The following is a 226,520-nucleotide window of genomic DNA, read 5'->3' as shown; positions in this document are numbered from 1 at the left end:
CGCTCAGGGTCATGTCGGTTGGTACCACCAGCGCCTCAGCGCCCAGCGCCCGGCATTCGTTGGCCACCTCGTGCAGCGCTTCTTCGTCCCGCGCTGCCAGGACCACGCGCGCCTGTTCCCGCGCGAACGCCTGCGCCGCAGCACGGCCAATGCCGCTGGACGCGCCGGTGATGACCACCACGGTGCCCTCGAGCCTGGTTTCGTTCATGTCTGTCTCTCCGGGTTTGCTGTCGTTCATAAGCTGACAGCCGTGGCGGGGCAAACATTCCCCGCCACGCCCAGGAAGTACCGATGCTCAACAAGCTCAGCCGAGCGCCGGCAGGCCCAGCCCAGCCAGCGCCCAGCGAAACCGTCAGGCGACCTTGAAACGACCCACCAATTGCTGCTGATGTTCGGCGAGGCGCGCAAGCTCCAGACTTGTGGCCGCAGTCTGCTCTGCACCCGCACTGACCTGAATGGCGACGTCGTTGATCTCGACCACATTGCGGTTGATGTCTTCGGCAACAGCGCTCTGCTCTTCTGCCGCAGTCGCGATCTGGATATTGCGGTCGCTGATGCCGGCAACCCCTTCGGCAATTTCCGCCAGCAGGTCCCCGGCTCGCCCAATATTGCTGGCACCGGCCTGAGCCTTGGCAAGCGTTTCCTGCATGGAGCGTGCAGCCCGATCAGCGCCGGCCTGCAGATTGCCGATCATGTCCTGGATATTGCCAGTGGACTCTTGGGTCTTCTGGGCAAGCATCCGTACCTCCGAAGCCACCACGGCAAAGCCACGACCATGCTCTCCGGCTCGCGCAGCCTCGATTGCAGCGTTCAAGGCCAGAAGGTTCGTCTGATCGGCGATGCCACGGATAACGTCGAGCACAGAGGAGATCGAATCACTCTCGTTCTTCAGTTTTCCGATGATCTGCGCGGTCTGGTCAGCCTGCTCGGAAAGCTGGCGGATGAGGTCGATGGTGTTCTGCACCTCGCTGCGACCTTGGGCGGTGTTCTGATTGAGCCGCTGTGACAGCTCGGCCGCATCGCTGGTGCTTTTCGCCACATCACGAACGGTTGCGCTCATCTCGTTGATGGCCGTGACCACCAGCTCCGTTCCCTGACGCTGCCGCTCTATGCTTTCACTCGTCTGGACGGTGACCGCTGACGACTCTTCGGCGGCGGTTGCCACCTGAACGGTTGCGTTGCCGATCTCCTGGACGACCTGCTGAAGCTCCGCTGCCATGTTGTTCAGGTTGCGCGAGATCTCGCCAAATTCATCCTTGCCCTCGTAAACGGCTTTCGCGGTGAGGTCACGCGCCGAAAGCGCCAGCAATGTGCGATTGACGTCCGATACGGCAACCTTGATGTTGCGGATAATGAGCCAGGACAAGCCCGCGACGGCGGCCAGCGCAACGATTACCGCAGCAAGCGTCGTCCACAGGGCGCCACGTGCCTCCTCTCGTGCCTGTATGGCCAGGTCGCGTACGTTTTCCGCCAGCATCTGCTCCAGTTCGCTCATCAGGTCGATTCGACTGGTCGAGGTTTCGAACCAGCTCTCGGCATTGACACCCAGGCTCTCTCCGAGCGGGATTTCAAAGGCGAGACGCTGCAACCTTGCCACTTCCTGCGCGCTGGGCTGCTGCAGCTTTTCATCCAGCAGGCGGGAAAACCGCTCCGAAGCCGCACGCCTGAATCCATCAGAGTAAGCAGAGAATTCGCCCAGGTTGCGACTGAAGGACGCCAGCAGGGCGGCATCGAAGCGGTCCTGACTGAACACCACGCCAAGCATGGCCCGCTCCCGCCCGGCACGCTCCTTCATTTCGATGAACTGATTCAACCCGCCCAGGGCTCGTGCAAGCTCAACCTCCGCTACGCTGGCCTCCTGCGCATGGGTAAAGTTGATCAGCGACTGGATAACCTTTGTGAAACGAGCGCCCGATTCCAGGTTGGTAATGGCAAAGGAATCGATCTGACCCCGGGTCGCCTTGAGTCCTTCCAGGGCACGCAGCGCTTCCGCGATTCTGCCGTCACTGCGACCGGCCAGCGCCTGCACAGCGCCCAGAGCCTCATCGGTTGCCTGGCGCAGGCCTGGCAACCGTCGACTCATCGTACGGCCCTGACTGCCAAGAAATACGCCACTGGCGCCACGCTCGCGCTGCAAGGCGGTAATCAGTTGACTGATCTTTTGCGCCGCCGTACTGGCCTCGACCGTCTCTTCCATCTGCCGGAGCGTCTGATAACTGTCCGTTACATAGAGGCTTGCGAGCCACAAAAAACCCAACAAAGGAGACAACAGGATTAGAAGCAGCTTGAAACTCAACGGAATGTTCTTAAACACGGGGACCTCAATGCTCCACGGCAAGGCAGGAGCGTTTTAGCAAGGGAAGTTTGCGCATGGCACTGGCAGGCTTTCGCTTGCGCCTGGCCGGTTGCAGACAACAACTCATTGTTTATCGGGAGATTTGCGGGCTCTTTAAGCGGCGCCCGACGAATGGCAGAACGTCACGTCGCCATCATCGGTGAGGCGAACTGTCACACTCTCGCCATTTTCAGGCCTTGATCCATGTCATCAAAATGACGTCAAAATATGGTCTAGGCCGTGTTATCCGACGAACTGCAGCGGAGCCTCAAGTGGGCATCGATGGGTTGTTGCTGAGCTGCCGATTGCCGAAGCCACCGGCTAAAGGGCGATCAGCTCAATGGCCCCGCTCTGCTTGGCGCGATACATGGCGCGATCGGCGGCGGACAGGAGCGAACCGGCATCGAACGGATCGTGCTGCTGAATCGCCAGGCCGATGCTAGGCCGGAGCATCAAGGCACGCTCACCAAGCGAAACCGGCTCTTCCATCGCCTGCAAGAGCTTTTCCGCCACGAGCCGAGGCTGGATACAGGGATCGGTAATATGGTCGAGCAAGACCACAAATTCATCGCCTGCCAAGCGGGCGATGAAATCGCTGTTGCGCAAGGTCGCCGTCAAACGCCGGGCAAACTCGCACAGCACTGCGTCACCTGCGTCATGCCCGTGGGTGTCATTCACAGCCTTGAAATCATTCAGATCCAGAAACATAACCGCAACGGCTGCTCCAGACTGGCGAGCGCGATGGAGGCCACGGGCGAACTCGATATTCCATGCCGCGCGATTCGGCAAGCCGGTCAGTGCATCCGTCATGGCCAGTTTCTCGAATCCGCGGGTGCGCTGGGTCTGCTCGGTTATGTCGTACATCGTCAGATAAAAGCCGCAACGCTCCTGCCCGTCGGAAACGCTGCGTGATGGACGATCAGGCACCAGCGTGACATGCATATGCAGCGAGCCACCCTCCTCCAACGGCAGCTCCATATCGAAACTCACCGTCTCACCGGTTCTGGCGCGTTCCGCATAGGACATCAGCCGTTCCGTGACAGCTGCCGGAAACACGGAACTGAACAGCGTGCCGCTTATCTCTTCGTTGCGGATATCCAGATGTCTTGCGTACGGCTCATTGATGAACTCGAAACACAGCGCTGGATCAACGTGACCCACCCAGGCCGGCACATTATTGGCAATGGCCCGGAGCTGCTGCTCGCTCTCACGCAGACGCTGCGCGGCGCGGTGCTGCTCCGTAAGATCCTGTAGCTGAACGACCATATGAGGCTGACGGCTGCCCGCTGCCGACACTGAGGATATCGACAGGTGCCCGAAAAGGATGGCGCCCGACCGATGCAGATAGCGCCCACTGAACTGCACCTGGCTTTTCAAGCCTTGAGCCAGCTGCCTTACGGCCTCCTGATGCACCTGCAGTTCATCCGGATGAACCAGATACTCAAACCGGGTCCTCATCAGCTCAGCCCGCGGATAGCCGAAGGTTTTGCACCACGCATCATTTACGTCTTGCCAGTGTCCGTCATAGGTGACCAGAGCCATGCCCTGTGCAGCAGCGGCAAACGCGTCATTGAATCGCTGCGCCTCGCTTGCAGCTGCCCGCTGTGCGGCATCCAGGCGGGTAATGTCATGCATCGTGCAGACTGCCCCGATCAGTTCACCGTCAGGACCGAACAACGGATCTGCGTTACAAGCCACCAGCCGTGCGGGCTGGTGCGCCGTGCGAATGATCATCTCCGTCTCGCGTACCCGCTCGCCACGCCAGGCGCGCAGCAAGGGGATCTGATCCGTTTGCAACAATGCCTCGCCGGACGGCTCGTACAGACCAAAGTGCTCCGCCCATTGGTCTTGCGGTATCGCTCTCGGGTCGATGCCATGCCATTCACGGGCAGTGCGATTGAATTCAACCAGCACACCGTCCGCGTTACAGGTCACTACCCCTCCGGGCATGGTTTCAAGGAGACGCTGCAAGGTGCGCTGTCGCGTCTCGGCAGTGAGCTTGAGCCGACGGATTTCCAGTGATTCCACAGCGCGGCGCGCCAGCCTCTGGAGGGCTTCAGACTGGAGCGCGTCCAGGTTTCTGGGGCGCGTATCGATGATGCACAGGGTTCCGTATCGGTATCCCTCCGGGCTGCTGAGCGGCGCGCCGGCATAAAACCGGATATAGGGTTCACCTGTGACGAGTGGGTTATCGCTGAACCTCGGATCGGCAGCTGCGTCGGGCACCACGAACACGCCTTCATGGTCGAGGGCATGAGCGCAGAACGAGACGCTGCGGGGTGTCTCTTGCGCTTCAAGGCCAAGGCTTGCCTTGAACCATTGCCGGTTGGCGTCGACAAGGCTGACCAGCGCTATCGGCGTATCGCACAGGCGCGACGCGAGCCAGACCAGGTCATCGAATTCCTTCTCCGGGGGCGTATCCATGACCTGCAGGGCATAGAGAGCTGCCAGGCGGCCGTCTTCCTTGTCGAGCGAGCAGTTGGCCTGGTTTCCAGCAACCTCAGTCATGTTCTGTTCCATTGCTTGTGACGGCCTGGTCGGCCCGAATCTGTCGGTGCCGAGAGCGCTCGCTTTGATGATCGAGGGGTTTGAACCAGCCTTACAGCTGAATAGCCAAACAGCGCGCTAAGGGGGCTGAGCGTCAATACCCGGCCCCGGCGCGATTATCACCGAAGCGGTGCACCTGTACGCACCCCAGTCGTCGATGGATGTGCAAAATGCATCATTCCTCCCGCTGCGGCAGGTTCCGAGCGGCTACCGGCTCGGCCCAGGGATCGTAGGTACCGAAGGTCCACAGGTGCCCTTCCAGGTCGCGGCAGCTGAAACTACGACCACCGTAATCCTCGTCCTTCAGCTCGATGACGATCTCCGCACCGGCGGCCTTGGCCTGGTTATAGAGACCATCGGCGCTGCTGACGACAACGTAAATGGCCTGGGTAGAGACTCCACCTACCTCGTCATGCTGTCTGAGCTCCTGACCATAGCCTGAATCGGTCACTGGCCCGAGCATCACCATGCCACTGCCGAAGCCGAGTTGCGCATGGATGACACCCACCAGCCTGTCTTCGATGACCCGTTGCGGCTCGAAATCGAACGCCCTGCAGAGCCATTCCAGCGCCGCGGGGACGTCACGGTAGCGCAGACAGGGGATCAGATTGGAGGTGGTGTGCTTGCTGTACAGGGACATGAGCTCTCCTTTGAGGATACGGCGACGTACATCCTGATAGAGACGCGCCGCCTAAAAGGTGAGACCGATCCAGACGCCGACGTTCACACCGCTAGGCCCGTTCGGCCAGCGCAAGACGAACGCCCAGACCGATCAGCACGGATCCCAGCACCCGATCCAGCCACCGACCGACCCGGCGGTTGGCCTGCAACATCGAACGCGCACGCGCCGCCATCAATACGAAACTGCACTCGACCACGACGGCCACGCATACGACCAGAACCCCGAGAACAATGGCTACACTGCAGCTCGTCGGGAAACTGGCAAAAGTCGACACTTGTGACTTTTTATTGTCACCCCTCTGAACTACTCTCCCGACATAGTGTCAAAGCGCCAGACCGCAGAAGGATCGCGGCGTGATGACACTGCCAACAACAGCAAAGGAAATGCATATGTTCGAAGAAGCCAGCCCGGCGCTCGTCGCCTCACCCTCTAGTGTCATTCTTTTGTCCAGCAACGAACTGTTCGAGACCACGCTCCGCCAGCACCTCAGTGGCTCTGGCCAGGTGCGCATGAGCCGCAGTGGCAGCCTGCGCGCCGGTCAGAACGACCTCGATCTGGTGCTTGTCGACCTTGGCAGTTTCACCTCTGACGATTGCCTGAGGTTGCTCAAGCAGCTGCGCGACATCCCGACCGCCCTGGTCAATGCACAAGCGGACCAGGCGCGTTTGCTTCTCGAACAGCACCCCTGGATCAAGGGTGTCTTTTATTCCGGCACCAGCCGTAGCAATTTCACCCAGGGCATCAGCGTCATGCTCGAAGGCGGTGACTGGCTGCCGAGGGCCTTGATGGAAAAGCTGCTCGGCCGCTATCGGCAACTTACCAACGCCTCACGCGCCATCGACGATCTGTCATTGCGCGAGAAACAGATACTGGCGCTCGCAGGCAAAGGGCTTTCCAACTCCGAGATTGCCGAACGCCTGCATCTGAGCAGCCATACCATCAAGAGCCACATCCACAATGCCCTGGGCAAGCTCGGCGCATCCAACCGGGCGCAGGGCGCTTCGCTGGTACTTGGGCATGTCAGCGAGATGTGCCTGTGAAACCCGCATGGCTGTGCCTGGCATTGCTGCTGGCGGGCCAGGCATATGCAGACGAAGCGGAGCTGCAGGGTTTCATCATCAACGGCACGGTGTCGCGCTCGGGACAGGAGTTCTATCGCAAGTTCTGTGAACGACTGAACAGCACCAGTGCGCTGGACTTCAACCTGGCGGTCAAGGAACGGCCGTCGGCGCGCTGGGGCGTCCTGGTATGGGTGGAGCAGAACGACCAGCCGCTCTATCGCCGCTTCCTGCAACCCAACGTCGCCGATATGGAGCAGACAGCCTATGACGCGGCGGATTTCGTGCTGCAAGAGATAAATCGTAGAAAAGTCGAAGCACTATTCGAAGACACCATTGACCTGGCGAAGGATGAGTTATGAAGCGGCCACAATACAAACCCTCCGGTCTACTGCTGGCCGGTTTGCTCCTCAGCACGGGCGTCACCGCAACCGAGCTGGTCTATACCCCGGTAAACCCGTCATTCGGCGGCAGTCCCCTGAACGGTGCCTGGCTGCTCGGCAGTGCCCAGGCGCAGAACGACACCAAGGATCCTGACGCGGTTGACCGATCCTCGCTGGCCGGCACCTCGGCACTGGACCGCTTCACCAGTCAGCTGGAGTCGCGCCTGCTTTCCGATCTGCTTGGAGATGTGCGTGATGGCAAGACCGGGTCGATCACCACGGACGATTTCATCGTAAACATCAACAACGACGACATCGGCAATCTGGTGGTAAGCATCACCGACAGGCTGACGGGCGAAGTGTCCGAAATCATCATCGGCCAGGATTAACCAAGGAGAGCAAAGGCCATGAGAAGCCTCTTTATCACCATCGGGATGATGGCTGTGCTACAGGGCTGCGCAGTGCGCGAACCAATGTCGGCAGACCAGGAAACCCCAACGCTTACCCCACGCACCTCGACCTATCAGGACCTGCTGCAGCTGCCACGTCCAAAGGGGCCACTGGTGGCCGCCGTCTATGGCTTTCGTGACCAGACCGGACAATACAAGCCAAGCCCGGCCAGCTCCTTCTCCACGGCGGTAACCCAGGGTGCCGCCAGCATGCTGGTCGATGCCATGCAGGCCAGCGGCTGGTTCATCGTGCTCGAGCGCGAGGGTCTGCAGAACGTACTCACCGAACGCAAGATCATCCGTGCCTCGCAGGCCAAGCCGGATGTAGCGCCGAACATCCAGTCCGAGCTGCCTTCACTGCTGGCTGCCAACATCATCATGGAGGGAGCCATCGTCGCCTACGAGACCAACGTGCGCAGCGGTGGCCAGGGCGCCCGCTACCTGGGCATCGGTGTGTCTCAGGAGTATCGGGTCGATCAGGTCACGGTCAACCTGCGCGCCATTGACGTGCGCAGCGGCCAGGTACTGTCCAACGTGATGACCACAAAGACGATCTACTCCATTGGCCGCAGTGCAAACGTCTACAAGTTTATCGAGTTCAAGGAACTGCTCGAGGCCGAAGCGGGCTACACGACCAACGAGCCGGCTCAGCTCTGCGTGCTGTCGGCCATCGAGGCAGCCGTGGCCCACCTGATCGCCCAGGGAGTCGACCGCCGGCTCTGGCAGACCGCCGATGCCACGCCTGCTGCCAAGGCTCAACTGGCGAAATATCTCGAAGCCCCGGAAAAAAAGATCTAGGTCAACGCAGGGTTTCGCCCAGCTGAAGAACCAGCCCCGATCAGCCGGGTCGGTTTCAGCGACATGGCAACCGCTACCCAACACTAATCCTCGCTACAAACGAAACTGCCGGCCGAGTGCCGGCAGTTTCGTTTCGGCATGCACCTCGAATAGGTTCGAGGCGCGATGGACTGCCCCTCGAGACCGGCCAGTCAGCCCGCCCCAATTTGATGCAACCTGACGACTCGATCAGCTTTTTGAAGCACTGTCGTGCGACGTTGCGCCCGCCTGCATCTCACAGCAGCAACCAGAACATTAATAAACTGATGAAAAACATCGGTTTATATGATATTTCCGCTGCGCTTGATCACCTGGCGCGGGCATTGCTTAGAGAGCAAAGCCTGACCGCTTGGACAACTAATACAAGCAGTCTCAACTGCACCCAAGGAGCACAAGATGAAACGCAGCCTCACCACCGCCGCGCTCGCGGCCGGGTTGATCCTCAGCGGACAAACCATGGCCGCGCCCATGCTGTGGCAGAACAACAGCCTGACCTATCTGTACGGCAACGATTTCAAGATCGATCCGGATACCCAGCACACCCTGACCTTCGAGCATGCCAGTGGCTGGACCTGGGGCGACGTGTTCATGTTCGTCGACTACAAATGGAACGAGAGCCAGGACGATCACGACGCGGGACGCACCTACTACGGTGAGTTCAGTCCACGGCTGTCGCTGGGCAAGGTCTCCGGTACCGACTTGTCGTTCGGACCGATCAAGGACGTGTTGGTTGCCTTCACCTACGAGCGCGGCGAGGACGAGGTGCAGAACTATCTGCTCGGCCCGGCTGTGGACCTGGCAGTACCCGGCTTCGACCGTTTCGCTATCAACACCTACTATCGCAAGCCCGACGGCATACGCAACAAGGCTTCAGGCCAGTGGCAGATCACCCCGACCTGGGCGATGACCATTCCGGTCGGCAACTCGGACATTCTCTTCGACGGCTATATCGACTGGGTGGTCAACGACGCTGGCAACGAAGGCTCGGCTGACTATCAATCGAAAAACCTGCATATCAATCCGCAGGTCAAATATGACCTCGGCAAGGCCGTATACCAAAAGGCCGGACAGCTCTATGTCGGTATCGAATATGACTACTGGTCCGACAAGTACGGCATAGATAACGACAGCGCACTGGCCGACATCCTTGGCGGTACCGACCAGAGCGCCTGGAACGCCATCGTCAAGGTTCACTTCTAATCATGCCCGCCGCCCGGCCCGTCCGGGCGGCCAGGCGCGCTCCTGGGCAGCCGTCGTTTGCAACGTCGGCTGCTCCGTTGTGCAACGATCCGACACCAGCCGATCCTTCGATACCGGACGGTTGCAGCACAGACGAGCGACACTGCAAAGCACATTGCAGGGCCCCGTTTCCTGTCTAGCCCTTGCGGGGCGTGAACAAACCACCCCGTACGAAAACAGGGCCGCAAAAGCATGTCCTGCGCTGCCGAAACTCGGGCGGCAACTGCGGGACGCGACAAAAGCGAGCAGCTGATCCTGCGCATGGCAGCCTTTTGGTGCACGACTACGTTCTCCAGCCAGCTCTACCCCTCATTAGCCAAGCACAGGTTGACGGCTGGTACGACAGACTCGAAGCGCTTCGCCCCAGTAGATCCGCTGTCTGAAAGTGTCGCCGGGGGCCCTTCGACGCGAAAAAACTAAGCAAGTGGTCAGCTTCTTGCACCAGGGCAAGCACCGAGACAGGCATTCGAACCTGTGCCAACCCTTCCCCTCTGAGGCCACTGCCATGAAAGAACATACCGAAGCCGACCTGATCCATGGCCTGGACGATCGCCCCACGCCGTTGCCGGCGATCTTCGCCGCCCTGCAGCACATCCTTGCCAGCTTCGTCGGCATCATCACTCCGCCGCTGGTCATCGGCGCCGTGCTGGGTCTCGGCGATCACCTGCCCTATCTGATCAGCATGGCGCTGATGGTTTCCGGTGTCGGCACCTTTCTTCAGGCCCGCAGCCCATGGGGGATCGGCGCCGGCATGATTTGCCTGCAGGGCACCAGCTTCGCCTTTCTCGGGGCGGTGCTGTCGGCTGGCCTGCTGGTCAAGGGCCGCGGCGGCAGCCCGGAAGACATCCTGGCGATGATATTCGGCGTGTGCTTTTTCGGCGCCTTCGTGCAGATCGTTCTCAGCCGCTTCATTGGCCAGCTGCGCAAAGTCATCACGCCGCTGGTGACCGGGATCGTCATTACCCTGATCGGCGTCAGCCTGATCAAGGTCGGCATCACCGACCTGGGCGGTGGGTTCAAGGCCGATGATTTCGGCGCGCCGCGCAACCTGGCACTGGGTGCGCTGGTGTTGCTGACCATCATTCTGCTCAACCGCTCGCAGCAGCCCTGGGTTCGCCTATCGGCCATTGTCATCGGCCTTGCCATTGGCAGCCTCGCCGCTCTGTTCAGCGGCAAGCTGGTCCCGCAACCGCTGCCCGAGCTGCCGCTGATGAGCGTGCCGATGCCCTTCCGCTACGGCTTCTCCTTCGACTGGACAGCCTTCGTACCGGTAGCACTCATCTACGTCATCAGCACCATCGAAACGGTCGGCGACCTGACCGCCAACTGCATGCTTTCGCGCCAGCCGATCGAAGGTCCTAGCTACCTGCGGCGCCTGCGCGGCGGGATTCTCGGCGATGGCGTCAGTTGCCTGATTGCTGCCACCTTCAGCGCCTTTCCCAACACGACATTTGCGCAGAATAACGGCGTGATCCAGATGACGGGCGTGGCCAGCCGCCACGTCGGGCTGTACATCGGTGCGATCCTGTTCGCCCTCGGCCTGTTCCCACTGCTCGGGGCGGTACTGCAGCAGATTCCCAAACCGGTACTCGGCGGCGCCACCCTGATCATGTTCGGCAGCGTTGCAGCTGCGGGCATTCGCATCCTCTCGCAGGTTAGGCTGGACAGGCGCAACATGCTGATCATCGCCGCCTCGCTGGGTATTGGCCTGGGCGTGGCAGCGCAACCGGAGCTGCTGCACCAGATGCCCAGACTCGTGCAGAATCTGTTCGACTCGGCCATCACCTGCGGCGGCCTGACGGCTATTCTGCTGGACCTGCTGTTGCCCCGTGAGCAGACCGAGTCCATTACGGTTGCCCGCGCGCAGCAGGCTTGATCCACACCTACGGTGGCGTCGGACGCCACCGTCTCACTGGCCAGGACCATGAACAACAACGAAGCCACGCTGCCGCTCTACTCCTCGACCGGCAAACCCGCCGGGCGCATCCGACAGAAGAATGAGGAAACCATCCTGACCGCTGCCGCCGAGGAATTTGCCCGTTACGGTTTCAAGGGCACAAGCATGAATGCCATTGCCCTGCGCGCGGGACTGCCCAAGGCCAACCTTCACTATTATTTCAACAGCAAGCTGGGGCTCTACGTCGAGGTGATGCGGCATATCCTCGAGCTGTGGGACACGGCGTTCGATGACCTGACGGTCGACGATGATCCTGCGGAGGCGCTGGCCCGTTACATTCGGATCAAGATGGAATTTTCCCGGCGCAGTCCCGAGGCGTCGAGGATCTTCGCCATGGAGGTCATCGGCGGCTGTGAATGCCTGTCGGAGCATTTCAATCAGGACTATCGCAACTGGTTTCGAGGGCGCGCAGCGGTCTTCGAAGCCTGGATCGCAGCCGGCAAGATGGACCCTGTCGACCCTACGCACCTCATTTTCCTGATCTGGAGCAGCACTCAGCATTACGCGGACTTTTCACACCAGATCCAGCGTGTCACCGGCCACAAGCGGATGACAAAGGCCGATTTCTCGTTGGCCACCGAGAACCTGATACACATCATCCTCAAGGGTTGCGGCCTGACGCCTCCGACGGCTTAGAGCAGACAGCACGGAAACAGGCTTGCCCCGCGATCACTGCTGTACGCGACGAAACACCAGCGCCTTGAGGCCGCTGTCCGGGCTGATATCGGGGAACTCCGGCGGGTTGTCCAGACGCTCCTGGAACACCAAATCCGGCGCTTCGGCCGCCATGCCCTGGATGAGGAAATCCGGGCCCGTATCCGGGTCGTTGATGCAGGCCAGCACGACACCTGTTTCGGTAAGCAGCTCGGGCAGGCGCCTGAGAATCTTCTGGTAATCACGACTCAAGGCAAAGCTGCCCTTCTGAAAAGACGGCGGATCGATGATCACCAGATCGTAGGGACCGGTCTTCTTAACCTTGCCCCACGACTTGAACAGCTCATGGCCAAGAAAGCTGACCCTGCTCAGGTCATGCTCGTTGAGCCGATGGTTGTCGCGCCCGCGGCTCAGCGCGGCGCGCGCCATGTCGAGATTGACCACATGCTCGGCGCCACCGGCGATAGCCGCCACGGAGAACCCGCAGGTATAGGCGAACAGGTTGAGTATCCGCTTGTCCTGGGCATGCTGTTGAACCCAGCGCCTGCCGTAGCGCATATCCAGAAACAGCCCATTGTTCTGCTTGATGCCCAGATCGAGTTTGTAGCGCAGGCCGTTCTCGCTGATCACCCACTCCTCGACCGGCTCGCCAAGCAGCTGCTGCATCCGACTATCGTGTAGGTAGCGGTGCTGCAGCAGCAGGGTATGCGCCCCGCTCGCCGCCCACGCCTGCTTCCCGGTCAGCACCGACAACATCTGTATCAGTCCGTCGAGCTCCGACTCGGCAGGCTCACGAAACAGCGAAACCAGCACCACGCCTTGTAACCAATCGACGGTGACGTGCTCGAGCCCGGCCCAGCAGCGCCCCCGGCCATGGAAGAGCCGGCGGGTTTCGTCCGGCACCTGGAGAAGGGCTTGGCTGAGGTGCTGCTGGAGAGTGGCGAGAACATCAGGCTGCATGAGGCAAATCGTCTCGATGAAAAGGCGCCCATTCTAAACAGGAAGAGCCGATCCGTTGGCTGGAGCAACAGCAGTTGTCACGCCGGGCTGGATGAACTGACCGTTCGCCGGGGCTTGGATGCCGCTTTGCGACCAGCACCCTTGCGCTTTTTCCAGGGTGCGCCGCGACCGGCTGGCGCAGCGGGCCCGCTGATGGTGAGGCGAACGCCCTTGCAACGCTCGACCTGCTTGCTCATCCACGCCGATTGCTTGCTGACGAATTCGTCCAGGCTCATCTCGCCGCTTTGCACCATGTCCAGCGCCTGCTCCCAGATCGCTGTAGTGCCCGGATCGGCGATGGCGCGCGGCACCGCATCGATCAGGCTGAAGGCCGCCGGCGTCGCGGCCAGCGCCTTGCCCTGCTTGGTCAGGTAACCGCGATCGAGCAACCCCTGGATGATGCCGGCGCGAGTCGCCTCGGTGCCGATGCCGGTGGTGTCCTTGAGCTTTTGTTTCAGCTTGGGATCGTCCACCAGCTTGGCGACATTCTTCATCGCCTTGATCAGGTCGCCTTCGGTGAAGGGCTTGGGCGGTTGCGTCCAGAGGTCCTTGAACATCAGGTCGTGAATCGGACACGTCTGCCCTTCTCGCAGCACAGGCAATGTTTGCGGCACGGCCGCTTCCCGGCCGCGGCTGGCCGCCAGCGCCTCGGGCAAGGCGCGCTTCCAGCCCGGTTCGACAATCTGCTTGCCCACCGCCCGCAGCGCCTGGCCCTCACAGTCGAAGTCCGCCTGGGTGCGATCGTATTCATGGTTGGGCAGGAACTGCGCCAGATAGCGCGCACGGATCAGCGTATAGACCGCCCGCGGCTTGCCGGTCAGCCGCTCGAATGCGCCCGTTGCAGTTGTGGGAATGATGCCGTGGTGCGCGCCGACCTTGGCGTCATTCCAGGCGCGCGACCTGCGTCGGGGATCAAGGTGAGGCTTGAGCTCGCCGAGGGCCGGGTCGGCCTGAGCCAGTGCGACAAGAATGCCCGCCGCTTCGCTGTGCTGACTCAGCGGCAGGTAACCGCAATCGCTGCGCGGATAAGTAATGAGCTTGTGGGTTTCGTACAGCGACTGAGCGATATCCAGCGTTTCCTGCGCACCAAGCCCGAGTTTCTTCGAGCAGACTTCCTGCAAGGTGCCGAGGTCGAACGGCAGCGGTGACGCTTCGCGCATTCGCTCGGTCTTGAGCCTTTCCAGCTGGGCGCTGCCGATCGCACGCATGGCATCGGCAGCCTGAAGGGCAAGGCGCTGATCGAGGCAACGGCCCTGTTCATCGCACTGCTCATCCGGAGCACGCCACTGCGCCGTGAACGGCACGGGATCATCGCCCAGCAGCTGCACCTCGATGGCCCAGAACGGCTGCGGGACAAAGCTGGCGATGCTGCGATCACGATCGACCACCAGCCGCAGCGTCGGTGTCTGCACGCGACCAACCGGGAGCACGCCCTGATAGCCGGACTGCCGTCCGAGCAGGGTGAACAGCCGGCTCATGTTCATGCCGATCAGCCAGTCCGCACGCGAGCGACCCAGCGCCGACTGATAGAGATTGAAGGTATCCACCCCGGCTCGCAGCGCGCCGAGGGCCTTGCGGATCGAGGCCTCGTCCAGCGCCGACAGCCACAAGCGCTGGACTGGTCCTCGGTACCGGCAATAGTCCACCAGCTCGCGGGCAATCATCTCGCCTTCGCGATCGGCATCGGTGGCGATCACCAGTTCGCTGGCCTCGCCCAGTAGGCGCTTGACCGCCTTGTACTGGCTCGCCGTCTTGGGTTTGACCTGCATCTTCCAACGCTCGGGCACGATTGGCAGGTCGGCCAGGACCCAGCGCTTGTAGCGGGTGTCATAGCTGTCGGGCGGTGCGGTTTCCAACAGATGGCCGATGCACCAGGTGACAGTCACGCCCGCGCCGAGCCAGCAGCCATCACCACGCCTCGTGGCGCCGAGCACCTGGGCGATATCCTTCGCTTGGGAGGGTTTTTCGCAGAGAAACAGCCGCATCATCTGGTCACTGGTCATTTGCCTGGCGCATAGCATGCGCAGCGGCAGGCGTGCAGGCAACAAATATCTGTATGGATGTACAGCTTCCGAGTCGCGACCTGCCACTGGACGCCGTCTCCGGATCGACTGAACCTGTGGCAGGTTGGTGATTATCAGATTCGTAGGATGGAATCGGCAGCGGCGCATCCGTCGTCTACCGCGAACGACGCCTGTACCGCCGCTACACCCCAAGCGCACCAGCCCACCGGTACGCCAATCACGCCTTCGGCTGATCCACAATGGCGAGCCATCCATGCGGCGAAGTGCTAGCCCTCACCGAAACTGCCGGTACAGGATCGGGATCATGCGCACCGCGTCGTTGGCGTAGCGCTTGGCCAGGCGCCGAGGTTCGGTGCACATACGGTGCAGCCATTCGAGCGACATCCGCTGCATCCATTTCGGCGCCCGCCTGACCTTGCCCGATAGGAAGTCGATGGATGCCCCTACGCAGAGCCCGACCCCTCGTGCTCGCCCATCGGCCTGGATCAACCGTCCAAGAATTTCCTGACGCGGGCAACCCACGGCAAGCACCACGAGTTCGGCGGGGTGACGGACGACGAAGTCCAGGCACGCCTGAACAGCCTGCGGTTGGTCAAAGAACCCCATGGGCGGGTTGTGGTGAAAGAAGGTCACGTTCGGGTATAGCTGACGCATGGTTCGTATCTGCGAAGCGTCGCTGCCAATCACGGTAACCCGCCACGCCTTCGCCTCGGCGATGCACATCAGTTCCCCGGTCAGGTTACTGCCGGGGATGACGTCAGGGACAGGGATGCGCAGCAGCTTCATCAAGCCTTTCAACACCTGGCTGTCGCAAATCCTGTGGCTGGCCTTGGCATAGGCGCTGCGAAGCTCAAGATCATCTTCGAGCCGGACCACGTGGTTGACGTTCGGGGTGACGATATAGCTGAACGCATCCTTGCTCGCCTCGATGACATGGTCGACGAGCTCAGCATTCGATCCGTCGTAGAAGTCGATATCGAACCCTCTTATTGTGCTTTGGCTATTGCAACAGGACGGTCGCTCGTCTGCATTCAGCTCCTTGCGTCCCGGGTGCTTTTGCAAAAGGCTGCCTCCTCGTTCGGCGCGTGGCACTGCACGCAGGGTGCGTTCAAGCTCAGCCCAGGGTTGTCACCGCTGTAGCTTTCATTACTTAAACTGAACCCAGTCGAACGCAGAGGTTCGGCCCAGCCGCCGAGGAACCGGATCACAATCAGCCGGGCATTGAAAAGTGGACGAACGTTCTGCTGCGGCGTGGTGTGCCAGCGGTTCATTGCCGTTGAAACAGGTCATGCACATCTGCTACTGGCCGGTTGCGGCATGGCAGAGACTGCTGGCGGCCAATAGTAGACAGTCGAAGCCGGTAGGCATCGACATAAAGATGACTCTCCCAACCTTGCGGGCAAGAGAGATCGCTGGCAACGATTCATTACTCTCGTATCAAGGTACTCTCGGTGCAATCGAGAGGGAAAACATGACACCTAGTGAACACTTCACCCTCATCGAATCTTATTCGGGCGCCTGTGGACGTCCGCCACCCAGCAGCGTAATCTGATGCTATAACGCCAGCTCCAGTTGTGAATTCTGCACACTGATGTGCTTTCAGAATCGGCTAGCAATTAATAAATTACCAATTTAAAGTTATTTGTTAGAAGGTGGATTTCATATTGAATTTTAAGGCCGCTCGATTAAATGCTTACCACCAATGGCCTCAACGCACAAAATTTAAAGCTGAAGAGAAATTTGATTCGTGCCTGGGACGAAATCATGACAAAATCCCGTTCGAAACAGCGAAGCTAGGCAAGCCTCTGGATAACAACCAAAGCGTCTATATTGGCCACTACCTAGATGGTCTAGAAGCACTCCCGCATCGCCCAGATTACATGTTTGATCATTGTTTTAGAGTGATTGATAGCTCATCCAAAATGCGGTATCCAAAAAAGGGTTTAAAAGGAGTGGCGCAAGGCCTCGGGAAAGAATTAGTCAAAGCGGCGCCGGCGGAGTGGAAGGTTATCACGGATAGTCTTTGCCGCAATCTCCCCGCCCCAACATTGATGTTCATTGTTAGACGCATGTGTGAGTCGTATGCACCGCAAAACGACGCAAGCAAGCAGTTTTCTGGAAGAGTTGTTGATTGCACCGGACAGCTATTTTACGACGAATTCATAAAAAAATTTAGTGTCGACCAGTCCAAATGTATTACACCAATTCCATCTGGCGAGCTTCTTCAATCGGCCTCTAGCTTCATGCGACTTTATCTATCGGGGACGGTGGGAACTCAGAAAAGGCGAAATATTTATCCATCTCTTGACCTCACGAACCCGAAAAACATTCTTACCGATGCTCGCAGGATAGAATTCTTGCTTTCCATATGGTTATTCACCATGCGAAATGAGCGAGCCCATGGATCAGCTTTGAGCCCATTTAAAACGAGCAAGTCTTCTTTGGAGCGATATGAGAGCTACTATTTCTCCATGCTCGCATGTTACATATTTTCTCTCGGTGCCTTGAGCATTTCGAATCCCCATATGATCAGGGCATCGGAAATTGAATCGTGCTGTTTGTCAAACACGGCTTTGCAGAATAATTTCTTTACGCGAAGCTAAACATATTGCAATAGGACGTAGAGTCCGGCGTGGGGGACTGACCGCAGAACAGAGCCCCCCAATCGATCCGGATTCCATAGACGTCACAACGCCGCTTGGGGCCGACAGCTACCGCTCTGGTAGGGCTGGGATGTCGTCTGAATAATTTAAACTCTTACAATCCCAGAGCCTGGTTTTTCTAACGCTTTTAGCCACTCTTTGAGACCTGCACCATCTACTTCATTTATAGAATAGCCGCGAGCAATAATTGTTTCCTTTGCTCCAGGACTTAACTCCGAAGTTGTAACAATTAAGCCGTACTCCGCGTTTAGGTGCTGCATGTCGGCGTGCAGACCCTTAACGATGACTTTTTCAATTTTAGCTTTTTGTCGCTTGCACTGAATTATCATGTGGGGTGGCTCTACTCCCTCGTCTTGGTTGATTTTCCATACTCGAACGTCAACTCCGTCATCGTTTGAGCCTGGACCAAGCTCCACAGAAAAGCCCTGTTGATAAAAATATTCAGCTGTCAGTTCCTCAAACTTTCTCCAGTGCATGTCAGAAAGTCTATCGTGATTTGCAATTAGATAATTCACAAATCTCTGATCTATAAATTCTCCAACTTCAACATCTCCCGATCCGCCCTTGAAAAGAGCCTCTAAGGCTTCAACGCTGCTCCATTCGTTATATCGAAGTCCTGAGTTAGGGCTCAAGCGCATCCCCTCGTCAATGACTTGCACTCTCTCAAGTGCTAACTCTGCGCCTTTAAAGCCATATTTTATATGGGCCGCGCGAATGAACGGGGTTGGATCTAAGGCTTTAGTGCCACTCTTAACAGCGGTCTCTATAAGCTTCGGCCAAATTTCGATGAAAAGTTCTTGTACACCTGCGTGGATTTGTTCAAGATCAGTTCCGCGGTACTTATGGAAAAGGCCAATACCTGTAATATCTCCATTATACTCTTCTTTCGTATATCCAATTCGATAGAGCAGCTTATAAAATAAATCATCATAATCTTCAGATCGAAGCCTTACAACTTGGGTCTCAGAGGCCCTTAGAAGATCTGAGTATCCTGTGCCGACCAAATGATCACACATTTCTTCAATAGACAAAGCTAGGCCAGATTTGTAGCCGGCGGTTTCGGACAAACTATCGCCTAATACTTCTGGGTCGAACCAAATTGATCCCATGCTGCTTTTTCGCTCCCGGATTACCTATGCGGCCGATTATAACTAATTGATATTATAGTGCTGATGTTTGTGCCAAGCCCGAACGAAATAAACCTTTTTTCTTCATGCCTTCCGATATGCGCACAAAGCTAAGTTAGGAAATGAAAAATCCGCTTTCTTTTCTGCACTCTGATCCCGTCTGTGTGCGGCTCGGAATGATTAAAAACTGCCTTCACGGCTGACCGCTTCTGGCCGAAAGCTCCCCATCCACCACCAACCCAAGCCGATACATGCCTACGCATCAGTGAAAAGCGGCGCGCAGACCCGTTTCTATCTCGCCTACCAGGGCAGCACCTGTCCGCTACACGAATAAAACCCACCACTGGCCTCCGGCCCTAAGCCGTCGATCACGCGCAACAGGTCCTGCGTCGCATCGCTCGGCGGGCGGCCTATTTCGGCGCCGCGGAAGGGTTGCGACAGACGCGAATTCACTGTGCCGGGGTGCAACGCCAGCAGCACGACGTTTGGCTGGCTGCGGCGCACTTCGATGGAGGCGGTCTTGATCAGCATGTTCAGCGCGGCCTTGGAGGCGCGGTAGCTGTACCAGCCGCCGAGGCGGTTGTCGCCGATGCTGCCGACCTTGGCTGAGAGCATCGCCAGCACGCCGCGCTGGCGGTCGAGCAGCGGGCAGAAGTGGCGCAGCAGCAGTGCGGGGCCGATCGTGTTGATCTGGAAGGTCTGCAGCAGCTGTTCTTGGTTGAGGTCGGCAAGGCGCTTCTCTGGCATGAAATCGCTGCCGTGGAGCACGCCGGTTGCGTTGATGATCAGGTGAAACGGCCCCTGCCCGGCTACCTCTGCTGCAGCCTGCTCGATGCTGGCCGCTTCAAGCAGATCGAGCGCCGGCACCGTGGAACGACCCAGCTCGACCACCCGGGCGCAGCGTCTGTCATCGCGTAAGGCCTCGACCAGCGCTGCGCCGATGCCGCCGGAGGCACCGATGACCAGCGCGCGATAACCCTCGGGGAACGAATTCATCTGCATGGTGCTTTGCCTCTTGTCGCGGTTGCCCGCGCTGAATGATCAGGGTCGGGTCTGCTGCGCATCGTCGAGCCAGCGCTCTATATGGGCAGCCAGCAGGTCGGCAATCGGCAGGCAGGCACCGAGCCGGTACAGGTTCCAGTAATGTCCCTCCAGGGTGCGATTGACCAGCAGCGTACCGGACGCCGGCTGCAGGCTGCCGAGCGCCGACATGACCAGAGGAAAGAGTTCGACCAGTTGCTGGTGCAGCGATGCGCCACGGAAGTCCCACTGCGCGCCTGGCTGCAACAGGGGATGCAGCAGCTTGGTGAATGCGACGGTACAGGCCATGCGGTGGCGCGCTGCCGGGCTGGCGTCCCCCCAGCGCCTGGAACGCAGGCTCCAGGGCCTCGCTGGAAGGTCCGCGCAGGGCCTCGAACATTTGCACGTAGGCACTCAGCAACCGGGGCGGCAGAGGCACGACGCTGCCGAAATCGTAGACCACCAGCTCGCCCGTCTCGGTCCAGGCGAGGTTGCCCGGATGCGGATCGGCATGCAGCAGCCCCATGCCGAACGCCTGCTCGGCCAGCCATGCACACAGGGTTTGCGCCAGGCGTTGGCGGACCTCCATGGGCGCCTGATCGACTTCGTTCATGGATCGGCCCTGTACTTCCTCCATCACCAGCACCCCCGGCCGGCACAGCTCCGGCATGGCGAAGGGGATGTGCACATCGGGCCAATTCTCGAAGTGCTGGGCGAAACGCTCGACATTCTGCCGCTCCGCCTCGTAATCAAGCTCCTGGTCGATGGCTCGTTGCAGCTCTCGATAGGCGGCTTCGAGCCGAGCGGACGGCGTGCCGAACAGCCGGCCCAGCGGCATCAGTCGCCGCAACTGCCGCATGTCCGCATCGCAGATGGCGTGGATGCCCGGATACTGCACCTTCATCATCAGCACCCTTCCCTGCCGGTCACGGGCGCGGTGCACCTGACCCAGCGAGGCCGCGGCGGCCGGAACCGGCTCGATGGTGTCGAACAGTTCATACAGCTGGCCGTCGTAGCGTCGTTGCAGGTGCGCTTCCAGCGAGCTAAACGGCAGCGACGGCACCTGGTTCTGCAGTCGCGCCAATGCCGCGCTGATCGGCGGGGGTAGGACGTCCTGCCACTGCGAAGCCTGCTGGCCGAGCTTGAGCACCGGGCCTTTCATCTGCCCCAGGGTGTCACCCAGCAACTCACCGACCGGTTCCCAGTCGACGCGTGCCTTGCCGGGCGTGATGCGTTGCACAAGCAGGTTGCCGGCGACGCGCGCGCCTGTGCCGCCCAGGCGCAGAAAGCGCCCAAGCGCTGAAGCCGATGGACCTGAAAATCGAGACATGCAGGGGACCCGGAGCAGCCAAAGGCCGATCATGGAGGAGCATGGCGGTCGATCCAAGAGCCAATGGTTGCAGCCTGTTGCGCCATCGCTTCGTTGTTCGGCATTGACGACAACAACAACGGACTCGAACTGGTGCGTGAGATCCGTTCGCGGCAATTCGACGTGCCGGTTCTGCTCACCAGCGGCTACGCCGAGGCCGTGAGGCAACCCGCCGAAGCCGAAGGGGTAGCGATACTGGCCAAGCCCTACCGGCTGGAAGAACTCGCCTCGGCACTGGTGACGGCGCTCGAGCGCGTCGACGCCTGAACGTCCATGGCTTGCCACCCGTTTCCCACCGCTCAGAACTAAGCGCAGCCAGGACCGTCGAAACGGCAGCCTGACCCGCGGCTTATAAGCTGCGGCGACCCATGCATCGCGCCCGTTGCGCCCAATCACAAGGAACCGATCGATGCCCGCCCGGAACAACCTGCCCAGCCGCCCTGCCCCATTCCGTCGAAACCAGTTGCCACATGCCGCCGCGCTTGCCGGCCTGCTGCTGGCCGGTACGTCTTCCCTTGCGTTGGCGGAGGAACAGGCCATCGCCGCACGGGACGCGGCAAACAAGCGCTGGAGCACCCAGCAGATCGAGCAACCCAAAGCGCACCCGCCAGAGCTCGATGCCAGGTACAACCACGTCATCACCTTTGGTCAATCACTGGCCTCAGCCGCCGAGGGCTGGCCTGCGCTGTCGAAACAGCCGGGCTACGACAACCTGATGCTCGGTGATGCAACACGCTCAGCCACCTTCAGCGGCGATCGCTTTGTCCCGGTCGGTGGCGTCGCGTTCAAGCCGCTGCGGGCGGTGGTGCAGCTCAAGCGCGACCCAAAGACGCTGCTCGACGCTGACGCCGTGGCGAAGCTGGAAAAACAGGCGCAGGAAGAAGGCGAATCTGTGGAAGTCGGCGCGCTGAACATGGCCCGACGGCTTTACCTGCAGAGCAAGGGGCTCGATGCCGACCCGGCGCATCTGCTCGTCGCCAGCAACGCCGCCACGTCCGGACGCTCCATAGCGCAACTGGCGAAGGTCGGCGGCACCAACGAGTATCGACGGGTGCTGCAGGCCGTGGACCAGGCACGCCAGGCCGCCCAGGCCGAAGGCGGAAGCTACAGCCTCAGCGCCTTTTTCTGGCTCCAGGGCGAATACGATTACGCCGAAGTGCAAGGCGGCATCAATGACAAGGCCAACTACAAGAAGATGCTGCGCCAGCTGCGCGAGGACCTGAACGCCGACACCGCAAAGGCCATCGGCCAGAAACGCATGCCGGCATTCATCAGCTACCAGACCGACGCCAAAACCTCGGTGGTCGACGGCAGCCTGGACATCGGCATGGCGCAATGGGAACTGGCGCAGGAACAGCCCGGCTGGTACCTGGCCGGGCCAGTCTATCCCTACGTCGACAAGGGCACGCATCTGTCGGCCAACGGCTATCGCTGGTTCGGCCAGATGCTTGGCAAAGTCTTTCATCAGGTCGTGGTGGAGCAGCGCGGCTGGCTGCCGCTTTCACCCCGGCGCGCCACGGTCGAAGGCCGCGAGATCTTGATTGATTTCCACGTGCCGCATCCGCCCCTGGCCTTCAGCGAACCCTATATCGGACATGACGCGCGGATGATCGAGAACTACGGCTTCGTCCTGACCGACCAGCAGGGCAAGGTGCCGGTGGAAAATATCGAAGCCGCCGCCGATACGGTGCTGCGCATCGTAGCGGGCCGCGACCTGGCTGGAATCCCCACGATCCGCTACGCCAGCCACGAAGTGGGCGGTGCCGGTGAGCTGCATGACAGCGACCCGACCGTGGCAGACGCCAACTACGAATACCTGCCTGATGAAGGCATGCCGGAAGAAGCGAACATCGAGGCACTGGTGGACAAGCCCTACCCGCTCTACAACTGGTCCATTGCCTTTGAACTCAAGCCCAGCAAAGGACACGACTCGGCGCGCTGATCCTCGATTGCGCACCCTCGGCGAATGCGACGACGAAGGGTGCGCCTGCATAGAGCGGTGCCTTGCCGGCGCCGCTCCGCAACGGTGCAAGCGCTCCCTCCCAACCCGGCATGGACAGGCGCTGCGCATCGCCAGATCACGGAGAAGATGACTCGCCGCTGCGGCCCAGGCCCCGTCATCAGTGGCTTGTGCCTAGCTTGAGAAATATTGTGTACCGCGCGTTTCCGATTCTGACGCGTTTATTGCATACGAGCCTGTATCAATAAACCTCAAGGAATCGCAGCATGCTTAAGCACACCCTGATCGCCAGCGCTCTCTGTGCGCTGTTCACTCAATCCGCCCTGGCCGCGGACAAGGTTCGCTGGCTCAATGACTGGCTGCCGGCTGGCGACAAGGCCGCGATCTACCTGGGCGTCGAGCAGGGACTGTTTGCCGCCGAAGGCATCGAAGTGGAAATCTCCAGCGCCCGTGGCGGCAGCGACGTAGTCACCAAACTGGCCACCGCCAGCGCCGACTTCGGCTCCGCTGGCCTGGCCTCAGTGCTGCAGGCCAAGGCGCAGGGTGACGTGCCTGTCGTGGCCATCGCACCGATCTACAACAAGCAGCCGGACGCCTTCTTCACCACCGAAGGCTCGGGCATCGAAAGCTTCAAGGACATCGTCGGCAAGACCGTCGCCACGCCGACCTTCTCCGCCTCCAACGTGGTTTGGCCGCTGCTGCTCGAGCGCAACGGCATCTCTGCCGACAGCGTCAAGCTGCTCAAGCTCGACCCGGGCGCCCTGGCCCCGATGCTGGCGACCGGCAAGGTGGACGCCACCATCAACTGGATTCCCGTTGCGCCGGGCTTCAGGCGTGCGCTGGGCGAAGCCGACAAGACGTTAGAGATCCTGCCCTGGTCCGAATACGGCTTCGAAGGGTACGGCCTCTCGCTGATTGCCTCGCAGCGCTTCGTGCAGAGCAACCCGGAACTGGCAAAGCGATTCGTCAGGGCGTACCTCCAGGCCAACGCCAATGCCATTGCCGATCCTGCTGCCGCAGCCGCTGCCCTGAAGAAGATGGTTCCGGAAGTGGACGAACAGCAGGCCGAAGAGCAGTTCGCCGCCTCGGTGCCACTGATGCAGAACGAGATCAGCCAGGCGGAAGGCAAGGGCTTCGATGCCAAGCGTCTGGCCGTGACCTGGGAGTGGGTGGCCAAGGCGCAAGGCCTGGATCTGGATAGCCTGGACCCGGCCACTGCCATCGACGCCAGCTTTGCCGAGTAACGCTGATGACCGCAGCCCTGAAACAACCCAGCCGGCCGAGCATCGTCTTCGACGGCGTCACCCAGGTGTTCACTTCCTCCGATGGCAGCGAGGTGACCGCACTCGACAGCGCCAGCTTCGATATCGCTCGGCATGAGTTCATCGCCGTGATAGGCCCCTCCGGCTGCGGCAAGTCCACGCTGATGCGGATCCTCGCCGGGTTGGTCCGGCCGACCCGCGGCGAAGTGAGCATCTATGGCAAGCCGGTGACCGGGCCGCGGGATGAAATCGGCATCGTGTTCCAGAAGCCGACCCTGCTGCCCTGGTTGAACATCCGCGACAACCTGACCTTTCCGATGCGGCATAAATATGGTCGCGTCACCGCGCAGGAAATCCTGCGCGGTGACGAGCTGCTGGAGATGGTCGGTCTCAAGGATTTCTGCGGCAAGCGTCCGGACGAGTTGTCCGGCGGTATGCAGCAGCGTGCCGCCATCGCCCGCGCGCTGTTGCATGACCCGGAAATCCTGCTGATGGATGAGCCATTCTCCGCGCTGGACGCCCTGACCCGCGACGAAATGAGCCTGGAGCTGCTGCGCATCTGGACGCAGCGGCCCAAGACCGTGCTGTTCATCACCCACTCGATTCCCGAGGCGCTGCTGCTGGCTGACCGCATCCTGGTGATGTCGGCGCGCCCCGGCCGCGTGCAGGAGATCATCGATGTCGACCTGCCGCGCCCGCGGTCCATGGAAACCCTCACGGAGCCCCGATTCAATGAGCTCGCCAACCACATCCGCCGCCAGGTCTTCTCCCGTCATGTCGGCCTTTAAGTTCAAACTCGGCGAGCGACTGGCGCCGTGGCTGGCACTGCTCGCCTTGCTGCTGGTGTGGGAAGCGGCCTGCCGATTGTTGAAGCTGCCGAGCTTCGTCCTGCCCTCGCCCAGCGCCATCCTGGCCGCAGCCGCCAAGGTCGGTTTTGCCGGCTGGAGCGACCACCTGCTCGCCACCTTGCGCGTGACCCTGATGGGCTACGGCCTGTCGATCCTGATCGGCATTCCGCTGGCCATCGCCCTGGCGTCCTCGAAGCTGCTGTCGCGCACGCTCTACCCGCTGCTGGTGATCGTTCAGTCGACGCCCATCGTGGCGGTGGCGCCGATCATCGTGGTGGTGATGGGTGCTGGCGACCTGCCGCGCGTGTTCATCACCTTTCTGATCGCCTTCTTTCCCATCGTGGTGTCCTGCGTCACCGGCTTGCTGGCGACGCCTGAAGAACTGGTGGAACTGTCACGCTCGCTGGGCGCGTCGCGCTCACGCGAGTACCGCAACATCCGCCTGCCCTATGCAGTCCCGCATCTGTTCGCGGCCTTGCGCATCTCCATCACCCTGGCGGTGATTGGCGCGGTGGTGGCCGAGTTCGTCGCGGCGGAAAAGGGCCTGGGCTACTTCATCAACTTCTCTACCTCGATGTTCCAGGTCCCGCAGGCCTTTGCCGCGCTGATGATGCTGGTGGTGATCAGCCTGGTGCTGTTCCACCTGATCGGCCTGGCGCAGAAGCTGCTGTTCCCCTGGAGCCTGCCCAAGGGGCAGCAGTGAGATGCGTGGGCGAATGCATTCGCCCCTCCGTAAAGCCCGGTCCGAGAAACTCCTGAAGGCCGAACCTGCTCGGCCGCTCCTTTGTGTATGACCCCAACACCGATGAGACCCGCATGAACGAACAAGACCTCACCCTGCTACGCAAGAGCTTCGATGTGGCCCGCCGCGCGCGCGAAAGCGGCACCCATCCATTCGGCGCGATTCTCGCCGGGCCCGATGGCGAGGTGCTGCTGGAACAGGGCAACGCCTACCTGCCCGATCACGACATGACCGGCCACGCCGAACGGGTGCTGATGACACGCGCCTCGACCACCTACACGCCCGAATTCCTCGCCGGGTGCACCATGTATACCTCGGCCGAACCCTGCGCGATGTGCGCCGGCGCCGCCTACTGGGTCGGCCTGGGCCGGGTGGTGTACGGCTTGTCCGAGCACAGCCTGAAGCAGCTGACCGGCAATCACCCGGAAAACCCGACGCTGGATCTGCCCTGCCGCGTGGTTTTCGGCAGCGGCCAACGTCAGGTCGAGGTAATCGGCCCGCTGCTGGAAGACGAAGCTGCGGCGCTGCACGAAGGCGTGTGGTAGTTCATCCGGCAGGTAGCGCCAGTATCAGGCAAGTGCCCGGCAGGATTTGCCTAACGCTCCGCCAGCCCGCCTCCCTAGCATTGGTTCCACAGCACATTGGTGCTGATCACTGCAACCGGAGGTCCGCACATGTCCCACATCAACGGAAAAGTCATCGTCATCACCGGCGCCAGCAGCGGCATCGGTGAAGCCACCGCGCGGCTGCTGGCCGGCCAGGGCGCGCGCGTGGTGCTCGGCGCGCGTCGTCTCGAACGGCTCGAGGCGCTGGCCGCGGACATCAACGCTGCTGGCGGCAGCGCCCTGGCGCGCGCGCTGGACGTCACCCGGCGCGACGACATGCAAGCATTCATCGATAGCGCCGAACAGCATTTCGGTCGCGTCGACGTGATCATCAACAACGCCGGGGTGATGCCGCTTTCCAGGCTCGACGCGCTGAAGGTGGATGAATGGGATCGCATGATCGACGTGAACGTTCGTGGCGTCCTGCACGGCATCGCCGCGGGCCTGCCCCTGATGCAACGCCAGCGCAGCGGGCAATTCATCAACATCGCCTCGATCGGTGCCTATGCGGTCAGCCCGACGGCAGCGGTGTACTGCGCCACCAAATATGCGGTGCGCGCCATCAGCGAAGGGCTGCGGCAGGAGGTCGGCGGCGATATCCGGGTGACACTGATCTCGCCCGGCGTGACCGAATCCGAGCTGGCCGAGAGCATCTCCGACGGGGATGCGCGCGCCGCCATGCGGGAATTTCGCAAAGGGGCCATCCCCGCTGAAGCCATCGCCCGGGCCATCGCCTACGCCGTGGACCAGACGGCGGATGTGGACGTCAGCGAGCTGATCGTTCGCCCAACCGCCAGTCCATACTGAGTGCCGCCGCTCAGGCGATGCTGCGCAGGCGGGCCATGTCCTTGACCGGGGACGCGCCGAACAGGCGGCTGTATTCGCGGCTGAACTGCGATGGGCTTTCGTAGCCGACCCGATAGGCCGCCGTCGAGACATCGAGGCCCTCGACCATCAGCAAGCGGCGGGCTTCCTGCAAACGCAGCTGTTTCTGGTATTGCAGGGGGCTCATGGCGGTCAGCGCCTTGAAGCGATGGTGCAGGCTGGAACTGCTGAGGTTGACCCGGCGGGCCAGGTCGTCGATGCGCAGCGGCTCGACGTAGTTGCGGTTGAGCCACTCGATGGCATCGTTGACCCGGTGCGACTGGCTGCCCTGCAACGCCACGGCCTGAAGATGCTGGCCCTGCGGGCCGCAGAGCAGGCGGTAGAAGATCTCCCGTACGGCCAGTGGCGCCAGCACGGGAATGTCCTTCGGATCCCCCAGCAGGCGGACCAGTCGCAGCGTTGCGTCCAGCAGCGGCGAATCGATCCGATCCAGATACAGGCCGCGTCCTGCGGCTTCGACAGGGGCCGGTGCGGGGTCGGTCTCGGTGACCAGCGCGGCGATCAGAGAGGGGTCGATATCCAGGCGAATGCAGAGATAGGGCTCTTCGCTGGACGCCCGGATAACGCAGCCGGCAACCGGCAAGGTCACCGACACCACCAGATAATGCAGCGGGTCGTAGCGGTAGAGCTCGTCGGCCAGGCGCACTTCCTTGCCGCCCTGCACGATGATGCACAGCGCCGGCTTGTGCAGCCCGTAGACCATCTCGCCGGGGCTTGCGCAGCGAATCAGGTGCAGCGGTTCAATGGCCGTCTGGTGCATGCCATCGCAACCGACAAAACCTTCAACCAGCCGCGCCAGCTCGGCACGCTGGGCGCTGGTGTCGTCCCTGGCGGGAGACATGAACGAGTTCACGAGGCGGGCCTCCTGCGATACGAGGGAGGTCAGCTTAGCAGCTCATCCAGACGTCGCAGCAGCGCTGGTCGCTCCGGTTCTGGCTCGCCTAGACAGAAACGCCGGCACGAGGCCGGCGCTATCCAATCGGGCTCGATCAGCTACGAGCGCGTTCAGCGTCGCGCAGTGCCTTAACCTGATCATGGTTGCGCTGCACGCCCTGCATCTGGCGTTCGACCACCGAGCGGACATCCATCGGCAGGTCTTTTTCAAGCGCCTTGCGGTAGCTCTTGAGGGCCACATCTTCACCGCGTTCGCACTCATTGAGGATCGCTTCGTCGTCCTTGCCGGTAATCATCGACTTCAGGTCGACCCAGCGACGATGCATGTCGGCGGCGGTGCTGGTGCTGGTTTCCGGATCGCCACCGAGGGTGCGTACCAGCTGCTGCAATTCGGCAGCCGCGGTCGCGCAATCCTGGGCACGCTGGGTCATGGTGGTCTTGAGCTGCGGGTTCTTCAGGTCATCGGCGCATTCGCGAAAGCCTTTCTCGCCGTCCTTGCTGGTTTCGATGAGATCGTTGAGTACGGAAATCGTGTCTTTGGTATCCATTGAGCAGTTCTCCTGCGGGGCTAGTGAACGGCCGGAATGAACACGGCCAACCTGTTAAGTCGACTGCGCCGTTTCGCCAAAGGTTCAGCCCGCCCCGCTCGCTGGTCACCATGAGTTGCGCACGCGAAGGGATAGGTTTGCCTGCAACCCGCCTGCACAGTCGTGATCCGGCCATGAGAGCCAACCGGACAAAGGGAGGCCTATGTGCCTGTTTAGGGTTTGACAGATCACTTCGCAAATTCCTAGTATCGATGCAGTTGCAAAATTCAGTACCGCACTGCAAAACAATAATAGGCTTTTAAAGCCCCAGGAGTGATCATGCGCCGCGTTGCCCGTCCCCTTCTTGTTGCAATTCTTCCGATTTGCTTGAGCACTTCCCTTGCCGCACAGGCCAAGGAAATCGAACTTCCCAAGACAATGGCCTGGACCGCCTACGGCACCAATTCCAGCGGCTATGCCCAGGCCGTCGCCATTGGCGGCATGCTGCAAAAGGAGTACGGGACGTCGGTGCGCATCCTTCCCGGCGATAATGATGTTTCCCGCATGACCCCGTTGAAGAACGGGCGCGTGCAGCTCTGTGCCTGCGGCATCGCCAGCTACTACGGCGCCGAAGGCGTGCTGATGTTCGCCAACCGCGATTGGGGCCCGCAGCCGCTGCGGGTGCTGACCACCTCCAGCGCCACCTTCGCCCTGTCGCTGGCGGTGGCTGGCGACCTCGGCGTGGAGACCCCGGCGGATCTCAAGGGCAAGCGCATCGCCTACATCCGCGGAGACGACGCGCTGAACAAGGGCACCGAGGCCTTTCTCGCCTTCGGCGGCCTGACCTGGGACGACGTGACCCGCGTGGATTACCCCGGCTACGCCCGCTCGTTCGACGGCATCATTGCCGGCGACGTGGATGCATCCTTCACCACCACCGTCACCCCGCCCGCCCAGCAGCTGGCCAGCAGCCCACGCGGCGTGACCTGGCCGGTGCTGGACCCGAACGATGAGGCCGGCTGGCAACGGATGAAAGCCGTGGCGCCTTATTTCCAGCCACTGAAAGCCACCTCCGGCGCCGGCGGCATCTCTCCGGACAACCCGGTCGATAGCGCGAGCTATCCCTACCCCATCGTGGTCGCCAACGCAGACCTCGACGACAACACCGCCTACGGCCTGGTCAAGGCCCTGCAGGACCACTACGACAGCTACAAGGACAGCGCCCCCGGCGCCGCGGGTTATGCCGCCGATAACCAGGACATGACCTGGGTGGTGCCCTTCCATGACGCCGTGGTCGATTACTACAAGGAAATCGGCATCTGGACCGATGAGATGCAGGCCCACCAGGACCAGCTGATCAAGCGCCAGAACCTGTTGCTCGACACCTGGAAGACCTTCATGGCCGGCGATACGCCAAAGGAAGAGGAAGCCTTTGCCGCGGCCTGGATGAAGATTCGCGCCAACGCTCTTACAAAGGCCGGCTTTACTCCCGTCTTCGAGTAACCCGCACTATCGGCGAACCTGACCCGGCGCTGATGCCGGGTCGTGTCGTCATCTACTGCCGCACACTGCACGGATCACTCCATGAATAGCGATACTCCGGAAGCCAAAGCGGTCGAAGCCAAGGAAATGATCAGCCGCGTGCGCACCCTGCCGCGCGTGCTGCGCTGGCTACCCGCCGCCGTGACGGTGGCGCTCGTCCTGATGACCCTCGATTACCTGTTCAACCTGGGCCTGCTGCGCGTCATCACCGGGCTTGAAACGCAGTTCTACTACGCCGTGGTGGCCCTGTTGCTGCCACTGGTGTATTTGCTCTGGCCGGCGTTTGCGTCCGGCCAGGACAAGCCGGTGCCCTGGTACGACTACATCCTATTCGCCGTGACAGCAGTGGTGAGTGGCTATTTCGTGGTCAACGCCGAGACCATCCTCGAGCGTGGCTGGGGCTTCGATGCGCCGCAGCAGGCGGTCTGGTTCAGCTACGCCTTGTGGATCCTGATCATCGAAGCGGCGCGGCGCGCCGGCGGCTGGCCGATTGCGCTGATCGTGGCGCTGTTTTCCTGCTATCCGATGGTGGCCGACATCATGCCCGGTCCGATCCAGGCCTTTCCCTCGACACTGGAACAGGCGGCGATCTACCACACCATGAGCACCGAGAGTGTCATGGGCGTGCCGCTGCAAGCCTTTGCCGGCCTGGTCATCGGCTTCCTGATCTTCGGTGTGGTGCTGCAGAAGTCCGGCGGCGGCGCCTTCTTCATCAACCTCGCCTTCGCCCTGCTGGGGCATGTTCGCGGCGGACCGGCCAAGGTGTCGATTTTCGCCAGTGGCCTGATGGGCTCGATGAGCGGCAGCGTCATCACCAACGTGTTGACCACCGGCGTGTTGTCGATTCCGGCCATGCGCCGCATCGGCATGAGCCGATCCTTCGCCGGCGGGGTCGAGGCCTGCGCCTCCACCGGCGGTGTGCTGATGCCTCCCGTGATGGGCGCCACGGCGTTCGTCATGGCGATGTTCCTCGACGTGCCCTACTCGGCGGTCGCGCTCGCCGCGGTGATCCCGTCGGTGCTGTATTTCCTCGGATTGTTCATTCAGATCGACGCCTACGCCGCGCGCAACAACATCGAAGGCCTGCCGAAAGCCGAGCTGCCGTCGATAAAGGAGACGCTCAAGGAAGGCTGGTACTTCATCTTCGTTTTCGCTCTGCTAGTGTGGATGCTGCTGGTAATGCAGCGCGAAGCGGTGGCGCCCTTCTATGCCACAGCGCTGCTGCTGGTGATGAATCAATTTTCTAAGAAGCACCGCTGGGGCTGGGGCGATGTGGGTGACACCCTGGGCTCGGCGGCCAAGCTATTTGCCGAGTTGATCGCCATCCTCGCCGGGGTCGGCATGCTGGTCGGAGCCCTGTCGATGACTGGCCTGTCCGGCACCATCGCCAACGACTTCATTCACCTGGCCGGCGGCAGCGTGCCGCTGCTGCTGATCATGGGCGCGCTGACCAGTTTCGTGCTGGGCATCGGCATGACCGTCACCGCCGCCTACATCTTCCTCGCCGTGGCGCTCGCCCCGGCGCTGATCCAGGGCGGCGGGCTCGATCCGATGGCGGTGCACATGTTCATCCTCTACTGGGGCATGCTCAGCTTCATTACCCCACCCGTGGCGCTGGGCGCCTTCGCCGCCGCCACGGTGGCCGGCGCGCGGCCGATGGAGACCGGGCTGCAGGCGATGCGGCTGGGCAGCGTGATCTACTTCATTCCGTTCATGTTCGTGCTCAACCCCGCGCTGATCATGCAGGGGCCACTGTGGGAGATCGCGCTGGTGTTCTGCCAGGCGGTGCTCGGCATCATCCTCTTCGCCTCGGCGATGCAGGGCTATCTGATCGGCGTCGGCCGGCTGGGCCACAGCATCGCGGTCGAGGCGGTGACCCGGACACTGATCCTCGTCGCCGGGCTGTGCGTGGCGATTCCCGGCGGCGGGCCGATTCCGTTCAGTCACCTGCAACTGCTGATCGTGGGCGTCGCCGCTGCTGTCCCGGCGATCCTGCTGGCCAAGTGGAGCCAGCGGCGGGGAGGGGTTCATCCGACGGTGGTTGTTTGAGTGGAGCTTTGGCACCCGACCCGCGCTGATCGGGGCTATTGGTCAGTGGCGGGTGATTGCTGTTGATTCAGTTCGTAATGCTGGTTTAGGCGAATGGTGGTGTTTGAGGGCATGGTTTCGCCCTGCTGATGCGAAGGTGCCTGATGGCAGAGTTTCGCCCTGCGGGGCGACTCACTTTTTTCAGTCGCACGGATGGCCGCCCCGCCAAAAGTAAGCAAAAACGCTTGCCCCGCCATCCGGCCCCGGCTTCGCCGGGGTTCGTTCACTCCCTCGCCGCTCCAAGGCATTAACCAGCCGAACTCAACGGCGCCAGAGGACTACCCATCCCCTGCGCCCGCTCCCGCAACTTCCCCTTGAGAATCTTGCCAGTCGCCGTCGCCGGCAACGCCTCTACCAGCACGATCTGGCAAGGCCGCTTGTAGGGCGCCAGCCGCTCGGCCGCGAAGCTGAGCAGTTCGGCTTCGGTGAGGTCTGCACCTGCAGCACACTGGACGAAGGCCACCACCTCCTCGTTGCCGGGGATCTGCCGTCCCACCACAGCCGAGAGCGTGACCTGCGGATGCGAATTGAGCACCGCCTCGACATCGGGCGGGTAGATGTTGAAGCCCGAACGGATGATCAACTCCTTGCTACGCCCAACGATGAACAACTCGCCATGGTCGTCGACCCGGGCGATATCGCCGGTGTTCAGCCAACCGTCTTCCGTCAGGCAGGCGCGGGTCGCTTCCGGCTGGCGAAAGTAGCCCCGCATGACGTTGGGACCGCGAACCCACAATTCGCCCGTCTCCGGTGCATCGGCATCGGCACTCTGCAGCGGCTCGAGGCGGTATTCGAGCATCGGCAGGACGCGGCCGACCGTGGTGCTGGTGTGGCGGTCTTCGATGCGCGTCTGGCTGATGGTCGGGCTGGCTTCGGTCAGTCCATAGCCGTTGTGCAGGGTCATGCCGAAACAGGCTTCGACCCGCCGCTTGGTCTCGCCATCGAGCGGCGAGCCACCTGCGGAGATATAGATCAGCTCAGGCGCATGCAGCGAGAGGCCCTGCTGTTTGAGATAGTCCAACAGCCGCGCGTACATGGCAGGCACGCCCTGCAACACGGTAATGCGCTCCTCGCCCAGCGCCTTCAGCAACGCCGCCGGTTCGAAACGCGGCGCGGGATACAGGCAGGCACCATTGTAGAGCGAGCCCATGCACACCGAAGCCAGCCCGAAGATGTGCGACATCGGCAGCACACCGTATACCCGCTGGCCTTCGCTGAGATGGCGCATGCCGCCTGAGATCGAGGCGATATAGAGGATGCCGCGGTGCGTCAGCATTACGCCCTTCGGCGTTCCGGTGGTGCCAGAGGTATAGATCATCGCCGCCACTTGCCTGGCGCCGCTGGCATGCACCGGCTCAGGGTCCGTCTCGGCCAGCGGGCTGATCATCATGCCACCCAATCGACGATGCTCGATACGCTCTGCCGCGTGACGCACGCCGTGCTCCTGCGCCTCGGCAGAAGCCGACGTGGTGTAGAAGACGCGCCGTGGCTCGCAGTTTTCCCGGATCGCATCCACCTCACTGGCGGACAGCCGGGCGTTGACGATGGCCAGCCAGGCATCCAGCTCGCTCGCCGCCAGCAGCAGCACCACCAGCGCCCTGCAGTTCTCTCCCACGCTCATCAGGCGGTCGCCGGGGCGCACACCCAGCTCGGTCAGCCAGGCCGCGGTCGCGCGAATCTCTTGCGCAAGTTCCGCATAGCTCCAACGTATATCGCCTTCGACCAGCGCAGCCAGATCAGGCGTTTGCAGGGCGCGCTGGAGCACCCGCGTGCTCAGGCGTTCCGGCAACTCGCCCAGCAGCTCGCTGGCCCAGCGCCCATTGATCAGCTCGTCCGGGGTCGTCCTGGGCTGTGACAGGAGCATCAGGACACCTCACTCTGGCGAAATGAATACCCATGACCTTGATTCGGCAGCGTTGCAGGGCCGGGCATGCTCGCCCGATGAAGAGTACGCATGGCAATTGTCCTGACCGTTTTGTCGTTGTAGTAGCGGTGACTAACGAATGAGTGAATACGACGCACTGTTTCGCAGTGCGAAATATCATTCCGTTAAGACAGATCCGACTTTTGCACAGCCGCCAGTGTCCGTCAATTCATGTGGGTCGTGTCTTCGTCGGTAAGCCTATGTCTACCAAGCTCGTCATGCTGCAGATCGAATCTGCCAGCAAATATGTCCAATCATTTCGCGCACACGATTGTCCCAAGAGAATCGCCGCCACCCGTCGCAGCACGCCGGCCAGTAGAAATCAGCCCCCGAGTCCTGCCAGATGCCGCAATACCTTGCCCCCGTTCCACGCTGGGAGCCTCATGAGCGCCCTTCGATGCCCGGATCGCCGGCGATCCTGGTGCATTCCATGCCGCTGCGTATCGCCTATGCCTGCGTGGCCGTACTGGTGGGCATCACCGGCGGCCTGGGCAATGCGCTGTTCATCGCCAACCTGCCAAGCATCCAGGGCGATCTGGGCCTGACACCGTCGCAGGCCGCCTGGCTGCCGGCGGCCTACTTCATGGTCAACGTCTCGGCCAACCTGTTGGTGATCAAGGTCCGCCAGCAGTACGGGCTGCGCCGCTTCGCCGAGATCGGTCTGACCGTCTACGCCCTGCTGAGCATCGCCCACGTGTTCGTCGAAGGCTGGGAGATGGCCGTGTTCGTGCGCGCCGCCAGCGGTCTGGCTGCGGCGACCACCACGTCACTCGGCCTGTTCTACATGCTGCAGGCGTTCGGCAAGGTCGGCCTGCCGAAAGGGGTGATCTTCGGCTTCGGTATCTCCCAGCTGGGTACGCCGCTGGCCTGGCTGATGTCTCCGGCGCTGCTGGACATGGGTGAATGGCACCGCCTCTATGTGTTCGAAAGCGGGCTGGCCCTCTGCTCGCTGGCGGCGGTAGTGGTGCTCAAGCTGCCGCTGGGCGAGCGCATCAAGGTGTTCGAACCGCTGGATTTCGTGACCTTTGCCCTGCTGGCACCGGCGCTGGCCTTGATCGCCGGGGTCCTGGCCCAGGGACGCATCCTCTGGTGGACCGAGCAACCCTGGCTGGGCTACGCCCTCATCGCTGCGCTGCTGCTGATATGCGCGGCCTTCATGATCGAGCATCATCGACGCAATCCGCTGCTGCACACCCGCTGGCTGGGTACCGCCGAGATGCTGCGCTTCGCCTTTGGCGCGCTGGCGCTACGCCTGCTCCTGTCCGAACAGACCTATGGCGCGGTAGGCCTGCTGCAGACCCTCGGCATGGGCACCGAACAACTGCGGCCGCTGTACGCCGTGATCCTGCTGGGCCTGGTCATGGGCATTGCCGGCAGCGCCATGACCTTCAGCCCGTCGATGGCGTTTCCGCAGATCCTGTTGTCCATCGTGCTGATCGCGATCGCCAGTTTTCTCGACATCGATGCCACCAACCTGACCCGTCCACATGACATGTTCCTCAGCCAGGGCCTGCTGGCCTTCGCCAGCGGCATGTTTCTCGGTCCGCTGCTGATCACCGGCATCGGCCGAGCCTTGCGCAACGGGCCGAACTATCTGGTGACCTTCATCGTCTTGTTCACCATGACCCAGAGCCTCGGCGGCCTGGCGGCCCCAGCGCTGTTCGGCACCTATCAGGTGATGCGTGAGAAGTACCACTCCAGCCATCTCACCGAACAGGTGGTGGCCGGCGACCCGCGGGTTGCCGGCCGCTTGCAGGCCCAGAGCCAGGCGCTGATACCGCGCCAGAACGACCCTCGGCTGCGCCAGGCACAGGGTGCGGCGCAGCTGAGCCAAGCGGCCACACGGGAAGCCAACGTGCTGGCCTTCAACGACGTATTCCGGCTGATCGGCATGCTTTCCATCGGCGTGTTCGGCTGGACGCTCTATCGCACCCTGCGCATTGCGCAGCAGAACAGGAATGCCGCCTCTCCATGAGCGAACGCACCCAAGCCGAGGAACAAGAAGACCTTCAGCCGGCCCAGCCCACTGCTGCTGCCACCGACGCCGGCCCGACCCCTGACGATCCGCCGAAAACCATCAAGCCGAGCCGCCGTTCGGTCTTGCTGATGCTGCTGGTGGCGATCGTTGGTGTCCTGGCGATCCTCTATGCCTGGCAGCTCTGGCCGTTCAGCGGCCGCGTGGCGGTCACCGAGAATGCCTATGTGCGCGGGCAGATCACCGTATTGGCACCCCAGGTCAACGGCTATGTGACCGAGGTACTGGTGCAGGACTTCGAGCAGGTCGCCAAGGGCGAACCGCTGGTGCGTATCGATGACCGGCAGTACCGCCAGCTGGTCGAACAGCGCCGCGCTGAACTCGCGGCGCGGCGCTTCGACCTGGAGAATCTCGAGCAGACCCTTGCCTCCAACCAGGCCACCTTGGCGTCGCGCCGCGCCGAGTTGTCCGCCGCCGAAGCAGAGCTGCAGCGAGCCCTGGCCGATGAAAAACGGGTCAATGAACTGGCCCAGCGCGGCTCGGTTTCCATCCGTGAGCGCGATCAGATCCGCGCCAGCGCGCGCGCCGCGGCTGCCAACGTCCAGCAGGCCAGGGCCGCGATCGCCATCGCCGAACAGACGCTCAAGGCCAGCGAAGTCTCACGCGGCGGCCTGCAGGCGCAGGTGGAGATCGCCGAGTCGGCGCTCAAGCGCGCACAGATAGACCTGGACAACACCGTGATAGAGGCGCCGCGTGACGGACAGGTCAGCGAAGTCACGGTGCGCCAGGGTCAGTACGTAACGGCTGGCTCGCAGCTGCTCTATCTGGTGCCGGAACAGCTCTGGGTGATCGCCAACTACAAGGAAACCCAGACCTACGCCATGCGCCCCGGTCAGCCGGTCGAGATTGAAGTCGATGCGCTGGACGGCGCGCGTCTGCGCGGTCATGTGCAGCGCCTGGCGCCAGCGACCGGCTCGGAATTCAGCGTGCTGCGTCCGGATAACGCAACGGGCAATTTCACCAAAGTGGTCCAGCGCGTGCCGGTGCGTATTTCCATCGACCCGGATCAGCCACTCGCCAAGCGGCTGCGCCCCGGCCTGTCGGTGGTCACCCATGTGGACACCGGTGCCTCAGCGGCAGCGGCAGCGGAGCGATCCACCGCGGATGGCGCACAATGACCGGCCTGCCCCGTCTGTTGTCAGGCCTGCTGCTGGTCACGCTGGCTGGCTGTATGCCGCCCCGCCAGCCGCTTCCGCCTGAAGCGGCGTTCACTGCGCCGGCAGACTGGCGGGAACCGGGATCGAACAGGGTCGAGCTATCCGCGACCTGGTGGCAGGCGTTCGGTGATCCTCAGTTGACGGCGCTGGTGGAGGCGGCACTGGCGCAAAACACCGACATACTGAGCGCGGCCTCGCGCGTCGAACAGGCACGCGAACAGATCCAGCTGTCCCGCGCCGCGCTCATGCCGTCGCTGGACGCTGCGCTGGGAGCGCAACGCACCCGCGAGCTCAGCGTACTGGGCATTACGCATACCACCGCCGTGCAGCCAGCCCTGCAGGTGTCCTACGAAGTAGACCTCTGGGGTCGGCTGCGGCGGCTGAGGGAAGCGGCGCAGTTGCAATACCGCGCGACCGAGGCCGAGCGAGACGCTGTCCGGCTGGCAGTGGCAAGCACTACTGCCCGTGCCTATGTGTCGTTGTTGTCACTGGACCGCCAGCTCTACGTCACGCGCGAAACCGTCGATTCAAGACAGGAGGCGCTGCGCGTCGCCGAGGATCGCGCCAGCCTCGGCTACACCTCGCAGCTGGAGCTGAGCCAGGCGCAATCGGAATACGAAGCCGCCGCCGAATTGCTGCCGCAACTGCAACAGGCGATCCGGGAGCAGGAAAATGCCCTGCGCCTGCTCGCCGGGCGATTCCCAGGGGACGTGGAGCGCGGCGCCGGGCTGCTGGCCATCGAGCCGCCTCCGGTGCCGGGCGTGCTGCCTTCGGAGCTGCTGCGGCGGCGCCCGGACATCCAGCAGGCCGAGCTGCTGCTCGCGGCCAGCAGCCTGAACCTGCAGGCCCAGCGTGACCGATTCCTGCCCCAGGTACAGCTGTCCGCCAGTCTCGGCCAGCTCTTCGTCAACTCGCTCGACTACGACCCGGTGCGCGTCTGGGATCTGGGCGCCAGTGTGCTCGCGCCTATCTTTGATGCCGGGCGGCTGGAGGCGGGCGTGAACATTGCCGTCGCCCAGCGTAACCAGGCGGCTTTCGCCTACCGCGCTGCGGCGCTGAACGCCTTCAGGGAAGTGGAAAACAGCCTCTCGGCGGTCAGTAACCTGCGCCAGCAATTCGCCCGCGTCGCCGCTCGCCGAGCCGTCCTCGAGCGTTCCCTGACCTACGCCGAGGACCGCTACCGCGCGGGCTACTCGTCGTATCTGGAGACCCTCGATGCCCAGCGCAACCTGTTCAACACCGAGCTGGCAGCCGTGCAGCTACGCGAAAGCCGGCTCAACGCGCTGATCACCCTGTATCAGGTGCTTGGGGGTGGCTGGCAAGCCGAGCCCTGACAGCAAATGCAGGCAACGCTCAGCCGGCAACGGCCGATCCGTCAAATGCCGCTGAGACCGGCGCGGTGATATGCGCCGGGCGCCCGAGCAGGTAGCCCTGCGCCTTGTTCACCTTGAGCACGCGAAGCACTGCCAGCTCCGCCTCGGTCTCGATGCATTCGGCCACCACCTTGCTGCCTGTTTCTTCGGCGAAGCGGACCAGGGCGGCAGCCAGCGCGCGGCAGTCGGTGTTGCTGTCGATGTTGCGGATGAGGCTTCCGTCCAGCTTGATCACGTCCGGTTTGAGCCGGAGGATGTGGCGAAAACTGGCGTAACCGGCGCCGGCGTCATCCACCGCAAGCCGCAAGCCCTGCTTGCGCAGGGGTTCGAGCGTGTCGGCGATCTGCGCGTAATCAGAAATCGAGGCATGTTCGGTAACTTCCAGCATCAGCCGATCGAGCGACTGGCTGGCAAGCGCCGCCGCCAGCGCACCGCTGAGCACCGTGGCGGGAGATACGTTGAGCGACAGGTAAGTATGCTCGGGAAGAAAGGCGAGCCCCTTGAGCGCTTCTTCTATCAGTGCAATTTCCAGGTCCTGCTGCAAGCCGACCGAACCGGCTTCGGCGAACCACTGGTCGGGGCTGCGCCTGGGGGAGGCGCTGAACCGGGCCAGCGCCTCGAACCCCACGATTCGGTTTTCAAGCAGATGGACGATCGGCTGGTAGACCGTCGAATAGGCCCGCTCACTCAGCACCGATCGGATTCGCGCGTGCGTCTCGCTGTAGACCATTTCGCTGCGCGCATGGCGTTCAAGCAAACGCCCTGCAAATTCGGCAAACAACCGCAAGGTGTTCAGATCGCGCTCGTTCAAGGTGCCGTCAGCTGTCGTGCTGAAGCAACAGAAAGTACCGTACAGGCGCCCATCGCTGAAACGCAGCGGCACGCTAAGGTGGGCACCCACGGGCAGCTCTCGCGTCACCGGCAGCGCAAGCGCCTCGGGCAGCAGAGCGGCATCCGGGATCAGTTCCGGCAACCGGCCGTCCACGACTCGCTGGCAATAGCTGTCTTCCAGCGGGCCGGCGCTTCCCACCGAGAGTTTCAGCGGCACGAAATTGCCATCGAGATAACGAAAAACGCGCATCCCGCCTCGAAACTCGCTGATGAACGCCACATCCATGCCCAGGTGGGTGCGCACTGAATGCAGCGCTTCGGTGAGCATCTCGCTCAGGGAAAGGTTGCTCCCTTCGAGCCGGAGCAGAATGGCTGCGGAATCGTCGGTCATCGCGGAATGATGGAAATGGTTTGGGATGAAATTCTCAGTCATGAAGCCTCTCCTCATCGACGCCCGCCAATGCCCAGCCGCGATGAATACAAATACAGCGACTGCAAACCGCGTCATCCAAAGCTAGCCTCACAGGCTTGCTCCAGATACTACTGGTACGGCCGCTGGCGCTGGCAAACCGGCGACGACTGGCCCTTGCCGTACGTGCGGTTCACACCGGCGATTCGCACAGCCGCCGCTCACTCTGCTGGCGGATCAGAGCAGCCGTCGACACGATTGCGCTCGGCAGAACATGCTAGCGACCCTCCGCCTTGCCCTTGCTGCGCTTGGCCGGCTCAGGCTTGTCCTTCGCCGCCTCACCGCGCAGGGTAATCCAGGTCGGCGCGTGGTCGCTGGCATGTTCCTGGTCACGTACCCAGCGATCAACGCCGGCATCGACCAGTCGCGGCGCCAGATCGGCGCTCAGTAGGAGATGGTCGATGCGCAGTCCGGAATTCTTCTGCCAGTGCTGGCGAAAATAATCCCAGAAGGTGTAGATGCGCTCGTCCGGGTACTTGGCGCGCAAGGCATCCGTCCAACCCTGAGCCAGCAGGCGCTCGAAGCACTCCCGGCTTTCGGGTTGGAGCAGCGCATCCTTTCGCCAGGACTTCGGGTTGTAGATGTCCTCGTCGGTTGGCACCACGTTGTAGTCACCGGCCAGGACCACCGGGTGGCCGTTGGTGAACAGGCCCGCTGCGTGCTCGATGAAACGTTCGAACCAACTCAGCTTGTAATCGAACTTCGGCCCCGGCTGCGGGTTGCCGTTGGGCAAATAGAGGCAGGCCACGATAACGCCATGCGCGGCGGCTTCGAGATAGCGGCTGTGGGTGTCGTCCGGGTCGCCCGGCAGGCCACGGCGGATCTCCAGCGGATCGTCGCCCTTGGCGAGGATCGCCACGCCGTTCCAGGACTTCTGCCCCTGCCAGATGGCGCCATAACCGGCGGCGCGGATGTCATCGATGGGAAAGTCGGCGTCCTGCGCCTTCAGTTCCTGCAGGCAGACCACGTCGGGCTGCTCGCGCTCCAGCCATTCGAGCAGGTTGGCCCGGCGCGCGCGGATGCCGTTGATATTGAAGGTGGCGATTTTCAAGGAGTCCACAGGTAGCCTCGCACCGGTCGATGACCCTTGTTGTGACTCGTCCCGGCGCGGCGAGGTTCGCCTCAGCGCACCTCCCAATACCCCGGTGCGTTGTAGACGCCCTTCAGGTAGTCAATGAAATAGCGCACCTTGGCCGGCAGGTAGCGTTGCTGCGGGTAGACGGCCTGGATGTCATAGGCCGGCAAGGCATACTCGTCGAGCACCGTCACCAACTCACCACGCTTGAGTTCTGCCTGGATCTCCCAGGTCGAACGCCAGCCGATACCCAGGCCCTGCTTGACCCAGTCGAACAACAGTTCACCGTCGTTGCAGTCCAGGTTACCGGCCACGCGGATCGCCACCTGTTTGCCGTCGCGCAGGAAGGTCCAACCGCGCTGCTGTCCGCCCTGCAGGTTGAACGCCAGGCAGTTGTGCCGCGCCAGGTCTTCCAACGTTCGCGGCACGCCCTGGCGCTCGAAATAATCCGGCGCACCGCAGACCACACGGCGATTGGGAAACAGCTTGATGGCCACGTAGTTGGGGTCGGTCACCTCACCGATGCGGATGCCCATGTCGTAGCCATGACGCACCAGGTCCACCACGCTGTCGGTGAAGTTGAATGACAGTTGCAAATCCGGATAGCGCGCCCGGAAGGCCGGTGCGTGCGGGCCGATGTGCCGGCGACCGAATGCCGCCGGGGCCGATACCACCAGATGGCCGCGAACCGAAGTTCCGTGGTGGCTGATGCTGGCATCGGCCTCCTCGAATTCCTTGAGCAACCCGCGGGCGCGCTCCAGGTACTGCTCGCCCAGATCGGTCAGTGCCAGCCCGCGCGTCGAGCGGTGCATCAGCTTGACGCCCAGGTGCCGTTCCAGCGTGTCCAACCGGCGGCCCATGACCACCGGCGTCACGCCCTCCTTCAGCGCAGCGGCGGCGAAGCTGCCGCTCTCGGCGACCAGTACGAAGCTGTGCAGGGTCGTGTAGCGATCCATTCGATACTCCTGATATCGACAGAACTGAAGTTTCGGCCAATTCCCTCACTCTGGCCAGCCCTTCATGCTTAGGCCACGTATAAAAACTATCGAGTTACCGAAGAGGAACGACCCATGGCCCGAATGAGAGCAATCGATGCCGCCGTCGCGGTGTTGCGCAAGGAAGGCATCGACACCGCCTTCGGCATCCCCGGTGCCGCGATCAACCCGCTGTATTCCGCCCTGCGGGCCGACGGCAGCATTCGTCACATCCTCGCTCGCCACGTCGAGGGCGCCTCGCACATGGCCGAGGGTTACACCCGCACCAAGGCGGGCAACATCGGCGTATGCATCGGCACCTCGGGTCCGGCCGGTACCGACATGATCACCGGTCTCTACTCCGCCTGGGCCGATTCGATACCTATCCTTTGCATCACCGGCCAGGCGCCGCGTGCGCGGTTGTACAAGGAAGACTTCCAGGCCGTGGACATCGAGTCCATCGCCAAGCCGGTCACCAAGTGGGCCGTGACCGTGCGTGAGCCGGCGCTGGTCCCGCGCGTGTTCCAGCAGGCCTTCCACGTGATGCGCTCCGGTCGCCCCGGCCCGGTGCTGATCGACCTGCCGTTCGACGTGCAGATGGCCGAGATCGAGTTCGACGTCGAAACCTACGAGCCGCTTTCTGTCTACAAGCCGGCCGCCACCCGCAAGCAGATCGAGAAAGCCATCGACATGCTCTGCGCCGCCGAACGTCCGCTGATCGTGGCCGGGGGCGGCATCTATAACGCCGGCGCCGAAGCCTTGCTGGTGGAATTCGCCGAGACCCTTGGCGTGCCGGTGATCCCAACGCTCATGGGCTGGGGCTCGATCCCCGACGATCATCCGCTGATGGCCGGCATGTGCGGGCTGCAGACCAGCCACCGCTACGGTAACGCCAACCTACTGGCCTCGGACTTCGTGCTTGGCATCGGCAACCGCTGGGCCAACCGCCACACCGGTTCGGTCGATGTCTACACCCAGGGCCGCACCTTTGTGCACGTAGATATCGAGCCGACCCAGATCGGCCGGGTGTTTTCCCCCGACTACGGCATCACCTCCGATGCCGGTGCCGCGCTCGCCCTGTTCGTCGAAGTCGCCAGGCAACGCAAGGCCGCCGGCCAGCTGCCGGATCGCAATGCCTGGGCCGCCGACTGCCAGGAACGCAAGCGGACGATGCTGCGCAAGACGCATTTCGAATCCGTGCCGATGAAGCCACAGCGCGTGTATCAGTGCATGAACAACGCCTTTGGCCGCGACGCCTGCTACGTCAGCACCATTGGCCTGTCGCAGATTGCCGCCGCGCAGTTCCTGCACGTCTACAAGCCGCGTCACTGGATCAACTGCGGCCAGGCCGGCCCGCTCGGCTGGACCATCCCCGCCGCACTGGGTGTGGTGGCCGCGGACCCGACGCGCAAGGTGGTGGCGCTCTCGGGCGACTACGACTTCCAGTTCATGATCGAGGAACTGGCCGTGGGCGCGCAGTTCAAGCTGCCCTACCTGCACATCCTGGTGAACAACGCCTACCTCGGCCTGATCCGCCAGGCGCAGCGCGGTTTCGAGATGGATTACTGCGTGCAGCTGGGCTTCGAGAACATCAATGCCGACCAGAGCGGCATGGAAGGCTACGGCGTCGATCACGTCGCGGTGGTCGAGGGCCTCGGCTGCAAGGCGATCCGCGTGTTCAAGCAGGAAGACCTGCGCCCGGCCATCGAACAGGCCCAGGCCTGGATGGCCGAGCACCAGGTGCCGGTGGTGATCGAGGTGATTCTCGAGCGGGTCACCAACATCGCCATGGGCACCGAGATCGATGCCATCAACGAGTTCGAGCCGCTGGCCGCAGGCCGGGCAGATGCGCCGACGGCGGTTGGGTTGCTGGACTGAACCACCCACGCGTGGAAGACGCTTCGCGGTCTTCCACCCTACGGGCAGGAGCACTTCGGACCCGTAGGGTGGATATCGCGAAGCATATCCACCAAATGCAACACCGCTGAAACCGTAGGGTGGATATCGCGCAGAACATCCACCGAACTGATCCGTACAGATCACAAGGAGTTACCCATGCCCCGCTTTGCCGCCAACCTGTCCATGCTGTTTACCGAAATGGACTTCATGGACCGCTTCGCCGCTGCCGCCGAGGCCGGCTTTTCCGGTGTCGAGTACCTGTTCCCCTATGACTTCCCTGCCGAGCAGATCAAGGCTCAGCTGGATGCCAACAAGCTGACCCAGGTGCTATTCAACCTGCCGGCCGGTGACTGGGCCGGCGGCGAGCGTGGCATCGCCATCCTGCCGGAGCGGGTCGAGGAGTTCCGCGCCGGCGTGGACAAGGCCATCGCCTACGCCAAGGTGCTGGGCAACACCCAGGTCAACTGCCTGGCCGGCATCGCCCCGCGTGCCGCCGATCTCGGCCAGCTGGAAATCACCTTTATCGAAAACCTGCGCTACGCCGCGCAGAAGCTCGAGGAGGCCGGCATCCGCCTGGTGATGGAGATGATCAACACCCGCGATATCCCGCGCTTCTTTCTCAACAACACCTCCCAGGCACAGGAGATTCGCGGCAAGGTCGGCAGCCCCAACCTGTTCCTGCAGTACGACATCTACCACATGCAGATCATGGAAGGAGACCTGGCGCGGACCATCGAAACCAACCTGGCGGCCATCAACCATGTGCAGCTGGCCGACAACCCGGGCCGTAACGAACCGGGCACCGGCGAGATCAACTTCCGCTTTCTGTTCGAGCACCTGGACCGCATCGGCTACGGGGGCTGGGTCGGCTGCGAATACAAGCCGGCGACCACCACCGAAGCAGGCCTCGGCTGGCTGAAGAGCCACAACGCCATCTGACCGCTACCTGCGGTCACGCCGCAACGCAGGCCGAGCAGCGGCCTGCCCCACAAAATCGAGGAGAACACACATGGCTAAGATCGGATTTATCGGCACCGGCATCATGGGCCTGCCCATGGCTCAAAACCTCCAAAAAGCCGGCCACAACCTTTTTGTTTCAACCCACCACGATGCCGCCCCGGCCGCGCTGATCGAGGCAGGCGCCGTCGCCCTGGCGAACCCGAAGGAAGTCGCTCAGGAAGCCGAATTCATCATCATCATGGTGCCGGACACCCCGCAGGTCGAAGACGTGCTGTTCCGCGAGAACGGCATCGCCGAGGGCGTCGGCCCGAACAAGCTGGTGATCGACATGAGTTCGATCTCGCCCAGCGCCACCAAGGGCTTCGCCGAGAAGATCGATGCCACGGGTGCCCGCTACCTCGACGCGCCGGTTTCCGGTGGCGAAGTCGGCGCCAAGGCTGCGACGCTGTCGATCATGGTCGGCGGTAGCGAAGAGAGCTTCGCCCGCGCCCTGCCGCTCTTCCAGGCCATGGGCAAGAACATCACCCTGGTCGGCGAGAACGGCGCCGGGCAGACGGCCAAGGTCGCCAACCAGATCATCGTGGCGCTGAACATCCAGGCGGTCGCTGAAGCATTGCTGTTCGCCGCGAAGAACGGCGCCGACCCGGCCCGTGTCCGCGAAGCGCTGATGGGCGGCTTCGCCGGCTCGAAGATCCTCGAGGTCCACGGCGAGCGCATGATCAAGGGCACCTTCGATCCGGGCTTCCGCATTGCCCTGCACCAGAAGGACCTCAACCTCGCCCTGGCCGGTGCCCGCGAGCTGGGCCTGAACCTGCCCAACACCGCCAACGCCCAGCAGGTGTTCAGCACCTGCGCGGCGATCGGCGGCAGCGGCTGGGATCACTCGGCACTGATCAAGGGGCTGGAGCACATGGCCAACTTCTCGATCCGCAAGGACTAACAGAAACCTCAGCCTTCGAGCGCGCTGTGCCGAGCCACGCGTCCCGCCTTCAGGGACAGACAGACCAGGTGGTGGGAACCGCAACGCTTGGCGCAGCGATGCTCAAAGGGTCGGATTGCAGTTGCAAGGGGTCGGAATCACAGCGTCCCCCACAACCTCAGCCCTGCGCATCTGCGATCCGATCGCTGCCCTCGGGCGGCACCCTTTCGACCTGCCCGGCACGAGGAGTCACGGCCCGACTGCCGGGTGGGTCGAACCCAAAATCTTATGCTCCAAAACCCGGATTACGCCTTCGGCTGATCCTGGCTACGTCCGAGAGCGGACGGCGCGATTGGTAAATGGGTAGGATGGAATCGCCGCAGGCGCTTCCGTCATCGGACTAACGCCAGGCGTGTGGTTCAACCGCTGCCCTCGGGGCGGCACCCTTTCGACAAGGAGCTTCAGATGATTTTCGACCCGCAAGCCTTGCTGCGCGACCTGTTCACCGCCGCCATCGACGCGGCCCACCCGCGCCAGGTACTGGCCGAGCATTTGCCAGCGGACCGCAGCGGCCGCGCCATCGTAATTGGTGCAGGCAAAGCCGCGGCGGCAATGGCCGAAGCCATCGAAGCGGTATGGGAAGGCGAACTCTCCGGTCTGGTGGTGACGCGTTATGGTCATGGTGCTGACTGCCGCAAGATCGAGGTGGTCGAGGCCGCGCATCCGGTGCCGGACGATGCCGGTGAGCGCGTCGCCCGCCGTGTGCTGGAAATGGTCAGCAACCTCGAGGAAAGCGACCGGGTGATCTTTCTGCTCTCTGGCGGCGGCTCGTCACTCCTGGCACTGCCAGCCGAAGGCATCAGCCTTGCCGACAAGCAGGCCATCAACAAGGCGCTGCTGCGCTCCGGCGCCCACATCGGCGAGATGAACTGCGTACGCAAGCACCTCTCGGCGATCAAGGGTGGCCGTCTGGCCAAGGCCTGCTGGCCGGCGAGCGTCTACACCTATGCGATTTCCGACGTTCCGGGTGATGAGGCGACAGTCATTGCCTCCGGCCCGACCGTGGCGGACCCGACCACCTCGGCCCAGGCATTGGCGATTCTGGCGCGCTACCACATCGAGATTCCCGCGAACGTGCGCGCCTGGCTGGAAGACCCGCGCTCGGAAACAGTCAAGGCAGATGACCCTTGCCTGTCTCGCAGCCATTTCCAGTTGATCGCCAAGCCCCAGCAGTCCCTTGATGCGGCAGCCGAAAAGGCCCGCGCCGCCGGTATCACGCCGCTGATCCTCGGCGACCTGGAAGGCGAAGCGCGGGAAGTCGCCAAGGTCCACGGCGGCATCGCCCGACAGGTGGTGCTGCACGGCCAACCGATCGCCCCGCCCTGTGTGATCCTCTCCGGCGGTGAAACCACCGTAACGGTGCGCGGCAACGGCCGCGGCGGTCGCAATGCCGAATTTCTTCTGGGCCTGACAGAAAACCTCCAGGGGCTACCAGACGTCTACGCGCTGGCAGGCGACACCGACGGCATCGACGGCTCGGAAGACAACGCCGGCGCCCTGATGACCCCGGACAGCTATGCCCGCGCCGAAGCCCTTGGCCTGAAAGCCGCCGACGAGCTGGCGGACAACAACGGCTATGGTTTCTTCCAGGCGCTCGATGCGCTGCTGATGACCGGGCCGACACGGACCAATGTCAACGATTTCCGCGCCATCCTGATCCTGCCGTCGTCCCGCTAGCGGGTCGGCACATAACGACTCCAGCCCAAAGAGCCTGCCATGACGCCCGACAAGAAGGTCAAGATTCTCGCCACACTGGGACCTGCCACCCGCAGCATCGATGATGTGCGCGATCTGGTCGATGCCGGTGTGAACCTGTTCCGCCTGAATTTCAGCAATGGCGAGCACGCCGACCATGCCGAACGCTTCGGCTGGATTCGCGAAGTGGAACGTCGGATCAATCAGCCGATCGGCATCCTCATGGACCTCCAGGGTCCGAAGCTGCGGGTCGGTCGTTTCGCCGAAGGCAAGGTAACCCTCACCCGTGGCCAGGCCCTGCGCCTGGATCTTGACCCGACACCGGGCGACAGTAGCCGGGTCAACCTGCCTCATCCGGAAATCATCGATGCGCTCCAGCCCGGAATGAGCCTGCTGGTGGACGACGGCCGTCTGCGCCTGACGGTGATTGCCAAGCACGCCGATGCCATCGATACGCGGGTGGTGGCCGGTGGGGAGCTGTCCGACCGCAAGGGTGTGAACGTACCCGAGGCCGTGCTAGAGCTGAGTTCCCTGACCGAGAAGGATCGTCGCGACCTGGCGTTTGGCCTGGAGCTGGGCGTCGACTGGGTGGCGCTGTCCTTCGTCCAGCGTCCGCAGGATATTCACGAAGCCCGCGGGCTGATAGGCGACCGTGCCTTCCTTATGGCGAAGATCGAAAAGCCTTCGGCCGTGCAGCACCTGCGGGAAATTGCGCGGCTCAGCGACGCGATCATGGTGGCTCGCGGTGATCTGGGCGTCGAAGTGCCGGCCGAGAATGTCCCACGTATCCAGCGCAACATCGTCCGCACCTGCCGCCACCTGGGCAGGCCGGTGGTGGTCGCCACCCAGATGCTGGAGTCGATGCGCTTCTCCCCTGCTCCGACCCGTGCCGAAGTCACCGACGTGGCCAACGCTGTAGCCGAGGGTGCCGATGCGGTGATGCTTTCGGCCGAAACCGCATCCGGCGAGTACCCACTGGAAGCCGTGGGCATGATGAGCAAGATAATTCGTCAGGTGGAAAGCGGTCCGGACTTCCAGGCCCAGCTCGACGTCAATCGACCCAATGCCGAAGCGACCTTACCGGATGCCATCAGCTGCGCGATCCGCCGTATCAGCGGCATTCTGCCCATCGCCGTGCTGGTGAATTACACCGAATCAGGCCGTTCAAGCCTGCGCGCCTCACGCGAGCGACCGGGCGCCCCGATACTCAGCTTGACGCCAAATCTGGCGACCGCACGCAAGCTGACCGTGGCCTGGGGCGTCTACTCGGCGATCGACGCACGCATGTATGACATGGAACAGGTGTGCCTCAACGCCCTTGATCAGGCCCGTGCGCAAGGCATGGCCGGCACGGGCGACACCGTTTTGATCACAGCGGGTGTGCCGCTGGGGCAGTCTGGCACGACCAACTCGCTGCGCATCGAAACGCTCGGCTAGCTCGTCCAGCACTGCCTGCGCCGATGGAGGGGAATGTGCGAAGCTCAGGCGCTGGCCGGGGTGGCGGGCTAAAACCCCTCCCTCGAGGCACTTGCATTGAGCCAGGTGCACCGCTCAGCAGTGGCGCCAGCGCCGGGTATTGCGCTGGCGATCGTCGGCAGGCAGGCCTTCGAGCTGATCGGCATCCCAGCTCTTACCATGCGATTCATCCTCGCTCGCTGGGCAAGCTGGGACGCCGACGCCTGCTGGAATAGCAGCCGATCTGTCCCTCAGCCCTTGGTCGCGCGTGGATCCTGATCCCGCGGATAGGTCCGCTCCTCTTCGATCTTGCCGTCGAGGGTATGGATCTTTACCGAGGCGGTGCGCAACTTCATGTAGTCGCGTGTCTCGTTGATGATGTCTTCCTTGGTCGCCGCTTCGAGCAGTGCGCGCTTGTCACCTTCCTCACGCAGTACCCAGCGATCGTCATCGTGCGTGATGTGGTAGTTCTCCATGTTGCCTCCGTCATTCAGCGATAGATGAAGCTATAGAACGCTGGCATACATGACGGTTCGATCACATTTTTCAGGGTTATAAATACCCTGACTGGGTTCCTAAGACCCTCACCAACAGGGTCTTAACTACCAACCCCACCACGCAAGCCTTGATTTCAGTCAATTCGAGACTGGAACGCTTCTTGTAACGACCACTGCAACCTGTCCCAGCTGCCTGAAATCAGCGCAGCGCCATGAGAGACGGTGTCATCAACAACCGGAGTCCTTATGCTTTGCGCTGAACAACGTGCCCTTATCACAGCTACCGTCCCGCTACTGGAAAGCGGCGGCGAAGCCCTGACCGACCATTTCTACAAAATGATGCTGGCCGAGCATCCCGAGGTTCGGCCCCTGTTCAACCAGGCGCACCAGGCCAGCGGCGATCAACCGCGCGCCCTGGCCCAGGGTGTGCTGATGTACGCCAAGCACATCGACCGCCTCGATCAGCTTGGCGGGCTGGTTTCGCAGGTGGTCAACAAGCATGTGGCCCTGCAGGTCCTGCCGGAACATTACCCTGTCGTCGGCAACTGCCTGCTGCGGGCGATCCGCGAGGTACTGGGTGCCGAGATCGCCACCGACGAGGTCATCGAGGCCTGGCGCGCAGCCTATGCGCAGCTCGCCGACATCCTCATCGGCACCGAGGAACAGCTCTATCGCCAGACAGCCGAAGCTCCCGGCGGCTGGCGGGGTGCCCGACGTTTCCGTATCGCCCGCAAGGTTGCCGAAAGCAACGAGATCTCCTCGTTCTACCTGGAACCGGAGGACGGCGGGCCGGTGGTCGCGCATGCGCCCGGTCAGTACATCGGCCTGCGGCTGCTGGTCGACGGCCACGAAGTGCGTCGCAACTACTCGCTGTCCGCGGCCAGCAACGGTCGAAATTACCGGATCAGCGTCAAGCGGGAACCTGGTGGCGTCGCATCCAGCGCACTGCATCGGATGGTGCCCGGCGACCGCCTTGACCTGTTCGCACCAGCCGGCGACTTCACCCTGCAACCCGGCAACAAGCCGCTGGTACTGATCAGCGGTGGTGTGGGCATCACGCCTACGCTGGCGATGCTGGAAGCCGCGATCGACACGAAGCGGCCCATCTATTTCATCCATTGCGCGCGCAATGTTGGCGCCCACGCGTTCCGCGAGACGATTGACAACCTCGCCAACCAACATAGCCAGCTTAAGCGGTTTTACTGCTATGACGAACATGATGATGAAGCAGCGCAACCCGACGCTATCGGCTTCATGACCGAAGAACGCCTCGCCCGCTGGTTACCGGCCGATCGCGATCTCGACGCCTATTTCCTGGGACCCAAGCCCTTCATGGCGGCGATCCGCCGGCAGTTGCGTGCATTGGGCGTTCCTGACCATCAGGCCCGGTACGAGTTCTTCGGCCCGGCGGCCGAGCTGGAGTAAGCGTAATCCATGGGCCTGCCCAGACAGGCCCGCACACAACGAGGTACGCCAATGATGACCCTGCATCCGATTGAACCTCACCGCCTGCTGATACTGGCCAACCTGGGCATGGTGACAGGACTCGCCCTGCTCATCCTCGGCGTCACCGGCGCCTATGTTTTCGACCACTACCTTGCCCTGGGCGCGGTGGTTGCCAGCCACGCCCTGGTCATTCTCGGGCCGACCGCGCTCAAGGTCGGCTACGTCATGCGCCTGGCCGCACAGCGTCACCTTGATCTCGTAGCCTGACCCGCTAAAAAATATATTTGGACAGGAAGTTATACAAAAGCCAACTTCGGTAAAAGGCTGCCGTTTCGCTGAAGTTTCACGAACGCACATATCCGATTACCCGGTTAGTTACCATTCGTCTGCCGCTTGTTCTTTGCTGGAAACTCCTGAGAGGGAAGCTCGCTCTGAAACCTTGAAGGCTGATGAAGTTGTTCAGCCCCCGCAAAAGTCTGTATCCATTGAGGAGAGTTAGACATGGCGAACAAAAATCCTGGCAACTTTGCTAACGACCGAGAAAAAGCATCGGAAGCCGGCAAGAAAGGCGGTCACAACAGTGGTGGTAACTTTGCCAACGACCGGGAAAAAGCGTCGGAAGCGGGCCGCAAAGGGGGCCAGAACAGCCACGGTGGCGGTCGCAACAGCAATAGCTAAGTATATTCAGCTGAAAAAAGGCAAAGGTTTTTAATCTTTGCCTTTTTTTTATTTTTGCCGTTTGAAACATGAAAACTTAATACAACGCGACAATAGATCGTCACCCGACCAGACAACTTCTGCATATAACTATCGCATAGGCGCAGAAGCAGGCCCGACCCGGTCGTCCCAGCCTTCTACAAGGCGCAGAAATCGAGGAGTCACGACGGCATGAATATCAAAACCGACGCAACCACGACCACCAATCCAGGCGATCAGGCACCGCCCGACACCCCTGGGACAGGCGAGAACATCTGCCCGGCCTGCCAGGGCAGCGGCCGTATCGACTCCCAGGAATGCCAAAACTGTGGCGGTAGCGGTAAGGTGGTCGAAGGCATCGGCGGGGCCTGAAATCTGCCACGGACTTCAGGAGCACCCTATGAGCGTCAGCGCGTTTTCCGACCGGATCATCCAGAGCCTGATGGATACCGACTACTACAAGCTGACCATGATGCAGGCCGTGCTGCATCACTACCCGAACGCCGAAGTGGAGTGGGCCTTTCGCAGCCGCTCCGAAGAAGACCTGAGCCTCTATATAGACGCTATCCGCGAGCAGATGGAAGCCCTGGCGGAGCTTCGTTTCGAACCGGCCGAGCTGGCGTTTCTCGAACGCATTCCCTATATGCAGCCGGACTTCATCCGCTTTCTCGGCCTGTTTCGCTTCGATCCCCGTTACGTACGGGTCGAACTCGAAGGCGGCGAGCTGGTGGTCTACCTGCGCGGCCCCTGGCTGCATGTGATCCTGTTCGAGGTGCCGTTGCTGGCGATCATCAGCGAGGTACGCAACCGTGTGCGCTATCCACAGGTAACGCTGGACCAGGCATGCGACCGGCTGGAGGAGAAACTGGAGTGGCTGCGCAACGAAGCCACGCCCGAGGAACTGTCGGGGTTCAGGCTTGCCGATTTCGGCACCCGCCGACGTTTTTCCTTCAGTGTCCAGGCCGCTGTGGTCAGGCGACTCAAGGAGGCGTTTCCCGGCAACTTCGTCGGTACCAGCAACGTTCATCTGGCCCGTACCCTGGACTTGAAGCCCATGGGCACGATGGCTCATGAATGGATCATGGCGCACCAGCAACTCGGCCCAAGGCTGATCGACAGCCAGAGCGCGGCGCTGGACTGCTGGGCCCGTGAGTACCGTGGCGCGCTGGGCATCGCCATCACCGACTGCATCACCATGGATGCCTTTACCGCCGACTTCGATTTGTACCTGGCCAAGCTGTTCGACGGTCTGCGCCATGATTCCGGTGATCCGGTGGAGTGGGCAGAAAAGGCCATCGCTCATTACCGGCGGCTGGGCATCGACCCGATGACGCGGCAACTGGTGTTTTCCGATGGGCTGGACTTCCCCAAGGCACTGGGCATCTACCGGGCTCTCGCAGGGCGCAGCAATACCAGCTACGGCATCGGCACTCAGCTGACCTGCGACATACCGGGTGTCGAGCCAACCAACATGGTGATCAAGATGACCAGCTGCAACGGCCAGCCGGTGGCGAAGATATCCGACTCACCGGGCAAGACCATGTGCCGGGACGAAGCCTTCGTCACCTACCTCAAGCATGTCTTTTCGGTGGGTCGCTGAGAGCAGCGCATAGCGCCACTCATCCGTTAGTGCGACACGCAGCCGACCGCCAAATGACGCTTTGGAGCGATTATGCCAACCGGCAGCGGCGGTTAGCTTGGATTGGCCAAGGCAGCTTCGGCTGCCGGATAACTACAACAAGAAGGAGTCTACCAGTGCGAATCCTTATCAAACCCCTAGCACTTGCCGTGGTCATGGCGAGCCTGTCAGTTGCTGCGAATGCTCAAACCAGTCCATACAGCCAGTTCGTCAATTTCGGCGACTCGCTCAGCGATGCCGGCAATTTTCCCGACGTCGGAAGTCCGTTGCGAAGTGGAAACCCGACAGGCGGGCTGCGCTTCACCAACCGTACCGGCCCGACCTACGAAGCTGACAACACCGAATATTTCGGTCTGGTCGCTACTCAGCGACTTGCCAATCGCCTGGGCCTGCAGTCGCTGCCGTCGACACCTCTGCTGCCGCGCATCCTGACCGGCAACCCGGACGGGACCAACTACGCAGTAGGGGGATACCGTTCGGACCAGATTCTCGATTCGCTCGTTGGTACCTCGACCGTCGCGGCAGGTGGTCTGTCCCGCAGCCGCCCCGGGTATCTGGTGGAAAACCCGCAGGTCGATCCAGACGGGTTGTACTACCTCAATGGCGGCGCCAACGACATCTTCCAGCTCGCGACCAACCCCGTAACCATGGCGCAGGCCGCCGGCAACATGGTCGAGGCAGTTGGCGCGCTGCAGGCTGCCGGCGCCCGTTACATCGTCATTTCGGACCTGCCGGATGTCGGCGACACGCCTTTGGGCAACAGCCTGCCTGGCTTCGGTACCGTCCTGAACGGTCTCAGCGATGCCTTCAATGCCGAGCTGGCTGCCGGCCTTCAGGCCCAGGGTGGCAATTATGTGCTGCTGAACAATCGGCTTCTGCTCTCGGAGGTACGCGCCGACCTGGCACGTTACGGCTTCGATCCGACTGTCGACCAGGACAGTGTGTGCTTCAGCGGGGACGACTGCCCGAGCGATCCCACCTATGGCCTGACCAGTCTCGTCAACAACACCAACGCCAACGCCGATCCAAGCCGCCTGCTATTCAACGACGCCGTACACCCGACCACTGCGGTGCACCAGATCAGCGCCGATTACATCTATTCCATCCTGGCGGCTCCAGCCGAGATATCGCTTCTGCCGGAAATGGGCCGTTCCGCCCTGCGTAATCATCTGCAGATGCTGGACGCTGAACTGACTGCCCAGCGCGGCAACTGGCAATCGGTCGGCGCCTGGCGGACCTTCGTCCAGGGCGGCTATAACCGTCCCGAATACGATGGCTTCGGAGGAGGCGACGGCAGCAGTCCGGCCCTGGCAATCGGTGCCAGCAACCGGCTCAGCGATGCCTGGCTGGCAGGGCTGAGCCTGGGCCTGGCGCAGAATTCCCTGAGCCTTGGTGAAGCGGATTCTGACTACGACATGCGCAGCTACCTGGCCAGCGCGTTCGCCAGCTACCAGCAGGACCGATTCTTTGCCGACTTCAGCATCAGCGCCGGCTATCTGGACTACGACTCGCTGGATCGCCGCTTCGCACTGGGCATCAGCGAGCGAACCGAAAAAGGCAGCACCGAAGGGATGCTCTGGGGAGCGTCGGCCAAGACCGGTTTCAACCTGATGCAGATGGGCGATCCCCTGCAGTTCGGCCCGTTCATCGGCGCCAGCTACCAGAAAGTGGATGTGGATGGTTACAGCGAGAAAGGCGTTAGTTCCACGGCATTGACTTACGAAGACCAGGAGCTGGAATCGCTGCGCCTGTCGGCCGGCCTGTTTGGCAACTATGCGCTGACCGAACGCACTCGTCTGTTTGCCGAAGTGGCCCGGGAGGTCGAGCGAGAGGACGAGCAGCGCGAGGACCTGCGCATGTCGCTGAACAGCGTGGCGAACAATAGCTTCGAGCTGCCTGGTGCTATCCCGACAGGTGACCAGACCCGCTTCAGCCTGGGTGTCGCCCACCAGCTGACCCAGGGCCTCAGCGTTCGCGCGAACTACAACTACCAGGGAAACGACAACCGCAACCAGGGCGTCAACCTGTCGCTGGCACTGGATCTCTAAGCGGCTGACCCTCGTTTGGCTTCAGTGCCTGGCCGCTGCGCCCGATACGCAGCGGCTTTTACTGTTTGCTGACCTGCTCAGCGCTGGTCGATCTGCTGCTGAAGATTGGCGATCTGCCCCTGCAGCGTATTGATGGTGCGGGTCATCTGCGCACGGAAGGAATCGAACTCACCGGTGTTCACGCCCGGCGTGGGGGTTGGCCGGTTGTCCAGCTCGCTGCGCAAGATAAGCAGATCCTGCTCGAGACGGTTGATGGCCTGGCTGGAATCGCCTTTCTGCTTCAACGCGGCGATGTCCCTGCTCATCCCGTCCAGTCGCGAGGACAGCTTTTCGATTCCATCGACGGAGCCTTTGAGGCTGTCTACCGCGGAGCCGAGCGCGGCCTGCTCGCTGCTCAGGGATTTCACGCTTTCAGCCAGCGCTGCGGTCGCGCCCTGCTGGGCCCGCACATCGTTGCCCACCGCCTCGACGCGCTTGGCCTGCTCGTCCAGACGCTGGTCCTGGTTGCCCTGCTTGCCCGTCAGACTCTGCTGTTGCGTGGTGATGGCGCGCTGCTGTTCGGCCAGGTCGAGCGCCTGTTTCTCCAGCTGCTTGAGGCGCAGCTTCAACGCCTCGCCTTCGGTGGTGATGCTGGATTCAGTCGCAACGAATTTGCCGGAGATATCCTGCAATCGGCCCGCTGCATCCTCGCTGATACGCGCGAAGCTCTCCTGAGTCGCCACCAGTTGCGCCTCCAGACGCGACATCTGTTGCATGCTCCACCAGCCCAGGGCGCCCAGCGCACAGAACAGCGCGACGATCATTATCCATAGCGGCGCGGTGCTGACATTGCGGCGCTTCGATCGGGATCGCTTGTCCTCGGGGTAGCCACCTGCCGACCTGCGAACCGGCTCCAGTTCCGGCGGTGGATAAGGACCGTCGCGGTCACGACCGGCGGTCAGGCTGGGGACATGGTCCAGTTCATCGTGAGCGTCGTTGCGCATGGGATACCTTCAAGGGCGCGAAGCGAGAGACAGCGCGCAGTATAACGATTCGACAGGGCGACTTCAGCGGCGCCAGTTGGCAACAGCGACGCACCACGAGCAGGCGTTCACAGGGCGCCGTGATCCAGGCGCGTGCGCAGCGGTACGGCGAGGCCTGAGGGCATGACCGACCACAGCAGGCGCCGGCAGAGCCCAGCGGTGCGCGGGGCGGCCTTCAGCCAGCTTTCGCGAGTCCGCAGCTGGCCGTCAGCTGAACTGGTATGCCTGTTGCTTATGACACTCATGCCAGTGGATAGCACGTTCCGACAGGGAAGTCGGCCATCTGGCCAGCTTAGCCGTGACTAAGAGGAATGAATGATCATGGAGTTCAACAAGGCAATGCTCGATTGCATGCAGTCCCTGCGGCGCCGCTTGCGGGACGAGCAGCAGCTCGATATTCGTCTGAGTCAGCCCGACGCAATCACCGCAATGCTTACCGCCTGCCTTTGCTCGAATGATGAGCGGACACGCGAACTGGGCAGGCAACTGGCGACCTACAGCGACACGCCGACACCTGTCCTGAACAGACCTTCTACATCCGAGCCCCTGGTCATCCCTGCTGCGTCGGTACGCATCTACCGTGGCCAGAGAGTCATGGCCTGACGGCTCAATTGACCAACCACTGCCCTGCGCAACGGGCGAGTTGTCCGGTAAGTTCGGCCAGCAGCTCGCCGCCATTGCGCCAGTGATGCCAATAGAGCGGAACGTCGATGGGCTCTGCCGGGAACACATCCACAAGGGCGCCTCTGGCGAGTTCATCTCGAACCTGCAGCTCGGGCACCATTCCCCATCCAAGACCGCTCACCAGCAGGCGCACAAAACCCTCCGATGAGGGGCACAGGTGATGGCTGAACGCTCCCTTCAGGCCAAGCGATGCCAGATAGCGATGCTGGAGCTGATCATCCGGACCAAAGACAATCCCTGGCGCGGTCAACAGAGCTGTGGCTGATGCCCCGGGCCGCAAGTGCCGCTCGATAAAGTCTGGGCTGGCGAGCGCGCGATAGCGCATCCCTCCAAGAAATTCGCTGCGTGCGCCAGCCAGGGGCCGTTCCACCGCGCACACGCATGCTGCCACCTCCCCCGCCCGCATCCGCCTGAGTCCCACATCCTGGTCTTCCAGTACGTGATCGAGGACTACGCCATGCCGGGTACAGAAGGGAGCCACGACGTCGGCCCACCAGGTGGCGAGGCTGTCCGAGTTGAGCGCGATGCGCAGTCGCTCCGGTAGCCGATTCTCATCCAGCTCCGGCACCTGCCCTTGCAGGTCCCGCTCCAGCAGACGCACTTGCTGGACATGATTGAGCAGGCGGCGGCCGACTTCGGTTGGCTGCGGTGGCGCAGCACGCAACAGCACCGGCTGGCCCAGTCGCGCTTCGAGCAACTTGATGCGCTGGGATACAGCCGACTGCGACAGCCCCAGCGACTGGGCCGCACGATCGAAGCCAGCCTGTTCAACCACCGCCGCCAAAGCGGCCAGCAGCTTGTAGTCAAACATCAGTTTTCCTTATAAGGCATTACCATATTTCGTTTTTCTTATAGCGAGCGAGCGCCGAGACTGCGAGCAATTTCGCAGCAACAGGCAGAGCGCCATGTGGCAGAGCTATTTCAACGGCTTGCTGGTGACAGCGGGACTGATCATCGCAATCGGAGCACAAAACGCATTCGTGCTGGCGCAGAGCCTGCGTCGCGAGCACCACATTCCGGTCGCTGCGCTGTGCATCCTCTGTGACATCCTGCTGGTCAGCATGGGCGTCTTCGGCCTGGCTGCGGTCTTGGCAGAGAATCCTGTCCTGTTGCAGATCACTCGCTGGGGAGGCGTTGGCTTCCTGCTGTTCTACGGCGCCATCGCGCTGCGTCGCGCAGCCCGACCGCAGGCGCTGCGCGAACAAGCGAACGGCGGCGCACGCTCCCTGCGCAGCGTGTTGCTTGCTGCGCTGGCGGTGACCTTGCTCAATCCGCATGTCTATCTCGATACGGTTCTCCTGATCGGCTCGCTTGGGGCGCAACAGCCCGAGCCAGGCGCATACACGCTGGGGGCGGCAAGCGCATCGACGATCTGGTTTCTGATTCTCGCCCTGGGCGGCGCCTGGCTCGCCCCGTGGCTGGCGCGCCCTCTGACATGGCGGCTCATCGACCTGGGCGTGGCCGGCATGATGTTCGCGGTCGCCGTGCAGCTCATCGTCACCGCCTGAGGAACGCGACGCTCGGCACGAGGTCCACGCAAAGGGTTCAAACACCCGCCGGCATCTGATCGTCCCCGATAAGGACGCTCTGGCACCGGCTTTCCCACACAGTTGCCGCGTGGTTTTGCCACAGGGTGGGTGCTATGATCCTTGATCTGCAGGCATGGAGCGGAACGCTTCAGCCTGCACCCTGGCCGCCCGTGAACGGCCAACAGATTGCGCAAGCATGCAGCGAGCGACCGGAAAGACAGGCGTATACGGACGACATAAGCAGTTCCCCGTTACGCGAAGCGCTGATCATCAGCGCAACTGCTACCAAGCTGGCCGCATCAATCCTCGACACCTGAGCAGGAGATACACCATGGCTTTCGAATTGCCCCCGCTTCCGTTTGAAAAGAATGCCCTCGAGCCGCACATTTCCGCCGAGACCTTCGAGTATCACCATGGCAAGCATCACCAGGCCTACGTGACCAACCTGAACAACCTGATCCCGGGCACCGAGTTCGAAGGCAAGGATCTGGAAACCATCATCAAGACCTCGTCCGGTGGCATTTTCAACAACGCCGCGCAGGTCTGGAACCACACCTTTTTCTGGAACTGCATGGCTCCGAATGCCGGTGGCGAGCCGACTGGCGCCCTGGCTGACGCAATCAACGCAGCGTTCGGCTCCTTCGACAAGTTCAAGGAAGAATTCACCAAGACCGCAATCGGCACCTTCGGCTCCGGCTGGGCCTGGCTGGTGAAGAAGTCCGACGGCAGCGTCGGCCTGGCCAGCACTATTGGTGCCGGCAACCCGATGACCGCTGGCGACAAGCCGCTGCTGACTTGCGACGTCTGGGAACACGCCTACTACATCGACTACCGCAATGCGCGTCCGAAGTTTGTCGAAGCATTCTGGAACGTCGTGAACTGGGACTTCGTTGCGAAGAACTTCGCCTAAGTCATCAGGCGAGCCCATGGCAGCCGGCTAGCCCGGCCCCATGAAGCAGCACCCAAATGCCCGCATCCTGGTGATGCGGGCATTTTTCGTTCTGGTGCCGGATGCCTCAAACAAGTGCAGCGGGTGGCAACCACAGCCAGGCGAGCACCAAAGCGAAGCAGCGACTAATATGCCGCCCTGCCCAGCCGGCCGTCTGCGCTATCCTGAAACAGCGTGGCCCGGTAATTCCTGACTGCTTGGCCAGCTTTTTGCTTCTGCATCGCCACGAACTTCAGCGGAAACCCGTCATGTCCGACTCGCCCACAGCCCGCCTGCATTTGCGCGGCATAACCAAGCGCTATCCTGGCTGCCTGGCCAACAACCGCGTTGATCTTTCCATAAAGCCCGGTGAGATCCATGCACTGCTCGGCGAAAACGGCGCAGGCAAGAGCACGCTGATGAAGATCATCTACGGCGTGACCCAACCGGACGCCGGAGACATCATCTGGCAGGGCGAGCCGGTCGTCATGCGTGACCCCGCCCAGGCCCGCGAGCGTGGCATCGGTATGGTCTTTCAACACTTCTCGCTGTTCGAAACCCTCAGCGTGGCGGAAAACATTGCCCTGGCGCTCGGCGCAGCAGCCGGGACGCCCAAACAGCTCGAACCCCGGATCCGTGAAGTGTCCAAGCGCTACGGCATGCCGCTGGAACCGCATCGACTGGTACATAGCCTGTCGATCGGCGAGCGCCAGCGCGTCGAGATCATTCGCTGCCTGATGCAGGACATCAAACTGCTGATCCTCGACGAACCCACATCCGTCCTGACACCGCAGGAAGCCGAGGACCTGTTCGTCACGCTGCGCCGACTTGCCAGCGAGGGTTGCAGCATCCTGTTCATCAGCCACAAGCTCAACGAGGTGCGTGCGCTCTGTGAAAGCGCCACCGTGCTGCGCGGCGGCAAGGTTTCCGGTAGCTGCGTTCCAGCCGAATGCTCGGATCTGGAACTGGCGCGCCTGATGGTCGGCGATGCCGAAGGGCTGGAGGCCGAGTATCCCAAGGTCGAAGGGCGAACCCCCTTTCTTCGAGTCGAGCGCCTGTCATGGCATAACAGCGACCCCTTCGGGGTCTCGCTCAAGGAGGTCGACCTCGAAGTCCGCGCAGGCGAAATCGTTGGCATCGCTGGCGTTGCGGGCAACGGGCAGGACGAGTTGCTTGCGTTGCTCAGCGGTGAACAGGCCCTGCCCAACAAGCGCGGTGACACCATCCGCTTTCTTGGCGACGCTGTTGGCCAGTTGCGCCCGGACGCCAGGCGTCGGCATGGCATGGCGTTCGTACCGGCCGAACGACTGGGGCATGGCGCCGTGCCGAGCATGAGCCTTGCGGACAACGCCCTGCTTACCGGATTTCAACAGACCGGCATGCTCGGTAGCGGCATGATCCGGCGCAGCAGGGTCAACGCGTTTGCCGAACGCATCATCCAGCGCTTCGCAGTCAAGACACCAAGCGCCGAGACAGCCGCCGCTAGCCTGTCGGGTGGCAATCTGCAGAAGTTCATCCTTGGCCGCGAAATCCTGCAGCAACCCAAGCTGCTGATTGCCGCGCATCCAACCTGGGGAGTCGACGTCGGCGCTGCCGCGGCCATTCACCGGGCGCTGATCGAACTGCGCGACGCCGGTGCCGCAATACTGGTGATATCCGAAGATCTCGAAGAACTGTTCCAGATCAGCGATCGCATCGCCGCGCTGAGTGACGGCAAGCTGTCTCCGCAGTACACCACCGCGAGCAGCACGCCTGCGGAAGTCGGCCGCTGGATGGCCGGCCAGTTCGACACCCGCAACCGCACCGCTTCGACCTCTGCCGCCTGACGAGAAACCCATTCATGCTGTTATCACTCGAACCGCGCGGTCAGCAATCGCGCGCGATGCTCTGGTTCTCCCCGTTGCTGGCCGCCCTGCTGACACTTCTGAGCGGCGCGCTGCTGTTTGCCCTGCTCGGCCATCCTCCGCTGGAAACCCTGCGGATCCTGCTGATCGACCCCCTCAGCGACCTCTATGGGATTTCCGAACTGCTGGTCAAGGCGCTGCCGATCATGTTGTGTGCCCTCGGCCTTGCCGTCGTCTACAACGCGCGCATCTGGAACATCGGCGCCGAAGGCCAGCTGCTTATCGGTGCCCTGGCAGGCAGCGCGGTGGCGGTGAACATCATCGAGTGGGAGAGCCAGTGGGCGCTGGTCATCACCCTGATCGCCGGCACGCTTGGCGGCGCGGCCTGGGCCGGGCTCTGCGCCTGGTTGAAGACCGCCTTCAATGCCAACGAAATCCTTACCAGCATCATGCTCAACTACATCGCACTCAACCTGCTGCTGTTCTCCGTGCATGGGCCGCTCAAGGACCCAGAGGGCTTCAACTTCCCCGAGTCAGCCATGTTTGGCGATGCCACGCGTCTGCCTCAGATCGTCGAAGACCTGCGCGTCCACGGCGGCCTGTACTTTGCGCTGCTGGCCCTGGTCGTCGTCTGGGTGCTGCTGCAAAAGAGCTTTCTGGGCTTCCAGATCAAGGTGCTGGGGCTGGATAAGCGCGCGGCAGGGTTCGTCGGCTTTCGCGACAAGTGGCTGACCTGGATCGCGCTGTTGATCAGTGGCGCACTGGCCGGCCTGGCAGGGGTTGCCGAAGTCACCGGGCCGATTGGCCAACTGGTGCCGCAGGTATCGCCGGGCTACGGCTATGCCGCCATCACCGTGGCGTTTCTCGGTCGGCTGCACCCGCTGGGCATCGTCTCTGCCAGCCTCTTGATGGCATTGCTCTACCTGGGCGGCGAAAACGCGCAGATGGCTGCGAACCTGCCGCAATCCATCACCCAACTGTTCCAGGGCATGGTGCTGTTCTTTCTACTGGCTTGCGATGTGCTGATCCTTTATCGGCCGCGACTGGCGCTACGCCTGAAGAATAAAGCCGGGAGCCTGAAGCAAGCGGTGCAGCCATGAAAGCTGCCGCGATTACCAAACGCCTGAACCATCAGCCTCGTCCAAAGGGCTGCAAACCTGCGGTTCTCGGCTTTTCTTCCAGCTTCCAGCTTCTGGCTTTCAGCTAAGGATCCCCATGGACATCGACCTGCTGACAAACATCTTCTACGCCATGATCCGCACCGGCACGCCCCTGTTGCTGGTCGCGCTGGGCGAGTTGGTATGCGAGAAGAGCGGCGTACTCAACCTTGGCCAGGAGGGCATGATGCTGTTCGGCGCGGTGATCGGTTTCATGGTCGCCTTCTCCACTGGCAATCTGTGGCTCGGCGTATTGCTCGCCTGTCTCGCGGGCGTGCTGCTGTCACTGCTGTTCGCCCTGGTGGCGCTTGGCTTCAGTGCCAATCAGGTCGCTACCGGGCTGGCTCTGACGATCTTTGGCGTCGGCCTTTCCTCGTTTGTAGGCGCCTCCTGGGTCGGCAAGCCCCTGGCAGGCTTCGAGCCTGTCGCCATTCCGCTTTTGAGCGATATTCCGCTGATCGGTCGCATGCTGTTTGCCCAGGATCTGCTGGTGTACCTGTCGTTCGGCCTGTTCTTTCTGGTCGCCTGGGTGCTGCTCAAAAGCCGGATCGGCCTGATCATCCAGGCGGTAGGCGAGAACCCCAACGCGGCGAGCGCCATGGGCCTGCCGGTGCTACGGGTCCGCACGCTCGCAGTCATGTTCGGTGGCGCCATGGCTGGACTGGCCGGCGGTTACATGTCGTTGGCCTATACCCCCATGTGGGCTGAAAACATGACCGCCGGGCGCGGCTGGATTGCGCTGGCCCTGGTGGTGTTTGCCAGTTGGAGGGTCAGTCGAGTGCTGCTCGGCGCGTACCTGTTCGGCCTCGCCAGCATTCTGCATCTGGTTGCGCAGGGCATAGGCCTGGCGATCCCCGGCAATCTGCTGGCGATGCTGCCTTATGTCGCGACCATCCTGGTGCTGGTACTGCTGTCACGCGATGCGATCCGCACCCGGCTTTACGCTCCGGTTTCCCTGGGCCAGCCCTGGCAGCCGGGGCATTGAGCGGCTTGAACCGAGTTCCAGCACGATCATGACCCGAGCAGCCGCAGGCTCACCCCGGCGTGAACACGCAGGACGGTTTGAGCCAAGCGATATCTACCGGGCCCGTTGTGGCAGCGTCCACCAACACGTCGCGCCTGCGCGATAGTAGGCGCAGGTTCAGCTATCCTCCCAGTCCGACTTCCATGGGAGAACGATCCACATGCCCAAAACAGTATTGATCATCGGTGCGTCCCGCGGACTGGGATTAGGCCTGGCCAGACAGTTCAGTTCCGAAGGCTGGCAGGTCATCGCCACCGTTCGTGATCCGAGCCGGGCAAGCGAGCTCAAAGCCGCCGGAGCAAGAGTCGAGGCGCTGGATATCACCGATAGCAAAAGCGTCGAGGCGCTTGCTGCACAGCTGTCCGATACCGTGCTGGACGTCCTGTACATCAACGCAGGCATTTCCGGGTCCCGTCAGCTATCGCCGGACAATGCCAGCGATGATGAGATAGCGCAGCTGTTTGTCACCAATGCCGTCGCCCCCGTCCGTCTCGCCAAGCGGATGCTATCGCTGGTAAATCCCGATTCGGGCGTGATCACTTTCATGAGCTCGGTCATGGGCAGTGTCGAGACCGGCGCGGGAATGGGTATGCCGCTGTATGGAGCAAGCAAAGCCGCGCTGAATCACCTGACCCGCGGCTTCGTGGCCGAGCTGGGGGATGGGACAGGCGTGGGTGTGATTTCCATGCACCCTGGTTGGGTCAGGACGGACATGGGTGGCGACGAAGCGCCTCTTGATGTCGAAACCAGCTGCCGCGGCATGGTCGCACAGGTCACGAATGCGCTGGGTCAGGGAGGACATCGCTACATCGACTACCAGGGCCATCCCCTGCCCTGGTAGGCCCTGAAAACAACGATGCGGGTGGCAACCTCAGTTACCCCCGCATCGGGATCCTGCTTCGCTGCGCTGATCTCAACTCCGTCAGGCCTTCGGCAGTGTCACACCGCGCTGCCCCTGATACTTGCCGCCACGATCGCGATAGGAGGTTTCGCACTCCTCGTCCGATTCCAAGAACAGCATCTGCGCCACGCCTTCGTTGGCATAGATCTTTGCCGGCAACGTCGTGGTGTTGGAAAACTCCAGGGTCACGTGCCCTTCCCACTCGGGCTCCAGCGGCGTGACGTTAACGATGATGCCGCAGCGGGCATAGGTGCTCTTGCCCAGGCAGATGGTCAGCACGTTGCGCGGGATGCGGAAATATTCGACGGTACGCGCCAGAGCGAACGAGTTCGGCGGGATGATGCAGACATCGCTCTTGATGTCTACGAAGCTCTTCTCGTCAAAGTTTTTCGGGTCGACGATCGCCGAATTGATGTTGGTGAAGATCTTGAATTCATCGGCACAGCGCACATCATAGCCATAGCTGGAGACGCCATAGGAGATCAGGCGCTCGCTGCCCTCGCCGCGCATCTGGCGCTCGACATAGGGCTCGATCATGCCGTGCTCCTGGGCCATCCGGCGTATCCACTTGTCCGATTTGATGCTCATGGCGGGCGTCCTGATTTGGCTGGTGGGCGGGTAGATAAAGGTGTGCATCTTACCGAGCCCATGGGGCTGGTTCAAAGGTTGAGCACCGAGACCACGCGCCGCATCTCTGGCACTTCGAACGGAAACTGAAAATAATCCTCGCAATGTGTCAGAAATGGAGTATCTTTCATTGGCTGCTGCTGCATGTGTCACCGTGAATCGCTACATGTTTAGATTTCGATCCGATCATTGCTACGACTCCTTTAACTCCTTGCACACAGTCACCGTTCGGGGTATTTGCCCGTTCAAATCACATCTACATTGTTCAAGGAGACATTCAAATGTCCAATCGCCAAACCGGTACCGTTAAGTGGTTCAACGATGAAAAAGGCTTCGGCTTCATCACTCCGCAATCCGGTGACGACCTCTTCGTACACTTCCGCGCCATCCAGGGCGACGGTTTCAAGAGCCTGAAAGAAGGCCAGCAAGTTTCCTTCGTCGCTACCCGCGGCCAGAAGGGCATGCAAGCTGAGGAAGTTCAGGTTATCTAACCTGAAGCTTCACTGCTGAAAAAGCCCCGCCTCGGCGGGGCTTTTTTGTGCCTGCGATTCGTCCAACAGCCAGGCAGCAGGCGGCGCCAGGGCGCCGCCTGCTACCGCATCAGTCGTCAGATACGGAAATGTTAGGCATCGACTGAGCGATGATCTGTCCGCTCTGGGATATCCGTGCCCCCACGCTGCGCGCCATCTGTTGGTAGATCATGGCGATCTGGCTTTCCGGGTCGGCGATGGCAGTCGGCTTGCCTGCGTCGGCCTGGCTGCGGATTGCCATCGACAGCGGCAACGACGCCAGCAGCTCGACGTTGTATTGCGACGCCAGCTTCTCGCCGCCGCCTTCGCCAAACAGATGCTCGGCATGTCCGCAGTTCGAGCAGATGTGGATGGCCATGTTTTCCACGACGCCCAGCACCGGAATGTTGACCTTGCGGAACATCTCGACGCCTTTCTTTGCATCCAGCAGCGCCAGATCCTGCGGAGTGGTGACGATGACAGCTCCGACCACAGGCACCTTCTGCGCCAGGGTCAGCTGGATATCACCTGTGCCCGGCGGCATGTCTACGACGAGATAGTCCAGATCATTCCACGCAGTCTGCGTGATCAGCTGCAGCAGTGCGCCGGAAACCATCGGCCCGCGCCAGACCATCGGCGTCTTGTCGTCGGCCAGAAACGCCATCGACATGACCTGCACGCCGTGGGCTTCCAGCGGAATGAACGCCTTGTTGTCGCGGATTTCCGGGCGGGTGCCTTCGGGAATCCCGAACATGATGCCCTGGCTCGGCCCGTAGATATCCGCGTCAAGCACACCCACGCGAGCGCCTTCGCGCGCCAGCGCCAGCGCCAGGTTGGCCGCGGTAGTGGATTTGCCAACGCCACCCTTGCCGGAAGCGACGGCGATGACATTCTTGACGTTGCTCAGCGCCTCGACCTGATCCTGCGCCTTGTGCGAGCGGATCACGCAATCGACCTGCACGTCGGCCCGGCTTACACCTTCGAGCCCTTCGATGGCCATCGCCAACATCTGCGCCCAGCCACTGCGAAACAGCCCGGCGGCGTAGCCCAGCTCGATCTGCACGCTGACGCGATCGCCCTGGACATCGATGGAACGCACGCAACCGGCAGTGACCGGATCCTGGTTCAGGTTAGGGTCGGTGTACTGACGGAGTACGGCTTCCACAGCTTCGCGTGTGACGGTCATGATTTCTCCTAAAAACCGAGTGGAACATGGGGGGATGGTAACAGCAGAGTTGGGTTTCAAGATTCAGACAGTACAAAACGAGTGGAGTCCGACAGCGATTCGCTGCAACCACGTCCAGCCAGCGCACAGGGCAACGGCGTGTGGACAAGACCAGGCCGTTTCCCGCTTACGGCTTCAAGCTTGAGGCTGCTTCCCTTATAGTGACCAGCTCACTTCGCAACCCCGACTGCAGATTCCCCCATGTCCGAAGCTCGTCAGATCCTCGTTACCAGTGCCCTGCCCTACGCCAACGGTTCGATCCACCTTGGCCATATGCTCGAGTACATCCAGACGGACATGTGGGTGCGGTTCCAGAAGCTGCGCGGCAACCAGTGCATCTATGTCTGCGCCGACGACGCCCATGGCTCTGCCATCATGCTGCGCGCCGAAAAGCAAGGCATCACGCCCGAGCAGCTGATCGCCAACGTGCAGGCCGAACACAGCGCCGACTTCGCTGACTTCCTGGTGGACTTCGACAATTTCCACTCGACCCACTCGGAAGAAAACCGCGAGCTATCGAGCCTGATCTACACCAAGCTGCGCGACGCCGGCCACATTGCCACGCGCTCGGTCACGCAATATTTCGATCCCGACAAAGGCATGTTCCTCGCCGACCGCTTCATCAAGGGCACTTGCCCGAAGTGCGCAGCCGAAGACCAGTACGGCGACAACTGCGAAAAGTGCGGCGCTACCTACGAGCCCACCGAGCTGAAGAACCCGCGCTCGGCCATTTCCGGCGCCACGCCGGTGCTGCGTGACTCCAAGCACTTCTTCTTCAAGCTGCCCGACTTCGAGGCAATGCTCAAGGAATGGACCCGCAGCGGCAGCCTGCAGGACTCGGTCGCCAACAAGATTGCCGAATGGCTCGACGGCGGCCTGCACGAGTGGGACATCTCCCGCGATGCGCCCTACTTTGGCTTCGAGATCCCGGGCGAGCCCGGCAAGTATTTCTACGTCTGGCTGGATGCGCCCATCGGCTACATGGCCAGCTTCAAGAACCTCTGCGCCCGCCGCCCGGAGCTGGATTTCGATACCTTCTGGAAGAAAGACTCCAGTGCCGAGCTGTATCACTTCATCGGCAAGGACATCATCAACTTCCACACCCTGTTCTGGCCCGCCATGCTCGAAGGCGCCGGCTACCGCAAGCCCACCGCCGTCGCGGTGCACGGCTACCTGACGGTCAACGGGCAGAAGATGTCCAAGTCGCGCGGCACCTTTATCAAGGCGCGCACCTACCTCGAACACCTGAATCCCGAGTACCTGCGCTACTACTACGCGGCCAAGCTCGGGCGTGGCGTGGACGACCTGGACCTGAACCTCGAAGACTTCGTGCAGAAGGTCAACTCCGACCTCGTCGGCAAGGTCGTCAACATCGCCAGCCGTTGCGCCGGGTTCATCCACAAGGGCAACGGCGGCCTGATGGTCGACCGTAACGCCGCGCCGGCACTGACCGATGCCTTCCAGGCCGCCGCACCGTCCATCGCCGAGGCCTATGAGACCCGCGACTTCGCCCGTGCGATGCGCGAAATCATGGCCCTGGCCGACCGCGCCAATGCCTGGATCGCCGACAAGGCCCCCTGGGCACTGAACAAACAGGATGGCATGCAGGATGAAGTGCAGGCGATCTGCGCCACCGGCATCAACCTGTTCCGCCAGCTGGTGATCTTCCTCAAGCCGGTACTGCCAAACCTGGCCGCCGACGCCGAGCGCTTCCTGAACGTCGAGCCGCTAGGCTGGACCGACCTGCAAACGCTGCTCACCAACCATCAGCTGAACGCTTTCACTCCGCTATTGACCCGTATCGAGCCTGCCAAAATCGAAGCCATGATCGAATCATCCAAGGAAGACCTCGCCTCCACCGAAACCGCCGCCCAGCCGAGCGGCAATGGAGAGCTGACCAAAGAGCCCATCGCTGCCGAAATCGCCTTCGACGCCTTTGCCGCCGTGGACCTGCGTATCGCCCTGATTGAGAAGTGCGAGTTCGTGGAAGGCGCCGACAAGCTGCTGCGCCTGACCCTCGACATCGGCGACGCCAAGCGCAACGTGTTCTCCGGCATCAAGAGCGCCTACCCGGACCCAAGCAAACTGGAAGGCCGTCTTACCCTGTACGTCGCTAACCTGGCCGCGCGCAAGATGAAGTTCGGCGTCTCCGAAGGCATGGTGCTGGCCGCCGGCCCTGGCGGCGAAGAGATCTACCTGCTGAGCCCAGATAGCGGCGCCAAGCCCGGTCAACGCGTGAAGTAACAATGTGATCCGAGAAGCCCGGCGCAATGCCGGGCTTTTCTTTTCAAGGCCCCAACGCTCCACCGCATTGAGCGCTGCCGCTGCCGGGAGGCGGTTATGACTGATTCGCCTGATACCAATAAATGTCCGATCTGCGGCGAGCCCAACCAGTGCGGCTTGGCCAACCCAGCCACTGCCACACGGCCCTGCTGGTGCTTCAGCGTTGAGATAGCGCCCGAAGCCCGCGAACAGGTTCCTGACGACGCGCTAAACAAGGCCTGCATCTGCCCCCGCTGCGCCCGCGGCGAGCCTCCCGCCAAACCCTGATGCGCCTCGACCGTTTCCTCGCCAATCTGCCCCACTGCAGCCACAGACAAGCGCGTCTGCTGCTGGCGTCAGGTCGTGCTGCGGTGAATGGAAAGACGGTTTGCGACGGCACCCACGACGTTCGCATCTTCGATCGTGTCGAGCTGGACGGCGAGGTACTGCAAGCCGGCAAGCCCGCGCGCTTCTTTATGCTCAACAAACCCGCCGGCTGCGTCAGCGCCACCGCCGACCCGCAACACCCCACGGTGCTGGATCTGCTGAACGAACCAGACAGGGACGAACTGCACATCGCCGGCCGGCTGGACTTCAATACCACCGGGCTGATAATCATCACCAACGACGGCCTCTGGTCCCGCCGCCTGACCCAACCGGAAAGCCTGTTGGGTAAAACCTATCTTGTAGAGACCGAAGACCCGATCGACCCAATCTGCGTCAACCGCTTCGCCAGAGGCCTCTACTTTCGCTTCGAGAACCTCACCACCCTGCCTGCAGAACTCGAACTGCTCGGTTCGCACCAGGCCCGGCTGACCCTGCATGAAGGCCGCTATCATCAGGTCAAACGCATGTTTGGCCACTTCAATAACAAGGTCACTGGGCTTCACCGCGAACGCATGGGTCCGCTGCTGCTCGACCCCACCCTCGCCCCCGGCCAGTACCGCAGCCTGACGCCCACAGAGATTGACCAGGTCTGAAACACATTCTTCAACCTAAACGCCGCACCCGCTTCTCCTCCCCCCGCCCTTCTGGTAAAAAGGCTGCCTACGCGGGCGTCGTATAATGGCATTACCTGAGCTTCCCAAGCTCATGACGAGGGTTCGATTCCCTTCGCCCGCTCCAGATTAGAAAAGCCCTGCAATTGCGGGGCTTTTTTGGTTTAGGGTTTGGATTGTTTCGGATGGGGTTGCTGGCGGAATTGTGAAAATAAATTACCATCTCTTCGAAGAATAATGGAGCCAGGCCTGCTGCCCAAGCGCGTCGAGGATTTGGTGAGGCATCACGAAATATTGTGGATTTTGAGTGGTGTCCGTTAGTAGGTAGATCGGTGGCAACGTGAAGAACCATAGCCCTTGGTTTATTAAAACAATGAACAATCCAACCTTCTGCAATACCGCGCCACCTGTACTAGCAGAACAGCCACCACACCTTATCGTAATAGTCAGCTAATAATTGAGAAGAGCATGAATATATCAGAGATTTCCTGGGGTGACGATAGCGCCGAGCTGGATCCAAATTTATCTCAATACTTTGTATCTAGCGCAGCCTATACTCGTCTTTTGACAGCCACAAAGAGCTTGGTTATTGGACGGAAAGGTGCTGGCAAAAGCGCACTGCGCACCAGCTTAGAAGATCACTTCAAGAAGCAGCCAAACAGCCACATCATCAATATCTCCCCATCATATGGCGCGGTTAACGCGATCATGAAGAATACTGAAATACAATCTCAGTTTGGGACCGAAATATTCTTTGAACATACATGGTTGCGCCAAATATTATTAGATGCCCTTTGCACAATAGGAAATAGTACCAAGGGGCGCTACGCCAAGAACAGCGAGCAATTCGCGCGTGACATTAGCATTCAGATGAACCGGACCACTTTGGATTTCCTCGAAAACATCACTGAAGTGCTGGGAAAGCTCAAATTTCATGTAGGCGAGCTGGGTGAATACGGAGCAATAATCGAGAAAAACTTAAGAGACATTGCGGACGCCGACTCGCTAGAGCATCACGTTGTAGAACTAGCAAAATCAGGCGCAAAAATGTACGTGTTCATAGACGATGTTGCTTTAGGATGGGACAACAGCACAACATCTAATAACTTTCTGCTGGGACTTCTCAAAGCCTCCCTTTATTTGAAGGGCCTATCGAAAAACATACATTGCTTTATTTTCTTACGGGCTGACGTCTACTCAATCCTGATGAGCGGAACCCAGCACTCTGACAAATACCGAAACGTTGAACGTATTCGCTGGAGTAAAGAGACACTGAAGGAAATGCTTGAAAAGCGCATTAACCACAACAGACAGGAACAAGGTTTTCCCCCGTTGGAAAAAGCTTTTGACTCAGTATTCCCGTCGACCGTCGGGACGACATACACCGACAATTGGCTGGTGGAAAGAACTCTTTCTAGGCCGCGCGAACTTCTGCAGCTGGCAAGATTTTACACAGAGGCTCTGACTACTACAGCTCCAAACTCTGAGACGCTTAAAGAAGTGGAAGAAGAGTACTCTGAATGGAAACTCCAAGACCTATGTACTGAATATTCAAATCAGTACCCTGGACTTGGCACATTATTTCAGATCTGGGTTGAAAATTACACTCGAACAAAATACACGTTAACTCGTGAAGAGCTAGATGAACGAGCACAAAAAATATTTAGCGAAGCCAGAAGTAATCACAAATGGTTCCAGAACCTTGTGAAAAAAAAGGACGCAACCGCTTTCATAGAAATCCTTTATCAGATTGGCTTTATTGGCGCTTACATACAAGGAGGGGATGGCGGAACCTCGGTTCAGTACTCGACAGAATCCCCCAATATTCCGAGTTTTTCTAAAGTCCAGGTTCACCCTTGCTTTAGGAAAGCAGTGAGAACAGTCGAGCGCATCCGGGAGAGGTAGAACATGTAAACAAAAGGACACAGTTTCATTTAATAACCCTGATTCGAACGCAAGGAGGCGACATGAGATCAGACTGGGACGATGCACCCGAATATCTACGCAACAGAAAGAAACCAGGCCCTTGGAGAGTCCTGGCGATAGTTGGAGTCGGGTCGACGATCATGGCGGCGCTGGTAATGGCTTTCGGCAAGCCCATCGTGTTGGACGTAGACCAGATCAAGCAGGGCATTCATGTCGGGGGCATGCCTTGGTTTAACCAAGCGCCAGCACAACCCATTCAGCCTGTTACCCCGCCTCCGGTTGCAAGCTACGAAGCGCCGACAACAGAACCGGCGCCCCAACAGCGGCAACTAAGCCAGGAAGAGATCGAGTGGTTCGAGCAAGCCACCGCTCGGGCTGTGCAATCTCGCCAAACTTCATTCAACGACAACAACTACAACCCGAAGCAGCCAACCAGCACCTATACCCCGCCGGCTATTCATCAAAGTGTCGCCTCTCCAGCCGCAAACGAGCGTCGACCACGCACGGTGCACAGAGAGCACACTGCGAAGTGGATAAAGAGCTGGAACGGTGGCACCGACTATCTGGCGGAATGGATGGCAGTTAACAACTACATCGACGGCACGAGCGTATGCGCCAACCACCGTCGTGGATCGATCAATTATCGTGAATGCCGCAAGGCGGCCAAGCAGCATTTCCATGAGGAGTGTCGGACATGGCGTGCGCGCTTTGATGGTGATCGCAAAGATCATAGTCATCAGATGAGGACACGTTATTGCGGGGCGGCAAGTAGCTTCAACCCGATGGGCTGAGCTTCTTGGTAGCACCAGCACTTCAGCCTGATCGCAAATCGACGCGAAGTAGCACTGATCAGCGGGCCTCGTCGCTTCTGGAGGAAAAAGGGGACAGAATTATTTTCTAAAGCTGTAGACGCCTGTGAAACTGCCCTGATTCTTAGCTAATTTGCAGCCCAACGCTACTGAATGCCTTCTACCGCATGCACACCGACCAAGGCAGCTGCTGCAGCGGCAGCTGTCCGTCCCAACCTCCTTCAATAAGCCGCTGCAGCCTCGTCGAGCTGTAGGCTGAGGCTCAGCAGGCCGCCGCCGGAGAGATACCACAGCGCCGGGTCGAGGTAGACAATTTGGCCATTGCGCCCGGCGCTGGTGGCGCTCAATGGCGAGGCACGCAAGGCTTCGGTGGTCAGGGGCTCTGCACCGATTGCCGCGCTGCGGTCGATGATGAAGATCACCTCTGGGTCAGACGCGAGCACCGCATTGACGTTCATGGGCTGCGGGCGTTGGCGCGGTGAGCCGGGCTCGGCAGGCACTGGCGCGGCGAGTGTGCGTGGATAAAAGTGACAGATGTATTTAACAGCCCTAATCATTGAGCAAGGAGGCGACATGCGATCAGATTGGGACGATGCGCCCAAGTACCTACGCAGCAGGAAGGAGCAAGGGCCATGGCGATTTTTTTGAAACGGGACAGATTTATCTAGCGCCCCTGCCAGGGGAGCACTCCACATCAGCCTGCAGCCAAGACGGAATATCGCTCATCCCGTGCAGTACGCGCCAAAACCTCAATGTGGCTAGTACGCTCCATGTAGAACACCACATAGGGATACCGCTTGAGCGGCAAGGATCGCAACCCTGGAAGATCCAGCTCATGTGCGTAGCGGTTGGAGCCTGACTGAGGGTGGCGGCTGAGCTGTTTATAGGCATGCTCCAGCGCATCAATCAGCCCTAGCACCGCCTTATCGGCCTCTTGCTCCAGGTAGTACGCAATCGCTCGATCAACGTCCTCGCGCTAGCGCTAGCGCTCTTGGAATGACTGGCTTTTGCTTCATTCGCGAGCATTCCGAACCCGATCACGCAGAGATTCGAAGTAATCGGCATCAACGGGAGCAGTCGGCGCCGAGGCAGCACCCGCCGGTAGCAGACCCCGAAGATGCTGGCGGTCCTGGTCCTTGCGGATCAATTCGCGGACATATTCACTACTGGTGCCGTAGCCACGCTGATTGACCTGCTCGTCCACGAAGCTCTTTAGAGTGTCGGGAAGGGAGATGTTCATGGTGCTCATGCTGGCGGCCCGCTTGGCAAAAATTGGCAAGCCAACTTTACCGCCCTGCTAAATAAAGTGTCGATATTGCAGTGCCGACTGCGACGAAACGACCGCCGCCCATGTAGACAGCCGCCGCAGCGGCAGCTGCCCGTCCCACGTTCCTTTAATAAGCCGCGGCAGCCTCGTCGAGCTGCAGGCTGAGGCTCAGCAGGCCGCCGCCGGAGAGATACCACAGCGCCGGGTCGAGGTAGACAATCTGGCCATTGCGCCCTGCGCTGGTGGCGCTCAATGGCGAGGCACGTAGGGCTTCGGTGGTCAGGGGCTCTGCACCGATTGCCGCGCTGCGGTCGATGATAAAGATCACCTCTGGGTCAGCTGCAAGCACCTGATTGACGTCCATTGGCTGCGGGCGCTGGCGTGGTGCGCCAGGCTGGGCTGGCGGCGGCGCAGCCAGCGCGCGTGGCGCCTGCAACACCGAGTAGATCACCGGCTGTTCGGTGGGTGAGAAATTGCCGTCGTTGTGCGTAAGCACCAGCGTGCGCTTGCCTGAGTTGGCGACGCGCATGTGCGCCTGGCCGATCTTGGCAGCCGTAACCTGCAATTGCTGCCGGGCCTCGGGCAGTCTGCCGAACAGCGTTCCGAGCGCCAGCACGTTGCGCTCGAGCCCTTGCAGGTAACCCTGGCCTTCGAGGCTCATGTCCAGTGTTGGGGCAATCTTGCTCAGGGCCTGTCCTTGCTCGCCCTGGCGCCCGGTGACCATGATCACGTCTGGGTCGAGCTTGCGTATGGCGCGCTCGTCAGGCTCCTTCATGCTCCCGGTGTCGACTCGGGCGGGCAAGCTGTTCTTCAGGTAGGTCGGCACGCCGGAGGCCGTGCCCTTCACGCGATCGCCCAAGCCCAGGGCCACCAGCGTATCGACCGTGCCGAAGTCGAAACTCACGACGCTGCGTGGGTTGCGAGGGACGACGACCTGCGTGCCGTCTGGCTGGTCGATGGTCATGCCGACAACGTTAGCGGGCGGCGTAGGCGCATCGGGCGAACTGCTGCAGGCCGTCAGGGCGAGTAGCATCGAGGCGGTTAGGGCGAGCTTTTTCACGTGCGGGCGTCCTCTGTCTATATGCAAGTGAGAAACCATATCATTAGAACGAAGAGAAGCGGGACGCGCAGGTGCAACGAATGCACACGCGGTGGCGGGCGGACCTCGCGGTTGGCGGGCGCTACGCTTTGCGCGCCCCCTTCTGCATCCCCTGCGCTCGTGTTCCCGGCTGCTGGTAGCGAGCAGATGCGCCTGGTCGCAACCGTCCTAGCCCCTACCTACACCCCACCTCCCACAACTGATCCATCCTCGTCGTAAAACTCTGGCTCATCATCTCTCGCCGCATGCCCCAATCCGGAGCGGTGGGAATGCGGCCCGGCCTCAGGGTGTTGCGCCCCCACTTGGCGTTGACGGCATCGAGCACGCCCATGACTCGCTCGGCGGCGGCGGCGGGTTGGGTTTCGGTGAAGAGATCGTCGGTGTATTCGCCGCGTTGGCAGAGGTCCATCAGCAGCACTTCGGCTTTGCTGAAGGCAAAGCCCTCTCGATAGACAAGCTCCAGCCCGGCGATGGCGGCGCGGGTGATGTAGCGGGTGTCGTCGGTGGGGTATGGCAGTTCGCAGACGATGCCTTTGGCGAACCTGGGTTCGTCGGGGTTGAACATGCCGGTGCGGATGCTGACGCGCACACGCTTGCACAGCGACTGCTGTGCCCGGAGTTTTTCACTGGCGCGGGCGGCGTAGGTGGCGACGGCTTCGCGGATTGGGGCAAGTTCGCGCAGACGATCGCCGAACATGCGTGAGCAGCAGATCTCCTGCTTGAGCGGGGTCACGTCTTCCAGTTCCAGGCAGGGCGTGCCGCGCAGCTCGCGGGCGGTTTTCTCGACCACGACGCTGAATTGTTTGCGCAGGGTCCAGGCGTCGGCGTTGGCCAGATCCCAGGCGCTGCGAATGCCCATGCTGTTGAGGTGTTCGGTCATGCGCCGGCCGATGCCCCATACATCGCTCACGCTTGTGACGCGCAACACCTTGTCCCGCCGCTCGGGGTCGCGCAGGTCGACCACGCCGCCGGTTTGCTTCTGCCAGCGCTTGGCCGAGTGGTTGGCGAGCTTGGCGAGGGTCTTGGTGTTGGCTATGCCGACGCCGACGGGTATGCCGGTGAGGCGGAACACGTCGGCACGAATGCGGCGCCCGATGGATTCCGCGTCGGGCATGCCAGAAAGATCGGCGAACGCTTCGTCGATGGAATACACCTCCACGGCCGGCACGCGCTGTTCGATCACCGTCATCACGCGCTCGCTCATATCGCCGTACAGTGCGTAGTTGCTGGAAAACACCACGACGCCCCAGCGCTCCAGATCACGGCGGACCTTGAAATATGGCGCGCCCATCTTGATACCCAGGGCCTTGGCTTCTGCAGAGCGGGCGATCACGCAGCCGTCGTTGTTGGAAAGCACGACGATGGGCGTGGTGCGCAGGTCCGGCCGGAAGACGCGCTCGCAGGCGGCGTAGAACGAGTTGCAGTCGATCAGCGCCAGCGTGCGCTCAGTATTTGCCATGGGTGCGCACACTGAAGGGGACGACGCCCCAGACGTACAACTCTTCGCTTTCGAGCAGGTAACGCGGCGGAAACTTCGGGTTGGCCGAGCGCAGGATGATCTGGTCGCCCTGCCGGTCGAAGATCTTCACCAGCGGCTCGTTATTCAGCGCAGCGATGACGATCTCGCCTTTCTCGGCTTCGCGGCCGCGATCGATGATGAGGATATCCCGGTCGAAGATGCCCACCTGAATCATGCTGTCGCCATCCGCGCGTGCCAGGTAGGTGTGCGGTGCGCGGATGTTCATCAGCTCATCGAGCGAGAGCGTGCCTTCCATGTGATCCTGCGCGGGGCTCGGGAAGCCGGCGGGTATGCAGAAGCTGAAAAGTGGCAAGGCAATAGTGGACGGGGCAGCAGGCCCCAGGAAATGGATGGGCATGGTACAGACCTCATAACTGTATATGCGTACAGTATTGCGAGCCCCCCTTCCGGTCAATGGAGCCAGACGCACGGGCAGCCATGATTGGTGATTCGCCGCAGCCTACTCCCTTCGCCGGCTCCGGGCCTTTTTCAGCCCGTAACGCCGCGCTGTGATTTACTCCATCAACACCAGCCCACGTGATGAGAGCGCATGATGAGAACAGTAGACCCGACCGTCTTCATGCAGATAAACGACCTGCTCTGCCGGTTCTTTCTTTCCTTCGATAACCGGGACTGGCCAGCGATGGTCGAGTGCCTTGCGCATGAGATCGCGGTGGACTATTCATCCTCGGGCCGGGAGCAGCCCACCACCCTGAGCGGCCAGGCGTTCGTCGACCGCAGGCAGAACGCGGTTGACCGGCTTGCCAAGCACCACAGTTTTACCAATTTGCTTATCACCGGCGGCGTGGATGAACGCGGTGTGGATGCGCAGTGCAATTATCTGATTCTTCGCTTTGACCCTGCCGGCTCAGACGAGGACTTCTTCCATTCGTGCGGAAGCTATGAGTTCGGCTTCGCGAATATGGAGGAAGGCTGGAAGATAGCGAGCATCAAGCAGAACATGCTCCGCACCTGGGGCAAGCGGAGCCTGCATGGAGGTTCCTCGCAGGGGAAAGCCTGACTAGGCCATTCAGAAAGAAAAAGCCCTGCATGAGCAGGGCTTAACTGTCACCGGTGCGTCAGTTGGATGGGCAAGGCGGCAGCGACGTCCGATTCTGAGTGCCATCGTTACGGGTGAACTGGCAGCCATAGGCGGGATCAGCTACGACTCGAGGGTTAAGAACTTCGTCACCGGCCGGCTTGATGCCCTGTTGTTCCCATTGCAGCATCGCCGCCATGGCTTCGACCTGCTCCTGATAGGTGAAATCACAGTGGCTCGGTGCCCGAATGGCCCGTTGCACCAGCAGTTCCCCGTTGCCATTGGCTTCGGCGTTGCGGCGATAGATCTGCTGATGCTTGAACGGCACGTAAAGGTCGCCCAGGGTGTGGATGCTGACCACCGGGACGTTGAACTGGCCGTTCACCACCGGAATCCAGCGCAAACCATCCGGACGGATGCTGTTGGCTGGCGGATGGCCGACCACGCGGATGATCGAGTCGTTGAACTCGCGTTCCTCGCGAGACATCGCCTTGTTCGTATCGAACTGGTAGCGCGTGGCGAGGTTGCCAGAGAGCGAATCGGCGAGGATGCCGTCGACGGTGCCGTCCCGCCCGCCGGTGCCGAGCACGACGCTCTGCAGGCTGGTGCGGAAGCCTTCGGCGAAGATCGGCCGCTCGCCCCCGCTGAGTTCACGGACGATGCCTTCGAGCTTCTCGCCTTGCGGCGATGGATCGGTTGGATAGCTGTCCCACAGCGCGCCGATGATCTGCGGCAGCTTGGCCTGGAAATCGGTCGCCGGGAAGCTGGTCGGCCCCTGCCCCGCCAGGTGTTGCGCGGCCAGGGTGAAATTCATCAGGTATTCGAACTCGTAGACGTCGCCGGTCACGCCGCACATGGGCACCGAGCCGTCGTACACGACGCGGTTGTTGGCCGTCGCGTAGGTCTCAGCTTCCACTGCTGCAGCCGCGACATGCCCACCCATCGAATGCCCGGTGATATAGGTCTTGCTCGGCGCAGCCTTGCCGGTCAGCTCCCTGAAGGCCAGCGCCAGCGCGTTGGTGTCCTCGATGCCGGCGCGCACATCGTAGTAGTTCTTGCTGTAGCTCGAGGCGGCCCAGGCGTAGCCCTGCTGCAGCAGCCAGGGGCGAATGGCCGGGGGGCTGACGGTCAGTTCCGGGCCCTGGCCGCGAAAGCCGTGTGCATACATCACCAGCATGCCGTTCCAGTTCGGCGGTACCTCGATTTGGTAGGACGAGCCCTCGTAGATACCTGTCCAGCGCTCGCTGGGCAGGCCGGGAAATGCAGCCAGGGGTGAAACGATCGGCACGAAGACACGTGAATCCTGCGCGCGGGATCCGCTGCCGGAGATCGGCGGCTTGACCGGCTTGGACCGCGCCTGGACATCTGCCGCTATTCCAATCGTGCCGACCAGCATGACGCCGGCGATGGCACGCCCACAGGCTGAAGCCAACTTGCTCTGAAGCATGGGAGGTTCCTCGGTGTTTATTGTTTTTGTTCTTGCGATGCGAGCTTTGCCTGGCGCCGAGCAGCAAGCACTGCCGAGCTTCGACTAACCGTGGCAGAAAGCTTGGACCTGTCAAACCGATCAGCTGCTTGCCGGATAGTTGGCGATGTCGTCACGGGAATATGTCAACTGGCGTCGCGCTTATGGCAGCCGGTCAGGCTGAGCAACAAGGCCGGGCCAAGCCGCACGACTTAGGCGAATGGAGCGGGAGATTGCGGGCGCAGACCCAAGCGGCAGGGCGCCACCCAGGCCCGGAGAAGGAAGCGAGGCTCAGCAGTTACCCTTCTTGGCCTGGCCAGGTGGGCAATGGTGGCCGCCATGGCCGCCGCCGTCGCCCACATCGATGCCGATGCCCGGCAAGCGCAGGCTGCAGCCTGTCATCAACAGAGCCGCCAGCACGAGGGCTACGGCACGAATCGTCACGGATTGCGCTTTCATTGGAATACTCCTGAATTTCCTGGCCAGGCGCTAACGGTAGGCGCCCCGCCAGGCAGTATCCGCCGCCAGGGACAGGAACGACAGATATTCGTGGATGAAGCGAAGCGCGGGATCATCGCCAGGGCGGCGATGATCCCGACGCCAGGTGGTCAGCCGGCGCGGTACTCCGCATCGGCCGCTTCGAAGCGGCGCTGGATGGTAGCTGCCGGCGCTTTGCCCATCAGGCTCACGACATAGATGGCGAGGCTGGCGAGGATAAAGCCCGGAATGATCTCGTACAGCCCAAGGCCGATGAACTCCTTCCAGACCACCACGGTGACGGCGCCAACCAGCATGCCCACAAGCGCGCCGTTACGCGTCATGCGCTTCCACACCAGCGAGATCAGCACCACCGGGCCGAAGGCCGCACCAAAGCCGGCCCAGGCGTAGGACACCAAGCCCAGCACCTTGCTCTCCGGATTCGAGGCGATACCGATGGCGATCAGGGCGATCAACAGCACCATGGCGCGGCCGACCCAAACCAGTTCGGTCTGCGAGGCACCCTTGCGCAGGAAGGCCTTGTAGAAGTCCTGGGTCAGGGCGCTGGAACTGACCAGCAGCTGGGCGCTGAGCGTACTCATGACGGCCGCGAGCACGCCGGAGAGAATGATGCCGGCCACCCAGGGGTTGAACATCAGCTTGACCAGCTCCATGAACACGCGCTCGCCGTTCTCGGTGACCGCGCCGGCCAGTGCAGGGTTGTCGGCGAAGTAGGCGATACCAAGGAAGCCCACGGTCACGGCGCCGGCGAGGGTCAGGATCATCCAGGCCATGCCGATGCGGCGAGCGTTGGGGATGGTCTTGACCGAATCGGCGGCCATGAAGCGCACCAGGATGTGCGGCTGGCCGAAGTAGCCGAGGCCCCAGCCGAGCAGCGAGATGATGGCGATAAAGGACAGGCCCTTGAACATGTCGAAGTTCGACGGATCCTGCGCCGCGATAGTGTCCATCGCGGTGCCCAGGTCGCCCAGTGAGAGGATGACGAACACCGGCGTGATCAGGAGCGCAAAGATCATCAGCGTTGCCTGCACAGTGTCCGTCCAGCTCACCGCAAGGAAGCCGCCGATGAACACGTAGAGGATGGTTGCCGCGGCGCCAACCCAAAGGGCCGTGCCGTATTCCATGCCGAAGGTGGACTCGAACAGGCGCGCACCGGCCACCACGCCCGAGGCGCAGTAGATGGTGAAGAACACCAGGATCACCAAGGCGGAGAAGATACGCAGCAGGCGGCTCTCGTCTTCGAAGCGATGGGAGAAGTAATCTGGCAGCGTCAGCGCGTTGTGGTTGTACTCGGTGTGCACGCGAAGGCGGCCGGCGACGAACAGCCAGTTGAGCCAGGCGCCGGCGATGAGGCCGATGGCGATCCAGCTTTCTGAAAGACCGGCAACGAATATCGCGCCGGGCAAGCCCATCAGCAGCCAGCCGCTCATGTCCGAGGCGCCCGCTGATAGCGCGGTGACAAAGCTGCCGAGGCTGCGGCCGCCGAGAATGTAGTCGTCGAAGTTCTTGGTAGCGCGGTAGGCGGTGAAACCGATCAGAATCATCGCCACGATATAGATCACGAAGGTGATCAGGGTCGGGGTGCTCACATTCATTGGTGTTGTTTTCCTTGTGCTGCGGGGACCAGGCCCCCGCCTCCACTGACTAGACGCGAACGCTTGTGGCGCAGCGCTGGCAACGGACGGTCGGGTTAGGCGCGAAAGGATAGCGTCTCGCTGCGCTCAATGCTCGTGACCGGACAGTTTTACCCGGTAGAAGTGCAGACGATCCAGGAAAAACGGACGGCGGCGAACCGGCAAGCTGCCGGTTGCAGAGGTGCGCGAACCTATCGATCGATAACCTGGCCGCGCATGGGAGCCAGGCGCGCCAGCAAACGGTTCTGTGCCGGAATCGATACGCCCTCGGCTGTCATTGCTGCCTGCAGGTTTTCCACCAGCGCATTGAAGTCGCTCGGGGTGAGCGCCTGCCCCTTGTGGCTCTCCTCCATGCTGTCGCCGGTGTAGACGCAAGGGCCACCGGCTTCCGCGCAGAACTGTTCGATCAGTTTGTCGCGCAGGCGCTGAATGTCGATGTCCTGGAAGTGCTCGACAATACGGCGATCATCGGCGATGCGCAGCAGCATGCCCTCGACGATACGGGTGACGCCAGGCTCACCGCCCAGCTGCTGGTACAGGCTGTCATCCCTTGGGGGTTGCCCAGCGCAGGCACCGAGCAGCAGACAGACGAGCAGAACCAGGCCGCGCATCAGAAACTCCCCTGAATGGATAAGTAGGCGCCGTCCTGATTGTCCAGCGTGGCGATCTCGCCAAGGCGTGCATAGGCCAGCACCAGGGCAAGCTGCTTGTGCGGGAAATAGCCGAGGAACAGGTCTGCCCAGTCGCTTTCGCCCGCGAAGGACAGGTTGTCCGGCTTCTCCCGATACTCAACGCCTAGCGCCCAGCTGGGGTTGAACAGCACTGCAACGGAGCCTTCCTTGAGCAGACTGCGGCGGTCACGCCGATCTCCACCGAAGCCGAGCAGGCCGAGCTCATTGGCGCGACTGTAGCGCACGCCACCGTTGACCAGCAGGTTGTAGCCGAAGGCGCCGCCGAGTATCAGCCGGCTGCCGGTGAGGTAGGCCTCGGTGTCCTCGTCGCGCTGTGCGCCGACCAGGGACGGAATCAGGAAATCCTTCTGACGTTTATGCTGCAGGCCTAGCGACACCTGCGGCAGGCGATCATAGATCAGGTCGCCGAACAGCCGCAGTTTGGCGCCGAAAATGTCCTGGCTGAGGCTGTTCTCGGGAAGCGACAGCTCACGGGCAAGCGAACCGAGATCGAAACGCTGCCGGGCAAAAGACAACTCCAGGCGGTTGTCGAAGGCAAACGCCACCCCACCGACATCCAGTCGGTAGTCCCCGGTTTCCACACGAGTAGCGAAAACGTCACCGCCCCACTCGCCCCGCTCACCGTAGCCAGCCAGCACGGCCCAGGGCGTTATGCCGCCGCCCGCCGTGCCTTCGATGCTGGTTGCGCCTCCGCTAGCCAGCAGGCGCCCCGCCTGGGCATTGGCCAGCAGCGGCGTGCAGCATGCGGCCAGCAGAAAGGCTCGTGCGAGTCTCATGAGTGCTCCTTGAGCGGTCGGGCAGCCAGGTGAGGTTGTTGTATCAGCCATGCCTCGAAGGCATCGGCCGGCAGCGGGCGGCTGAAGAAGTAGCCTTGCAGGGTGTCGCAACCCCAGGCCCGCAGCAGGTCACGCGTCTCGCCATGTTCGACGCCCTCGGCCACGACCTTCAGGCCCAGCGCGTGGCTCATGTCGATGGTCGAACGGACGATCACCGCGTCGCCGCAGGTCTCGTCCAGCTCACGGATGAAGGATTGATCGATCTTCAGTTCCTGCACTGGCATGCGACGCAGTTGTGCGAGCGAGGAATAGCCGGTGCCAAAGTCATCGACCGACAAGCGAATGCCCAGCGAGCGCAATCGATGCAGCATCGCCAGGGCGCGTTCCGGATCGCGCATCACCGCACTTTCGGTAATCTCGAAAACCAGCTGGTGACCCGGGATCACGTAGCGCTGCAGCAACTCGGCGACCCGGTGCTCGAGGGTGAGGCTGACGAGGTCGTCGGCGGAAATGTTCAGCGACACCTCCAGATACAGACCGCGCCCGTTCCAGACGTGAAGCTGACGCAGCGCAGCCTCGATCACCCAGGCCGTCAGCAACTGGATGCTGCCGGTGCGCTCGGCCAACGGGATGAATTCGCCGGGCGACACTGCGCCGTACTCTGGATGATTCCAGCGCAGCAGGGCTTCGGCCTGATAGACCCGCCCCTGCTCAAGGTCGACCTTTGGCTGGAAATGCAGCTGCAAACCGCCACCCTGCGCGGCGCGGCGCAGATCGCGAATCAGGGTGATCTGCCGCTGATGCGCATCGTCACGGCCGTGTTGGTAGAGTTGCAAGCCGTCCGGCATCTGCGCCGCGTCCTGCATGGCGATCCGCGCACGACGCAGCAGATCATCGACGCTGCCGGCATCGTCCGGGTAACCGGCCACGCCGATGTGCGCTTCGAGGCGCATTTCAAGCTCGGCAACGCGAACGGGCAAGGCCAGCGCCTGCTGCACCGCGACCGCGGCACTGAAGGCATCGTCGGCCGAGGTATCGCTGACAATCAGTAGGAACTCGTCCGACAGCATTCGCGCCAGGTGATCGCCCGGCTGCACCCCAGCCTGCAGGCGCTGAGTCAGCTCACGCAGCGCCTGGTCGACGCCTTCGGAGCCGCCGCTGTCCCGAACGCTATCGAGATTGCCGATACCGATGTGCAACACCGCCGTGGTTCGTCCTGCATCCAGGGCGTTGGACAGTAGTTCGGCAGCGAGCGTGCGATTGGGCAGCCCCGTTACGTCATCGTGCAGCATGTTGTGGGCAATAAGCTGCTCGCGTTCGGCAATGCCACGCTGCATCTGATTCAGAGCCGTGGCCAAGCTGCCCAGCTCGTCGCCGCGATCCAGCTCGATCGGCGTCTGGTAATCTCCACGCCCGACCCGCTCTGCCGCATGGGCAAGGGCATTGACCGGCTCCGACAGGCTACGCGCCAGCAGCAGCGCGCCGAACAGCGAGGCGATCAGGCCAACACAGGCAATCAGCAGAATCCGCGAGTCCAGTTGGTGGAAACCGGCCAAGGCGTCGTCCAGCGAGCTGTGCACCAGCGCGACGACTCGGTAGTCCTCGCCCTGCGACAGCACCAGGTCCTCGTTGAGATAGCGCTCGCCTCCCAGCATCAGCTCCTCGACGCCGTTGGCGTGGTCATGCCGGCTCCAGCCCCTGAGCAGCTCGTCATGGATATCCGGCTTGAGCGTGCTCGCCATCTGGCCCGGACCGCCGCCCTCCTTGGCCAGGAAGGACACGTCCAGGCCCGTCAATTGCTTGAGTTCACTGGCCAGCGCCTGGTCCATGGCGAAACCCATCACCACCCGCGCGATTGGCAGAGGCGCACGGACTTCCGCCTCGACCATCAGGTGCGCCTGCTGGTCCAGCGACACCACCAGCATGGTCTGGCCCCGCTGACGGGCCTCACGCAGCTCGGCGGCGTAGCGGAACATATCGCCCGCGATCGCATTGGACAGGCTCGATGCCAGGATCCTGCCGTCAAGGCCGAGCAACATGGCTTCGCTGGCATTTATTCGCGCAGCCTGGTTGGCCATCGCCGACTGCAGAGTCAGGGTGTCACCGCTGGCCACTGCATCCTTGAAGCCGAAATCGGCGGCCAGTACCTGGACGCCATCACGCAACTGGCGACCACGCATATCGATCAGCCGCTCGAAAACCCGTAGTCCGGATTCCAGTCGCTCGGTTGCTTGTCTGTTCACCGCCGACTCGGTTACCAGCCGCACGGAAAAATACAGTGCGCCGATCACCACCAGAAGAAAGGCGGCGAGTATCCAGGACAGGCGGGCATGGAAACTAAGGCTGCGCGTCACGGGTGGCTTTCCTGAAGGCATCGGCAAACGGCGTTGGCGCAGGGGGCGAGGGTTGCAGCGCAGCGGTAACCGCCACCGGCAGCCTCAACTCGACCGTTTCTTTACCCGGCCGCAGGGTGCCCGCGTCCACTGGCTGCCCATCAATCAGGGCCGGATGCCAGGCCGTTGCCGGGTACTGGCCGGCTGGCGCATCCAGCTGAACGAGACCTTGGGCGTCGCTAACGGCAAACCAGGGATCGTCGGTGATATAGACGTAGCCGAGCATCCAGTCGTGGATATTGCAGCCCAGCACCACCAGGCCCGGCTGATCGAAGGTTACCGGCACGCTCGGTGTTCCCTCGTAAAGGCGCAGTTCGAAGCGCTTCGCCGGCGAGAAGGAATAGACCTGATGGCGGATATCGTCGCGATTGGGAAAGCTCACTGCGGTGCCGGTGGCCACGGCAAGCACCGCCGGCACGAACTGCTTGTCGACCTGGTCCATCACCGCCAGGCCAGCGGGCCTGGCCTGCGTCTCGCCCGCCAGGCTGAGCACCGCGCCCGCGACCGGCTGCCCCTGCGCATCGAGGACACGTACGCTGAGTGGCTGGGCCTGAGCTGTTGCGTACACGCAAGACAGCAGAAAACAACTGGACCACAAAACACGCTTGAACATCTGGCTGACTCCGCCACCTTGACGATTACCCTTGGACTACCGCCTTCCTTGGCAACCTGCTGGCCTGGTCAGGCTAGCCTATTGCCATCACTTCATCAGCATAATTTTCAATTTCCGCCTCGGCAGCCCGTTGGATTCGATTGCCGCCGCGCAAACGGATCGTCCTGGCCACGGTCTCATTCAAAGTCGCTACACGTTCCAGTGTGGCTTCATCGCAACCCAAGGAGCCCGCCATGACAGTCACTATCGATACCGCTAACGGCACTTGTTCAACCACACTCGAAAACGCCACCCATACCTGCGCCATCAAGGACGCACGAGTCTCGACAGATTCAGTTGCCCGCATGTCCATAGCGCATATAAGCGGCCACAGCGTTCATGTGACCGAAGACATGGCTGAGCACCTGATCGCAGCAGGCGCGAAAGACGATCGCAGGAACCTTGTTGTCGACGACTGACCGCTTCACATGAGCCATCGCCGACCAGCGGTTGATGGTTTGTAGCGAAAAATAAGAAAACCCCGCTGCCGGAACGCCGGCAGCGGGGTTTTTGTTTGGTCGGTCGGTAGATCAGCGGCCTTGGTATTCGCTTTCGGCGTCCTCGAAGCGCTTGACCATGCTCGGTGAGGCACCGGCTCCGACCTTGCTGAAGATCACGATGGCGATGCTGGCAAGAATGAAGCCCGGGATGATCTCGTACAGACCCATACCGATGAATTCCTTCCAGACCACCACGGTGACCGCACCGACGATCATGCCGGCCAGCGCGCCGTTGCGAGTCATGTGCTTCCACAGCAGGGAGATCAACACCACCGGACCAAAGGCGGCACCAAAGCCGGCCCAGGCGTAGGACACCAGGCCCAGCACCTTGCTGTCCGGGTTCGAAGCGATTCCCAGTGCGATAAAGGCGATCAGCAACACCATGGCACGACCGACCCAGACCAGCTCGGTCTGCGAGGCATTCTTGCGCAGCATGGCTTTGTAGAAGTCCTGGGTCAGGGCGCTGGAGCTGACCAGCAGCTGGGCGCTGAGAGTACTCATCACGGCAGCCAGCACACCGGAAAGGATGATGCCGGCAACCCAGGGGTTGAACAGGATCTTCACCAGCTCCATGAATACGCGTTCGCCGTTTTCGGTGACCGGGCCAGCCAATTCCGGATGACCGGCAAAGTAGGCGATGCCGAAGAAGCCCACCGCAACGGCACCGGCCAGGGTCAGGATCATCCATGCCATGCCGATGCGGCGGGCGTTGGGGATGGTCTTCACCGAGTCGGCGGCCATGAAGCGCACCAGGATGTGCGGCTGGCCGAAGTAGCCCAGGCCCCAGGCCAGCAGCGAGATGATCGCGACGAAGGACAGCCCGTTGAACATGTCGAAGGCTGCCGGATTCTGCGTGGCAATGGTGTCCATCGCAGCGCCCATGTCGCCCAGCGCCAGGATCACGAACACCGGTGTGATCAGCAGGGCGAAGATCATCAGCGTGGCCTGTACGGTGTCAGTCCAGCTCACCGCCAGGAAGCCGCCAATGAACACGTAGAGGATGGTTGCTGCAGCACCGATCCACAGCGCCAGGTCGTACGGCACGCCGAAGCTGCTCTCGAACAGACGCGCGCCGGCGACCACGCCGGAGGCACAGTAGATGGTGAAGAACACCAGTACGACCAGCGCCGAGAAGATGCGCAACGTGCGGCTTTCATCTTCGAAACGGTGTGAGAAGTAGTCCGGCAGGGTCAGGGCGTTCTTGTTGCGCTCGGTATGCACCCGCAGGCGGCCGGCGACCAGCAGCCAGTTCAGCCAGGCACCAGCGATGAGGCCGATGGCGATCCAGCTTTCCGAGAGGCCTGCAACGAAGATTGCCCCTGGCAGGCCCATCAATAGCCAGCCGCTCATGTCCGAAGCGCCCGCAGAAAGCGCGGTGACGAAACTGCCGAGACTGCGTCCCCCAAGGATGTAGTCGTCGAAGTTCTTGGTTGCACGGTAGGCGATGAAGCCGATCAACAGCATGGCACCGATGTAGACCACGAAGGTGATCAAGGTGGGAGTACTGATGCTCATTTTGTTCCCTCGTTAGTTGTTGTTGATGGGCGCGAGGACATTCCCGATCCCACCTGGCAGAGGGCGACGGCGGTTCGCGCCATCACCGGGACGGGCTCACCTGAGCCCATCAGAGGCGGAAGAGCGATCCGCCAACTGTTCTGGTTGTTCTGCAGCCCAGCGACCCTTGAACCCGGGCCGCTGGTGGTTTCAGTCGCAGGTCAATCGTCGACCAGTGACAGCAGCGAGGCGTTACCGCCCACCGCCGTGGTGTTGGTGGAGGTGGTGCGCTCATTGGCGAAACGCAGCAGATAGCTCGGGCCGCCCGCTTTCGGGCCAGTACCGGACAGGCCGCAACCACCGAACGGCTGCACGCCCACCACGGCGCCAACCTGGTTGCGGTTGACGTAGAGGTTGCCGACCCGGGCCAGCGCCTCGATGCGCTCGGCGGTTTCCTCGTTGCGGCTGTGCACGCCGAGGGTCAGGCCGTAGCCGGTAGCGTTGATGTCGGCGACGACCTTTTCCAGATCAGCCGCGTCGAAACGCACCACATGCAGCACGGGACCAAACTGCTCCTTCTTCAACTCATGGATCCTGCCAATCTCGAACGCCACCGGGGCGACGAAATGGCCGTTGAGACTGCCCGGCAGCCTTGCTTCGGCGATCAGCTTGCCCTCGGCCTTCAGCTGCTGGATGTGGGCCAGCAGACCGTCACGGGCTTCGGCATCGATCACTGGCCCAAGGTCGTTCTCACGCAGATGGGTCGGGCCGACCTTCAGCTGATCCATCGCACCCTTGATCAGCTCGATGACGCGATCGGCGATGTCGCGCTGAACGTAGAGCACACGCAGGGCCGAGCAACGCTGGCCGGCGCTGGTGAAGGCGGAACCGATGGCGTCCTTGACGACCTGCTCAGGCAGCGCAGTGGAGTCGACGATCATCGCGTTCTGGCCACCGGTTTCGGCGATCAGGGTGGCGATGGCGCCCTCCTTCTCGGCCAGCTGACGGTTGATGATGCGCGCCGTGTCGGTGGAACCGGTAAAGCACACGCCCACCACACGCGGATCGCGGCAGAACACGCCACCCAGGGTGGCGCCGTCACCCGGCAGGAAGGCGATCGCGTCCTTCGGCAGGCCGGCTTCGAACATCAGCTCCAGCGCACGGGCGGCGATCAGGCTGGTCTGCTCGGCCGGCTTGGCCAGGACAGTGTTGCCGGCGACCAGGGCCGCGGTGATCTGACCGAGGTAGATCGCCAGCGGGAAGTTCCAGGGGCTGATGCAGACGAATACGCCGCGGCCTTCGTGGAACAGCTCGTTGCGCTCGCCGGTCGGGCCCTTGAGCTCCTCACGGCCGAGTTTCAGGCGTGCCTGCAGCGCGTAGTAACGGCAGAAGTCGACCGCTTCGCGGACCTCGTCGATGCCGTCCTGCAGGGTTTTGCCGGCTTCCAGCGTGCACATGGCCATCAGCTCGGCGCGGTTGGCCTCCAGCAGATCGCCGAGGCGCTCGAGGATTTGCGCACGCTGCTCGACCGGGGTGGCGTTCCAGCGTGGCCAGAAGGCGGCCAGACCGTCGATGGCCTGCCTGGCCTGCTCGGCAGTGGCGAACTGGGCGGTGCCCACTTCCCTGCTGAGCTGATACGGGCAATGCACCTTGTGTGCGGTGCCGGTGAGCTTTTGGCCGGCGATCACCGGAGCGGCTTGCCACTGGCGGTCGAGGAAGGTCTGGTAGGCGCTGGACAGGTCGTTCCACTGAGTCTGGATGTTCATGTTGATGCCTTGCGAGTTGGTCCGGTTGCCGTACAGCGCCGGCGGAAGCGGGATGCGATGGTTGCCGAGGGTCTTGAACTGACGCAGCTGGGTCACCGGGTGGTCGATCAGCGTCTCGACCGGCACGCGCGGGTCGACCAGCTGATGCACGAAGGATGAGTTGGCGCCATTTTCCAGCAGACGACGCACCAGATACGGCAGCAGGTCCTTGTGGGCGCCCACCGGCGCGTAGATGCGCACGTTCTTGCGGTACTTCTCGATCACCGTGTCGTACAGCGCGTCGCCCATGCCGTGCAGCCGCTGGAATTCGAATTCGCGCGGCGTCTTCAGCTCACCGACCATCGACAGGATGCAACTGACGGTATGCGCGTTGTGGCTGGCAAACTGCGGGTAGATCACCCCACGGGTGTGCTCGGACAGCAGGTAGCGGGCGCAGGCCAGGTAAGACGTGTCTGTACCTTCCTTGCGGGTGAACACGGGATAGCCGTCGAGGCCCTGAACCTGACACTGCTTGATTTCGCTGTCCCAGTAGGCGCCCTTGACCAGACGCAGCGGAATGCGCGCGTTCAGCTCCTTGCCCAGCAGGGTCAGCCAGACCAGCACCGGCAGGCAGCGCTTGGAATACGCCTGGATCACCAGACCAAACTCGCCCCAGCCGGCGATGGCCGGGTCGCGCATGAGTTTTTCGTAGAGTTCCAGCGACAGCTCGAGGCGATCGGCCTCCTCCGCGTCGATGGTGATGCCGACATCCAGGCGGCGCGCCAGAATCGCCAGCTCGCGAACGCTTTCGAACAGCTCGGTCAGTACGCGCTCGCGCTGGGCCACTTCATATCGCGGGTGCAGCGCGGACAGCTTGATCGACACTGATGGACGTGGTCCCGGACCGACCTGCGGCTCGGCACCCACCGTTTCGACAGCCTGACGGTAGTCCGCCATGTACTTGCGCGCATCTTCGGTCGTCAGCGCCGCTTCTCCGAGCATGTCGAAGGAATAGGTGTAGCCCTTCTCGCGCTCGGGACGACCGTTCTTCAAGGCTTCGGAGATGGTCCGGCCAAGCACGAACTGCTTGCCCATCAGCTTCATCGCCTGGTTCATCGCCGCACGGATCACCGGCTCGCCGGAACGCTTGACCAGCCGGCCAATGACATTCTTCGGACGACCATCGGAGTTGTCCGGGTCGACCACCTTGCCGGTCATCACCAGACCCCAGGCGGCGAAATTGACCAGGACGTTGTCACTCTGGCCAAGGTGGCGTTCCCACTCGGCGGCGTTGAGCTTGTCGCGAATCAGCGCGTCGGCGGTGGCCGAATCAGGCACGCGCAACAGCGCTTCGGCCAGGCACATCAGCATCAGCCCTTCATGGGTATCCAGGCTGTACTGACGCAGCAATGCATCAAGCGTATCGACGGCATTGTCACGACCACGCACCGCTTCGATCAGCGTGCGGGCTTCACGGCGAATGGCCTGGATGCCCGCTTCGCCAGGATCGGCCAGCTGCAACAGCTCATTGAGATAGGCCGCCTCGTCAACGCTGTAGTTGGCGCTAACGGTGGGAAAGAATTCGGCGGCTTTCAGATTGGCGAAATCGCCCTGCAAGACTTGACCGGCTTTGAACATCGCGCCGCTCCTCTCGTGGAGTGTTGTTGTGGTTGGATCTGGTCTGGCGGGCGGCGCACAGCAATGGTCGCGACGGTTCGCCAAGCGGGTAGGCGAATCTAAGGCGGGGACGCCTCGGGTTGTTGCGCAAAACTACGGAACTTTTACAAAAACCTACGGCTTTTGGCGACCGTCAAATGGCTGTCATGAAAACTCACTAAAGCGGTGCGAAACCGCGGCATCCAAACGAGAAACGCACCGAATCGGTGCGTTTCTGGATCATCAGGATTCGGTGCGCCTGAGCCGTTTCGGCGTCAGTCCAAGATAACGCCGGGTCGCGGTAGTCAAGGCACTCTGGCTGGAGAATCCACATTCTTCCGCAATGCGGACCAGGGGCAGCGGACTTTCACGCAGCAGCCGGGCAGCACGGTCCAGGCGACTTTTCAACAAATATTGATGGGGTGTAAGCCCGACACTGTCCTTGAACTGTGCATGAAAGTGACTGGGGCTCAGACAAACCACCTGTGCCAGTTCGGCCACGGTGATCCGGCGCGCCAGGTTGCTCTGGATATGCGCGTCCAGGCGCGCGATGTCCAGCGGGCCTTTTGGCAGGTATGTCGCCTCGCCAAACACCCGCAGGTGCAACGCGCGCAGCAGCACCCCGCCCAGCGCACGCGCCAGCAACGGGTCGCTGCCATAGCGCGCCAGCTCGGCACCCGCGTAATTGAGCAGGTTGTGAAAGTCGGCATCCAGCGCGGGGTAGCGCGGCGTCTCGAACAGCTGAGCCAGCAGACGTGGATCGTCAGCACTCAGGTCCTGCTCGTCGAGATCGATGATGAGCATGCGGTTGTCGCCCTTGCCGGCGAATTCATGCTCGGCATAACCCGGCACCAGACAGGCACGCATGCGGGAGACCTCGCCACCCGATCCGTCCACCTCGAACTCGGCACTGCCCGACAACGACAGTACCAGCTGGTGGTAGTCGTGGGCGTGTTCGTGGGCCTGATCATCGAGGCGAAGCAGACGTGCGTTGAGCATGGCGGGGTACCTGGCGTATTGCCGCACTTTACCGGAGGCAGGCCGTTTTTTATAGCGGCGGGCAAACCCCGGAGGCTGCGATCGGATTGAAATCATTTGCCGGATACCCATCTAAAGAGCACGTACTCGAAACAGGTGCCGCATGAACGACGACAACAATCAGGACTTCGAGCAGAACCACCCATCCACGGGTTTGGTGCTGCCGGACCAGAACCTGCCCGACAAGCTGTATATCGTCCCGGTGCACAACCGGCCTTTCTTTCCGGCCCAGGTACTGCCGATCATCGTCAACGAAGATCCCTGGGCGGAAACCCTGGAACTGGTGGCCAAGACACCGCACCAGCGCCTCGCTCTTTTCTATATGGACACGCCGGCACCGGACGCCGCCAGCTTCGACCCGGACAGCCTGCCCGCGCACGGCACTATGGTTCGCGTGCACCATGCGTCAAAGGAAGGCGGCAAGCTGCAGTTCGTTGCACAGGGTATGTCGCGTGTTCGTATCAAAGGCTGGCTGCGCCGCAAACCACCCTACCTCGTCGAAGTGGAATACCCCCAGAGCGACGAGGACCCGCGTGATGAGGTGAAGGCCTACGGCATGGCGTTGATCAACGCGATCAAGGAGCTGTTGCCGCTCAATCCGCTGTACAGCGAAGAGTTGAAGAATTACCTCAACCGTTTCAGCCCGAACGCGCCCTCCCCGCTGACCGACTTCGCCGCAGCCCTGACCACAGCGCCGGGCCCGGAACTGCAGGAAGTCCTGGATACCGTGCCGGTGCTCAAGCGCATGGAAAAGGTCCTGCCGCTGCTGCGCAAGGAAGTGGAGGTCGCCAAGCTGCAGAAGGAACTGACCGGCGAGGTGAATCGCAAGATCGGTGAACGCCAGCGTGAGTTCTTCCTCAAGGAACAGTTGAAGATCATCCAGCAGGAGCTCGGCATCACCAAGGATGACCGTAGCGCCGATGCCGACGAATTCCGTTCCCGTCTGGAAGGCAAGGTGGTGCCGCCGGTTGCGCAGAAACGGATAGATGACGAGCTGCAGAAGCTCTCGGTGCTGGAAACCGGATCGCCGGAATACGCCGTCACCCGCAATTATCTGGACTGGGCGACCTCCATGCCCTGGGGCCTGTACAGCGAGGACAAGCTCGACCTCGAGCATGCGCGCAAGGTCCTCAATGCTCACCACGCTGGGCTCGACGACATCAAGAGCCGGATCATCGAGTTTCTCGCCGTGGGTGCCTTTCGCGGCGAGATTGCCGGCTCCATCGTGCTGCTGGTGGGCCCGCCAGGCGTCGGCAAGACGAGCATCGGCAAGTCCATCGCCGAGTCGCTGGGCCGACCGTTCTATCGGTTCAGCGTAGGTGGCATGCGTGACGAGGCCGAGATCAAGGGCCATCGCCGTACCTATATCGGCGCCCTGCCCGGCAAGCTCGTGCAGGCGCTGAAGGAGGTCGAGGTGATGAACCCGGTGATCATGCTCGACGAGGTCGACAAGCTGGGCAGCAGCCATCAGGGTGATCCCGCGTCGGCCCTGCTGGAAACCCTCGACCCTGAACAGAACGTCGGCTTCCTCGATCACTATCTGGATATGCGCCTGGACCTGTCCAAGGTGCTGTTCGTCTGCACCGCCAACAGCCTCTATTCGATTCCTGGCCCCCTGCTGGACCGCATGGAAATCATCCGGCTGTCCGGCTACATCACCGAGGAAAAGCTGGCGATCGCCAAACGCCACCTCTGGCCGCGGCAGCTGGAGCGCGCCGGGGTGCCGAAGAATCGTCTGTCCATCAGCGATAGCGCGTTGCGTAACCTGATCGAGGGCTACGCGCGTGAGGCCGGGGTTCGGCAGCTCGACAAGCAGCTCGGCAAGCTGGTGCGCAAGGCAGTGGTCAAGCTGCTGGACGAGCCCGAAAGCAAGATCAAGATCGGCCCGAAGGACATCGAAAGCTACCTGGGCATCCCCTTCTGGCATCCGGAACAGCTATTGACGGGCGTCGGTGTGGTTACGGGCCTGGCGTGGAACAGCATGGGTGGCGCCACCTTGCCCATCGAGGCGACCCGGATACACACCCTCAACCGTGGCTTCAAGCTCACCGGCAAGCTTGGCGACGTGATGAAGGAATCAGCCGAAATCGCCTTCAGCTACGTGAATTCGCACCTGAAGGAATTCAAGGGCGACCCGAAATTCTTCGATCAGGCCTTCGTGCATATGCACGTTCCCGAAGGCGCCACGCCGAAGGACGGCCCCAGCGCCGGTATCAGCATGGCCAGCGCGCTGCTGTCACTGGCGCGCAACCAGGCGCCGAAGAAAGGCGTGGCCATGACGGGCGAGCTGACCCTGACCGGGCTGGTTCTGCCCATCGGTGGGCTGCGCGAAAAGGTCATCGCCGCGCGGCGACTGAAGCTCTACGAACTGATCATTCCGGAACTGAACCGGGGCGATTTCGAAGAGTTACCGGATTATCTAAAGGAAGGTCTGACCATGCATTTCGCCAAGCGCTTCAGCGATGTGGTCAAGGTGCTGTTCTGATGACAGGGTAACCGCAGGCCGTGCGTCGGCACGGCCCGCTCGCTCCGCCGCCAACCCAGCCGGACGCATCGCATGGCGAACGCCTTTACCTGAGGGCGTTCGCGCCTTATGGTTTCAACCGACGCCCGAGCGTTTTTCTTTTCTTTCCTGAGTCGGTCGCCCAATGCCTCTATCCCGCTTGCTGTCGTTCGCCCCCGCTCTCCTGCTTGCTGGCTGCGCCAGTGCCCCGCCAAGCAGTGTCGCGCTAAACGACGACGCGGACTGCCCGGTGACATTGCAGCGCGGCCAGACGCTGATCGTCACCCTGCCAAGCAACCCCACCACAGGCTATCGCTGGGACATACGCGATCTTTCGACAGAACAACTGAAGAGCCTCGGCCCGGAAGTGTTCAGCTCGCCAAAGACCGACCTCATCGGCGGAGATGGGCTGTCTACCTGGCGCTTCGAGGCAGCCGACACGGGCACCGGGCGTCTCTTGCTCACCTACCAGCGTCCCTGGGAAGCCGACGCCGAGCCGGCCGGGCTGTTCGACTGTCGAGTCGAAGTCCGATAGCCCGCGAAGGCAGGAGTGCCGCGCCGGCTGTCTACTTGAGGACGGCCACCGACACGGCTTTCGGCTACAATGCCGGCCCTGTTTTTCAGCCTGCCCAGACGCCGCCGTGAGCCACGAACCCGACCGCCTGTTCGCCCAGCCCCTCGCCCAGCCCCAGGATTTCGTCTTCAACGAAGACGTGGTGCGGGTTTTCCCCGACATGATCAAGCGCTCGGTGCCGGGCTATCCCACCATCGTAGAAAACATCGGCGTGCTGGCCGCGCAGTTCGCCCAGCCAGACACCGCACTCTATGACCTGGGCTGTTCCCTGGGTGCGGTCACCCAGGCGTTGCGCCGGCACGTCAGGACCGACAATTGCCATGTCATAGCCGTCGACAATTCGGCGGCCATGGTCGAGCGCTGCCGGGAATACCTGCACGGGCAAAACTCGATGTTTCAGGAGCTGCTGCCAGTGCAGGTGATCGAGGCCGATGTACTCGCTCTCGACTTTCAACCCGCCTCGCTGGTTGCCCTGAACTTCACCCTGCAGTTCATTCCGTCTGAACAGCGGCCTGCGCTGCTCGGCGCCATCCGCCAGGCCCTCGTGCCCGGCGGGGCGCTGATCCTTTCCGAGAAGTTGCGCTTCGAGGACGAGCAGGAGCACGAGCTGCTGACCGACCTGCACATCGCCTTCAAGCGCGCCAATGGCTACAGCGAACTGGAGATTGCACAGAAGCGCAGCGCCATCGAAAACGTGATGAAACCCGACAGCCTGGAAACCCACCGCCAGCGATTGCTGGACGCCGGTTTTTCCAAGGTGGTGCCCTGGTTCCAATGCCTGAATTTCGCCTCCTTGATCGCCCTGCCATGAACCTCGACCTGACACCCCTTGCCTGGCGCCTGGCCGGAACTCCACTGGCTGCCTGGGCCAATGGCCTGCAAGCGCAACTCGATGCCAAACTCGCCATCGGTCACGGCGACCTGCCACGCTGGCGTCGCGCCGTCGATGCATTACCGGACATCCAGCCCAGCGCCGTAGAACTACGCGAGGCCTTCCGCCTGGTTGCCGATTGCGACGAAGCCACACGCGCCATCACTCATGACGCCCTGTTCGGTCTGTCGCCGTGGCGCAAGGGACCCTTCGATGTCTTTGGCGTGCAAGTCGACACCGAATGGCGCTCGGACTGGAAGTGGGACCGCGTCTGCCCGCACCTCGACCTGATCGGCAAGCGCATCCTCGACGTCGGCTGCGGCAATGGCTACTACATGTGGCGCATGCTCGGCGCGGGCGCAGACTCGGTCGTCGGCATCGACCCGAACTGGCTGTTCTTCTGCCAGTTCCACGCCATGAAGCGCTATCTCGGCGAACTGCCGGTCTGGCACCTACCCATGGCCCTGGAAGAACTCCCGACAAAGCTCGAGGGCTTCGACACCGTATTTTCCATGGGTGTGCTCTATCACCGCCGCTCGCCAGTCGACCACCTGCTGGACCTGAAAGACTGCCTACTCAAGGGCGGCGAGCTGGTACTGGAAACCCTTGTGGTGGAAGGAGACGAGCACACCGCACTGGTTCCTGAAGACCGCTACGCGCAAATGCGCAACGTCTGGTTCCTGCCCTCGGTGGCGGCGCTGGAGTGCTGGCTGCGACGCGCCGGCTTCGCTGATGTGCGCTGTGTGGATGTCAGCGTCACTAGCATCGAGGAGCAACGCAGCACCGACTGGATGCGCTATCAGTCGCTGCCTGATTTCCTCGATCCGCAGGACCACAGCAAGACCATCGAAGGGCTGCCCGCGCCCATGCGCGCCGTGCTGATCGCGCGCAAACCGTAAACGGAGACCCCGGTCAGCCGGAGACCAGTGCTCTCGGGTATCGGTGCAGCGCCTCGCAGGCCGTTGGTTATCACCCGGGTTTGCGGCCCGGGGACACCCCGGGGGCAGTCGTAGTCGAAATAGCGTGCGACCTGACGCAGCGTCCCGATCCTTGAGGACTCGATGCCGGAAGGGTCTGAACCCAGCCCTGGACGAGGGAGCCGATATGTCGAAATGGTTGATAGGGGCAGGCGTCGCGCTGATCGTGCTGGGTGTTGCCTTGCACTACGCGCCGGGACTGCTGAGCTGGTTCGGCAAGCTGCCCGGCGATATCCGAGTCGAATCGGAGCGCAGCAGAACCTTTATTCCCATCACCTCGATGATCATCATCAGCGTGGTGCTGACCGTCCTGCTGAATCTGTTCAAGCGATAGGCGACCTGCCAGGCCCTAACGCCGCGCTAGTCAGCCGCGTGCGGCGGCGGTCAAGATGAGGTGCTTCATTTCCTTGACCGCCTGCTTGAAACCTACGAACAGCGCATGGGCAACGATGGCGTGGCCGATGTTCAGTTCGTTGACCCCCCGTATCGCAGCAATGGGCTCGGCGTTGTGATAATGCAGCCCATGACCCGCATTGACGATCAATCCGTGGCTCAGCCCCGATTCGACGCCGTCGCGGATTCGCGCCAGCTCACAGGCCCGCTCGGCCACGCCGTGCGCATCGGCATAGCGTCCCGTATGCAATTCGATGGCAGGCGCGCCGATTCGCGCCGCCGCTTCGATCTGCCGCGGATCGGCATCGATGAAGAGCGACACTTCCGCACCACAGGCGGTCAGGCGATCAACCGCCTCTCGTATGCGGGATTCCTGACCCGTTACATCCAGCCCGCCTTCAGTGGTGAGCTCCTGGCGGGTCTCGGGAACCAGGCAGACATGTTCCGGGCGCAACCGCTCGGCAAATGCCAGCATCGCTTCGGTCACGCCCATCTCGAAATTCATCCGAGTCTGCAGCGCGTCCTTCATCATTAGCACATCGCGCTCCTGGATGTGCCGGCGGTCCTCGCGCAGGTGGACCGTGATGCCATCCGCTCCCGCCTCTTCAGCGTCCAGTGCGGCCTTGACCGGATCCGGGTAGCGCGTACCACGAGCCTGGCGCAGGGTGGCGACATGATCGACATTCACGCCGAGCAGGATTCGATTGGCTTCAGTCACGCGGAGGCTCCTTCATGTTCATGAACAGTTCACGGCTGACCAAAGGCCTGCCACCCAGATGGGGCGCCAGGGCCTGGCGCATCAGTCTCTTCGCCGCGGCCAAAGCCCCCGGCACAGTCCAATCGGCCTCGGCCATCGCCAGGAGTTCCGCACCGTTGAACAGGCCTGGCTGAAAGTGGCCGACCGGTTCCAGTCCGGTATCAGGCAGCAGGCGATAGAGCCCGTCACTGACAACCGGCCGATCAGAGATGTCCCGGTCCAGAGCGAAACCATAGCCCAGTTCGGTCAACAGGCGCCATTCGAACGAACGCAGCAGCGGCTCCAGAGGACGCTTGGCCGCCAGGGCCGGCAAGGTCGCCGCGTAATGGTCGAACATGGCGGGATGGGCGTCTTCGGCAGGCAGCAGGCGAATCAGCAGTTCGTTGAGGTACATGCCGCTGAACAGCGCGTTGCCGTCGAGCCAGTAGGCCAGGCCGGCGCTTTCCAACCGCCCGACGCTCTTGAGTTCGCCGCGCCCGCGAAATTCAACCTCGAGCGGTACGAAAGGCCGAGCCAGGCTGCCCGCTTTGCCACGCGCACCGCGTAGCACCGCCCGGAGACGGCCCTGGGGCGTCAGGAAATCCACCAGCGCGCTGCTCTCACGGTAAGGTCGACTATGCAAAACAAACGCGGGTTGGCCGGTCATAAATGGGCATCAGGCCGAGGGCTGGAAGCTGGAAGCTGGAAGCTGGAAGCTGGAAGCTGGAAGCATGTGCCATTCCAGCCCCGTCAAGCATGTTTCTGCATGGCTACCAGGGCTTTTCGCTCTGCTTTTCAGCTATAGCCCAGCGAGTGCAGGGCGCGCTCGTCGTCTGACCAGCCGCTCTTCACCTTGACCCAGAGGTTGAGCATGACCTTGCTGTCGAACAGCACTTCCATGTCCTTGCGCGCTTCCTGACCGATGCGCTTGATGCGCTCGCCCTTGTCGCCAATGATGATTTTCTTCTGTCCGTCGCGCTCGACGAGGATCAGTGCGTGGATATGCAGGATATGCCCCTGCTGCTTGAAGTCTTCGATCTCGACCGTGATCTGGTAGGGCACTTCAGCGCCCAGCTGACGCATGATCTTCTCGCGCACCAGCTCTGCAGCAAGGAAGCGGCTGCTGCGATCGGTGATCTGATCTTCGGGGAAAAAATGCTCGCCTTCGGGAAGATGCGAAGCGACTAGCCTTTCGAAGACATCCAGATTCTGCCCATGCTGGGCAGAGATGGGCACGATTTCCGCTTTCGGCAACTGCTGGGCCAGCCACTCGAAATGCGGCAACAGCTCGCCCTTGTCCTCGACGCGGTCGGTCTTGTTCACCGCAATTATCACCGGGCCTTCGACATACTGAACGCGCTCGAGCACCAGCTGATCCTCATCGGTCCAGCGGGTACGGTCGACGACAAAGACCACCACGTCCACATCCTTCAGTGCAGAGGATGCCGTGCGGTTCATATAGCGATTCAGCGCCGTCTCGCCATTCTTGTGCAGGCCGGGCGTATCGACGTAGACCGCCTGGACAGCACCCTCCGTCTTGATCCCAAGCATGTTGTGCCGGGTGGTCTGAGGCTTGCGCGAGGTGATCGCAAGCTTTTGCCCAAGAACATGGTTGAGCAGTGTCGACTTGCCCACGTTGGGTCGCCCGACGATGGCTACGTAGCCGCAGCGGGTGACGTCTTCGCCTTGCAGGTGTTCGTCAGTCATGACCATTCTCCACGCCCAGCGCGATCAATGCCGAGGCAGCGGCAACCTGTTCGGCAATACGCCGGCTTGCACCCTGCCCCTGGGTTTTCTCTTGGAGCAGCGATATCTGGCATTCGACAAAAAAGGTCCGGCAATGCGGTTCTCCCTGGATCGCCACCACTTCATACTTTGGCAATTCGCACGCCCGCGACTGTAGAAATTCCTGCAGGCGAGTCTTGGGATCCTTGTTCGTATCGACCAGAGTCAGCCCTTCAAGCTCGTTGGCAAGCCAGGCCAGCACGCGGTCACGCGCAGTCTCCATCCCGGCATCGAGATAGATGGCGCCAATCAATGCCTCGAGCGTATCGGCAAGGATCGATTCACGTCGGAAGCCACCGCTTTTAAGCTCCCCGGAACCAAGCCGGAGGTATTCACCCAGTTCGAACCCACGCGCCAGTATCGCGAGCGTTTCACCCTTGACCAGGCGTGCACGGAGCCGGGAGAGCTGCCCTTCCTTGGCCTGCGGAAAGTGGTTGAACAACGCCTCGCCAGCAATGAAGTTGAGGATGGCATCGCCGAGAAACTCCAGTCGCTCATTATTGCGGCCAGCGTAGCTGCGATGCGTCAGAGCCAGGAGCATCAGCTCCTGATCCTTGAATTGATATCCGAGCCTGCGCTCGAGACGGGCTAACGAAGTGCTCACGGCATCCTTAGGCGATATTCTTTATCGAAGTTCGCCACCAGATCGAGATTACGGATCAGCGGCTCGCGTTTTTCATAGTCCAGATGAACCCTGAACTCATTATTTTCAATCACGACCTTCATCGCCTCTTCGAGGTTCAGGTCGCGAATACCATTGACGTCCATGCCCTTGCGCACGTGGCTGTAGAAATCCCTTACGGTGCGGATGTCCGAGGTCTGGTCACTTTCAACCCCGGAGATGATCTTGTCCATGGACATATAGTCGAAGTAATGGGGCAGCATCTTGAACGCGGTGCTGGCAACAAATGCAACCAGCGCCAGCACCATGATCCAGCTCAGCATGGACAGCCCTTTTTGCGAACGAGCAAAACTCATGTCGACCTCTATGTCGTACGTTACCCACGAATCGGGGCTGCTCAAATATAACGGGCCGGCTCATATGAACCAGGCCCTGATTCACAGACTCAGTGAATCAGCCCCACGCGGGAAAAATGCGGCAGGTTGCTGAACTTCGGATCAGGCCAGCTCATCCACACGGCGAAGGCCTTGCCGACGATATTACGATCCGGGACCATGCCGGCAAGCTCGGCGGGAATGGCGGCATCGTTCCAGTAGCGGCTGTCGTTGGAGTTGTCGCGGTTGTCACCCATCATGAAGTAATGCCCTTCCGGCACTCGCCATTCACGGTTGGGTTCGACCCGGTAGCGTGTCATTTCCTTGCGAATCAGGTGTTCCACTTCGCCCAGCTTCTCCTGGTATAGCTTCGCGCTGCCCAGGCTACCGGGCTCGTCCCCGATGAGCATTTCGGGTACCAGCTCCCCGTTGATGCTCAGGCGTTTGTCGCTGCTGTAGCGAATCACATCGCCTGGCAGCCCGATGACCCGCTTGATGTAGTTGATGTTGGGATCGCTGGGGTAACGAAACACCATGACATCCCCACGCTTGGGATCGCTGACCTCGATGATCTTCGTATCGACTACAGGTAGACGGATGCCATAGGCGAACTTGTTGACCAGGATGAAATCACCCACCTCGAGTGTCGGGATCATCGAACCGGACGGAATCTGAAAGGGCTCGATCAGAAACGAGCGCAGCACCAGCACGATAGCCAGAACCGGAAAGAAGGACTTTCCATACTCGATCAGCACCGGCTCCTTGTTCAGCGCATCCAAGGTCGACTGGTCGGGTTCCCCGGCCTGGCCTTCGTAATTCGCTATCGCCGCTCGACGACGCGGCGCGAAGAAAACCAGGTCAAGCAGCGCCAGAAAGCCGCACACCGCAACGGCAATAACCAGCAACAGCGGGAAATTGATCGACATATCAGCTATCTACCTTCAATACCGCGAGGAATGCTTCCTGCGGAATTTCAACGTTGCCAACCTGCTTCATTCGCTTCTTGCCGGCCTTCTGCTTTTCCAGCAATTTGCGCTTACGGCTGACGTCACCACCGTAGCACTTGGCCAGGACGTTCTTGCGCAATGCCTTGACAGTGCTTCGAGCGACAATCTGCCCACCAAGAGCAGCCTGGATGACCACATCAAACATCTGTCGAGGGATGAGCTCCTTCATCTTTTCGACCAGAATGCGTCCTTTGTAATGCGCATTGTCGCGATGCACGATCAGCGCCAGGGCGTCGACCTTCTCCCCGTTGATCAGGATATCCAGGCGGGTCAGATTGGCGGACTGGAAGCACTCGAAGCTGTAGTCCAGCGAGGCATAGCCACGGCTGACAGACTTGAGACGATCAAAGAAATCCAGCACCACTTCACTCATGGGCAAGTCGTAGCGCACCTGAACCTGCGAACCGAGGAACTGCAGGTCGCGTTGCACGCCGCGCTTCTCGATGCAGAGCGTGATCACGCTGCCCAGGTGCTCCTGTGGCACGAGGATATTGGCGCGCACGATGGGTTCGCGCATGTCTTCGATGAAGGACATGTCCGGCAGCTTCGATGGACTGTCAACGTAGATGGTCTCGCCATTCTTGAGCGCCAGCTCATAAACCACGGTTGGCGCCGTGGTGATCAGATCCAGGTCGTACTCACGCTCGAGACGTTCCTGGATGATCTCCATATGCAGCATGCCGAGGAAACCAATGCGGAAACCGAAGCCCAGCGCATCCGAACTCTCAGGTTCGTATTGCAGTGCCGCATCATTGAGCGTCAGCTTTTGCAGCGCTTCACGGAAGTCCTCGAAGTCATCGGAACTGACCGGAAACAGACCCGCATAGACTTGCGGCTTGACCCGTTTGAATCCGGGAAGCATCTCGACATCAGGCGTATTCGACAGCGTCAGGGTATCGCCAACCGGAGCACCATGAATGTCCTTGATACCGGCGATGATAAAGCCCACTTCGCCGGCCTTGAGGTCAACCGTACTCGTGTGCTTTGGATTGAAAACCCCCACGCTGTCGACCTGGTGCACCTTGCCGGTGGACTTCACCAGAACCTTGTCGCCTTTCTTTATCCGGCCGTGGCGAACCCGCACCAACGAGACAACGCCCAGGTAGTTATCGAACCAGGAGTCGATGATCAGCGCCTGCAACGGTGCTTCTATTTCACCGGTTGGAGGCGGAATGACGGCCACCAGGCGCTCCAGTACATCTTCTACACCCATGCCGCTTTTGGCGCTGCACGCAACGGCATCAGTGGCGTCGATGCCAATGATGTGCTCGATTTCGCCCTTGACCTTGTCAGGGTCGGCCTGGGGCAGGTCCATCTTGTTCAGCACGGGCATCACTTCCAGCCCCTGCTCGATGGCGGTGTAGCAGTTGGCGACCGATTGCGCCTCGACGCCCTGCCCCGCATCGACCACCAGCAAGGCACCTTCGCAGGCAGCCAGCGAACGGCTCACCTCGTAGGTGAAGTCCACATGCCCTGGGGTATCGATGAAGTTCAGCTGATAGGTTTTGCCGTCCTGCGCCTTGTAGTAGAGCGTGACGCTATGGGCCTTGATGGTGATACCACGCTCGCGCTCGAGGTCCATGGAATCGAGAACCTGGGCGTTCATCTCACGCTCGGTCAAGCCGCCGCATATCTGGATGAAACGGTCAGCCAGGGTCGACTTGCCATGATCGATGTGCGCGATGATGGAGAAATTACGGATATGACTCAGGTCGCTCACAGCTCAACACTCTAATACGTCGCGAGCTGATTGCCCGCCGAAAATAGCCGCGAATTGTACCTGATAGGTCTTTTCGACGCCACGCTAGAGCCAACAGCTTCACTTGCAGGCCTCGTACAAGCGACAGACTCGCCATCGCGCCGCAAAGAGCAACGGGCAGCGAACCGACGAGCCGATGGCGCCTGCCGCTGACTGGCGGTAGCCATGACATATCGGTTCGCCAGGTTTATTTTCGCTGCAAAAGCAAACGCCCCGAACCAGTCGGGGCGTTTGCCGTGTTGCCCATCAGGATGCTTTCGCACCCTGACGTGGCGGATTCCAACCGGACCGGCTGGTTTACATCATGCCGCCCATACCACCCATGCCGCCCATGCCGCCCATGTCCGGCATGCCGCCAGCAGGCTTGTCTTCAGCCACTTCGGCGATCATCGCTTCGGTGGTGATCATCAGGCTGGCAATGGAAGCCGCGGCCTGCAGAGCAGAACGGGTAACCTTGGCCGGATCGAGAATACCCATCTCGATCATGTCGCCGTACTCGTCAGTTGCAGCGTTGAAGCCGTAGTTGCCCGAACCCTGCTTGACCTTGTCGACCACAACGCTCGGCTCGCCACCGGCGTTGGAGACGATCTGGCGCAGCGGAGCTTCGACCGCACGACGCAGCAAGGTGATGCCGACGTTCTGGTCTTCGTTGTCGCCCTTGAGCTCGGAGATGGCCTGCAGAGCGCGCACCAGGGCAACACCACCGCCAGGCACCACGCCTTCTTCGACGGCTGCACGAGTGGCGTGCAGGGCGTCTTCAACGCGGGCTTTCTTCTCTTTCATCTCGACTTCGGTACCAGCGCCGACCTTGATCACGGCAACACCGCCAGCCAGTTTGGCCAGACGTTCTTGCAGCTTCTCTTTGTCGTAGTCGGAAGAAGTGTCTTCGACCTGCTTGCGGATCTGCGCCACACGAGCTTCGATGTCGACCTGCTGACCGGCACCGTCGATGATGGTGGTGTTTTCCTTGTTCAGCACGACGCGCTTGGCGTTACCCAGGTGCTCCAGGGTAGCGGTTTCCAGGCTCAGGCCGACTTCTTCGGAAATCACGGTACCGCCAGTCAGGATGGCGATGTCTTGCAGCATGGCCTTGCGACGATCGCCGAAGCCAGGCGCCTTGACGGCAGCAACTTTGACGATGCCGCGCATGTTGTTGACGACCAGAGTCGCCAGGGCTTCGCCCTCGACGTCTTCAGCAACGATCAGCAGCGGACGACCGGCCTTGGCAACACCTTCCAGCACCGGCAACAGTTCGCGGATGTTGGAGATCTTCTTGTCGACCAGCAGCAGCATCGGGCTGTCCAGCTCGGCCACCATGGTGTCCGGCTTGTTGATGAAGTACGGGGACAGGTAGCCACGGTCGAACTGCATACCTTCTACCACGGACAGTTCGTTTTCCAGGCCCGAGCCTTCTTCAACGGTGATGACGCCTTCTTTACCGACCTTTTCCATGGCTTCGGCGATGATCGCGCCGATGGAGCTGTCGGAGTTGGCGGAGATGGTGCCAACCTGAGCGATGGCCTTGAAGTCAGCGCATGGCTTGGACTGGTTCTTCAGCTCAGCAACGATGGCGATGGTCGCCTTGTCGATGCCGCGCTTCAGATCCATCGGGTTCATGCCGGCAGCTACGGCCTTCAGGCCTTCGTTGACGATCGACTGCGCCAGAACGGTAGCAGTGGTGGTGCCGTCGCCCGCATCATCGTTGGCACGGGAGGCAACGTCCTTGACCAGCTGCGCGCCCATGTTTTCGAAACGGTCCTTCAGCTCGATTTCCTTGGCAACGGAAACGCCATCCTTGGTGATGGTCGGAGCGCCGAAGCTTTTCTCGATGACGACGTTACGGCCTTTCGGGCCGAGGGTCGCTTTTACCGCGTCAGCCAGGACGTTGACGCCTACGAGCATCTTCTTGCGAGCGGAGTCGCCGAACTTAACTTCTTTAGCAGCCATGTTGATTCTTCCTCAAATTCTGTTGATGGAACGCAGTTCGCTATAAGCGAGCGCTGATCAGGCTTCGACGACGGCGAGAATCTCGTTCTCGCTCATCACCAGCAGGTCTTCACCGTCGACCTTGACGGTGTTGCTGCCGGAGTAAGGGCCGAACACGACCTTGTCGCCAACCTTGACGGCCAGCGGACGGACTTCGCCGTTATCCAGAACGCGGCCAGTGCCTACAGCGACGACTTCGCCACGGTTGGGCTTCTCGGCAGCGGAGCCCGGCAGCACGATGCCGCCTGCGGTCTTGGTTTCTTCTTCGCTGCGACGAATCACGACGCGGTCATGCAGAGGACGAAGCTTCATTGTCGATCTCTCCTAGTACAGTGGTTTCCATGCCGATGCATTCTCATCGGCGGGTTGGCAAATCCGGCGGTGCCGGTTGCGGCCCGCAATGCGAGCCGCAGAAGACGGACTGTCAAATCGCGACAGCGACCTTGCGGTGACCGCTACATGCGGGCGGCAAAAACGATTTCAAGGGTGGAACGCGAATTTTTTGCGTCGGCGAAGATAAAAAAGGCATGCCGTGGCATGCCTTTGCTTGGGGGGGAAACGGGCTATTTGTCGCGGCGTTCCCACTCGCCCTCGATGATATTCGGCCGCTGCGGGCCCTCACGATGTTCATGTTGCTGACGCAGGTCGTCGGTAAAGGCCCTGCGCCGCTGCGCCTGCGCTTCGACACGACGCCCGACAAAGCCTAGAAAGAGGTTGCGCGACGGCGGAAACAACACCAGCAGCGCAACGATGTCGCTGAGAAAACCAGGCAGGAACAGCAGCCCGCCTGCCAGGGCCATCATCAAGCCCTGAAGCATCTCCCGTTCCGGCAATTCACCACGCGCCAGCCGCTCGCGTGCACGCCAGGCAGTGGCAAAACCGGCCAGGCGCATCAACAGGATCCCGGCCATACCACTGATGACCAGCAGGAGGATGGTGGGCAACACCCCGATCGAGCCGCCAACCTTGATCAGCAGTGCCAGCTCGGCCAGCGGAAACAGGAGAAACAACAACAGGAAAATACGCATCAAGAAGTCCTTTGCGGAAGTACGGCTTCCGGAATTGTGTAGATGACGGCGGTGCGCAGCGAATTCAACCCAGCTGACGAACAGGCCTGTAACCGAATTATTCGCCCCGCTCCAGCAGCCGGAATCAGCTTCGGGCCATTGCGACCAAGGCATGCCGCACCTCATCTGGCGTGGCGCATCTGGAGGGGAAGGCGAGCCAGTAGATGGACTGCCCGATCCGCAGATGGAAGCCTTCGCTGTCGATGCCGGCCATGGAAGCCTCCTGCGTGGCCAGGAGCCCGGCCCGCTCTACGTAATGGGCAATGGCGGATGCGTGATCGCTGTTCATGTGATCGATCATGCCGCCCTCGGCGCCGCCCCGCGAGGCGAAGGGGTTGGCCAGCGCGACCTGATCCAGCCAGTGAATCGCCCCGAAGCCACCGATATACCGCCACCGCACCGGCTGCAGCACCCAGAAGTCGAAATCATGGACGCGGTGATAATCCCTGGACTCCGGAAAGTAGCGGTAATAACGCGCCGCTGCCATCTCGATGGCTTCCTGCTCGACGAGTTTCCGCGCCTCGGCCAGCATGGTCAGGCGGCCGGTCGCCTGAACGTCCTCGACGCCGCGTTCGCCCACCAGCATCGAGCAGCGCGGGTCGGCCGTGAGGTTTTTGGTGTGCTGGGCAATCCGGCTGATCAGGATCAGAGGCCAACCCTGCTCATCCAGGCAATAGGGTACTGCCGAACCGAAGGGGAAGCCGGGCATGCTCTGGGAATGGGTGGAAAGCACGCCTCGGTATTCCTTGAGCAGTAGGAGTCGGGCATGCTTGGCGGCTTCTGCGCTCACCTGGGCACCTCATGGCTGGTCACTGTCGATTGCCGCCAGCATACCGGTTCATGCCTGGGACGTCGCGATACGCACTGACATACAGGCACGGAGATCAGCATGCAGCTCAACGACAAGATCATCATCATCACCGGAGGCGGCCAGGGTCTGGGCCGCGCCATGGGCGAATATCTGGCAGCCAGAGGCGCGCGGCTGGCCTTGGTCGACCTCAACCAGGAGCGCCTGGACGAGGCGGTAGCGGCATGCAAGAACGCCGGCGGCGAGGCGCGCGCCTATCTGTGCAACGTGGCAAACGAAGAACAGGTAAGCCAGATGGTTTCCCAGGTCAGTGAGGATTTCGGTGGCCTCGACGGCCTGGTGAACAATGCGGGGATCCTTCGTGACGGCCTGACCATCAAGGTGAAGGACGGCGAGCTGTCAAAGATGAGTCTCGCCCAATGGCAGGCGGTGATCGATGTCAACCTCACCGGCGTGTTTCTCTGCACACGCGAAGTAGCAGCCAGGATGATCGAGCTGAAACGTCAGGGTGCGATCGTCAATATCTCCTCGATTTCACGGGCCGGCAATATGGGCCAGGCGAACTACTCAGCGGCAAAAGCCGGCGTTGCAGCCGACACGGTGGTCTGGGCGAAGGAACTGGCGCGCTACGGCATCCGTGTAGCCGGCGTTGCTCCCGGCTTCATCGAGACGGAGATGGTGGCCAGCATGAAACCGGAGGCACTGGAAAAGATGACCACCGGGATTCCATTGAAACGCCTCGGCAAGCCGATGGAAATCGCCCACTCGGTCGCCTATATCCTGGAGAACGACTACTTCACCGGGCGCATTCTGGAGCTCGATGGCGGGCTGCGGCTCTAAGCGCTAAAGCTGGAGGCTGGAGGCTGGAACGTATGGGCGCCGGTTCCAAATAGTCTTCCTGCCTCCAGCGGTTTTATCCTCTCTACCGCTTACCAGCCTACACCGAAGCCAATGCTGTACTGGGTTTCGTCCAGATCGCTTTCAGCGCCGCTGACGATATCCTTCTCGGCTTTCATGTTCAGCGACGCCCAGTCGGTCACCTTGTAACGCAGCCCGACTTCTGCGTCGAGCTCGTAGTCAGCGACATTTTCCAGTGGCTTGCCGATCTCGCCGTTGCTGAACAGCTCGAACGTCTTGCCCACCAGATAGCGGTTGTAGTTCCACTTCAGGGCGAGGGAGTAAAAGTCTTCGGTGTTGCCGTTGGCGAACTGGTAGTCGCTGCGGTTGGCCAGGGATGCCAGCGAGAAGGCACCGAGCTCGTTATCCCAGAATTGATAACCCGGACCGGTACCGATGGTGCGCTGGCGACGGACGTCCTCGATCTTGTCGCGCTTGTATTCCAGACGTCCCTGCCAGAACCAGTGCTCATCGAGGAAGCGGTCGAGGGCGTATTCGGCATCCCAGTTATCCGTTGCCGTCACGTCGTTGCGGTATTCGCGGTTGTAGCTACCGGAGCCGTTATGGCGCCACAAACCATGACGCGCCGACGTTTTGAACGATACGTCATAGTCATCCGTGTCGGTTTCGGCGCGCTTGTAGTCCAGCGCCACATCGACATTCCCCTTCCAGGTCAGGTCCTGAATCAGCGGCTTCGGATGGATGATTTGCGTGATGCTGGTCAGCGGGACCGTGCGTGGCGTACCGCCATTGCTCAAGGTGACCTTGCCATCTCCAGCGGCCTGCAGCGACTTGGCCACTTCGCCGGAAACGTCGTTTTCCTTGACCAGCAACTGCTGGTTGCTTTCCAGGGTCGCAACCTGACTCCACTTTACCGGTATCGACCCGCCGTACTCGGTTTCGATCAGCAGCTTGCCGCCGTCCAGCACGCTGATCTTGCCGGTGAGCCGGTCACCGTTTTTTAGCCATACGGTATCGGCGACCGATGACAGAGAGAACGCCGACAGGGTTACGCAAAGCAGGGTTCGGGGAAGCAATGGGGAGAACATAGGCAGGGGATATCTGGGTAAATGAGAAAGGCAGGCATTATCCTTATGCACCGATAGTCGACAAGCACTGGCCGCCAAACGGAACCGTAGTTCTTATCGCGCCCCCTGCGAACGGAGCCAAACGATGCCAAACACCAGGGCCGACGCCCAGCTGGACGTACTGCGAACAAGCGATTCGGAAACTCGCCGGGCAGCACTCTATCTGGCGCTGGCGCAGATTCCGCAAGGCAAGGTCATCAGCTATGGCGAACTTGCCGCCGTTGCTGGACTGGGTCGGGCGGCACGCTGGGTCGGACGGGTTCTCTCGCAGTTGCCGGACGATACCCGCCTGCCTTGGCACCGGGTGCTGGCCGCTGGTGGAAGACTGAGCCTGGCCGCCGGGACCGTATCGGGCGAGGAGCAACGTGCTCGACTTCGCGCCGAGGGCGTGCAGCTAGTCAACGACCGTGTCGACATACGTCGGCACGGCTGGCATTCGGCGGAGCACAGCGGGTAGAGTGCGCCCTTCATGTTCTTCCGCTATTTGCCCTTATGTCTCGTGAAACCTGGCGCGCCGCGCTAGCCGCCTATGCCAGCCCAGCCTCACTGACACTGCTGATCCTTGGCTTCGCTGCCGGGCTTCCGGCGATCCTGGTTTTTTCCACGCTCTCGGTGTGGCTACGCGAGGCTGGGGTGTCTCGCGAAACCATTGGTTTTGCCAGCTGGATAAGCCTGGCCTATGCATTCAAATGGGTATGGTCGCCAATGCTCGATCAGTGGCGCCTGCCCTGGATTGGCGGCCTGGGCCGGCGACGTTCCTGGTTGGTGCTTTCGCAGGCGGTGATTGCGGTCGGCCTGATCGGCATGGCCATGTGCAACCCGCAACAGAATCTGACCATGCTGATTGCACTGGCGGTGGCGGTGGCTTTCGCCTCGGCCACCCAGGACATTGCAATCGACGCCTATCGCCTGGAGATCGCCGAGGACAAGTTGCAAGCCACGCTGGCGGCGAGCTACATGACTGGCTACCGAATCGCGATGCTGCTGGCCAGCGCCGGCGCCCTGTTTCTTGCCGAGTGGCTGGGCTCAAGCAATGTGGAGTACGACCAGGCTGCCTGGGCCACGACCTACATCGCCTTCGCCCTGCTCATCCTGCCGGGCCTGGTCACCAGTCTGCTGATCCCGGAACCCGAAGGCGCAGCCCCCCTGCCCAACGAACCTTCCCTATTCACCTTCAACCATCAGTTGGCCGCGGTCGGGCTGCTGCTGGTGCTGCTCATCTCCGTACCGGCGATGATCAATGCACTGATTGCCCAGGCCTGGCCACGGGCAACGCTCTACTTTCTTTTCATCATCGGCTCGCTCTCCCCTTGGGGGCGCTCGCTGATGATTCCGGTGCGGCAGATGCTTCACCAGGCCGGCCAGCGCCAGCGTCCGGCGCGATTCGATTTCGTACACCAGGCGGTATCGGTCATCGTCCTGATCATCCTGATGGTGTCCGCTACAGGCATGTTTCAGTCGTACTGGGGCGGTTACTGGCCGCGGGGAACCATGTACCTGTTGATTTGCTGGGGCTGTCTCTCCGGCCCGGGCCGGATCCTGATGGGGCCAGTGCTGACACCCATCACCGATTTCATCTTCCGTTACCGCTGGCAGGCGCTGCTGTTGCTTGGGCTGATCGCCACCTACCGGATGTCCGATACAGTAATGGGAGTCATGGCGAACGTCTTCTACATCGACCAGGGGTTCAGCAAGGACCAGATCGCCAGCGTCAGCAAGCTCTTCGGCCTGATCATGACCCTGCTCGGCGCCGCCTTCGGCGGGCTGCTGATCGTGCGCTTCAGCATTCTGCCGATCCTGTTCATCGGCGGTGCTGCCTCGGCCGCCACCAACCTGATGTTCATGTTGCTCGTGGATATGGGCGCCAACCTGAACATGTTGATCGTCACGATTTCCTGCGACAACTTCAGCGGCGGGTTGGCCTCGACAGCTTTTGTTGCCTATCTTTCGAGCCTCACCAACCTGAAGTTTTCCGCCACTCAATACGCGCTGCTCAGCTCCCTGATGCTGTTACTGCCAAGACTACTGGGTGGTTACTCAGGCGTAATGGTCGAGCGGCTTGGCTACAGTGACTTCTTCCTGGTCACTGCTCTCCTTGGCGTTCCGACCCTCGTGTTGATCCTTTGGCAATGGACCCGCAGCCGCCGCCAGCCAGATCCAGCCGACCCGCTGGCAGCTACGGAACAGACCTGAGAGAGGCCGGCAATGCCGGCTTCCCTTAAACGGGCTGAACGAGGTTCAACTCTGAACCAGGTGTACCACGCGCTGCGGAAACGGGATGCCGATACCGGCTGCGTCGAATCGCTCCTTGACCAATTCGGTAAAGCCGAAGGTCACCGGCCAGAAATCGCCCGTGGCGACCCATACCCGCAGCGACAGATTCACCGAACTGTCGGCCAGCGCGACGACATGGACCACCGGCTCCGGGTCGCGCAGTACGCGTTCGTCTTCGGCGATCTGCAGCAGGATCTTGCGCGCCAGCTTGATATCGGCGCCATAGTCGATACCGATATTGATATCGGCGCGCCGGCGCGGCTCGCGGGAATAATTGGTGATATGCCCATTCGAGAGGCTGCCGTTGGGCACCACGATGGTCTTGTTGTCGGCAGACTTGAGGACGGTGTGAAAGATCTGGATCGAATGGACCGTTCCAGCCACCCCCTGGGCTTCGATCCATTCACCGACGCGGATCGGGCGAAAGATCAGGATCAGCACGCCCCCGGCAAAATTGCCCAGACTGCCCTGCAGGGCAAGACCGATCGCAAGGCCCGCCGCGCCGATCACGGCAATGAAAGACGTCGTCTCGATACCGACCATCGACGCCACGCTGATCAGCAACATGGCCTTGAGGACAACGCCTGACAGGCTTTCGATGAAGCCATGCAGAGACGGATCGATCTGACGGCGCTGCAATATCCCGCCAACCTTGCCGACAAGCTTGTTGATCAGCAGCCAGCCGACCAGGAAAGTGACCAGCGCCAGCGTGACCTGCGCTCCATATTGAATGACGACCGGCAACCAGGCCTCGGACAGTTCGATCAGGTAATCAACACTGAAATCCATTGGAAAGGGAGTCTCCTTAGAGCACCGAGCGCCCCGGCTGGGCGGTTCGCTCGGCTAATGCGGAAAGGCACGCGAGAGCGCGCGGGGAGGTGAATCAGTCGCGGAAATTGTTGAACTGCAGCGGCATGCCGAAATCCTTGGCACGCAGCAGCGCGATGGCCTCCTGCAGATCGTCCCGCTTCTTGCCGGTTACCCGAACCTGCTCGCCCTGGATGGCGGCTTGCACCTTGAGCTTGGCATCCTTGATGTGGGCGACGATCTTCTTCGCCAACTCCTTGTCGATGCCTTCACGCAGAATGACGTCCTGCTTGACCGTCTTGCCAGATGGGTAGGGATCCTTGAGCTCAAGGCATTGGATGTCGATCTTTCTCTTGGCCAGGCTCAGCTTGAGAATTTCCAGCATCTGCTCTAGTTGGAAATCAGCGTCGGCGGTCAGGTGGACCGTCAACTCCTTGGACTCGAAACTGCCTTTACCGCGTAGATCGTAACGCCGGTCCAACTCCTTTACGGCGTTGTCGACGGCGTTGGTCACTTCGTGCTTGTCCAGCTCGGACACCACGTCGAACGAGGGCATGGGATTCCTCCATTGATAAAACGGCGCAGCGGTGTGATCCAGCGCGCTCTGCTTGACGGTTCAAATGCGCCATCATTATAACTGGTCGGGCCGACGACGCCTGGCTGCCAAGGTAATACGGAAATTTTCCTCCTCTATTGAGCCGTTGAATGCCCAACCCCCAACTCAGCATCCTGGTGGTCGACGACGCCAAGTTCTCCAGCGTCATGATTGGTCGAGCCCTGGCGAAAGCCGGTTATGAAGATGTGCGCTTTGCCAATAGCGCAAGCGCTGCGCTGGAGCTGATCCAACAGCGCCCGACCAATGTTCTGCTGGCCGACTGGCTGATGCCGGAAATGGATGGCCTGGAGCTGACTGCCCAGGTGCGTCAGCAGGACGAGATGTCCGATCACTACACCTATATCATTCTGCTGACCGGACGAGACGGTCAGGACGTGCTCAGCCAGGCCTTCGACCGAGGCGTGGATGACTTCATCGGCAAGTCAGCCATGAATGAACAGCTGGTGCCGCGTGTGTACGCAGCCGACCGGATATGCGGCTCGCTGCAACGCCTGATGCACGAAAACCGCCTGCTGACCGAAAACATCGCCAGCCTGGAGAAGCGCAACCTCATCGATCCCACCACTGGTCTCGGCAATGTCCGCTATCTGCGCCAACGGCTCGCAGACAGCCTGCGCCAGGTCGAGAGCCGCGGCGGTGCGCTTTGTTACCTGATCATCGGGCTGCCGGAAATCAGCAGCCAGAGACATCGTTACGGTGAGCTCTTTCATCAGGAGTTGTTACGTGGAGTCGCACGGCGGCTGCAGCAGCTTGTGCGACCGCTGGATATCCTGACCCGCCTCGACGACAGCCACTTCGCCCTGCTCGCACTGGTCCAGGACCTGCAAGGCTGCTCGCCGAGCAGCTTCAAACGCCTCCATGAGGGGCTTAATCTCAAGGCCTTCAAGACCAGCGAAGGCTTCATCTCGCTCAAGGCCGGCATCGGCCTGGTCAGCCTCGATGCAAGGGCGCTGCCCCTGACAGCAGACGTCATCATGGCACGTGCCGAATCGCTGCTGGCGGATGCGTATGCCACCGGCCGTATCGTGCCGTTCAAGTTCAAGCAACCGGCGTTATGACAACCTGGCATGTATTGGGCGCAGGCAGCCTTGGCTGCCTCTGGGCTACGCGCCTGGCTAGGGCCGGGCTGCCTGTGCGGCTTATCCTGCGGAACACGCAGCGCCTGAGGGCCTACCAGGCTGCAGCGGGCGTCAGCCTGGTCGAGGCAGGACAAACCTCGCTCTTTCCCATGCTCCCCGAAGAGCCCGCCGGCTGCGCCCCGATCCAGCGGCTATTGGTCGCCAGCAAGGCCTATGATGCAGAAGCCGCCGTTGCCAGCGTGTCAGCGCGTCTGGCGCCGGGGGCAGACATCCTGCTTTTGCAGAACGGCCTGGGGAGCCAGGAGGCGGTTGCGGCACGCTGGCCGGACAGCCGTTGCATCTTCGTTTCAAGCACCGAAGGCGCCTATCGCGACGCGGACTTTCGCGTGGTCCATGCCGGCCATGGGCAAAACTGGTTGGGCGACCCGGCCAACATCGACCCTCCCGTGTGGCTGGCCGAGTTGGAAGCAGCCGGGATTCCCCAGCAGTGGACGCCGCAGATCATGTCCCGCCTGTGGCGCAAACTTGCACTCAATTGCGCCATCAATCCACTGACTGTCCTGGATGACTGCCGTAACGGCGAGTTGCTGAAGCAACGCGAAGCACTTCACAGCTTGTGCGACGAACTGGTGGCGGTGCTTGGCGCCTGCGATCAGCACGACGCGGCGCAAGGGCTGGAAGCTGAAGTGTTCAGGGTTATCGAGGCGACCGCCAGCAACTTTTCTTCGATGCATCAGGATGTGCGCAACGGACGACGCACCGAGATCAGCTTCCTGCTCGGCAAGGCCTGTCAGGCTGCATGCCTGCATGGCATCCAGGCGCCGGCCCTTAGCGACTTGCTACGGCGGCTGCAGACGCACCTTAAGCATCTTGGATTGCCGGTGGACTGAGGCACCGCTACCCTGCTGGGAAACCCGTCGCCTGTAATTGCCATGACCCTGCGCCAGCGCCTCGAAAACCTGCCGGTCGGCCGCAAGCTGCTGATCGCCCTCCTTGTCCTGCTGGCGGCTGTGCTGCTGGTCTCGAATCTTGCTTTCATCAGCGCGGCGTATTGGATTTCCAGGCAAAGCGTTGCACCCCAGGCAATGCATACGCTCGGCGCACTGTTTGCCACGCCCGAACTGAGCAATCGCGCGCTGGAGTCCGAGGCGGCGGCCGATGAGCTGTTGCAGAAGCTAGGCGACTACGCACCTCTGCGAGCCGCGATGATCTATGACAGCGCCGGGTTGCGCCTCGCGCAGCTGTATCGCGGCGACCCGCTGGACATGCCTCAGCGCATCGGCGAGCTGTCGGCCTGGCAAAAGACCGAGATGCGCGCCAACCTGCTGGTCGAACTGCCCCAGGCAGGAGGACCGCCCGGGCACCTGCTGATCGTCGCCAGCAGCGAGCTGCCAGGGGCCTTTTACACAGGGACCCTGACGGCGAGCCTGGCGATCCTGCTGGCAAGCCTGCTGCTCTGGTTGCTGGTGGCACGACAGATCCGCAGATTGATCACCCAACCGATCCGCGACCTCGAGGCCCTTTCTCGCCAGGTCACTCGCGAGGAGAACTATTCGCTGCGCGCCACGCCACGCAATCAGGACGAGATCGGCCGTCTTGCCGACGCCTTCAATACGATGCTGTCGCGCATGGAGGCGCGCGAGCAACAGCTCAAGCGTGCCCGTGACGATGCCCAGGATGCCTTCGACCACGCCCAGGGACTGGCTGAAGAAACCCGACACTCCAACCGCAAGCTGGAATTGGAAGTGCAGGTTCGCAGCAAGATCGAGAAGAAGCTCACCGGGTTCCAGAACTACCTGAACAGCATCATCGACTCGATGCCATCGGTGCTTATCGCCCTAGACGAACAGCTATACGTGACCCAGTGGAACCAGCAGGCCAGCGCACTTTCCGGCACGTCCATCGATGACGCCCTGAACCAGCCGGTATTCATTGCCTTTGAGCCATTGAAGCCGTTTCTGGCGCAGATACGTCGGACATCCGAACGGCACCAGGTAGAAAAGATCGAGCGGCTCACCTGGACCGTCAACGAAGAGCCCCGGCATTACGCCATGACACTCTACCCGCTGATGGGCGGTGGTGGGCGCGGCGTGGTGATCCGCATCGACGACATTACCGAGCGCATCAACATGGAAGAAATCATGGTGCAGTCGGAAAAGATGCTTTCCGTCGGCAGCCTGGCGGCGGGTATGGCACATGAGATCAACAATCCCCTCGGGGCGATTCTGCACAACGCACAGAACATTCGCCGACGCCTGTCTCCCGACCTGGAGCGCAACCGTGAGGCGGCGGATGACACAGGCGTGTTGCTGGAAGCCGTGAACCAATATCTGCAGCGGCGAGAAATACCGCAGCTGCTCGACGGCATCCAGCAGGCAGGTTCACGCGCCGCCAAGATCGTCAGTCATATGCTGAGCTTCAGCCGACTTAGCAATCGGCAGCTTGCCGATTGCCAGCTAAGCGTGCTGATCGACCAGGCACTGGAGATTGCCGGCAACGACTTCGCGCTGATAGAAGGATTCGATTTCCGTGCCATCGAGATCGTCCGCGATTTCGACCCGCAGCTCGATCGAGTGCCCTGCATTGGCAACGAATTGGAACAGGTGCTGCTTAACCTGCTGAAGAACGCCGCGCAGGCGATTCATCAGAAACCGGTTCCGGTTCGCTCGCGCGGGCTGATCCTCCTGCGTACACGCCTGAACCCGCCCTGGGCGGAAATACAGGTGGAAGACAATGGCGGAGGCATTCCCGAGCATATCCGCAAGCGGATCTTCGAGCCTTTTTTCACCACCAAGGAGGTGGGCCAGGGAACCGGGCTGGGCCTTTCCGTTTCGTATTTCATCATCACCAACAATCACAAGGGCCAGATGGAAGTTCAGTGCAAGCCGGATCATGGCACCTGTTTTACCCTGCGCTTGCCGCTGAACTCACCCACCGAAGCCAACGACGGCTAGCAAGGAATACTGATGGGCAACCGACTTTCGAAGATCTACACCCGTACCGGTGACGCCGGCGAAACCGGCCTGGCCGATGGGCGCCGGGTGCCCAAGGACCACCCACGGATCGAGGCCATGGGTGAGATCGATACTCTCAACAGTCAGCTGGGCCTGCTGCTGGCCGAACTGGCCGAAGCCCAGGCCCGCTGGCCGGAGCTGGCCGAATTGATCGAGGTCCTGAGCCCCTGTCAGCACCGCTTGTTCGATCTGGGCGGCGAACTGGCGATGCCGGAATATCAGGCTCTGACGGACACGGAAGTGGCACGCCTGGAAGCGGCGATCGACCATTGGAATCTTGAACTCGGACCGCTCGAAGACTTCATCATGCCCGGCGGGTCGCGCCTGATTGCCCTTGCACATCTGTGCCGAAGCATGGCCAGGACCAGCGAGCGCCGCTGCCAGCAGCTCAACGCCATCGAGCCACTGCGCGCGGTGGGATTGTCCTATCTCAATCGCCTTTCAGACCTTTTCTTTGTCGTGGCCCGCCTGATCGCGCGTCGCCAGGGTTGCGCGGAAATCCTCTGGCACGCCGCCAACGCACCCGCCAACGCCGATGGCTGAGCCAAACCCTCGGCGCGAGCGCTACCTGGACGGTCTGCACGCAGCATGGGAAGTGCTGATCGTGCTACTGGTCTGCGTCAATCTCGGGTTGATCCTGTTCGACAGCCTGTTCATCTTGCAGCCGATCAACCAGGCGCTGGCCGACTGGGCGCCCGGGCTGTATCGGCGCTACGAAACGACCGTCCACGAGAATTTTCAGCACATCGATCTCGCCTTCGTCGCGATTTTCATCTTCGATGTATTGCTGGGCTGGGCCGTCGCACTGTTCGAGCGGCGCTATGTCCGCTGGTATTACTACCCGTTCGCCCATTGGTACGACGTGCTCGGGTGCATTCCGCTGAGCGGTTTTCGCTGGCTTCGGGTATTGCGGGTCGGCAGCCTGCTGTTCCGGCTACAGCGACTTGGGTTGATCGATGTGCGGAACTGGGCCGTGTTCGGCCTGATCAACCGCTACTACCTGCTGCTGCTGGAAGAGCTGTCCGATCGTGTCATGGTTCGCCTGTTCAGCCGCATGCAACAGGAGATCGGCGCCAGCGACGACCTATCCCGCCGCTTGCTGCAAGAGGTGGTCAGACCGCGTAAAGAGCGACTGCTCAACGACCTTTCGCGCCGCATGCACAGCATGTTGGAGAGCGGTTATCGCGATAATCGCGGCGCCATCGAAGGCTATGTGGGTGGACTGATTCACCAGGCATTGCTGAACAACCCCGAGGTGACCCGCCTGCGCCGCCTGCCCATGGGCGGACGCGTCGCCGATACCCTGGATGAAGCGCTCGCCGACATCGCTGCACAGTTGCTTCAGGGCGCAGCCGAAGGCCTTCAGAGCCCGCAATTCCAGCGACTGGCTCGAAGCCTGGCCGACGAGTTTTTCGAGGCATGGGTTTATCAGGACGAGCACACCGACCTGGCGCTCGAAGAGTTGCTGGTCGATGTCATCGAAGTGCTCAAGCAACAGGTACTGGATCGGCGCTGGAGCCGATTCGTCGGGCCTACCGAGCCACCCTCACCGCCAGGCTAGGGACTATTCCTTACTGCGGCAAAGCCTTCCTGCTGGTCCAGACGCGCGCCGACCACCATTTCCGTCGCCCAGTTCACCAGAATGTCGGTGTAGGCCTTCTGGCAGCAATCACTGGTCAAGGCGTGGTCGGCACCGAGGATGATCCGATGCGTCAGCGAGTGCGTCTGATGGAAGGCAGCGCGATAACTCATGATAGTGCTGTGCGGAACCAGATGATCGTGCTCGGACTCGACGATCAGCACGTCACCTCGGAAATCGGCACAGGCAGCCAGCGCCCTGTTTTCTTCGGGCAAGACACGCCGCCCACGCAGCTGATTGAGCAGATCCCGATTCAGCTGTCGCTTGGGCACCATCCAGTCGTCATCGCCATACAAAGCCGGGACACGCATCGCCAGCCATTTCACCGGCCTCAGCGCTGTAAGCAAGGCCGCGAGGTAGCCTCCGTAGCTGGTACCGACCACGGCGATGGCGGACGGATCGATATGCGGATGCTGCGCCAGCAGATCGTAAGCAGCCAACAGATCGTTCAGGTTCTGCTCACGCGTGACGGTTTGCTGTTGCGCCAGCGTCAAGGCGTGCCCGCGCAGATCGAATGACAAGCAGATGCAGCCCAGGCCCGCTATACCACGGGCGCGGGTCAGGTCACGCTCCTGGCTACCACCCCAGCCGTGCACGAACAGAACGCCGGGCAGCTTGGTAGGCGGGGACAGAAATGTACCAGCGATATGTTCATCATCGACCAGGATGTCTACGCATTCACTGTTGGTTGCCATAATCCTCTACCGTTACGTACTTGGTAATAAAGCCGACGTCCGCATCTTCGTCGCGAAAAAGTACGGTTGCACCAGGAGGGACCCTTTGCTCCTCTCCATAAAGCTCCACGGCGGAAGCCCTGACCGCACCATTTGCCCCCTGGCTGAATGCTTCAAGCGCAGCGATTTCCGCACCACTGGCCCCACCGATTCGCCAAGATTGCTCCAGAACGCCTGAACAGGCGCGCCCCCGCCCATCGACCCCCTGGGCAATGTCGTAGTTGCGGCGGGACGCGAAGAAGCCTCGAAAGCATGCCGATGCTGCATCGTCGTAAACCTGAGCCTGCATCACCGCCAGACGGGCCTTTTCAGGGAGGTCGAGGCCTAGCAAAGCCTCGAAATCACCTGCAGAGACCACCAGGTCAGATCCGCCGTATACGGTTTCCCCCGCGTTATCCGAAGTCAGCCGCTGTGTGCCGTAATAGCTGATCGTGTGACCAGCGACGCGGATCTGTCCGACACTGAAGGTCGTGACGTGCTCAAGGTTGGCCTCGAGTACCAGCCCATACTGCGCGAGCTCTTTCTCGTCCAGAGGCTCCAGCGCGTGGTCCAGTGCCTGCTCGGTGCCGATTTTTTCCTGCCCCCTTCCGCCGGTGGCGCGCACCGGCTTGAGTCTCAGAGAACCTTCATTCAGCAGTCGACGCCCGGCCTCACGAGCGTCTTCCAGCGAAAAGACGCTGTACCCGGGGAGCACACTGCCAACGACCCGAGCGGCGAAGTCTCGCGACCAGCCAATCGGCGCATCTGCGTCTGGCCGGACAAGCGGGTGGGTGATGGCCTTGGTCTCGATGAAGGCTTGAGGCACCACGCCGCCGAACAGGTCCTCCTCGCTCTCCAGACCCAACGCTCGGGCTGCATCGGTGCCTATGATGGTGCCCGACGGTACGAAGTACAGCGGGTGGAGATATTCCACGGTGCGGTCGTACTCACCAACGAAACTCATACCCTGCAGCTTCGCCAGGCGCCTGGCCAGATGCTCGTGTACGGCCTTTTCATGTTGAGGGTCCCTGGATCGATTGGCCAGGGTTACTACTGCCCCGCGGGGCGTTTGCGGCGCGTCCGCTTCTATCATCTCTGGGCTCGCTCCATGGACTGCTGGTACATGCACGGCGAGCGGTGGATTACCGCCCGTATCGCTCGTTATCACCCGAGCCAAAGCGGATCCGGTGTAAGTGAGTAGACCCTCCGTGTCGACTATCTATCCTTCGATCGGCATCAGCAGCGCTGGATTGCAGCAGCCATAAACGACAAAGGGGAGCAGACCTGATCTGCTCCCCTTCTTTTTTGCATACCCGCTTTAGCTTTCGACGGAGCTGCGGATCAGGTGGTCGAAGGCGCTCAGCGAGGCCTTGGCGCCTTCCCCGATGGCAATGACGATCTGCTTGTACGGCACCGTGGTGACGTCACCGGCAGCGAAGATGCCTGGCAGGGAGGTCTCGCCGCGTGCGTCGACGATGATCTCGCCGCGTGAGGTCAGCTCCACCGTGCCCTTCAGCCAATCCGAGTTCGGCAGTAGGCCGATCTGCACGAAGATGCCTTCCAGCTCCAGCTCGTGGAACTCGCTGGAGTTGCGGTCCTTGTAGGTCAGGCCGGTGACTTTCTGGCCATCACCCAGGACTTCACTGGTCAGGGCACTGGTGATCACGGTGACGTTCGGCAGGCTGTGGAGCTTCTTCTGCAGTACGGCATCGGCACGCAGCTGGCTGTCGAATTCAAGCAGCGTGACCTGGGCGACGATACCGGCCAGGTCGATGGCCGCTTCGACACCCGAGTTGCCGCCACCGATAACCGCCACGCGCTTGCCCTTGAACAGCGGACCGTCGCAGTGCGGGCAGTAGGCAACGCCACGGCCGCGGTATTCCTGCTCGCCGGGTACGTTCATTTCCCTCCAGCGCGCGCCGGTCGCGAGAATCAGCGTCTTGGCCTTCAGCGAGCCGCCATTCTCCAGCTTGATCTCATGCAGGCCGCCTGCGCTCGTCGCTGGGATCAACTGAGCCGCGCGCTGCAGGTTCATGATGTCGACTTCGTACTCGCGCACGTGATTTTCCAGCGCACGGGCCAGTTTCGGGCCTTCGGTCTCGTTGACCGAGATGAAGTTCTCGATGGCCATGGTGTCCAGCACCTGACCCCCGAAGCGCTCTGCCGCGACGCCGGTACGGATGCCCTTGCGCGCCGCATAGATCGCCGCAGCCGCGCCGGCCGGGCCGCCGCCGACCACGAGCACGTCGAAGGCATCCTTGGCGCTGAGCTTCTCGGCATCACGCGCCGAGGCGCCGGTATCAAGCTTGGCGAGGATCTCCTCTTCGCCCATGCGGCCCTGGCCGAACAGCTCGCCATTGAGGTAGATGCTCGGCACGGACATGACCTGCCGTACCGTGACCTCTTCCTGGAACAGCGCACCGTCGATGGCGACGTGGCGGATGTTCGGGTTGAGCACCGCCATCAGGTTCAGCGCCTGGACCACGTCCGGGCAGTTCTGACAGGACAGCGAGAAATAGGTCTCGAAGTTGTATTCGCCATCAAGGTTCTTGATCTGTTCAATGACCTCCGGTGCGGTCTTCGATGGATGGCCGCCAACCTGCAGCAGGGCCAGGACCAGCGAGGTGAATTCGTGGCCCATCGGGATACCGGCGAAACGCAGGCTGATGTCACCGCCGATGCGGTTGAGTGCGAACGATGGCTTGCGAACGTCGTTGCCATCGGTGCGCAGGGTGATTTTGTCGCTCAGACTGGTGATCTCTTCCAGCAAGGCGAGCATTTCCTGGGACTTGGCGCCGTCACCGAGGGACGCCACGATCTCGAACGGCTGGGTGACCTTTTCCAGGTAGGTTTTCAGTTGCGCTTTGAGATTGGAGTCCAACATGAGCAGCGATCCCCTTCTTGCAAAATTCAGGTAATAAAACGCCCGGACGGTTCACGCCCAGGCGTTTGGTAACGCAGACCGGAAAACCGATCAATGAAGCGGGATGGAAGGCCTGCGCAGTGGCGCAGCGCTTCCAGACCGTTCTTAGATCTTGCCGACCAGATCCAGCGAAGGAGCCAGAGTAGCTTCGCCTTCCTTCCACTTGGCTGGGCAGACTTCGCCCGGGTGAGCGGCGGTGTACTGAGCCGCTTTCAGCTTGCGCAGGGTTTCGCTGACGTCACGCGCGATTTCGTTGGAGTGGATTTCCACGGTCTTGATGACGCCTTCCGGGTTGATCAGGAAGGTGCCACGCAGGGCCAGGCCTTCTTCTTCGATGTGTACACCGAAAGCACGGGTCAGCTGATGAGTCGGGTCACCGATCAGCGGGAACTGGGCCTTGCCTACCGCCGGGGACGTTTCGTGCCAGACCTTGTGGGAGAAGTGGGTGTCGGTAGTGACGATATACACTTCAGTACCGGCCTTCTGGAACTCGGCGTAGCTGTTGGCAGCGTCTTCAATCTCGGTCGGGCAGTTGAAGGTGAAGGCAGCCGGCATGAAGATCAGCACGGACCACTTGCCCTTGAGGGACTCTTCGGTGACTTCGATGAACTTGCCGTTATGGAAAGCGTTGACCTTGAACGGCTGAACTTGAGTGTTGATCAGAGACATCTACTAACTCCTTTTGGGGTTGAGAACTTAACGGGGCCTACGATACCGCAAGTACCCGCATACGGTTAATTGATTGAGGGAATAATAGCGATAGTTTTCGCCTATCTATCATCAGCCTGGAATCACAGCTCAGTACGACACCAATTTCGGGCGGCAATTCGCGCCGAAGCGAGGTTCGACTCAAGATCCAGCACAACCTGGTGAAGCCGATGAGCGAGGCCAGAATGCTCTGATACCCGCCACGCCCTGTGCCCCAGCCCTAAAAGCATGATTGATATCGTTCGGACCAAGGCCACCCAGCAGATAAGCGGGCCGGACAAAGCCCGACAACAATTCAGCGGCGTATCGCCAGCCCAACGGCTGCGCATCGGGATGGGTCGCGGTATGCAGTATCGGCGAGAGCGTGATGAAATCAACCCCCATTGCCATGGCCAGGTCCATCTCGACCGAATCATGACATGACGCGGCAAGCCAACGCCCCGATTCGAGCGGCCTCCCTCCGCCCGCATGCTGTCTCAACTGCTCGGCAGTCACATGCCAGCCAGCGTCTGGAAACTCGCCCGCCCACTCCAGAGGGCCTTTGAGCATCACAGTCGCGCGCCCGCGACATATCTGCATGAACTGCCGTGCAAGCGCCCGGTAGCCCTCTGCTGGAAGGGAGGGCGAACGCAACTGGATCAGCCGAGCACCACGATCCAGGGCCAGGGCCAGCCCACTCAGCAGCTGTTCAGGGTCCAGGTTGTCCGGTGTGATGAGATAACGATCCGGCAAGCGCGCTGCAGTTACGATCGGCTGGTTTGCGGCAGGAAACACATAACCGGGCAACTCATCAGGAGTTACCCAGGCCAGCGGCTGCCCTTCGGCACCATGGGGTTCACCGGAGAAGGCGAGCACTTCCCAGACATCAAGCAAAACCTGTTTGTCCGGATAGTCGTGGCGCACCTGAATCAGCGGACGCGCCGCCGTCACTACGATGCCCAGTTCCTCTTCCAATTCACGGGCGAGCGCGTCTTCTGCTGTCTCGTCCTCCTCGACCTTGCCGCCGGGAAATTCCCACAAGCCACCCTGGTGCTTGTGCGGGGCGCGCCTTGCGATAAGAACGCACCCATTCGCTCCACGAACCACGCCGGCCGCCACATGAAGACGTTTCATGCGGCGCGGCCAGGCAGAAAACTGCAAGCCTCGAGCAGAAGCCGGTGCGTTTTCCTCAGCCTCATGTGCGTCGCGGCAGGGTCAGGTGCGGTATTCAGCATTGATCCGAACATACTCATGGGACAGGTCCGTGGTCCAGATCGTCTCGCTGCAACTGCCGCGACCAAGCTCGATGCGGATCTCGATTTCCTCCTTCGCCATGACCGCCGCCCCCTGTTCTTCCGTGTAGCCTGAAAAGCGGCCGCCCTGGCTCGCAATACAGACATCTCCGAGATAGACGTCGATCTTGCTGACATCCAGCTCGGGAACGCCTGCACGCCCTGCGGCCGCAAGGATGCGCCCCCAGTTCGGGTCGGAAGCGAAGAGTGCGGTCTTGATCAGCGGCGAATGCGCCACGGCATAACCGACATCAAGGCACTCCTGATGGTTTTTTCCGCCATTGACCTGAACGGTTACGAACTTGGTCGCGCCCTCGCCGTCCCGGACGATGGATTGCGCCACCTCCATGCTCACCTCGAACACCGCCTGCTTGAGCTTGGCGAACAATTCGCCGCTGGCCTCGGTGATTTCCGGCAAACCGGACCTGCCGGTTGCAACCAGCATGCAGCAGTCGTTGGTAGAGGTATCGCCATCAATGGTGATCCGATTGAACGATTTGTTTGCCGCATCACGTAGCAAGTCCTGAAGCACGTGCTGTGCCACCTTGGCATCGGTAGCAATGTAGCCAAGCATGGTTGCCATGTTGGGACGGATCATCCCGGCGCCCTTGGAAATGCCTGTCACTGTAACCATGACACCGTCGTGTTCGAACTGACGGCTTGCCCCCTTGGGCAGGGTATCGGTCGTCATGATGCCGGTTGCTGCTTCGGCCCAATGGTCTTCGCTCAGATCAGAGAGCGCGGCGGGAAGCGCGGTCTCGATCTTCTCCACGGGCAACGGCTCGCCGATGACGCCCGTCGAGAACGGCAGGATGGAATCCTGGTCGACGCCCGCCAGCCGGGCCAGGCTCGCACAGCTTCGGATCGCCGCCTGCATTCCCGGCTCACCGGTACCGGCATTGGCGTTTCCGGTGTTGGTCAGCAGATAGCGCACAGTACCCTGTACCCGCTGCTTGGCCAGGATGACCGGTGCAGCGCAGAACGCATTGAGCGTGAACACGCCTGCCACGGTTGAGCCTTCCGCGCAACGCATGACCACCACGTCCTTGCGCCCCGGCCGCTTGATGCCAGCCGAAGCGATACCAAGCTCGAAACCGGGGACCGGATGCAATGTAGGTAGGGGACCGAGACCAACAGCCATTGATGCGCTCCTTAATAGGATGGGTGGCCTCTGGCCACCGGAAAGTCAGGGAGAAAAACGCCGCGAGCGGCTAGAGCCGGTCGCGGCGTGGGCAAATAAGGGCGGCTTCGGTTATTGAACCTGCCCATGGCAATGTTTGTACTTCTTTCCAGATCCACAGGGGCAAGGTTCGTTGCGCCCGATCTTCTGCTCTGTACGTGCAGGCGCAGCCGTTGCCGCCACATCGCCCTCCTGCGGGTTCTCCTCGTCGTCCGCCAGCGCCGACACCTCTGCATGCTGGAATTGCATGCGCTGCGCCAGCTCCTCGGCCTCGCGACGCAAGCGCTGCTCTTCCTCGGCCGGGTCCTCGCGACGGACCTGCACATGGGAAAGAACTCGGATGCTGTCGCGCTTGATCGACTCGAGCAGTTCCTGGAACAGGGTGAACGACTCACGCTTGTATTCCTGCTTCGGGTTCTTCTGTGCGTAACCGCGAAGATGGATACCATGGCGCAAATGGTCCATGGTGGACAGGTGATCCTTCCAGAGATCATCGAGCACGCGCAATACGATCTGCTTCTCGAAGGTGCGCAGCGCCTCAGCCCCGGCCAGCTCTTCTTTTTCCTGGTAGGCCTCGACCAGTGCCTGAAGGATCCGCTCGCGCAGGGTTTCCTCATACAACTTTTCGTCTTCGTCTAGCCACTGCTGCACGGGCAGACGCACGCCGAAATCGCTGTAGAGTACCGCCTCCAGACCGCTGACATCCCACTGTTCGGGCAGCGACTGCGGCGGAATATGCTGGCTGATCGCGTGGTCGAGCGCTTCGCGACGGAACTCGCCAATGGTCTCGCCGATTTCTTCGGCCGCCAGCAGGCTGTTACGCATGTGGTAAATGACCTTGCGCTGCTCGTTGGCAACGTCGTCGTATTCGAGCAGCTGCTTGCGCATGTCGAAGTTGCGGCCTTCGACCTTACGCTGGGCCTTTTCGATGGCGTTGGTCACCATGCGATGCTCGATGGCCTCGCCGGACTCCATACCAAGTGCCTTCATGAAGTTCTTCACCCGGTCCGAGGCGAAGATACGCATCAGGCTGTCTTCCAGCGACAGGTAGAAGCGGCTCGAGCCAGCATCACCCTGGCGGCCGGCCCGACCACGCAGCTGGTTGTCGATACGGCGAGACTCGTGGCGCTCGGAGGCGATCACATGCAATCCGCCGGCTTCGAGCACGGCCTGGTGGCGCTTCTGCCAGTCGGATTTGATCTGGGCAACCTGCTCGTCAGTCGGGTTCTCCAGCGCTGCGACTTCCACTTCCCAGTTACCGCCGAGCAGGATGTCGGTACCGCGGCCTGCCATGTTGGTAGCGATGGTCACAGCCCCCGGGCGCCCAGCCTGCGCAATGATCTCGGCTTCCTTGTCGTGGTGCTTGGCGTTTAGCACCTTGTGCTCGATGCCCTCGCTGAGCAGCAGACGCGAAACGTATTCGGAAGTCTCGATGGTGGCGGTACCGACCAGCACAGGGCGTCCATTGTTCTGGCAGTCCTTGATGTCGGCGATGATCGCCGCGAACTTCTCTTCCTGGGTCAGGTAGACCAGGTCGTTGTAGTCCTTGCGTGCCAGCGGCTTGTTGGTCGGGATGACCATCACCGGCAGGTTGTAGATCTGCATGAACTCGAAGGCTTCGGTATCGGCGGTACCGGTCATCCCCGACAGCTTCTTGTACAGACGGAAATAATTCTGGAAGGTAGTGGATGCGAGCGTCTGGCTTTCCGGCTGGATCGGCAGGCCCTCCTTCGCTTCAATGGCCTGATGCAAGCCCTCCGAGAGACGACGGCCCGGCATGGTCCGCCCTGTGTGCTCATCAATAAGCAACACCTGATTGTTCTGCACGATGTATTCGACGTTGCGATGGAACAGCTTGTGAGCACGAAGGCTTGAATAGACGTGAGTCAGCAAGCCCAGGTTGTGGGCGGAATAGAGACTTTCGCCCTCGGCCAGCAGCCCGGCCTTGGTCAGCATCTCCTCGACAAACTGATGGCCTGCTTCGTTGAGCTCGACCTGACGAGTTTTCTCGTCGATGGAGAAGTGCCCTTCCTGGGTAACGACCCCTTCCTCTTCCTCGATGTGCTGCTTGAGGAGTGGGATCAGCTGGTTGATCTGCTGGTACAGCTTGGAGCTGTCTTCGGCCTGGCCAGAGATAATTAGCGGCGTGCGCGCCTCGTCGATGAGGATCGAGTCGACTTCGTCGATCACGGCGAAATTGAGCTCCCGCTGGTTTTTCTCCTCGAGGCTGAACGCCATGTTGTCGCGCAGATAGTCGAAGCCAAACTCGTTGTTGGTGCCGTAGGTGATGTCTGCCGCGTAGGCGGCGCGCTTCTCCTGCGGCGGCTGGAACGGCGTGACGATTCCGACCGTCAGGCCCAGAAACTCATAGAGCGGACGCATCCAGTTGGCGTCGCGGCGCGCCAGGTAGTCGTTGACCGTTACGACATGGACACCTTTGCCCGCCAGAGCGTTAAGGTAGACCGCCAGGGTTGCAACGAGGGTCTTGCCTTCACCGGTGCGCATCTCGGCGATCTTGCCTTCGTGCAGGGTCATGCCGCCGATAAGCTGTACGTCGAAGTGACGCATACCCATGACACGCTTGCCCGCCTCGCGGCACACGGCAAAGGCTTCTGGGAGTATCTGGTCGAGGGTCTCGCCTTGGCCGAGGCGGGCCTTGAACTCTTCAGTCTTGCTCCGCAGTTGCTCGTCGGAGAGAGACAGCATCTGCTCTTCGAGCGCATTGACGGCCTGAACCGCCTTGAGCATGCGCTTGACCTCACGGTCATTCTTGCTACCAAAGAGCTTCTTCATTAAAGGCGCAAACATATCGACAAAGACTTCCATGCTGGGGATGGAGGCACGACCGCGGGCCACCACGGCTGCGTGCAAAGGGGGCATTCTACTCGGAAACGATCGAGAGGAAAGGTGCCTGCCTCGCAGCTGCGGCACCACGCGGCAAGCGAACGGGTACAGCCCGCCGCTTGTGAATCTGCTTGAAGCAGGCCCTCTGCCATCACTCTCTTACGGCGTAACCAGCCAGGCCTGAATATCCCCGCAGGCCCGTACGGCCATGCAGGCGCCTCTGCTAACATTGCATGCCATACTACCCGCACAGGTTTTCCTTATGTCGCTGCGTCCACCGCCGGCTAGAGCACCCGCTGCGCTGCTACGCGAAGCGAAGCCGCTCAAGGCCCTGTTCGGCGAAGCCAGGCGGCTGGACCGGTTGCAGCAGCTGGTCAACAGCCAGCTGCAGCCCGCCGCACGCGAACATTGTCATGTCGCTTCTTGGCGCGAAGGGTGCCTGCTACTCATCGTGACCGATGGGCATTGGGCGACGAGACTGCGCTATCAGCAGCGCCGGCTACAGCGACAGCTTCAGGCCATGCAGGACTTCGCCGGCCTTACCCGTATCATCTTCAAGGTGCAGCCACCCGACGCACCCCGGCACAAGCCAGGCCCGTCGCCCGAAATGTCTGCGCTTGCCGCAGAGAGCCTTCAGCAGACGGCCCGCGGCATTAGCGACCCGAGGCTCAAAGCAGCTCTTGAGCGCCTCGCCGGCCATGCCAAGGTGCGCGACAGCCATTGAATCGACAACGGGTACTGCTACGGTTGCCGGATACTCGAGAGACAAATCGAAGCAGGAAACAGCGATGCTCAAATATCCAACTGGCGGTTACCCATGCTGATCGGGGCCTTGCTTTTGATCACCTGGGCGATCCTCCTGATCCGCTATCCGTTGCGCGCCATTCCTGTTTCGCTCGGCGCGCTGCTCGGGCTCGGCCTGGTGGCGGGCTGGGTGATCTGGCAGGAACAGCGCGAAGCGCATCTTCTGGCCCAGCTTGAGCTGCAAATGGCTTATACGACCGATGCGTGCCCGGTCGCTCGCCCCTTGCACATCGTCTTGCACAACCGCAGCAACCAGCCATTGCGAAGCCTTCAGTGGCAGGTCGCTGCGTACTCGCCTGGGTCAAGCCTTAACCTGGCGAGTCCCAGCTACGACGAACTTCAATACCGGGGAGCGGCCGACCTGCAACCCGGTGCAAGCTGGGAATTATGCGCGCCTCTCCCATCGGTGCGCAGCGGCTACCGCGGCAGCGACCTTCTGTTCCAGGCCGAGCGTCTGCGGGGCAGCTTCGCCGATTGATAACAATTGCAGCTGCCCCTGTTCATCCAGCTGTCAATTATCCATACTGTACAAACAAACAGTATCTGAAGAGCCGAGGTGGTAAATGGCCGTCGAAGTGGTATATCGCAGCAGCCGGGACCTGGAGCGCCTGTTCATGGATAAAGCCGAAGCAGACCGTCACGACAAGATGCTGGAGCTCGCCGAAGCACTAGCTGCCGCGTTACAGAAAGCATCACCTTCGCTTAGCGAGCAGCAGGCAGATGACCTGGGGATATTCATGGCCAGACACCGCGAACTGTTTGCCAAGGCATTCAAAAACAATCCTGAAGCCTTGGCCGAACTGCCCAGCGCTAATGAGGCCGTTTAGCAACATCAGATCGGCGCTGCTTCCTTTTGCCGCAGGTACGCCCTGCGGGCGAAACTAGTCGTCAGCGGCCCGGTCCATTGGATGCAGTCATCCAACAGGTATATCGGCATGGATAGTCCATTCAAAAAGATCAGCGATGTCTTCCAACCAGACTACTGCGTAAATTTCAGCATTCAGAAGCCGGACGGCAGCATCCTGCTGACCCTGACGGATAGTGCAGGCGTTGCGGTAAAGCGGTTCATAAGCTCCAATCAATGGCGCGATCAGCAACAGCTGGAACGGTTGATCACCAGTTTGCAATTCAGCCTGGCAATCGAACGCGGCGAGCAAGCGGCGTCATATCGACTGACCAAGCATTCCCATGCTGCTGTTCAATAAACGCAGCCTGACTGCCCCCCTTCGCTGCACCGCCCTATAACTACAAGACACATCACATCGCCCGCCCTTCTGCTGACCGGCCGCCCAGGCACGGCTGAAGCAGCTCCTCAGAGCCAGGCGAGCGCCTTCGCCCTCGCGACTGCCTGGGTCCGTCTGGCTACGCCAAGCTTTGTATTGATACGCCGCGCATGCGTTTTGACGGTGTGCAGCGAAATGAAGAGCTGCTCGGCAATTTCCTGATTCGAACAACCTTGAGCGATAAGACGCAACACGGTGAGCTCTCGGTTGCTCAGCACGACCTCGGCCGCCGGCTCGATCAGATCCTCCGCTTCTCGCTCGAACTGCAGCAGGCGATCCCGCAGGCTTTCCCCTTTCCCTGCCGGCAATACTTTCGCCAGCCACTGAGACTGGCGATGTTGAAGCTCATACAAGGGTTTGACCAGACGTTGCCGCGCCGCTTCGCCCAAAGCCTTGCGCAATTCGCTCTCGGCTTCTTCGTATTGGCCGTCGAACAGCAGCGCCTCGGCCAGGGTAAAACGACACTCACAAGCCAGCCCCAGTCTCTGGCAACGAAGGTTGTGCTCGATCAGCTCACGCAGAGAGGCTACAGCCAGGGCGCTACGCCCTGACAGCAGATCGATGACCGCAAGGTAACGCTGAACACGAGGCAACAGCTCATAAAAGCCTGAAGGGGGTAGATATGAGTGACCTTCATGCTGCTCCAGGACCTGTACAAAGACAGCCCGAGCCTTTTGCAATTGGCCCTGGTGGAGCCAGGTCACCCCTGTGATCAAAGGTAGAATGCCGCGGAATCGAGCTTCCGGAACATGACGCCACTGTGTCAGGCGCTCTGCCTCACGCAACCAGTGATACGCAGCTGGGAATTCATGATTGCGTGCAGCCAGCTCGGCCAGCCCCACATAGCCAAAGAAAACATAGGAGTCGCCACAGGTTTCAGTCTCGACTCGCCCCTGCTGATAAGCTTCCCGCGCCAGGTCATCAAGCCCCTGATAGGCCAGCAGATGGCCCTGCAGCAGTTTCAACCTGCCGATGATCGGGCTGTGCCGGACACTGTCGCGCAGTTCTTGCAATGACTCGTCCAGCACCCCGACCGCCCGCTCGAACTCGCCGGTGACCTCCAGCAGCTGTATGCGATCGACGTTCAACATGGCTTCGTAAAGCACGCTACCCTTGAGCCGTGCCAGCTTCATACCTTCGCTGTTGTACTGCAGCGCGCAGTCGAGCCGGCCTTGGGCCATCTCATGCTGGGACAACGCCTGGTAACACAGCACCCGCTGCGCCCACGCATGGTCCGACAGAACCTCCAGAGCCTGCAGGCAGTAGCTTCGCGCCTCTGGCTCGCCCCGCAGTCGCGCCAGAAAGCCGCGCAACGCTTGCCACTGAGCCAGTAGCTGTGCCTGCCGGCGCGCGTCGGGCTGAGGGAAAAATTTCGCCAAACCGGCAAGACATTCTTCTACTTCATCCAGCCGGGCGGAAATGATCAAGGCCCAGCCGTGCAGCACGATCAACCGTGTCGTGCTGTTGAAGAGATCCTGGGGAAGTTCGGCGCGCCATTTGAGAAAGTGCGAAACGTTATCGCCAATGAGCAGCTGCTCTTGCCCATAACGCTGCAGAAAGTTCGCAGCCACTTCGGGCTGCCCGGCCCACAATGCGTGTTCGACTGCTTCCCTCATCTCATCCCGACTGGCGAACCATTGACAAGCACGCAAATGGACCTGGCTCGGCAGCGTCGGTACAGGCATACGCTGCAGAATCAGAGCGAACGGTCGCCACAGGCGGAACCATTCCCCGCAATTGTCGATTTGCCGGATGAACAACTGAAAGGTTTGCAGAACCCCAAGGATTTCGTTGCCTGTCCCTTCAAGAACATGCTCACAGAGCTCTGCCGAAAACCGCGGCATGCGAGCCAGACCGAACAGTGCGCGACGTATGTCCTCGCTCTGACCTGCCAGCACTTCACGTTGTATGTAGTCGCGCAACAGCGGCGTGCCCGCCACCAGCCTCTCACGTATCGCCTGTTCGTCTGCATTCAGAAGCAGGAGGCTGACACCCGCCAGCCAGCCCTCGGTACCTGCAAGCAATTGCTTGAAGGTATCGTCAGCCACCTCCAGGCGCTGAAGCTTCAATGTCTGCCGGAGCTCCTGTTCGGTCAGGGCAAGCGCTTCGGCATCCAGCTCGAACAGGTCGCCCTGCAGCAATAGCCGAGGCAGTTTCCAGACGGGCTGCCGACGACTGCTGACCCACCAGCTCAAGGATTCAGGCCCCTGTTCGAAGAGCATATCGAGACAGGAGTCCAGTTCCGGTGCCGGCTCGCGCGGATAGTCGTCCAGCATGATCCAGAGCGGCTGGCGGAATTGGGCGAGTAGCTCAACCAGATCGCGCTGAACGTCTCCGGTAGGAATGACTGGATCACCCAGACATTGACGCAACCGTGAATACAGCCCCTCCACGGACAATACCCGCCCGCCAAGATCCAGCCAGACGAGATGCGTATCGGTCGGTATCTGCCGAGCACATTCGTTCATCAAAACACTTTTGCCAAATCCGGCGGGGGCACAGATCAGACGAAGCCGGCAGCGCGCCTCAAGCAGCGCGTCGGCCAATCGGGGCCGGGCGATATGCAGTTTCGGTAGACGCGGAATAGTCGCAACCTGAACCAGCGCGGCGGCTTCCGTACTGATCGCACCCGGGTTAAAGCGTACCGACATATGAGGTTTCTCTTGTTCTGGTCAGCGCACCAACTGGCGCACTGAGCTTGTTCATCAGTTCAGCCCTGATCTGATGCGGTCTTCAAGCGGAGGGCCTCTGCACCAAACGCTGCATGATTCGAACCCAATTGTCGACCTGTATGAGTTCGTTGGTTTGTCGACCGTTATAACCATAAGCCGCCACTCTACGCTTCAGAGTAAAAAAAAAGGCGGCCTACTGGCCGCCCATTCATCCGGTGGATACAGCGCGATCAGCGCACCCCAGCGTTACGCAACGCAGCCGGCGTGAAATCACGGGCAGAAGCCTCGTAGCCGAACTCGTGCGCCTTCTCTTCGTTGCTCATGCCGATCGCGATGTAACGGCCGGAAATCACGTCATACAAGGCTTCGAAGGCAAAAGCCGGAACCTGATGCTGGTAATACTGCACCAGATGTCCCTCGCCAACCCGCCACAGCTGGCCACGTCCGTCGTAAAGTTCGGACTGGACGATCGTCCAGGTATCTTCGTCAACGAAGAAGCGGCGCTTGGCATAGATGTTCCGCTCTCCTTCTTTCAAGTTGGCTTCGATTTCCCATACGCGATGCAGCTCGTAACGCGCCAGGTCCTGATTGACATGGCCTGCCTTCAGGATGTCGCTGTACTTGACGTCGCTGGAGTTGATCTCGTAGCTGTTGTATGGGATGTAGAGCTCTCTTTTGCCGATCAGCTTCCAGTCATAGCGATCGGGTGCACCGCTGAACATATCGAAGTTATCGGTTGTACGCATACCGTCGGAAGCGGTACCCGGCCCATCATATGCAACCTGGGGAGCGCGACGAACCCGGCGCTGACCGGCATTATAGATCCACGCCTGACGCGGCTCTTTCACTTGGTCCAGCGAGTCGTGTACGAGCAGGACGTTACCTGCAAGCCGCGAAGGCGCTGTCACGCGCTGCTTGAAGAACAAAAGCGCGTTCTTGGCACGTTCAGCGTCCAGGTCCGTCATGTCGCTGGGGAATGCCACTTCATCCTCGAAATGCACCAAGGTGTAGCTGCCATTGGTTTGAGGTGTGGCCTGAACGATGTTTCGGCGGACGTTACCGCCCCTGTATCGGGTGATATGGTTCCATATCACTTCAAGACCGTTCTTCGGAATGGGAAACGCGTAGTAGCGACTGTCAGCAAAATTGGCGACCCCATTGCCACCGTCGACAAGCTCGGCATTGAGCGCGCTCTGCTTGGCCGCTTCATAGATGCGATCTGGCAGCGCGGCGCTACGATGCGTCGGAAACACTCGGATCTTGTAGGTTTCAGGGTAGCGTTTGAACATCGCCTGCTGTCCCGCCGTGAGCTTGTCCTTGTACTGATCGACATTCTGCGCGGTGATCACAAACTTGGGTTGTTCGCTCTTGAACGGATTGGTCAGATGGCCGTCTTTAAGCGGCGCAGCATCAGTCGAGAGCCCGCCGGTCCACTCCGGAATAGTGCCCTCAGCGTTGCCCGCCTTTTCCGCCCCAAGAGGCGTGAGGGAATTGCCAAGCTTGGCGGCTTCCTCAGGTGATACGGCGGCCATGACGCTGCTGGCAAGCAGGGATAGGGCCAAGACACTGAATAGCTTTCTTGTTGTTTTCATACGTTCCAGTTCCTCTTGATCTCTTATTTGGGCCGAAGCCCTCGCAATAGCGTTCCGCACGACGAAGGCCATCTTCAGCCTCCGTGCGATCTATGAAGCGGTCTCCTTTAGAAATTGACTCCCACGCTAAGCGCGAGGAAGTCTCGGTCGACCAGGGTGTTGTAGTCACCCCCGAAAAAATCAGTGTAGGACAGGCTGGCGGTGTAGCTGTTCTGATAGACCGCATCGACACCTACGCTTACAGCCTTGGAGCCTTCGTTGAACAGGCCGTTCGGTCCATAGCCTTGCACATCATGAGAGAAGGAGACGTTCGGCGTCAGATTCACGCCGGCGAACACGTTACTGTAGTCAGCCAGCGCGCGGACACGATAACCCCAGGAGTTGGCTGTCACGAATCCGTCATTACCATACTCGGCAGTATCGAGGCCGTATATCGAGTCGCGTCCGTAACGTAGTTCGCTTTTGCTTTCCAGACCGCCAACGTGCGCGTAGCCAATCTCGCCGACAACAGTTACACGGCCAGCGCCGAGCACCTGATCGAAGAAATGCGTGAAGGTAGTTTGGATCTGAGTGACTTCTTTACGGTTGTAACCGCTATGCTCGATGCCCGCTTGGCCTATTGCCCCTGCGACATTGCCTGTAAGGATTGCGCCTCCAATACCAGCAGCAAGTAAGCCGGTGGTATAGGTGGAATTTAGGGCGACTGGAAGATTGGGACGATAGCTGATCTCACCCGACCAAGCTGTGCCGGTTGGTAGCGTAGAAGCGAAACTTGCCCCGTACAGCCTTATATCTTCTGGATACTCAAGAAAATACTCACCATTGCTTAACAGAGCAGGAGAAGCCAAAGCGCTGAACGCAGCGCCTGCAGGCAATCCAGGGGCCGGTGACTGAGTTCCAAGTAACCCGAGGAGCGCGCCAATCTCACCAGCAGACGCGTTTTTATATCCTACTGTCGGGGTACGGCTGTGGTAGTTCATAAAATACAAGCCATATTCGGCGGCATCGGCCAACCACCGAAATGCCAAACCATACTGGCCTGAATCGCGGGCATCCCTATCGGCGCCTCGTGGAACAGTAACGCCTTCGGGGCCTACCGTGATGCCCAAGTCATCTAGTCCAGCATAGTTAGTGCCATATATTGCGTTCAATTGCTCAATTGTTAATCCGGCGCCGATTATCGCATCACGCTGGGCCGCCGAAAGAACCGTGTAGTTGTTATCGCAACCATCTGCCGCCACATCGTTGCTTGCGAAGAACGTCCCGCAATTGTCAACGATGGTCTGGTCCCATTCCAGCTGGTAGAAAGCTTCCATACTGAGCTGATCTGTCAGGCTTTGAGACAGGTAAATCATATTGACCGGGATCAGACCCTCCTTGATTTCCGCACCCGGACGTCGGAACGCGGCAGCATCCAGCGGGTTGATTGAGTTGATGGAGTTACCGATGAAGGTACTTTCGCCCCAACTAACGACTTGCTTGCCCACACGAATGGTGCCAGGCAGGCCACTTATGTCGTAATTGTGATACAGAAAGGCATCGAGGATTTGCGCTCCCGAGGATTGCGCCGCTTCCTTACGGTTGCTGTCGCTAATGTCCTTAAAGAGACGGTCTTCATCCTTCAGTTCGAAGTCGTACCAGTACTTGCCACGAATAAAAGCACCGCTATCACCGTAGCGGAGCTCAAGGTCATGGATACCTTTGAATATCTTTGAAAATGTTTCGCCTTTCTTGAAGTTCAAACGCCCGTCGTCACCGGTCTGGGTGTAACCGGTACCACCATTTGCAAGCCCCACGAGATCCATATCCCGGTCGGTCGTCGACCAACTCGCCCCGATGGACATGGAGGAGTCCAGCTGACCTTCGATTTCCCCGATATTGAAGTTGACTGCGTAAGCCGGCGCGACGGTCCCCAGCGCAACGGCGAGGGCCAGAGTCTTGGGCTGGAAAATTCCTTGCCTTGTTGTTTTTGTCATGAGGCGCTCCTGGTTGGTTCGAAGTACGTTCACCCTAACCACACGGCAGCAGAGGGATAAGCGCACTAAGGTTTGATTTGTTTTGTAATCCCAAAGTATGAACGGCCTTCCCGTCCTTAGGCTTCAGCGACGCTCGCCCGCGTCTCAACGCGCAAGGCAAGCGAAGCTATCGGAGAGAGCTTAGCCGTCTGCATACTCAGCGCAAGCCCTGACCTAGAGCACTTGAGAGCCTGTAATCGGAGACGCATCACAATTTCGCATGCACAGTGCGCGGGGCTGCCCGATGGGGCGACCTAAGGTCGCAAAAGCAGAGGTGCCAACAGACTGCAATGAGCCCCGACAGCGTTACCGCAAGCGCAGCGTCTGAGGCGAAACGAAACACGGCAGCACACCTGGCCGGAGCGACCTGGCGTAGACAAGGGCAAAGCGGGCTGCCCAGCTTGCGAGAGCAAAGCGTTGCGCCGTCTCCGGCAGACCTTCACCGTTTGGAATGAAGGTTAAGCATGGACAGCAGGGGGCTGGGCCATGTCGGTAATCAGCCTGTGAAAACGGGGCTGCCTACATGCCTTTTACGGCATAGATACCCGGCGCATTGCGCCAGTATCCCTTGTAGTCCATGCCGCAGCCGAACACGTAACGATCGACGCAGGTCATTCCAACATAATCAGCTTTTAGATCGGGCCGAGCTTTACGCTGATGATCCTTGTCGACCAGAACGGCCGTATAGACGGCCGACGCCCCCGCATGACGACAGAAATCGATGATTGCACCAAGCGTATGGCCCTCGTCGAGAATGTCATCGACGATCAGTACGTCGCGGTCAATGAAGGAGATTTCCGGCTTCGCCTTCCAGAACAGTTCCCCGCCGCTGGTTTCATTGCGATACCGAGTTGCATGCAGGTAGGACAGCTCCAGCGGAAAACTCAGTTTCGGAACCAGCTTGCCGGAAAAAACCAGCCCACCATTCATCACACAGAAAACAACCGGGTTTCGGTCGGCCAGCTCACTGTTGATTTTCGCTGCGACCGCGTCGATTGCGGCGTCAACCTCGGCCTCGGCATAAAGACAGTCGGCTTCAGCCATGATTTGGCGAACGTGTGCGAGATCGACGGACATTGGCGATGCTCCAAGGTAGTTAAAGGGCAAGCAGCGGGTCGGCTGCACGCAAAAACAAGGGGCGCGACGATACCGACGGGGTCATGGCCAGGGCAAGTGCTGTTTGACTCATCAATAGCCGCTAGCACCCCGATGCATTAATCTACGCCGGTTTATCTGACCGCCGCCGGAGCCGCCATGAGCATTAGAGAGATCCGCCACCCGCTTATTCGTCACAAACTTGGGCTGATGCGCCGTGCGGATATCAGCACCAAGAACTTTCGCGAACTGGCGCAAGAGGTCGGCTCGATCCTGACATACGAAGCGACCCGCGACCTGCCGCTGGAGAGCTATAGCATCGATGGATGGTGCGGGCCGGTCCAGGTCGAGAAGATTTCCGGCAAGAAGATCACCGTCGTCCCTATTCTTCGCGCCGGCATCGGCATGCTCGACGGGGTCCTGAGTTTGATTCCAGGCGCCAAGGTCAGTGCCGTTGGCATAGCGCGCAACGAGGAAACCCTACAGGCGCACACCTACCTCGAGCGACTGGTCGACGACCTCGACCAGCGTCTGGCGATGATCATCGACCCCATGCTGGCCACGGGCGGCTCCATGGTTGCAGCGATCGACATGCTGAAAAAGGCTGGCTGCAAGGAGATCCGCGCCCTCGTGTTGGTTGCTGCGCCGGAAGGCATCGAAGCGGTAGAAAAAGCACACCCGGACGTTACCATCTACACCGCCTCGATTGACCAGAATCTGGACGAGAACGGGTATATCGTTCCCGGTCTTGGCGATGCTGGTGACAAGATTTTCGGCACCAAGCAGAAGGACATCTGAGAATGTCGCAACCCATGGAAGAGCCGCTCGGTCGCCAGGTATTGGCCGGCGCGCAAATGTTGTTCGTGGCCTTTGGCGCACTCGTACTGATGCCACTGATCACCGGAATGGACCCCAACGTTGCCTTGTTCACCGCCGGCATTGGCACATTGCTGTTTCAGCTCGTCACCAGACGCCAGGTACCGGTGTTCCTGGCGTCGAGCTTCGCTTTCATTGCGCCGATCATTGCTGCCAAAGGCGAGTTCGGCCTGCCAGCCGTGCTCGGTGGAGTGGTCGCTGCTGGTGTCGTCTACATCTTTCTTGGTTTTGCAGTTCGACTCAAAGGTCCAGGGTTCATCGACCGGCTATTGCCACCGGTGGTCATTGCCCCGGTGATCATTTCCATCGGTCTCGCCCTGTCCCCGGTCGCGGTCAATATGGCCATGGGCAAGGCGGGTGACGGCAGTGCTCAGCTGGTGCCCTACGGGACAGCCATGTTGATATCGATGTCTGCATTGCTAACGACGCTACTGGTTGCCGTTCTGGGTAAGGGGCTGTTTCGCCTGGTTCCGATTCTTGCTGGCGTTGCAGTGGGTTACGGCTTGTCGCTTGCGTTCGGTGTGGTGGATACCGCTGGCATCTCGGCTGCGCCCTGGCTGGCCTTGCCGAACTTCGTCGCGCCTGAATTCCATCTCGGTGCAATCCTGTTCATGGTTCCGGTCGCACTGGCGCCAGCGATCGAGCACATCGGCGGCGTTGTCGCGATTGGCGGCGTCACCGGTAACAACTTCATCAAGAAACCGGGCCTGCACCGCACGCTTCTTGGAGATGGACTGGCGACCTCGGCAGCAGGCTTGTTTGGGGGCCCACCCAACACCACCTACGCGGAGGTCACCGGCGCGGTGATGCTGACGAAGAACTACAACCCGAAGATCATGACCTGGGCAGCCATCTTTGCCATCGTCCTTGCCTTTATCGGCAAGTTCGGCGCCGGGCTGCTGAGCATTCCGGTACCGGTCATGGGCGGCATCCTCTGCTTGCTGTTCGGCTCGATTGCCGTTGTCGGCCTGAGCACCCTGATACGCCACCAGGTGGATCTGTCCGAAGCTCGCAACCTGATCATAGTGTCCGTCACGCTGGTGTTCGGCATCGGCGGGATGGCGTTCGGCTACGGAGAGTTCAGCCTTTCCGGCATTTCGCTGTGCGCCATCATCGCGCTGATCCTGAACCTGCTGTTACCCGGTGGTGAGGGCTGGAAGGCCAAGCAACTCGAAGACGAACAGGTCTGAAGCCCGACGGCTCACTGCAGCACTCGCCTTTGCAGCTATCGAAGTGCAAGGCGAGTAGACTGCCGCGATGACCCAATCCGCTATTCCCCACCGCCAACTACCGGACGAGGCAATCAGGTGCAGCACCTGTGCCGCGTGCTGCTGCCGCCTCGAAGTGATTCTGCTGACTGAAACGGGCGTCCCGGATCGCTTCATCGAGGAAGATGACTGGGGCGGCCAGGTGATGCGCCGCCTCGACGACGGCTGGTGCGCCGCGCTAGACCGGGACAGCATGCGCTGCACGATCTATGCGCAGCGTCCTCTTATCTGCCGAGAGTTCGAGCTGGGCTCGGAGGATTGTCTGGATGAGCGCAGGGACTCGGCACGAGCCTACCTGGACTGAGAAGGCTGGCGCCTGGTGCCGTCAGCCATCTCAAGCGGTTCAGAACGAGGCGCGATAATGTACCGCGTAGCTCTCTATGCCGTCGTTGGGGTTCTTGATTCCGGCATTGGAATAGTGAATGGCGCGCACGCCGATCTCATGTCCACCGGCAAAACGCAGGCCTGCGCCAAACCGATCCTCGAACTGGAAAGAAGAGCCCAGGTCGTTGTTTTCGACTTCCGTATTCTCGAATGCCGCGATACCTATACCGGCTTCCAGATAGGGTTTGACCGAACCGCCGCCGAATTCGTAAACGAATACCGGCGCGAGCGAAATGCTGTGGTTGCTGGAGGTCTCGTCGCCTTTCCAATAGGTATAACCCGCGTCCCAATACCCTGTCAGACGGCCTATGCGGGTCTGGAACCAGCTACGGTTGAAATCCATCTGTGCACCGAGTCGATAGGTCATGGTTGACTCGCCAGTTCGGCCAACCGCTGCCGTCAGGTCAATCGCATGAGCGGCAGAAGCCTGGGCAAGCGAAACGGCTGCAATCGCAGCAAGGGAGATCAGCTTTTTCATAAGAATTTCCTTATCAGAACTTTGGCATCGCTGTTTTTCTTATCACTCAGATACAGAGGCCTGGCTTGATTTGGAGTTCCTAAACAGAACAGTAGGCAACTGTACTGTTTTCACCCCAAAGTACCGGCAGTACGCTGGCCAATCGCAGCGGATCGCCGCTACTCCAGAACTGCACCCTCGCCTCGCCAAACCCGAGCTGCGCATGTGCCGTCAACAGCGTTTCGAGATGCCTGGCGACGGCGGTACCGGTATCCACCAGCACGACGTCAGCTGGCAATATTTCACGCAACAGCGGTTTTACGAACGGGTAATGAGTACAGCCAAGGATCAGTGTGTCGCAGCCCTGGGCGACCAAAGGCAGGACCAGTCCTTCCAGCAGCCTGCGCGTGCCCGGCGTCTGCAACTGGCCTGCCTCAATGCACTCCACCAACCCCGGACAGGGCTGAGTGATGACCCGCACATCACTGGCGAAACGGTCCAGCAGAGCCGCAAACTTTGCGCTTTTCAATGTGCCGGTCGTTGCCAATACGCCAACCACCCCGCTGCGAGTCGCCAGCGCAGCCGGTTTGACGGCAGGCTCCATCCCAACCAGGGGAAGCTGTGGATAGCATTCACGCAGGTCGGCAACGCCTGCAGCCGTCGCGGTATTGCATGCAACCACCAATGCCTTGGCACCTCGCTCAAGCAGAAACGCTGCGATGGTCCGGCAACGCTCACGAATGAATTCCGGGCTCTTTTCGCCATAGGGAACATGACCGCTGTCAGCGAAGTACAACAGGGACTCGCAAGGCAGGCGCGCTCGGATCTCCCTGAGCACCGACAAGCCCCCCACCCCCGAATCGAAAACGCCGATCGGCGCGTTGTCAGCCACGGCCGCTACCACAGACCGTGCACGCCGGATCACGCTTGACCTTCAATTCGCGAAAGCGACTCCCCAGTGCGTCCAGCAACAGCAGCCTTCCCACCAGCGGCTCACCGAAACCCGCCAGCAGCTTGATCGCCTCCAGGGCCTGCAGGCTTCCGACCATGCCCACCACAGGCCCCAGCACGCCAGCCTCGCTGCAGGTCAGCTCAGCCTCGCTGCCGTGGCCGTAGAGGCAGTGATAGCAGGGACTGCTCTCGATGCGCGGATCGAATACCGATAGCTGCCCCTCAAACCGGATGGCCGCACCGCTGACCAGCGGCTTGGTTGCCGCCACACAGGCAGCATTCACGGCTTCGCGCACGGCAAAGTTGTCCGTGCAGTCGAGCACCAGATCCACCGCGGCTACCGCCGCAACCAGCGTATCGACATCCATTGCCGTCCGATGCGGAACCAGCCGGATCAACGGGTTGATCGCAGACAACCGAGCCATCGCCGAATCAACCTTATGCATGCCGATCGACGAGGTGTCGTGGGCGATCTGCCGTTGCAGATTGGTCAGGTCAAGCCGATCGAAATCCGCAAGATGCAATTCCCCGACCCCGGCCGCGGCGAGATACAGGGCGACAGGAGACCCCAGCCCGCCCAGCCCAACAATCAGTACACGGCTCGACCTGAGCTTGAGCTGCCCCTCGATGTCTACCTGTTTCAGCAAGATCTGCCGGCTGTATCGCAGCAGCTCGTCATCGCTCAGCATGCGGGCGTTCTCCTAGGGTCATGGCAGGCGACCAAGACTGACACGCTCGTGGCCACCAAGGTCGTTGCGGCTGGCGATCTCGCTGAACCCCGCTTCCAGTAACAACCCTCGCACCGCCGCAGCCTGGTCATAGCCGTGTTCCAGCAGCAACCAGCCGGCCGGAGACAGGTGGTGCGGCGCTTGTGAAATGATCAGCCGGATATCGTCCAGGCCATCGGCACCCGCCACCAGCGCGCTGCTCGGCTCGAAGCGCAGATCGCCCTGCAATAGATGGGGGTCGCTGGCCTGAATATAAGGCGGATTCGAGACGATCAGGTCATAACGGCGGCCTGCAAGCGCAGAAAACCAATGACTTTCCAGAAAGCTCGCATTGCCAAGGCGGAGCCGCCGGGCGTTGCGAATAGCCAGGGCAACGGCTTCGCTGACGCGGTCCACCCCCGTCAGCTGCCAGGCCGGACGCTCACTGGCGATGGCCAGGGCAATCGCACCGGAACCGGAACCCAGGTCGAGCACGGTCGCAGGGTCGGGCGGGAGCAGCTGCAGTGCGGTCTCGACCAGGAGTTCGGTGTCCGGCCTCGGAATCAAGGTATGCGGCGCCACTTCAAGATCGAGGCTCCAGAACCCTTGCCGACCAAGGATATAGGCCACTGGTTCGCCCAAGCGACGACGCTCGAGATCAGCGCTGAAACGGGCCTCTGCCTCAGCAGGTACCTCCCGCTCAGGCCAGGTACGCAGATAGCTAGTCGGCTTGCCCAGCGCCTCAGCGAGGAGCCACTCGGCATCGAGCCGGGCACTGGGCGATTCGGGCAACCGTGAAGCACGCAGCAAAAAGTCGATCGTCGCCATGTTCGGGTGTTCCGGTTTCAGTGCAGAGTCGCGCAACAGGGGTGGTGCAGGTGAAGGCGATCAGTCACCCAGAGCGGCAAGCTGATCGGCCTGGTATTCCTGCAGCAATGGCTCGATTACCTGCTCCACGGCGCCGCCTATGACCTCATTCAGCGAGTAGAGCGTCAGATTGATGCGATGGTCCGTAACGCGTCCCTGGGGAAAGTTATAGGTGCGAATGCGCTCGGAGCGATCACCGGACCCGACCAACAGTTTTCGCGTATCGGAGATTTCCTTGTGCGCAGCGCTGTCCTGCACATCCTGCAACTTGGCCGCGAGCCAGGCCATGGCCCGGGCGCGGTTCTTGTGCTGCGAGCGCTCCTCCTGACATTCCACGACGATGCCGCTGGGAATATGCGTGATACGCACGGCCGAATCGGTCTTGTTGATGTGCTGACCACCGGCGCCGGACGCCCGGTAGGTGTCGACGCGCAGATCCGCCGGATTGATCTCGATGGCGATCTGCTCGTCCGGCTCGGGCAGTACGGCAACCGTGCAAGCGGACGTATGAATGCGCCCTTGTGATTCGGTTTCGGGAACACGCTGCACTCGGTGCGCGCCAGACTCGAACTTGAGTTTGGCAAAGACGTTTTCGCCCTCAACACGGGAGATGACTTCCTTGTAGCCCCCATGCTCGCCAGGGCTCTCGGACAGGATTTCGACGCGCCAGCCCTGGCGTTCCGCATAGCGGGAATACATGCGGAACAGATCCCCGGAAAAAATTGCCGCCTCGTCGCCACCGGTACCCGCCCGAATCTCGAGGAAGACGTTACGTCCGTCCTTTGGATCCTTGGGCAGCAGCATGCGCTGGAGACGGGCTTCGATTTCTTCCAGCTGGCCCCGCGCCTCGATAACCTCTTCTTCGGCCATCTCCCGTACATCCGGGTCGCTGTCCTTGAGCAGCGCCTGAGCCCCGTCAAGGTCAGACTGCGTCTTGAGAAACTGGCGGTATGTGGCGATGACCGGCTCGACCTCGGCATACTCGCGCGAATAGGCGCGAAAACGGGTCTGGTCGCTGATCACTTCGGCGTCGCCGAGCAACGCAGTGAGTTCCTCGAAGCGGTCCTGCAGAATGTCGAGTTTGTTGAGCAGCGACGCTTTCATGGCTTGTCCGGATTGTCCTGCAAAGCAAAGAGCTCCTGAACGATGGTCAGGGCCTCTACTCGCCCTTCGGCGGAGAGTTTTTTCAGCTGCACACTGGGCGCGTGCAGCAATTTGTTTGTCAAGCCGCGCGCCAGTTGCGCCAACGCTTCTTCTGGCGTGCCGCCATTGGCGAGCATCCGCTGAGCCCTGACCAGCTCCTCGTCGCGGATCCGCTCGGCATGCTGCCGGTAGGCCTTGAGCACATCGACAGCGGCCAGTTCCCGCAAACGCACCATGAAGTCATCGGTACCCACCGCGACCAGCTCTTCGGCAGCCTGGGCAGCGCCCTGGCGGCTCTTGAGGTTTTCCGCAACGACTTCGTGCAGATCATCGACGGTGTACAGGTAGACATCGTCCAGTTCGCCGACCTGCGCTTCGATATCGCGTGGCACGGCAATGTCGACCATGAACATGGGCTTGTGCTTGCGCTTTTTCAGCGCCTGCTCAACGGCGCCCTTGCCCAGGATCGGCAGCTGGCTGGCAGTGGAGCTGATGACGATATCGCTGTTGTAGAGTTCCTGCGGGATATCGGCAAGCAGGATGGCATGTGCCCCGAATTGCTCGGCCAGGGCGCTGGCCCGCTCCAGGGTGCGGTTTGCAACGACGATGCGCTTGACCCCCTGCTCATGCAGATGCCGGGCAACCAGCGTGATGGTTTCGCCAGCGCCTATCAGCAAGGCCTGACTGCGATCCAGGTTGGCAAAGATCTGCTTTGCCAGGCTGACAGCGGCGAATGCCACCGAGACCGGGTTTTCGCCGATGGCCGTGTCGGTGCGGACGGTTTTTGCCGTGCTGAACGTAGCCTGGAACAGCCGTCCCAGTAACGGCCCGACACTGCCCGCTTCACGCGCCACGGCGTAGGCGGACTTCATCTGGCCGAGAATCTGCGGTTCGCCAAGCACCATCGAGTCCAGGCCCGCCGCGACACGCATCATGTGTCGCACCGCCTGCTCATCCGTATGAACGTAAGCGCAGGCCTTGAGATCGTCCAGGCTGAGCTGATGATAGTTGGCTAGCCAGGCGAGCACCGCCTCAGCTTCTATCTGATCCTGCTGCAGGTACAACTCGCTGCGGTTGCAGGTCGACAGGATCGCCGCTTCGCGTGTCGGGGTAACACGGCAAAGTTGCTGGAGCGCCTCGACCATCTGTTCAGGCGTGAACGCCACACGCTCGCGCACGTCCACCGATGCGGTCTTGTGATTAATGCCAAGCGCGATGAAAGCCATGCAGGATCGCTGATTCGAAAAGGAGCGCGCGATTCTCCTACTTCGCCTGCCTCAGAACAACCGTTGCCAGTCATTGTCTGTTGCAGACCCAACCCACCGAATTGACTGTACAGGCTGGGTCATGTGCTTGCCTGACCGCTTGTGTCATCATGCCGCGACCGCAGACCATCCCTATATTTCCTATGAAAAAGCTTCTCGCCCTCAGCGCCGTCCTGTTTCTCGGTGGCTGCCAAAGCTTCATGCAGAGCGCTCCCGACAGCACCCCGCCGGTCGAGGAGGCCACGCCGGAGCCTGCGACAACCAGTCCCAGGGAATATGGCTCGTTCAGCCGGGACTCGCTCTATGCCTTGCTGGTGGCCGAGCTGGCCGGCCAGCGCAACCGTTTCGATATCGCCTTGGGTAATTACGTCCAGCAAGCCAACGCGACCGGGGATCCAGGGGTTGCAGAGCGCGGGTTCCGCATTGCCGAGTATCTTGGCGCCGACCAGGCGGCGCTCGATACGGCGCTGATCTGGGCGAACAACGCGCCGGGCAACCTCGATGCCCAGCGCGCAGCGGCTGTGCAACTGGCGCGCGCCGGTCGCTACGAGGAATCGCTGGAGTTCATGGAAAAGGCTCTCAAGGGCCAGGGTGCCACTCACTTCGATTTCCTCGCCCTGTCAGCAGCCGAGACCGACCCGGACACCCGAGCCGGCCTGCTCCAGAGCTTCGACCAGTTGCTGGCCAAGCATCCCGACAACCCCCAACTCAAGTTTGGTAAGGCCGTCCTGCTGCAGCAGGACGGGCGCGCCGAAGAGGCACTGGCCTTGCTCGAGGAACAGCCAGCGAAGCAACAGGAGATCCCGTCGATCCTCCTACAGGCTCGCCTGCTTCAGCTGCTCGACCGCAGCCAGCAGGCGTTGCCTCTGCTGGAAAAAAGCCTGCGCCAGCACCCCGATGACAAGCGCCTGCGCCTGACCTATGCCCGCCTGCTGGTCGAACAGGAGCGCCTGGAAGAGGCCATGAGCGAGTTCGCCACCCTTGTCCAGCAGTACCCGGACGACGACGACCTGAGATTCTCGATGGCTCTGGTCTGCCTGGAAGCGCAGGCCTGGCGCGAGGCTGTGGTATACCTCGAAGACGTCATCGAGCGCGGCAGTCATCTTGACGCTGCTCATTTCAACCTCGGGCGCGCCTACCGTGAACTGAACGAGCCTGAGCAAGCCCTGCAAGCGTTCGCCAAGGTTGGGCCTGGCAACGAATACTTGCCGGCCAAGCTCATGCAGGCCGAACTGCTGTTTTCTCTTGGCCGCAACCAGCAGGCCTCGCAGCTGCTCGCCCGGGCACGTGACGAGCAACCGGACTATGCGATTCAGCTCTATCTGATCGAGATCGAAGCGCTCTCCGGTCAGCAACAGACCGACAAGGCCTGGCAGATTGCGACTGAGGCTCTGGAGCAGTTTCCTGAAGACCTCAATCTCCTCTATACGCGTGCAATGATCGCCGAGAAGCGTGGCGACCTGGCACAGCTGGAACAGGACCTGCGCTTCATCATCGAACGCGAACCCGACAACGCCATGGCGATCAATGCACTGGGTTATACCCTGGCGGATCGTACCGACCGCCATCAGGAAGCGCTGGCCCTGATTGAACAGGCCTACCGGCTTAACCCCGACGACGCGGCAATTCTCGACTCCCTTGGCTGGGTCAACTATCGACTGGGCAATCTGCAGGAAGCCGAGACCCAGCTGCGCAGGGCGCTGGAGCGCCTCCCTGATGACGAGGTAGCGGCTCACCTCGGCGAAGTGCTCTGGGCAGCTGGCAAGCAGTCCGAAGCGCGCACTGTCTGGGCAGCTGCGCTAAAGGAAAAACCGGACAGCCTGGTGCTTCGCGAGACCATCAAACGCCTGACCGGCTCGGAGAAACCCTGACCCATGAATCTGATGCGTAACCTGCTGCCCCCCGCACTCGCCTTGTTGTTGGCTGGCTGTGCCGGCCTTGCCCCTCAGGAAACGGTCGAAGGACCTGGCAACCCCCAGCAATGGAAGATACACAAGGCGCAGGTCAGCGAAATTGACGGCTGGCAGATCAGCGGCAAGATCGGCATCCAGGCGCCACAGGACTCGGGCAGTGGCACCCTGTTCTGGCTGCAACGCCAGGACTACTTCGATATTCGTCTGTCCGGCCCGCTGGGTCGTGGCGCCACGCGCCTGACCGGGCGCCCCGATGCGGTGGCACTGGAGGTCGCCGGGCAGGGACGCTTCGAGGCCGACTCCCCTGAAGCATTGGTTGAGAGCCAGCTGGGCTGGCAACTGCCCGTTTCGAACCTGCTCTGGTGGGTGCGCGGCCTTCCGGCACCAGACAGCCGTAGCCGAATAGCGATCGACGCCAACGGGCAGCTTGCCAGCCTGCAACAGGATGGGTGGGACGTTCAGTATCTGGGCTATGCCGAAGAGGACGGCTACAGCCTGCCAAACCGCATCAAACTGGCGGGCCGAGACCTGAAAATCACGCTGGTAGTCAAGGACTGGCAGCCCCGCCAGCTCGGCCGCTGATGCACACGCTGACCCTTCCGGCACCGGCCAAGCTCAACCTCATGCTGCATATCCTCGGCCGTCGCGCCGATGGCTACCATGAGCTACAGACGCTGTTCCAGTTTCTCGACCACGGCGACGAGCTGAGCTTCACGCTACGCGCCGATGGGCAGATCCTGCTGCACACCGAGCTGCCTGGTGTCGACCACGACAGCAACCTGATCGTGCGCGCTGCGCGCCTGCTGCAGACCCACAGCGGCTGTACGCTCGGTGCCGACATCGAATTGAACAAGCGCCTGCCCATGGGCGGCGGCATTGGCGGTGGAAGCTCCGATGCGGCCACTACCCTGCTCGGCCTCGATCACCTCTGGCAGACCCGGCTGGGCGAAGAGCGGCTAGCCGAGATCGGCCTGTCGCTGGGGGCTGACGTACCTGTATTCGTCAGAGGCCGCGCGGCCTTCGCCGAAGGCGTCGGTGAGCGGTTGCAGCCTGTCGAGTTGAGCGAACCATGGTTCCTCGTCATCGCCCCGCAAGTCTCTGTTAGTACAGCGGAAATATTTTCCGACCCAGAGTTGACACGTAATACCCCGGCTATTACAGTTCGCAGCCTTCTTGCAGGGGGCGGTCATAATGACTGTCAGCCGGTAGTCGAGAAGCGTTATCCAGATGTTCGTAACGCTTTGAGCTTGTTGAACAAATTTGTTCCGGCAAGAATGACCGGCACTGGAGCTTGTGTGTTTGGGAGCTTCCCAAACAAAGGCGAGGCTGATAGAGTTTGCCGCCAACTTCCAGCCGATTTACCAGCTTTCGTAGCTCAAGGCCGCAACATTTCGATGCTGCACCGACGGCTCGCGCAGCTGGCACAGGAAGCAAGTGGTTAGAGGTTGTACGTTACAGGGGCGTCGCCAAGCGGTAAGGCACCAGGTTTTGATCCTGGCATGCGTTGGTTCGAATCCAGCCGCCCCTGCCATAACCTTTCGGGGTTGGTACAGCCACATAAGCACTTTACAGGGTTACATCTACAGGGGCGTCGCCAAGCGGTAAGGCACCAGGTTTTGATCCTGGCATGCGTTGGTTCGAATCCAGCCGCCCCTGCCAATTATTACGAGAGCTGTTCAGAACGCCTGGCCTTTTGAACAGCTTTTTGTTTCATCGGATCCACCCTCAGGCAGGTACTGCGCGTGTCCAAGATGATGGTCTTCACGGGGAACGCCAACCCCGACCTGGCCCGGCGTGTTGTACGTCAGCTGCATATCCCCCTCGGTGATGCCTACGTCGGAAAATTTTCCGACGGCGAAATCAGTGTCGAGATCAACGAGAACGTTCGCGGCAAGGACGTCTTTCTGATTCAACCGACCTGTGCGCCCACCAATGACAATCTGATGGAACTGGTTGTGATGGCAGACGCCTTCCGCCGGTCCTCCGCCACCCGAATCACCGCCGTCATCCCCTACTTTGGTTACGCCCGTCAGGATCGCCGTCCGCGCTCCGCACGTGTGCCAATCAGCGCCAAGGTCGTGGCTGACATGCTTGATGTGGTAGGCGTCAACCGTGTCCTCACGGTCGACCTGCACGCTGATCAGATCCAGGGCTTCTTCGACATGCCCGTAGACAACATCTACGGCTCGCCGGTCCTGGTCGACGACATTCAGGCTCAGCGCTTCGAGAACCTGATGATCGTTTCCCCCGATATTGGTGGCGTGGTGCGTGCCCGTGCCGTAGCCAAGTCGCTGGGTGTGGATCTGGCGATCATCGACAAGCGTCGCCCGAAGGCCAACCAGTCCGAAGTGATGCACATCATTGGTGATATCGAAGGCCGCACCTGCATCCTCGTCGATGACATGGTCGATACCGCCGGCACTCTGTGCCACGCCGCAACTGCTCTGAAAGATCATGGCGCCGCCAAGGTCTTTGCGTATTGCACTCACCCGATTCTGTCCGGTCGCGCCATCGAGAACATTGAAGGCTCGGTCCTCGACGAACTGGTCGTGACCAATACCATTCCGCTGTCCGCAGCGGCACAAGCCTGTACTCGAATTCGCCAACTGGACATCGCGCCAATGGTGGCTGAAGCGGTTCGCCGTATCAGCAATGCTGAATCGATCAGCGCGATGTTCCGCTAAGCCAAAACTTAGCCCATCGCGCAGAACGAAAATGTGCCCCGCCTCGTGCGGGGCTTTTTGCCCAACCGCCCGGTAGCGCTGGTCGCGAGCGTTTCGGGTGCGTTGTTATCCTGGAGAAACACAATGACTGATTTCACTCTGAATGCCCAAGTGCGTTCCGACCTGGGGAAAGGTGCGAGCCGCCGCCTGCGTCGGAATGCCAGCCTCGTCCCGGCCGTAATCTACGGTGGTGACAAGGCCCCGCAATCCATCAGCCTGCTGGCCAAAGACCTGGCCAAGATGCTTGAAAACGAAGCCTCCTTCAGCCACGTGCTGACCCTGAACGTCGATGGCCAGAACGAATCCGTTCTGATCAAGGCGCTGCAGCGTCATCCGGCCAAGAGCTTCGTCCTGCACGCCGACTTCGTCCGCGTCGTCGAAGGTCACAAGCTGACCGCTACCGTTCCGCTGCACTTCATCAACCAGGAAACCTCGGTTGGCGTGAAGCAGCAGGGTGGCGAAATCCTGCACAACATCAACGAAGTCGAAGTGTCCTGCCTGCCGCAGGATCTGCCGGAGTTCATCGAGGTCGACATGGCCAAGGTTGAAGTCGGCCAGGTTCTGCACATGACCGACCTGACCCTGCCGAAGGGCGTTCAGCTGGTCGCGCTGGCACACGGCAGTGACCTGCCGGTTGCCAACGTTCACGCGCCTCGCGTGAACAAGGAAGACACTCCGAAAGAAGAAGGCGCTGCCGAGTAATCTACTCGCCACCACCTGAGGAAGGGCCTCTGTCGTGACTGCCGTAAAACTGATCGTCGGCCTGGGTAATCCAGGCCCTGAATACGACCAGACCCGGCATAACGCAGGGGCCCTTTTCGTTGAGCGCCTGGCTGCCCACAAAGGCGTCAACCTCAGCGTAGATCGCAAGTATTTTGGCCTGGTCGGCAAGTTTCGCCATCAGGACGAAGACGTCCGCCTGTTGATTCCCACCACCTTTATGAACCGCAGCGGTCAGGCGGTGGCGGCACTGGCCGGATTTTTCCGAATTCCCCCCGAGTCCATCCTGGTCGCCCACGATGAACTCGACATGCCCCCCGGCGTCGCCAAGCTCAAGCAGGGCGGTGGCCATGGCGGACACAACGGGCTTCGCGACATCATCGCCAGGCTCGGCAATCAGAACAATTTCTACCGCCTGCGTCTGGGTATAGGCCACCCGGGTCATAGCAGCCTGGTGACCGGTTATGTACTGGGCCGAGCGCCCCAGGCCGAGCGTGAAAAACTGGACGCCAGCATCGATTTCGTCTTCGACGTGCTCCCCGAAATCCTCGCCGGTGACTGGACGCGTGCTATGCAGCGTCTGCACAGCCAGAAGGCCTGATCGAGCTCTACGCAGGAACGCAAGACAAGGCAACGGCTAGCGGGAAAGCTTGCACTGCAGCGCATCACGAAGCCGTTTAAAAGCAGTTAGGCAAACGCCGGTAGCGCATACGCTGCCAGCCAGTACCGAGGCAAGACACCATGGGATTCAACTGCGGCATCGTCGGTCTGCCCAACGTCGGCAAGTCCACCCTGTTCAACGCCCTGACCAAGTCCGGCATCGCGGCGGAGAACTTCCCCTTCTGCACCATCGAGCCGAACAGCGGTATCGTCCCGATGCCTGATCCGCGCCTGCAGGCCCTGGCCGACATCGTCAAGCCTGAGCGAATCCTGCCGACCACCATGGAGTTCGTCGACATCGCCGGCCTGGTTGAAGGCGCATCCAAGGGCGAAGGCCTGGGCAACAAGTTCCTCGCCAATATCCGAGAAACCGACGCCATCGCCCATGTGGTGCGATGCTTTGAAGACGAGAACGTAATTCACGTCTCCAACTCGGTCGACCCCAAGCGCGACATCGAGATCATCGAGCTGGAACTGATCTTTGCCGACCTCGACAGCTGCGAAAAACAGCTGCAGCGCGTCACGCGCAACGCCAAGGGCGGCGACAAGGAAGCTGTCGCGCAGAAAGCGCTGCTGGAGAAACTGATCCCTCACTTCACCGAAGGCAAGCCGGCACGCACCCTGCTGAAAAAGTTGGGCGACGAAGAGGTACAACTGGCCAAGGGCTTTCACCTGCTGACCAGCAAGCCGGTGATGTACATAGCCAACGTTGCCGAAGACGGTTTCGAGAACAACCCGCACCTGGACGTCGTCAACGCCATCGCAGCCGAAGAAGGCGCAGTCGTGGTACCGGTGTGCAACAAGATCGAAGCAGAGATCGCCGAACTGGACGATGGCGAGGAAAAGGACATGTTCCTCGAGTCCCTCGGCCTCGAAGAGCCTGGCTTGAACCGCGTCATCCGTGCCGGTTATGAGCTGCTCAACCTGCAAACCTACTTCACCGCTGGCGTGAAGGAAGTCCGCGCCTGGACCGTAAAGGTCGGCGCTACTGCCCCGCAAGGTGCAGGCGTAATCCACACCGATTTCGAGAAGGGCTTCATCCGCGCCGAAGTGGTCGCCTATAACGACTTCATTCAGTACAAGGGCGAAGCCGGTGCCAAGGAAGCAGGCAAGTGGCGCCTGGAAGGCAAGGAATACGTCATCAAGGATGGCGACGTGATGCATTTCCGGTTCAACGTCTGATCCACATTCGGTTCATGTCTGACCCCGAACCCCTTGTAGCCTGACGCTTCAAGGGGTTTTTATCTTTCCAGGACCGGGACACGGCCTTTAACTGACCTAAAGCCGGATAGCGTCGCGGCTTCACCAGACTAAGCGGCGCAGTTCCAGAAAGCCCTGCGAGGCCTTGATTGAATCGCCCCGAGGCGGGACAGGCCTCTGTTGCCTGAAACTGCCGGCGCACCGAGCACCTGAGCGCCAGCACGCTATCCGGCTTGGCTCACCGGTTGAAGCGCTCTACCAAAGCGCGCAAGCCGCGCGCCGCCCCCTCAAGCTCGCGCCCACGCTGCATGGCCAGGTCCGCTTTGCCTACATTGCTGTCGGTGGTGACCGCGATACTGGTTACCTGCCGTGCGATGTCTTCAGCCACATGGGCCTGTTCTTCGGCTGCGGCGGCCATCTGCTGGCTCATGCCGGTAATGCGGTTGACCGCCTCGCGAATGCCTTGCAACGCAACCTGCGCCTCGATCACCTGGGCAAGCCCCTGCGCAGCTTCCTTGTCGCCCACCTTGGCAATGGCCACGGCCTCGTCGGCCTTGCTGGTCAGGGATTGAATGATGGCCTGGATCTGCTGGGTCGAGTCGCGGGTCTTGCTTGCCAGCGCCCGTACTTCGTCGGCGACCACTGCAAACCCCCTGCCCTGCTCCCCTGCTCGTGCGGCCTCGATGGCTGCGTTGAGGGCCAGCAGGTTGGTCTGCTCGGCAATGCTTTGAATGATGCCGGCAGCTGACATGATCTGCTGGGTTTCACCAGCCAGCTCGTTGACCGCATTGCCTATGTTGGTCACGGTGTTCGCCAGCATTTCCATCGCCTTGCGCGAATGCTCGGCCACCCGATCGCCATCATTTGCCAGTGAATTCGCCGTGGTTGCTTCCTCTGCAGTCAGTTGAACATGGCTGGCGACTTCGCTGATGGACGCCGTCATCTCTGTAACGGCGGTAGCGGTCATGTCGGTTTCACCGCGCTGCTGACGGAGTTCGTGCTCGGTCTGGCTGGCCAGCAGCGAGGTTTCGGCCGAGGCGCTTTCAACCTGCCCTGCCAGGTCCGACAGGCGAGTCAGCGCGGTGCGCAAGCGTGCATCTTCGCTGATCAGGGCCATTGCAAGCCGGGCGGCATTGCCGTGTTGCTGTGTATAGGTAAGAGCCACGACCGGATCGGTAAACGCCTGGGGGACATGTCGCAGTATCCGCTCCAGCTGCCGCTCTGCAGCGGCATGGCAGCTGATACCCAGCGCGAAGAACAAGCAGAGCAGTACGACCACCTCCACCGGAGCCGGCAGCCAAAGCATTCCTGCCGCAGCCAGACCCGCGGCAACCAGGGGCATTACGAGCATACGCATCCAGCCCTTGGCTCGATGACTGAAAGCAACGGCTGGCCGTCCCGCACGCAGACGTTCGTACAGCGCAGCGGCTTGCGCTACCTGTTCGGTGGTCGGCTTGACTCGAACCGATTCAAAACCGGTGAGCTTGCCTTCTTCCAGAATCGGCGTGACGTACGCACTGACCCAATAGAAGTCGCCGTTCTTGCAGCGATTCTTGACCACACCCATCCAGCTCTTTCCAGCTTTCAGGTACCCCCACATGGCCTCGAATACCGCCGGCGGCATATCCGGATGGCGAACCAGGTTGTGATCGCTACCAAGCAGCTCAGCTCGGGAATAGCCGCTGATAGCGACAAATTCATCGTTGCAGTAGAGGATCTTGCCCTGGGTATCGGTTGCGGAGATCAGCCGCTGATGTGCCGGAAAGCTACGCTCGGTGTTGCTGACAGAGCCATTATTTCTCATTGCCTAATTCCATGACCGGTAGTGGCGATCCGATGCAACTCCAGACTGGTCAGTCACATCGAATCGGCTCGTAAAAGAGAATCGGTCATAAAAAGGCAAACTTGAGCGGAGGCGTGAAATAGGATTGGCCGAGACGACCAACGGAACCCCAGTGAGACGGGAAAGGCTTGCCGTTACTCAACTACCAGCGGGATCGGAGCGATGCACCTGCGAAAACAGTGCTTCGACTTTTGCGCGGGCCCAGGGCGTCTTGCGCAGAAAGGTCAGACTCGACTTGATACTGGGATCGCTCTTGAAACAGCGGATATCGATACGCTCTGCCAGGCCGCTCCAGCCGAAACGGCCCTGCAGGTCAATCAGGATGGCCTCCAGAGTCATGCCGTGAAGAGGGTTTTTTGCCTGGTTCATGGTGTGCTCATGCAATTGGGACAGGACGGCATCGTTTGCAGGAAAAGGGCCATCGAAAACAGCCGGGACGACAGCCCTGATCCTGCGGCGCATCTTACAGGGTGATGCGCGTGCCGAGCAGCTCAAGAAATGCGGCCAGCCAAGCCGGATGCGCTGGCCAGGCCGGCGCGGTCACCAGGTTGCCCTCGGTATGCGCCTGGTCGACGCCTATATCGACGAACTCGCCGCCCGCCAGCTTCACTTCAGGCGCACACGCCGGGTAGGCACTGCACGCACGCCCCTGAAGCACATCGGCCGCAGCCAGCAGCTGGGCACCATGACAGACCGCTGCGATCGGCTTTTTGGCCTCGCCGAATGCCTTGACCAGGCCAATCACGTTTGCATTCAGACGCAGATATTCCGGCGAACGGCCACCGGGCACTACCAGGGCATCGTAGTCTTCAGCTTTTACCGCATCGAAATCGAAATTCAGCGCAAAGTTGTGCCCCGGTTTTTCGCTGTAGGTCTGGTCGCCTTCGAAGTCATGGACCGCGGTTCGCACCGTGTCGCCGGCTTTCTTGTCCGGGCAAACCGCATGCACAACATGCCCAACCATCTGCAGCGCCTGGAAGGGCACCATGGTTTCGTAGTCTTCGACATAGTCGCCAACCAGCATGAGAATCTTCTTCGCAGCCATCGGAACGCTCCTATTTGAGATGGATATTCAAGGCCAGCCAGCCCGGCTAGCCGCTTCGGTTGAAGATGTTGATCACGAGCCTGTCGAGCAGCCCCCACAGGCGCTGATACAGCCGCAGATAGAGAGGACGCGCGTGCCACTGCCTCAGGTCGATCTCTAGGCTCTGATTGAAGTCATGTTCGAAACTTTCCGCTACGCTGGCGCTCAGGTGCGAATCGACCGCCTCGAGATTCGCCTCCAGATTCCAGCGCAGATTCCAGTGGTCGAAGTTGCACGACCCTACGCTGACCCAGTCATCGACCAGCACCAGCTTCAGGTGCAGAAAGTGTGGCTGATATTCATGAATCCGCACGCCTGCGCGCAACAGCCGTGGATAGAAACGCTGCCCGGCATATCGCACCGAAGGATGATCGGTGTTGCGGCTGGTCAGTAGCAAGCGGACCTCTACGCCACGTCGCGCCGCACGCATGAGCTCTCTACGAACCCGGCCAGTGGGCAGGAAGTAAGGCGTCGCCAGCCAGATTCGCCGTTCAGCACGTCGCAGACTGCGTAACAGGCTGTGGAGAATGTCGCGATGCTGGCGCGCTGCGGAATAGGCGACCCGCCCCAGTCCATCAACCATATCCGGCGCTGCCGGTATCCTCGGCGATTGCTGTGGCAGCGGCAATTGCCAGATGCGGCGCTTCAGACACAGCGTCCATTGGGCCTCGAACAAGCTGCGCCAGTCCGCGACCAACGGCCCGGATATCTCAACCATCGCCTCGTGCCAATGCTCATCCGGCTTGTCCGGGTTCCAGAACTCGTCAGTCGCACCGGCTCCGCCCACAAAGCAGCACCGATCATCGATCAGGATCAGCTTTCGGTGGTCGCGGTGGAGGTTGCGGAACTTCAGCCGAAGCTTCAGCGGATTGTACTGGCGCAGCTCGACGCCCCCATCGAGCATGCGCTGGCGCGCTTTCTGGCCGAGCTTGAGGCAACCGAAGCCATCGAACAGGCAGCGTACGCGCACGCCACGCTGAGCTGCATCGACAAGCGACTGGACAAGCCGATCCGAACAGAGCCCGTCTTCAACCAGATAGAGCTCAACGTCAACACGCTGCTCGGCAGCATCGATACGCTGCAGGATCTGTGGAAAGAACCGAGGGCCGTCGAGCAGCAACCGGAAACGGTTGCCCTCACGCCATGAAAACACCTCGCCCGCGAGCATCATGCGCGCGCGCCTCGGGCCAGCCATGCGGGAAAACAAGAAGAGATACAGCTGAGAGACATTGAAATCCTTGTCCAGGTAAGCATCGGCCTGTCGCCGCATATGCTGCCGATATCGGCAGTCTGTGCCGCAAGCAATGATGGCACGCCTGTTATAGGTCCGCGCCGTCGCGCAGAGTTCCCGGATCGCTGGTTTCAGACGGTATGGACACAAGGTCAAGCCTGTTCCAGCGACATCGAGACGACTCCGACCCGGTTGCCGGCGCCTTGGTCCCGCGTTCAACCAATGGCATTGCAGCTTCGACCCAGCCCTTATTGCGGCTCTCGGCCAGAGCCGTCAAGGCGCAATGCAAACCGAGCGCTGTCAGGCGGGCCCAGTCGTTACAGCGAAAACGGCCGTCATCCAAGCATCATCCAGTCGTAACAACCGTGACACTGCCGCCGCCTAGCCTCTGACATCGGAAACTGACGGAACGCCAACGACAATAACCATGCGCTCCGAATGCATTGCCACTGCCAGGGCTTACCAGGAGACAAAGCATGACCACCCTTGCCTTTCCCCGCATGACGCGGCAACTGCAGGCCGTGCGCCTGTGTGGAGACGATGCGCTGCGTGAAGCTCAGGCGCTGCGTTATCAGGTTTTCAGCGGTGAGTTTGGCGCACGAATGCACGGAGCCGAAGCGGGACTGGATAGCGACGATTTCGATGCGCATTGCAGCCACATCGGCGTGCGGGACCTTGGCACCGGCGAGCTGGTCGCGACAACCCGCTTGCTCGATAACCTGACCGCGCTCCGGCTGGGACAGTTCTACAGCGAAGGCGAATTCAATCTGCAGGGCCTGACCGAGCTGCAAGGGCCGATCCTGGAAATCGGTAGAACCTGCGTGCACCCCGCCTACCGCAACGGGGCCACCATCGCCGTGCTCTGGGCCGAACTGGCCGATGTGCTGAACCAGGGCGGCTACCGGTATCTTATGGGTTGCGCCAGTATTCCCATGCGCGACGGTGGCATCCAGGCCCAAGCCATCATGCAGCGATTACGCGAGCGGCATCTGTCCACCGAATTGCTGCACGCCCGACCAAAGAACCCGCTGCCAGAACTGGCGCTACCGGACAATGTCACCGCCGAGACGCCTGCGCTGCTCAAGGCATATATGCGCTTGGGTGCCAAGATCTGTGGTGAGCCGTGCTGGGACCCGGAGTTCCAGGTCGCCGACCTGTTCATTCTGCTCAAGCGCGACGAGCTGTGCCCACGCTACGCCCGGCATTTCAAGGCAGCGGTCTGATATGCAGCGATTCAGGCTCTACCTGCGGCTGGCCAGAATAATAGCGGTTGTGGCGTTCGGCCTGGTGCTGGCAAGTGGACTCCGGCTGCGTACCCTGTTGGGTCCCAGGCCGTCGCAAGCCTCGCGCCAGCGGCTGTGCCGCTGGTTCCTGGCGCGACTGGCGATGGCATTGCCATTTGAAGTCCGCATGACTGGGGAGCTTCCGGATCGTCCGATGCTGTGGGTCGCCAACCACCTATCCTGGAGCGATATCCCTTTTCTGGGAATGTTACGGCCCATGACCTTCCTGGCCAAAGCTGACATTCTCAAATGGCCGCTTGTCGGCTGGTTGACAGAGGAAGCCGGGACGCAGTTCATTCAACGGGGGAGCGGTGACAGCTCGACACTGACTCAACTACTGGCTGACGAACTCAAACAGGGCCGCAATCTGCTGATCTTTCCGGAAGGCACCACCACAGACGGCACATCCGTACGCACCTTCCATTCACGGCTGCTGGGCTGCGCTATCGACGCCGGCGTACCGGTCCAGCCAGTGGCCATCCGCTACCTACGCGAAGACGCTGTCGACCCGATAGCGCCCTTCATCGGCGACGACGATCTGCTATCCCATCTGTTCAGGATGCTGCGCGAAGACACCGCCGTGGTCGAAATCAAGCTACTTTCGCCTATTTTGACTGTAGGAACGCAACGCAACCCGCTCGCCAGACGCTGCCATGAAGTTATAACCGGAGCGCTGCAAAGCTCGCCGCAGCCATTAGCATCCGCAGCCTGATGCAAGCCTGGTGCAAGCGAGCACTGCTAGACTGGCATCATGAATTATCTAGCACACCTTCACCTCGGCGGCTCACGCCCCGGTGAGCTGCTTGGCAGTCTCTACGGAGACTTCGTCAAGGGCCGCCTGGAAAACCGCTGGCCCGCCGACATCGAAGCCGGTATCCGCCTTCATCGGCAGATCGATGCGTACACCGACAGCCATCCGCTTGTGCTACAGGCCAAGCTGCGCTTTCCCAGCGAGCGGCGTCGCTACGCCGGTATTCTGGTCGACCTGTTCTTCGATCACTGTCTGGCCGCCGGATGGCGTGATTATTCAAGCATGCCCCTGGGGCAATTCACCGCCCATGTCTACCAGGTGCTGAACGATGAAGCCGAGCTGCCGGGAAAGCTGGCGCTGATCGCCCCGCGTATGGTCGCCCAGGACTGGCTTGGCAGTTATCGGGATTTCGCCGTCATGGAGCAGGTGGTCGCTGGCATGAGCCGCCGCCTATCGCGCCCGGAAGGGCTGCTCGGCGGCGTGGCGGAGCTGGAAAAGCTGTATGAACCGCTGCGCGGGGACTTCCTTGAGTTTTACCCGCAACTGCAAGCTTTCGCCCAACGCAGCAACCGGCCTTAACTGTCGTAACCCGGACTTTGCTGGTCGAGTTTGCGCAGCAGCGCAGGCCAGGCCAGGGCACCGCCCATCCCGCCCTTGCTCCGGGTTACGCCTGCAGCCATTGCCTTGGCCCCGGCAAGTATCTGCGGTGGGATTGGAATCAGCTCGGCGCCGCCGGTCTGGGCCATGACCTGCACTTCACAGGCACGCTGGAAGATGAACATCATCAGAAAGGTATCGGCGACGCTCGCCCCGCAGGTCATCAGCCCATGGTTGTGCAGAAGCATGAACCCGGTCTCGCCGAGATCCGCCTGCAAACGCGTCTTCTCGTCATGATTCAGCGCAACGCCCTCATAGCCATGGGTTGACAGGCTGGCCAGCACAAACAGCGACTGCTGACTGATCGGCAGCAACCCTTGTTTCTGTGCCGACACCGCGACCCCAGCAGCGGTATGGGTGTGCATGACGCAGGCCACGTCATGGCGCACTTCATGCACGGCGCTGTGAATGGTATAGCCGGCCGGATTGATATCGTACGGCGAATCCATGAGCTTGTTGCCCGCCAGATCGATCTTGACCAGGCTGGACGCGGTGATCTCATGAAACATCAGGCCGTATGGGTTGATCAGGAACTCGTCGGTATCAGGAATCTTCGCCGAAATATGGGTGAAGATCAGGTCGTCCCAGCCATACAAAGCGACTAGCCTGTAGCAGGCAGCAAGATCGACGCGAGTCTGCCACTCAGCAGTACTGACCTGATGTTTCAGCGATTGGATGGCATGTAGAGCATTCACGAAGCACCTCTTGTTTTTGTTTTCCGTGCCTGAAGTCTAGCGTTGCCGAGGCCACCCTAGAGTTTCCCTTGAAGCCAGCCTGATGGCCGACGAGACAGACGCTCAGCCACGCAGCGCGACGGCGAAGCGCTCCAGCCAGGGCTCGGCGTCACTCTCGGGCGTGACCGTTTCACTGGCATCCAGGCGAAGCATATCTACCACCTCGCGCACACCCAGCTCGGCGTACAGCTCGCGAATCAGTTCACCGCCGCCGCAGAAGGTATCGCCGTAGCTCGCATCACCCAGAGCGATCACGCCGCCAGGCAGGCCCTGCCAGGCAGGAAACTGCTCGCGAATCGTCGAATACAGGGGAACCAGGCTGTCCGGCAACTCCCCCATACCGGTAGTGGCAGTGACAAACAACAGAGCATCCGGGGCAAAAGCCTGAATCTGCGAAAGTTGAGCACGAGGATCATGCCAGGTCTCGAAACCCGTTTCCTTCAAGATACCGGCCGCATGACGGGCGACGTCTTCGGCAGTGCCATAAACAGTGCCGGAGAGGATGGCGACTTTCATGGTGGGCTCCATTGCGAATAGAAGTTGGACATTATGCCGCATTCGACACATCCGGCATGCCACTGCATATCTACACTTGGCTCCGGATCGGGTCATGCACGTTGCCCCGGTGTGGAACCGGACGACCCAAGCGCTGTCGCAATCGGTCCAGGCCCCAACTCTCGCAGCGGCTGGGCACCGTCACTGACACCGGAGCGACAGAAGGCGCGGGTAGGCCTACCCTGCTGCCCTTGAGAAGGAAATCGATCATGGCGGAAAAGACCGTCCTCACCAGTGCCGAACTGGCTTATATCAACAAGCTCGTCGGCAGCAGCTCAGCCGAACCCGGAGAAAGCCACTCAGGCTTTCGGGTCGACGGGGGCGAGCGCGCCAATGGTTTGCTGCTGCAGCTTGCGGCTAAAGCCAATCTGACGCTTGAGGCGGAGCTGGAAAACTACTGCATGTCCTTCCCGCTGCAACTTCGTGAAGACGAGTTTCACAGCCTCCAGTTGCAGCTGGCGCCGCCAACCATTTACGAGCGCGGCCCGGTGTTGCGCGCTTGGCGGCTACACCTCGATGAGCCCCTGCCACTGCTCTCGGATGAGGGTCACGAAACCACCCTGAGTGTGCACGAACTCTCACCCAACGGCCTGCTGGTCGATACCGGCCCCAAGCACAAGGCGCCCAAGTTCCTGCATTTGCGCCTCGCTTTGCCGGGCGAGGCTTCATTCAAGATCGACGCGCGGCGGATCCGTGATGCCGAAGGCGGCATGACAGCCTACGAGGTGGAATACCCGCTGGACAAGGATGCTGAACGCATCCGCTCCTATCTTTACCAGGAGCATCAGCGCCTGCACCCCGAGCTGCAGCCTGAGCTTCCAGCCGAAATGCGCGCAGAGGACCCCTAGGCCCGCTGAAGCCAAGGCTTTGCCGGGCCGGCATAGAGCGGCTCGCATCATGCTGGTAAGCTGCGCAGCGATGCGGCCACTGAGCAATGACACCATGACCCAGCCTGCAGCTCCGATTCTTATCACAGGCGCCAGCCAGCGTATCGGCCTGCACTGTGCCGAGCGAATGCTCGATGAAGGCCAACCGGTGATCATCAGCTACCGGACTCCAAGAGCCTCTCTTGAACGATTGCGGGAACGCGGCGCCCTTACCCTTCCTGCCGACTTCAGCAGTACCGCCGGTATTGACGCATTCATCGAAACCTTGAAGGCGCATACGCAGACACTGCGAGCGATCGTGCACAACGCATCCGACTGGAAGATCGAAAGGCCCGGGAAAGAGGCCGAGGTTTTTCAGAGCATGTTCAGCATCCATATGCTTGCGCCTTACCTGATCAACCTCAACTGCGCCGACCTGCTTCGGCATGGTGGCCCAGCGGACATCATTCATATCAGCGATGATGTCACCCGCGTCGGAAGCAGGAAACACATCGCCTATGCCGCCAGCAAAGCCGGCCTGGACAACCTGACGCTGTCTTTCGCCGCAAGCCTGGCGCCAGCGATCAAGGTCAACGGGATCGCACCGGCCCTTATTCAATTCAACGAAGGCGACGACGAGGCCTATCGGCGCAAGGCACTGGCGAAATCCGCACTGGGTATCGAGCCGGGTGCCGAAGTCATCTACCAAAGCCTTCGCTACCTGCTCGACAACCCGTACCTCACAGGCACCACGCTTACCGTAAACGGTGGCCGTCACCTGCTCTAATCAAAAGGACACCCATGCCCCGATTGGAACCCGCCATGGCGCGTATCTGCGTCAAAGACCTTCGACTGCGCACCTTCATCGGCATCAAGGAAGAGGAAGTCCTCAACAAGCAGGATGTACTGATCAATCTGACGATGCTTTATCCCGCTACCGATGCGGTACGGGACAACGATATCGAGCACGCCTTGAACTACCGCACCATTACCAAGGCGATCATCAAGCACGTCGAGGACAACCGCTTCGCCCTGCTTGAACGCCTGACCCAGGAGGTTCTGGACCTCGTGATGCAACACTCGCAGGTGCGCTACGCCGAGGTCGAGATCGACAAGCCGCACGCCCTGCGCTTTGCCGAATCCGTATCGATCACCCTCGCCGCCCACCGCGACTGAACCTGCTTCAATCTCTGCCAGATGGCCATCATGGCGCGAGCGCCACTGCTGGCAGCCATACGCCTGTGCCGGATGCTCCCAGCGGCCAGGCGCGTTAAGAATGCAGGCGGTTTCGTGGCTGCGCAGTGCAGGCTCGTCAGGTTTTAGGCAGGTGCCGACAGGTAGCCTTCGCGATGATCCAACGGCGCTTTCCGATCACTTGTCCTCCTCTGTTACTGAGCAGCTATCACGACGGCACGCCAAGAGAAGAGGAATGGTGGCCTAAAGCTCCTCGCTCATGTCTGGCAGGCAGCGAGGAGCCAAGGGTATGATCCGCCCACGTCTGCAATACAGAGACCTACGCCATGAATGATCAAGAACGTACAGAACTCGAAGCTGCCGCCTTCCGCCGCCTCGTACAGCATCTGCGCAGTCGCCCGGACGCGCAGAATATTGACCTGATGAACCTCGCTGGCTTTTGCCGCAACTGCCTGTCGAAGTGGTACAAGGCCGCTGCCGATGACCTGGAAATCGACGTCACCATCGACCAGGCCCGAGAAGAGGTATATGGGATGCCTTACGCCGACTGGAAGAAGCGTTACCAGAAGGAAGCTACACCCGAGCAGCAGGCTGCCTTCGACAAGAGCCAGAAGCCATGACCAGCGTTTCCGACTTTCGCGCCAGGCTGCGCAACCGCAACCATCCGTTCAGCGATACGCTAGCCTTCATTTCCAGTCATTACGACTATCAACCCAGCCAGTTTCACAACGGTAGCGTTGAAAATGCGGCCGGTGAAAATGAGGGTTCCTGCAAGACACTGGGCCTTGCCGTACTCGAAGGGTTTACCACCGAAGAAGCCCTGTTGTCATTTGGTGAGCATTATCAGTCGGTGCTGGCCACGCCCGGCGGGACCGATCACCGCAACATCCGCGCCCTGATGGAAACGGGGTTGCCTGGGGTGCGCTTCGATCAGCAGCCGCTGACTCGAAAGCAACAGGCTGATTGACCTGAAAGAAGGATAGCGCCAGGTTTGCGCAGCAAAAAAAAGCAGCCATCAGGCTGCTTTCTTTGGTGAGGAACGCTTTGCTTAGGAAAGCTTTTCCTTGATACGCGCGGCCTTGCCGGACAGTGCACGGAGGTAGTACAGCTTGGCCTTGCGAACATCACCACGGCGCTTGACGCTGAGGCTGTCGACCATCGGGCTGTAGTACTGGAAGGTACGCTCTACGCCCACGCCATTGGAGATTTTGCGCACGGTAAAAGCGCTGTTCAGGCCGCGGTTACGCTTGCCGATCACGACGCCTTCAAAGGCCTGCAGACGCTCACGCTCACCTTCCTTCACCTTGACCTGGACAACCACGGTGTCACCAGGGGCGAACGGGGGGAGTTCTTTGGTCATCTGCTCGGCTTCGAGCGCCTGAATAATCTTGTTGGTCATGCTATTGCTCCTAAGACACGCCTTTCTGGCCTGCCATCGATACGTTAACTATCGTCCCGCTGATGGAGATATTCCTTCAGCAGCTTCTGTTCTTCTCCAGAAAGCGAGCGGCTATCCAGAAGATCAGCGCGACGTTCCCAGGTCCTTCCGAGGGACTGCTGTAAACGCCAGCGCCGGATGTGTTCATGGTTACCGCTGAGCAGCACCTCAGGAACACGTTTATCCGCATACACTTCCGGTCGCGTGTAGTGCGGGCAGTCGAGCAGGCCGTCAGTAAACGAATCCTCCTCGGCAGAATCAGCATGCCCCAGCGCCCCTGGAAGCAAGCGGGTCACCGCATCAATCAGCACCATGGCCGGCAGTTCACCGCCTGACAGCACATAATCCCCAATCGACCACTCCTCATCGACATGCGTCTCGATGAAACGCTCGTCGATACCTTCATACCGACCTGCAATGAGGATAAGCCCTTGCCCTTTCGCCAGCTCCCGCACATCAGCCTGTTTAAGCTGACGTCCCTGGGGCGAAAGGTAGATCACCTTGGCCTTGTCACCTGCCGCTTGCCGAGCATCCGCGAGCGCCAATTCCAGCGGCTTGATCTTCATCACCATGCCGGGACCGCCGCCAAAGGGGCGGTCATCAACTGTCTGATGACGATCCTCGGTATAAGCTCGGGGGTTCCAGCAATGCAACTGGAGCAACCCATGCTTTACCGCACGACTGGTGATGCCATAGTCACGGATGGCAGCGAACATGTCCGGGAACAAGCTGATCACATCGACACGCAAACTGGACATGTCGGTCAGAAGTCCGCATCCCACTCGACGCGCATCTCACCTGCGTCCAGGTCTACTGCCATGACGCACTGATCGGTATAGGGCAGCAGACGTTCACGATCATCGAGGCTGCCGTCGAACGGCTTGACCACCAGTACGTCGTTGGCTCCGGTTTCGAGCAGATGATCGACCCGACCGAGCAGTTGCCCAAGCTGGTTGATGACCGTCAGGCCCTGAAGCTGGTACCAATAGTATTCGTCGCCGGTCAGCGCAGGCAATTCGCTACGCGGGATGCAGATCTCGAAGTCAGCGTAGGTACGCGCTTCCTCCCGATCCGACAGCCCGGTCAGCGTAGCCACCAGGATCTTGCCTTGCAGGCGCCCCTTGACCAGCTCAACCTGTTTGACTTCCGCGCCTCGCCTCAGCGTCCAGCGTCGATAATTCAACAGGTTGTCGATAGGGTCGGTAAAGGAATAAACCTTTACGTCACCTCGCACGCCATGCACCGAAACGATCTTGCCGATAACGATCAGATCCTCGGCCGGAGCAGACGTGGTGTTCATGTAATTAGGCAGCAGCCTTGGCAGCTTCCTTCAGCAGCTGAGCAACACGCTCAGACGGCTGTGCGCCCTGGCTCAGCCAATAGTTGGCGCGCTCCTGGTTGACGGAGAGCTTAACTTCCGCACCTGCAGCGATCGGGTTGAAGAAGCCGATACGCTCGACAAAGCGACCATCGCGCGGATTGCGACTGTTGGTCACGGTCAGGTGATAGAAAGGGCGCTTCTTGGAGCCGCCACGGGCGAGACGAATAGTTACCATGTGAACATCGTTCCTGTAGTCGGTACAGCAAAACTGAGTGCAGGGCCCAAGGCCCGAAAGGCCGCATATTCTAAGGAATATCCGGATTTTTGCAAATGGCTTTTTCAAAAAGAGATACAGGCCGGTGCGACCGGGCGAAAGGCGCGCCCGGCGCTTAGAACTTGGGCATTCCTCCCCCGCCAGGGAGCATACCGCCCATCCCGCGCATCATCTTGGCCATGCCGCCTTTGCCTGTAACTTTTTTCATCATCTTCTGCATCTGCTTGTGTTGCTTGATCAAGCGACCAATATCCTGCACTTGCGTACCGGAGCCCATGGCAATACGACGCTTGCGCGAACCGCTGATTATGTCGGGATTGCGCCGCTCGGCCGGCGTCATCGAGTTGATGATCGCTTCCATCTGCTTGAACTGCTTTTCAGCCGCCCCCTGAGCGTTGCCCATCTGGGACAGATTCATGCCGCCAATCGCCGGCAGTTTGTCCATCAGGCCACCGAGGCCACCCATGTTTTTCATCTGCTGCAGCTGATCACGGAAGTCTTCGAGATCGAAGCCCTTCCCTTTCTTGAGTTTCTTGGTGAGCTTGTCGGCTTTCTCGCGATCCAGCGTCTGCTCGGCCTGCTCGATCAGGCTGAGCACATCCCCCATGCCCAGAATGCGCGACGCGATACGATCGGGATGGAACGGCTCCAGCGCATCGCTTCTTTCACCCATGCCGAGGAACTTGATCGGCTTGCCGGTAATATGGCGAACCGACAACGCGGCGCCGCCCCGGGCATCACCATCCACTTTGGTGAGCACAACGCCAGTCAACGGCAACGCATCACCGAACGCCTTGGCGGTATTGGCGGCATCCTGTCCGGTCATGGCATCGACGACAAACAATGTCTCGGCCGGCTTGATTGCCGCATGCACGGCCTGGATCTCGGCCATCATCTCGGCATCGATTGCCAGACGACCGGCGGTATCCACCAGCACCACATCAATGAACTTGAGCTTGGCTTCACGGATCGCGGCTTGGGCGATTTCAACCGGCTTCTGGCTGGTATCGGAAGGAAAGAACGTCACGCCAACTTCGGCTGCCAGGGTTTCAAGCTGCTTGATTGCGGCGGGACGGTAGACGTCAGCGGAAACCACCAGCACTGTCTTTTTCTTGCGCTCCTTGAGGAACCGGGCGAGTTTTCCCACCGTCGTGGTCTTGCCCGCGCCTTGCAGACCGGCCATCAGAACCACCGCCGGCGGCGCCACGCTAAGCGACAGATCCTCGTTGGCTGCGCCCATCAGCTCTTCGAGCTCAGCGCGGACAATTTTCACGAACGCCTGCCCAGGGGTCAGACTCTTGGAAACCTCAGTGCCAACGGCGCGATCCTTGACCTTGGCTACGAACTCCTTGACCACAGGCAGGGCAACGTCAGCCTCGAGCAGCGCCATCCGCACTTCACGCAACGTGTCTTTGATGTTGTCCTCGGTCAGCTTGGCCTTGCCGGTCACGTGGCGAAGCGTTTGCGAGAGGCGATCGGTTAGGTTCTCAAACATGTGTCGGTTCCACGCTGACTGTGGTTAAGGCGCGAATTATAGAAGCTGCACCCCCCGCGCCGGTACCCCGGTGTCGATGCTTTTCATCTGAGCATGCACACAGGCGCATCGTGCATCCGTCCATTCTTGCAGGGAGGCCTGCGCATACGCGCAAAGGCCAGGCGCCGCAGCGCTCTTCCCGCCCTCGCGTCGCCCGCTTTTGCATGCCGGGTGTTTGTGCCACACTCAGCGCCTTTCGAGCCCATTGAAAGACCTATGCATCCTCTGCTACCAAGCTTAGCTGCCGCCTGCCTCTATGCTGGCGTCACCGGATATCAAGGCCTGCGCCTGGCACAACGCACCGTGCCGGACAGGCGCCTGCTACTCGCGCTGGGTGCCCTGGCGCTTGTAGCACATAGCATCAGCCTGTTTATCCAACTGCTCTCCCCAAGCGGCCTGCATCTCGACTTCTTCAACGCATCGAGTCTGATCGCTGCGGCTGTCATCCTGCTGATTCTTCTGGCTCTGTACCGGATGCCAGTTGAGAATCTTCTGCTGCTGCTCTTCCCACTAGGTTGTCTGACGGTTCTTTTTGCACAGTTCGCACCATCTGGTACCGCCCCGGCGATAACCGAAGAGCCTGGGATCCTGGCGCATATCCTGTTCTCGATACTTGCCTACGGGATGCTGACCATTGCAGTGTTCCAATCACTGCTGCTCCTATTGCAGGACCATCATCTGAAGCATAAGCACCCGTCCGGGCTGATCAAGAACTTCCCCCCGCTGCAGACAATGGAAAGCTTGCTGTTCGCCTTCCTGCTTGCCGGCTGGCTGCTGCTTTCGGCATCACTCATTACCGGCTGGCTGTTTCTAGAAAGCCTCTTTGCGCAGCATCTGGTTCACAAAACCCTGCTGTCGGTTGTCGCCTGGGTGGTGTTCGGCCTGTTGTTGTGGGGGCGTCATCAGCTGGGCTGGCGCGGCTATAAGGCTATCCGTTGGACGCTGGCCGGTTTCTGCCTGCTGATGCTGGCCTATTTCGGCAGCAAGCTGGTCCGCGAATTCATCCTGCACATCTAGGGCAGCCTACGTGGAAGATCTACACCCAGGCTTTCTGGTCGGCTTGCTGGTATTCCTGCTCCTTTGCTCGGCGTTCTTCTCCAGCTCCGAGACCGGAATGCTCAGCCTCAACCGTTATCGCCTCCGCCATCAGGCCAAGGAAGGACATCGCGGCGCAAAACGCGCCAGCGAACTGCTGGCCCGACCTGACCGGCTGCTCGGCACCATTCTGGTCGGCAACAATTTCGTCAACATTCTTGCTTCATCGATTGCCACAGTTCTGGCAATCAAACTGTGGGGAGAAGCCGGAATCGCCATCGCGACCATCGGACTGACCATCGCCCTGCTTATCTTTGGCGAGATCACACCCAAGACGCTGGCAGCATTACGCCCCGAGGTGATTGCCTACCCGGTTAGCCTGCCTCTGCTCATGCTGCAAAAAGTCCTCTACCCGCTGGTCGCCTTGCTCAGCTGGATCAGCAATGGCCTGCTCAAGCTGCTGGGAGTCGACCTGTCCAGCAAGGGCAACGACAGCCTTTCTACCGAGGAGCTGCGCAGCGTCGTCCGTGAATCCGGAAGCGACATGTCGAAGAACCGGCAAAGCATGCTGCTCGGCATTCTCGACCTGGAGCGGGTCACCGTTGACGACATCATGATTCCTCGCAACGAGGTCGCCGGTATCGACCTCGACGACGACCTGGAAACCATCGTCAGCCAATTGCGCACCACGCCCCATACGCGCCTGCCGGTTTTCCGCAAGGACATCAACCAGATCGAGGGAATCGTGCACATGCGACAGATCGCGCGCCTGCTCAGCCATGATCAGCTCACGCGCGAGAACCTTCTGAACGCCTGCAACGAGCCCTACTTCGTACCCGAGAGCACACCGCTGTCCACCCAGCTGCTCAATTTCCAGAAACAGAAGCGCCGTATCGGCATCGTTGTGGATGAATACGGTGACGTGCTGGGCATCGTTACGCTGGAAGACATTCTCGAAGAAATCGTTGGTGAATTCAGCAATCAGGACGCACTGCGCAGCCCGGACATCCATCCACAGGAAGACGGCACGCTGGTCATTGATGGCGCGGCATACCTGCGCGAGGTAAACCGCGCCCTCGGCTGGGAACTCCCCTGTGGCGGCCCAAAGACCCTAAACGGACTCATTACCGAAGCGCTTGAGCACATCCCCGACAGTGGCATCTGCCTGCAGATCGGCCAGTACCGCCTGGAAATCCTGCAAGCGGCAGACAATCGGGTTAGAAGTGTTCGTGCCTGGGTAGTCGATAGCCCCGCCGAGGAGCCGCGCGAGACCCCATGAAGCCCGGCGTTCCGCTGCGCCGGGACTAGAGTTCGACTGTGATCGCCGACGCCGCGCGCAGCGCCTTGCCTCGTGCGGCATCGATCGAATGATCCCGAGCCAGCGCCACACCCATCCGCCGCTGACCAGTTACCCCTGGCTTTCCGAACAGACGCAAGGCGGTATCCGGCTCAGCCAGGGCAGCGGCGAGGTTGCCAAAACGCACGCAGGTCGACTCCCCCTCCACCAGCACGACCGCCGATGCGGCTGGCCCCAACTGGCGGATCGCAGGGATCGGCAGACCCAGGATAGCCCGAGCGTGCAAGGCGAATTCGGAGAGATCCTGGGAAATCAAGGTCACCAGCCCAGTGTCATGCGGTCGCGGGGAGACTTCGCAGAACCACACCGTGTCACCCTTGACGAACAGCTCGACACCAAAGATGCCTCGTCCACCCAGGGCGTCGGTAACCGCCAAGGCGATCCGCTCGGCCTCCGCCATGGCTCCTGGCGACATTGGTTGCGGTTGCCAGGACTCCTGGTAATCGCCTTTCTCCTGGCGATGACCAATTGGTTGGCAGAAGGCGGATCCCCCAGCGTGACGAACCGTCAACAGGGTTATCTCGTAATCGAAATCGATGAAGCCTTCTACGATGACCCTACCCTTGCCGGCACGGCCACCGGCCTGCGCATATTCCCATGCCCCGATGACATCGGCCTCGCTGCGCAATACCGACTGCCCTTTGCCGGAGGAACTCATGACCGGCTTGATCAGGCAGGGGAAACCCAGCGTCGATACCGCCTCGCGGCATTCGTCCAGCGAGTCCGCAAACCGATAAGGTGACGTCGGCAGCCCAAGCTCCTCTGCAGCCAGGCGGCGGATCCCCTCGCGATTCATGGTCAGCTGCGCTGCCTTGGCCGTCGGGATCACCGTATAGCCTTCGGATTCCAGCTCGACCAGAGTCGCCGTCGCGATCGCTTCGATCTCGGGAACGATAAAATGAGGTCGTTCCCGCTCAATGACCGCACGCAGCCCGGCGCCGTCAAGCATATCGATGACATGGTGCCGATGAGCCACCTGCATTGCAGGTGCATGGGCGTAGCGGTCTACTGCGATGACTTCGACGCCCAGGCGCTGAAGCTCTATGACCAACTCTTTGCCAAGCTCGCCCGAACCGCAGAGCAGGACACGGGTAGCACTGGTGGACAACGGGGTGCCGATTGTAGGCATGGTATTCCTCGCTTCTCAGACAAATCTCAGCGGACGCCTATCACGTAGCCCCACGGGCTCAAAGAAGAAGCCCAGCCGCCTTGGCGCGCTCATGGGTACGCATCAGCACTTCGCGCCGCTCGGCATTGTCCATGCGGCCCCAACGGCGAATCTCGTCGATGTTGCGCTGGCAGCCAGTGCAGAGGTCATTCTCGTCCAGTGCACAGATGCTGACGCAAGGAGAGGCAACCGGCTTGTCCTGAACGCTCAATCGTCCTGCTCCGCCAGATCGCGGGCGTAGCGCTGTGCGTTATGAACGTAATGTGCGGCGCTGGCCTCAAGCATTTTCTTCTGCTGTTCGGTCAACTCACGCACCACTTTCCCAGGGGAGCCGACAACCAGAGAGCCGTCAGGGATTTCCTTCCCCTCGGCAATCAGTGTGTTGGCGCCGATGATGCAGTACTTGCCGATGCGGGCACCATTCAAAACCACCGCATTGATACCGATCAGACTGAAGTCACCGACGTTACAGCCATGCAGCATCGCGTTGTGCCCCACCGTCACTCCCTTTCCGAGGCTCAACGGAAAGCCCATATCGGTGTGCATGACGCTGCCATCCTGAACATTGCTGTTCTCACCGATGTGGATCAGCTCGTTATCTCCCCGGAGCACGGCGCCGAACCATACATTGGCGCCTGCATCCAGGCGGATCTTGCCGACCAGGGTAGCGTTTGGGGCGACCCAGCTCTCTGGATGGGTTTCGACACGGGAATCACCCAGGCGATATTTCACAGTCATGACCTCTTCTGGCTCAGATCGATATAGGTGGCGGGCGCGCGGCGCATCTCGATGCGGGCGTCATAGACCAGGTTTACCAACTCGACGATCATGATGGCCGTCAGGCCCCAGATCTTGTACTCCCCGTAGCGATAGGACGGGATGTACCAGGCGCCCCCCTGATAATCGATTCGGTGCGTAACTTCCCGAGGATCATGACAGAAGAAATCAAGCGGCACGGAAAACACCGATGCGATCTCGGCGTCATTAGCTCGGTACTCGACGTAATCCGGGACGATGCCAACGAAGGGCGTGACATGTATGCCATGAATCGACACGAGGCTGCTCAGCGGCCCCACGACCTCGACGATGCCCGGCGCCAGACCTACCTCTTCCTCGGCTTCACGTAACGCGGTATGGACCAGATCCCGATCTTCCGGATCACGGCGACCTCCGGGGAAGGCAACCTCCCCGCCGTGCGTAGACAGGCCGCTGGCCCTGAGGGTCAGTACCAGCTCCGGCGAATCCCCGCGAGTGATCGGCATCAATACCGCCGCCTCGGGCATCCAGCCCTCCGGCTCCAGAAGATGCGGAGAGTAGTCACGCACCCGTTGGAGAATCTTGTCCAGCATGGATCTTCTCGTTCTGTCTTTGCCTGGCATCATGGCATGAATCAGCAACCTGCCCAAGACAGAAAAAAGTCCAAACCTGGCAGAGCCAGCGCAGGCGAAGCGATGGAGCTGCCGCCCCGAACGCCGAAACCTTTCGGGACCTGCCCGCTCTCAGCAATGACCAGCCTGCGGAGCGCTCTGGTTCAGTTCAATCGGTCGAAACGAAGGAATCGCAATGAAATTCTGTAGCCAGTGCGGCGGCACCATAACCGAGATGATCCCCGAGGGTGATAACCGCCTCCGCTTCGTCTGTGGCGCCTGTGAAACCATCCATTACCAGAATCCGCGCATAGTCGCAGGCTGCTTGCCTGTTCTTGATGGTCAGGTCCTGCTCTGCAAGAGAGCGATCGAGCCGAGACGTGGGTACTGGACCCTGCCAGCCGGATTCATGGAAAACGGCGAGACCGTTCAACAGGCTGCAGAGCGGGAGACACGAGAAGAAGCCTGCGCAAAAGTGACGGCTCTGCAGCTCTATACGCTGTTCGACCTTCCACATATCAATCAGGTGTACATGTTCTTCCGAGCCGAACTGGTCGACAACGGCTTTCGCGCCGGGGACGAAACACTCGAAGTCAGGCTGTTCAAGCAAGCCGACATCCCTTGGTCAGAGCTGGCTTTTCCGACTGTCGGCCGTACCCTAGAATACTTCTTCGCCGACCGGGTGCAGCAGACCTTCCCGGTGCGCAACGAGGCCATCGAACCAATGCGGGTGGCCCGCAAACAGGTCTGATGCAGTCTGGATTCAGGAATAGCCCAATGCGCTGGCTGTTAGCGATTGTCTGCTTCACGTTTGCCACCCTTTCACACGCAACCGCAGCTCCAACACTGGACGGCGCGTTCATCGACAAGGTGCTGGTGGTCAAGTCCGAACGAAAGCTTCACTTGATCAGCCGCGGCGTCAGCATGAAAAGCTATCGTGTCTCCCTGGGCAAGCAGGCGGGCCCCAAGCTGCGCGAAGGCGACCAGCGCACCCCCGAGGGTTTCTACTGGATCGATTGGCGCAAGCAGTCCGACAAGTACAACCTGGCGATGCACATCTCCTACCCGAACGCCAAAGACCTGGCCCGAGCCAGAGGCGAAGGCGCACGGCCTGGCAACATGATCATGCTGCACGGGACGCCCATCGATGAAGAGTACCCGGAATGGTATTTCCACACGCTCGACTGGACTGAAGGCTGCATTGCCCTGAAAAACGACGACATGCGCGAAATCTGGAACCTGGTCAAGGACGGCACCTTGATCGAGATCCGTCCTTGAAGGATCTCTGGCCTGGCAGGCCCCAGCAGGTCGTTGTCACCAGCTGCCAGGCTGCGGCAACCAGTCGAAGCGCCTACAGCTGACCAGCGTGGGGAGCGGCACTCCCAAGATAGATAAATTTGCCCTGAGCTGCCAATCAGTACCCAGCCAACGACACGTCGTCAAAACTGCATGTCCGACAGGCGCCACACCTCGAATGCTGGAGTCTCGTAAGGGTGGGTTCGTTTGAGCGCCTTGACACTGTCATGGATCAGCTCGTCCGCAACGACCAGTTCCACTTTCCATTCCGATACGGACTGGACCTGCCCAAGCTGGCCGAGAAAGGGCTGACTCCCTTCAAGGGGGCGATACTGCCCCTGCCCGAGAACCTGCCAACAGCAGCTGTCATAGGCGCCGATACGGCCGGCCCCCGCTGCGAAAACCGCTTTCTTGACTGCGTCCAGATGGCTCTCCGGAACATAGAAACACAGTTTGTACATCGACTTCTCCGCACAGAATCCACAGTCAGCGGCAGCCATTGCCCCACTGAAACCAGATAACCCAAACCCGGAATATCGCTGCTTTCCAGTTGAACTCAGACGCGGGTACCAGCGCTTGGTTCATCGCCTGGCAGGCTCTCGGTCACAGAAACGAAAAAAGCCCGAATCGCCTGCGCGCTTCGAGCTTCTTCCTACCCTGGATCGGTCAATCCACCCAGACCCGCGCATTGCGGAACATACGCATCCAGCCACCGTCTTCCTGCCACTCATCGGGGCGCCAGGAGTTGGTAACGGCCCGAAATACGCGCTCTGGATGAGGCATCATGATGGTCACCCGGCCATCACGAGTGGTGAGACCGGTAATCCCGCGCGGTGAGCCGCCCGGGTTGGCCGGATAGCGCTCCGTCACCTTGCCGTGATTGTCGACATAACGCAGCGCCACGGTACCGGAGAGGTCGGCCTCGAGTAACGCTTCTTCGCTTTCGAACTCCGCGTGGCCTTCGCCATGGGCAATGGCGATTGGCAGACGGGATCCGGCCATGCCCTGGAGAAAGATCGAGGGCGACTCCTGAACCTGGACCATGGCCACACGCGCCTCGAACTGTTCGGAGCGATTGCGCACGAAGTGCGGCCATGACTCGCTGCCTGGCACCAGTTCGTGCAGGTTGGAGAGCATCTGGCAACCGTTGCACACACCCAATGCGAAGCTGTCCTTGCGATCGAAGAAGGCACTGAAGTCTTCGCGGGCACGACCGTTGAACAGAATCGACTTGGCCCAGCCTTCGCCGGCGCCCAGCACGTCGCCATAGGAGAAACCGCCACAGGCGATCAGCCCCTTGAAACGCTCCAGGCTGATGCGCCCCGAAAGGATGTCGCTCATGTGCACGTCTACCGCGGCGAAGCCGGCCCGGTCGAAGGCTGCAGCCATTTCGGTCTGCCCGTTGACGCCCTGCTCACGGAGGATTGCCACCTCAGGCCGCACGCCGCGCTTGATGTAAGGCGCGGCCACATCCTCGTTGACGTCAAAGTCGAGATGCACGCTCAGGCCGGGGTTGTCCTCCTCCAGCAGGGCATCGAATTCCTGGTCCGCGCAGTCGGCGTTGTCCCGCAAACGCTGGATCTGGTAGCTGGTTTCCGACCATTGGCGCTGCAGCAAACGACGATCGCCGCTGAATACATCGGCGCCGCCAAAGGTGATCGCGACATGGTTGTTGTTGATCGGCTGACCGATGACCGAGACGCAGTCGGCCAGGCCGGCTGCGCTGAACTGTGCCAGTACCACCGCCGAGTCGCCCTGACGCACCTGAATCAGTGCGCCCAACTCTTCATTGAACAGCACGCCAGGAAGCTCCTCGGCTCCCTCGGCAAGGCCGTCCAGCCGGATGTTCAAGCCGCAGTGGCCTGCGAACGCCATTTCCAACGCGGTTGTCAGCAGGCCGCCGTCGGAACGGTCATGGTAGGCCAGCAACAGGCCATCTGCGTTGAGCCCCTGAACGACCGCGAAGAATGCCTGCAGGTCCTCAGCGTCATCCACATCAGGTGCCTGCCGCCCCATCCGGCCATATACCTGCGCCAGGATCGAACCACCCATGCGGTTTTGGCCGCGGCCAAGATCGATGAGGATCAGGTCGGTTTCGCCCTTGTCCAGGCGCAGCTGCGGGGTCAACGTCTGGCGGATGTCGACCACAGGGGCAAAACCGGACACCACCAGCGACAGCGGTGAGGTCACGCTCTTTTCGGTGCCCTCCTCACTCCAGCGGGTCTTCATCGACATGGAGTCCTTGCCGACCGGAATGGTGAGGCCCAGCGCCGGGCACAGCTCCATGCCGACAGCCCTGACGGTGTCGTACAAGCGTGCGTCTTCGCCGGGATGTCCCGCTGCCGCCATCCAGTTGGCGGACAACTTGATGTCGGACAGCTTCTCGATACGCGCGGCCGCCAGATTGGTCAGGGTTTCGCCAATGGCCATACGTCCCGATGCAGGCGCATCGAGTAGCGCCAGCGGCGTGCGCTCGCCCATCGCCATGGCTTCGCCTGTATAGACGTCATAACTTGTGGCCGTCACGGCGCAGTCCGCCACCGGGACCTGCCACGGGCCAACCATCTGGTCACGGGCCACCATGCCAGTGATGCTGCGGTCTCCGATAGTGATGAGGAAGCTCTTGCTGGCCACCGCCGGGTGACGCAGCACGCGCGCGGCTGCCTCGCAGATGTCAACCTGACCTGCGGCAAAATCATCACCCAGTTCCGCTTCTCGAGCGGCACTGCGGTGCATGCGCGGCGTTTTGCCAAGCAGAACGTTGAGCGGCATATCGACCGGATTGTTGGCGAAATGACTGTCAGACACTCTCAGGTGTGGCTCGGCGGTGGCTTCGCCAACAACGGCGAACGGGCAGCGCTCACGCTTGCAGATCGCTTCGAAACGCTCGAGGTCGGCCGCGTCGACCGAAAGCACGTAGCGCTCCTGGGATTCGTTGCACCAGATCTCGTGCGGGGCCATGCCGGGCTCATCGTTGGGTACCTGGCGCAGCTCGAAACGGCCACCTCGACCACCGTCGTTGACGAGTTCGGGGAAGGCGTTGGAAAGGCCACCCGCCCCCACATCGTGAATGAATTTGATGGGGTTGTTCTCGCCCAGCTGCCAGCAACGGTCGATGACCTCCTGACAACGGCGCTCCATTTCCGGGTTGTCGCGCTGTACCGAAGCGAAATCCAGATCTGCCGAACTGCTGCCGGTGGCCATGGACGAGGCAGCACCACCGCCGAGACCGATCAGCATGGCGGGGCCGCCGAGTACGATCAGCTTGCCACCAACCGAAATCTCGGCCTTCTGCACGTGATCTTCCCGAATATTGCCCATCCCACCGGCCAGCATGATCGGCTTGTGGTAGCCGCGCACTTCCTCGCCTCGTGGCGTACTGATCGCCTGCTCGAAGGTGCGGAAGTAGCCATTGAGTGCGGGCCGGCCAAATTCGTTATTGAACGCTGCACCGCCCAGCGGGCCTTCGATCATGATGTCGAGCGGCGTAACGATGCGTTCGGGTTTGCCGTACGGCATTTCCCACGGCTGCTCGAAGCCCGGGATATTGAGGTTGGAAACGGTAAAGCCGGTAAGCCCGGCCTTTGGTTTGGCGCCGCGACCTGTAGCCCCCTCGTCACGAATCTCGCCACCGGAACCGGTGGCCGCGCCAGGGAACGGCGCAATGGCAGTCGGGTGGTTATGGGTTTCCACCTTCATCAGGATATGCACGGGCTCTTGGCTGGCCGCGTACTCGCCTGTGTCCGGGTTCGGATAGAAACGACCCGCCACGTTGCCGACGATTACGGCAGCGTTGTCCTTGTAGGCTGACAACACACCTTCGCCGTGCAGCTGGAAGGTGTTCTTGATCATGCCGAACAGGGACTTTTCCTGGCTTTCGCCGTCGATGTCCCAACTGGCATTGAAGATCTTGTGGCGGCAATGCTCCGAATTCGCCTGGGCAAACATCATGAGTTCGATGTCGTGCGGGTTGCGCCCAAGGCCAGTGAAACTGGTCACCAGATAATCAATCTCGTCTTCGGCCAGCGCCAGCCCCAGCTCTACGTTGGCCCGCTCCAGCGCCGCCCGACCACCACCCAGGACATCAACGGCGGTCAATGGCTTGGGCTGCGCATGACTGAAGAGCCCTTGCGCTTCCTCGAAGCGCTGAAGCACCAGTTGGGTCATGCGGTCATGCAGTGCTGTGGAAATCTGCTCGGCCTCGGCCGCGGAGAACTCGCCGCCCACGTAGTAGGCGATGCCGCGCTCGAGGCGCTGGACCTTGTCGAGACCGCAATTGCGAGCGATGTCACTGGCCTTGCTCGACCAGGGCGAGATGGTGCCGAATCGCGGGATGACAAGAAACAGTCGACCGGAAGGCTCCTGAACCGGAACGCTGGGGCCATATTTCAACAGCCGGGCCAGCACTTGCTGCTCGTCCGCGCCAAGTGTGCCGGATACCTCGGCGAAATGAGCAAACTCGGCATACAGCCCGCTGACAGCGGGGACCTTGTCGGTCAGTTGCGCCAGGAGCTTGCCGTGACGGAAGGCGGAAAGAGCGGGAGCGCCGCGCAGGATCAACATCGTCGGAACAGCCTCGGAAGGGGGAGCAGTCGGGCCGCGTATTCTAGCCCATGACGGCGTCCGAGGCTAAGCCTGCTGGAAGCTGGAAGCTGGAAGCTGGAAGCTGGATCAGTGGGAGGGCAAACGCTGCATTACCGTCAAGCGCTTGCCGCTTTCACTTCGAGCTTCCAGCTTCAGACTTCAAGCTTCTAGTTCCCTTCAATGCAATATCTGGCTCAGGAACAGCTTGGTCCTATCGTTGACGGGGTTGGTGAAGAAGGTATCGGGATCGGCCTCCTCCACGATCTCGCCCTTGTCCATGAAGATCACCCGGTCGGCGACGGTGCGCGCGAACCCCATCTCGTGGGTGACACAGAGCATGGTCATACCGCTTTCCGCGAGCCCGACCATGGTGTCGAGCACCTCCTTCACCATCTCTGGGTCCAGCGCCGAGGTTGGTTCGTCGAACAGCATGATCTTCGGCTTCATGCACAGCGCACGGGCGATCGCGACCCGCTGCTGCTGGCCACCCGAGAGTTGCCCTGGAAACTTGTCGGCCTGCTCTGGAATACGCACCCGTTCCAGGTAATGCATCGCGATCTCCTCTGCCTGGCGCCGGGGCATCTTGCGTACCCACATGGGCGCCAGCGTGCAGTTCTGCAGCACGGTCAGATGAGGAAAAAGATTGAAATGCTGGAATACCATGCCGACTTCGCTGCGGATCGCCTCGATTTGCTTGAGGTCGTTGGTCAGCTCCACGCCATTGACGACGATGCGACCCTGCTGATGTTCTTCCAGCCGATTAAGACAACGGATGGTGGTGGATTTGCCCGACCCGGACGGCCCGCAGAGAACGATGCGCTCGCCCTGTGTGACGTTCAGGTTGATGTCCTTGAGCACATGGAACTGCCCGTACCATTTATGCACGCCCTGCATCTGGATGACGGATTCACCGGTTTGCCCGGCCTGCTGAGAACTCAAGACTGTTTCATTCATAGGTGTCGCTCCTAATTCCGGTGACCAGTGTCGAGCTTGCGTTCCAGATGCATGGAATAGCGCGACATGCCAAAACAGAAAATCCAGTAAACCAGCGCCGCGAAGACATAACCCTCGGTCGACATGCCCAGCCAGGCAGGATCCGAAGTGGCGCGTTTGATGCTATTGAGGAAGTCGAACAGGCCGATGATGATCACCAGACTGGTGTCCTTGAACAGCGCAATAAAGGTATTGACGATGCCGGGGATGACCATCTTCAGCGCCTGCGGCAGGATGACCAGGATCATGCTGCGCCAGTAGCCCAACCCCATTGCGGCAGCCGCCTCGTATTGGCCTTTCGGGATCGCCTGCAGTCCGCCACGCACCACTTCGGCGATATAGGCCGCTTCAAAGAAGACCACCATGACCATGGCCCGCATCAGCTTGTCGAGGTTCATGCCCTCTGGCAGGAACAACGGCAGCATCACCGAGGACATGAACAACACAGTGATCAGCGGTACGCCGCGCCAGAACTCAATGAAGGTGATGCAGAGCACGCGGATTGCCGGCATGTCGGAGCGTCGCCCCAATGCCAGCAGAATCCCCAGCGGCAACGCCCCTGCAATACCTACGGCAGCGATGACGATGGTCAGCATCAACCCGCCCCAACGGCTCGTCGGTACCGTTTCCAAACCGAGGAAACCACCATGCAACAGCCAATAGGCAAGCAGCGGATAGAGCACCAGGAACGCAATACCGTAGCGCGCCTTGTGCCGCATCTGCCGCAGGAACAGCGGCGCAGCACCTATGATGGCCAGCCAGGCAGTGGCATCAACGCGCCAGCGCAGCTCTGGCGGGTAGAAACCGTACATGAACTGACTGAAACGCGTCTGCACGAATACCCAGCAGGCCCCCTCGCGGGTGCAGTCAGCACGGGTTTCGCCGGTCCAATCGGCCTTGATGATCGCCCAGTCGATGATCGGCGGGACGATCACCCAGATCAGATAGAGCCCGACCAGTGTCAGCAGGGCGTTTATCCAGCTGGAAAACAGGTTAGCCCGCATCCACCCCAGCACACCGATATTGGCCGAGGGCGCAGGCAGGTCCGGCTTGAAAGTATGGCTCGTCATGCGCTCGTCCTCACCGCTCGATCAGCGCAATGCGCTTGTTGTATGCATTCATCAGCAGCGAGATGCTGATGCTGATCGCCAGGTAGACACTCATAGTGATCGCCATGGTCTCGATGGCTTGTCCGGTCTGGTTGAGTACCGTGCCGGCAAACAGCGACACCATGTCCGGATAACCGATGGCCGCTGCCAACGAGGAATTCTTGGCCAGGTTCAGGTATTGGCTTGTCAGCGGGGGGATAATGACCCGCATCGCCTGGGGGATGATGACCAGGCGCAGTACCCGGCCTGGACGAAGACCTAACGACGCTGCTGCCTCCGTCTGCCCATGACTGACCGACTGGATACCTGCACGAACGGTTTCACCAATGAAGGCCGCTGTGTAGATGGACAAGGCCAGGACAATCGACACCAGTTCCGGTATCACTACCCAACCGCCGCGGATGTTGAAGCGTTGCAGCTCAGGGATTTCCCAGAGAAACGGCGCTCCCATCAACATAACGCTGAAGCCCGGAATGGCTAGGGACAGCGTCAGGCTGGCCCAGAACACGGGGAACGCCTCGCCTGTCGCGTCACGTCGGGCACGTGCCCAGCGGTTGAGCATGACGATCGCAACCAATGCCAGGAACAGCGCAAGCCAGAACGGCCAAAAGCCTTCCCCTGCGCTGGGCGACGGCATCTGTACGCCTCGATTGTTGACAAACACCATATCCCAGAGGCTCAGGCTATCCCTCGGCCCAGGCAGTGGACTGAGCACGGCGAAGTAGACGAAGAAAATCTGCAGCAGTGGCGGAATGTTTCGAAACGTCTCGATATAGACAGTGGCGATCTTGCGAATCAGCCAGTTAGGCGACAGCCGCGCTACGCCGAGGATGAATCCGATGATGGTCGCCAGGATGATCCCGATGACGCTGACAAGAAGGGTGTTCAGCAGGCCGACCCAGAAGACTCGGCCGTAGGAGTCGCTCTCGCTGTAGTCGATCAAATGCTGGGAGATGCCGAAACCGGCAGCGTTATCAAGAAAACCGAAGCCTGACGTGATGCCTCGATGGGCGAGATTGGTCTGGGTGTTGTGAAACAGAAACCAGCCGATTCCAACCACAGTTATGACAGCGATGACCTGGAACACCCAGGCACGCGCCTGCGGGTCCGTGAGCAGCGAGCCGCGTGCGGCCCCCGCTTTGGCAATGGTACGCATCAAGAAACCTCATACGGCGCTGCCGGTGCATAGACACCGGCAGCGCTCATCCTTGAAACAAGACCGGCAGGACGCCGGTCCGGCTTGGTCAACGCACCGGGGGTGCGTACTGCAGACCTCCATTGGTCCAAAGCGCGTTCAGGCCGCGCTCGATCTTCAGCTCGCTACCGGAACCGATGTTTCGTTCGAACACTTCGCCGTAGTTTCCTACCTGCTTGACGATCTGCACTGCCCAGTCCTTCGGCAGTTTCAGATCCTTGCCGTATTCCCCTTCGGCACCCAACAGCCGAGCAACGTCGGGATTCTTGGTGGACTTGGCCATCTCTTCAACATTCGCAGAGGTAATGCCCAGTTCTTCGGCGTTGATCATGCCGAACAGTGCCCAGCGAACAATATCGAACCATTCTTCATCGCCCTGACGCACGGCTGGGCCGAGCGGCTCCTTGGAGATGACTTCCGGCAATACGACGTAATCGTCCGGCTTCGCCAACTTGATCCGCTGGGCATAGAGCTGGGACTGGTCCGAGGTGAGCACGTCGCAACGTCCTGACTCGAGCGACTTGGCGCTTTCGTCGGAGGTGTCGTAGGTGATCGGGGTGTATTTGAGGTTGTTAGCGCGGAAGTAATCGGACAGGTTCAGTTCGGTGGTAGTGCCTGCCTGGATGCAGACAGTAGCGCCGTCGAGCTCCTTGGCGCTGGATACCCCGACTGATTTGTTGACCAGGAATCCCTGGCCGTCGTAGTAGGTCACGCCGGTGAAATTCAGACCCATCGCCGCATCGCGGGAACTGGTCCAGGTGGTGTTGCGCGAAAGCACGTCGACCTCGCCGGATTGCAGCGCAGTGAAACGCTCCTTGGCTGTCAGCGGGCTGAACTTGACCTTGCCTGCATCACCAAATACCGCAGCCGCTACCGCGCGGCAGACATCCACATCGATTCCCTTGTACTCGCCCTTGGCGTCGGTGTAGGAGAAGCCAGGCAACCCGTCGCTGACGCCGCACTGCACAAACCCCTTGCTCTTGACTGCGTCAAGCGTCGCCCCCGCTTGTGCCAAGCCGCTCGTGCCCAACAATGTTGCAGCACCAAGCATGGCCAGTGTGGATTTAACCCTTATCATCGAAACCTCCAGTTTGCTTTTATTCTTGTGGTTAGCGTCCTCTGCCTGGATCACAGGCTGCCACTCGATGCCTTTCGAGGGGGCGAAGAAGAAACTGACCTCAGTCTAGCCGCCGTTTGGTTATCAGCAACCTTCCTGACCCGCTTTGTCTGCAGGCGTACCGAAGACGTGCGGCGCGTCAGGTATCTGAACTAAAGCAAGTGGCGTACCAGAATCAAAATGCCTTTAGGCGCACGCCCGAACGCTTCATCGCAGCGTCTGGTACAGGTAACCTCGCTGCAGATTGCTGAATATCTCATCTGCGACCGCACCAACTTAGCGCGCGCCGCCCCGACTGGAGCCCACCATGAGTGACCCAATGATCATCGAGCCCGCCCATGATGCCGACGCCTGCGTGATCTGGCTGCATGGCCTTGGCGCTGACCGCTACGACTTCCTGCCGGTTGCCGAAGCCCTGCAACAGCGGTTGCTAACGACTCGTTTCGTATTGCCGCAGGCGCCAACTCGTGCTGTCACCATCAACGGTGGCTGGGCCATGCCGAGCTGGTACGACATCCTGGCGATGAGCCCGGCCCGGGCCATAAACCAGGAACAGCTTGAGCTATCGGCGCAAAGCGTAATCGACCTGATCGAAGCACAGCGCGACAGCGGCATCGATCCTGCCCGCATCTTTCTGGCCGGATTTTCCCAGGGTGGTGCGGTGGTCTACCACACCGCTTTCCTGCGCTGGCCAGGCCCACTGGGTGGAGTCATCGCCTTGTCCACCTACGCGCCGACATTCAATGCCGACCTGAAACTTTCAGCCCTCCAGGCCGGGCTGCCGGTACTGGTGCTGCATGGTTCCAATGACAACGTCGTGCTGCCATCAATGGGCCGGGCAGCCTTTGAGCGCTTGCTCGCTAACAAGGTAGATGCGCAATGGAAGGACTATCCGATGGCTCACGAAGTAGTACCGGAGGAGATTCGTGAGATCGGTGAATGGCTGGCGGCCCGGCTGGGTTGAGCTCGTTGACAGCAAAATGTGACTTTGTGCACCTGCCGCATTCGCCAAATGAGGCTACGCTAGGCGTGGATAGTTGCAATTTCGATAGGCCTCCCGCTGTAGCGCCCTATCGCGGCCAGTAGAAGCCGACCTAGCCGGCAGCGATGGAATGCGTGCAATAGCCATGACAAGGGTGTCATCCAACGGGAACGGGCAGCCATGAAGCTCGCCAGCTGGCGAGTGCAGCGGCAGCATTTGGAGCAGGCATGGCTGCTGAATCATGTGGATGCGTTTTGCCTGCGGCTGCTACAGGAGGTCTTTGAACCTTGCGAACTCGAGCTTGGCGAGCTTCTCCTGACCCCGCTGGAACACAATCACTACCTTTACCTGGTGCTTGAAGGCGAGCTGGCTGTCCACCTGGACTCACTCGACGGCAGCCCGGTTCGCTCGATCGGACCGGGTGATTGTGCAGGCGAGATCAGCTTCATGGACAATCTTCCGCCCTCTGCCTACGTTCTCGCGATCGAACCTTCAGTGCTGCTGCGTGTGCACCGCCGCTCTATGCAGCTGTTGACCCGCTCGCCACAGCTGATGCAAAACTTGGCAGAACTGCTTTGTCAACGTGTCCGCTTGAGCGATCGGCTGATCATCAACAGCGAACAGAACGCCAATATCGACAAGCTGACCGGTTCGTTCAATCGTCGCTGGCTGGAATATGTCTACGGACGCGAACGGGCGCGCTGCACCCTCGCCGGCCAGCCACTCTCGCTACTGATGATCGATGTCGATCAGTTCAAGCGATATAACGACAGCCATGGCCACCTGGCCGGTGACCATGCGCTATGCCTGGTGGTGAACACACTCCGCAAGCTGCTCCGCCCCGCCGACAGCCTTGTCCGTTATGGCGGCGAGGAGTTCGTGGTGCTGTTGCCCGAGATGGCACTCAACGACGCAAGGAATGTCGGCGAGCGCTTGCGCCAGAGCCTTGAGAGCGTTTCCTCCTTTCACTCGCCGATCGGCCTGCTGCCTGGGGTGACCATTTCCGTCGGTGTGGCGAGCATGCAACCCGACGCCGACCTGGACAGCCTTATCCATCTGGCGGACCAGGCGCTTTATCAAGCAAAGGAAAGGGGCCGCAATCAGGTCTGCGGCTAGACAACACACCGGCCCCCGCTGGAGCAAGTCTTCGCCGTATCTGCGTATTGCATTACACTGGCGAGCGAACCCTTACAAGACATAGATGAGAAGACCGTGCTAGAAGCACTCAAAAAGATGTTCAGCAAAGGTGCAAGCAAGCCCTCTGTTACCCAGCCTCACAGCAGTACCGTTACAGACACCGGCGCCAGCACCCCGACGCCCTCCGAGGGGGTCAAGGCGCAGCATGACAATGCTGTTGAGCCAGGTGCCAAGGTACGCCGCGAGCGGCCGCGAAAGCCTACCGCGCCAGTGGCGCCAGCCTGGAAACTTAAAGATTTCACTGTCGAGCCCGTCGAGGGCAAGACGCGGTTTCACGACTTCAAACTTGCGCCAGAGCTGATGCACGCTATTCACGACCTCGGGTTCCCTTACTGCACGCCCATTCAGGCCCAGGTCCTCGGCTTCACCCTCAAAGGACGTGACGCCATTGGCCGCGCCCAGACAGGGACTGGTAAAACCGCCGCATTCCTTGTCTCGACCATCACACAGTTATTGCAGACGCCGCCACCGAGCGACCGCTATATGGGTGAGCCTCGCGCACTGATCATCGCACCGACTCGCGAGCTGGTCGTGCAGATTGCCAACGATGCGCTGAACCTGACCAAATACACCGGCCTGAACGTCATGAGCTTTGTCGGCGGCATGGATTTCGACAAACAGCTCAAGGCGCTCGAATCCCGCTACTGCGACATTCTGGTGGCCACGCCCGGTCGCCTTCTGGACTTTAACCAGCGCGGCGAAGTGCATCTGGACATGGTCGAAGTGCTGGTTCTCGACGAAGCCGATCGCATGCTGGACATGGGGTTCATTCCCCAGGTCCGCCAGATCATCCGCCAGACTCCGCCAAAGAGTGAGCGGCAGACGCTGCTGTTTTCCGCCACCTTCACCGATGACGTGATGAACCTGGCCAAACAGTGGACTACCGATCCGGCGATTGTCGAGATCGAAGCAGTCAACGTGGCCAGCGATACGGTCGAACAGCATGTCTATGCCGTCGCGGGCAGCGACAAGTACAAATTGCTCTACAACCTCATTACCCAGAACGACTGGACGCGCGTGATGGTATTTGCCAACCGCAAGGACGAGGTGCGGCGCATCGAAGAACGCCTGACCCGCGACGGTATCAGCGCCGTGCAGATGTCAGGCGACGTTCCGCAACACAAGCGTATCCGGGCCCTGGAAGGTTTCCGTGAAGGCAAGATCCGCGTCATGGTGGCCACTGATGTCGCCGGCCGCGGCATCCATGTCGACGGCATCAGCCACGTCATCAACTTCACCCTGCCGGAAGTGCCCGATGACTATGTACACCGTATCGGTCGTACCGGTCGGGCGGGCGCCAGCGGTACCTCGATCAGCTTTGCCGGCGAGGATGACGCCTTTGCCCTACCTGCAATAGAGGCATTGCTCGGTCGAAAGATCAGTTGCGAGATGCCACCTGCCGAGCTGCTGGCGCCTGTGCCACCCAAGCACTAAAGACCAAACGAGACAGGCAAGGCCTACCTCTGCTCTGCCTGAGGTACATCGGGCGAACCCAGGCCAGCCATTCCCTCAATACTCAACAACCTGCCGCGCAGGAAGAAAGCGAACGGAACCCTGGGTCAGGATAGCAACGCCAGGGCTGGGGTCGTCTCGATGTCAGCTGCTAGGCAAAGGTGTTGCGGATGACAAATTCGCTAGCTGCTCGCGCTGTCCCGCCATCGATCGGCTGCGGCCTGGTCGCTGCAGCGTCCTTCGACCCAACGCGGCCCGTCGGGCGTTTTTTCCTTCTTCCAGAACGGCGCCCGCGTTTTCAGGTAGTCCATGACGAATCGACAGCTATCGAATGCCGCCTCGCGATGGGCACTGGCGGCGCCAACAAAGACGATCGGTTCGCCCGCATCAAGCGGACCTATTCGATGCACGATCTCGAGCTTTAGCAAGGGCCAGCGTTCCCCCGCTTCGTCGATGATCTTTTGCAGCGCTTTCTCCGTCATTCCCGGCGCATGCTCGAGGAACATGCCGGCCACGTCGTGGCCATCATTGAAATCCCGGACGTAACCAACGAAGCAGGCAACCGCTCCGATTCCAAGGTTGGCTGCATGCAGTGCGTTAAGTTCGTCACCTGGATCGAACGTCGCCTGCTGGATGCGCACGGACATGTTCAACCTCCGGTCACGGTGGGAAAGAATGCAACGTCATCGCCGTCGGCCAGCGGCTCATCCAGACTGCAAAGTTCCTGGTTGCGGGCACACATCAGGTTTCGCTCATTCAATACAGCCCACTCGGGTCCGCGCGCCGAGAGCCGCACGCGCAGGTCATCGAGATGGCGCATCGATGCATCCCACTCCACCTCTTCCGAATCGAGGCCAAGTGCCTCGCGATAACGCGCAAAATACTGGACCTGGATCATGTCGGTACCTGCCAGTGGCCGCTTTTGCCGCCGAGTTTCTCCAGCAATCGAACCCCCTCGATCACCATGCCTTTGTCGACCGCCTTGCACATGTCGTAAATGGTCAGCGCGGCGATACTGGCGGCCGTCAGTGCTTCCATTTCAACTCCCGTCTGGCCAGCCAGCCTGCAGCGCGCCTCGATCCGTACGCAGTCGTCACCCTCCGGTTGCAGGTCGAGCTTGATGCTGGTCAGCAGCAGCGGATGACACAGAGGAATCAGCTCATGGGTCTTCTTTGCCGCCTGTATGCCGGCAATGCGGGCGACGGCGAAGACATCACCCTTGGGATGGCCACCTTGCTGGATCATCTGCAAGGTTTCGGGGAGCATGCGGACCTTGGCTTCCGCCACCGCTTCTCGGGCCGTAACGGCCTTGGCAGTAACGTCGACCATGTTGGCCCGCCCCTGGGAATCAAGATGGGTGAGCATTGTTAATCCTGGTAAGACTGTGGGTTCCGCAGTTTAGCTCAGCTGGAAGCTGGAAGCTGGAAGCTGGAAGCGAGCCCGAACCTGGCCCGCTTCCAGGCCGTGCTCGTAGACGCTCCCAGCGCGCACCAGCCGATCGATTACAGGTGGGCCTCTGCGTATTCGGCCAGTACCGAACGAGGAACGCCTTGCAAGGTGATGTGCATGCCGTGGGGAAAGTCCTTGAATCGTTCTGTGAGGTAGGTGAGCCCGGAACTGGTTGCAGACAGATAAGGCGTATCGATCTGTGCCAGGTTGCCGAGGCATACCACCTTCGACCCGCTACCGGCCCGGGTGATGATGGTCTTCATCTGATGCGGTGTAAGGTTCTGGCATTCGTCGATCAGGATCAGGCTCTGCTGAAAGCTACGCCCACGGATGTAGTTGAGGGATTTGAACTGCAGCGGCACCTTCTGAAGGATGTAGTCAACGCTGCCATGGGTACTCTCGTCATCCATATGCAAGGCTTCGAGATTGTCGGTGATAGCGCCGAGCCATGGCTCCATCTTCTCCGCCTCGGTGCCAGGAAGAAAACCGATGTCCTCATCCAGCCCCTGCACGCTACGCGTAGCGATGATGCGACGGTAACGCTTGCTAACCACTGTCTGCTCGATGGCGGCGGCTAGCGCCAGGATCGTCTTGCCTGACCCGGCAGCTCCCGAGAGGTTGACCAGATGGATATCCGGGTCCAGTAACGCAAACAGGGCGAGTGCCTGGTGAATGTCTCGCGGCCGCAGCCCCCATGCTTCCTGATGCAGCAGCGGCTCCTGATGCATATCCAGCAATAGCAGCTCGTCGGCCTTTATGCCCTTGATCCAGCCGACGAATCCCTGCTCATCAAGAATGAATTCATTGATATGTACCGCTGGCAGGTTGTCGATCAGCTGTACGCGATGCCAGGTCCGCCCATGTCCCTGATGAGTGTCGACCTTGCTGACCCGGTCCCAGAACGACCCAGTCAGGCTGTGATAGCCGCGTGACAGCTGGCCCACATCATCTACCAGCTTGTCGGTGTGATAATCCTCGGAAGCCACACCGCAGGCGCGGGCCTTGAGCCGCATATTGATGTCGTTGGTGACGAGCACAACGGGCACGCCAGCCGTACGCCGCTGCAACTCGACAACCTGATTGATGATCTTGTTGTCGTTTAGGTCTTCTGGAAGGGCGCTCGAGTCGGCACCCTTGCTCATCAGGATCGAGAGACTGCCGCAAGGCCCGCTCTTCTCGCGCTGGATGGGGACACCAAGTTCGACCTCTTCCGGCGTGGCATCACCCAGCACCTTGTCGATCAGACGGATTGCCTGCCGGCACTCAGCCGCAACGCTATGTTTACCGGCCTTGAGCTGATCCAGCTCTTCGAGCACAGTCATCGGAATGGCAACCTGATGCTCCTGGAAATTCAGCAAGGCGTTTGGGTCGTGAATCAGAACGTTGGTATCAAGAACGTAGAGGGTGGGCTGAGTTGCGCGGGGTCTGCCGTAGTCATCCATACGCGATCACCTTTTCGGAGCCGGAACGACGGAGAGCCGAATGCTCTCCGCCGTAGAGAAACCGCCGTGCGCCAGGGTGAGCGGACTTGAGTGGCAGGGGCTTGGGGCCACCCAGAGGCCGCCACCTGTGAGTGCAGGTTTCGGCGGTCTTGCATCAGGTAATACCGCAAAACAGATGACAGGAAAAAGTCTTTTTCAAGCAGATGACGTTTTTTTATCGGAACGACGAACAGCGCTTGGCGGCCAACCAGTGGACGACTAGGCTCATTGGTCAACCTGCGTAGTTTTGCCGCACCTGTTAACCCCTCCGGCACATGCTCCGCTGCAAGGATTGAATATCTGCGCTTATTAGGATCAGCCGAACACGGTTGATGGGCGACGGCGCCGGTCAATGCACCCGTTTTCCCTCCGCCGCCTCGTCACGATGCAGGTCGGCCAGCCCGGAGTCTGACATCCGCTCAGGTCGCTTCCGCACCCGCCTCACCAATTGATCATATGGTTACGGTCCAGCAGCGTCCCGAGACATCGCAGCAACGCTGCAGCAGATCAGATTGCTATGTCCACGATACCCATCAAAGCGACAGCGAAGGCCAACGGCTAATCGGGCCTATAGCTGGAGCGGCGTGGGCCATACAGCCTAGAATCGGTCCACTTCAAAGGAGACCGTTGCATGCTGATGGTGATTTCCCCAGCCAAGACCCTGGATTACGACACCCCACCGACGACCCAGCGTTTCACCCAACCCGAACACCTGGAGCATGCAAAGACGCTGATAGAAGAGCTGCGCGCCCTGTCACCGCAACAGATTGGCGAACTGATGCATGTCTCCGACAAGCTCGCGGCGCTCAATGCCGCTCGATACGGCAGTTGGCAGGATGATTTCAGCCCGCACAATGCCAAACAGGCCCTGCTGGCATTCAAGGGAGATGTCTATACAGGGCTGAACGCCTGCGATTTCAGCGAAGAGGATTTTGACTTCGCTCAGCGGCACCTTCGCATGCTGTCCGGGCTCTATGGTGTGCTACGCCCGTTGGATCTCATGCAGCCTTATCGCCTCGAAATGGGCACCAGGCTGGCCAACCCTCGTGGCAAGGACCTCTATGCCTTCTGGGACGAGCGCATCAGCCACTGGCTCAACGACGCACTGGCTGCGCAAGGTGACGACATACTGCTCAATTTGGCTTCGAATGAATATTTTGGTGCCGTGAAACGCAAGGTGCTGAATGCCAGGGTGATCGACATCGACTTCAAGGACCTCAAGAACGGTCAGTACAAGATCATCAGCTTCTACGCCAAAAAAGCGCGGGGCCTCATGAGTCGTTACGTGATCAAGGAGCGTATCGAGTACCCCGAGCAGTTGAAGGATTTTGCTTACGACGGCTATCGCTTCAGCCCCGAGCATTCACTGCCGGATCGGCTCGTATTCCTGCGCGATACGCCGGCCCGCTAGCAAAGCCAGGCACCGCCGCTCTCGCACAGGCGCGAGCGACGCCTGACCCTCCAGTCGATCGCCGCATTCAGCCCAGCTGGCGCCGCGGCAACCCTTCATAACGGTATCGCTGTGCGTGCTCACAGATACCGAGAAAGTCTCCGATCAGCGGCGCCCATCCCGGGAACTATCCGAAGGCACCTGCAATCATAAGCGCGTACCGGCAATTCCAGATGGAAAGGGACGTCGCACATGAACGTGCCGTGGAACTCAGCGCAACGAAATCCAGATCCCTCGCAGGTCACTTCTTCGAGAAGGACCCGCCCGGGCACCAGAGGCCGGAGAGCCCTTGGCCAGGCAGCGCTTCGAGCCTGCCTCGATGAAGCGAACGCCCGGCAGCCCAACGCAGCGCCCGCCCGGCCGAATCCATACAGCCGCAGGCTCGAAACGCTGGCAATTCATCCGACATCGGATGCTCATGCAACACCCCCTTATTCAGGCTCGGAGCACGCTGTTCGCCCCGAAAAGACGCTTTCCATTGGAAAACGCAGCTTGACGGCGCGTGGCACCTGAAGGCCCGACCAAGAAGCATACGGCGAGCTGATACCTGGCCGCTCAAATGGACAAGAAGAACTTCCCCTTCTCAACGATTCAGGAGAAACAACATGATTCCGGTCATTCTTTCAGGCGGCAGCGGTTCCCGACTCTGGCCTCTTTCGCGTAAAGCGTTTCCCAAGCAGTTTCTCGCCCTCACTGCCGAGCAGACGCTGTTCCAACAGACCATCGAACGACTGGCTTTCGACGGCATGCAGCCCCCTCTCCTGGTCTGCAACAAGGAGCACCGCTTCATCGTCAAAGAGCAGTTGGCCGCGCGTAAGCTTGAAACCCAAGGCCTCATGCTCGAACCATTTGGACGCAACACTGCCCCGGCAATTGCCATTGCGGCAATGAAACTGATTGCAGACGGCCGGGATGAGCTACTGCTGGTGTTGCCAGCCGATCATGTCATCGAAGACCACAAGGCTTTCCAGCGCTCTCTCGCCTTGGCCACAAACGCCGCTGAAAACGGCGAGATGGTGCTGTTCGGTATTCCGGCCACCAGCCCCGAAACAGGTTACGGCTACATCAAAGGCGACCATAACGAGCGTAACGGACTGCCTGACGGCGTCAGTCGCGTCACTCAGTTTGTGGAGAAGCCTGATGAAGCACGTGCGCAGGAATATGTCGATTCCGGTGATTACTACTGGAACAGCGGCATGTTTCTGTTCCGCGCCAGTGTATTCCTCGATGAATTGAAGAAACACGATCCTGATATCTACGACACCTGCTGGGTTGCGCTGGAACGCAGCGCCAAGAACGGAAGTGAAGTACTCATCGACCCGGCAACTTTCGCCTGTTGCCCAGACAACTCGATCGACTACGCCGTGATGGAAAAAACAGAACTGGCGTGCGTCGTTCCAATGTCAGCAGGTTGGAGCGATGTCGGCTCATGGTCTTCGCTGTGGGACGTGCTGGAAAAAGACGAGGACGGTAACGTCACCCGGGGTGATGTCATCATCGAAGACAGTCGTAATTGCCTGGTACATGGCAATGGCAAGCTGGTAACAGTGGTCGGACTGGACAATATCGTTGTTGTCGAGACCAAGGACGCGACGATGATTGCCCACAAGGACAAGGTTCAGGACGTCAAGAAGCTGGTCAACAAGCTCGACGCCATGAAGCGCTCCGAAACGCAGAACCATTGCGCAGTGTATCGCCCTTGGGGCTGGTACGACTCGGTCGACATGGGCGGACGTTTCCAGGTCAAGCGGATCTGCGTCAACCCGGGCGCGCAGCTTTCATTGCAGATGCATCATCATCGTGCCGAGCATTGGATCGTTGTATCTGGCACAGCTCAGGTTACCTGCAATGACAAGACATTCCTGCTGACTGAAAACCAGTCTACCTACATACCCGTGACGTCTATCCACCGCCTGGCCAACCCGGGCAAGATCCCGCTTGAAATCATCGAAGTCCAGTCTGGAAGCTACCTGGGTGAAGACGACATTGAGCGCCTGGACGATGTTTACGGTCGTGCACCGAATGATGCGGCCAGCCAGCCAGCTCGTTAAGTCGTAACGCACTGAATAAACCGCGCCTGCAACGGGCGCGGTATTTAACGGAATAACCGGACAGACAAGACCCCGCAGACGTAGACTGCTCCTTGAAAGGCGAAGAAGGCGCGGCAGCTGAATGTACTAACTTCTCGCAAACTTTTAATCAGCGTTCCGGATCGGCAGTAACTGTCACATTCAGCACCCAACTACACGAACGCTTGTGATATTCGGGCCGCTTGCAGTAATGTCTGTCAACGACGCTGCCCAGCCCAACCGAACCATGACCCGAGTAGTCGAGCCATAAAGTTCGCAATTCCCAGCCCAGCCCAGCGCTGCAGATCGATATGTGAAGAGGCAAAACCAGACGTGACAAAAGAAGAACTACGCGCCGAACTTGAAAAACAGGCTAACCGCTTTCAAGCCGTTTACGGCGGGGAAATAACGACCTACGCAGCGCAGCCCAACCCCGAACGAAAGCCGTGGCGCAAGAAACCAACCGTGCACGATCAGGTCTTCAAGGCTGAGCTGCAGAAGATTGAAAAAGAACTGTCTGAACAGGCTTCCCAGTCCAAGTGACCGCCCGCCTTCCACGAGCCGTGAACTCAGCACGTCTAGTGCCGCTGATGGCAGAACTTGCCCCACACCACTTCCGCTGAGCTATATCAAAGCGCGGGTATGTTCAGCCGGCGTGGAACCGCGGCGGGTACTTGCTGGCGCCGTAAACCGAAAGTGCATTGCAGCTCCTCCTTTCGTCTCTGACGCGACCCGCCGAGTCAGGGGTGGCTAGCTTGTCAGTTGTCGTCCGAGCCACCATCGAAGCTGCCAGCGGCGCTTTCATCGAAACTATCGTTGCCCCCTCGTTCGCGCTGGGAAAGATAACGTCTCCACAGCTCTTCAGCTCCTGGAAAGCCAGTGCCAAGCTCCGGCCCCATGTGCTCCGGATCGTAACGACGACTGCAGCCGCTACCAATGATCGGTGGGGCCTTGGCGCCAGCCTTGTCCAGCGGATCGGTCATGCTTCGTCCAGAGCCAGGAGCATCGGGTCAGTTAAACACCAAGGTCTTGTTGCTGTGTACCAGCACCCGCTCTTCTAGGTGGTAGCGTAAACCGCGCGAAAGCACCATCTTTTCAACATCCTTGCCCAGTCGAACCATATCTTCGATGCTGTCGCGGTGGCTGACGCGAACAACGTCCTGCTCGATGATGGGGCCGGCGTCCAGCTCTTCTGTCACGTAGTGGCAAGTCGCACCAATCAACTTGACGCCCCGCAGTGACGCCTGGTGGTAAGGCTTGGCGCCGACGAACGAGGGCAGGAAGCTATGGTGAATATTGATGACTCGCTGCGCGTATTCCGCGCAGAGCTCTGGCGGCAAAATCTGCATGTAGCGCGCCAGTACGATGACGTCGGCATGCTGCTCGCGAACCAGACGCGACACCTCGGCAAAGGCCTCATCCTTGCGCCCCGGTTCGATTGGCACATGGAAATAGGGAATGCCATGCCATTCGACCATGCTGCGCAAATCATCATGATTGGATATGACACAGGGAATGTCGCAATCGAGCTCACCACTGTGCCAACGATGCAACAGGTCGGCCAGGCAATGCGACTCCCGGCTGGCCATCAACACGACGCGCTTGCGCTGGTCCGAATCGGTAATACGCCATTCCATTGAAAATTCACGCGCTATCGGGCTGAAGGCTTGACGGAATCCTTCGAGATCAAACGGCAGCGAGTCGGCACGAATTTCATGTCGCATGAAGAACCAGCCACTCTGATGATCGGAATGATGGTTTGCTTCGGTGATCCAGCCATTGTAGGTCGCCAGAAAATTACCGACCTTGGCTACAATGCCGACGCCGTCGGGACAGGCGATAACCAGCCTGAATGTGCGCATGTTTAGTTGACTCCGGCTTCCAATATGACGCGCTATTCTAACGCAGCGAAGCAAACTAACCACAGTATCGAGCCGTGCCGTCGTCAGTCTGCACGCAGACTCCAAGCCGACAGCTATGGGGCCCACTAGCGCCAGGCAACCGCATCGAGCGGGAGCCTCCAGAGGCGGGCCAGGTATTTCTCGTATTTATCGAGACGGAACAACAAGGGAGACGTCGTCAATCCACGCGGGAGTTATGCCAATTATTCAAACGCCAGCAGTTAACTAAGCATCGTTTGCGGCACCGGCAAACAGAAACATTGTTCAAACTTTGTTCAGAACAATATTTACTTGTCCACAGCAGCTGTCTATGATTGCTATCACTTGCGTTCAAACCCTATACCAAGGAAGTGACATGTCGCTGATCAATGAGTACCGCGCTACGGAAGAAGCTATCAAGGAACTTCAGGAGCGCCTGAAGTCGCTCTCGGAAGACGACAAGCTGCAAAAGGAACTTGAATTCGAAGGCAAACTGCGCGAGCTGATGGGTGAATATCAAAAGTCGCTTCGCGACATTATCGCCCTGCTCGACCCTGATGCTCGCGGCAACAAGCCACAACGCGCATCCAAGGCGCCTGCAGCAACCAAGCGTGCCCGTCGCGTCAAGCAGTACAAGAACCCGCACAATGGCGAGGTGATTGAAACGAAAGGCGGCAACCACAAGACTCTGAAAGAGTGGAAAGCCCAATGGGGTTCTGAAGAAGTTGAAAGCTGGGCCACTCTGCTAGGCTGAGTTTAGGCGATACCTGAAGCCATCTGATGCATCACGGAGCATCAGATGGCTTTTTTGTTACTGGCAAAGCAGGGTCATAACCCGTATCGATTCCGCAAAGCACGCGCATGCGACGACCATAGCTGAAGCAGACCCACCTGCTCCGGCGTCGCAGTCAACAACACGGCTTCAAGAGCGGCGTTAAATTGCTCGAGGGTATTAGGTGCACCCGACTCGGGCGCCATCAATCTCTGTTTGCAGAACATATGCCATTGCCGAGTTTCGTCTGGTGAAAGCGACTCGGGAAAATTACGCGCGCGATAACGAAAATGCAGTTCCGGCAAGCGCGGATCATCAAAAGGCAGCGCAGAATCGTTTGGCTGCGGCGAAAGAGTTCGCACCTGTTCGCATAGTCGGCGGTCACGCTCATTGAAAAAGCCGTCGTATAGCTGTTGCTCGGGATCGGATGAGCCAGTAAAGACATCTCCCTGATAAATGTCCGCCAGTTTCCATCGCCACTCCGGCTCGCGTCCACGTAACTCGGCGGCCTTGATTTCATAACTCGACAGATCAAGGCCCAGCCGTTCGATATCCGACTCACGCAACACTTTCATCGGCGCCAGCACTGGGCAGCGATTCACATGTATCAGTTTTAAGGGGACCGCCAGTTTTTCGCCCAGATCCTCCCGGCGGGTATAGAGCCGTTCACGGAGTTCTTCTGCATTTTCTTCCCAGAGCGGCGAGCACTGCGCGTTGAGGTCGCAGACAATCAGCGCATTGCGGTTGTACGGGTGCCAGCCAAGCGGCAGGACAACGGACATGAAATGGCGCGCAGCAGGGAACCGACCGGATACATGCACCATTGGTTTGAGCAGCTCGACCTGTTCCAACACTGCGTGCTTACGCCGCAGCCTATAAAGATAATCGTAGAGACGGGGCTGACGGTCCCTGATCAGCCGAGCCAGGGAAATGGTGGCACGTACATCAGACAGCGCATCGTGCGCCTGGGAATGCTCGAGCCCATTCGCTGCGCTCAGGCGTTCAAGCTTGAGCGTTACCCGGCCCTCCTCCTCTGGCCATACAAATCCTTCTGGCCGCAGCGCATAGGCCGTGCGAACCAGATCGATCAGGTCCCAGCGACTGTTGCCGCCCTGCCATTCGCGTGCGTAGGGATCATGAAAGTTGCGGTACAGGCTATAACGCAGCACTTCGTCATCGAAACGCAGGCTGTTGTATCCAGCCCCGCACGTGCCTGGCGTCGCCAACTGTTGGTGCAGGCGGCTGATGAACTCAGCCTCGCAGAGGCCCTTGGAGGCAAGCGTCCCAGGCGTGATACCTGTGACCAGACAGGCCGCCGGGTGAGGCAGGACGTCATCACTTAGGCGGCAGTAGAGGTTCAGCGGTTCGCCGATCTCCTCCAGAGCCTCGTTCGTGCGGATACCGGCCACTTGCAGCGGCCGGTCGCAACGAGGCGAGATGCCCGTCGTTTCGAAGTCGTACCAGTAGATGCTGGGTATCACGGGAGATTCCTTCTCGGTCTTCGGCGCCAGTCTAGCGCGCAGGCTCTGTGCAAACTAATCCCGGCAGCAGTCTGCGAGTCCAGATCAGAGGGAAGAGCAACCAGAACGTTGAAAAAAGGTTCTCTCGAACGAGTCGTTCGGTGGTGCTAGAGGCCTGACGGAAAAGCCGCGGGCTGTAACCGCAACGTTTGCGCAATGGGAGCCCCTGCGTATAGAAGGCACAGCGCCCTCTGCCGGTCATCAACTGCCTTGACAGCAGTCCTGGTCGGCAGCCTTGTTCGCCGATGCAATCCGAGGCAGTCGCGCCGGCGGGACGTGCTGCATGGGCCGGAAGCTGAAGTAATGATGCAGCGCGTCGATCATTTCGCGAATGTCAGCGGGCGGTGAGACGAACACGAAACCCGAATCGAAGCTGCCAGGCGTGACGTCTTCCCGGGACCATCGGCAGGTGGCACTGAAATCGATGTGGCGCAGCTGCCCATGCTGGCCGGGGATCTTCAGGCGCATATCGAAACAGGCATCGGTCATCATTGGGTAGCGACTGATGAGCATCAGTCCTGTCTCGGACAGATTGCCGATGAAACCCAGCGGTTTGTCCGTGAACCGATTGAATACGTTGAGGTAGTACGGCAACTGGTGCCGCTGAATGCTGCGTTGATTATGCATGTCCATCAATTGCGGGCCTGCCGCCAAGTTTATCGCTGCCGCCGTCACCGGCCTCTCAGCTGCAGTTCTGACTGATACGACCGGCCAACTGCCGCCGCGCCGCCCCTATCTCCTCATCACTGTAGTAGACGCGACCACCCTCTGCATCGGCACTGAAATAACGTCCGCCGTGTGACAACCGCGACAAACGGCTGCGCAACTGCTGACATTCCTGTTCTCTCTGCGCATGTCTGGCGCTCGCCGCCGCTTTCGACGCTTGCTGCTCCTGCCGTCGCGCATCGAAAAACCGATCCGACCGCGCTTCCCGTTCCCGCGTAGCCTGATCACGCTCGACTATCTGTGGTCGAACCTCGACACGTTCGGCGCCCGGCTCCGGCTTCTGGCTGTAATGGACGTTACCGCCCGGATCGACCCAACGGTAAATCTCGGCACTCGCCAGCGGTGACAACAAAACGCAGATCAACATCAATGCAGCACGCATGGGGTCCGTCCCTGCCGGCGCCTAGGCCAGTCTCACTTCAGCTGTTTGACCGGATGGGTGACCACCGGCTCCTCCGGCTGATAGTGCCCCAACTGACGCAACGTCTCCAGCCTGGCGCGGCTGCGAAAGGCATATTCACTGGCTGGATAACGAGCCTGTATGAAGAGGTAAGTTTGTGCCGCATCGACAAACAGGCCCTGGCGCTCGAGACACTGTCCGCGCAGCGACGATATTTCTGGCTGAAGATTATCGCGTGGTCGGCTGCGACGCTCGGCCTGGGAAAGCTCGAGCATGACCTGGTCGCAATCGTCCAGCTGGTAGTGCTGATAGGCTTTGTCGAGATGGCGGTCCAGTGCGTTTCTGCTGCTGCAGCCTACGCTGAGGGTAGCAAGAAGAACTATGAACAGGGTGCGCATGGGTGATTCCTCCGATGCCGGATTATCGACTGCGGTAGAGAAAACTGCAGTCCGTTCGGCTACCAAGGACAATTACGCACCTGCCCGCCAACTCCGAAAGAGTAGTGCCGCTCAACGATGACTACAGCCGCCCGGCATAGTAGCCTCGCCGGCATTCTCGAAAAGGAGCATTGAATGATCTCGCGCCGTACCAAAATCGTCGCCACGCTCGGCCCGGCCAGCAGCTCGCCGGACGTACTGGAAAAAATGATCGTCGCCGGCCTCGATGTTGCCCGCCTGAACTTTTCTCATGGTGCGCCTGACGAGCACCGTGCCCGGGCGCAACTGGTACGGGACATAGCCGCCAAGCATGGTCGTTTCGTCGCTCTGCTGGGCGATCTGCAGGGCCCGAAAATCCGCATCGCCAAGTTCAGCAACAAGCGCATCGAACTGGCCGAAGGGGACAGTTTCCGTTTCTCCGTCACTCATCCGCGCGATGCCGGTACTCAGGAGGTGGTTGGCATCGACTACCCGGATCTGGTCAAGGACTGCAGCATTGGCGACGAACTGCTCCTCGATGACGGCCGTGTGGTCATGCGTGTCGACAGCGCGACCGCCGATGAGCTGCATTGTACTGTTCTGATCGGTGGCCCCCTGTCCGACAACAAGGGCATCAACCGTCGTGGGGGCGGCCTGACCGCACCAGCGTTGACCGCCAAGGACAAGGCCGACATCAAGCTGGCCGCCGAGATGAACCTGGATTACCTCGCGGTCTCCTTTCCGCGTGACGCCGCCGACATGGAACTGGCTCGCCGCCTGCGCGATGAGGCAGGCTCCAGTGCCTGGCTGATCGCCAAGATCGAGCGTGCCGAGGCTGTAGCCGATGACGAATCGCTCGACGGTCTGATTCGGGCCAGTGACGGCGTGATGGTCGCGCGGGGTGATCTTGGGGTGGAAATCGGCGATGCCGAGCTGGTGGGCATCCAGAAGAAAATCATTTTGCATGCACGCCGGAACAACAAGATCGTGATCACCGCGACCCAGATGATGGAGTCGATGATCCAGAACCCGATGCCGACCCGCGCCGAAGTGTCCGATGTAGCCAACGCCGTACTCGACTACAGCGATGCGGTGATGCTCTCGGCAGAAAGCGCCGCCGGTGAATACCCGGTCGAAGCGATCAAGGCCATGGCACGGGTCTGTGTCGGTGCCGAAAAGCATCCGACAAGCATCAAGTCCGGTCACCGCCTCGGTCAACGCTTCGAGCGCAGCGACGAGAGCACTGCCCTGGCGGCAATGTACACCGCCAACCATTTCCCAGGCGTCAAGGCGATCATCAGCCTGACGGAAAGTGGCTATACCCCACTGATCATGTCCCGTATCCGTTCATCGGTGCCGATCTTTGCCTTCTCCCCGCACCGTGAAACCCAGGCGCGGGTCGCCATGTTCCGAGGCGTGCAGACCATTCCCTTCGACCCGGCCGCACTGCCAGCGGATAAGGTCAGCCAGGCCGCGGTAGACGAATTGCTGCAACGCAACATCGTCAACGTAGGGGATTGGGTGATTCTGACCAAGGGCGATACCTATCACGGCACGGGCGGAACGAACACCATGAAGATCTTGCGTGTGGGTGATTCCCTGGCCTGACCGGCTCGAATACGAAGGCCTCGACCGTTACGGTGGAGGCCTTCTGCTGGCCGCTTTGCCCCCCCCCAGCCCGCCATGATCAGCCAACCACCTTCGACTCCCCGGTGACGAAGGTATCGCTCAGTATCTGCCCGCGCGGCAGACCTGCCATGTACATCCGCCTGGTGCACGCCTCGACAAAACTGCGACCGCCGCAGATCAGCGCCACCTCCTGCCGCGAGCTGATACGCAACGAGCGCAGGCGGTCACGCATTCGGGACCGATGTACCGCTTCTATGTACAACTCATCGTGCCTGCCGGCGAGCGATTCAAGTGCTTCGCTGGCATAGGAGTGCTCGCCATCCAGATGCAATAGCCGAATCGGACCGCTGTGCGCCTGCCGCAAGGCTTCCCGCAGCACGCTCAAGAGCGGCGCGAGCCCGGTGCCAGCTGCGAGAAGCAGCAGCGGCCGAGCCTGCCAGGTGCCGTCGTAGTGCAACGGTCCTTCATGCAGCTGCCCTAATTGCAAATGATCACCAGGGGACAGGAGACGAGCGTTGCTGCGGAAAGCGCCAGGCAGGCGGCAATCGAGATGAAACTCGAGCCACGGATCCTCGCCTGGCAGACTCGCGAAGGAATAAGGTCGTGCAATGCCGCCGGCGCTCCAGAGTAATACATGCTGGCCGGCGCGATAGCGAAACGGCTGCTCGGGTTGCAGGCGCAGTCGCAACACCTCTTTGCCGAGCCAGTCGGCCGAGAGCACCCGTGCCGCCTGACCTTCACGCGCCGGGTCAAAGACTGCCACCTCCAGGTCTTCGATCACGGAGCACTGACAGGCCAGACGCCAGCCCTCGTCACGACGCCCCGGATCGAGCGCACCAGGCCGCGCGTCCTCCGGCTCGCCTCGCAGACAGCGCACCAGGCAGGCATGGCAGCTGCCGGCACGGCAGCTATAGGGTACGTTCAAACCAGCCGAGTTGAGCTCGTCCAGCAGGTTGCTACCTGCCGCGACGGTCCAGCTCCGCCTCCCGCAGCGAAGTTCAGGCATTGACGGCTGTCCAACTGGCCTCGCATCGGTTGCGGCCGTTGCCCTTGGCGCGGTAGAGCGCGTCATCGGCCCGCTGCAGGGACTTGTCCAATTCATCGCCTTCTCTGAGCAAGGTCAGACCTATCGACAGGCTGAGATGGCCAGGCTGCATTTTCACATCCAATGGCTGGGCGTTTGCAAAGGCCTCTCGCAATCGCTCGCAGCAGGCACTGAACTGTTCGGCGTCCGTGTGTGGCAGCAATAGAACGAATTCTTCACCGCCGTAGCGGGCCAGGATATCGCCATCGCGTAGGCAGGATCGTGCAACTGAAGCAAAGGTCTGCAGCACCCGGTCTCCCGTAGCGTGCCCGTGCAAATCATTGATCCGCTTGAAGTGGTCAAGGTCGATGAGCGCCAGGCCAGACTGGTGCCCGGGCCGCAGTCGGTTCAGCTCCGCCTCTGCCTTGGTGATGAAGTAGCGCCGGTTGTACAGGCCAGTCAACTCGTCCGTAGAGGCCAGGTCCTCCAGCTGGCGCATCATGCCGCGCAGCGTCTGCTGATGCGCCTGCAAGGCGAAGCGCCGTTGACGCATGCGTTGACGCAGCTTGTATACGTAGCTGACAAACAGGCACATCCAGACAAGAGTCACCAACAACACGCAAGCCTGCAACAGGGCAACCTCTGGCTGCTCCATGCCGTGAAGTTGAAACTGTCCCAGGGAAATGCCAACGAAACTGAGGAAAGCCAGCGCCGCGTAACGAATGAAGACCTTTGGTGGCAGGAAAACCGCAAACATCAACACCAGCACGTAGAGCACCATCAGCGAGCCACGGTGGCTGCCGAGGTTGTACAGAAAAAAGGTCAGCCAGGACAACCCGATCAGGACCTGCGGCTCGGTCAGGCTGGGGTCGCGGAACCTCAGATTGTGGCCGCGGTAGAAAATCCAGAACAGAGCCAGCTGACTCACGACGATCATCAGCGAGCCAATGACGGCGGTGTCGACAGGCGCTTGATAAAAGCCACCGACCACAGAAATCCAGGTCAGCAGCAAGGCAAGACCATAGGTCCCCGCAGCCATACCGAAGCGCTTGATGACCAGTTGCTGGAGCGCCTGCGGTTCGGAACCTTCAGGAATCGCGCGCATGGAATCCTTCCCATAGTGGCAATTTGACACAATGTACGCCAGGGCTCGACAAATGCCTATCGAGCCTGCCAAGCGGAAGGGCTCGGGCGACCAACGGTATCTGCCGAGTCCCACCCTGTTCCAGCGTCCTGCTGTGTTTCATGCGCATCCCTTCACCTTTGGTCCGTCTGTGTTCCCTGCGACACGGCAGGGTATACTGCCGCGCATTTTTTACCTGAGCGTGTCGGCGATTTTCTCGACACGCCTTGTCTCCGCCCCGCCAAGAGGACGCGCTGCATGACCGTGATAAAGCAAGACGACCTGATACAAAGCGTTGCCGACGCCTTGCAGTTCATCTCCTATTACCACCCCGTCGACTTCATCCAGGCGATGCACGAAGCCTACCTGCGCGAGGAATCGCCTGCGGCTCGCGACTCCATGGCACAAATCCTGATCAATTCGCGGATGTGTGCGACCGGTCATCGACCGATCTGCCAGGATACGGGCATCGTCACCGTATTCGTGCGCGTCGGCATGGACGTGCGCTGGGACGGCTCCACCATGAGCCTGGATGACATGATCAACGAAGGCGTTCGCCGCGCCTACAACCTGCCGGAGAACGTCCTGCGGGCTTCGATCCTCGCAGACCCGGCTGGTTCCCGTAAGAACACCAAAGACAACACGCCAGCTGTCATCCACTACTCCATCGTCCCAGGCGACAAGGTGGAAGTAGACGTGGCAGCCAAAGGCGGCGGCTCGGAAAACAAGTCGAAAATGGCCATGCTCAACCCGTCCGACTCCATCGTCGACTGGGTCCTGAAAACCGTTCCGACCATGGGCGCCGGCTGGTGTCCGCCGGGCATGCTCGGCATCGGCATCGGCGGAACCGCCGAGAAAGCCGCGGTGATGGCCAAGGAAGTCCTGATGGAATCCATCGACATCCATGAGCTGAAGGCCCGCGGCCCGCAGAACCGCATCGAAGAGCTGCGCCTGGAACTGTTCGAGAAGGTCAACCAGCTGGGTATCGGCGCCCAGGGCCTGGGTGGCCTGACGACAGTGCTCGACGTGAAGATCATGGATTACCCGACCCACGCCGCCTCGCTGCCGGTGTGCATGATCCCCAACTGCGCCGCCACACGCCATGCGCATTTCGTACTGGACGGGTCCGGCCCGGCCGAACTGACCCCGCCGCCGCTGGATGCCTATCCGGAGATCGTCTGGGAAGCCGGCCCGAGCGCGCGCCGCGTCAACCTCGACACCATCACCCCGGAAGAAGTGCAGAGCTGGAAGCCGGGCGAAACCGTTCTGCTTAACGGCAAGATGCTCACCGGCCGCGACGCCGCGCACAAGCGCATGGTCGACATGCTGAACAAGGGTGAAGAGCTGCCGGTGGACCTCAAGGGCCGCTTCATCTACTACGTCGGCCCGGTCGATCCGGTCGGCGACGAAGTGGTTGGCCCAGCTGGCCCGACCACCGCGACGCGCATGGACAAGTTCACCCGTCAGATCCTCGAGAGCACCGGCCTGCTGGGCATGATCGGCAAGTCCGAGCGCGGCCCGATCGCCATCGACGCGATCAAGGACAACAAGGCCGTCTACCTGATGGCCGTCGGCGGCGCGGCCTATCTGGTTGCCCAGGCGATCAAGAAGTCTAAGGTGCTGGCCTTCGCCGAACTGGGCATGGAAGCGATCTACGAGTTCGAAGTGAAGGACATGCCGGTCACCGTGGCCGTCGATACCAACGGCGAGTCGGTGCACATCACCGGCCCGGCGATCTGGCAGAAGAAGATCTCGGAGAGTCTGGCAGTCGAAGTGCAGTAACCACCCCCACCACTGAAGGCTCGGTTCCGTATTGCTGTTCGTCTGAACGGCAATACGGCCAAGCTGGCCCACCTTGGCACGCCATCGCTAAGCGTCTCCCCCCCCGACGAACCGATGCCCGGCGTTCTGGCTACAAGCAGATGCGAACGCAGACACCAGAACCGGCTCGGATGCACCGCCATCGGACGACCGGTAAGGCATACGCATGTCCGGAGCGGAATATTCCCCCCGCTTAGGCGGTCGGAAAAGGCAGACTTGCAGAGCAGGAGCGCAGATGACCAGCCTTACCGAACCACCGCTAGCTTATCTCGACGATGCTTTTTTCGACCGGGACGCGCAGATCGTAGCCCAGGAGTTGCTGGGAGCCGTGATTCGCCATTGCGTCGATGGGCTCTGGTTATCCGCACGGATCATCGAGACCGAGGCCTACTACGTCAGTGAAAAAGCCAGCCATTCCTCCTTGGGCTACAGCCCTTCGCGACGGGCGATGTTCATGCCGGCAGGGCATCTCTATCTCTATTACTCACGCGGAGGGGACTCCCTGAATTTCAGTGTGCAAGGGGACGGCAACGCGGTATGCATCAAGGCCGGCTACCCTTGGGTCGACTCGCTGTCCTGCGAGGAGTCTATCGAGCGCATGCGCGTTAACAGCCCGGCTGCAGCGGGAGGCCCTCGTCCACTGACCCGCCTGTGTTCAGGGCAGACGCTGCTGTGCAAGGCGCTCGGGCTGACCGTCACCGAATGGAACGCCCAGCGGATGGACCCCGCCCGGCTGCGCGTGGATGACATCGGCGCGCGACCGGATATCGTTCAGACCACCCGGCTAGGCATCCCAAAGGGACGCGACGAGCACCTGCCCTATCGCTTCGTTGATGCCGGCTTCGCCGCCCATTGCACACGTAATCCGCTGCGCCGCGGGCAAGTGGAAGGCCAGGACTACCTGATGATGCGCCGCGAGCTGATGGCGAGTTGAAATCGCTACCCGGTGCTGAGCAGACGAATGCGGGCAATCTCCGACGGTGCGGCAAAGCGCAGCGGCGGCCCCCAATAACCGGTGCCGCGGCTGATGTAGATCTGCATGTCACCGAGGCGCTGCAGTCCTGCAACCCATGGTTGCTGCCAACGCACGAAGTGCATCCAGGGCCAGAACTGCCCGCCATGGGTGTGCCCGGATAGCTGCAGATGGCAACCCACCTCGGCCGCAGCCTTCGCCGAGCGTGGCTGATGCGCCAGCAGAATGCGTGGCGCGTCTTGCGGCGCACCAGCGAAAGCCGCTACCGGATCGCTTTTATGGCTGGGGCTGAACAGTTCGGCTGAATAATCTGCGATCCCCGCCAGCACCAGCTGCGAACCGGCGTGTTCTAGCAGGACGTGACGGTTGAGCAACACCTTCATGCCCAGGCGCTCGAATTCGGCAATCCAGCTATCCGCTCCGGAGTAATACTCATGGTTGCCGGTCACCACATAAACACCATGGCGCGCACTGAGCTGCGCCAATGGCGAAATGTCGTCGGCCAGGTCGGCCACACTGCCATCCACCAGGTCACCGGTGATGACGATCAGGTCGGGTGACAATCCGTTTACGCGCTTCACGATTGCATCGATATAGCCCTGTTTGATCGTCGGGCCTACATGGATATCACTGAGCTGCACGATGCTGAACCCGTTCATTGCAGCGGGAAGACTGCACAAGGTGATGTCGCGTTGCATAACCCGAGCGGTTCGCCGTGCATTGAGCACCCCAAGCAGCGTTACCGCCAGCACGCCGACAATAACGCCCCACGCCGAGGCCCGGGTAAGCTCCGCCGACTCCCAGCCCAGCAGCGAAGCCAGCACCAGCACAAACGCGCGGACCAGAGAAAAGATCGCCAGGCTGGAAAATATCCCCATGGCGAGTAGCCCCGACCACGCCAGCAGCGCGCTACCTGCGCCTCGCACCAACACGCCGTAGCGCATCAGCAGCGCCGAAAGCATCAGGTAAGCCCAAGCCAGCACGGTGCCAGGCAGCCCAAGAGCAAGGTCCGGAATCAGCGTGACCCCAACGAATACATGCAGACCAACCAACAGCACACCCACTAGTAACCGCCTGTTCATGCATAGTCTCTTGAGCAATGAAACGTTAGGACAAGCAGTGTGGAGGCAGGAGATTCCCAGGGCCAGACATAGCGTCCCAGGCGCCGCCTTTGAGCGTCTGACCGACTTAGCTTGTCGGCCAGGTCCGCCACAGGCTTAACAACTGAACGCCAGTCCCGTCACGCCGGTTCGCTGTAGCTCCTATCGGTCTTCACCACGACCCGGGGGCTTCGCCGTCTAGGCACGCAGGCGCAAATCTATTCGCCAGACGCCATTGACCTGCCCCTACATCACGCCCGGATCAGGCATCGGGTCCGGTGGCGCCGGTTCTTTTTCCAGCTGTTCAACCACCTCATCAGGCAGGGTGTCGCCATCGTCCAGCTCGGTATCACTCTCGGCATCGTCGAGATCGTTCAGGGGCGATTCGTCCGCAAGCCAGGGGTACCGGGGCGGATCGCTTGGGAAATCAGTACTCAGCATGTCATGTCCTCACTGATGGGCCTGCAGAGTTAGGCAGGGTCACGCAGGCATGGTTCGGCCCGGTCATCCCTGGCGCGTCCACTCTTGCTCTGCCAAGCACTCGCTCAGGTAATCGAGCAAGCAGGTGATCCGCGCCGCCAACGCCGTGTTGCGGTAGTACACCGCGTGGATCGGCTGCAGGACGAATGCGTTTGACTCGGCCAGCACCTCCACCAGAGCGCCCTCGGCACGATCTTGTGCGGTCATGAAATCCGATAGACAGGCGATGCCCTGACCTGCCAGCGCCAGGTGCCGTACCGTCTCGCCACTCGATGCCCACAGGCTGGGTGCGATGGGCCAGGTTTCGCCGAGCGGGTGGCGCAGCGGCCAGTGATTGAGACTGTCCGGCTGAGTAAATCCGATCAGGCTGTGCGTTGTCAGCGCCTCCACCTGCTGTGGCGCGCCACGTCGTGCCAGATAATCCGGGCTGGCCACAGCACGAATCCGGCTGCGGCCCAGCGGCCGGGCGTGCAGGGTGGAATCACGTAGCGGGCCATGGCGCAGCGCGAGATCGGTGCGATGTTCAAGCAGATCGATGATCTGGTCGCTGCTGTGCAGTTCCAGCTCGATATCCGGATAGCGCTCGCGAAAGCCTCCTACGAGCGGCACCAGCACGTGTAGCATGAACGGCGCAGAGGCATTGATTCGCAAGCGTCCTGCCGGATGCTGCAACCGTCGCGACATCTGCTCTTCAGCCTCTTCCACTGATTCGAGAATCCGCCTCGCCTGAACCAGAAAGGCGGCACCCTCCTCGGTCAGCTGCAAACGCCGCGTCGTCCTGCGCAGCAATGTGGTAGCAAGTTTGGATTCAAGCCGGCTGAGCGCGCGGCTGATCCCAGAGGCCGTCTGCCCTAGCTGCACCGCCGCGCTGGATATCGAGCCGGTATCGACGACCGCCGTGAAAGCCTGCAACTCGTCGAGCGTGGTTTTCATCTATTACTCACATCAATCATGTTTGACTTGGAGGCGGGCTTTGCATTGGAAGTCGGAGCAGGACATTGCACGCATGCATCCCACCGCTTTATAAGATGCGGGCCTACGGCATGTGAAGTACGGCTCCTCAAGCGCATCGGCACGCAACCCAGCCAGATCGCCCTCGCCTGGCCGCCCCAGCTTCGCGCCGGAAAGAGGACCGAGCCGCAACAAAGCAGACGCTCATCAGTGCGGCCTTTAAGGTACGACCGGTCGCGCTGCATAACCAGTTGATAGACGGACGAAAAATCGCGGAAGGAGGGTTGACAGCCACAGGCGTGACGCGAATAATGCGCGCCACTTGGCTACGTAGCTCAGTTGGTTAGAGCATAGCATTCATAATGCTGGGGTCCGGGGTTCAAGTCCCTGCGTAGCCACCAAATTCTAAAAAGGGTTCAGCGAAAGCTGAGCCCTTTTTTTTGTGCCCATCGTTTAGCCCGGCATCATCGAGAACGCACCATGACCGACCGCTTCGACAACATCCGCGCCGAGCGCGAAACGCCCTATCGCAGCGCCGTTACTTCATCCAGCAGGTACGCTGGGCTTTGGAAACAGGTTGCGATCGGCATTGTGGTTGGAAATCTGTCGTTGGGGTTGATCGGCGCTGTGGGATGGATGGCTGCGGATCAGTTGCTTATCGGTGGTCTGCAAATCGCCGCACCGTGGGCGGAACACAAGCGTTAAAGGTACGTAGCCACCCGCTACCTCTGCGGTGGCCCGCTTGATCAGCGTTCGCCAGCGCGTCATCTGACCACTGGTTAGAACATCGTCCATCCTCCTCTCTCAAAGTATGTGAGCCCTTCACAAACTGACGAGGTGCAGCATGGCGAATGACAGCAAGACGACACCGCACGAGAAGAGCGACCACGAGCTGGCGAACACCGCAGATGAAGTCGAGATCGGAACAACCGCTCATACGACGCGTACGCAGCCTGTCGGGCATAGCCAGGAGCCGACACATACGCGCATGAACGGCAATGACGCAGACGATCCGGACAATCACAAGCGCAAATGAGCGAATCCAGCCGACCAGGTCGTGTGAAAGCTTAGCGAGCGACGGTAAGGCAAGGAGTTGGGGTCCATAAGAACAGGCGAGGCGGCGGGCTGGGCTCATCCCAGTCTGCTGTTATCGCTGCATGACCGAGTAGCTCTACACCTCCTGCGATGCGGGACTTCTTTGAACAGACTTGCCATCAGCCGGCAGCACGGCGCGCAGTCGTTCGGGTCGCCAGCAACAGGCCTGCGAAAATCAGCCCGCCACCTATCCAGTGGAACAGTTGCAGCCCCTCCCCTAGCAGCAGCCAGCCGAGGATCGCGGTGAAGACAGGCATCATGTAGGTCGCCATGGACGCCTTTGCGGCGCCGACGGCCTTGACCCCATGATTCCAGGACAGATAAGCCACCAGCGAGGCGAAGACGGCGGTGTAGGCTATCACCGAGAGGTTGGCCGGACTGGGGGTGAAGCCACCGACCTGGCTGAGCTCAATAAGATAGAACGGCAATATCAGCGGCGTGCCGAGCGCCATCAGCACACCCAGCAGCGTCAATGGCGGCACCTGGAGGAACCCGGCCCAGCGCCGCAGCGACAGGGTGTAGAGTGCCCAAACGAGCACTGCCAACAGCATGATCAGATCGCCGGGTTTGAAGGCCAGGCCCGTAAAGGCCTCCCAGCTGCCACGGCTGATGAGGTAGACCAGCCCGCCCGCTGCGATTGCCATGCCGAACCAGGCGCGGCGCGGGGGCCATTCGCCTAACAGCAGCCCGCCGCCGATAAAGGTGAACAGGGGGAGACAGGTATTGACCAGGGTAAGGTTGATGGCCGGCGTGCTTTGAGCTGCGGAGTACAACAGCGAGTTGTAGCTGCTCACCCCCAACGCGGCGATGATCAGCAGGCGCCAGCCAGCGAGGCGCAAAGCAGCCCGATGCGCCCAGATGGAGTTCGCCACGAATGGCAGTAGCAGGCAAGTCGCCAATGCCCAACGCCAGAACGCCAGGCTCAGCGGCGGAATCGCCTCATGGAATGCACGTGCCACCAAGGCGTTTCCAGCCCAGCACAGTACCGCGAGCAGCAGGCCGGCGATGGCCCATCCCCTGTGCTGCATCATCAAACCGGCCGACGGGTTCGCAAGCGATACTGCCGTGGCAGCTGTTCAACGCTGCTGATGGTGACGTTGAGGTCCTTCCAGATGCCATCCTTGATGCCATAGATGCAGCCATGGACAGCCAGCGGCTGGCCGCGATGCCAGGCGTTCTGAACGATATTGGTGTGGCTGACGTTAGCCACCTGCTGGATGACGTTGAGTTCGCACAGCCGATCGACTTGCGCCTCCTCGGTGGGAAAGCTGGCGAGATGGTCGCGGTGTTCGTAATAGAGGTCGCGAATGGTGCGCAGCCAGCCATCGATCAGACCCAGCTGATCGTCGCGCATCGAGGCGCGAACGCCACCGCAACCATAGTGGCCGGTGACAAGGATGTGTTTGACCTTGAGCACGTCCACTGCGTACTGGATCACCGACAGGCAGTTGAGGTCGGTGTGTAGCACCACGTTGGCCACGTTGCGGTGGACAAACAGATCGCCAGGCAGCAGGCCGACGATTTCGTTGGCGGGAACCCGCGCGTCCGAGCAGCCGATCCAGAGATATTCCGGCACTTGCTGCTTGGCCAGCTTGGTGAAGAAGGTCGGATCTTCTTCGAGGATCGCCTCAGCCCAGCGTGCGTTGTTCTCGAATAGCTGTTGAAGTTCGTTGCTCATGGGCTGTCCCTTGGATTCCGACACGCACGTTACGAACCGGTCGGCGTTTTGACAAGCACGCAGACCGGTACGTCACAGCATCAGACGGTGAACAGCGGATTCGAGGGGACCTCGGCTCGTGGGCGAGACGAGAACGAACGCAGGTCACGCAGGAAATTGTCGCGCCAGGCGTCCAGGTCGGCCGCACGGATAGCCCGCATCATGTGCTCGTAGCGATCCTTGCGCTCGGTGAGCGACATGCGCATGGCACGGTCGAGCGCTTCGGCCATGCCGATGCAATCATAAGGGTTGATGATCAGCGCGGAGGTCAGCTCTCGTGCGGCACCGGCAAAGCGCGACAGCACCAGTACGCCAGGATCCTCCGGGTCTTGCGAGGCTACGTATTCCTTGGCCACCAGGTTCATGCCGTCGCGCAGCGGCGTGACGAAGCCGATATCGGCCTGACGGAACAGGCCCATCAGCACGCGACGATCATGGCTCTTGTTCAGGTAGTGCAACGGCGTCCAGTCCAGGTCCGACAACCAGCCGTTGATATGGCCAGCCTGGCTTTCCAGCTGCTGCCGTATGGCCTGGTAGGTTTTGACATCCGAGCGGGAGGTGGGCGCGATCTGGATGAACTCCACCGCGCGTCGGTGTTCCGGATAACGCTCCAGAAAGGCCTGGTAGGCCCCGAACCGCTCCACCAATCCTTTCGAATAATCCAGTCGATCAACGCTGATGATTTTCTTGCGGGCTACATCGGTCGTGCGCCGCATGGGCCGAGCCCGCCCCTTGTAGGATTCGGCCAGGCTCTGAATCTCATCGGGCACCACGCCAATCGGGTACACCCCGGCGCGGAAATTCTGCCCATAGGCGGTGAGGCTGCCATCGGACTCGAGAATGCCGCGGACTTCGCGGGTCATATAGTCCTGAAATGCAAGCCGGTCGGTCTCGGTCTGGAAGCCGATGAGGTCATAGAAGCACAGCGTTTTCAGCAATTCGTTGTGCGGCGGAATGACCGTGAGAATTTCCGGTGGCGGGAAAGGAATATGGAGAAAGAAGCCGATGCGGTTGCGGATGCCCAGCTGGCGACAGGCTTCGGCGAAGGGAATCAGGTGATAGTCGTGAATCCAGATGATGTCGTCAGGCTTGAGATGGGGCTTGAGCTTTTCCGCCAGCATGGCGTTGACCCGTCGATAACCCTCGTATTCCTGGCGGTTATAGCGGGCCAGGTCGATACGGTAATGGAAGATGGGCCAGAGCGTGGCGTTGGAAAACCCGCGGTAGTACTGATCGTAGTCCTGCTTGGTCAGTCCCATCGTGACGTAGGTGATATTGCCAACGGTTTCGGTGCTTGTCTGCGGGGTGCTGCTTACGTCGCCGCTCCAGCCAAACCAGATACCACCGGCCTGGCGCAACGCGTCGTGAACGCCAACTGCAAGCCCGCCAGCAGCGACCTTCCCCGCCTTGATCGGCGCTACGCGGTTGGAAACCACTACTAGTCGGCTCATGTAGTTCTCGCTTCAGTCTTGTTGTGTGGGATTTACCTGCGATGCTGGCAGCGTGCTTCGCACTTCTTCGAGCCAGGCGGCGACGGCTTCAACCGAATCCAGTCGCTGCTTGGCTTGCGTTGCACCGCTGCCCACCTTGATCGTGATGCCGCCCAGCTCGTTGACCACCTCGAAGCCGGCCTCGTCAGTCAGGTCATCTCCGATGAATACAGGGACGCGACCGGCAAACGGTGGCTCCTGCATGAAGGTCCGAATGACCTCTCCTTTGCTGGCGCCACGCGGCTTGAGTTCGAATACGCACTTGCCGGGCTGCAGCGCCAGGACCTCGCTGTATCGCGAAACGAAGTCTTCGGCCAGGGCGCGGGCTGTGTCTTCAAGCTCAGGGGCAAGGCGAAAATGCAGAGCGAAGGCTACGCCCTTGTTTTCAAGCGACAGCCCGGAATGTGCGGCGCACGCCTGCGCCAACTCGGCTTGAATGGCATCGAGCACTTCTTTATCGAGCACCAGATGCTGCAAATCCCCTGCAGCCGTACGGCGCTCGGCGCCGTGCACACCAGCCGCCGCCAGTTGCAGCGGCGATAAAAGAGCATCGAGTTGACTGATTGGCCGGCCAGACACCACCGCGACCGGAACGCCTTGGTCGTTCAGCTGCTCGAGTGCAGCCAGCGAACGGGGAGGAATGAAAACGAGCTCTGGACGCGGCTGGATCTCGGCGAGCGTGCCATCGACATCGAAGAAAAATGCGCAGCGCCTGGTCTCTAGGACGGGTCGATCATTTTGTTTGCTCATGTATCGTAAGACTCCGGATCAGCGCGGGTGGTTCGCCATTTTTTTGCCGCGCTCAGGCCTGCGCCATAGAAAGTACAGCCATTGCAGCTTGGTTCATAAAGACCGAACCGGCCAGCGATCAGCCTGAATCTTCGCATCGGCACCGGGTCACAACCTGCAAGACCCGAGTTCCAGCAGGAGGTTGTCATGAACGATTCCAAGCCTTACACCCCAACGGAAATTGACACTACAGAAGACCGCATGGGCTCCATCGAACAGCTCGATTTCGATCAGCATCGGGACGACCGCAAAGGTCGCATCGGTGATGAAGTGCCTGCTGAAGACGTGGAGGACGAATTCCCGCCGGAGCGGGTGGCCGAAGCCGGGATGACCACGGGTGAGGTGCCTGGCGGCCAGACGACGATGGACGACATGGCGCCGGAAACACTTATCCCTGACGATGGCTCTCGCTCGCCCCATGAGCGCGGTCATGGCGGACCAGCCGACCAGGATTTGAGTGAGGTTTCGGAGCACCGCATCGGCGCCGATGTGAACTTGGACGAGGCCGAAGAGGCGCGCTATGACCCATTGGACGGCAAGCCCTGGGACGGCCCGGCAGATGGCGATACCGATACCGGCCTCGGCGGCGGTGACGCTGTGCTACACGAAAATGACGATGTGATGGATGACAACGAACTGGGCGGCGACGCCCCATTGGATTCTGGCCGGGACAAGGCAACGGGGCAGTAGCGCCGTGTCAATCCGCTTCCCATAGGGCAATCGACACAAGACAAGGCCCGACTCATCCGAGTCGGGCCTTGTTTCGTCTAGCAGTTCGTTGATTAATCGATCAGCGTACAGGCCATCACCAGCGCATCTTCCCGCCCTTCGGCAGAGGGGTAGTAGCCACGGCGACGTCCGACTTCGTTGAAGCCGTAGCGCTCATAAAGCCGGTAAGCCGATGTATTGCTTGCGCGCACTTCGAGAAAGCACTCACGCCCGCCGCGCTCCTGCGCACGCTGCATCAGGTGTTCGAGCAGGCGCAAGCCAAGCCCACGGCCCTGACTCTGCGGCTTGACGGTGATGTTTAGCAGGTGCGCTTCGTCAAGAATGACATTGATCACGCCGTGACCGACCTGCTGCTCACCCTCGAACATCACCCAGCACTCATAAGCGGTGAGCGCGTCGGTAAAGATGCCGCGCGTCCAGGGATGACTGAAAGCGGCATATTCGATCTTCAAGACGGTTTCGATATCCGCCGCGGTCATCGGGCGAAAGCTCAGTGCATCACTCATCAACGCTACTCGTCGAGGCATTCAAACCAATCACCCAACGCGGCATGCTACGACGCATGGCCTGCCACAGTTGCGCCTTGCTGCCGGGTTGTTCCATCAGTTGCTCGAGCCCGGGCATCGCCAGTGCGACACCGAGGCCTTCGATGGTCAGCTCGCGGTAGAACGCATCGGCGCCCGCTTCGCCGGCAAACCGCAGCGCGGGCGAGCCAATCAGCCAGAGGCAGGCACAGCCCATCTGCTCCAGCTCGGCGGCAACGACACCTTGCACATAGTCGCGTGCGGCTTCGGCACCCTGTTCGAGGCTGCCACGATGAAGCAGAGGCCAACGAATCGGCTCGCCATCGCCCACCTGTTGCGGTTTGTCCGGCAGCCTTCCCGCGCGGAGCAGATCCTTGAGCAGGATGTACGCTGGGTCACGACTCTGGAACGACTCACCGGTCGGCAGCTCCACTACCAGCACTACATTACCCGCGCGCAACAGCTGCAAGGCAAATCGCGGTGGTGGCTCTGCAACCTTTTGCTCGACGTTGGCCGCTGGGGCCGCGCGGGTTTCTGCGACCGTTTTTTTCGGCTCAGGAATAACAACGCGCTGCATGGCGGCACGAGCCGCGTCCGCCGCAGGGCTGGCCGTCGAATTAGGTGCAGCGATCGCCGGATTGGGCTCCAAGGGCGTTCGCTGCGCGTCTGGCGACTCGAGTGCCATGGCCGGCACGGGATTTGGCTCCGGCTCGACAGGCTGCAACAGCTCCAGCCGTGAAGGCGCAGCGAAGGGCAGCTCGGCGCGCGGCAGCCAAGTGGTGATCTGCATGGCGTCGAGGTAGGCGCGACGCCGGACTTCGTTTATCAAACGCCTTCCACCTGTGGATGAGCCTTGGCGCCGACCTGCATCAGGTTCAGCGCGTTGAGATAAGCCTTGGCCGAGGCCACCACGATATCGGTGTCGGCACCGTTGCCGTTAACGATGCGCCCGCCCTTCTCCAACCGCACGGTCACCTCGCCCTGGGAATCGGTGCCCTGGGTGATGGCGTTGACCGAATAGAGCTGCAGGGTGGCACCCGACTGAGCGATCGCTTCGATAGCCTTGAAGGTGGCATCGACCGGGCCGGAGCCCTGAGCCTCGGCGCTGCGCTCGGCGCCGTCGACGCTGAGCACCAGCCTGGCTTCGGGGATCGTGCCGGTCTTGCTCGCGACTTCCAGGCTGGCCAGCTTGAAATGCTCGGGCGCTTCGTCGGCGAGGGTGTCGGAGACCAGCGCCTGCAGGTCCTCGTCGAAGATTTCGTGCTTCTTGTCCGCCAGTTCCTTAAAGCGGGCAAAGGCCGCGTTCAGCTCGTCGCCTTCCAGTGCGATGCCCAGCTCCTCCAGGCGCGAACGGAACGCGGCGCGCCCAGAGTGCTTGCCCATGACCATCTTGTTGGCGTTCCAGCCCACCGACTGGGCGGACATGATCTCGTAGGTCTCGCGGTGCTTGAGCACGCCGTCCTGGTGGATGCCCGACTCGTGGGCGAAGGCGTTGGCGCCGACGATGGCCTTGTTCGGCTGCACCGGAAAGCCGGTGATGCCCGACACCAGACGCGAGGCAGCGAGGATGTGCTCGGTCTCGATGCGGGTGTGTACGCCGAGCAGGTCCTGACGGGTCTTGATCGCCATAACGATCTCTTCCAGCGCGGCGTTGCCGGCACGCTCGCCGAGGCCGTTGATGGTGCATTCCACCTGGCGCGCACCGGCCACCACCGCGGCCAGCGAGTTGGCCACGGCCAGGCCGAGGTCGTTGTGGCAATGCACGGAGAACACCGCCTTGTCGGCATTGGGGATGCGCTCGAGCAGCTGGCGGATGGTGTCGGCGTACTGGTGCGGAATCGCATAGCCGACGGTGTCCGGAATGTTGATGGTGCGTGCGCCGGCGTCGATGGCAGCCTCGATGATGCGGCAGAGGAAGTCGATCTCCGAGCGCCCGGCATCCTCGCAGGAAAACTCCACGTCCGCGCACAGGCTGCGCGCCTTCTTCACCGCGCGCACCGCCTGCTCGACCACCTGGTCCGGCTGCATGCGCAGCTTGTACTGCATGTGAATCGGGCTGGTGGCGATAAAGGTGTGGATGCGCCCGGAGTTGGCGCCGGCCAGCGCTTCGGCGGCGCGTTCGATGTCGGCATCGACAGCACGCGCCAGGCTGCACACGGTGCTGTCCTTGATGTTGTCGGCGACCAGCTTCACCGCGGCGAAATCGCCGGGGCTGGCGATAGCGAAGCCTGCCTCGATCACGTCTACCTTCAGCCGCTCCAGCGCCCGGGCGATGCGCAGCTTTTCCTCACCGGTCATGGACGCGCCGGGGCTCTGCTCGCCGTCGCGCAGGGTGGTGTCGAAGATGATGACGCGATCGTTGCTGCTCATAGGACTGTCCTCACGGCTGCCGAGCGCCTCTGACAGGGCGCTGTAGTCCGCGGATTGTCGCGTGAAATGAACAAAGCGGGAAGGCGAAGCTGCGTTTGGCGTGGGTTGTTGCCGCGTAGGGTGGAACACGCCGAAGGCTTTTCCACCGCGGGGGAACGTTGGTGGAAAACGCTTCGCGGTTTTCCACCCTACGCCAGAAAACACAAAGCCCGCCTTTAGGCGGGCTTTGGGCTGATCGAGCGAGCTAGAGCCATGCAAGGCAAAAACAGGCGAGGAAGCGGAGTTTACTGCTGTAAATGAGCATTCCGAGCCTGTTTTTAACGCAGCAGGGCCGACGCGCAGCCGATCAAGCCTGATCCCAGGGACGATCGCCGCGCTCGTCCTTTATCCGCGTCGGCAGGCCCATCACATCGAGCAGCTTGAGGAACGGCTGGGCCGGCAGCTCTTCGACGTTGACCATGCGCTGCGCATCCCACTCGCCACGCGCCACCAGTAGCGCGGCGGCGACCGGCGGCACGCCGGCGGTGTAGGAGATGCCCTGGCTGTCGGTCTCGGCGTACGCCTCTTCATGGTCGGCCACGTTGTAGATGAACAGCTCGCGCGGCTGCCCGTCCTTCGTGCCCTTGACCAGATCGCCAATGCAGGTCTTGCCGGTATAGCCCGGCGCCAGCGAGGCGGGATCAGGCAGCACGGCCTTGACCACCTTGAGCGGAACGACTTCCAGGCCTTCGGCGGTGCGCACTGGCTGCTCGGAGAGCAGGCCAAGGCTGTTCAGCACGGTAAAGACGTTGATGTAATGCTCGCCGAAGCTCATCCAGAAGCGGACGTTCGGCACATCGAGGTGCTTGGAGAGCGAATGCACCTCGTCATGGCCGGTCAGGTAGAGGCTCTGTTCGCCCACGACCGGCAGGTCGTCGGTGCGCTTGACTTCGAACATGCGGTTGGTCGTCCACTGGCTGTTCTGCCAGCTGTAAACCTGCCCGGTGAATTCGCGGAAATTGATTTCCGGGTCGAAATTGGTGGCGAAATACTTGCCGTGGGAACCGGCGTTGACATCGAGGATGTCGATCGACTCGATCTTGTCGAAGTACTGTTGTTGCGCCAGAGCGGCGTAAGCGTTGACCACGCCCGGGTCGAAACCGACGCCCAGGATGGCGGTGACGCCCTTTTCCTGGCATTCGGCCAGGTGCTTCCACTCGTAGTTGCCATACCACGGCGGCGTTTCGCAGATCTTGCCCGGCTCTTCGTGGATCGCGGTATCGAGATACGCGGCACCGGTGTCGATGCAGGCGCGCAGCACGGACATGTTGAGAAAGGCAGAACCGACGTTGATGACGATCTGCGATTCGGTTTCACGAATCAGTGCCTTGGTCGCTTCCACGTCCATGGCGTCCAGCGCATAGGCCTTGATCTCGCCGGGCTGCTTGAGCCCGCCCTTGGCTTGCACGCTGTCGATGATGGCCTGGCATTTGGAGATGCTGCGCGACGCGATAGCAAGACGACCTAGTTCGTCGTTGTGCTGCGCGCACTTATGGGCCACCACCTTGGCGACACCTCCTGCACCAATGATAAGAACGTTTTTCTTCAATTGTTTCACCCCCTTGTACTGCGGCCTCAGGAAAGGCTGGACAGGTAATCGTTAAAGTCGAACTCACGAACCACCTCGACGCTGCCGTCGAGCTGCTTTACCACGATGGACGGCATTTTCAGGCCGTTGAACCAGTTTTTCTTGACCATGGTGTAGCCTGCCGCGTCGATGAACGACAGCCGATCGCCGATGGCCAGCGGACGATCGAATTGGTACTCACCGAAGATATCGCCGGCCAGACAGCTCTTTCCGCACACCATGTAGCTGTGCTCGCCGTCGTTGGGCGCCATCTTGGCGTTGAGGCGGTAGATCAGCAGGTCGAGCATGTGCGCTTCGATGGAGCTGTCGACCACCGCGAGGTTCTTGCCGTTGTACAGGGTGTCGAGCACCGTGACTTCCAGCGAGGCGCTCATGGTGATCGCCGCCTCGCCGGGCTCCAGGTAGACCTGCACGCCGAATTTTTCCGAGAAGGCCTTCAGCCGCGCGCAGAAGGCATCGAGCGGATAGCCTTCCCCGGTGAAGTGGATACCGCCGCCGAGGCTGACCCACTCGACCTTTTCCAGCAGGTGGCCGAAGCGATCCTCGATGGCGGTCAGCATCTTGTCGAACAGCTCGAAGCTGGAATTCTCGCAGTTGTTGTGGAACATGAAGCCGCTGATCTTGCCGATGATCGCCTCGATCTTCGCCGGGTCCCATTCACCCAGACGGCTGAACGGCCGTGCCGGGTCGGCGAGCAGATAGTCCGAGCTGCTCACTTGCGGGTTGACGCGCAGGCCGCGGATGGTGCCCTCGGTGCGTTCAGCGAAGCGCTCAAGCTGGCCGATGGAATTGAAGATGATCTTGTCGCAGTTGGCGACCATCTCTTCGATTTCGTCGTCGGCCCAGGCCACGCTGTAGGCGTGAGTCTCGCCGGCGAACTTCTGCCGGCCGAGCTTGAGCTCGTACAGCGAGGACGAAGTGGTGCCGTCCATGTACTGCTGCATGAGGTCGAACACCGACCAGGTGGCGAAGCACTTGAGGGCCAGCAGCGCCTTGGCGCCGGACTGCTCACGCACATAGGCGATCTTTTCCAGGTTGCCCAGAAGCTTCTGCTTGTCGATGAGGTAATACGGCGTCTTGATCATGTCTAGGTGCCCCCAGGTAGTTCGCCCGGCGGGAGCCGGCTGCTCCCCGTTTGCAAAAGCCGCGAATTGTGCCGATTACCGACGCAGATCGAAATAGATTTTCAACACTTCGTCACTATTTAAGGGCATCCGGCAGCACCGATGTGGCTGCAAGCGCCGATGCTAGACAGGCTAACCCGCGTGCAATGACGTTCAAGTGAACCGCTTGGTTAATTGCAGAGAGCCGTGTTCGGAGCGCGTCCGATTGCCGGCGCGCCTTCAGCTGGCCGTCAATGCAGTACAATTCGCGCTTTTTTCACTGGCTGGACTGGCGCCGCGATGATCGAACCCAAACGCGTACTGCGTGCCCTCGCCGAACACTGGACGTTGCTCGAGCCGCTGTGCGAGCGTTTCGACGCCGGCACCCTGAGCCTGGTCGAGCTGCGCCATCAGCTCGCTGCGCAACTGCCCGAAGGCACGCCCACCGATATCATTGCCCTGCTCGACCAGTGGATTCGCCTGGACATCCTGGTGCCAGTGGCCAAGAGCCCCAACCGCTTCGAGCTGAACGCGCAGATCCACGACTTCCTCGCTTACCTGCGCCGCGAGCACCGCCTCGGCCTGTGCCTGGAGATCGAAGCCTACCTGCGCCACCTGGAGCGTCTGGCCGGGCATATCCTCGATGCCTTCGAGATTCGCGACGGCAACGACCTGGCCCGCCAGCTGCGCCTGCTCGACATGCGCGTACGCGACGTGCTGAAGAAGCTCGACAATGACGAGCAGGCGCTGGTTGCGGTAGCCGACCGGGCCAAGACCAGCGACCGCCAGATCCCGCTGCGCCAGCGCTATGCCGAGGTGCTGGCGACCTGGGACGAGTACGTCGAGCCGATGATCCAGCTGGTGTCCGCCGACGGCGCCTTCGAGCAGGGCGTGCACCGCGTCGAACAGGTGCTGATGAAACTGCTCGGCGAGCAGCAGCGCCTCGGCCAGCTGGTGGACGACGATCTCCTGCTGCGCACCCATGCGCGCATCCTGGAAATGCAGACCACCGCCCAGCTGACGCTGCGCAAGGCCCGCGAGCGGCTGCTGCCGCTGCGCGAGGAAGCGCGTCGGCACAACGCCGTGACCCGCGGCGCGGCGCTGGCGCTGTCGGCGATCCGCAAGAAGGGCCTGGACGCCGTACCGCAGGCCTCGCTGCCGCTGTTCACCCGTCCACAGAGCACCTTTCTCGGCACCGCCAGCCAGGTCGAAGCCTATGTCTATGCCCTGGCCCGCTTCGAGCCGAAGCCGGCGCAGTTCCCGCGGGCCAGCGGCAAGCGCAAGGGCGAACAACCACGCGCACCGCGCACCGCACGGGAGATGATCGAGCGCTGCCAGCAGGCACTGCCGCTGCCGGACCTGATGGCCTGGCTGCTGGAACAGGAACCCGAGGGCGCCACCGACGAGCTGCTCTACTGGTTCTCGCGCCTGTCCCGCGACAGCCGCTTCCAGCGCGATCGCCTGGAGCGCCGCGAGTACCTGACCCGCGAACACCGCGTCAGCCTCAGCTCCTTTGCGCTGGTGGCCAATGCCAATGATTGAGCTATTCGAGCGGCCGGAGGGATCGTCCGGTGGAAAAGGCTTCGCCGTTTTCCACCCTACCGCTAGCCCCACCTTCGCGACCAAACCTGACGTAGGGTGGACAACGCGAAGCTTGTCCACCTTTGCCAACGCCAAACTTACCAGTGGAAAAGGCTTCGCCGTTTTCCACGCTACGACAGAGCCACATCTATGAACATCGACCTCAAGGAAATGACCCAGCTGGCGCCGATCTTCCGCGAGCTGTTCAAGGGCTATCACCTGTCGCGCAGCGAGCCGGAGCCCTACGCGCAGCTGTCGAACATGCAGGACCAGTACCGCGCACTGTTCAAGGCGCTCGGCTTCGAGCTGGTCTGCGATCCGCGCGGCTTCTACTACTTCGTCCCGGAGCAGATGGGCGCGCAGGTGAACAAGACCGCCCAGCGCCTCGCGCTGTTCACCTTCATCCTCGTCGAGCACCTGGCCGACCAGGGCCGCGACCCGCTGGCGGTGCTCGACGGTGGCAGCCTCGGTCGCGATGAACTGCCGGCGTTGCTGGACAAGTACCGCGACCTGTTCCTGCAGGCCGAAGTCACCACCCAGGAAGAACTGGAAGAGAAAGTCATCCGCCGCCTGACGCAGCTGGGCTTCGCCGAGGACAGCAACGGCGTCTACCGCTTCCTGCCGCCGATGCACCGTTTCCTCGACGTCTGCCTGTCGGTGCAGCAGGACCGCGACCTGGCCGCCAGCCTGCACAGCAGCGACCTGCCGCTGCCCGCCCCGGAGCTGATCGCCGAGGACGAGGGCGAGGACGACATCATCCTCATCGAGGAAGCGGCCGAAGAGTCGGAAGAAGACGCCTTGGCCCGTGCCATCGCCGAAGAAAAGGAGCTTGAAGCATGAGCCAGGAACGCTACGGCATCCGCCGCTTCGCCCTGCTGAACACCGCCGGCTATAGCCTCGGCATCTTTCCGCTGGAAAACCCGCTGTCGGTCTACGGCGCTAACAACCTCGGCAAGTCCGCGTCGATCAACGCGCTGCAGTTCCCGATCCTGGCGCGCATGTCGGACATGAGCTTCGGCAAGTACAGCCTCGAGCAGTCGCGCAAGTTCTACTTCGCCTCGGACACCAGCTACATCCTCGTCGAAGTCATGCTGCCCCACGGCCCGCATGTGATCGGCGTGGCCGGCCGCGGGCCGGGCGGCGGCTTCGGTCATCAGTTCTTCGTCTACCAGGGCTCGCTGGACCTCGACCATTACCAGCAGAACGGCACCTGCCTACGCCAGCGCGAGCTGTTCGCCAACCTCGAACGCGCCGGCATCAAGGCCTACGAGGCCAAGCCGGACGAGCTGCGCCGGCTGCTGGTCGGCGGGCATACCTCGATCCCGCTGGACATGACGCTGATCCCGCTGCGCTCAACCAGCGAGCAGAGCCTGAAGACCTTCCGCGCACTGTTCATCAACCTGCTGCATATGCGCGAGATCACCGCAGCGAAACTCAAGCAGCTGTTCCTCGATGCCTTCGAGCACAGCCTGCGCTCGGGCAGCGTCGACTATATCGCCGCCACCGAAGAAGCCTTCCGCGACGTGCGCCGCATGGAGCAGGACTACCAGGCACTGGTCGCCGCCGGCCCGCTGGTCGAGGCGCTGGCGGCCGGCGTAGCCCAGCGTGAGCTGCTGCGCGGCAAGCTGCATCGCCTGTCGCCGCTACTCGACAACCTGCTCGGCACCTGGCACGACTACGCCGATGCGCGCAAGGAAGAGCTGGTGATCCAGGCCGAGCATTATCGCCGCGAGCAGGACGGCCTGCAGAACGAACAGCGCGGTTCGACTGGCGAACTGATGCGCCTGGAACGCGAGATCAGCGAAATCCAGCGCTGGCTGGGCGAGCTGGCGGTGCTGAAGAACCGCTTTGCCCTGGTCGAGGACTCCCATGTGCTGGAGCAGCAGCTGCTCGCCGCCAAGGACGCCCACGACGAGCTGGCCGGTGCGCTGGCGCAGTCCCGCCAGTTCTCCAGCGAGGACCTGGACGAGCGCCTGCGTGATCTGGAAAAGCGCCTGAAGTCGGTCCGGCAGCAGCTCGACCATGCCGACAACAACAGCTACTCGCGTTTGCGCGAGGAGTTCTCCCAGGCCGATGTGGATCGCCTGATGCGTCTGTTCAATGGCCAACTGTTCAGCCTGCCGCTGGGTGAAAAAGGCATCAGCGCCGAGGGCGACGACTGGGTCAAGGCCGTGGAAGCGGTGCTGGATCGTTTCAAGGGCGACACCTTCTCGGTGCCGGGCCTGTCCATCGACCTCTCGCATATCGAGCCACCGGCGCTGCAGGCCCTGGCCGACCGTGCCGCCCTGCGCGACCAGAAGGATCGCCTGGAGCGCGAACTCAAGCAGCTCAAGACCCAGCATGCGGTGGCCGTCGACCGCGCGGCGAGCAAGGCCCAGGCCGAGGCGCTGTATCAGGCCGTGCTGGATGCGCAGAAAGCACTGGAAGACTTCCGCCGCAGCCAGACCCTGGCCGCCGAGGAACCGGCGAAGCTGGAACAGCTGGCCCAGGCCGAGGCCGCCCAGGAAGAACTCAAGCGCACCAGCGACGCCTTCGCCGAGCGCGTGCAGCACCTGTCCGCCAAGCTGCAGCTGGTCGGCCGTCAGCTGGCCGATCTTGAAGCCAAGGAGCGCACCCTGGAAGACGCCCTGCGACGTCGCCAGCTGCTACCGGCAGATCTGCCGTTTGGTACGCCTTACATGGATCCGGTGGACGACTCGCTGGACAACCTGCTGCCGCTGCTCAACGACTACCAGGACAGCTGGCAGGCGCTGCAGCGCGTCGACGGTCAGATCGAGGCGCTGTATGCCCAGGTGCGCCTGAAGGGCGTGGCCAAGTTCGACAGCGAGGAAGATCCCGAGCGTCGCCTGCAGCTGCTGGTCAACGCCTACGCCCACCGTCAGGACGAGGCGCTGACCCTGGCCAAGGCCCGCCGTGCCGCGGTCACCGACATCGCCCGGACGCTGCGCAACATCCGCAGCGACTACGAGAGCCTGGAACACCAGCTCGCGCTGTTCAACCGCGAGATCAACAAGCGCCAGGTTTCCAACCTGGCGAGCTTCCGCATCGTGCTGGCGCCGAACAAGGATGCGCTCAAGCACATCGACCAGATCATCCACAGCGCCGGGCAGTACGAGGAAGGCGAGACGCTGTCGGTGTTCGACCTTTCCCAGTCCGCCGAGCAGGACGCGAAGAACGAGGAAGCCAAGGAATACCTGGCGCGGCTGGTGGCGGCGAACAACAACCAACTGGGCCTGAAGGACCTGTTCGAGCTGGCATTCGAGATCACCAAGGTCGGCGGCCAGCCAGTGATTCATACCGACATCGACGGTGCGGCGTCCAACGGCACCACCATGACCATCAAGGCGCTGACCAACATGTACCTGTTGCTGCACCTCATGGACCGCGAGCAGGCCGGGCGCATCCGCCTGCCCTACTACCTCGACGAGGCGGCAGACATCGACGAGCGCAACCAGCAGGCGCTGATCGAAACCAGCCTGCAGCTGGGCTTCGTGCCGATCCTCGCATCGGTGAAGCCTCAGGTCTCGGCGCACGTCGCCATCGACTTGGAAGGCGGCAGCGGGCCGGCCGGCATCTACATCGACGAGGCGGACTGGAAGTTCATCAAGCGTCGTGAGCAGTCTGAAGCATTTAGCGTCGCATTTGCGCAAAGGCCTGCTAAAGACGTCGAGCCAGTCAGCTGAGCACAAGATCGCGAACTAACCAGCTTGCCAATGGCGCGGGCTGTTAGTTCGGCTTCTAATTCCTCCGCTGTACCGACTTTAATGCGAGGCGGCTCTAAGGATCATGCGGATTAAGCGGTAGCGGGGGTTGAATCGCCCCGGGTTTTGTGGAGGCTCAACTCTCGAAATGGGCAGGTGGGGTTTATGGAGCGCTTACAATCCGCATGGTTGGATTCGTCGCCACCAGACTCATGCCGGCCAACGTGGCGATTCAGGTTCAGTGTGGTTTTTCCTGGCCCAAAGACAAACCCCCGACCGTCTTACGACGATCGGGGGTTTGGTGTATAAGCTTGACGATGACCTACTCTCACATGGGGAAGCCCCACACTACCATCGGCGATGCGTCGTTTCACTTCTGAGTTCGGGATGGGATCAGGTGGTTCCAACGCTCTATGGTCGTCAAGCAATTCGGTTGGGGAGTCGGTGTTGAGTCGCTTCCCCTAATTGGGTATGTGATGGTGTTTCGGTGTTGCTTTCGCTTTGCGAGCGATGCGTCTTTTCGGTTTGTTTGTCGACTTCAACCGTCTGACACGCAAACATCAAATTGTTTGGGTGTTATATGGTCAAGCCTCACGGGCAATTAGTATTGGTTAGCTCAACGCCTCACAGCGCTTACACACCCAACCTATCAACGTCGTAGTCTTCGACGGCCCTTCAGGGAGCTCAAGGCTCCAGTGAGATCTCATCTTGAGGCAAGTTTCCCGCTTAGATGCTTTCAGCGGTTATCTCTTCCGAACATAGCTACCCGGCAATGCCACTGGCGTGACAACCGGAACACCAGAGGTTCGTCCACTCCGGTCCTCTCGTACTAGGAGCAGCCCCTCTCAAATCTCAAACGTCCACGGCAGATAGGGACCGAACTGTCTCACGACGTTCTAAACCCAGCTCGCGTACCACTTTAAATGGCGAACAGCCATACCCTTGGGACCGGCTTCAGCCCCAGGATGTGATGAGCCGACATCGAGGTGCCAAACACCGCCGTCGATATGAACTCTTGGGCGGTATCAGCCTGTTATCCCCGG

At 60.8% G+C, this 226,520-nt stretch carries 214 protein-coding genes, 4 tRNA genes, 2 rRNA genes and 1 pseudogene (2 of these 221 only partly in view); 105 read left to right on the top strand and 116 right to left on the bottom strand.

The window, feature by feature from the left end:
• From AC4LFW_RS02805 to AC4LFW_RS02785, 5 genes are all read right to left on the bottom strand, one after another.
• On the bottom strand, positions 1-208 hold the 5' end (the start) of the coding sequence (locus tag AC4LFW_RS02805; RefSeq protein WP_491817607.1) for an SDR family oxidoreductase. It extends 767 nt beyond the left edge of the window; 208 of the gene's 975 nt are visible here — the first part of the coding sequence; the start codon lies at positions 206-208; its stop codon lies off the left edge, out of view.
• Between the two features lie 144 nt (positions 209-352).
• Entirely contained in the window at positions 353-2,314 is a 1,962-nt protein-coding gene (locus tag AC4LFW_RS02800) for a methyl-accepting chemotaxis protein (RefSeq protein WP_491817605.1), read from the bottom strand.
• A 342-nt stretch (positions 2,315-2,656) separates the two neighbouring features.
• Positions 2,657-4,843, bottom strand: a complete 2,187-nt coding sequence (locus AC4LFW_RS02795) for a sensor domain-containing diguanylate cyclase (RefSeq protein WP_491817603.1) — start codon at positions 4,841-4,843, stop codon at positions 2,657-2,659.
• 214 nt (positions 4,844-5,057) lie between these two features.
• Positions 5,058-5,522, bottom strand: a complete 465-nt coding sequence (locus AC4LFW_RS02790) for a VOC family protein (RefSeq protein ID WP_491817601.1) — start codon at positions 5,520-5,522, stop codon at positions 5,058-5,060.
• A gap of 91 nt (positions 5,523-5,613) precedes the next feature.
• Positions 5,614-5,769: a hypothetical protein gene (locus AC4LFW_RS02785; RefSeq protein ID WP_491817599.1), complete on the bottom strand. Its 156-nt coding sequence runs from the start codon at positions 5,767-5,769 to the stop codon at positions 5,614-5,616.
• A 184-nt stretch (positions 5,770-5,953) separates the two neighbouring features.
• Here AC4LFW_RS02785 and AC4LFW_RS02780 point away from each other — a divergent pair, with 184 nt between their 5' ends.
• From AC4LFW_RS02780 to AC4LFW_RS02750, 7 genes are all read left to right on the top strand, one after another.
• Positions 5,954-6,604 (top strand): helix-turn-helix transcriptional regulator, encoded by a 651-nt coding sequence (locus AC4LFW_RS02780; protein WP_491817597.1) that lies wholly within the window; start codon positions 5,954-5,956, stop codon positions 6,602-6,604.
• Positions 6,601-6,984, top strand: a complete 384-nt coding sequence (gene csgE, locus AC4LFW_RS02775) for a curli production assembly/transport protein CsgE (RefSeq protein ID WP_491817595.1) — start codon at positions 6,601-6,603, stop codon at positions 6,982-6,984. Before AC4LFW_RS02780 ends, csgE begins: the two co-directional genes overlap by 4 nt.
• Complete coding sequence (locus AC4LFW_RS02770) at positions 6,981-7,394, top strand: curli assembly protein CsgF (RefSeq protein WP_491817593.1); 414 nt, start codon at positions 6,981-6,983, stop codon at positions 7,392-7,394. The genes csgE and AC4LFW_RS02770 overlap by 4 nt, the downstream gene beginning before the upstream one ends.
• A gap of 18 nt (positions 7,395-7,412) precedes the next feature.
• Entirely contained in the window at positions 7,413-8,252 is an 840-nt protein-coding gene (locus AC4LFW_RS02765; protein ID WP_491817591.1) for a CsgG/HfaB family protein, read from the top strand.
• Between the two features lie 435 nt (positions 8,253-8,687).
• On the top strand, positions 8,688-9,491 hold the full coding sequence (locus tag AC4LFW_RS02760; protein WP_491817589.1) for an outer membrane protein OmpK: 804 nt from the start codon (positions 8,688-8,690) through the stop codon (positions 9,489-9,491).
• A gap of 544 nt (positions 9,492-10,035) precedes the next feature.
• Positions 10,036-11,406: a uracil-xanthine permease family protein gene (locus AC4LFW_RS02755; RefSeq protein WP_491817587.1), complete on the top strand. Its 1,371-nt coding sequence runs from the start codon at positions 10,036-10,038 to the stop codon at positions 11,404-11,406.
• 48 nt (positions 11,407-11,454) lie between these two features.
• Positions 11,455-12,123 carry a TetR/AcrR family transcriptional regulator gene (locus tag AC4LFW_RS02750; protein ID WP_491817586.1) on the top strand — a complete coding sequence of 223 codons (669 nt, stop codon included), beginning with the start codon at positions 11,455-11,457 and terminating at the stop codon, positions 12,121-12,123.
• Positions 12,124-12,156: 33 nt separating this feature from the next.
• On the opposite strand, the gene AC4LFW_RS02745 is transcribed toward AC4LFW_RS02750, so the two are convergent.
• From AC4LFW_RS02745 to AC4LFW_RS02735, 3 genes are all read right to left on the bottom strand, one after another.
• A complete protein-coding gene (locus AC4LFW_RS02745; protein WP_491817584.1) occupies positions 12,157-13,101 on the bottom strand; it encodes a class I SAM-dependent methyltransferase in 945 nt (314 codons plus the stop codon).
• 77 nt (positions 13,102-13,178) lie between these two features.
• Entirely contained in the window at positions 13,179-15,125 is a 1,947-nt protein-coding gene (locus AC4LFW_RS02740; RefSeq protein ID WP_491820107.1) for a DNA topoisomerase III, read from the bottom strand.
• Positions 15,126-15,437: 312 nt separating this feature from the next.
• On the bottom strand, positions 15,438-16,226 hold the full coding sequence (locus tag AC4LFW_RS02735) for a WecB/TagA/CpsF family glycosyltransferase (protein ID WP_491817582.1): 789 nt from the start codon (positions 16,224-16,226) through the stop codon (positions 15,438-15,440).
• Between the two features lie 602 nt (positions 16,227-16,828).
• Here AC4LFW_RS02735 and AC4LFW_RS02730 point away from each other — a divergent pair.
• Positions 16,829-17,767 (top strand): hypothetical protein, encoded by a 939-nt coding sequence (locus AC4LFW_RS02730; RefSeq protein WP_491817580.1) that lies wholly within the window; start codon positions 16,829-16,831, stop codon positions 17,765-17,767.
• A 146-nt stretch (positions 17,768-17,913) separates the two neighbouring features.
• On the opposite strand, the gene AC4LFW_RS02725 is transcribed toward AC4LFW_RS02730, so the two are convergent.
• From AC4LFW_RS02725 to AC4LFW_RS02715, 3 genes and pseudogenes are all read right to left on the bottom strand, one after another.
• On the bottom strand, positions 17,914-18,936 hold the full coding sequence (locus AC4LFW_RS02725; protein ID WP_491817578.1) for a restriction endonuclease: 1,023 nt from the start codon (positions 18,934-18,936) through the stop codon (positions 17,914-17,916).
• A 318-nt stretch (positions 18,937-19,254) separates the two neighbouring features.
• The gene (locus tag AC4LFW_RS02720; RefSeq protein WP_491817576.1) at positions 19,255-19,956 is read right to left on the bottom strand and encodes an SDR family NAD(P)-dependent oxidoreductase; all 702 of its coding nucleotides are present in this window, start codon (positions 19,954-19,956) and stop codon (positions 19,255-19,257) included.
• Positions 19,957-19,995: 39 nt separating this feature from the next.
• Positions 19,996-21,304: pseudogene (locus tag AC4LFW_RS02715) on the bottom strand (ABC1 kinase family protein).
• Positions 21,305-21,367: 63 nt separating this feature from the next.
• Between AC4LFW_RS02715 and AC4LFW_RS02710 the strand changes: the two are divergent.
• The 7 genes from AC4LFW_RS02710 (at position 21,368) to AC4LFW_RS02680 (ending at position 27,567) form a co-directional block, all read left to right on the top strand.
• Positions 21,368-21,610 carry a hypothetical protein gene (locus AC4LFW_RS02710; RefSeq protein WP_491817575.1) on the top strand — a complete coding sequence of 81 codons (243 nt, stop codon included), beginning with the start codon at positions 21,368-21,370 and terminating at the stop codon, positions 21,608-21,610.
• A 142-nt stretch (positions 21,611-21,752) separates the two neighbouring features.
• Positions 21,753-23,285, top strand: a complete 1,533-nt coding sequence (locus AC4LFW_RS02705) for a sialate O-acetylesterase (RefSeq protein ID WP_491817573.1) — start codon at positions 21,753-21,755, stop codon at positions 23,283-23,285.
• A gap of 284 nt (positions 23,286-23,569) precedes the next feature.
• Positions 23,570-24,547, top strand: a complete 978-nt coding sequence (locus AC4LFW_RS02700; RefSeq protein WP_491817571.1) for an ABC transporter substrate-binding protein — start codon at positions 23,570-23,572, stop codon at positions 24,545-24,547.
• Between the two features lie 5 nt (positions 24,548-24,552).
• Positions 24,553-25,353: an ABC transporter ATP-binding protein gene (locus AC4LFW_RS02695; RefSeq protein WP_491817569.1), complete on the top strand. Its 801-nt coding sequence runs from the start codon at positions 24,553-24,555 to the stop codon at positions 25,351-25,353.
• Entirely contained in the window at positions 25,340-26,116 is a 777-nt protein-coding gene (locus AC4LFW_RS02690) for an ABC transporter permease (protein ID WP_491817567.1), read from the top strand. The genes AC4LFW_RS02695 and AC4LFW_RS02690 overlap by 14 nt, the downstream gene beginning before the upstream one ends.
• Before the next feature lie 113 nt (positions 26,117-26,229).
• Positions 26,230-26,700, top strand: a complete 471-nt coding sequence (locus tag AC4LFW_RS02685; protein WP_491817565.1) for a nucleoside deaminase — start codon at positions 26,230-26,232, stop codon at positions 26,698-26,700.
• 129 nt (positions 26,701-26,829) lie between these two features.
• On the top strand, positions 26,830-27,567 hold the full coding sequence (locus AC4LFW_RS02680; protein ID WP_491817564.1) for an SDR family oxidoreductase: 738 nt from the start codon (positions 26,830-26,832) through the stop codon (positions 27,565-27,567).
• Between the two features lie 10 nt (positions 27,568-27,577).
• Here AC4LFW_RS02680 and AC4LFW_RS02675 read toward each other — a convergent pair whose 3' ends face one another.
• Entirely contained in the window at positions 27,578-28,486 is a 909-nt protein-coding gene (locus tag AC4LFW_RS02675) for an AraC family transcriptional regulator (RefSeq protein WP_491820106.1), read from the bottom strand.
• A gap of 148 nt (positions 28,487-28,634) precedes the next feature.
• On the bottom strand, positions 28,635-29,087 hold the full coding sequence (locus AC4LFW_RS02670) for a PA2169 family four-helix-bundle protein (protein WP_491817562.1): 453 nt from the start codon (positions 29,085-29,087) through the stop codon (positions 28,635-28,637).
• A 318-nt stretch (positions 29,088-29,405) separates the two neighbouring features.
• On the opposite strand from AC4LFW_RS02670, the gene AC4LFW_RS02665 reads away from it, so the two are divergent.
• Positions 29,406-30,569, top strand: coding sequence for a TAXI family TRAP transporter solute-binding subunit (locus tag AC4LFW_RS02665; RefSeq protein ID WP_491817561.1), 1,164 nt, complete (start codon positions 29,406-29,408; stop codon positions 30,567-30,569).
• 81 nt (positions 30,570-30,650) lie between these two features.
• Positions 30,651-32,657: a TRAP transporter permease gene (locus AC4LFW_RS02660; RefSeq protein ID WP_491817559.1), complete on the top strand. Its 2,007-nt coding sequence runs from the start codon at positions 30,651-30,653 to the stop codon at positions 32,655-32,657.
• 286 nt (positions 32,658-32,943) lie between these two features.
• On the opposite strand, the gene AC4LFW_RS02655 is transcribed toward AC4LFW_RS02660, so the two are convergent.
• The gene (locus tag AC4LFW_RS02655) at positions 32,944-34,560 is read right to left on the bottom strand and encodes a class I adenylate-forming enzyme family protein (RefSeq protein ID WP_491817557.1); all 1,617 of its coding nucleotides are present in this window, start codon (positions 34,558-34,560) and stop codon (positions 32,944-32,946) included.
• Between the two features lie 457 nt (positions 34,561-35,017).
• Here AC4LFW_RS02655 and AC4LFW_RS02650 point away from each other — a divergent pair, with 457 nt between their 5' ends.
• Genes AC4LFW_RS02650 through AC4LFW_RS02640 form a run of 3 tightly spaced genes read left to right on the top strand, consistent with a single transcriptional unit; the run spans position 35,018 to position 39,146 of the window.
• Complete coding sequence (locus AC4LFW_RS02650) at positions 35,018-36,595, top strand: MFS transporter (RefSeq protein ID WP_491817555.1); 1,578 nt, start codon at positions 35,018-35,020, stop codon at positions 36,593-36,595.
• Positions 36,592-37,773, top strand: a complete 1,182-nt coding sequence (locus AC4LFW_RS02645; RefSeq protein ID WP_491817553.1) for an HlyD family secretion protein — start codon at positions 36,592-36,594, stop codon at positions 37,771-37,773. The genes AC4LFW_RS02650 and AC4LFW_RS02645 overlap by 4 nt, the downstream gene beginning before the upstream one ends.
• A complete protein-coding gene (locus AC4LFW_RS02640; protein WP_491817551.1) occupies positions 37,770-39,146 on the top strand; it encodes an efflux transporter outer membrane subunit in 1,377 nt (458 codons plus the stop codon). The genes AC4LFW_RS02645 and AC4LFW_RS02640 overlap by 4 nt, the downstream gene beginning before the upstream one ends.
• 19 nt (positions 39,147-39,165) lie before the next feature.
• On the opposite strand, the gene AC4LFW_RS02635 is transcribed toward AC4LFW_RS02640, so the two are convergent.
• From AC4LFW_RS02635 to AC4LFW_RS02625, 3 genes are all read right to left on the bottom strand, one after another.
• On the bottom strand, positions 39,166-40,449 hold the full coding sequence (locus tag AC4LFW_RS02635; protein WP_491817549.1) for a sensor domain-containing phosphodiesterase: 1,284 nt from the start codon (positions 40,447-40,449) through the stop codon (positions 39,166-39,168).
• A gap of 253 nt (positions 40,450-40,702) precedes the next feature.
• On the bottom strand, positions 40,703-41,545 hold the full coding sequence (xth, locus tag AC4LFW_RS02630) for an exodeoxyribonuclease III (protein WP_491817547.1): 843 nt from the start codon (positions 41,543-41,545) through the stop codon (positions 40,703-40,705).
• 62 nt (positions 41,546-41,607) lie between these two features.
• A complete protein-coding gene (locus AC4LFW_RS02625; protein WP_491817545.1) occupies positions 41,608-42,516 on the bottom strand; it encodes a LysR family transcriptional regulator in 909 nt (302 codons plus the stop codon).
• Between the two features lie 114 nt (positions 42,517-42,630).
• Between AC4LFW_RS02625 and gcl the strand changes: the two genes are divergently transcribed.
• The 5 genes from gcl to pyk (AC4LFW_RS02600) all read left to right on the top strand — a co-directional run bounded on the left by gcl (position 42,631) and on the right by pyk (AC4LFW_RS02600) (position 49,504).
• Positions 42,631-44,412 (top strand): glyoxylate carboligase, encoded by a 1,782-nt coding sequence (gene gcl, locus AC4LFW_RS02620; RefSeq protein ID WP_491817543.1) that lies wholly within the window; start codon positions 42,631-42,633, stop codon positions 44,410-44,412.
• A 177-nt stretch (positions 44,413-44,589) separates the two neighbouring features.
• Positions 44,590-45,372, top strand: coding sequence for a hydroxypyruvate isomerase (hyi, locus tag AC4LFW_RS02615; protein WP_491817542.1), 783 nt, complete (start codon positions 44,590-44,592; stop codon positions 45,370-45,372).
• Positions 45,373-45,379: 7 nt separating this feature from the next.
• Positions 45,380-46,333 (top strand): 2-hydroxy-3-oxopropionate reductase, encoded by a 954-nt coding sequence (locus AC4LFW_RS02610; protein WP_491820105.1) that lies wholly within the window; start codon positions 45,380-45,382, stop codon positions 46,331-46,333.
• Between the two features lie 444 nt (positions 46,334-46,777).
• The gene (locus tag AC4LFW_RS02605; protein WP_491817540.1) at positions 46,778-48,049 is read left to right on the top strand and encodes a glycerate kinase type-2 family protein; all 1,272 of its coding nucleotides are present in this window, start codon (positions 46,778-46,780) and stop codon (positions 48,047-48,049) included.
• A 39-nt stretch (positions 48,050-48,088) separates the two neighbouring features.
• On the top strand, positions 48,089-49,504 hold the full coding sequence (gene pyk / locus AC4LFW_RS02600; RefSeq protein ID WP_491817539.1) for a pyruvate kinase: 1,416 nt from the start codon (positions 48,089-48,091) through the stop codon (positions 49,502-49,504).
• Positions 49,505-49,773: 269 nt separating this feature from the next.
• Here the strand turns inward: pyk (AC4LFW_RS02600) and AC4LFW_RS02595 are convergent, their stop codons facing one another.
• Positions 49,774-49,998 carry a DUF2188 domain-containing protein gene (locus AC4LFW_RS02595; RefSeq protein WP_073300966.1) on the bottom strand — a complete coding sequence of 75 codons (225 nt, stop codon included), beginning with the start codon at positions 49,996-49,998 and terminating at the stop codon, positions 49,774-49,776.
• A 267-nt stretch (positions 49,999-50,265) separates the two neighbouring features.
• Here AC4LFW_RS02595 and hmpA point away from each other — a divergent pair, with 267 nt between their 5' ends.
• The 6 genes from hmpA to AC4LFW_RS02565 all read left to right on the top strand — a co-directional run bounded on the left by hmpA (position 50,266) and on the right by AC4LFW_RS02565 (position 55,848).
• Entirely contained in the window at positions 50,266-51,444 is a 1,179-nt protein-coding gene (gene hmpA / locus AC4LFW_RS02590) for an NO-inducible flavohemoprotein (RefSeq protein ID WP_491817536.1), read from the top strand.
• Positions 51,445-51,498: 54 nt separating this feature from the next.
• Entirely contained in the window at positions 51,499-51,732 is a 234-nt protein-coding gene (locus AC4LFW_RS02585) for a hypothetical protein (RefSeq protein ID WP_491820104.1), read from the top strand.
• A gap of 234 nt (positions 51,733-51,966) precedes the next feature.
• Positions 51,967-52,143 (top strand): con-10 family general stress protein, encoded by a 177-nt coding sequence (locus AC4LFW_RS02580; RefSeq protein ID WP_019342274.1) that lies wholly within the window; start codon positions 51,967-51,969, stop codon positions 52,141-52,143.
• Positions 52,144-52,353: 210 nt separating this feature from the next.
• Positions 52,354-52,533, top strand: coding sequence for a hypothetical protein (locus AC4LFW_RS02575; RefSeq protein WP_491817534.1), 180 nt, complete (start codon positions 52,354-52,356; stop codon positions 52,531-52,533).
• 28 nt (positions 52,534-52,561) lie between these two features.
• Positions 52,562-53,761: a nicotinate phosphoribosyltransferase gene (gene pncB / locus AC4LFW_RS02570; RefSeq protein ID WP_491817532.1), complete on the top strand. Its 1,200-nt coding sequence runs from the start codon at positions 52,562-52,564 to the stop codon at positions 53,759-53,761.
• 194 nt (positions 53,762-53,955) lie between these two features.
• A complete protein-coding gene (locus AC4LFW_RS02565; protein WP_491820103.1) occupies positions 53,956-55,848 on the top strand; it encodes an autotransporter outer membrane beta-barrel domain-containing protein in 1,893 nt (630 codons plus the stop codon).
• A 77-nt stretch (positions 55,849-55,925) separates the two neighbouring features.
• Here AC4LFW_RS02565 and AC4LFW_RS02560 read toward each other — a convergent pair whose 3' ends face one another.
• Positions 55,926-56,831 carry an ATPase gene (locus AC4LFW_RS02560; RefSeq protein ID WP_491817530.1) on the bottom strand — a complete coding sequence of 302 codons (906 nt, stop codon included), beginning with the start codon at positions 56,829-56,831 and terminating at the stop codon, positions 55,926-55,928.
• Positions 56,832-57,191: 360 nt separating this feature from the next.
• On the opposite strand from AC4LFW_RS02560, the gene AC4LFW_RS02555 reads away from it, so the two are divergent.
• Complete coding sequence (locus tag AC4LFW_RS02555) at positions 57,192-57,473, top strand: hypothetical protein (RefSeq protein WP_491817528.1); 282 nt, start codon at positions 57,192-57,194, stop codon at positions 57,471-57,473.
• Between the two features lie 4 nt (positions 57,474-57,477).
• Here the strand turns inward: AC4LFW_RS02555 and AC4LFW_RS02550 are convergent, their stop codons facing one another.
• A complete protein-coding gene (locus AC4LFW_RS02550) occupies positions 57,478-58,365 on the bottom strand; it encodes a LysR family transcriptional regulator ArgP (protein ID WP_491817526.1) in 888 nt (295 codons plus the stop codon).
• A 94-nt stretch (positions 58,366-58,459) separates the two neighbouring features.
• Here AC4LFW_RS02550 and AC4LFW_RS02545 point away from each other — a divergent pair, with 94 nt between their 5' ends.
• From AC4LFW_RS02545 to AC4LFW_RS02520, 6 genes are all read left to right on the top strand, one after another.
• Positions 58,460-59,062: a LysE/ArgO family amino acid transporter gene (locus AC4LFW_RS02545; protein ID WP_491817525.1), complete on the top strand. Its 603-nt coding sequence runs from the start codon at positions 58,460-58,462 to the stop codon at positions 59,060-59,062.
• 352 nt (positions 59,063-59,414) lie between these two features.
• Positions 59,415-59,993, top strand: coding sequence for a superoxide dismutase (locus AC4LFW_RS02540; protein ID WP_491817523.1), 579 nt, complete (start codon positions 59,415-59,417; stop codon positions 59,991-59,993).
• A gap of 287 nt (positions 59,994-60,280) precedes the next feature.
• Entirely contained in the window at positions 60,281-61,837 is a 1,557-nt protein-coding gene (locus AC4LFW_RS02535; protein ID WP_491817521.1) for an ABC transporter ATP-binding protein, read from the top strand.
• 14 nt (positions 61,838-61,851) lie between these two features.
• Positions 61,852-62,955 (top strand): ABC transporter permease, encoded by a 1,104-nt coding sequence (locus AC4LFW_RS02530; protein WP_491817519.1) that lies wholly within the window; start codon positions 61,852-61,854, stop codon positions 62,953-62,955.
• A 115-nt stretch (positions 62,956-63,070) separates the two neighbouring features.
• Complete coding sequence (locus AC4LFW_RS02525) at positions 63,071-63,997, top strand: ABC transporter permease (RefSeq protein ID WP_491817517.1); 927 nt, start codon at positions 63,071-63,073, stop codon at positions 63,995-63,997.
• Between the two features lie 199 nt (positions 63,998-64,196).
• The gene (locus AC4LFW_RS02520; protein ID WP_491817515.1) at positions 64,197-64,877 is read left to right on the top strand and encodes an SDR family oxidoreductase; all 681 of its coding nucleotides are present in this window, start codon (positions 64,197-64,199) and stop codon (positions 64,875-64,877) included.
• An 81-nt stretch (positions 64,878-64,958) separates the two neighbouring features.
• On the opposite strand, the gene dcd is transcribed toward AC4LFW_RS02520, so the two are convergent.
• Positions 64,959-65,525, bottom strand: a complete 567-nt coding sequence (gene dcd / locus AC4LFW_RS02515) for a dCTP deaminase (protein WP_045161043.1) — start codon at positions 65,523-65,525, stop codon at positions 64,959-64,961.
• 320 nt (positions 65,526-65,845) lie between these two features.
• Between dcd and AC4LFW_RS02510 the strand changes: the two genes are divergently transcribed.
• The gene (locus AC4LFW_RS02510; protein ID WP_003282211.1) at positions 65,846-66,055 is read left to right on the top strand and encodes a cold-shock protein; all 210 of its coding nucleotides are present in this window, start codon (positions 65,846-65,848) and stop codon (positions 66,053-66,055) included.
• A gap of 109 nt (positions 66,056-66,164) precedes the next feature.
• On the opposite strand, the gene apbC is transcribed toward AC4LFW_RS02510, so the two are convergent.
• Complete coding sequence (gene apbC, locus AC4LFW_RS02505) at positions 66,165-67,259, bottom strand: iron-sulfur cluster carrier protein ApbC (protein ID WP_491817513.1); 1,095 nt, start codon at positions 67,257-67,259, stop codon at positions 66,165-66,167.
• Between the two features lie 240 nt (positions 67,260-67,499).
• Here apbC and metG point away from each other — a divergent pair, with 240 nt between their 5' ends.
• The 6 genes from metG to AC4LFW_RS02475 all read left to right on the top strand — a co-directional run bounded on the left by metG (position 67,500) and on the right by AC4LFW_RS02475 (position 73,275).
• Entirely contained in the window at positions 67,500-69,542 is a 2,043-nt protein-coding gene (metG, locus tag AC4LFW_RS02500) for a methionine--tRNA ligase (RefSeq protein WP_491817511.1), read from the top strand.
• A 96-nt stretch (positions 69,543-69,638) separates the two neighbouring features.
• Positions 69,639-69,848 (top strand): cysteine-rich CWC family protein, encoded by a 210-nt coding sequence (locus AC4LFW_RS02495; protein WP_491817509.1) that lies wholly within the window; start codon positions 69,639-69,641, stop codon positions 69,846-69,848.
• Positions 69,848-70,540, top strand: a complete 693-nt coding sequence (locus AC4LFW_RS02490; RefSeq protein ID WP_491817507.1) for a pseudouridine synthase — start codon at positions 69,848-69,850, stop codon at positions 70,538-70,540. The genes AC4LFW_RS02495 and AC4LFW_RS02490 overlap by 1 nt, the downstream gene beginning before the upstream one ends.
• Positions 70,541-70,611: 71 nt before the next feature.
• Positions 70,612-70,685, top strand: a tRNA-Gly gene (locus AC4LFW_RS02485).
• Between the two features lie 341 nt (positions 70,686-71,026).
• Complete coding sequence (locus tag AC4LFW_RS02480; RefSeq protein ID WP_491817505.1) at positions 71,027-72,463, top strand: P-loop ATPase, Sll1717 family; 1,437 nt, start codon at positions 71,027-71,029, stop codon at positions 72,461-72,463.
• Positions 72,464-72,525: 62 nt separating this feature from the next.
• Complete coding sequence (locus AC4LFW_RS02475; protein WP_491817504.1) at positions 72,526-73,275, top strand: hypothetical protein; 750 nt, start codon at positions 72,526-72,528, stop codon at positions 73,273-73,275.
• A 239-nt stretch (positions 73,276-73,514) separates the two neighbouring features.
• Here AC4LFW_RS02475 and AC4LFW_RS02470 read toward each other — a convergent pair whose 3' ends face one another.
• From AC4LFW_RS02470 to AC4LFW_RS02445, 6 genes are all read right to left on the bottom strand, one after another.
• Positions 73,515-73,751: a hypothetical protein gene (locus tag AC4LFW_RS02470; protein ID WP_491817503.1), complete on the bottom strand. Its 237-nt coding sequence runs from the start codon at positions 73,749-73,751 to the stop codon at positions 73,515-73,517.
• Positions 73,752-73,987: 236 nt separating this feature from the next.
• Positions 73,988-74,212 (bottom strand): type II toxin-antitoxin system RelE/ParE family toxin, encoded by a 225-nt coding sequence (locus tag AC4LFW_RS02465; RefSeq protein ID WP_491817501.1) that lies wholly within the window; start codon positions 74,210-74,212, stop codon positions 73,988-73,990.
• Positions 74,213-74,305: 93 nt separating this feature from the next.
• Positions 74,306-74,542 (bottom strand): type II toxin-antitoxin system ParD family antitoxin, encoded by a 237-nt coding sequence (locus tag AC4LFW_RS02460; RefSeq protein WP_491817499.1) that lies wholly within the window; start codon positions 74,540-74,542, stop codon positions 74,306-74,308.
• A gap of 145 nt (positions 74,543-74,687) precedes the next feature.
• Positions 74,688-75,620: an ABC transporter substrate-binding protein gene (locus tag AC4LFW_RS02455; RefSeq protein WP_491817498.1), complete on the bottom strand. Its 933-nt coding sequence runs from the start codon at positions 75,618-75,620 to the stop codon at positions 74,688-74,690.
• A gap of 214 nt (positions 75,621-75,834) precedes the next feature.
• Entirely contained in the window at positions 75,835-77,118 is a 1,284-nt protein-coding gene (locus AC4LFW_RS02450) for a Y-family DNA polymerase (RefSeq protein ID WP_491817496.1), read from the bottom strand.
• Entirely contained in the window at positions 77,105-77,536 is a 432-nt protein-coding gene (locus tag AC4LFW_RS02445; protein WP_491817494.1) for a LexA family protein, read from the bottom strand. Before AC4LFW_RS02445 ends, AC4LFW_RS02450 begins: the two co-directional genes overlap by 14 nt.
• A gap of 222 nt (positions 77,537-77,758) precedes the next feature.
• Here AC4LFW_RS02445 and AC4LFW_RS02440 point away from each other — a divergent pair, with 222 nt between their 5' ends.
• On the top strand, positions 77,759-78,199 hold the full coding sequence (locus tag AC4LFW_RS02440; RefSeq protein ID WP_491817492.1) for a nuclear transport factor 2 family protein: 441 nt from the start codon (positions 77,759-77,761) through the stop codon (positions 78,197-78,199).
• Between the two features lie 58 nt (positions 78,200-78,257).
• On the opposite strand, the gene AC4LFW_RS02435 is transcribed toward AC4LFW_RS02440, so the two are convergent.
• From AC4LFW_RS02435 to AC4LFW_RS02405, 7 genes are all read right to left on the bottom strand, one after another.
• Complete coding sequence (locus tag AC4LFW_RS02435; protein WP_491817490.1) at positions 78,258-79,664, bottom strand: alpha/beta hydrolase; 1,407 nt, start codon at positions 79,662-79,664, stop codon at positions 78,258-78,260.
• A 309-nt stretch (positions 79,665-79,973) separates the two neighbouring features.
• Positions 79,974-80,141 carry a hypothetical protein gene (locus AC4LFW_RS02430; RefSeq protein ID WP_491817488.1) on the bottom strand — a complete coding sequence of 56 codons (168 nt, stop codon included), beginning with the start codon at positions 80,139-80,141 and terminating at the stop codon, positions 79,974-79,976.
• Between the two features lie 149 nt (positions 80,142-80,290).
• Complete coding sequence (gene putP / locus AC4LFW_RS02425; protein WP_491817486.1) at positions 80,291-81,775, bottom strand: sodium/proline symporter PutP; 1,485 nt, start codon at positions 81,773-81,775, stop codon at positions 80,291-80,293.
• A gap of 230 nt (positions 81,776-82,005) precedes the next feature.
• Positions 82,006-82,425 (bottom strand): group I truncated hemoglobin, encoded by a 420-nt coding sequence (locus AC4LFW_RS02420; RefSeq protein WP_491817484.1) that lies wholly within the window; start codon positions 82,423-82,425, stop codon positions 82,006-82,008.
• A complete protein-coding gene (locus tag AC4LFW_RS02415; RefSeq protein ID WP_491817482.1) occupies positions 82,425-83,282 on the bottom strand; it encodes a DUF3034 family protein in 858 nt (285 codons plus the stop codon). The genes AC4LFW_RS02420 and AC4LFW_RS02415 overlap by 1 nt, the downstream gene beginning before the upstream one ends.
• Entirely contained in the window at positions 83,279-85,636 is a 2,358-nt protein-coding gene (locus tag AC4LFW_RS02410) for a putative bifunctional diguanylate cyclase/phosphodiesterase (RefSeq protein ID WP_491817481.1), read from the bottom strand. The genes AC4LFW_RS02415 and AC4LFW_RS02410 overlap by 4 nt, the downstream gene beginning before the upstream one ends.
• Positions 85,620-86,288, bottom strand: a complete 669-nt coding sequence (locus tag AC4LFW_RS02405) for a methylamine utilization protein (RefSeq protein ID WP_491817479.1) — start codon at positions 86,286-86,288, stop codon at positions 85,620-85,622. The genes AC4LFW_RS02410 and AC4LFW_RS02405 overlap by 17 nt, the downstream gene beginning before the upstream one ends.
• 233 nt (positions 86,289-86,521) lie before the next feature.
• On the opposite strand from AC4LFW_RS02405, the gene AC4LFW_RS02400 reads away from it, so the two are divergent.
• A complete protein-coding gene (locus AC4LFW_RS02400; protein ID WP_491817477.1) occupies positions 86,522-86,746 on the top strand; it encodes a DUF3203 family protein in 225 nt (74 codons plus the stop codon).
• A 111-nt stretch (positions 86,747-86,857) separates the two neighbouring features.
• Here the strand turns inward: AC4LFW_RS02400 and putP (AC4LFW_RS02395) are convergent, their stop codons facing one another.
• The 3 genes from putP (AC4LFW_RS02395) to AC4LFW_RS02385 form a co-directional block, all read right to left on the bottom strand.
• A complete protein-coding gene (gene putP / locus AC4LFW_RS02395; protein ID WP_491817475.1) occupies positions 86,858-88,342 on the bottom strand; it encodes a sodium/proline symporter PutP in 1,485 nt (494 codons plus the stop codon).
• A gap of 200 nt (positions 88,343-88,542) precedes the next feature.
• Entirely contained in the window at positions 88,543-91,704 is a 3,162-nt protein-coding gene (gene putA, locus AC4LFW_RS02390) for a bifunctional proline dehydrogenase/L-glutamate gamma-semialdehyde dehydrogenase PutA (RefSeq protein ID WP_491817473.1), read from the bottom strand.
• Between the two features lie 261 nt (positions 91,705-91,965).
• A complete protein-coding gene (locus AC4LFW_RS02385; RefSeq protein ID WP_491817471.1) occupies positions 91,966-92,721 on the bottom strand; it encodes a helix-turn-helix domain-containing protein in 756 nt (251 codons plus the stop codon).
• A gap of 142 nt (positions 92,722-92,863) precedes the next feature.
• On the opposite strand from AC4LFW_RS02385, the gene lon reads away from it, so the two are divergent.
• The 5 genes from lon (at position 92,864) to AC4LFW_RS02360 (ending at position 98,019) form a co-directional block, all read left to right on the top strand.
• Positions 92,864-95,245, top strand: coding sequence for an endopeptidase La (gene lon, locus AC4LFW_RS02380; protein WP_491817470.1), 2,382 nt, complete (start codon positions 92,864-92,866; stop codon positions 95,243-95,245).
• A 163-nt stretch (positions 95,246-95,408) separates the two neighbouring features.
• Positions 95,409-95,798, top strand: coding sequence for a protease inhibitor I42 family protein (locus AC4LFW_RS02375; RefSeq protein WP_491817468.1), 390 nt, complete (start codon positions 95,409-95,411; stop codon positions 95,796-95,798).
• A gap of 106 nt (positions 95,799-95,904) precedes the next feature.
• On the top strand, positions 95,905-96,648 hold the full coding sequence (gene cmoA, locus AC4LFW_RS02370; RefSeq protein WP_491817467.1) for a carboxy-S-adenosyl-L-methionine synthase CmoA: 744 nt from the start codon (positions 95,905-95,907) through the stop codon (positions 96,646-96,648).
• On the top strand, positions 96,645-97,607 hold the full coding sequence (gene cmoB / locus AC4LFW_RS02365; protein WP_491820102.1) for a tRNA 5-methoxyuridine(34)/uridine 5-oxyacetic acid(34) synthase CmoB: 963 nt from the start codon (positions 96,645-96,647) through the stop codon (positions 97,605-97,607). Before cmoA ends, cmoB begins: the two co-directional genes overlap by 4 nt.
• 205 nt (positions 97,608-97,812) lie before the next feature.
• Complete coding sequence (locus AC4LFW_RS02360) at positions 97,813-98,019, top strand: DUF2905 domain-containing protein (RefSeq protein ID WP_491817465.1); 207 nt, start codon at positions 97,813-97,815, stop codon at positions 98,017-98,019.
• 30 nt (positions 98,020-98,049) lie between these two features.
• On the opposite strand, the gene pdxJ is transcribed toward AC4LFW_RS02360, so the two are convergent.
• From pdxJ to AC4LFW_RS02305, 11 genes are all read right to left on the bottom strand, one after another.
• The gene (pdxJ, locus tag AC4LFW_RS02355; RefSeq protein WP_491817463.1) at positions 98,050-98,796 is read right to left on the bottom strand and encodes a pyridoxine 5'-phosphate synthase; all 747 of its coding nucleotides are present in this window, start codon (positions 98,794-98,796) and stop codon (positions 98,050-98,052) included.
• Complete coding sequence (gene recO, locus AC4LFW_RS02350; protein ID WP_491817461.1) at positions 98,789-99,481, bottom strand: DNA repair protein RecO; 693 nt, start codon at positions 99,479-99,481, stop codon at positions 98,789-98,791. Before recO ends, pdxJ begins: the two co-directional genes overlap by 8 nt.
• A 128-nt stretch (positions 99,482-99,609) precedes the next feature.
• Complete coding sequence (gene era / locus AC4LFW_RS02345) at positions 99,610-100,521, bottom strand: GTPase Era (protein WP_491817459.1); 912 nt, start codon at positions 100,519-100,521, stop codon at positions 99,610-99,612.
• Positions 100,514-101,203 carry a ribonuclease III gene (gene rnc / locus AC4LFW_RS02340; RefSeq protein ID WP_491817457.1) on the bottom strand — a complete coding sequence of 230 codons (690 nt, stop codon included), beginning with the start codon at positions 101,201-101,203 and terminating at the stop codon, positions 100,514-100,516. Before rnc ends, era begins: the two co-directional genes overlap by 8 nt.
• Entirely contained in the window at positions 101,200-101,577 is a 378-nt protein-coding gene (locus AC4LFW_RS02335; protein WP_491817455.1) for a DUF4845 domain-containing protein, read from the bottom strand. The genes rnc and AC4LFW_RS02335 overlap by 4 nt, the downstream gene beginning before the upstream one ends.
• 89 nt (positions 101,578-101,666) lie before the next feature.
• On the bottom strand, positions 101,667-102,521 hold the full coding sequence (gene lepB, locus AC4LFW_RS02330) for a signal peptidase I (RefSeq protein WP_491817453.1): 855 nt from the start codon (positions 102,519-102,521) through the stop codon (positions 101,667-101,669).
• A gap of 1 nt (position 102,522) precedes the next feature.
• Entirely contained in the window at positions 102,523-104,322 is a 1,800-nt protein-coding gene (lepA, locus tag AC4LFW_RS02325; RefSeq protein ID WP_491817451.1) for a translation elongation factor 4, read from the bottom strand.
• 336 nt (positions 104,323-104,658) lie between these two features.
• On the bottom strand, positions 104,659-106,308 hold the full coding sequence (gene groL, locus AC4LFW_RS02320; protein ID WP_491817449.1) for a chaperonin GroEL: 1,650 nt from the start codon (positions 106,306-106,308) through the stop codon (positions 104,659-104,661).
• 57 nt (positions 106,309-106,365) lie between these two features.
• Positions 106,366-106,659, bottom strand: a complete 294-nt coding sequence (locus AC4LFW_RS02315; RefSeq protein ID WP_491817447.1) for a co-chaperone GroES — start codon at positions 106,657-106,659, stop codon at positions 106,366-106,368.
• A 251-nt stretch (positions 106,660-106,910) separates the two neighbouring features.
• Positions 106,911-107,375, bottom strand: a complete 465-nt coding sequence (locus AC4LFW_RS02310) for an FxsA family protein (RefSeq protein ID WP_491817445.1) — start codon at positions 107,373-107,375, stop codon at positions 106,911-106,913.
• A gap of 124 nt (positions 107,376-107,499) precedes the next feature.
• Positions 107,500-108,204: a HugZ family pyridoxamine 5'-phosphate oxidase gene (locus AC4LFW_RS02305; protein WP_491817443.1), complete on the bottom strand. Its 705-nt coding sequence runs from the start codon at positions 108,202-108,204 to the stop codon at positions 107,500-107,502.
• A 99-nt stretch (positions 108,205-108,303) separates the two neighbouring features.
• On the opposite strand from AC4LFW_RS02305, the gene AC4LFW_RS02300 reads away from it, so the two are divergent.
• Positions 108,304-109,062: an SDR family oxidoreductase gene (locus AC4LFW_RS02300; protein WP_491817441.1), complete on the top strand. Its 759-nt coding sequence runs from the start codon at positions 108,304-108,306 to the stop codon at positions 109,060-109,062.
• An 89-nt stretch (positions 109,063-109,151) separates the two neighbouring features.
• On the opposite strand, the gene AC4LFW_RS02295 is transcribed toward AC4LFW_RS02300, so the two are convergent.
• On the bottom strand, positions 109,152-110,156 hold the full coding sequence (locus tag AC4LFW_RS02295) for a DUF481 domain-containing protein (protein ID WP_491820100.1): 1,005 nt from the start codon (positions 110,154-110,156) through the stop codon (positions 109,152-109,154).
• A 136-nt stretch (positions 110,157-110,292) separates the two neighbouring features.
• On the opposite strand from AC4LFW_RS02295, the gene AC4LFW_RS02290 reads away from it, so the two are divergent.
• Complete coding sequence (locus tag AC4LFW_RS02290; protein ID WP_491817439.1) at positions 110,293-110,664, top strand: MGMT family protein; 372 nt, start codon at positions 110,293-110,295, stop codon at positions 110,662-110,664.
• 35 nt (positions 110,665-110,699) lie between these two features.
• The gene (locus AC4LFW_RS02285) at positions 110,700-112,400 is read left to right on the top strand and encodes an AmpG family muropeptide MFS transporter (RefSeq protein ID WP_491817437.1); all 1,701 of its coding nucleotides are present in this window, start codon (positions 110,700-110,702) and stop codon (positions 112,398-112,400) included.
• 45 nt (positions 112,401-112,445) lie between these two features.
• On the opposite strand, the gene AC4LFW_RS02280 is transcribed toward AC4LFW_RS02285, so the two are convergent.
• The gene (locus AC4LFW_RS02280) at positions 112,446-113,270 is read right to left on the bottom strand and encodes a mechanosensitive ion channel family protein (protein ID WP_491817435.1); all 825 of its coding nucleotides are present in this window, start codon (positions 113,268-113,270) and stop codon (positions 112,446-112,448) included.
• A gap of 94 nt (positions 113,271-113,364) precedes the next feature.
• A complete protein-coding gene (locus AC4LFW_RS02275) occupies positions 113,365-113,844 on the bottom strand; it encodes a YajQ family cyclic di-GMP-binding protein (RefSeq protein ID WP_491817433.1) in 480 nt (159 codons plus the stop codon).
• 149 nt (positions 113,845-113,993) lie between these two features.
• Here AC4LFW_RS02275 and AC4LFW_RS02270 point away from each other — a divergent pair, with 149 nt between their 5' ends.
• The 5 genes from AC4LFW_RS02270 to AC4LFW_RS02250 are packed head-to-tail and all read left to right on the top strand — an operon-like array spanning position 113,994 to position 119,558.
• A complete protein-coding gene (locus tag AC4LFW_RS02270) occupies positions 113,994-114,962 on the top strand; it encodes a GGDEF domain-containing response regulator (RefSeq protein ID WP_491817431.1) in 969 nt (322 codons plus the stop codon).
• On the top strand, positions 114,959-115,873 hold the full coding sequence (locus AC4LFW_RS02265; protein WP_491817430.1) for a putative 2-dehydropantoate 2-reductase: 915 nt from the start codon (positions 114,959-114,961) through the stop codon (positions 115,871-115,873). Before AC4LFW_RS02270 ends, AC4LFW_RS02265 begins: the two co-directional genes overlap by 4 nt.
• A 42-nt stretch (positions 115,874-115,915) precedes the next feature.
• Positions 115,916-117,937, top strand: a complete 2,022-nt coding sequence (locus AC4LFW_RS02260; RefSeq protein WP_491817428.1) for a sensor histidine kinase — start codon at positions 115,916-115,918, stop codon at positions 117,935-117,937.
• Positions 117,938-117,949: 12 nt separating this feature from the next.
• A complete protein-coding gene (locus tag AC4LFW_RS02255; protein ID WP_491817426.1) occupies positions 117,950-118,540 on the top strand; it encodes a cob(I)yrinic acid a,c-diamide adenosyltransferase in 591 nt (196 codons plus the stop codon).
• Positions 118,533-119,558, top strand: a complete 1,026-nt coding sequence (locus AC4LFW_RS02250; protein WP_491817424.1) for an ion transporter — start codon at positions 118,533-118,535, stop codon at positions 119,556-119,558. Before AC4LFW_RS02255 ends, AC4LFW_RS02250 begins: the two co-directional genes overlap by 8 nt.
• On the opposite strand, the gene AC4LFW_RS02245 is transcribed toward AC4LFW_RS02250, so the two are convergent.
• The 7 genes from AC4LFW_RS02245 to secA form a co-directional block, all read right to left on the bottom strand.
• A complete protein-coding gene (locus AC4LFW_RS02245; RefSeq protein ID WP_491817422.1) occupies positions 119,555-120,331 on the bottom strand; it encodes an alpha/beta hydrolase family protein in 777 nt (258 codons plus the stop codon). The genes AC4LFW_RS02250 and AC4LFW_RS02245 overlap by 4 nt on opposite strands.
• Complete coding sequence (locus AC4LFW_RS02240; protein ID WP_491817420.1) at positions 120,315-121,442, bottom strand: DUF3182 family protein; 1,128 nt, start codon at positions 121,440-121,442, stop codon at positions 120,315-120,317. Before AC4LFW_RS02240 ends, AC4LFW_RS02245 begins: the two co-directional genes overlap by 17 nt.
• Positions 121,443-121,667: 225 nt before the next feature.
• Complete coding sequence (ahpF, locus tag AC4LFW_RS02235) at positions 121,668-123,233, bottom strand: alkyl hydroperoxide reductase subunit F (RefSeq protein WP_491817418.1); 1,566 nt, start codon at positions 123,231-123,233, stop codon at positions 121,668-121,670.
• Positions 123,234-123,377: 144 nt separating this feature from the next.
• A complete protein-coding gene (gene ahpC / locus AC4LFW_RS02230) occupies positions 123,378-123,941 on the bottom strand; it encodes an alkyl hydroperoxide reductase subunit C (protein WP_046162591.1) in 564 nt (187 codons plus the stop codon).
• Positions 123,942-124,121: 180 nt separating this feature from the next.
• Positions 124,122-125,093: a Nudix family hydrolase gene (locus AC4LFW_RS02225; protein WP_491817416.1), complete on the bottom strand. Its 972-nt coding sequence runs from the start codon at positions 125,091-125,093 to the stop codon at positions 124,122-124,124.
• Positions 125,094-125,174: 81 nt separating this feature from the next.
• On the bottom strand, positions 125,175-126,392 hold the full coding sequence (argJ, locus tag AC4LFW_RS02220) for a bifunctional glutamate N-acetyltransferase/amino-acid acetyltransferase ArgJ (RefSeq protein ID WP_491817414.1): 1,218 nt from the start codon (positions 126,390-126,392) through the stop codon (positions 125,175-125,177).
• 111 nt (positions 126,393-126,503) lie between these two features.
• Positions 126,504-129,239 carry a preprotein translocase subunit SecA gene (gene secA / locus AC4LFW_RS02215; RefSeq protein WP_491820099.1) on the bottom strand — a complete coding sequence of 912 codons (2,736 nt, stop codon included), beginning with the start codon at positions 129,237-129,239 and terminating at the stop codon, positions 126,504-126,506.
• Positions 129,240-129,537: 298 nt separating this feature from the next.
• Here secA and AC4LFW_RS02210 point away from each other — a divergent pair, with 298 nt between their 5' ends.
• The 4 genes from AC4LFW_RS02210 to AC4LFW_RS02195 all read left to right on the top strand — a co-directional run bounded on the left by AC4LFW_RS02210 (position 129,538) and on the right by AC4LFW_RS02195 (position 131,284).
• On the top strand, positions 129,538-129,999 hold the full coding sequence (locus AC4LFW_RS02210) for a DciA family protein (protein WP_491817412.1): 462 nt from the start codon (positions 129,538-129,540) through the stop codon (positions 129,997-129,999).
• 93 nt (positions 130,000-130,092) lie between these two features.
• Positions 130,093-130,557, top strand: coding sequence for a multidrug transporter (locus tag AC4LFW_RS02205; RefSeq protein WP_491817410.1), 465 nt, complete (start codon positions 130,093-130,095; stop codon positions 130,555-130,557).
• 85 nt (positions 130,558-130,642) lie between these two features.
• On the top strand, positions 130,643-130,906 hold the full coding sequence (locus tag AC4LFW_RS02200; protein ID WP_491817408.1) for a YebG family protein: 264 nt from the start codon (positions 130,643-130,645) through the stop codon (positions 130,904-130,906).
• Positions 130,907-131,014: 108 nt separating this feature from the next.
• A complete protein-coding gene (locus AC4LFW_RS02195; RefSeq protein WP_491820098.1) occupies positions 131,015-131,284 on the top strand; it encodes a DUF3509 domain-containing protein in 270 nt (89 codons plus the stop codon).
• A gap of 107 nt (positions 131,285-131,391) precedes the next feature.
• Here the strand turns inward: AC4LFW_RS02195 and AC4LFW_RS02190 are convergent, their stop codons facing one another.
• From AC4LFW_RS02190 to AC4LFW_RS02175, 4 genes are all read right to left on the bottom strand, one after another.
• Positions 131,392-134,013 (bottom strand): LuxR C-terminal-related transcriptional regulator, encoded by a 2,622-nt coding sequence (locus AC4LFW_RS02190; protein WP_491817406.1) that lies wholly within the window; start codon positions 134,011-134,013, stop codon positions 131,392-131,394.
• Positions 134,014-134,264: 251 nt separating this feature from the next.
• Positions 134,265-135,626, bottom strand: a complete 1,362-nt coding sequence (locus AC4LFW_RS02185; RefSeq protein ID WP_491820096.1) for a DUF1329 domain-containing protein — start codon at positions 135,624-135,626, stop codon at positions 134,265-134,267.
• Between the two features lie 107 nt (positions 135,627-135,733).
• Entirely contained in the window at positions 135,734-137,602 is a 1,869-nt protein-coding gene (locus tag AC4LFW_RS02180) for a DUF1302 domain-containing protein (protein ID WP_491817404.1), read from the bottom strand.
• A 558-nt stretch (positions 137,603-138,160) separates the two neighbouring features.
• Positions 138,161-138,718 carry a hypoxanthine-guanine phosphoribosyltransferase gene (locus tag AC4LFW_RS02175; RefSeq protein WP_491817402.1) on the bottom strand — a complete coding sequence of 186 codons (558 nt, stop codon included), beginning with the start codon at positions 138,716-138,718 and terminating at the stop codon, positions 138,161-138,163.
• A 177-nt stretch (positions 138,719-138,895) separates the two neighbouring features.
• Here AC4LFW_RS02175 and upp point away from each other — a divergent pair, with 177 nt between their 5' ends.
• The 3 genes from upp to AC4LFW_RS02160 all read left to right on the top strand — a co-directional run bounded on the left by upp (position 138,896) and on the right by AC4LFW_RS02160 (position 141,184).
• Positions 138,896-139,534: a uracil phosphoribosyltransferase gene (upp, locus tag AC4LFW_RS02170; RefSeq protein ID WP_491817400.1), complete on the top strand. Its 639-nt coding sequence runs from the start codon at positions 138,896-138,898 to the stop codon at positions 139,532-139,534.
• A 2-nt stretch (positions 139,535-139,536) separates the two neighbouring features.
• On the top strand, positions 139,537-140,802 hold the full coding sequence (locus AC4LFW_RS02165) for a uracil-xanthine permease family protein (protein ID WP_491817398.1): 1,266 nt from the start codon (positions 139,537-139,539) through the stop codon (positions 140,800-140,802).
• Between the two features lie 67 nt (positions 140,803-140,869).
• A complete protein-coding gene (locus AC4LFW_RS02160; RefSeq protein WP_491817396.1) occupies positions 140,870-141,184 on the top strand; it encodes a YkgJ family cysteine cluster protein in 315 nt (104 codons plus the stop codon).
• 39 nt (positions 141,185-141,223) lie between these two features.
• On the opposite strand, the gene AC4LFW_RS02155 is transcribed toward AC4LFW_RS02160, so the two are convergent.
• The 6 genes from AC4LFW_RS02155 to hemA all read right to left on the bottom strand — a co-directional run bounded on the left by AC4LFW_RS02155 (position 141,224) and on the right by hemA (position 146,615).
• Positions 141,224-141,742, bottom strand: coding sequence for an acyloxyacyl hydrolase (locus AC4LFW_RS02155; RefSeq protein WP_491817394.1), 519 nt, complete (start codon positions 141,740-141,742; stop codon positions 141,224-141,226).
• Between the two features lie 79 nt (positions 141,743-141,821).
• A complete protein-coding gene (gene murI, locus AC4LFW_RS02150) occupies positions 141,822-142,613 on the bottom strand; it encodes a glutamate racemase (RefSeq protein WP_491817392.1) in 792 nt (263 codons plus the stop codon).
• Entirely contained in the window at positions 142,606-143,361 is a 756-nt protein-coding gene (locus AC4LFW_RS02145) for a molybdopterin-synthase adenylyltransferase MoeB (protein WP_491817390.1), read from the bottom strand. Before AC4LFW_RS02145 ends, murI begins: the two co-directional genes overlap by 8 nt.
• Before the next feature lie 18 nt (positions 143,362-143,379).
• Entirely contained in the window at positions 143,380-144,207 is an 828-nt protein-coding gene (gene prmC, locus AC4LFW_RS02140) for a peptide chain release factor N(5)-glutamine methyltransferase (protein WP_491817389.1), read from the bottom strand.
• A 60-nt stretch (positions 144,208-144,267) separates the two neighbouring features.
• Positions 144,268-145,350 (bottom strand): peptide chain release factor 1, encoded by a 1,083-nt coding sequence (prfA, locus tag AC4LFW_RS02135; protein ID WP_491817387.1) that lies wholly within the window; start codon positions 145,348-145,350, stop codon positions 144,268-144,270.
• Complete coding sequence (gene hemA, locus AC4LFW_RS02130; protein WP_491817385.1) at positions 145,347-146,615, bottom strand: glutamyl-tRNA reductase; 1,269 nt, start codon at positions 146,613-146,615, stop codon at positions 145,347-145,349. The genes prfA and hemA overlap by 4 nt, the downstream gene beginning before the upstream one ends.
• A 182-nt stretch (positions 146,616-146,797) precedes the next feature.
• Between hemA and AC4LFW_RS02125 the strand changes: the two genes are divergently transcribed.
• The 9 genes from AC4LFW_RS02125 (at position 146,798) to ychF (ending at position 153,852) form a co-directional block, all read left to right on the top strand.
• Positions 146,798-148,525 (top strand): tetratricopeptide repeat protein, encoded by a 1,728-nt coding sequence (locus AC4LFW_RS02125; protein WP_491817383.1) that lies wholly within the window; start codon positions 146,798-146,800, stop codon positions 148,523-148,525.
• A gap of 3 nt (positions 148,526-148,528) precedes the next feature.
• Complete coding sequence (lolB, locus tag AC4LFW_RS02120) at positions 148,529-149,149, top strand: lipoprotein insertase outer membrane protein LolB (RefSeq protein WP_491817382.1); 621 nt, start codon at positions 148,529-148,531, stop codon at positions 149,147-149,149.
• Entirely contained in the window at positions 149,149-150,009 is an 861-nt protein-coding gene (ispE, locus tag AC4LFW_RS02115) for a 4-(cytidine 5'-diphospho)-2-C-methyl-D-erythritol kinase (RefSeq protein ID WP_491817380.1), read from the top strand. The genes lolB and ispE overlap by 1 nt, the downstream gene beginning before the upstream one ends.
• 14 nt (positions 150,010-150,023) lie before the next feature.
• A tRNA-Gln gene (locus AC4LFW_RS02110) sits at positions 150,024-150,098 on the top strand.
• Positions 150,099-150,151: 53 nt separating this feature from the next.
• Positions 150,152-150,226, top strand: a tRNA-Gln gene (locus AC4LFW_RS02105).
• 83 nt (positions 150,227-150,309) lie between these two features.
• Complete coding sequence (locus tag AC4LFW_RS02100; protein ID WP_021208703.1) at positions 150,310-151,251, top strand: ribose-phosphate pyrophosphokinase; 942 nt, start codon at positions 150,310-150,312, stop codon at positions 151,249-151,251.
• Between the two features lie 123 nt (positions 151,252-151,374).
• Entirely contained in the window at positions 151,375-151,992 is a 618-nt protein-coding gene (locus tag AC4LFW_RS02095) for a 50S ribosomal protein L25/general stress protein Ctc (protein WP_491817378.1), read from the top strand.
• A gap of 34 nt (positions 151,993-152,026) precedes the next feature.
• The gene (gene pth, locus AC4LFW_RS02090; RefSeq protein ID WP_491817377.1) at positions 152,027-152,611 is read left to right on the top strand and encodes an aminoacyl-tRNA hydrolase; all 585 of its coding nucleotides are present in this window, start codon (positions 152,027-152,029) and stop codon (positions 152,609-152,611) included.
• A gap of 140 nt (positions 152,612-152,751) precedes the next feature.
• A complete protein-coding gene (ychF, locus tag AC4LFW_RS02085) occupies positions 152,752-153,852 on the top strand; it encodes a redox-regulated ATPase YchF (RefSeq protein ID WP_491817375.1) in 1,101 nt (366 codons plus the stop codon).
• A gap of 256 nt (positions 153,853-154,108) precedes the next feature.
• Here ychF and AC4LFW_RS02080 read toward each other — a convergent pair whose 3' ends face one another.
• From AC4LFW_RS02080 to AC4LFW_RS02065, 4 genes are all read right to left on the bottom strand, one after another.
• Complete coding sequence (locus AC4LFW_RS02080; protein WP_491817373.1) at positions 154,109-155,674, bottom strand: methyl-accepting chemotaxis protein; 1,566 nt, start codon at positions 155,672-155,674, stop codon at positions 154,109-154,111.
• 177 nt (positions 155,675-155,851) lie between these two features.
• Positions 155,852-156,082 carry a VF530 family protein gene (locus AC4LFW_RS02075; protein WP_491817371.1) on the bottom strand — a complete coding sequence of 77 codons (231 nt, stop codon included), beginning with the start codon at positions 156,080-156,082 and terminating at the stop codon, positions 155,852-155,854.
• 94 nt (positions 156,083-156,176) lie between these two features.
• Positions 156,177-156,758: a DJ-1/PfpI family protein gene (locus tag AC4LFW_RS02070; RefSeq protein WP_491817369.1), complete on the bottom strand. Its 582-nt coding sequence runs from the start codon at positions 156,756-156,758 to the stop codon at positions 156,177-156,179.
• 46 nt (positions 156,759-156,804) lie between these two features.
• Complete coding sequence (locus AC4LFW_RS02065; RefSeq protein ID WP_491820095.1) at positions 156,805-157,965, bottom strand: phospholipase D-like domain-containing protein; 1,161 nt, start codon at positions 157,963-157,965, stop codon at positions 156,805-156,807.
• Between the two features lie 539 nt (positions 157,966-158,504).
• Here AC4LFW_RS02065 and olsB point away from each other — a divergent pair.
• From olsB to AC4LFW_RS02050, 3 genes are read left to right on the top strand one after another with little or no spacing between them, the layout of a single operon-like run.
• Positions 158,505-159,251, top strand: a complete 747-nt coding sequence (olsB, locus tag AC4LFW_RS02060) for an L-ornithine N(alpha)-acyltransferase (protein ID WP_491817367.1) — start codon at positions 158,505-158,507, stop codon at positions 159,249-159,251.
• Position 159,252: 1 nt separating this feature from the next.
• Positions 159,253-160,023 (top strand): lysophospholipid acyltransferase family protein, encoded by a 771-nt coding sequence (locus AC4LFW_RS02055; protein ID WP_491817365.1) that lies wholly within the window; start codon positions 159,253-159,255, stop codon positions 160,021-160,023.
• A gap of 39 nt (positions 160,024-160,062) precedes the next feature.
• Entirely contained in the window at positions 160,063-160,641 is a 579-nt protein-coding gene (locus AC4LFW_RS02050; protein ID WP_491817363.1) for an acyl carrier protein phosphodiesterase, read from the top strand.
• Here AC4LFW_RS02050 and AC4LFW_RS02045 read toward each other — a convergent pair.
• Positions 160,638-161,414: a class II aldolase/adducin family protein gene (locus AC4LFW_RS02045; RefSeq protein ID WP_491817361.1), complete on the bottom strand. Its 777-nt coding sequence runs from the start codon at positions 161,412-161,414 to the stop codon at positions 160,638-160,640. The two genes, AC4LFW_RS02050 and AC4LFW_RS02045, sit on opposite strands and share 4 nt — an antisense overlap.
• A 102-nt stretch (positions 161,415-161,516) precedes the next feature.
• Positions 161,517-161,969 carry a flavodoxin gene (locus AC4LFW_RS02040; protein ID WP_491817360.1) on the bottom strand — a complete coding sequence of 151 codons (453 nt, stop codon included), beginning with the start codon at positions 161,967-161,969 and terminating at the stop codon, positions 161,517-161,519.
• A gap of 248 nt (positions 161,970-162,217) precedes the next feature.
• Between AC4LFW_RS02040 and AC4LFW_RS02035 the strand changes: the two genes are divergently transcribed.
• The 5 genes from AC4LFW_RS02035 (at position 162,218) to AC4LFW_RS02015 (ending at position 165,035) form a co-directional block, all read left to right on the top strand.
• Positions 162,218-162,856: a PilZ domain-containing protein gene (locus AC4LFW_RS02035; RefSeq protein ID WP_491817358.1), complete on the top strand. Its 639-nt coding sequence runs from the start codon at positions 162,218-162,220 to the stop codon at positions 162,854-162,856.
• A 94-nt stretch (positions 162,857-162,950) separates the two neighbouring features.
• Positions 162,951-163,661 carry a dihydromonapterin reductase gene (gene folM, locus AC4LFW_RS02030; RefSeq protein ID WP_491817357.1) on the top strand — a complete coding sequence of 237 codons (711 nt, stop codon included), beginning with the start codon at positions 162,951-162,953 and terminating at the stop codon, positions 163,659-163,661.
• A 14-nt stretch (positions 163,662-163,675) separates the two neighbouring features.
• Positions 163,676-164,050, top strand: a complete 375-nt coding sequence (folX, locus tag AC4LFW_RS02025) for a dihydroneopterin triphosphate 2'-epimerase (protein WP_491817356.1) — start codon at positions 163,676-163,678, stop codon at positions 164,048-164,050.
• 344 nt (positions 164,051-164,394) lie between these two features.
• Positions 164,395-164,688, top strand: coding sequence for a DUF1244 domain-containing protein (locus tag AC4LFW_RS02020; protein ID WP_491817354.1), 294 nt, complete (start codon positions 164,395-164,397; stop codon positions 164,686-164,688).
• Positions 164,685-165,035, top strand: coding sequence for a HopJ type III effector protein (locus tag AC4LFW_RS02015; protein ID WP_491817352.1), 351 nt, complete (start codon positions 164,685-164,687; stop codon positions 165,033-165,035). Before AC4LFW_RS02020 ends, AC4LFW_RS02015 begins: the two co-directional genes overlap by 4 nt.
• A gap of 81 nt (positions 165,036-165,116) precedes the next feature.
• On the opposite strand, the gene rplS is transcribed toward AC4LFW_RS02015, so the two are convergent.
• The 5 genes from rplS to ffh all read right to left on the bottom strand — a co-directional run bounded on the left by rplS (position 165,117) and on the right by ffh (position 168,596).
• Complete coding sequence (rplS, locus tag AC4LFW_RS02010) at positions 165,117-165,467, bottom strand: 50S ribosomal protein L19 (RefSeq protein WP_021208319.1); 351 nt, start codon at positions 165,465-165,467, stop codon at positions 165,117-165,119.
• 44 nt (positions 165,468-165,511) lie between these two features.
• Complete coding sequence (gene trmD, locus AC4LFW_RS02005; RefSeq protein WP_491817350.1) at positions 165,512-166,264, bottom strand: tRNA (guanosine(37)-N1)-methyltransferase TrmD; 753 nt, start codon at positions 166,262-166,264, stop codon at positions 165,512-165,514.
• Between the two features lie 5 nt (positions 166,265-166,269).
• Positions 166,270-166,806: a ribosome maturation factor RimM gene (rimM, locus tag AC4LFW_RS02000; RefSeq protein ID WP_491817348.1), complete on the bottom strand. Its 537-nt coding sequence runs from the start codon at positions 166,804-166,806 to the stop codon at positions 166,270-166,272.
• 4 nt (positions 166,807-166,810) lie between these two features.
• A complete protein-coding gene (gene rpsP / locus AC4LFW_RS01995; protein WP_491817346.1) occupies positions 166,811-167,062 on the bottom strand; it encodes a 30S ribosomal protein S16 in 252 nt (83 codons plus the stop codon).
• A 154-nt stretch (positions 167,063-167,216) separates the two neighbouring features.
• Positions 167,217-168,596, bottom strand: a complete 1,380-nt coding sequence (ffh, locus tag AC4LFW_RS01990) for a signal recognition particle protein (RefSeq protein ID WP_491817344.1) — start codon at positions 168,594-168,596, stop codon at positions 167,217-167,219.
• Positions 168,597-168,851: 255 nt separating this feature from the next.
• Here ffh and AC4LFW_RS01985 point away from each other — a divergent pair, with 255 nt between their 5' ends.
• Together AC4LFW_RS01985 and AC4LFW_RS01980 are read left to right on the top strand one after the other, a co-directional pair.
• Positions 168,852-169,652 carry a cytochrome C assembly family protein gene (locus AC4LFW_RS01985; protein WP_491817342.1) on the top strand — a complete coding sequence of 267 codons (801 nt, stop codon included), beginning with the start codon at positions 168,852-168,854 and terminating at the stop codon, positions 169,650-169,652.
• A 10-nt stretch (positions 169,653-169,662) separates the two neighbouring features.
• Positions 169,663-170,949 carry an HlyC/CorC family transporter gene (locus AC4LFW_RS01980; protein WP_491817340.1) on the top strand — a complete coding sequence of 429 codons (1,287 nt, stop codon included), beginning with the start codon at positions 169,663-169,665 and terminating at the stop codon, positions 170,947-170,949.
• A gap of 25 nt (positions 170,950-170,974) precedes the next feature.
• Here the strand turns inward: AC4LFW_RS01980 and purT are convergent, their stop codons facing one another.
• From purT to AC4LFW_RS01960, 4 genes are read right to left on the bottom strand one after another with little or no spacing between them, the layout of a single operon-like run.
• Positions 170,975-172,156 (bottom strand): formate-dependent phosphoribosylglycinamide formyltransferase, encoded by a 1,182-nt coding sequence (gene purT, locus AC4LFW_RS01975; protein WP_491817339.1) that lies wholly within the window; start codon positions 172,154-172,156, stop codon positions 170,975-170,977.
• 58 nt (positions 172,157-172,214) lie between these two features.
• Positions 172,215-172,406: a DUF1289 domain-containing protein gene (locus AC4LFW_RS01970; protein ID WP_491817337.1), complete on the bottom strand. Its 192-nt coding sequence runs from the start codon at positions 172,404-172,406 to the stop codon at positions 172,215-172,217.
• A complete protein-coding gene (locus AC4LFW_RS01965; protein ID WP_491820094.1) occupies positions 172,403-172,927 on the bottom strand; it encodes a gamma carbonic anhydrase family protein in 525 nt (174 codons plus the stop codon). Before AC4LFW_RS01965 ends, AC4LFW_RS01970 begins: the two co-directional genes overlap by 4 nt.
• Positions 172,928-172,929: 2 nt before the next feature.
• Positions 172,930-173,544, bottom strand: a complete 615-nt coding sequence (locus AC4LFW_RS01960; RefSeq protein WP_491817335.1) for a CoA pyrophosphatase — start codon at positions 173,542-173,544, stop codon at positions 172,930-172,932.
• 214 nt (positions 173,545-173,758) lie between these two features.
• Between AC4LFW_RS01960 and AC4LFW_RS01955 the strand changes: the two genes are divergently transcribed.
• Positions 173,759-174,313: an NUDIX hydrolase gene (locus AC4LFW_RS01955; RefSeq protein ID WP_491817333.1), complete on the top strand. Its 555-nt coding sequence runs from the start codon at positions 173,759-173,761 to the stop codon at positions 174,311-174,313.
• 26 nt (positions 174,314-174,339) lie between these two features.
• Complete coding sequence (locus AC4LFW_RS01950; RefSeq protein WP_491817331.1) at positions 174,340-174,840, top strand: L,D-transpeptidase family protein; 501 nt, start codon at positions 174,340-174,342, stop codon at positions 174,838-174,840.
• Positions 174,841-175,001: 161 nt separating this feature from the next.
• Here AC4LFW_RS01950 and AC4LFW_RS01945 read toward each other — a convergent pair whose 3' ends face one another.
• The 6 genes from AC4LFW_RS01945 to AC4LFW_RS01920 form a co-directional block, all read right to left on the bottom strand.
• Entirely contained in the window at positions 175,002-175,319 is a 318-nt protein-coding gene (locus AC4LFW_RS01945; RefSeq protein WP_491817329.1) for an NGG1p interacting factor NIF3, read from the bottom strand.
• A gap of 205 nt (positions 175,320-175,524) precedes the next feature.
• Complete coding sequence (gene purL / locus AC4LFW_RS01940; protein WP_491817328.1) at positions 175,525-179,421, bottom strand: phosphoribosylformylglycinamidine synthase; 3,897 nt, start codon at positions 179,419-179,421, stop codon at positions 175,525-175,527.
• A gap of 198 nt (positions 179,422-179,619) precedes the next feature.
• Positions 179,620-180,396, bottom strand: a complete 777-nt coding sequence (locus AC4LFW_RS01935) for an amino acid ABC transporter ATP-binding protein (RefSeq protein WP_491817326.1) — start codon at positions 180,394-180,396, stop codon at positions 179,620-179,622.
• Positions 180,397-180,407: 11 nt separating this feature from the next.
• Positions 180,408-181,505, bottom strand: coding sequence for an amino acid ABC transporter permease (locus tag AC4LFW_RS01930; RefSeq protein WP_491817324.1), 1,098 nt, complete (start codon positions 181,503-181,505; stop codon positions 180,408-180,410).
• Between the two features lie 10 nt (positions 181,506-181,515).
• A complete protein-coding gene (locus AC4LFW_RS01925; protein ID WP_491817322.1) occupies positions 181,516-182,700 on the bottom strand; it encodes an amino acid ABC transporter permease in 1,185 nt (394 codons plus the stop codon).
• Positions 182,701-182,788: 88 nt separating this feature from the next.
• Positions 182,789-183,817: an amino acid ABC transporter substrate-binding protein gene (locus tag AC4LFW_RS01920; protein WP_491817320.1), complete on the bottom strand. Its 1,029-nt coding sequence runs from the start codon at positions 183,815-183,817 to the stop codon at positions 182,789-182,791.
• Positions 183,818-184,163: 346 nt separating this feature from the next.
• On the opposite strand from AC4LFW_RS01920, the gene AC4LFW_RS01915 reads away from it, so the two are divergent.
• The 3 genes from AC4LFW_RS01915 (at position 184,164) to rhlB (ending at position 187,469) form a co-directional block, all read left to right on the top strand.
• Positions 184,164-184,820: an alpha/beta hydrolase gene (locus AC4LFW_RS01915; RefSeq protein WP_491817318.1), complete on the top strand. Its 657-nt coding sequence runs from the start codon at positions 184,164-184,166 to the stop codon at positions 184,818-184,820.
• A 198-nt stretch (positions 184,821-185,018) separates the two neighbouring features.
• The gene (locus tag AC4LFW_RS01910) at positions 185,019-185,954 is read left to right on the top strand and encodes a GGDEF domain-containing protein (protein ID WP_491817316.1); all 936 of its coding nucleotides are present in this window, start codon (positions 185,019-185,021) and stop codon (positions 185,952-185,954) included.
• Positions 185,955-186,050: 96 nt separating this feature from the next.
• Positions 186,051-187,469 carry an ATP-dependent RNA helicase RhlB gene (rhlB, locus tag AC4LFW_RS01905; RefSeq protein WP_491817314.1) on the top strand — a complete coding sequence of 473 codons (1,419 nt, stop codon included), beginning with the start codon at positions 186,051-186,053 and terminating at the stop codon, positions 187,467-187,469.
• Between the two features lie 200 nt (positions 187,470-187,669).
• On the opposite strand, the gene moaE is transcribed toward rhlB, so the two are convergent.
• The 4 genes from moaE to AC4LFW_RS01885 form a co-directional block, all read right to left on the bottom strand.
• Complete coding sequence (gene moaE, locus AC4LFW_RS01900) at positions 187,670-188,134, bottom strand: molybdopterin synthase catalytic subunit MoaE (protein ID WP_491817312.1); 465 nt, start codon at positions 188,132-188,134, stop codon at positions 187,670-187,672.
• Positions 188,135-188,136: 2 nt separating this feature from the next.
• The gene (locus AC4LFW_RS01895) at positions 188,137-188,385 is read right to left on the bottom strand and encodes a MoaD/ThiS family protein (protein ID WP_491817310.1); all 249 of its coding nucleotides are present in this window, start codon (positions 188,383-188,385) and stop codon (positions 188,137-188,139) included.
• Entirely contained in the window at positions 188,382-188,852 is a 471-nt protein-coding gene (moaC, locus tag AC4LFW_RS01890; RefSeq protein WP_491817308.1) for a cyclic pyranopterin monophosphate synthase MoaC, read from the bottom strand. The genes AC4LFW_RS01895 and moaC overlap by 4 nt, the downstream gene beginning before the upstream one ends.
• Before the next feature lie 137 nt (positions 188,853-188,989).
• The gene (locus AC4LFW_RS01885; protein WP_491817306.1) at positions 188,990-190,378 is read right to left on the bottom strand and encodes a PhoH family protein; all 1,389 of its coding nucleotides are present in this window, start codon (positions 190,376-190,378) and stop codon (positions 188,990-188,992) included.
• Between the two features lie 670 nt (positions 190,379-191,048).
• Here AC4LFW_RS01885 and yaaA point away from each other — a divergent pair.
• From yaaA to AC4LFW_RS01870, 3 genes are all read left to right on the top strand, one after another.
• Positions 191,049-191,828, top strand: coding sequence for a peroxide stress protein YaaA (gene yaaA, locus AC4LFW_RS01880; protein ID WP_491817304.1), 780 nt, complete (start codon positions 191,049-191,051; stop codon positions 191,826-191,828).
• A gap of 644 nt (positions 191,829-192,472) precedes the next feature.
• Positions 192,473-193,918, top strand: coding sequence for a mannose-1-phosphate guanylyltransferase/mannose-6-phosphate isomerase (locus AC4LFW_RS01875; protein WP_491817302.1), 1,446 nt, complete (start codon positions 192,473-192,475; stop codon positions 193,916-193,918).
• A 351-nt stretch (positions 193,919-194,269) separates the two neighbouring features.
• Positions 194,270-194,479 (top strand): hypothetical protein, encoded by a 210-nt coding sequence (locus AC4LFW_RS01870; RefSeq protein ID WP_491817300.1) that lies wholly within the window; start codon positions 194,270-194,272, stop codon positions 194,477-194,479.
• Positions 194,480-194,694: 215 nt separating this feature from the next.
• Here AC4LFW_RS01870 and AC4LFW_RS01865 read toward each other — a convergent pair whose 3' ends face one another.
• Together AC4LFW_RS01865 and purU are read right to left on the bottom strand one after the other, a co-directional pair.
• On the bottom strand, positions 194,695-194,919 hold the full coding sequence (locus tag AC4LFW_RS01865) for a hypothetical protein (RefSeq protein WP_491817298.1): 225 nt from the start codon (positions 194,917-194,919) through the stop codon (positions 194,695-194,697).
• A gap of 27 nt (positions 194,920-194,946) precedes the next feature.
• Positions 194,947-195,798, bottom strand: coding sequence for a formyltetrahydrofolate deformylase (purU, locus tag AC4LFW_RS01860; protein WP_491817296.1), 852 nt, complete (start codon positions 195,796-195,798; stop codon positions 194,947-194,949).
• A gap of 394 nt (positions 195,799-196,192) precedes the next feature.
• Here purU and mvaT point away from each other — a divergent pair, with 394 nt between their 5' ends.
• Entirely contained in the window at positions 196,193-196,570 is a 378-nt protein-coding gene (gene mvaT / locus AC4LFW_RS01855) for a histone-like nucleoid-structuring protein MvaT (protein ID WP_491817295.1), read from the top strand.
• A gap of 74 nt (positions 196,571-196,644) precedes the next feature.
• Here mvaT and sbcB read toward each other — a convergent pair whose 3' ends face one another.
• From sbcB to AC4LFW_RS01835, 4 genes are all read right to left on the bottom strand, one after another.
• Positions 196,645-198,069, bottom strand: a complete 1,425-nt coding sequence (sbcB, locus tag AC4LFW_RS01850) for an exodeoxyribonuclease I (RefSeq protein WP_491817293.1) — start codon at positions 198,067-198,069, stop codon at positions 196,645-196,647.
• A gap of 240 nt (positions 198,070-198,309) precedes the next feature.
• Positions 198,310-198,741 carry a PilZ domain-containing protein gene (locus AC4LFW_RS01845; protein ID WP_491817291.1) on the bottom strand — a complete coding sequence of 144 codons (432 nt, stop codon included), beginning with the start codon at positions 198,739-198,741 and terminating at the stop codon, positions 198,310-198,312.
• A gap of 49 nt (positions 198,742-198,790) precedes the next feature.
• On the bottom strand, positions 198,791-199,216 hold the full coding sequence (locus tag AC4LFW_RS01840) for a DUF4124 domain-containing protein (protein ID WP_491817289.1): 426 nt from the start codon (positions 199,214-199,216) through the stop codon (positions 198,791-198,793).
• A 32-nt stretch (positions 199,217-199,248) separates the two neighbouring features.
• Positions 199,249-199,632 (bottom strand): tetratricopeptide repeat protein, encoded by a 384-nt coding sequence (locus AC4LFW_RS01835; protein WP_491817287.1) that lies wholly within the window; start codon positions 199,630-199,632, stop codon positions 199,249-199,251.
• Between the two features lie 174 nt (positions 199,633-199,806).
• Between AC4LFW_RS01835 and pyk (AC4LFW_RS01830) the strand changes: the two genes are divergently transcribed.
• On the top strand, positions 199,807-201,258 hold the full coding sequence (gene pyk, locus AC4LFW_RS01830; RefSeq protein WP_491817285.1) for a pyruvate kinase: 1,452 nt from the start codon (positions 199,807-199,809) through the stop codon (positions 201,256-201,258).
• A gap of 79 nt (positions 201,259-201,337) precedes the next feature.
• On the opposite strand, the gene AC4LFW_RS01825 is transcribed toward pyk (AC4LFW_RS01830), so the two are convergent.
• Positions 201,338-202,285: an iron-sulfur-binding ferredoxin reductase gene (locus AC4LFW_RS01825; protein WP_491817284.1), complete on the bottom strand. Its 948-nt coding sequence runs from the start codon at positions 202,283-202,285 to the stop codon at positions 201,338-201,340.
• Entirely contained in the window at positions 202,278-203,408 is a 1,131-nt protein-coding gene (locus tag AC4LFW_RS01820) for a GGDEF domain-containing protein (protein ID WP_491817282.1), read from the bottom strand. The genes AC4LFW_RS01825 and AC4LFW_RS01820 overlap by 8 nt, the downstream gene beginning before the upstream one ends.
• A gap of 276 nt (positions 203,409-203,684) precedes the next feature.
• Between AC4LFW_RS01820 and AC4LFW_RS01815 the strand changes: the two genes are divergently transcribed.
• On the top strand, positions 203,685-205,208 hold the full coding sequence (locus AC4LFW_RS01815; RefSeq protein WP_491817280.1) for a fumarate hydratase: 1,524 nt from the start codon (positions 203,685-203,687) through the stop codon (positions 205,206-205,208).
• A 274-nt stretch (positions 205,209-205,482) separates the two neighbouring features.
• Positions 205,483-206,181 carry a DNA-3-methyladenine glycosylase gene (locus AC4LFW_RS01810; protein WP_491817278.1) on the top strand — a complete coding sequence of 233 codons (699 nt, stop codon included), beginning with the start codon at positions 205,483-205,485 and terminating at the stop codon, positions 206,179-206,181.
• A gap of 5 nt (positions 206,182-206,186) precedes the next feature.
• Here AC4LFW_RS01810 and AC4LFW_RS01805 read toward each other — a convergent pair whose 3' ends face one another.
• From AC4LFW_RS01805 to AC4LFW_RS01795, 3 genes are all read right to left on the bottom strand, one after another.
• Positions 206,187-207,302 carry a metallophosphoesterase gene (locus AC4LFW_RS01805; RefSeq protein ID WP_491817276.1) on the bottom strand — a complete coding sequence of 372 codons (1,116 nt, stop codon included), beginning with the start codon at positions 207,300-207,302 and terminating at the stop codon, positions 206,187-206,189.
• A gap of 264 nt (positions 207,303-207,566) precedes the next feature.
• On the bottom strand, positions 207,567-207,761 hold the full coding sequence (locus tag AC4LFW_RS01800; protein ID WP_491817274.1) for a hypothetical protein: 195 nt from the start codon (positions 207,759-207,761) through the stop codon (positions 207,567-207,569).
• 63 nt (positions 207,762-207,824) lie between these two features.
• Positions 207,825-208,733, bottom strand: coding sequence for a LysR substrate-binding domain-containing protein (locus AC4LFW_RS01795; RefSeq protein WP_491817272.1), 909 nt, complete (start codon positions 208,731-208,733; stop codon positions 207,825-207,827).
• Positions 208,734-209,075: 342 nt separating this feature from the next.
• On the opposite strand from AC4LFW_RS01795, the gene AC4LFW_RS01790 reads away from it, so the two are divergent.
• The 3 genes from AC4LFW_RS01790 (at position 209,076) to AC4LFW_RS01780 (ending at position 209,787) form a co-directional block, all read left to right on the top strand.
• Positions 209,076-209,152 (top strand) — tRNA-Met (locus AC4LFW_RS01790).
• Positions 209,153-209,231: 79 nt separating this feature from the next.
• The gene (locus tag AC4LFW_RS01785) at positions 209,232-209,456 is read left to right on the top strand and encodes a hypothetical protein (protein WP_491817271.1); all 225 of its coding nucleotides are present in this window, start codon (positions 209,232-209,234) and stop codon (positions 209,454-209,456) included.
• A 139-nt stretch (positions 209,457-209,595) separates the two neighbouring features.
• On the top strand, positions 209,596-209,787 hold the full coding sequence (locus AC4LFW_RS01780) for a hypothetical protein (protein WP_491817270.1): 192 nt from the start codon (positions 209,596-209,598) through the stop codon (positions 209,785-209,787).
• 178 nt (positions 209,788-209,965) lie between these two features.
• Here the strand turns inward: AC4LFW_RS01780 and AC4LFW_RS01775 are convergent, their stop codons facing one another.
• The 4 genes from AC4LFW_RS01775 to otsB form a co-directional block, all read right to left on the bottom strand.
• A complete protein-coding gene (locus tag AC4LFW_RS01775) occupies positions 209,966-210,877 on the bottom strand; it encodes a DMT family transporter (RefSeq protein ID WP_491817268.1) in 912 nt (303 codons plus the stop codon).
• Positions 210,877-211,524 carry a carbonate dehydratase gene (can, locus tag AC4LFW_RS01770; RefSeq protein ID WP_491817266.1) on the bottom strand — a complete coding sequence of 216 codons (648 nt, stop codon included), beginning with the start codon at positions 211,522-211,524 and terminating at the stop codon, positions 210,877-210,879. Before can ends, AC4LFW_RS01775 begins: the two co-directional genes overlap by 1 nt.
• Before the next feature lie 80 nt (positions 211,525-211,604).
• On the bottom strand, positions 211,605-213,014 hold the full coding sequence (otsA, locus tag AC4LFW_RS01765; RefSeq protein WP_491817264.1) for an alpha,alpha-trehalose-phosphate synthase (UDP-forming): 1,410 nt from the start codon (positions 213,012-213,014) through the stop codon (positions 211,605-211,607).
• A gap of 12 nt (positions 213,015-213,026) precedes the next feature.
• A complete protein-coding gene (otsB, locus tag AC4LFW_RS01760; RefSeq protein WP_491817262.1) occupies positions 213,027-213,803 on the bottom strand; it encodes a trehalose-phosphatase in 777 nt (258 codons plus the stop codon).
• A 186-nt stretch (positions 213,804-213,989) separates the two neighbouring features.
• On the opposite strand from otsB, the gene AC4LFW_RS01755 reads away from it, so the two are divergent.
• Positions 213,990-214,532, top strand: a complete 543-nt coding sequence (locus tag AC4LFW_RS01755; protein ID WP_491817260.1) for a hypothetical protein — start codon at positions 213,990-213,992, stop codon at positions 214,530-214,532.
• A 92-nt stretch (positions 214,533-214,624) separates the two neighbouring features.
• Here AC4LFW_RS01755 and rimI read toward each other — a convergent pair whose 3' ends face one another.
• The 5 genes from rimI to AC4LFW_RS01730 all read right to left on the bottom strand — a co-directional run bounded on the left by rimI (position 214,625) and on the right by AC4LFW_RS01730 (position 220,177).
• Positions 214,625-215,077 carry a ribosomal protein S18-alanine N-acetyltransferase gene (gene rimI / locus AC4LFW_RS01750; protein ID WP_491817258.1) on the bottom strand — a complete coding sequence of 151 codons (453 nt, stop codon included), beginning with the start codon at positions 215,075-215,077 and terminating at the stop codon, positions 214,625-214,627.
• Complete coding sequence (locus AC4LFW_RS01745) at positions 215,070-215,924, bottom strand: energy transducer TonB (RefSeq protein ID WP_491817256.1); 855 nt, start codon at positions 215,922-215,924, stop codon at positions 215,070-215,072. The genes rimI and AC4LFW_RS01745 overlap by 8 nt, the downstream gene beginning before the upstream one ends.
• Complete coding sequence (locus AC4LFW_RS01740) at positions 215,921-217,465, bottom strand: 2-isopropylmalate synthase (protein WP_491817254.1); 1,545 nt, start codon at positions 217,463-217,465, stop codon at positions 215,921-215,923. Before AC4LFW_RS01740 ends, AC4LFW_RS01745 begins: the two co-directional genes overlap by 4 nt.
• A gap of 346 nt (positions 217,466-217,811) precedes the next feature.
• The gene (locus AC4LFW_RS01735) at positions 217,812-219,053 is read right to left on the bottom strand and encodes a saccharopine dehydrogenase family protein (RefSeq protein ID WP_491817252.1); all 1,242 of its coding nucleotides are present in this window, start codon (positions 219,051-219,053) and stop codon (positions 217,812-217,814) included.
• Between the two features lie 26 nt (positions 219,054-219,079).
• Positions 219,080-220,177: a carboxynorspermidine decarboxylase gene (locus AC4LFW_RS01730; RefSeq protein ID WP_491817250.1), complete on the bottom strand. Its 1,098-nt coding sequence runs from the start codon at positions 220,175-220,177 to the stop codon at positions 219,080-219,082.
• 318 nt (positions 220,178-220,495) lie between these two features.
• On the opposite strand from AC4LFW_RS01730, the gene mksB reads away from it, so the two are divergent.
• From mksB to mksF, 3 genes are all read left to right on the top strand, one after another.
• Positions 220,496-221,737 carry an Mks condensin complex protein MksB gene (mksB, locus tag AC4LFW_RS01725; RefSeq protein ID WP_491817248.1) on the top strand — a complete coding sequence of 414 codons (1,242 nt, stop codon included), beginning with the start codon at positions 220,496-220,498 and terminating at the stop codon, positions 221,735-221,737.
• A 189-nt stretch (positions 221,738-221,926) separates the two neighbouring features.
• Positions 221,927-222,616, top strand: coding sequence for an Mks condensin complex protein MksE (mksE, locus tag AC4LFW_RS01720; RefSeq protein WP_013983820.1), 690 nt, complete (start codon positions 221,927-221,929; stop codon positions 222,614-222,616).
• The gene (mksF, locus tag AC4LFW_RS01715) at positions 222,613-225,459 is read left to right on the top strand and encodes an Mks condensin complex protein MksF (protein ID WP_491817245.1); all 2,847 of its coding nucleotides are present in this window, start codon (positions 222,613-222,615) and stop codon (positions 225,457-225,459) included. Before mksE ends, mksF begins: the two co-directional genes overlap by 4 nt.
• A gap of 327 nt (positions 225,460-225,786) precedes the next feature.
• Here mksF and rrf read toward each other — a convergent pair.
• A 5S ribosomal RNA gene (gene rrf / locus AC4LFW_RS01710) occupies positions 225,787-225,902 on the bottom strand.
• A gap of 155 nt (positions 225,903-226,057) precedes the next feature.
• A 23S ribosomal RNA gene (locus tag AC4LFW_RS01705) occupies positions 226,058-226,520 on the bottom strand (it continues 2,428 nt past the right edge of the window).

It is taken from the genome of Stutzerimonas sp. C6.4V, assembly GCF_058536345.1.
The sequence above is the reverse complement of the archived record's forward strand: the minus strand, read 5'-3'. Positions and strand labels throughout refer to the sequence as shown.

Bases quoted from the DNA above. Each gene is read 5' to 3' on its own strand.
- AC4LFW_RS02795 (WP_491817603.1), bottom strand. From the start codon at position 4,843: ATGACTGAGGTTGCTGGAAACCAGGCCAACTGCTCGCTCGACAAGGAA.
- AC4LFW_RS02790 (WP_491817601.1), bottom strand. From the start codon at position 5,522: ATGTCCCTGTACAGCAAGCACACCACCTCCAATCTGATCCCCTGTCTG.
- AC4LFW_RS02780 (WP_491817597.1), top strand. From the start codon at position 5,954: ATGTTCGAAGAAGCCAGCCCGGCGCTCGTCGCCTCACCCTCTAGTGTC.
- AC4LFW_RS02770 (WP_491817593.1), top strand. From the start codon at position 6,981: ATGAAGCGGCCACAATACAAACCCTCCGGTCTACTGCTGGCCGGTTTG.
- AC4LFW_RS02765 (WP_491817591.1), top strand. From the start codon at position 7,413: ATGAGAAGCCTCTTTATCACCATCGGGATGATGGCTGTGCTACAGGGC.
- AC4LFW_RS02760 (WP_491817589.1), top strand. From the start codon at position 8,688: ATGAAACGCAGCCTCACCACCGCCGCGCTCGCGGCCGGGTTGATCCTC.
- AC4LFW_RS02755 (WP_491817587.1), top strand. From the start codon at position 10,036: ATGAAAGAACATACCGAAGCCGACCTGATCCATGGCCTGGACGATCGC.
- AC4LFW_RS02750 (WP_491817586.1), top strand. From the start codon at position 11,455: ATGAACAACAACGAAGCCACGCTGCCGCTCTACTCCTCGACCGGCAAA.
- AC4LFW_RS02745 (WP_491817584.1), bottom strand. From the start codon at position 13,101: ATGCAGCCTGATGTTCTCGCCACTCTCCAGCAGCACCTCAGCCAAGCC.
- AC4LFW_RS02740 (WP_491820107.1), bottom strand. From the start codon at position 15,125: ATGCGGCTGTTTCTCTGCGAAAAACCCTCCCAAGCGAAGGATATCGCC.
- AC4LFW_RS02725 (WP_491817578.1), bottom strand. From the start codon at position 18,936: ATGGGATCAATTTGGTTCGACCCAGAAGTATTAGGCGATAGTTTGTCC.
- AC4LFW_RS02720 (WP_491817576.1), bottom strand. From the start codon at position 19,956: ATGCAGATGAATTCGTTCCCCGAGGGTTATCGCGCGCTGGTCATCGGT.
- AC4LFW_RS02710 (WP_491817575.1), top strand. From the start codon at position 21,368: ATGGTTGCAGCCTGTTGCGCCATCGCTTCGTTGTTCGGCATTGACGAC.
- AC4LFW_RS02705 (WP_491817573.1), top strand. From the start codon at position 21,753: ATGCCCGCCCGGAACAACCTGCCCAGCCGCCCTGCCCCATTCCGTCGA.
- AC4LFW_RS02700 (WP_491817571.1), top strand. From the start codon at position 23,570: ATGCTTAAGCACACCCTGATCGCCAGCGCTCTCTGTGCGCTGTTCACT.
- AC4LFW_RS02695 (WP_491817569.1), top strand. From the start codon at position 24,553: ATGACCGCAGCCCTGAAACAACCCAGCCGGCCGAGCATCGTCTTCGAC.
- AC4LFW_RS02690 (WP_491817567.1), top strand. From the start codon at position 25,340: ATGTCGGCCTTTAAGTTCAAACTCGGCGAGCGACTGGCGCCGTGGCTG.
- AC4LFW_RS02685 (WP_491817565.1), top strand. From the start codon at position 26,230: ATGAACGAACAAGACCTCACCCTGCTACGCAAGAGCTTCGATGTGGCC.
- AC4LFW_RS02680 (WP_491817564.1), top strand. From the start codon at position 26,830: ATGTCCCACATCAACGGAAAAGTCATCGTCATCACCGGCGCCAGCAGC.
- AC4LFW_RS02675 (WP_491820106.1), bottom strand. From the start codon at position 28,486: ATGTCTCCCGCCAGGGACGACACCAGCGCCCAGCGTGCCGAGCTGGCG.
- AC4LFW_RS02670 (WP_491817562.1), bottom strand. From the start codon at position 29,087: ATGGATACCAAAGACACGATTTCCGTACTCAACGATCTCATCGAAACC.
- AC4LFW_RS02665 (WP_491817561.1), top strand. From the start codon at position 29,406: ATGCGCCGCGTTGCCCGTCCCCTTCTTGTTGCAATTCTTCCGATTTGC.
- AC4LFW_RS02660 (WP_491817559.1), top strand. From the start codon at position 30,651: ATGAATAGCGATACTCCGGAAGCCAAAGCGGTCGAAGCCAAGGAAATG.
- AC4LFW_RS02655 (WP_491817557.1), bottom strand. From the start codon at position 34,560: ATGCTCCTGTCACAGCCCAGGACGACCCCGGACGAGCTGATCAATGGG.
- AC4LFW_RS02650 (WP_491817555.1), top strand. From the start codon at position 35,018: ATGCCCGGATCGCCGGCGATCCTGGTGCATTCCATGCCGCTGCGTATC.
- AC4LFW_RS02645 (WP_491817553.1), top strand. From the start codon at position 36,592: ATGAGCGAACGCACCCAAGCCGAGGAACAAGAAGACCTTCAGCCGGCC.
- AC4LFW_RS02640 (WP_491817551.1), top strand. From the start codon at position 37,770: ATGACCGGCCTGCCCCGTCTGTTGTCAGGCCTGCTGCTGGTCACGCTG.
- AC4LFW_RS02635 (WP_491817549.1), bottom strand. From the start codon at position 40,449: ATGACTGAGAATTTCATCCCAAACCATTTCCATCATTCCGCGATGACC.
- AC4LFW_RS02625 (WP_491817545.1), bottom strand. From the start codon at position 42,516: ATGGATCGCTACACGACCCTGCACAGCTTCGTACTGGTCGCCGAGAGC.
- gcl (WP_491817543.1), top strand. From the start codon at position 42,631: ATGGCCCGAATGAGAGCAATCGATGCCGCCGTCGCGGTGTTGCGCAAG.
- hyi (WP_491817542.1), top strand. From the start codon at position 44,590: ATGCCCCGCTTTGCCGCCAACCTGTCCATGCTGTTTACCGAAATGGAC.
- AC4LFW_RS02605 (WP_491817540.1), top strand. From the start codon at position 46,778: ATGATTTTCGACCCGCAAGCCTTGCTGCGCGACCTGTTCACCGCCGCC.
- pyk (WP_491817539.1), top strand. From the start codon at position 48,089: ATGACGCCCGACAAGAAGGTCAAGATTCTCGCCACACTGGGACCTGCC.
- AC4LFW_RS02595 (WP_073300966.1), bottom strand. From the start codon at position 49,998: ATGGAGAACTACCACATCACGCACGATGACGATCGCTGGGTACTGCGT.
- hmpA (WP_491817536.1), top strand. From the start codon at position 50,266: ATGCTTTGCGCTGAACAACGTGCCCTTATCACAGCTACCGTCCCGCTA.
- AC4LFW_RS02585 (WP_491820104.1), top strand. From the start codon at position 51,499: ATGACCCTGCATCCGATTGAACCTCACCGCCTGCTGATACTGGCCAAC.
- AC4LFW_RS02580 (WP_019342274.1), top strand. From the start codon at position 51,967: ATGGCGAACAAAAATCCTGGCAACTTTGCTAACGACCGAGAAAAAGCA.
- AC4LFW_RS02575 (WP_491817534.1), top strand. From the start codon at position 52,354: ATGAATATCAAAACCGACGCAACCACGACCACCAATCCAGGCGATCAG.
- pncB (WP_491817532.1), top strand. From the start codon at position 52,562: ATGAGCGTCAGCGCGTTTTCCGACCGGATCATCCAGAGCCTGATGGAT.
- AC4LFW_RS02565 (WP_491820103.1), top strand. From the start codon at position 53,956: ATGGCGAGCCTGTCAGTTGCTGCGAATGCTCAAACCAGTCCATACAGC.
- AC4LFW_RS02560 (WP_491817530.1), bottom strand. From the start codon at position 56,831: ATGCGCAACGACGCTCACGATGAACTGGACCATGTCCCCAGCCTGACC.
- AC4LFW_RS02555 (WP_491817528.1), top strand. From the start codon at position 57,192: ATGGAGTTCAACAAGGCAATGCTCGATTGCATGCAGTCCCTGCGGCGC.
- AC4LFW_RS02550 (WP_491817526.1), bottom strand. From the start codon at position 58,365: ATGTTTGACTACAAGCTGCTGGCCGCTTTGGCGGCGGTGGTTGAACAG.
- AC4LFW_RS02545 (WP_491817525.1), top strand. From the start codon at position 58,460: ATGTGGCAGAGCTATTTCAACGGCTTGCTGGTGACAGCGGGACTGATC.
- AC4LFW_RS02540 (WP_491817523.1), top strand. From the start codon at position 59,415: ATGGCTTTCGAATTGCCCCCGCTTCCGTTTGAAAAGAATGCCCTCGAG.
- AC4LFW_RS02535 (WP_491817521.1), top strand. From the start codon at position 60,281: ATGTCCGACTCGCCCACAGCCCGCCTGCATTTGCGCGGCATAACCAAG.
- AC4LFW_RS02530 (WP_491817519.1), top strand. From the start codon at position 61,852: ATGCTGTTATCACTCGAACCGCGCGGTCAGCAATCGCGCGCGATGCTC.
- AC4LFW_RS02525 (WP_491817517.1), top strand. From the start codon at position 63,071: ATGGACATCGACCTGCTGACAAACATCTTCTACGCCATGATCCGCACC.
- AC4LFW_RS02520 (WP_491817515.1), top strand. From the start codon at position 64,197: ATGCCCAAAACAGTATTGATCATCGGTGCGTCCCGCGGACTGGGATTA.
- dcd (WP_045161043.1), bottom strand. From the start codon at position 65,525: ATGAGCATCAAATCGGACAAGTGGATACGCCGGATGGCCCAGGAGCAC.
- AC4LFW_RS02510 (WP_003282211.1), top strand. From the start codon at position 65,846: ATGTCCAATCGCCAAACCGGTACCGTTAAGTGGTTCAACGATGAAAAA.
- apbC (WP_491817513.1), bottom strand. From the start codon at position 67,259: ATGACCGTCACACGCGAAGCTGTGGAAGCCGTACTCCGTCAGTACACC.
- metG (WP_491817511.1), top strand. From the start codon at position 67,500: ATGTCCGAAGCTCGTCAGATCCTCGTTACCAGTGCCCTGCCCTACGCC.
- AC4LFW_RS02495 (WP_491817509.1), top strand. From the start codon at position 69,639: ATGACTGATTCGCCTGATACCAATAAATGTCCGATCTGCGGCGAGCCC.
- AC4LFW_RS02490 (WP_491817507.1), top strand. From the start codon at position 69,848: ATGCGCCTCGACCGTTTCCTCGCCAATCTGCCCCACTGCAGCCACAGA.
- AC4LFW_RS02480 (WP_491817505.1), top strand. From the start codon at position 71,027: ATGAATATATCAGAGATTTCCTGGGGTGACGATAGCGCCGAGCTGGAT.
- AC4LFW_RS02475 (WP_491817504.1), top strand. From the start codon at position 72,526: ATGAGATCAGACTGGGACGATGCACCCGAATATCTACGCAACAGAAAG.
- AC4LFW_RS02470 (WP_491817503.1), bottom strand. From the start codon at position 73,751: ATGAACGTCAATGCGGTGCTCGCGTCTGACCCAGAGGTGATCTTCATC.
- AC4LFW_RS02460 (WP_491817499.1), bottom strand. From the start codon at position 74,542: ATGAGCACCATGAACATCTCCCTTCCCGACACTCTAAAGAGCTTCGTG.
- AC4LFW_RS02450 (WP_491817496.1), bottom strand. From the start codon at position 77,118: ATGGCAAATACTGAGCGCACGCTGGCGCTGATCGACTGCAACTCGTTC.
- AC4LFW_RS02445 (WP_491817494.1), bottom strand. From the start codon at position 77,536: ATGCCCATCCATTTCCTGGGGCCTGCTGCCCCGTCCACTATTGCCTTG.
- AC4LFW_RS02440 (WP_491817492.1), top strand. From the start codon at position 77,759: ATGCAGATAAACGACCTGCTCTGCCGGTTCTTTCTTTCCTTCGATAAC.
- AC4LFW_RS02435 (WP_491817490.1), bottom strand. From the start codon at position 79,664: ATGCTTCAGAGCAAGTTGGCTTCAGCCTGTGGGCGTGCCATCGCCGGC.
- AC4LFW_RS02430 (WP_491817488.1), bottom strand. From the start codon at position 80,141: ATGAAAGCGCAATCCGTGACGATTCGTGCCGTAGCCCTCGTGCTGGCG.
- putP (WP_491817486.1), bottom strand. From the start codon at position 81,775: ATGAATGTGAGCACCCCGACCCTGATCACCTTCGTGATCTATATCGTG.
- AC4LFW_RS02420 (WP_491817484.1), bottom strand. From the start codon at position 82,425: ATGCGCGGCCTGGTTCTGCTCGTCTGTCTGCTGCTCGGTGCCTGCGCT.
- AC4LFW_RS02415 (WP_491817482.1), bottom strand. From the start codon at position 83,282: ATGAGACTCGCACGAGCCTTTCTGCTGGCCGCATGCTGCACGCCGCTG.
- AC4LFW_RS02405 (WP_491817479.1), bottom strand. From the start codon at position 86,288: ATGTTCAAGCGTGTTTTGTGGTCCAGTTGTTTTCTGCTGTCTTGCGTG.
- AC4LFW_RS02400 (WP_491817477.1), top strand. From the start codon at position 86,522: ATGACAGTCACTATCGATACCGCTAACGGCACTTGTTCAACCACACTC.
- putP (WP_491817475.1), bottom strand. From the start codon at position 88,342: ATGAGCATCAGTACTCCCACCTTGATCACCTTCGTGGTCTACATCGGT.
- putA (WP_491817473.1), bottom strand. From the start codon at position 91,704: ATGTTCAAAGCCGGTCAAGTCTTGCAGGGCGATTTCGCCAATCTGAAA.
- AC4LFW_RS02385 (WP_491817471.1), bottom strand. From the start codon at position 92,721: ATGCTCAACGCACGTCTGCTTCGCCTCGATGATCAGGCCCACGAACAC.
- lon (WP_491817470.1), top strand. From the start codon at position 92,864: ATGAACGACGACAACAATCAGGACTTCGAGCAGAACCACCCATCCACG.
- AC4LFW_RS02375 (WP_491817468.1), top strand. From the start codon at position 95,409: ATGCCTCTATCCCGCTTGCTGTCGTTCGCCCCCGCTCTCCTGCTTGCT.
- cmoB (WP_491820102.1), top strand. From the start codon at position 96,645: ATGAACCTCGACCTGACACCCCTTGCCTGGCGCCTGGCCGGAACTCCA.
- AC4LFW_RS02360 (WP_491817465.1), top strand. From the start codon at position 97,813: ATGTCGAAATGGTTGATAGGGGCAGGCGTCGCGCTGATCGTGCTGGGT.
- recO (WP_491817461.1), bottom strand. From the start codon at position 99,481: ATGACCGGCCAACCCGCGTTTGTTTTGCATAGTCGACCTTACCGTGAG.
- era (WP_491817459.1), bottom strand. From the start codon at position 100,521: ATGACTGACGAACACCTGCAAGGCGAAGACGTCACCCGCTGCGGCTAC.
- AC4LFW_RS02335 (WP_491817455.1), bottom strand. From the start codon at position 101,577: ATGAGTTTTGCTCGTTCGCAAAAAGGGCTGTCCATGCTGAGCTGGATC.
- lepB (WP_491817453.1), bottom strand. From the start codon at position 102,521: ATGTCGATCAATTTCCCGCTGTTGCTGGTTATTGCCGTTGCGGTGTGC.
- groL (WP_491817449.1), bottom strand. From the start codon at position 106,308: ATGGCTGCTAAAGAAGTTAAGTTCGGCGACTCCGCTCGCAAGAAGATG.
- AC4LFW_RS02315 (WP_491817447.1), bottom strand. From the start codon at position 106,659: ATGAAGCTTCGTCCTCTGCATGACCGCGTCGTGATTCGTCGCAGCGAA.
- AC4LFW_RS02310 (WP_491817445.1), bottom strand. From the start codon at position 107,375: ATGCGTATTTTCCTGTTGTTGTTTCTCCTGTTTCCGCTGGCCGAGCTG.
- AC4LFW_RS02300 (WP_491817441.1), top strand. From the start codon at position 108,304: ATGCAGCTCAACGACAAGATCATCATCATCACCGGAGGCGGCCAGGGT.
- AC4LFW_RS02290 (WP_491817439.1), top strand. From the start codon at position 110,293: ATGCCAAACACCAGGGCCGACGCCCAGCTGGACGTACTGCGAACAAGC.
- AC4LFW_RS02285 (WP_491817437.1), top strand. From the start codon at position 110,700: ATGTCTCGTGAAACCTGGCGCGCCGCGCTAGCCGCCTATGCCAGCCCA.
- AC4LFW_RS02280 (WP_491817435.1), bottom strand. From the start codon at position 113,270: ATGGATTTCAGTGTTGATTACCTGATCGAACTGTCCGAGGCCTGGTTG.
- AC4LFW_RS02275 (WP_491817433.1), bottom strand. From the start codon at position 113,844: ATGCCCTCGTTCGACGTGGTGTCCGAGCTGGACAAGCACGAAGTGACC.
- AC4LFW_RS02270 (WP_491817431.1), top strand. From the start codon at position 113,994: ATGCCCAACCCCCAACTCAGCATCCTGGTGGTCGACGACGCCAAGTTC.
- AC4LFW_RS02265 (WP_491817430.1), top strand. From the start codon at position 114,959: ATGACAACCTGGCATGTATTGGGCGCAGGCAGCCTTGGCTGCCTCTGG.
- AC4LFW_RS02260 (WP_491817428.1), top strand. From the start codon at position 115,916: ATGACCCTGCGCCAGCGCCTCGAAAACCTGCCGGTCGGCCGCAAGCTG.
- AC4LFW_RS02255 (WP_491817426.1), top strand. From the start codon at position 117,950: ATGGGCAACCGACTTTCGAAGATCTACACCCGTACCGGTGACGCCGGC.
- AC4LFW_RS02250 (WP_491817424.1), top strand. From the start codon at position 118,533: ATGGCTGAGCCAAACCCTCGGCGCGAGCGCTACCTGGACGGTCTGCAC.
- AC4LFW_RS02245 (WP_491817422.1), bottom strand. From the start codon at position 120,331: ATGGCAACCAACAGTGAATGCGTAGACATCCTGGTCGATGATGAACAT.
- AC4LFW_RS02240 (WP_491817420.1), bottom strand. From the start codon at position 121,442: ATGATAGAAGCGGACGCGCCGCAAACGCCCCGCGGGGCAGTAGTAACC.
- ahpF (WP_491817418.1), bottom strand. From the start codon at position 123,233: ATGTTGGACTCCAATCTCAAAGCGCAACTGAAAACCTACCTGGAAAAG.
- ahpC (WP_046162591.1), bottom strand. From the start codon at position 123,941: ATGTCTCTGATCAACACTCAAGTTCAGCCGTTCAAGGTCAACGCTTTC.
- AC4LFW_RS02225 (WP_491817416.1), bottom strand. From the start codon at position 125,093: ATGAAACGTCTTCATGTGGCGGCCGGCGTGGTTCGTGGAGCGAATGGG.
- argJ (WP_491817414.1), bottom strand. From the start codon at position 126,392: ATGGCTGTTGGTCTCGGTCCCCTACCTACATTGCATCCGGTCCCCGGT.
- secA (WP_491820099.1), bottom strand. From the start codon at position 129,239: ATGTTTGCGCCTTTAATGAAGAAGCTCTTTGGTAGCAAGAATGACCGT.
- AC4LFW_RS02210 (WP_491817412.1), top strand. From the start codon at position 129,538: ATGTCGCTGCGTCCACCGCCGGCTAGAGCACCCGCTGCGCTGCTACGC.
- AC4LFW_RS02205 (WP_491817410.1), top strand. From the start codon at position 130,093: ATGCTGATCGGGGCCTTGCTTTTGATCACCTGGGCGATCCTCCTGATC.
- AC4LFW_RS02200 (WP_491817408.1), top strand. From the start codon at position 130,643: ATGGCCGTCGAAGTGGTATATCGCAGCAGCCGGGACCTGGAGCGCCTG.
- AC4LFW_RS02195 (WP_491820098.1), top strand. From the start codon at position 131,015: ATGGATAGTCCATTCAAAAAGATCAGCGATGTCTTCCAACCAGACTAC.
- AC4LFW_RS02190 (WP_491817406.1), bottom strand. From the start codon at position 134,013: ATGTCGGTACGCTTTAACCCGGGTGCGATCAGTACGGAAGCCGCCGCG.
- AC4LFW_RS02185 (WP_491820096.1), bottom strand. From the start codon at position 135,626: ATGAAAACAACAAGAAAGCTATTCAGTGTCTTGGCCCTATCCCTGCTT.
- AC4LFW_RS02180 (WP_491817404.1), bottom strand. From the start codon at position 137,602: ATGACAAAAACAACAAGGCAAGGAATTTTCCAGCCCAAGACTCTGGCC.
- AC4LFW_RS02175 (WP_491817402.1), bottom strand. From the start codon at position 138,718: ATGTCCGTCGATCTCGCACACGTTCGCCAAATCATGGCTGAAGCCGAC.
- upp (WP_491817400.1), top strand. From the start codon at position 138,896: ATGAGCATTAGAGAGATCCGCCACCCGCTTATTCGTCACAAACTTGGG.
- AC4LFW_RS02165 (WP_491817398.1), top strand. From the start codon at position 139,537: ATGTCGCAACCCATGGAAGAGCCGCTCGGTCGCCAGGTATTGGCCGGC.
- AC4LFW_RS02160 (WP_491817396.1), top strand. From the start codon at position 140,870: ATGACCCAATCCGCTATTCCCCACCGCCAACTACCGGACGAGGCAATC.
- AC4LFW_RS02155 (WP_491817394.1), bottom strand. From the start codon at position 141,742: ATGAAAAAGCTGATCTCCCTTGCTGCGATTGCAGCCGTTTCGCTTGCC.
- AC4LFW_RS02145 (WP_491817390.1), bottom strand. From the start codon at position 143,361: ATGCTGAGCGATGACGAGCTGCTGCGATACAGCCGGCAGATCTTGCTG.
- prmC (WP_491817389.1), bottom strand. From the start codon at position 144,207: ATGGCGACGATCGACTTTTTGCTGCGTGCTTCACGGTTGCCCGAATCG.
- prfA (WP_491817387.1), bottom strand. From the start codon at position 145,350: ATGAAAGCGTCGCTGCTCAACAAACTCGACATTCTGCAGGACCGCTTC.
- hemA (WP_491817385.1), bottom strand. From the start codon at position 146,615: ATGGCTTTCATCGCGCTTGGCATTAATCACAAGACCGCATCGGTGGAC.
- AC4LFW_RS02125 (WP_491817383.1), top strand. From the start codon at position 146,798: ATGAAAAAGCTTCTCGCCCTCAGCGCCGTCCTGTTTCTCGGTGGCTGC.
- lolB (WP_491817382.1), top strand. From the start codon at position 148,529: ATGAATCTGATGCGTAACCTGCTGCCCCCCGCACTCGCCTTGTTGTTG.
- ispE (WP_491817380.1), top strand. From the start codon at position 149,149: ATGCACACGCTGACCCTTCCGGCACCGGCCAAGCTCAACCTCATGCTG.
- AC4LFW_RS02095 (WP_491817378.1), top strand. From the start codon at position 151,375: ATGACTGATTTCACTCTGAATGCCCAAGTGCGTTCCGACCTGGGGAAA.
- ychF (WP_491817375.1), top strand. From the start codon at position 152,752: ATGGGATTCAACTGCGGCATCGTCGGTCTGCCCAACGTCGGCAAGTCC.
- AC4LFW_RS02080 (WP_491817373.1), bottom strand. From the start codon at position 155,674: ATGAGAAATAATGGCTCTGTCAGCAACACCGAGCGTAGCTTTCCGGCA.
- AC4LFW_RS02075 (WP_491817371.1), bottom strand. From the start codon at position 156,082: ATGAACCAGGCAAAAAACCCTCTTCACGGCATGACTCTGGAGGCCATC.
- AC4LFW_RS02070 (WP_491817369.1), bottom strand. From the start codon at position 156,758: ATGGCTGCGAAGAAGATTCTCATGCTGGTTGGCGACTATGTCGAAGAC.
- AC4LFW_RS02065 (WP_491820095.1), bottom strand. From the start codon at position 157,965: ATGCTCGCGGGCGAGGTGTTTTCATGGCGTGAGGGCAACCGTTTCCGG.
- olsB (WP_491817367.1), top strand. From the start codon at position 158,505: ATGACCACCCTTGCCTTTCCCCGCATGACGCGGCAACTGCAGGCCGTG.
- AC4LFW_RS02055 (WP_491817365.1), top strand. From the start codon at position 159,253: ATGCAGCGATTCAGGCTCTACCTGCGGCTGGCCAGAATAATAGCGGTT.
- AC4LFW_RS02050 (WP_491817363.1), top strand. From the start codon at position 160,063: ATGAATTATCTAGCACACCTTCACCTCGGCGGCTCACGCCCCGGTGAG.
- AC4LFW_RS02040 (WP_491817360.1), bottom strand. From the start codon at position 161,969: ATGAAAGTCGCCATCCTCTCCGGCACTGTTTATGGCACTGCCGAAGAC.
- AC4LFW_RS02035 (WP_491817358.1), top strand. From the start codon at position 162,218: ATGGCGGAAAAGACCGTCCTCACCAGTGCCGAACTGGCTTATATCAAC.
- folM (WP_491817357.1), top strand. From the start codon at position 162,951: ATGACCCAGCCTGCAGCTCCGATTCTTATCACAGGCGCCAGCCAGCGT.
- folX (WP_491817356.1), top strand. From the start codon at position 163,676: ATGCCCCGATTGGAACCCGCCATGGCGCGTATCTGCGTCAAAGACCTT.
- AC4LFW_RS02020 (WP_491817354.1), top strand. From the start codon at position 164,395: ATGAATGATCAAGAACGTACAGAACTCGAAGCTGCCGCCTTCCGCCGC.
- AC4LFW_RS02015 (WP_491817352.1), top strand. From the start codon at position 164,685: ATGACCAGCGTTTCCGACTTTCGCGCCAGGCTGCGCAACCGCAACCAT.
- rplS (WP_021208319.1), bottom strand. From the start codon at position 165,467: ATGACCAACAAGATTATTCAGGCGCTCGAAGCCGAGCAGATGACCAAA.
- trmD (WP_491817350.1), bottom strand. From the start codon at position 166,264: ATGTCCAGTTTGCGTGTCGATGTGATCAGCTTGTTCCCGGACATGTTC.
- rimM (WP_491817348.1), bottom strand. From the start codon at position 166,806: ATGAACACCACGTCTGCTCCGGCCGAGGATCTGATCGTTATCGGCAAG.
- rpsP (WP_491817346.1), bottom strand. From the start codon at position 167,062: ATGGTAACTATTCGTCTCGCCCGTGGCGGCTCCAAGAAGCGCCCTTTC.
- ffh (WP_491817344.1), bottom strand. From the start codon at position 168,596: ATGTTTGAGAACCTAACCGATCGCCTCTCGCAAACGCTTCGCCACGTG.
- AC4LFW_RS01985 (WP_491817342.1), top strand. From the start codon at position 168,852: ATGCATCCTCTGCTACCAAGCTTAGCTGCCGCCTGCCTCTATGCTGGC.
- purT (WP_491817339.1), bottom strand. From the start codon at position 172,156: ATGCCTACAATCGGCACCCCGTTGTCCACCAGTGCTACCCGTGTCCTG.
- AC4LFW_RS01960 (WP_491817335.1), bottom strand. From the start codon at position 173,544: ATGCTGGACAAGATTCTCCAACGGGTGCGTGACTACTCTCCGCATCTT.
- AC4LFW_RS01955 (WP_491817333.1), top strand. From the start codon at position 173,759: ATGAAATTCTGTAGCCAGTGCGGCGGCACCATAACCGAGATGATCCCC.
- AC4LFW_RS01950 (WP_491817331.1), top strand. From the start codon at position 174,340: ATGCGCTGGCTGTTAGCGATTGTCTGCTTCACGTTTGCCACCCTTTCA.
- AC4LFW_RS01945 (WP_491817329.1), bottom strand. From the start codon at position 175,319: ATGTACAAACTGTGTTTCTATGTTCCGGAGAGCCATCTGGACGCAGTC.
- purL (WP_491817328.1), bottom strand. From the start codon at position 179,421: ATGTTGATCCTGCGCGGCGCTCCCGCTCTTTCCGCCTTCCGTCACGGC.
- AC4LFW_RS01935 (WP_491817326.1), bottom strand. From the start codon at position 180,396: ATGAATGAAACAGTCTTGAGTTCTCAGCAGGCCGGGCAAACCGGTGAA.
- AC4LFW_RS01930 (WP_491817324.1), bottom strand. From the start codon at position 181,505: ATGACGAGCCATACTTTCAAGCCGGACCTGCCTGCGCCCTCGGCCAAT.
- AC4LFW_RS01925 (WP_491817322.1), bottom strand. From the start codon at position 182,700: ATGCGTACCATTGCCAAAGCGGGGGCCGCACGCGGCTCGCTGCTCACG.
- AC4LFW_RS01920 (WP_491817320.1), bottom strand. From the start codon at position 183,817: ATGATAAGGGTTAAATCCACACTGGCCATGCTTGGTGCTGCAACATTG.
- AC4LFW_RS01915 (WP_491817318.1), top strand. From the start codon at position 184,164: ATGAGTGACCCAATGATCATCGAGCCCGCCCATGATGCCGACGCCTGC.
- AC4LFW_RS01910 (WP_491817316.1), top strand. From the start codon at position 185,019: ATGAAGCTCGCCAGCTGGCGAGTGCAGCGGCAGCATTTGGAGCAGGCA.
- moaE (WP_491817312.1), bottom strand. From the start codon at position 188,134: ATGTCCGTGCGCATCCAGCAGGCGACGTTCGATCCAGGTGACGAACTT.
- AC4LFW_RS01895 (WP_491817310.1), bottom strand. From the start codon at position 188,385: ATGATCCAGGTCCAGTATTTTGCGCGTTATCGCGAGGCACTTGGCCTC.
- moaC (WP_491817308.1), bottom strand. From the start codon at position 188,852: ATGCTCACCCATCTTGATTCCCAGGGGCGGGCCAACATGGTCGACGTT.
- AC4LFW_RS01885 (WP_491817306.1), bottom strand. From the start codon at position 190,378: ATGGATGACTACGGCAGACCCCGCGCAACTCAGCCCACCCTCTACGTT.
- yaaA (WP_491817304.1), top strand. From the start codon at position 191,049: ATGCTGATGGTGATTTCCCCAGCCAAGACCCTGGATTACGACACCCCA.
- AC4LFW_RS01875 (WP_491817302.1), top strand. From the start codon at position 192,473: ATGATTCCGGTCATTCTTTCAGGCGGCAGCGGTTCCCGACTCTGGCCT.
- AC4LFW_RS01865 (WP_491817298.1), bottom strand. From the start codon at position 194,919: ATGACCGATCCGCTGGACAAGGCTGGCGCCAAGGCCCCACCGATCATT.
- purU (WP_491817296.1), bottom strand. From the start codon at position 195,798: ATGCGCACATTCAGGCTGGTTATCGCCTGTCCCGACGGCGTCGGCATT.
- mvaT (WP_491817295.1), top strand. From the start codon at position 196,193: ATGTCGCTGATCAATGAGTACCGCGCTACGGAAGAAGCTATCAAGGAA.
- AC4LFW_RS01845 (WP_491817291.1), bottom strand. From the start codon at position 198,741: ATGGACATGCATAATCAACGCAGCATTCAGCGGCACCAGTTGCCGTAC.
- AC4LFW_RS01840 (WP_491817289.1), bottom strand. From the start codon at position 199,216: ATGCGTGCTGCATTGATGTTGATCTGCGTTTTGTTGTCACCGCTGGCG.
- AC4LFW_RS01835 (WP_491817287.1), bottom strand. From the start codon at position 199,632: ATGCGCACCCTGTTCATAGTTCTTCTTGCTACCCTCAGCGTAGGCTGC.
- pyk (WP_491817285.1), top strand. From the start codon at position 199,807: ATGATCTCGCGCCGTACCAAAATCGTCGCCACGCTCGGCCCGGCCAGC.
- AC4LFW_RS01825 (WP_491817284.1), bottom strand. From the start codon at position 202,285: ATGCCTGAACTTCGCTGCGGGAGGCGGAGCTGGACCGTCGCGGCAGGT.
- AC4LFW_RS01820 (WP_491817282.1), bottom strand. From the start codon at position 203,408: ATGCGCGCGATTCCTGAAGGTTCCGAACCGCAGGCGCTCCAGCAACTG.
- AC4LFW_RS01815 (WP_491817280.1), top strand. From the start codon at position 203,685: ATGACCGTGATAAAGCAAGACGACCTGATACAAAGCGTTGCCGACGCC.
- AC4LFW_RS01810 (WP_491817278.1), top strand. From the start codon at position 205,483: ATGACCAGCCTTACCGAACCACCGCTAGCTTATCTCGACGATGCTTTT.
- AC4LFW_RS01805 (WP_491817276.1), bottom strand. From the start codon at position 207,302: ATGAACAGGCGGTTACTAGTGGGTGTGCTGTTGGTTGGTCTGCATGTA.
- AC4LFW_RS01800 (WP_491817274.1), bottom strand. From the start codon at position 207,761: ATGCTGAGTACTGATTTCCCAAGCGATCCGCCCCGGTACCCCTGGCTT.
- AC4LFW_RS01795 (WP_491817272.1), bottom strand. From the start codon at position 208,733: ATGAAAACCACGCTCGACGAGTTGCAGGCTTTCACGGCGGTCGTCGAT.
- AC4LFW_RS01785 (WP_491817271.1), top strand. From the start codon at position 209,232: ATGACCGACCGCTTCGACAACATCCGCGCCGAGCGCGAAACGCCCTAT.
- AC4LFW_RS01780 (WP_491817270.1), top strand. From the start codon at position 209,596: ATGGCGAATGACAGCAAGACGACACCGCACGAGAAGAGCGACCACGAG.
- AC4LFW_RS01775 (WP_491817268.1), bottom strand. From the start codon at position 210,877: ATGATGCAGCACAGGGGATGGGCCATCGCCGGCCTGCTGCTCGCGGTA.
- can (WP_491817266.1), bottom strand. From the start codon at position 211,524: ATGAGCAACGAACTTCAACAGCTATTCGAGAACAACGCACGCTGGGCT.
- otsA (WP_491817264.1), bottom strand. From the start codon at position 213,014: ATGAGCCGACTAGTAGTGGTTTCCAACCGCGTAGCGCCGATCAAGGCG.
- otsB (WP_491817262.1), bottom strand. From the start codon at position 213,803: ATGAGCAAACAAAATGATCGACCCGTCCTAGAGACCAGGCGCTGCGCA.
- AC4LFW_RS01755 (WP_491817260.1), top strand. From the start codon at position 213,990: ATGAACGATTCCAAGCCTTACACCCCAACGGAAATTGACACTACAGAA.
- rimI (WP_491817258.1), bottom strand. From the start codon at position 215,077: ATGAGTGATGCACTGAGCTTTCGCCCGATGACCGCGGCGGATATCGAA.
- AC4LFW_RS01740 (WP_491817254.1), bottom strand. From the start codon at position 217,465: ATGAGCAGCAACGATCGCGTCATCATCTTCGACACCACCCTGCGCGAC.
- AC4LFW_RS01730 (WP_491817250.1), bottom strand. From the start codon at position 220,177: ATGATCAAGACGCCGTATTACCTCATCGACAAGCAGAAGCTTCTGGGC.
- mksB (WP_491817248.1), top strand. From the start codon at position 220,496: ATGATCGAACCCAAACGCGTACTGCGTGCCCTCGCCGAACACTGGACG.
- mksE (WP_013983820.1), top strand. From the start codon at position 221,927: ATGAACATCGACCTCAAGGAAATGACCCAGCTGGCGCCGATCTTCCGC.
- mksF (WP_491817245.1), top strand. From the start codon at position 222,613: ATGAGCCAGGAACGCTACGGCATCCGCCGCTTCGCCCTGCTGAACACC.